General features: G+C 40.1%; 202 protein-coding genes (1 of these 202 cut by a window edge). 118 read left to right on the forward strand and 84 right to left on the reverse strand.

All coding sequences use genetic code 11. The features are described 5' to 3' along the window. A protein-coding gene (locus tag WG954_RS05020; protein ID WP_340434232.1) for an alpha-2-macroglobulin family protein crosses the window boundary here: on the forward strand, positions 1 to 930 show its 3' portion. 4446 nt of this gene lie to the left of the window's left edge; only the last 930 of its 5376 coding nucleotides appear in the window; its start codon lies beyond the left edge, outside the window; its stop codon occupies positions 928 to 930. A 55-nt stretch (positions 931 to 985) separates the two neighbouring features. Then, entirely contained in the window at positions 986 to 1489 is a 504-nt protein-coding gene (locus WG954_RS05025; RefSeq protein WP_340434234.1) for a hypothetical protein, read from the forward strand. 85 nt (positions 1490 to 1574) lie between these two features. Here the strand turns inward: WG954_RS05025 and WG954_RS05030 are convergent, their stop codons facing one another. Next, positions 1575 to 2048 carry a GNAT family N-acetyltransferase gene (locus WG954_RS05030; protein ID WP_340434235.1) on the reverse strand — a complete coding sequence of 158 codons (474 nt, stop codon included), beginning with the start codon at positions 2046 to 2048 and terminating at the stop codon, positions 1575 to 1577. A gap of 43 nt (positions 2049 to 2091) precedes the next feature. Here WG954_RS05030 and WG954_RS05035 point away from each other — a divergent pair, with 43 nt between their 5' ends. Beyond that, positions 2092 to 3279, forward strand: coding sequence for a dipeptidase (locus WG954_RS05035; RefSeq protein ID WP_340434238.1), 1188 nt, complete (start codon positions 2092 to 2094; stop codon positions 3277 to 3279). 22 nt (positions 3280 to 3301) lie between these two features. On the opposite strand, the gene WG954_RS05040 is transcribed toward WG954_RS05035, so the two are convergent. Next, the gene (locus WG954_RS05040; protein ID WP_340434240.1) at positions 3302 to 7429 is read right to left on the reverse strand and encodes a hybrid sensor histidine kinase/response regulator transcription factor; all 4128 of its coding nucleotides are present in this window, start codon (positions 7427 to 7429) and stop codon (positions 3302 to 3304) included. Positions 7430 to 7652: 223 nt separating this feature from the next. On the opposite strand from WG954_RS05040, the gene WG954_RS05045 reads away from it, so the two are divergent. The 37 genes from WG954_RS05045 (at position 7653) to WG954_RS05225 (ending at position 53688) form a co-directional block, all read left to right on the forward strand. Continuing rightward, the gene (locus WG954_RS05045) at positions 7653 to 8396 is read left to right on the forward strand and encodes a hypothetical protein (RefSeq protein WP_340434242.1); all 744 of its coding nucleotides are present in this window, start codon (positions 7653 to 7655) and stop codon (positions 8394 to 8396) included. A 101-nt stretch (positions 8397 to 8497) separates the two neighbouring features. Then, a complete protein-coding gene (locus tag WG954_RS05050) occupies positions 8498 to 9250 on the forward strand; it encodes a hypothetical protein (RefSeq protein WP_340434244.1) in 753 nt (250 codons plus the stop codon). Between the two features lie 18 nt (positions 9251 to 9268). Beyond that, positions 9269 to 10717, forward strand: a complete 1449-nt coding sequence (locus WG954_RS05055) for a flavin monoamine oxidase family protein (protein WP_340434246.1) — start codon at positions 9269 to 9271, stop codon at positions 10715 to 10717. An 80-nt stretch (positions 10718 to 10797) separates the two neighbouring features. Continuing rightward, positions 10798 to 11838, forward strand: coding sequence for a DUF3500 domain-containing protein (locus WG954_RS05060; protein ID WP_340434248.1), 1041 nt, complete (start codon positions 10798 to 10800; stop codon positions 11836 to 11838). A gap of 114 nt (positions 11839 to 11952) precedes the next feature. Then, the gene (locus WG954_RS05065) at positions 11953 to 12594 is read left to right on the forward strand and encodes a DUF2306 domain-containing protein (RefSeq protein ID WP_340434250.1); all 642 of its coding nucleotides are present in this window, start codon (positions 11953 to 11955) and stop codon (positions 12592 to 12594) included. Between the two features lie 214 nt (positions 12595 to 12808). Next, positions 12809 to 13291: a lipocalin-like domain-containing protein gene (locus tag WG954_RS05070; RefSeq protein ID WP_340434251.1), complete on the forward strand. Its 483-nt coding sequence runs from the start codon at positions 12809 to 12811 to the stop codon at positions 13289 to 13291. Positions 13292 to 13310: 19 nt separating this feature from the next. Beyond that, positions 13311 to 14498 (forward strand): acetyltransferase domain-containing protein, encoded by a 1188-nt coding sequence (locus tag WG954_RS05075; RefSeq protein ID WP_340434252.1) that lies wholly within the window; start codon positions 13311 to 13313, stop codon positions 14496 to 14498. Between the two features lie 84 nt (positions 14499 to 14582). Then, on the forward strand, positions 14583 to 15473 hold the full coding sequence (locus WG954_RS05080; protein WP_340434254.1) for a dioxygenase family protein: 891 nt from the start codon (positions 14583 to 14585) through the stop codon (positions 15471 to 15473). 186 nt (positions 15474 to 15659) lie between these two features. Beyond that, the gene (locus WG954_RS05085) at positions 15660 to 16928 is read left to right on the forward strand and encodes a DUF418 domain-containing protein (RefSeq protein ID WP_340434256.1); all 1269 of its coding nucleotides are present in this window, start codon (positions 15660 to 15662) and stop codon (positions 16926 to 16928) included. Then, entirely contained in the window at positions 16928 to 18109 is a 1182-nt protein-coding gene (locus tag WG954_RS05090) for an acetyltransferase domain-containing protein (RefSeq protein ID WP_340434258.1), read from the forward strand. The genes WG954_RS05085 and WG954_RS05090 overlap by 1 nt, the downstream gene beginning before the upstream one ends. Positions 18110 to 18159: 50 nt before the next feature. Next, positions 18160 to 18996, forward strand: a complete 837-nt coding sequence (locus WG954_RS05095; RefSeq protein ID WP_340434259.1) for a sterol desaturase family protein — start codon at positions 18160 to 18162, stop codon at positions 18994 to 18996. A 172-nt stretch (positions 18997 to 19168) separates the two neighbouring features. Continuing rightward, positions 19169 to 20308 (forward strand): serine hydrolase domain-containing protein, encoded by a 1140-nt coding sequence (locus WG954_RS05100; RefSeq protein ID WP_340434261.1) that lies wholly within the window; start codon positions 19169 to 19171, stop codon positions 20306 to 20308. Between the two features lie 32 nt (positions 20309 to 20340). Further along, positions 20341 to 21678: an APC family permease gene (locus tag WG954_RS05105; RefSeq protein ID WP_340434263.1), complete on the forward strand. Its 1338-nt coding sequence runs from the start codon at positions 20341 to 20343 to the stop codon at positions 21676 to 21678. Positions 21679 to 21717: 39 nt separating this feature from the next. After that, complete coding sequence (locus WG954_RS05110; protein WP_340434264.1) at positions 21718 to 22164, forward strand: nuclear transport factor 2 family protein; 447 nt, start codon at positions 21718 to 21720, stop codon at positions 22162 to 22164. A gap of 10 nt (positions 22165 to 22174) precedes the next feature. Next, positions 22175 to 23650, forward strand: coding sequence for an amidohydrolase family protein (locus WG954_RS05115; RefSeq protein WP_340434265.1), 1476 nt, complete (start codon positions 22175 to 22177; stop codon positions 23648 to 23650). Positions 23651 to 23656: 6 nt separating this feature from the next. Then, positions 23657 to 24445: a nuclear transport factor 2 family protein gene (locus WG954_RS05120; protein WP_340434267.1), complete on the forward strand. Its 789-nt coding sequence runs from the start codon at positions 23657 to 23659 to the stop codon at positions 24443 to 24445. 32 nt (positions 24446 to 24477) lie between these two features. Continuing rightward, complete coding sequence (locus tag WG954_RS05125) at positions 24478 to 25113, forward strand: DUF2306 domain-containing protein (RefSeq protein ID WP_340434270.1); 636 nt, start codon at positions 24478 to 24480, stop codon at positions 25111 to 25113. After that, positions 25091 to 26410, forward strand: coding sequence for a Zn-dependent hydrolase (locus WG954_RS05130; RefSeq protein ID WP_340434271.1), 1320 nt, complete (start codon positions 25091 to 25093; stop codon positions 26408 to 26410). The genes WG954_RS05125 and WG954_RS05130 overlap by 23 nt, the downstream gene beginning before the upstream one ends. 37 nt (positions 26411 to 26447) lie before the next feature. After that, complete coding sequence (locus tag WG954_RS05135) at positions 26448 to 27626, forward strand: acyltransferase family protein (protein WP_340434272.1); 1179 nt, start codon at positions 26448 to 26450, stop codon at positions 27624 to 27626. A gap of 6 nt (positions 27627 to 27632) precedes the next feature. Continuing rightward, positions 27633 to 28565: a hypothetical protein gene (locus tag WG954_RS05140; protein ID WP_340434274.1), complete on the forward strand. Its 933-nt coding sequence runs from the start codon at positions 27633 to 27635 to the stop codon at positions 28563 to 28565. 3 nt (positions 28566 to 28568) lie between these two features. Continuing rightward, a complete protein-coding gene (locus WG954_RS05145) occupies positions 28569 to 29504 on the forward strand; it encodes a hypothetical protein (protein ID WP_340434276.1) in 936 nt (311 codons plus the stop codon). A 3-nt stretch (positions 29505 to 29507) separates the two neighbouring features. Then, a complete protein-coding gene (locus WG954_RS05150) occupies positions 29508 to 30431 on the forward strand; it encodes a hypothetical protein (RefSeq protein WP_340434278.1) in 924 nt (307 codons plus the stop codon). Positions 30432 to 30511: 80 nt separating this feature from the next. Beyond that, entirely contained in the window at positions 30512 to 31000 is a 489-nt protein-coding gene (locus WG954_RS05155) for a hypothetical protein (RefSeq protein WP_340434280.1), read from the forward strand. 25 nt (positions 31001 to 31025) lie between these two features. Next, complete coding sequence (locus tag WG954_RS05160; protein WP_340434283.1) at positions 31026 to 31928, forward strand: hypothetical protein; 903 nt, start codon at positions 31026 to 31028, stop codon at positions 31926 to 31928. 10 nt (positions 31929 to 31938) lie between these two features. Then, the gene (locus tag WG954_RS05165; RefSeq protein ID WP_340434285.1) at positions 31939 to 33258 is read left to right on the forward strand and encodes an agmatine deiminase family protein; all 1320 of its coding nucleotides are present in this window, start codon (positions 31939 to 31941) and stop codon (positions 33256 to 33258) included. 57 nt (positions 33259 to 33315) lie between these two features. Beyond that, positions 33316 to 34734: an APC family permease gene (locus WG954_RS05170; protein WP_340434287.1), complete on the forward strand. Its 1419-nt coding sequence runs from the start codon at positions 33316 to 33318 to the stop codon at positions 34732 to 34734. Between the two features lie 269 nt (positions 34735 to 35003). Next, positions 35004 to 41945 (forward strand): ATP-binding protein, encoded by a 6942-nt coding sequence (locus WG954_RS05175; RefSeq protein WP_340434288.1) that lies wholly within the window; start codon positions 35004 to 35006, stop codon positions 41943 to 41945. A gap of 13 nt (positions 41946 to 41958) precedes the next feature. Continuing rightward, positions 41959 to 43989: a tetratricopeptide repeat-containing sensor histidine kinase gene (locus WG954_RS05180; protein ID WP_340434290.1), complete on the forward strand. Its 2031-nt coding sequence runs from the start codon at positions 41959 to 41961 to the stop codon at positions 43987 to 43989. A gap of 13 nt (positions 43990 to 44002) precedes the next feature. Further along, positions 44003 to 44380 (forward strand): response regulator, encoded by a 378-nt coding sequence (locus tag WG954_RS05185; protein ID WP_340434292.1) that lies wholly within the window; start codon positions 44003 to 44005, stop codon positions 44378 to 44380. Continuing rightward, on the forward strand, positions 44377 to 45408 hold the full coding sequence (locus tag WG954_RS05190) for an adenylate/guanylate cyclase domain-containing protein (RefSeq protein ID WP_340434294.1): 1032 nt from the start codon (positions 44377 to 44379) through the stop codon (positions 45406 to 45408). Before WG954_RS05185 ends, WG954_RS05190 begins: the two co-directional genes overlap by 4 nt. Positions 45409 to 45440: 32 nt before the next feature. Continuing rightward, a complete protein-coding gene (locus tag WG954_RS05195; protein ID WP_340434295.1) occupies positions 45441 to 46343 on the forward strand; it encodes a YitT family protein in 903 nt (300 codons plus the stop codon). Positions 46344 to 46372: 29 nt separating this feature from the next. Then, on the forward strand, positions 46373 to 46975 hold the full coding sequence (locus WG954_RS05200; protein WP_340434296.1) for an HD domain-containing protein: 603 nt from the start codon (positions 46373 to 46375) through the stop codon (positions 46973 to 46975). Between the two features lie 81 nt (positions 46976 to 47056). Then, a complete protein-coding gene (locus WG954_RS05205) occupies positions 47057 to 47839 on the forward strand; it encodes a DUF2490 domain-containing protein (RefSeq protein WP_340434298.1) in 783 nt (260 codons plus the stop codon). Between the two features lie 63 nt (positions 47840 to 47902). Further along, entirely contained in the window at positions 47903 to 50086 is a 2184-nt protein-coding gene (locus tag WG954_RS05210) for a penicillin acylase family protein (protein ID WP_340434300.1), read from the forward strand. A gap of 42 nt (positions 50087 to 50128) precedes the next feature. After that, entirely contained in the window at positions 50129 to 51700 is a 1572-nt protein-coding gene (locus WG954_RS05215; protein ID WP_340434302.1) for an N-acyl-D-amino-acid deacylase family protein, read from the forward strand. Between the two features lie 18 nt (positions 51701 to 51718). Further along, complete coding sequence (locus tag WG954_RS05220; RefSeq protein WP_340434304.1) at positions 51719 to 52849, forward strand: DmpA family aminopeptidase; 1131 nt, start codon at positions 51719 to 51721, stop codon at positions 52847 to 52849. A 2-nt stretch (positions 52850 to 52851) separates the two neighbouring features. After that, positions 52852 to 53688: an aminotransferase class IV gene (locus tag WG954_RS05225; RefSeq protein WP_340434306.1), complete on the forward strand. Its 837-nt coding sequence runs from the start codon at positions 52852 to 52854 to the stop codon at positions 53686 to 53688. On the opposite strand, the gene WG954_RS05230 is transcribed toward WG954_RS05225, so the two are convergent. Then, entirely contained in the window at positions 53689 to 54159 is a 471-nt protein-coding gene (locus tag WG954_RS05230) for a hypothetical protein (protein ID WP_340434308.1), read from the reverse strand. A gap of 154 nt (positions 54160 to 54313) precedes the next feature. On the opposite strand from WG954_RS05230, the gene WG954_RS05235 reads away from it, so the two are divergent. Continuing rightward, a complete protein-coding gene (locus tag WG954_RS05235) occupies positions 54314 to 56107 on the forward strand; it encodes an ABC transporter ATP-binding protein (RefSeq protein ID WP_340434309.1) in 1794 nt (597 codons plus the stop codon). Positions 56108 to 56113: 6 nt separating this feature from the next. Here WG954_RS05235 and WG954_RS05240 read toward each other — a convergent pair whose 3' ends face one another. Together WG954_RS05240 and WG954_RS05245 are read right to left on the reverse strand one after the other, a co-directional pair. Continuing rightward, on the reverse strand, positions 56114 to 56725 hold the full coding sequence (locus tag WG954_RS05240) for a matrixin family metalloprotease (RefSeq protein ID WP_340434311.1): 612 nt from the start codon (positions 56723 to 56725) through the stop codon (positions 56114 to 56116). A gap of 6 nt (positions 56726 to 56731) precedes the next feature. After that, the gene (locus tag WG954_RS05245; protein WP_340434313.1) at positions 56732 to 58750 is read right to left on the reverse strand and encodes an alpha-ketoacid dehydrogenase subunit alpha/beta; all 2019 of its coding nucleotides are present in this window, start codon (positions 58748 to 58750) and stop codon (positions 56732 to 56734) included. An 18-nt stretch (positions 58751 to 58768) separates the two neighbouring features. Between WG954_RS05245 and WG954_RS05250 the strand changes: the two genes are divergently transcribed. Continuing rightward, positions 58769 to 59146, forward strand: a complete 378-nt coding sequence (locus WG954_RS05250; protein WP_340434315.1) for a T9SS type A sorting domain-containing protein — start codon at positions 58769 to 58771, stop codon at positions 59144 to 59146. A 1-nt stretch (position 59147) separates the two neighbouring features. On the opposite strand, the gene WG954_RS05255 is transcribed toward WG954_RS05250, so the two are convergent. From WG954_RS05255 to WG954_RS05275, 5 genes are all read right to left on the reverse strand, one after another. Continuing rightward, positions 59148 to 59507 carry a phage holin family protein gene (locus WG954_RS05255; protein ID WP_340434317.1) on the reverse strand — a complete coding sequence of 120 codons (360 nt, stop codon included), beginning with the start codon at positions 59505 to 59507 and terminating at the stop codon, positions 59148 to 59150. Positions 59508 to 59637: 130 nt separating this feature from the next. Continuing rightward, positions 59638 to 62460: a TonB-dependent receptor gene (locus tag WG954_RS05260; RefSeq protein ID WP_340434319.1), complete on the reverse strand. Its 2823-nt coding sequence runs from the start codon at positions 62458 to 62460 to the stop codon at positions 59638 to 59640. 263 nt (positions 62461 to 62723) lie between these two features. Then, positions 62724 to 64022: a M16 family metallopeptidase gene (locus WG954_RS05265; RefSeq protein WP_340434321.1), complete on the reverse strand. Its 1299-nt coding sequence runs from the start codon at positions 64020 to 64022 to the stop codon at positions 62724 to 62726. Positions 64023 to 64088: 66 nt separating this feature from the next. Beyond that, on the reverse strand, positions 64089 to 65327 hold the full coding sequence (locus WG954_RS05270; protein WP_340434322.1) for a M16 family metallopeptidase: 1239 nt from the start codon (positions 65325 to 65327) through the stop codon (positions 64089 to 64091). A 62-nt stretch (positions 65328 to 65389) separates the two neighbouring features. Continuing rightward, the gene (locus WG954_RS05275; RefSeq protein WP_340434324.1) at positions 65390 to 66574 is read right to left on the reverse strand and encodes an aspartyl protease family protein; all 1185 of its coding nucleotides are present in this window, start codon (positions 66572 to 66574) and stop codon (positions 65390 to 65392) included. A gap of 183 nt (positions 66575 to 66757) precedes the next feature. Here WG954_RS05275 and mqnC point away from each other — a divergent pair, with 183 nt between their 5' ends. Further along, complete coding sequence (mqnC, locus tag WG954_RS05280; RefSeq protein ID WP_340434325.1) at positions 66758 to 67882, forward strand: cyclic dehypoxanthinyl futalosine synthase; 1125 nt, start codon at positions 66758 to 66760, stop codon at positions 67880 to 67882. Positions 67883 to 67998: 116 nt separating this feature from the next. Here the strand turns inward: mqnC and WG954_RS05285 are convergent, their stop codons facing one another. Together WG954_RS05285 and WG954_RS05290 are read right to left on the reverse strand one after the other, a co-directional pair. Beyond that, on the reverse strand, positions 67999 to 68391 hold the full coding sequence (locus WG954_RS05285) for a nuclear transport factor 2 family protein (protein WP_340434327.1): 393 nt from the start codon (positions 68389 to 68391) through the stop codon (positions 67999 to 68001). Between the two features lie 51 nt (positions 68392 to 68442). Beyond that, on the reverse strand, positions 68443 to 70458 hold the full coding sequence (locus WG954_RS05290; RefSeq protein WP_340434328.1) for a tetratricopeptide repeat protein: 2016 nt from the start codon (positions 70456 to 70458) through the stop codon (positions 68443 to 68445). A 158-nt stretch (positions 70459 to 70616) separates the two neighbouring features. On the opposite strand from WG954_RS05290, the gene WG954_RS05295 reads away from it, so the two are divergent. Together WG954_RS05295 and WG954_RS05300 are read left to right on the forward strand one after the other, a co-directional pair. Continuing rightward, a complete protein-coding gene (locus WG954_RS05295; RefSeq protein ID WP_340434330.1) occupies positions 70617 to 71069 on the forward strand; it encodes a DUF1572 family protein in 453 nt (150 codons plus the stop codon). A 39-nt stretch (positions 71070 to 71108) separates the two neighbouring features. Continuing rightward, positions 71109 to 71561, forward strand: a complete 453-nt coding sequence (locus WG954_RS05300; RefSeq protein WP_340434332.1) for a GNAT family N-acetyltransferase — start codon at positions 71109 to 71111, stop codon at positions 71559 to 71561. Between the two features lie 5 nt (positions 71562 to 71566). Here WG954_RS05300 and WG954_RS05305 read toward each other — a convergent pair whose 3' ends face one another. Beyond that, a complete protein-coding gene (locus tag WG954_RS05305; protein WP_340434333.1) occupies positions 71567 to 72769 on the reverse strand; it encodes an NAD(P)/FAD-dependent oxidoreductase in 1203 nt (400 codons plus the stop codon). Positions 72770 to 72820: 51 nt separating this feature from the next. Then, positions 72821 to 73294: a low affinity iron permease family protein gene (locus WG954_RS05310; protein WP_340434335.1), complete on the reverse strand. Its 474-nt coding sequence runs from the start codon at positions 73292 to 73294 to the stop codon at positions 72821 to 72823. A 253-nt stretch (positions 73295 to 73547) separates the two neighbouring features. On the opposite strand from WG954_RS05310, the gene WG954_RS05315 reads away from it, so the two are divergent. Further along, on the forward strand, positions 73548 to 73838 hold the full coding sequence (locus WG954_RS05315) for a hypothetical protein (protein ID WP_340434337.1): 291 nt from the start codon (positions 73548 to 73550) through the stop codon (positions 73836 to 73838). 34 nt (positions 73839 to 73872) lie between these two features. Here WG954_RS05315 and WG954_RS05320 read toward each other — a convergent pair whose 3' ends face one another. After that, a complete protein-coding gene (locus tag WG954_RS05320) occupies positions 73873 to 74484 on the reverse strand; it encodes a hypothetical protein (protein ID WP_340434338.1) in 612 nt (203 codons plus the stop codon). A gap of 42 nt (positions 74485 to 74526) precedes the next feature. Beyond that, positions 74527 to 75093 carry a methyltransferase family protein gene (locus tag WG954_RS05325; protein WP_340434340.1) on the reverse strand — a complete coding sequence of 189 codons (567 nt, stop codon included), beginning with the start codon at positions 75091 to 75093 and terminating at the stop codon, positions 74527 to 74529. A 122-nt stretch (positions 75094 to 75215) separates the two neighbouring features. On the opposite strand from WG954_RS05325, the gene WG954_RS05330 reads away from it, so the two are divergent. Further along, entirely contained in the window at positions 75216 to 75353 is a 138-nt protein-coding gene (locus tag WG954_RS05330; protein ID WP_324229690.1) for a hypothetical protein, read from the forward strand. A gap of 79 nt (positions 75354 to 75432) precedes the next feature. Here WG954_RS05330 and WG954_RS05335 read toward each other — a convergent pair whose 3' ends face one another. From WG954_RS05335 to WG954_RS05385, 11 genes are all read right to left on the reverse strand, one after another. After that, a complete protein-coding gene (locus WG954_RS05335; RefSeq protein WP_340434344.1) occupies positions 75433 to 76590 on the reverse strand; it encodes a hypothetical protein in 1158 nt (385 codons plus the stop codon). Between the two features lie 55 nt (positions 76591 to 76645). Beyond that, complete coding sequence (argH, locus tag WG954_RS05340; RefSeq protein ID WP_340434345.1) at positions 76646 to 77941, reverse strand: argininosuccinate lyase; 1296 nt, start codon at positions 77939 to 77941, stop codon at positions 76646 to 76648. An 18-nt stretch (positions 77942 to 77959) separates the two neighbouring features. Further along, a complete protein-coding gene (locus WG954_RS05345; protein WP_340434347.1) occupies positions 77960 to 79033 on the reverse strand; it encodes a M20 family metallo-hydrolase in 1074 nt (357 codons plus the stop codon). Between the two features lie 10 nt (positions 79034 to 79043). Beyond that, complete coding sequence (argB, locus tag WG954_RS05350) at positions 79044 to 79835, reverse strand: acetylglutamate kinase (protein ID WP_340434349.1); 792 nt, start codon at positions 79833 to 79835, stop codon at positions 79044 to 79046. Beyond that, the gene (locus WG954_RS05355) at positions 79828 to 80784 is read right to left on the reverse strand and encodes a Rossmann-fold NAD(P)-binding domain-containing protein (RefSeq protein ID WP_340434350.1); all 957 of its coding nucleotides are present in this window, start codon (positions 80782 to 80784) and stop codon (positions 79828 to 79830) included. The genes argB and WG954_RS05355 overlap by 8 nt, the downstream gene beginning before the upstream one ends. A 39-nt stretch (positions 80785 to 80823) precedes the next feature. Next, on the reverse strand, positions 80824 to 81966 hold the full coding sequence (locus tag WG954_RS05360) for an aspartate aminotransferase family protein (protein WP_340434352.1): 1143 nt from the start codon (positions 81964 to 81966) through the stop codon (positions 80824 to 80826). 72 nt (positions 81967 to 82038) lie between these two features. Further along, positions 82039 to 83016: an N-acetyl-gamma-glutamyl-phosphate reductase gene (argC, locus tag WG954_RS05365; RefSeq protein WP_340434354.1), complete on the reverse strand. Its 978-nt coding sequence runs from the start codon at positions 83014 to 83016 to the stop codon at positions 82039 to 82041. Positions 83017 to 83021: 5 nt separating this feature from the next. Beyond that, positions 83022 to 84224: an argininosuccinate synthase gene (gene argG / locus WG954_RS05370; protein WP_340434356.1), complete on the reverse strand. Its 1203-nt coding sequence runs from the start codon at positions 84222 to 84224 to the stop codon at positions 83022 to 83024. 79 nt (positions 84225 to 84303) lie between these two features. Beyond that, positions 84304 to 85023 carry a GNAT family N-acetyltransferase gene (locus tag WG954_RS05375; RefSeq protein ID WP_340434357.1) on the reverse strand — a complete coding sequence of 240 codons (720 nt, stop codon included), beginning with the start codon at positions 85021 to 85023 and terminating at the stop codon, positions 84304 to 84306. Between the two features lie 297 nt (positions 85024 to 85320). Continuing rightward, positions 85321 to 86235, reverse strand: a complete 915-nt coding sequence (locus tag WG954_RS05380) for a DMT family transporter (protein WP_340434360.1) — start codon at positions 86233 to 86235, stop codon at positions 85321 to 85323. A gap of 2 nt (positions 86236 to 86237) precedes the next feature. Further along, positions 86238 to 87578: a M24 family metallopeptidase gene (locus tag WG954_RS05385; RefSeq protein ID WP_340434361.1), complete on the reverse strand. Its 1341-nt coding sequence runs from the start codon at positions 87576 to 87578 to the stop codon at positions 86238 to 86240. 402 nt (positions 87579 to 87980) lie between these two features. Between WG954_RS05385 and WG954_RS05390 the strand changes: the two genes are divergently transcribed. Further along, on the forward strand, positions 87981 to 89528 hold the full coding sequence (locus WG954_RS05390) for a hypothetical protein (protein WP_340434363.1): 1548 nt from the start codon (positions 87981 to 87983) through the stop codon (positions 89526 to 89528). Between the two features lie 49 nt (positions 89529 to 89577). Here the strand turns inward: WG954_RS05390 and WG954_RS05395 are convergent, their stop codons facing one another. Continuing rightward, on the reverse strand, positions 89578 to 90720 hold the full coding sequence (locus tag WG954_RS05395; protein WP_340434365.1) for a methionine aminotransferase: 1143 nt from the start codon (positions 90718 to 90720) through the stop codon (positions 89578 to 89580). Positions 90721 to 90847: 127 nt separating this feature from the next. Between WG954_RS05395 and WG954_RS05400 the strand changes: the two genes are divergently transcribed. The 4 genes from WG954_RS05400 (at position 90848) to WG954_RS05415 (ending at position 93789) form a co-directional block, all read left to right on the forward strand. Continuing rightward, complete coding sequence (locus WG954_RS05400; RefSeq protein WP_340434368.1) at positions 90848 to 92179, forward strand: Gfo/Idh/MocA family protein; 1332 nt, start codon at positions 90848 to 90850, stop codon at positions 92177 to 92179. Between the two features lie 75 nt (positions 92180 to 92254). Next, positions 92255 to 92866, forward strand: coding sequence for an RNA polymerase sigma factor (locus WG954_RS05405; RefSeq protein ID WP_340434370.1), 612 nt, complete (start codon positions 92255 to 92257; stop codon positions 92864 to 92866). Continuing rightward, complete coding sequence (locus tag WG954_RS05410; RefSeq protein WP_340434372.1) at positions 92863 to 93315, forward strand: hypothetical protein; 453 nt, start codon at positions 92863 to 92865, stop codon at positions 93313 to 93315. The genes WG954_RS05405 and WG954_RS05410 overlap by 4 nt, the downstream gene beginning before the upstream one ends. 57 nt (positions 93316 to 93372) lie before the next feature. Further along, positions 93373 to 93789: a hypothetical protein gene (locus WG954_RS05415; RefSeq protein WP_340434374.1), complete on the forward strand. Its 417-nt coding sequence runs from the start codon at positions 93373 to 93375 to the stop codon at positions 93787 to 93789. 87 nt (positions 93790 to 93876) lie between these two features. Here WG954_RS05415 and WG954_RS05420 read toward each other — a convergent pair whose 3' ends face one another. After that, positions 93877 to 94209, reverse strand: a complete 333-nt coding sequence (locus WG954_RS05420; RefSeq protein WP_340434376.1) for an MmcQ/YjbR family DNA-binding protein — start codon at positions 94207 to 94209, stop codon at positions 93877 to 93879. A gap of 57 nt (positions 94210 to 94266) precedes the next feature. Between WG954_RS05420 and WG954_RS05425 the strand changes: the two genes are divergently transcribed. After that, on the forward strand, positions 94267 to 94731 hold the full coding sequence (locus WG954_RS05425; protein ID WP_340434378.1) for a hypothetical protein: 465 nt from the start codon (positions 94267 to 94269) through the stop codon (positions 94729 to 94731). 88 nt (positions 94732 to 94819) lie between these two features. Here WG954_RS05425 and WG954_RS05430 read toward each other — a convergent pair whose 3' ends face one another. The 3 genes from WG954_RS05430 to WG954_RS05440 all read right to left on the reverse strand — a co-directional run bounded on the left by WG954_RS05430 (position 94820) and on the right by WG954_RS05440 (position 98684). Continuing rightward, positions 94820 to 96076 (reverse strand): pyridoxal phosphate-dependent aminotransferase, encoded by a 1257-nt coding sequence (locus WG954_RS05430; protein ID WP_340434380.1) that lies wholly within the window; start codon positions 96074 to 96076, stop codon positions 94820 to 94822. Positions 96077 to 96223: 147 nt separating this feature from the next. Next, positions 96224 to 97327 carry a trypsin-like peptidase domain-containing protein gene (locus tag WG954_RS05435; RefSeq protein WP_340434383.1) on the reverse strand — a complete coding sequence of 368 codons (1104 nt, stop codon included), beginning with the start codon at positions 97325 to 97327 and terminating at the stop codon, positions 96224 to 96226. Positions 97328 to 97358: 31 nt separating this feature from the next. Next, positions 97359 to 98684 carry a type III secretion system chaperone family protein gene (locus tag WG954_RS05440; RefSeq protein ID WP_340434385.1) on the reverse strand — a complete coding sequence of 442 codons (1326 nt, stop codon included), beginning with the start codon at positions 98682 to 98684 and terminating at the stop codon, positions 97359 to 97361. Between the two features lie 177 nt (positions 98685 to 98861). Here WG954_RS05440 and dnaN point away from each other — a divergent pair, with 177 nt between their 5' ends. After that, positions 98862 to 99977 carry a DNA polymerase III subunit beta gene (gene dnaN, locus WG954_RS05445; RefSeq protein WP_324229670.1) on the forward strand — a complete coding sequence of 372 codons (1116 nt, stop codon included), beginning with the start codon at positions 98862 to 98864 and terminating at the stop codon, positions 99975 to 99977. Between the two features lie 65 nt (positions 99978 to 100042). On the opposite strand, the gene WG954_RS05450 is transcribed toward dnaN, so the two are convergent. Further along, positions 100043 to 100522 (reverse strand): hypothetical protein, encoded by a 480-nt coding sequence (locus WG954_RS05450; RefSeq protein WP_340434387.1) that lies wholly within the window; start codon positions 100520 to 100522, stop codon positions 100043 to 100045. Positions 100523 to 100571: 49 nt separating this feature from the next. Here WG954_RS05450 and WG954_RS05455 point away from each other — a divergent pair, with 49 nt between their 5' ends. The 11 genes from WG954_RS05455 (at position 100572) to WG954_RS05505 (ending at position 115018) form a co-directional block, all read left to right on the forward strand. Next, a complete protein-coding gene (locus WG954_RS05455; protein WP_340434388.1) occupies positions 100572 to 100994 on the forward strand; it encodes a putative signal transducing protein in 423 nt (140 codons plus the stop codon). 108 nt (positions 100995 to 101102) lie between these two features. Beyond that, complete coding sequence (locus WG954_RS05460) at positions 101103 to 101927, forward strand: sterol desaturase family protein (RefSeq protein ID WP_340434390.1); 825 nt, start codon at positions 101103 to 101105, stop codon at positions 101925 to 101927. Between the two features lie 325 nt (positions 101928 to 102252). Then, positions 102253 to 102651, forward strand: coding sequence for a PadR family transcriptional regulator (locus WG954_RS05465; RefSeq protein ID WP_182802954.1), 399 nt, complete (start codon positions 102253 to 102255; stop codon positions 102649 to 102651). A 19-nt stretch (positions 102652 to 102670) separates the two neighbouring features. Next, positions 102671 to 104899 carry a PspC domain-containing protein gene (locus WG954_RS05470; protein ID WP_340434394.1) on the forward strand — a complete coding sequence of 743 codons (2229 nt, stop codon included), beginning with the start codon at positions 102671 to 102673 and terminating at the stop codon, positions 104897 to 104899. A 105-nt stretch (positions 104900 to 105004) separates the two neighbouring features. Beyond that, positions 105005 to 105475 carry a nuclear transport factor 2 family protein gene (locus tag WG954_RS05475; RefSeq protein WP_340434395.1) on the forward strand — a complete coding sequence of 157 codons (471 nt, stop codon included), beginning with the start codon at positions 105005 to 105007 and terminating at the stop codon, positions 105473 to 105475. A gap of 207 nt (positions 105476 to 105682) precedes the next feature. Continuing rightward, complete coding sequence (locus WG954_RS05480; protein WP_340434397.1) at positions 105683 to 106201, forward strand: GNAT family N-acetyltransferase; 519 nt, start codon at positions 105683 to 105685, stop codon at positions 106199 to 106201. Positions 106202 to 106306: 105 nt separating this feature from the next. Further along, positions 106307 to 107392 carry a glycine cleavage system aminomethyltransferase GcvT gene (gcvT, locus tag WG954_RS05485; protein WP_340434399.1) on the forward strand — a complete coding sequence of 362 codons (1086 nt, stop codon included), beginning with the start codon at positions 106307 to 106309 and terminating at the stop codon, positions 107390 to 107392. Positions 107393 to 107496: 104 nt separating this feature from the next. Further along, the gene (locus WG954_RS05490) at positions 107497 to 107967 is read left to right on the forward strand and encodes an SRPBCC family protein (RefSeq protein WP_340434401.1); all 471 of its coding nucleotides are present in this window, start codon (positions 107497 to 107499) and stop codon (positions 107965 to 107967) included. 77 nt (positions 107968 to 108044) lie between these two features. Further along, positions 108045 to 110144 (forward strand): matrixin family metalloprotease, encoded by a 2100-nt coding sequence (locus tag WG954_RS05495; RefSeq protein ID WP_340434403.1) that lies wholly within the window; start codon positions 108045 to 108047, stop codon positions 110142 to 110144. Between the two features lie 69 nt (positions 110145 to 110213). Further along, positions 110214 to 110945 (forward strand): 2-phosphosulfolactate phosphatase, encoded by a 732-nt coding sequence (locus WG954_RS05500; protein ID WP_340434405.1) that lies wholly within the window; start codon positions 110214 to 110216, stop codon positions 110943 to 110945. Between the two features lie 314 nt (positions 110946 to 111259). Next, positions 111260 to 115018, forward strand: a complete 3759-nt coding sequence (locus WG954_RS05505; protein WP_340434407.1) for a DEAD/DEAH box helicase — start codon at positions 111260 to 111262, stop codon at positions 115016 to 115018. 110 nt (positions 115019 to 115128) lie between these two features. Here the strand turns inward: WG954_RS05505 and WG954_RS05510 are convergent, their stop codons facing one another. Further along, positions 115129 to 115782 carry an ATP-binding cassette domain-containing protein gene (locus WG954_RS05510; protein ID WP_340434408.1) on the reverse strand — a complete coding sequence of 218 codons (654 nt, stop codon included), beginning with the start codon at positions 115780 to 115782 and terminating at the stop codon, positions 115129 to 115131. A gap of 347 nt (positions 115783 to 116129) precedes the next feature. Then, complete coding sequence (locus tag WG954_RS05515; protein ID WP_340434411.1) at positions 116130 to 116666, reverse strand: hypothetical protein; 537 nt, start codon at positions 116664 to 116666, stop codon at positions 116130 to 116132. 143 nt (positions 116667 to 116809) lie between these two features. Between WG954_RS05515 and WG954_RS05520 the strand changes: the two genes are divergently transcribed. Then, entirely contained in the window at positions 116810 to 118984 is a 2175-nt protein-coding gene (locus WG954_RS05520) for a TonB-dependent receptor (protein WP_340434413.1), read from the forward strand. An 8-nt stretch (positions 118985 to 118992) separates the two neighbouring features. After that, a complete protein-coding gene (locus WG954_RS05525; RefSeq protein ID WP_340434415.1) occupies positions 118993 to 119298 on the forward strand; it encodes a VOC family protein in 306 nt (101 codons plus the stop codon). Here WG954_RS05525 and WG954_RS05530 read toward each other — a convergent pair. Continuing rightward, positions 119250 to 121373, reverse strand: coding sequence for a hypothetical protein (locus WG954_RS05530; protein WP_340434417.1), 2124 nt, complete (start codon positions 121371 to 121373; stop codon positions 119250 to 119252). The two genes, WG954_RS05525 and WG954_RS05530, sit on opposite strands and share 49 nt — an antisense overlap. Positions 121374 to 121776: 403 nt before the next feature. On the opposite strand from WG954_RS05530, the gene gloA2 reads away from it, so the two are divergent. Further along, entirely contained in the window at positions 121777 to 122160 is a 384-nt protein-coding gene (gene gloA2 / locus WG954_RS05535) for an SMU1112c/YaeR family gloxylase I-like metalloprotein (RefSeq protein WP_340434418.1), read from the forward strand. Positions 122161 to 122168: 8 nt separating this feature from the next. Here the strand turns inward: gloA2 and WG954_RS05540 are convergent, their stop codons facing one another. Further along, on the reverse strand, positions 122169 to 122810 hold the full coding sequence (locus tag WG954_RS05540) for a 3-keto-disaccharide hydrolase (protein ID WP_340434420.1): 642 nt from the start codon (positions 122808 to 122810) through the stop codon (positions 122169 to 122171). Positions 122811 to 122889: 79 nt separating this feature from the next. On the opposite strand from WG954_RS05540, the gene kdsB reads away from it, so the two are divergent. Further along, a complete protein-coding gene (gene kdsB / locus WG954_RS05545) occupies positions 122890 to 123606 on the forward strand; it encodes a 3-deoxy-manno-octulosonate cytidylyltransferase (protein ID WP_340434421.1) in 717 nt (238 codons plus the stop codon). Positions 123607 to 123752: 146 nt separating this feature from the next. On the opposite strand, the gene nadA is transcribed toward kdsB, so the two are convergent. Continuing rightward, a complete protein-coding gene (nadA, locus tag WG954_RS05550; RefSeq protein WP_340434422.1) occupies positions 123753 to 124766 on the reverse strand; it encodes a quinolinate synthase NadA in 1014 nt (337 codons plus the stop codon). A gap of 594 nt (positions 124767 to 125360) precedes the next feature. Between nadA and WG954_RS05555 the strand changes: the two genes are divergently transcribed. The 3 genes from WG954_RS05555 (at position 125361) to WG954_RS05565 (ending at position 128525) form a co-directional block, all read left to right on the forward strand. Next, a complete protein-coding gene (locus WG954_RS05555; RefSeq protein WP_340434424.1) occupies positions 125361 to 127496 on the forward strand; it encodes a SurA N-terminal domain-containing protein in 2136 nt (711 codons plus the stop codon). Positions 127497 to 127658: 162 nt separating this feature from the next. After that, the gene (locus tag WG954_RS05560; RefSeq protein WP_340434425.1) at positions 127659 to 128177 is read left to right on the forward strand and encodes a DUF2480 family protein; all 519 of its coding nucleotides are present in this window, start codon (positions 127659 to 127661) and stop codon (positions 128175 to 128177) included. A gap of 159 nt (positions 128178 to 128336) precedes the next feature. After that, entirely contained in the window at positions 128337 to 128525 is a 189-nt protein-coding gene (locus tag WG954_RS05565) for a hypothetical protein (RefSeq protein ID WP_340434427.1), read from the forward strand. Positions 128526 to 128533: 8 nt separating this feature from the next. On the opposite strand, the gene WG954_RS05570 is transcribed toward WG954_RS05565, so the two are convergent. Further along, positions 128534 to 129049, reverse strand: a complete 516-nt coding sequence (locus WG954_RS05570; RefSeq protein WP_340434429.1) for a RidA family protein — start codon at positions 129047 to 129049, stop codon at positions 128534 to 128536. Between the two features lie 27 nt (positions 129050 to 129076). Continuing rightward, a complete protein-coding gene (gene corA, locus WG954_RS05575; protein ID WP_340434431.1) occupies positions 129077 to 130171 on the reverse strand; it encodes a magnesium/cobalt transporter CorA in 1095 nt (364 codons plus the stop codon). Between the two features lie 66 nt (positions 130172 to 130237). Between corA and WG954_RS05580 the strand changes: the two genes are divergently transcribed. The 3 genes from WG954_RS05580 to WG954_RS05590 all read left to right on the forward strand — a co-directional run bounded on the left by WG954_RS05580 (position 130238) and on the right by WG954_RS05590 (position 132843). After that, on the forward strand, positions 130238 to 130732 hold the full coding sequence (locus tag WG954_RS05580) for a hypothetical protein (RefSeq protein WP_340434433.1): 495 nt from the start codon (positions 130238 to 130240) through the stop codon (positions 130730 to 130732). Between the two features lie 80 nt (positions 130733 to 130812). Then, positions 130813 to 131616, forward strand: coding sequence for a serine hydrolase (locus tag WG954_RS05585; protein WP_340434435.1), 804 nt, complete (start codon positions 130813 to 130815; stop codon positions 131614 to 131616). An 81-nt stretch (positions 131617 to 131697) separates the two neighbouring features. After that, the gene (locus tag WG954_RS05590; RefSeq protein ID WP_340434438.1) at positions 131698 to 132843 is read left to right on the forward strand and encodes a hypothetical protein; all 1146 of its coding nucleotides are present in this window, start codon (positions 131698 to 131700) and stop codon (positions 132841 to 132843) included. Positions 132844 to 132902: 59 nt separating this feature from the next. Here WG954_RS05590 and feoB read toward each other — a convergent pair whose 3' ends face one another. Next, positions 132903 to 135023, reverse strand: a complete 2121-nt coding sequence (gene feoB / locus WG954_RS05595; protein WP_340434440.1) for a ferrous iron transport protein B — start codon at positions 135021 to 135023, stop codon at positions 132903 to 132905. 154 nt (positions 135024 to 135177) lie between these two features. Between feoB and WG954_RS05600 the strand changes: the two genes are divergently transcribed. The 3 genes from WG954_RS05600 to WG954_RS05610 are packed head-to-tail and all read left to right on the forward strand — an operon-like array spanning position 135178 to position 137542. Next, complete coding sequence (locus tag WG954_RS05600) at positions 135178 to 136815, forward strand: M28 family peptidase (RefSeq protein WP_340434442.1); 1638 nt, start codon at positions 135178 to 135180, stop codon at positions 136813 to 136815. A 40-nt stretch (positions 136816 to 136855) separates the two neighbouring features. Continuing rightward, a complete protein-coding gene (locus WG954_RS05605) occupies positions 136856 to 137290 on the forward strand; it encodes an IPExxxVDY family protein (protein WP_340434443.1) in 435 nt (144 codons plus the stop codon). A 21-nt stretch (positions 137291 to 137311) separates the two neighbouring features. Next, entirely contained in the window at positions 137312 to 137542 is a 231-nt protein-coding gene (locus WG954_RS05610) for a 4a-hydroxytetrahydrobiopterin dehydratase (RefSeq protein WP_340434445.1), read from the forward strand. A gap of 27 nt (positions 137543 to 137569) precedes the next feature. On the opposite strand, the gene WG954_RS05615 is transcribed toward WG954_RS05610, so the two are convergent. From WG954_RS05615 to rho, 7 genes are all read right to left on the reverse strand, one after another. Next, positions 137570 to 137902 (reverse strand): DUF4870 domain-containing protein, encoded by a 333-nt coding sequence (locus tag WG954_RS05615; protein WP_340434446.1) that lies wholly within the window; start codon positions 137900 to 137902, stop codon positions 137570 to 137572. 64 nt (positions 137903 to 137966) lie between these two features. Then, positions 137967 to 139025, reverse strand: coding sequence for a selenide, water dikinase SelD (gene selD / locus WG954_RS05620; protein ID WP_340434447.1), 1059 nt, complete (start codon positions 139023 to 139025; stop codon positions 137967 to 137969). Between the two features lie 24 nt (positions 139026 to 139049). After that, positions 139050 to 139931 (reverse strand): hypothetical protein, encoded by an 882-nt coding sequence (locus tag WG954_RS05625; RefSeq protein ID WP_340434449.1) that lies wholly within the window; start codon positions 139929 to 139931, stop codon positions 139050 to 139052. A 35-nt stretch (positions 139932 to 139966) separates the two neighbouring features. Next, the gene (locus tag WG954_RS05630; protein WP_340434450.1) at positions 139967 to 141745 is read right to left on the reverse strand and encodes a hypothetical protein; all 1779 of its coding nucleotides are present in this window, start codon (positions 141743 to 141745) and stop codon (positions 139967 to 139969) included. A 16-nt stretch (positions 141746 to 141761) separates the two neighbouring features. Next, complete coding sequence (gene mnmH / locus WG954_RS05635) at positions 141762 to 142844, reverse strand: tRNA 2-selenouridine(34) synthase MnmH (RefSeq protein ID WP_340434451.1); 1083 nt, start codon at positions 142842 to 142844, stop codon at positions 141762 to 141764. Between the two features lie 253 nt (positions 142845 to 143097). After that, positions 143098 to 143406: a hypothetical protein gene (locus WG954_RS05640; RefSeq protein ID WP_324229634.1), complete on the reverse strand. Its 309-nt coding sequence runs from the start codon at positions 143404 to 143406 to the stop codon at positions 143098 to 143100. A 19-nt stretch (positions 143407 to 143425) separates the two neighbouring features. After that, a complete protein-coding gene (gene rho, locus WG954_RS05645) occupies positions 143426 to 145066 on the reverse strand; it encodes a transcription termination factor Rho (protein ID WP_340434453.1) in 1641 nt (546 codons plus the stop codon). A 299-nt stretch (positions 145067 to 145365) separates the two neighbouring features. Here rho and asnS point away from each other — a divergent pair, with 299 nt between their 5' ends. Together asnS and WG954_RS05655 are read left to right on the forward strand one after the other, a co-directional pair. After that, the gene (gene asnS, locus WG954_RS05650) at positions 145366 to 146814 is read left to right on the forward strand and encodes an asparagine--tRNA ligase (protein ID WP_340434454.1); all 1449 of its coding nucleotides are present in this window, start codon (positions 145366 to 145368) and stop codon (positions 146812 to 146814) included. 52 nt (positions 146815 to 146866) lie between these two features. Then, positions 146867 to 147535 (forward strand): hypothetical protein, encoded by a 669-nt coding sequence (locus WG954_RS05655; RefSeq protein WP_340434455.1) that lies wholly within the window; start codon positions 146867 to 146869, stop codon positions 147533 to 147535. 1 nt (position 147536) lies between these two features. On the opposite strand, the gene WG954_RS05660 is transcribed toward WG954_RS05655, so the two are convergent. The 4 genes from WG954_RS05660 to WG954_RS05675 are packed head-to-tail and all read right to left on the reverse strand — an operon-like array spanning position 147537 to position 151268. Continuing rightward, entirely contained in the window at positions 147537 to 147869 is a 333-nt protein-coding gene (locus WG954_RS05660; protein ID WP_340434456.1) for a DUF2304 domain-containing protein, read from the reverse strand. Beyond that, on the reverse strand, positions 147866 to 148546 hold the full coding sequence (locus WG954_RS05665) for a glycosyltransferase family 2 protein (RefSeq protein ID WP_340434458.1): 681 nt from the start codon (positions 148544 to 148546) through the stop codon (positions 147866 to 147868). Before WG954_RS05665 ends, WG954_RS05660 begins: the two co-directional genes overlap by 4 nt. Before the next feature lie 43 nt (positions 148547 to 148589). Then, positions 148590 to 150197 carry a glycosyltransferase family protein gene (locus WG954_RS05670; protein ID WP_340434459.1) on the reverse strand — a complete coding sequence of 536 codons (1608 nt, stop codon included), beginning with the start codon at positions 150195 to 150197 and terminating at the stop codon, positions 148590 to 148592. A gap of 6 nt (positions 150198 to 150203) precedes the next feature. After that, positions 150204 to 151268, reverse strand: a complete 1065-nt coding sequence (locus WG954_RS05675) for a DUF3089 domain-containing protein (protein ID WP_340434460.1) — start codon at positions 151266 to 151268, stop codon at positions 150204 to 150206. 69 nt (positions 151269 to 151337) lie between these two features. Between WG954_RS05675 and WG954_RS05680 the strand changes: the two genes are divergently transcribed. Then, the gene (locus tag WG954_RS05680) at positions 151338 to 152282 is read left to right on the forward strand and encodes an isopenicillin N synthase family dioxygenase (RefSeq protein ID WP_340434461.1); all 945 of its coding nucleotides are present in this window, start codon (positions 151338 to 151340) and stop codon (positions 152280 to 152282) included. Positions 152283 to 152342: 60 nt separating this feature from the next. After that, positions 152343 to 153518, forward strand: coding sequence for a chromate efflux transporter (chrA, locus tag WG954_RS05685; protein ID WP_340438904.1), 1176 nt, complete (start codon positions 152343 to 152345; stop codon positions 153516 to 153518). Here chrA and nadD read toward each other — a convergent pair. Beyond that, positions 153498 to 154085 (reverse strand): nicotinate (nicotinamide) nucleotide adenylyltransferase, encoded by a 588-nt coding sequence (gene nadD, locus WG954_RS05690; RefSeq protein WP_340434463.1) that lies wholly within the window; start codon positions 154083 to 154085, stop codon positions 153498 to 153500. The genes chrA and nadD overlap by 21 nt on opposite strands. An 18-nt stretch (positions 154086 to 154103) precedes the next feature. Further along, positions 154104 to 154331 carry a FeoA family protein gene (locus WG954_RS05695; RefSeq protein ID WP_324229624.1) on the reverse strand — a complete coding sequence of 76 codons (228 nt, stop codon included), beginning with the start codon at positions 154329 to 154331 and terminating at the stop codon, positions 154104 to 154106. Between the two features lie 55 nt (positions 154332 to 154386). Here WG954_RS05695 and ybeY point away from each other — a divergent pair, with 55 nt between their 5' ends. From ybeY to WG954_RS05715, 4 genes are all read left to right on the forward strand, one after another. Further along, the gene (ybeY, locus tag WG954_RS05700; RefSeq protein WP_340434465.1) at positions 154387 to 154821 is read left to right on the forward strand and encodes an rRNA maturation RNase YbeY; all 435 of its coding nucleotides are present in this window, start codon (positions 154387 to 154389) and stop codon (positions 154819 to 154821) included. Positions 154822 to 154835: 14 nt separating this feature from the next. Beyond that, positions 154836 to 155498, forward strand: coding sequence for a CAP domain-containing protein (locus WG954_RS05705; RefSeq protein WP_340434467.1), 663 nt, complete (start codon positions 154836 to 154838; stop codon positions 155496 to 155498). A 76-nt stretch (positions 155499 to 155574) separates the two neighbouring features. Further along, on the forward strand, positions 155575 to 157443 hold the full coding sequence (gene mnmG / locus WG954_RS05710) for a tRNA uridine-5-carboxymethylaminomethyl(34) synthesis enzyme MnmG (protein ID WP_340434469.1): 1869 nt from the start codon (positions 155575 to 155577) through the stop codon (positions 157441 to 157443). 231 nt (positions 157444 to 157674) lie between these two features. Continuing rightward, positions 157675 to 160131 (forward strand): outer membrane beta-barrel protein, encoded by a 2457-nt coding sequence (locus WG954_RS05715; RefSeq protein WP_340434470.1) that lies wholly within the window; start codon positions 157675 to 157677, stop codon positions 160129 to 160131. Between the two features lie 318 nt (positions 160132 to 160449). Here the strand turns inward: WG954_RS05715 and WG954_RS05720 are convergent, their stop codons facing one another. The 3 genes from WG954_RS05720 to WG954_RS05730 form a co-directional block, all read right to left on the reverse strand. Then, a complete protein-coding gene (locus WG954_RS05720) occupies positions 160450 to 161310 on the reverse strand; it encodes a helix-turn-helix domain-containing protein (RefSeq protein WP_340434472.1) in 861 nt (286 codons plus the stop codon). A 76-nt stretch (positions 161311 to 161386) separates the two neighbouring features. Further along, positions 161387 to 161656, reverse strand: coding sequence for a hypothetical protein (locus tag WG954_RS05725; protein ID WP_340434475.1), 270 nt, complete (start codon positions 161654 to 161656; stop codon positions 161387 to 161389). Positions 161657 to 161974: 318 nt separating this feature from the next. Next, complete coding sequence (locus WG954_RS05730; protein ID WP_340434477.1) at positions 161975 to 162736, reverse strand: fatty acid desaturase; 762 nt, start codon at positions 162734 to 162736, stop codon at positions 161975 to 161977. Between the two features lie 720 nt (positions 162737 to 163456). Here WG954_RS05730 and WG954_RS05735 point away from each other — a divergent pair. From WG954_RS05735 to WG954_RS05745, 3 genes are all read left to right on the forward strand, one after another. Continuing rightward, positions 163457 to 164212 (forward strand): hypothetical protein, encoded by a 756-nt coding sequence (locus WG954_RS05735; RefSeq protein ID WP_340434480.1) that lies wholly within the window; start codon positions 163457 to 163459, stop codon positions 164210 to 164212. Positions 164213 to 164575: 363 nt separating this feature from the next. After that, on the forward strand, positions 164576 to 164791 hold the full coding sequence (locus tag WG954_RS05740) for a hypothetical protein (RefSeq protein WP_340433803.1): 216 nt from the start codon (positions 164576 to 164578) through the stop codon (positions 164789 to 164791). A gap of 8 nt (positions 164792 to 164799) precedes the next feature. Further along, positions 164800 to 164973, forward strand: a complete 174-nt coding sequence (locus tag WG954_RS05745; protein WP_340434482.1) for a hypothetical protein — start codon at positions 164800 to 164802, stop codon at positions 164971 to 164973. Between the two features lie 413 nt (positions 164974 to 165386). On the opposite strand, the gene WG954_RS05750 is transcribed toward WG954_RS05745, so the two are convergent. Next, positions 165387 to 165602 carry a hypothetical protein gene (locus WG954_RS05750; protein ID WP_340434484.1) on the reverse strand — a complete coding sequence of 72 codons (216 nt, stop codon included), beginning with the start codon at positions 165600 to 165602 and terminating at the stop codon, positions 165387 to 165389. A gap of 213 nt (positions 165603 to 165815) precedes the next feature. Between WG954_RS05750 and WG954_RS05755 the strand changes: the two genes are divergently transcribed. The 7 genes from WG954_RS05755 (at position 165816) to WG954_RS05785 (ending at position 169797) form a co-directional block, all read left to right on the forward strand. Continuing rightward, complete coding sequence (locus WG954_RS05755; RefSeq protein ID WP_340434486.1) at positions 165816 to 166172, forward strand: hypothetical protein; 357 nt, start codon at positions 165816 to 165818, stop codon at positions 166170 to 166172. Between the two features lie 11 nt (positions 166173 to 166183). Further along, a complete protein-coding gene (locus WG954_RS05760) occupies positions 166184 to 166837 on the forward strand; it encodes a hypothetical protein (RefSeq protein WP_340434488.1) in 654 nt (217 codons plus the stop codon). Beyond that, positions 166798 to 167586: a sensor histidine kinase gene (locus WG954_RS05765; protein WP_340434490.1), complete on the forward strand. Its 789-nt coding sequence runs from the start codon at positions 166798 to 166800 to the stop codon at positions 167584 to 167586. Before WG954_RS05760 ends, WG954_RS05765 begins: the two co-directional genes overlap by 40 nt. Continuing rightward, positions 167552 to 168202: a response regulator gene (locus WG954_RS05770; protein WP_340434493.1), complete on the forward strand. Its 651-nt coding sequence runs from the start codon at positions 167552 to 167554 to the stop codon at positions 168200 to 168202. The genes WG954_RS05765 and WG954_RS05770 overlap by 35 nt, the downstream gene beginning before the upstream one ends. Before the next feature lie 50 nt (positions 168203 to 168252). Continuing rightward, entirely contained in the window at positions 168253 to 168609 is a 357-nt protein-coding gene (locus WG954_RS05775) for a helix-turn-helix domain-containing protein (RefSeq protein ID WP_340434495.1), read from the forward strand. Between the two features lie 348 nt (positions 168610 to 168957). Next, entirely contained in the window at positions 168958 to 169407 is a 450-nt protein-coding gene (locus WG954_RS05780) for a MauE/DoxX family redox-associated membrane protein (protein ID WP_340434497.1), read from the forward strand. 33 nt (positions 169408 to 169440) lie between these two features. Then, entirely contained in the window at positions 169441 to 169797 is a 357-nt protein-coding gene (locus WG954_RS05785; RefSeq protein ID WP_340434499.1) for a hypothetical protein, read from the forward strand. A 70-nt stretch (positions 169798 to 169867) separates the two neighbouring features. Here WG954_RS05785 and WG954_RS05790 read toward each other — a convergent pair whose 3' ends face one another. The 3 genes from WG954_RS05790 to WG954_RS05800 form a co-directional block, all read right to left on the reverse strand. Beyond that, positions 169868 to 171223 carry a RagB/SusD family nutrient uptake outer membrane protein gene (locus tag WG954_RS05790; protein ID WP_340434502.1) on the reverse strand — a complete coding sequence of 452 codons (1356 nt, stop codon included), beginning with the start codon at positions 171221 to 171223 and terminating at the stop codon, positions 169868 to 169870. A gap of 456 nt (positions 171224 to 171679) precedes the next feature. Continuing rightward, positions 171680 to 174850 (reverse strand): SusC/RagA family TonB-linked outer membrane protein, encoded by a 3171-nt coding sequence (locus WG954_RS05795; protein WP_340434505.1) that lies wholly within the window; start codon positions 174848 to 174850, stop codon positions 171680 to 171682. 67 nt (positions 174851 to 174917) lie between these two features. Further along, positions 174918 to 175631, reverse strand: coding sequence for a TlpA family protein disulfide reductase (locus WG954_RS05800; RefSeq protein WP_340434506.1), 714 nt, complete (start codon positions 175629 to 175631; stop codon positions 174918 to 174920). Between the two features lie 695 nt (positions 175632 to 176326). Here WG954_RS05800 and WG954_RS05805 point away from each other — a divergent pair. The 4 genes from WG954_RS05805 to WG954_RS05820 are packed head-to-tail and all read left to right on the forward strand — an operon-like array spanning position 176327 to position 180591. Further along, positions 176327 to 176557, forward strand: coding sequence for a helix-turn-helix domain-containing protein (locus WG954_RS05805; RefSeq protein ID WP_340434507.1), 231 nt, complete (start codon positions 176327 to 176329; stop codon positions 176555 to 176557). A 33-nt stretch (positions 176558 to 176590) separates the two neighbouring features. After that, positions 176591 to 177529 (forward strand): hypothetical protein, encoded by a 939-nt coding sequence (locus tag WG954_RS05810; RefSeq protein ID WP_340434509.1) that lies wholly within the window; start codon positions 176591 to 176593, stop codon positions 177527 to 177529. Next, positions 177522 to 178112, forward strand: a complete 591-nt coding sequence (locus WG954_RS05815; protein WP_340434511.1) for a hypothetical protein — start codon at positions 177522 to 177524, stop codon at positions 178110 to 178112. The genes WG954_RS05810 and WG954_RS05815 overlap by 8 nt, the downstream gene beginning before the upstream one ends. After that, the gene (locus WG954_RS05820; protein ID WP_340434513.1) at positions 178084 to 180591 is read left to right on the forward strand and encodes an RAD55 family ATPase; all 2508 of its coding nucleotides are present in this window, start codon (positions 178084 to 178086) and stop codon (positions 180589 to 180591) included. Before WG954_RS05815 ends, WG954_RS05820 begins: the two co-directional genes overlap by 29 nt. Before the next feature lie 9 nt (positions 180592 to 180600). Here the strand turns inward: WG954_RS05820 and WG954_RS05825 are convergent, their stop codons facing one another. From WG954_RS05825 to WG954_RS05860, 8 genes are all read right to left on the reverse strand, one after another. Beyond that, complete coding sequence (locus WG954_RS05825; RefSeq protein WP_340434515.1) at positions 180601 to 182937, reverse strand: AIPR family protein; 2337 nt, start codon at positions 182935 to 182937, stop codon at positions 180601 to 180603. Between the two features lie 2 nt (positions 182938 to 182939). Beyond that, positions 182940 to 183935 carry a PD-(D/E)XK motif protein gene (locus WG954_RS05830; RefSeq protein ID WP_340434517.1) on the reverse strand — a complete coding sequence of 332 codons (996 nt, stop codon included), beginning with the start codon at positions 183933 to 183935 and terminating at the stop codon, positions 182940 to 182942. Then, a complete protein-coding gene (locus WG954_RS05835) occupies positions 183916 to 186843 on the reverse strand; it encodes a Z1 domain-containing protein (RefSeq protein ID WP_340434519.1) in 2928 nt (975 codons plus the stop codon). The genes WG954_RS05830 and WG954_RS05835 overlap by 20 nt, the downstream gene beginning before the upstream one ends. Further along, positions 186840 to 188327, reverse strand: coding sequence for an ATP-binding protein (locus WG954_RS05840; RefSeq protein ID WP_340434521.1), 1488 nt, complete (start codon positions 188325 to 188327; stop codon positions 186840 to 186842). The genes WG954_RS05835 and WG954_RS05840 overlap by 4 nt, the downstream gene beginning before the upstream one ends. Positions 188328 to 188330: 3 nt before the next feature. After that, positions 188331 to 189584 carry a DNA cytosine methyltransferase gene (locus WG954_RS05845; RefSeq protein ID WP_340434523.1) on the reverse strand — a complete coding sequence of 418 codons (1254 nt, stop codon included), beginning with the start codon at positions 189582 to 189584 and terminating at the stop codon, positions 188331 to 188333. Further along, positions 189584 to 189802 (reverse strand): helix-turn-helix domain-containing protein, encoded by a 219-nt coding sequence (locus tag WG954_RS05850; RefSeq protein WP_340434525.1) that lies wholly within the window; start codon positions 189800 to 189802, stop codon positions 189584 to 189586. The genes WG954_RS05845 and WG954_RS05850 overlap by 1 nt, the downstream gene beginning before the upstream one ends. 214 nt (positions 189803 to 190016) lie before the next feature. Continuing rightward, on the reverse strand, positions 190017 to 190430 hold the full coding sequence (locus WG954_RS05855; protein WP_340434527.1) for a very short patch repair endonuclease: 414 nt from the start codon (positions 190428 to 190430) through the stop codon (positions 190017 to 190019). 292 nt (positions 190431 to 190722) lie between these two features. Beyond that, complete coding sequence (locus WG954_RS05860) at positions 190723 to 194013, reverse strand: T9SS type B sorting domain-containing protein (protein WP_340434529.1); 3291 nt, start codon at positions 194011 to 194013, stop codon at positions 190723 to 190725. A gap of 317 nt (positions 194014 to 194330) precedes the next feature. Between WG954_RS05860 and WG954_RS05865 the strand changes: the two genes are divergently transcribed. The 3 genes from WG954_RS05865 to WG954_RS05875 all read left to right on the forward strand — a co-directional run bounded on the left by WG954_RS05865 (position 194331) and on the right by WG954_RS05875 (position 198545). Beyond that, a complete protein-coding gene (locus tag WG954_RS05865; protein WP_340434531.1) occupies positions 194331 to 195977 on the forward strand; it encodes a hypothetical protein in 1647 nt (548 codons plus the stop codon). A gap of 333 nt (positions 195978 to 196310) precedes the next feature. Beyond that, positions 196311 to 196718, forward strand: a complete 408-nt coding sequence (locus WG954_RS05870; protein ID WP_340434533.1) for a hypothetical protein — start codon at positions 196311 to 196313, stop codon at positions 196716 to 196718. After that, positions 196719 to 198545 carry an adenylate/guanylate cyclase domain-containing protein gene (locus WG954_RS05875; RefSeq protein WP_340434535.1) on the forward strand — a complete coding sequence of 609 codons (1827 nt, stop codon included), beginning with the start codon at positions 196719 to 196721 and terminating at the stop codon, positions 198543 to 198545. An 87-nt stretch (positions 198546 to 198632) separates the two neighbouring features. Here WG954_RS05875 and WG954_RS05880 read toward each other — a convergent pair whose 3' ends face one another. The 7 genes from WG954_RS05880 to WG954_RS05910 form a co-directional block, all read right to left on the reverse strand. Next, positions 198633 to 199178: a hypothetical protein gene (locus tag WG954_RS05880; protein ID WP_340434537.1), complete on the reverse strand. Its 546-nt coding sequence runs from the start codon at positions 199176 to 199178 to the stop codon at positions 198633 to 198635. A gap of 252 nt (positions 199179 to 199430) precedes the next feature. After that, a complete protein-coding gene (locus WG954_RS05885; RefSeq protein ID WP_340434540.1) occupies positions 199431 to 200204 on the reverse strand; it encodes a DUF3050 domain-containing protein in 774 nt (257 codons plus the stop codon). A 111-nt stretch (positions 200205 to 200315) separates the two neighbouring features. Continuing rightward, positions 200316 to 200990 (reverse strand): hypothetical protein, encoded by a 675-nt coding sequence (locus tag WG954_RS05890; protein WP_340434542.1) that lies wholly within the window; start codon positions 200988 to 200990, stop codon positions 200316 to 200318. A gap of 81 nt (positions 200991 to 201071) precedes the next feature. Next, entirely contained in the window at positions 201072 to 201878 is an 807-nt protein-coding gene (locus tag WG954_RS05895; RefSeq protein WP_340434543.1) for a hypothetical protein, read from the reverse strand. A 222-nt stretch (positions 201879 to 202100) separates the two neighbouring features. Then, on the reverse strand, positions 202101 to 202463 hold the full coding sequence (locus tag WG954_RS05900) for a four-helix bundle copper-binding protein (RefSeq protein WP_340434546.1): 363 nt from the start codon (positions 202461 to 202463) through the stop codon (positions 202101 to 202103). 135 nt (positions 202464 to 202598) lie between these two features. After that, positions 202599 to 204515, reverse strand: a complete 1917-nt coding sequence (locus WG954_RS05905; RefSeq protein ID WP_340434548.1) for an ABC transporter ATP-binding protein — start codon at positions 204513 to 204515, stop codon at positions 202599 to 202601. A gap of 128 nt (positions 204516 to 204643) precedes the next feature. Further along, positions 204644 to 205339: an SGNH/GDSL hydrolase family protein gene (locus WG954_RS05910; RefSeq protein WP_340434550.1), complete on the reverse strand. Its 696-nt coding sequence runs from the start codon at positions 205337 to 205339 to the stop codon at positions 204644 to 204646. A 238-nt stretch (positions 205340 to 205577) separates the two neighbouring features. Between WG954_RS05910 and WG954_RS05915 the strand changes: the two genes are divergently transcribed. The 4 genes from WG954_RS05915 to WG954_RS05930 all read left to right on the forward strand — a co-directional run bounded on the left by WG954_RS05915 (position 205578) and on the right by WG954_RS05930 (position 212423). After that, entirely contained in the window at positions 205578 to 206927 is a 1350-nt protein-coding gene (locus tag WG954_RS05915; protein ID WP_340434552.1) for a glutamine synthetase family protein, read from the forward strand. 148 nt (positions 206928 to 207075) lie between these two features. Beyond that, positions 207076 to 208134 carry a hypothetical protein gene (locus WG954_RS05920; protein ID WP_340434554.1) on the forward strand — a complete coding sequence of 353 codons (1059 nt, stop codon included), beginning with the start codon at positions 207076 to 207078 and terminating at the stop codon, positions 208132 to 208134. 33 nt (positions 208135 to 208167) lie between these two features. Further along, positions 208168 to 209019, forward strand: a complete 852-nt coding sequence (locus WG954_RS05925) for an HAD-IIA family hydrolase (protein WP_340434555.1) — start codon at positions 208168 to 208170, stop codon at positions 209017 to 209019. 254 nt (positions 209020 to 209273) lie between these two features. Next, positions 209274 to 212423 (forward strand): T9SS type A sorting domain-containing protein, encoded by a 3150-nt coding sequence (locus tag WG954_RS05930; protein WP_340434557.1) that lies wholly within the window; start codon positions 209274 to 209276, stop codon positions 212421 to 212423. Between the two features lie 14 nt (positions 212424 to 212437). Here WG954_RS05930 and WG954_RS05935 read toward each other — a convergent pair whose 3' ends face one another. Continuing rightward, positions 212438 to 213271 carry a CvfB family protein gene (locus WG954_RS05935; RefSeq protein ID WP_340434559.1) on the reverse strand — a complete coding sequence of 278 codons (834 nt, stop codon included), beginning with the start codon at positions 213269 to 213271 and terminating at the stop codon, positions 212438 to 212440. Between the two features lie 234 nt (positions 213272 to 213505). On the opposite strand from WG954_RS05935, the gene WG954_RS05940 reads away from it, so the two are divergent. Next, entirely contained in the window at positions 213506 to 213670 is a 165-nt protein-coding gene (locus WG954_RS05940) for a hypothetical protein (RefSeq protein WP_340434561.1), read from the forward strand. Positions 213671 to 213694: 24 nt separating this feature from the next. Further along, positions 213695 to 214171 (forward strand): hypothetical protein, encoded by a 477-nt coding sequence (locus tag WG954_RS05945; protein ID WP_340434563.1) that lies wholly within the window; start codon positions 213695 to 213697, stop codon positions 214169 to 214171. Positions 214172 to 214206: 35 nt separating this feature from the next. Here WG954_RS05945 and WG954_RS05950 read toward each other — a convergent pair whose 3' ends face one another. The 3 genes from WG954_RS05950 to WG954_RS05960 all read right to left on the reverse strand — a co-directional run bounded on the left by WG954_RS05950 (position 214207) and on the right by WG954_RS05960 (position 217864). Further along, on the reverse strand, positions 214207 to 215298 hold the full coding sequence (locus WG954_RS05950) for a rhomboid family intramembrane serine protease (RefSeq protein WP_340434565.1): 1092 nt from the start codon (positions 215296 to 215298) through the stop codon (positions 214207 to 214209). A 99-nt stretch (positions 215299 to 215397) separates the two neighbouring features. Beyond that, positions 215398 to 216285, reverse strand: coding sequence for a cupin-like domain-containing protein (locus WG954_RS05955; RefSeq protein WP_340434566.1), 888 nt, complete (start codon positions 216283 to 216285; stop codon positions 215398 to 215400). A 199-nt stretch (positions 216286 to 216484) separates the two neighbouring features. Continuing rightward, positions 216485 to 217864 (reverse strand): UDP-N-acetylmuramate--L-alanine ligase, encoded by a 1380-nt coding sequence (locus tag WG954_RS05960; RefSeq protein WP_340434567.1) that lies wholly within the window; start codon positions 217862 to 217864, stop codon positions 216485 to 216487. Positions 217865 to 217950: 86 nt separating this feature from the next. On the opposite strand from WG954_RS05960, the gene WG954_RS05965 reads away from it, so the two are divergent. The 5 genes from WG954_RS05965 (at position 217951) to WG954_RS05985 (ending at position 221869) form a co-directional block, all read left to right on the forward strand. Further along, positions 217951 to 218961 carry a fumarylacetoacetate hydrolase family protein gene (locus WG954_RS05965; protein ID WP_340434568.1) on the forward strand — a complete coding sequence of 337 codons (1011 nt, stop codon included), beginning with the start codon at positions 217951 to 217953 and terminating at the stop codon, positions 218959 to 218961. Between the two features lie 98 nt (positions 218962 to 219059). Further along, positions 219060 to 219914 carry a flavin reductase family protein gene (locus WG954_RS05970; protein WP_340434569.1) on the forward strand — a complete coding sequence of 285 codons (855 nt, stop codon included), beginning with the start codon at positions 219060 to 219062 and terminating at the stop codon, positions 219912 to 219914. Between the two features lie 178 nt (positions 219915 to 220092). Further along, the gene (locus tag WG954_RS05975; protein ID WP_340434570.1) at positions 220093 to 220527 is read left to right on the forward strand and encodes a hypothetical protein; all 435 of its coding nucleotides are present in this window, start codon (positions 220093 to 220095) and stop codon (positions 220525 to 220527) included. Continuing rightward, positions 220524 to 221057, forward strand: a complete 534-nt coding sequence (locus tag WG954_RS05980) for a hypothetical protein (protein ID WP_340434571.1) — start codon at positions 220524 to 220526, stop codon at positions 221055 to 221057. The genes WG954_RS05975 and WG954_RS05980 overlap by 4 nt, the downstream gene beginning before the upstream one ends. A 44-nt stretch (positions 221058 to 221101) precedes the next feature. Further along, positions 221102 to 221869 carry a sterol desaturase family protein gene (locus WG954_RS05985; protein WP_340434573.1) on the forward strand — a complete coding sequence of 256 codons (768 nt, stop codon included), beginning with the start codon at positions 221102 to 221104 and terminating at the stop codon, positions 221867 to 221869. A gap of 203 nt (positions 221870 to 222072) precedes the next feature. Here WG954_RS05985 and WG954_RS05990 read toward each other — a convergent pair whose 3' ends face one another. Next, positions 222073 to 222783, reverse strand: a complete 711-nt coding sequence (locus WG954_RS05990) for a DUF4197 domain-containing protein (protein ID WP_340434575.1) — start codon at positions 222781 to 222783, stop codon at positions 222073 to 222075. Positions 222784 to 222941: 158 nt separating this feature from the next. Here WG954_RS05990 and lysS point away from each other — a divergent pair, with 158 nt between their 5' ends. From lysS to WG954_RS06005, 3 genes are all read left to right on the forward strand, one after another. Further along, positions 222942 to 224462 (forward strand): lysine--tRNA ligase, encoded by a 1521-nt coding sequence (lysS, locus tag WG954_RS05995; RefSeq protein WP_340434577.1) that lies wholly within the window; start codon positions 222942 to 222944, stop codon positions 224460 to 224462. A gap of 149 nt (positions 224463 to 224611) precedes the next feature. After that, complete coding sequence (locus WG954_RS06000) at positions 224612 to 225202, forward strand: outer membrane beta-barrel protein (protein WP_340434579.1); 591 nt, start codon at positions 224612 to 224614, stop codon at positions 225200 to 225202. Between the two features lie 123 nt (positions 225203 to 225325). Then, positions 225326 to 227452 carry a S9 family peptidase gene (locus WG954_RS06005; protein ID WP_340434580.1) on the forward strand — a complete coding sequence of 709 codons (2127 nt, stop codon included), beginning with the start codon at positions 225326 to 225328 and terminating at the stop codon, positions 227450 to 227452. A gap of 49 nt (positions 227453 to 227501) precedes the next feature. Here the strand turns inward: WG954_RS06005 and WG954_RS06010 are convergent, their stop codons facing one another. From WG954_RS06010 to WG954_RS06020, 3 genes are all read right to left on the reverse strand, one after another. Beyond that, positions 227502 to 227879, reverse strand: coding sequence for a hypothetical protein (locus tag WG954_RS06010; RefSeq protein WP_340434582.1), 378 nt, complete (start codon positions 227877 to 227879; stop codon positions 227502 to 227504). Positions 227880 to 227881: 2 nt separating this feature from the next. Next, complete coding sequence (locus tag WG954_RS06015) at positions 227882 to 228295, reverse strand: PPC domain-containing DNA-binding protein (protein WP_340434583.1); 414 nt, start codon at positions 228293 to 228295, stop codon at positions 227882 to 227884. Between the two features lie 194 nt (positions 228296 to 228489). Beyond that, positions 228490 to 229311, reverse strand: a complete 822-nt coding sequence (locus WG954_RS06020) for an SDR family oxidoreductase (protein WP_340434584.1) — start codon at positions 229309 to 229311, stop codon at positions 228490 to 228492. A gap of 87 nt (positions 229312 to 229398) precedes the next feature. On the opposite strand from WG954_RS06020, the gene WG954_RS06025 reads away from it, so the two are divergent. Further along, positions 229399 to 230589: a parallel beta-helix domain-containing protein gene (locus tag WG954_RS06025; protein ID WP_340434586.1), complete on the forward strand. Its 1191-nt coding sequence runs from the start codon at positions 229399 to 229401 to the stop codon at positions 230587 to 230589. Positions 230590 to 230686: the final 97 nt, after the last annotated feature.

Consider the following 230686-nt stretch of genomic DNA (forward strand, 5'->3'; position numbering starts at 1 on the left):
ATGCTCGCACTTGATAGTCGTTACTTATTATCTGCTGCGTATGCATTGAGTGGAGATAAGAAAAGTTATGCGGCAATGTTGCCATCTTCCTTCAGTGGAGAAATAAGTTTACCGCAAACAGGAGGAAGTTTTTACAGTGATGTACGTGATGAAGCTATTGCACTCAACACCTTGATGGATGTTGATCCGGGTAATGCACAAATACCGTTGATGGCAAGACATGTATCACAATTCTTAAAAGAACGTCGTTGGTTAAGTACACAGGAACGTGCATTCGGCTTTTTAGCATTGGGTAAACTTGCCCGCAATGCAGGCAAGAGTAATGTTACTGCGGATGTTATAGCCAATGGTAAAACAGTAGGCAAACTCAACGGAACAGATCTGAAATTGAATGCAAAGCAATTGGGTTCTTCTAACATACAGGTGGCGACAAAAGGCAGTGGACGTTTATATTATTACTGGGTTGCCGAAGGTGTAAGTGCAACAGGTGATTATAAAGAAGAAGACAGTTACCTGAAAGTGCGTCGGCAGTTTTATAACCGCTATGGTCAGCCGATTACAGGAAATACGTTTAAGCAAAACGATCTCATCGTTGTGAAAATAACCATTGAGAAAAGTTTCTCCACTTTAGTTGAGAATGTGGTCATCACTGATCTGTTACCCGCAGGTTTTGAAATTGAAAATCCACGTACCAAAGAATTGCCGGGTATGGATTGGATCAAAGATGCATCGAACCCAACTGCATTGGATGTGCGTGATGATCGTATTCATTTCTTTGTTGATCTCAATAGTGGAAGACAAAGTTATTATTATGCAGTGCGTGCAGTATCACCTGGTAATTATCGCATGGGACCTGTTAGTGCCGATGCAATGTACAATGGCGAATATCATTCTTATCATGGAGCTGGTGTTGTAAAAGTGATACAGTAATAGAAAAACTTCCGGGTTTTTTGAAACTCCGGAGGTTTTTTAATTAAGTAATTCAATGACAGTAATTGAAGCACAAAAAATTGGGAGTAAACAAGGACTAGTCTCTGGTGGATTAGGCATATTGATAGCTCAGCTTATTATGACTGCAATGATTTCGTCTGACCAAGGCTTTTTCAAGGCATTCTTTTGGTTTTTAGATGTTGACTACAAGTTGAACCTTTTTATTGGTTGTATTATCATGCTTTTTTGTGGGTATTATTATGGTAAAATTGCAGGGAAAGCAATCATCATAAAGCAGAGAAATTTCATCTTAGTTGGTTTTCTTTGTGCGATTGCTGTTTTGTTAACGACGGCTTTTCTTGCAGGTTGGGTAGGCTTCTTTCAAGAAGGCATTGACAATATTGGTACTAACGATAACCCATTTGAAGATTATATTTTCAAACCCCTTTTCTGGGTTACATTATTTGGGATAATACCAGCTTTATTAGTTAGTATTTGGTTTGGTGGGCAAATCAAAAGAAGGGGTAAGAAATATAACAAGAGCATGCAACTTGATTAATACATTAGGTTGTTATAGATATGTATCCCTAGAACAAAAAAGCTCCTTCAAGTTTTGAAGGAGCTTTTCTTTATTCAAAATATTTTTACACTAAATCTTTTTCCATATACACCACTTCATCCAAAGGATTTTCGTAATAGGCTGTTGTCTCTACAAAACCATATTGCCTGTACAAACCAATAGCAGGTTGTAATTTCTCTAAGGTATCGAGTTTCATTTTTGTATAGCCGAGCATCTGCGCATCTTTGATCAGTTGCTCCACCAACACTTTCCCGATCTTATGTTTACGGTAAAACGGCTTTACATAAAGTCGTTTCATTTCGCAACTACCTTTTTCCCGCAATGGTTTTAAGGCAACGCAACCGGCCACTTCGTTATTCCACTTGGCCAGGTACAATACACCTTTCGGCGGCCCGTAAAATTTCAAAGGATCTTTCAACTCATCTTCAAAACTCTGGAAACATAGATTTTCGTCCAGCTCCGTTTCATATTCCCGAAACAGCTTCCTCACCTCGTCCATCAACCAGCCTTCCTGCTGTATATAAATTAACTCCGTCATTTTTTTAATACCTTAACTGCAAACTTACAACCTTTAGCTGCTCATGATTGTACGAATTCTTACTTTATTATTATTTCCTGCATTCCTCTTTGCACAGAACTACAAAAAGCTTCATAAGAAAGCAGTTTTGGTAGATACACATAATGATATTCCTTCATCTGCCATTGAAAAGAAAGTAGCGTTTGATACCGATCTGAGAGGCAAAACGCACTCTGATCTCAACCGCATGTTTGCGGGTGGTGTGGATGCACAGATGTTCTCGATCTTTTGTGGCGGCGAACAAAAAGAACCTTACAATTTTGCCAACCAGGAAATGGATAGTGTATATGCATGGGTAAATCGAAATCCTTCAAAGATGAAGTTGGTTTACACGCCTGATGATTTTAAAAAAGCCATGAAAGAAAAAAAGCTGGCAACCATGTTTGGCGTTGAAGGCGGACATATGATTGAAAATGATCTCACCAAACTTGACGCATTGTATAAAAGAGGTATGCGTTATATGACCATCACCTGGAATAATTCTACTCCCTGGGCAACAAGTGCTGCAGATGAGACAACACCCGGCGGTGCTGCTAACAGCGAGGGGAAAAAAGGATTGACTGAATTTGGAAAAACTGTTATAAAGCGCATGAATGATTTGGGTGTGATGGTTGACATCAGTCATGTAGGTGAACAAACATTCTGGGACATTACAAAGATCACAACCAAACCCATCATTGCATCGCATAGTTGTGTGTGGAATTTATGTAAGCACAGAAGAAACTTGAAAGACGATCAGATCAAGGCCATTGCAAAAAGCGGCGGTGTGATCTTCCTGAATTTCTATGCAGGATTTATCGACAGCACATTCGAAACAAAGCGAAATGCAATGCTGAAACAATACCAACCAGAGATCGATTCGCTCATCAAACAAAATGTGCAGCCCGATTATGCAAGGATCATGACGGCTGAAAAATACAAGGACAAACTCACAAGCATCCTGCCATCCATTTCAGTTTTACTTGATCATCTCGATTATATTGTAAAACTTGTTGGTGTTGATCATGTAGGTATGGGCAGCGATTTTGATGGCATTGAAGCTCCACCGTTAGAATTGAATGGTGTGGAAGATTATCCACTCATTACAAAAGCATTACTGGAACGGGGATACAGCAAAAAAGACATCCACAAAATTTTGGGTGGAAATTTTATACGGGTGTTTGAAGCAACTATGAAAAACACAGCACAATAGTTCAAAAGAATTTGCCAGTTTTCTATCTAGTAATTGTGACACGCCACTCTTGCGGTGTAACACCGTATTCCTGTTTAAATACCCTTGCAAAATAACCGGAATCGTTGTATCCGCAATCCAATGCAACAGTTGCAATGCTTAACGAAGGATTCGCTAATAACTCTTTGGCTTTATTTAAGCGAATGATGCGGATAAACTTATTGGGCGAGCAACCTGTAAGTGCTTCCAGTTTGCGATGCAGTTGCGAGTGACTCATAAAAATCAATTTGCACAACTGCTCTACACTAAATTCATAGTTGGTAAAATTAGCTTCCACTAACTCTCTTACTTTTTTTACAAACTCATGCTCGGCTTTTTCTTCTGCAACAATTTCTGTTCCTACTGTTGATGTAGTTTCAACATTATCTGCAATACCGATTTGTTTGCTGTAATACTGCTGTAAATTTTTTCTCATCTCCAGCAGTTTTTTAATACGCAGTAACAATTCCTCCTTATAGAACGGTTTTTCTAAATATACATCAGCACCTTTCTCCAATCCTTCCAGTTTGCTTTGCATATCAGCTTTTGCAGTAAGCATGATGATAGGGATATGACTGGTGCGTTCATCCTGTCTTAGCTTTTTACACATTTCAAATCCATCAATGAAAGGCATCATTACATCTGTAATAATTAAATCAGGAATCATTTCTAACGCAATTTCAAATCCTTCTTTTCCATCTTTACCAACAGCCAGTTTGTATTGGGGCAGGCAACTTGCAGTATAGGCCACAACATCCACATTATCTTCTACCAATAATATCAACGGTGTGGTTGCAGCAGCATGTTCATTGTTGATGATAACAGGTTTGCGTCTTACAGAAACAGGTTCAATAGCAGGTTCTTTTGTAAATACAGGAACGGTTGCTGCAACTTCTTCCGCATTTGCTTTTTGCAGTGGTAAGGTGATGGTGAACTCTGTACCTTTTGTTGCACCAACCGGCGGGCTTTTTACTGCAATCGTTCCATTCATGAGTTTCACTAATTCTTTGGTAAGCGCCAGTCCAATTCCTGTTCCTTCTGCTTTGCGTGTATGACTGTTATCCAGTTGATAAAAACGATCGAAGATGTGCTGCAACTGATTTTCAGGAATACCAATGCCCGTGTCTTTTACTTTTAAAACCATTACAGTTGTACCGGGTTCTTCCGTTGCTTCCTGCGAAATACTTACATACACATTGCCCTTTGCCGGAGTAAACTTCAACGCATTGGATAAAAGATTGGTAATGATCTGTCGTAACTTTTCTGCATCATACGCAACCACCAATTCATCTGCATCCGCTAAAAAGTGAAATTGTTTTTGCTGACTTGCAGCCAATGATTGAAATGATTCCACCACATATCTTAAAAAATTGATCACATCACCTTTAACCAAATGCAGTGTCATCTTTCCATCTTCGAGCTTCGACAGGTCAAGCATTTCATTTACAAGATTGAGTAAATGATTTCCGTTGCGAACGATCATATCCATTCCGCCATCGAGATGTTCTTCCGGCTTTTCTTTTACCTGTTGTGCCATTCCTAAAATAACGGTAAGTGGTGTGCGGAATTCATGTGTGATATTGGCATACAGTTGTGTTTTTAGTGTATCTAATTCCTTTACACGTTTTGCTTCCTGCTGCTCGTAATGTAATTGCGATTGCAGTTTTGCTTTATTGATCCTGAATAAAAAATATGCTCTTGCTGCAAAGCCGATCAACAACGCATAAAAAAGATAAGCCTTCCATGTTCGCCACCAGGGCGGCAGCACTCTTATTTGCAGTTCTTTTATTTTATTACTCCAAACACCCTGGCTGTTGCTGGCCTGTACTTTAAAAATAAAGTTTCCTGCCGGCAGATGTAAGTAAGTAGCGTTACGTCTTGTACCACTTTCTACCCAGTCTTTATCAATACCAACCAGCTGATAACGGTATTTATTTTGATCAGGTGCCGTAAAATCAAGCGATGAAAATTCAAGTGTTAAAATATCCTGTGCATGATTTAAGGTAATGGATGGAGCGTATTCGATCGTTTGTTTCAGTAATCCGGTTTTATCATTGGGCAATACCACTTCATTACCTACCAAAACGCTTGTGATAAATACATTGGGTGAAATTCCATTTTGTAAAACTGTTTCCGGATTAAAAATATTTAGTCCGTTCACTCCACCAAATGCCAGATCACCGTTGGGGAGTTTTGCATAAGCGCCTGTATTAAACTCATCGTCCTGCAAGCCCGACGCTTTTGTGAAATGCCTGAACAACCATTGACTTTGTTTTTCTTTCTTGCTATTCAGCAAACAAAAAATACCGTTATTGGTACTGCCCCAAATATTACCTGCATCATCAGTCAACAATCCATACACCACATTATTGCAAAGACCTTCTTTGGTTGTGATATGTGTAAACTGATTGCTTGTTTTATTCAGGCGATTGAGACCGCCTCCTTTTGTTGCCACCCACAAAATTGTATTGTCGAATGCATCATTGATGATGCATGACACATGGCTGTAGTTCAACGCTGTTCTATCAGCAGCGTTTGTTTTGTACCATGTAATTTTTGGCGGCGCTTCAGCATTGAATTGAAAATTAATTTTTGCGAGTCCGTTTTCGGTACCCGCCCAAAACACACCGCTTGCATCTTCGTGCAAAGCAGTTATCTGTGCACCTTTTAGCATAGGATTGACAGGATCGGTGTTGATCGTAATTTTTTTATACGCTCCTGTTGAAGGATTTAATACAATCAGCCTTCCTCCAAAACCGGTAAGCCATATATTACCTTTACTGTCTTCCAGTTTTGGTTCCAGCAACTCTTCTTCCCTGTTTACATTTATCTTGTAGGTAGTTGAAACTTTTGTGACGAGGTTTAACTTTTTAATTACTTCATCAAAATTATTGGCACTGTAGCCTCCCTTACGGTGCAAGCCCCAAATGGTAAAGCCTTTGCCCATGAAAAAATCACTGCCATCAAATAGTTTCTTTTCTTCCTTGCCGGATAAATTTCTTCCATCAACATCAAACCTTTTTAATTCGCCCCAGCCTCTTATAAAAACCTCGTTGTTTGGCAACCCCATTATTTTACGCACACTAAAACCACGATCAATATGATGAAATTTTTCTGTTTCGTTGCTGTACTTGCGCAAGCCGTAACCATTCGTGCCCAGCCAAACAAGTCCTGAACGGTCTTTATAAATTCTTGTTGGTGTTACTTGCGAAAAGCTATGCAACCTTGTTTGTTCGGGATCTACCGGACTACCACGTTTCCAGTTTTTAATATCAAAAATTTCCAATCTGCCCGAATCGGTTATGCCAAGCCAAAATCTTTTTTTATCCATTTCGTGAAAAAAAACTCTGCCATGACCTCTGACGATATCTTTTGAAAACAGCGGATAAGCAATGGTATCCTGCACCTGGCTAAAGAAAAAATCATCTGCCCACACACTACCATCTGCAGCGGGTGCAGTTTGACCAAATTCAAAACTATTCTTTCGCCATACGAGCGACAGATCGTTGGGCAGCAATTCATAAACCTTATCAGAAATGATCCAGACTTTTTTACTGCCGTCCATATACATGCACGAAACATTCTGCGCCCCCGGTGCAGTTAAATGTGTAATTACAGGTTGGGAATTATTTTCCAAAAAATCATCGGGTAACGAAATAACATTTAAACTCTTCTCCTGCGGAAATACAAGAAACCTTCCATCAGGCAGTTCAATGACCGGTAAAAAAACTTTATTTCCGGATAGGCTGTTTGCATTTTTGGGATTGTGTAAAATGCGCCGGAAACGATCGCTGGTTTTATCGTAAATATTAATGCCATCATCTGTACTTACCCAAAGCCTGCCTTTGCTGTCTTCAAAAAGGCGATTAATGTTGTTATTACTTATTGAATAAGGGTTGTAGCTGTCGTGTGTGTAAACTTTAAAAGTATACCCATCGTAACGGTTAAGCCCGTCTTTGGTACCAAACCACATAAAGCCATCTTTATCCTGCAGTATGTCGTACACATATCCCTGGCTCAAACCTTCCGATGTGGTTAGCTGCTCATACTTCAGCTGTCCCCAACCGGGTATAGCCAACCAAACCCCAAAGAGGGTGATCAGCAGTTTAGTTGTGATGTGGCTTGGGGGCATTTGCTATAAAGATAATCGAAGCCCAATTTTTTATTTCATCTTAAATAGTAAACAGATTTTTTCCGCACAGAATGATGAATTTATCCCGACGATGCACAATTTGTCCTGTCGATTGCCGAGAAACTGAAGTTGAATGGTGGATTCGTACTCACAAAAAGTCTGGTTTGAATGGAGCTTTGAAAGACCCCATTATCACATTTTTCCTAAACCAAAACAAACAAGTATGACACAGAAAATTACTGCCAAGCTCAGCGCATTCCTTCTTTTAATGCTGACAATTGCTTTTGCCGGCATCAGCCAAACCAAAAACGTAATATCTACACACCGGGTATTTCCTAAAATTGACAAGATCACAGAATTTGAAAAGGCCGTTGCTGCCCATGCCCAAAAATATCATACGGGCGATAATCATTGGCGTGTGTTTGCCATTCAATCAGGACCGGATCTTGGCGGGTATCATATAACCGAAGGTCCGAAGAGTTGGGAAAGTGAAGATGCAAGAGGCGACATCAGCCCCGAACACCAAAACGACTGGAATAAAAATGTAGCCATTTGGTTAACAGACAAACAGAGCGGCGGCTACTCCGTTTACCAGGAATCGTTAAGCACCATTGCGTTGGGCGATTTTACTGAGAAGATCCAGATCACACATGTATACCCAAAACCGGGGCAAAATGATAATGTGGTGGCCATTCTTAAGAAAATAAAGAAAGCATGGGAGGCTTCAGGTGTAACTGTTGCTGTGTATGTAAGCAGTTCTTCGGGCCCAACACAATATACCTTAACAACAAGGTATAAGCAGGGATTGAAAGAACGGACTGTGGGTTTCCGCAAACCGTTTAAAGAAGTGTATGAAACTGCAAACGGTGAAGGTTCTTATGCACAGTACCTAAAAGATATAGCAGAGTACACACAGGAAAGCTGGAGCGAATTATTGTTTATGCGTAAAGACTTAAGTTCGAAATAACCCTTTTTCCATGTTGATAGTTAAACAACCTCATCATTCTAAAAGTGGTGGGGTTTGTTTTATAATTCATTTAAACCGGGTTAGCGTTAACAAAAAAGAAAATGAAAAAAATCTTATTCCCGCACATTGAAAAATGGTTCCTCTTATTTATACCCTTAGTAATCATTGGCTTTTATCCCGGCTATTGGAGTAAGATAACCGCTAATAAAACAACGATACTACATGTTCATACCTTCTTTATGTGTTTATGGGTAATTATGAGTATTGTACAACCCTGGTTGATCATGAAGAAGAAGACCAGCATTCATAAAATTGTTGGCAAAGTAAGTTATGTGTTGATTCCTTTAATCGTAATATCAGGTTACATACTTATTCAAGCCCGCTACGAACGAATTCTTCTTCGCATTCAAAATGAAGTAGCAACGGGGAAATTGAACATTACAACTGAGGAGGTACTGAGCAGAGTAGCCAGTTCACAAAGGTTTGGAATTATTTTCCTTCTTATGCTCATTATTTTTTACATACTGGCCATTGTCAATGGCAAACGGTTTCTCCATCATGCAACATATATGATCGGTGCCATCTTTACTTCCATTGATCCGGCTTTAGCCCGCATGATTGGTCATTGGGCAAAAGCCAATGATATAGCGCCTAACTTTTTTGTTGAATATAGTTCGCAACTGTTCGCACTCATTTTATTGATTGCCCTTGCTGTTTACCAACGTTCGAAAAAACAATCGTTGCAACCAATATTGATCGTGATTGGTATTTATGTAATTAGTTTTTTGATCGTTGATTTTGCAGGCAATACTGCTGCCTGGCAATGGTTTGCGGAAAGCTTTTTATTTCGTTAGTCAATAAAATAGTCATTCGTGAATCGTAGAAACTTTATACAAACTTCCACTATTGCAACCGCAGGTGTTTTGCTGCCGATTAGTGTAGCTGCATCTGGCCAAAAAACAAAGAAGAAAGTAATTGTGCTTGGTGCTGGCCTTGCTGGTTTAACTGCCGCATGGGAACTCGTACAAGCCGGTCATGAGGTGATCGTTGTTGAAGCAAGAAATCGGTCTGGTGGTCGTGTACTAACTCTTCGGGAAGGTTTTACTTCGGGGTTAACAGCTGAAGCCGGCGCTATGAGTTTCAACGATAATTATTTCAACCTGCTTCGTTATGTGAAGTTTTTCAATATTCCATACGAATCGCTGAAAGCTCCTGCTATACGGAGTATTGGAGGAAATACAGTCTATCATCTGCGTGGCAAACGCATTGTTCCTGTTAACGGCAAAATAGTTTGGCCTTATGAACTCAAACCGGAAGAACGTGAGGGCAGTATCACCAACAGGTACATTCAGCCTTTACTGGAAGGTGTGGATGATGTATCTATTTCCAATTCACTGTACAACTGGGCCCGTTCAATTGACAACAAGACATTGCTTCAGTTAATTGCAGAAAAAGGTGCATCTGCAGGTGCGCAGGAAATTATTCGTGTAACAACCTGGTATTGTGACCGGCAGGGATTGGCTTCGGCTGCAGCGAATCTGTTACCCGTATTACAGAGTGCCACAAGTAAAGATGTGTACAGCTTTCCCGGCGGAGTTGATCGTTTATCCTCTGCATTTGCAATTAGATTGGGAGAACGAATTCATTTTAATACTGAGGTGGTGAGTATAAAAAATGCACCCAATAGTGTAGAAGTAATTGTGAATATAGCTGGTAAGCAAGAAAGCATTAGTGGAGACAGGATCGTTTGCACAATTCCTTTTTCGGTGTTGCAAAACATCGATATTTCGCCTTCGTTATCAGCCTTCAAAAAAGAAATTATTGCCGGGCTCTATTACACACCAACAACCCGTGTGTTCCTGGAAGTAAAGAAAAAATTTTGGGAAAGCAACGGAGAGAATGGTTCAGCTATGACTGATCTCCCTATAGGCCAAGTACAAAAACATCCAATGATCAAAACAGGAAAAGAAGGAGAAAGAGCTATCCTTGAAGGTCATGCACGTGGGCAGGATGCTTTGCAACTTGACAAGATGTCGAACGACGACAGATTAAAATTCACACTTGAACAGATGAGCAAAGTTCACCCTGATGTTTCCGACTACTACGAGGGTGGCATTTCAAAGAGTTGGCAGCTTGACCCTTATTCGCTTGGAGCATATTCGTTATTTCTTCCCGGCCAAATTACTTCATGGCTGCCTGAAATCATCCGACCAGAAGGTCGTATACATTTTGCCGGAGAACATACTTCTATATACTCAGGAAGTATGGAAGGTGCGGTTGAATCAGGTGCACGTGCAGCAAAGGAGATTAACGAAGTTTAAGAGGATATTCTGATCCGGCATACGCTGCCGTGGTTCGTGAAGACACGAAACACAGATATAGAAAAAGAAAAAAGAAAAAAATGAAAAGTAAATCAATCATAATCCTGCTTGCAATTGTGCTTTCACAACTATTCATGATCCCTTTCACTTTAACAGCACAGCATAATACTGTAGATTTTTCATCTGCAATAACAGTTATTCATTCCTTTAACAGTGAACAAAAGACAAAATCTGTTTTTCCTTTTGATGAAATGTCAAGATATGACTGGCATTATCTTCCTCCAAGTTTGATTCCAAGAAGAGGCGTGTGTTTAAAAGACCTGGATAGCTCGCAAAAGAAAAATGTTTATGCCTTACTTAAAAGTTTTTTAAGTGAGAAAGGGTTTTCACAAACGCAGGACATCATGAATAACGAGTATTATTTAAAAGAGTTAGAGCCAAACATGATACACCGGATACCTGAAAATCATTTCATCGCATTTTATGGCAATCCCGGGAAAGACAGCGTTTGGGGATGGAAATTTAGTGGACATCATATTGCTCTGAATTTTACAGTAGTAAACAATCAATTAGCATTCACTCCGGTTTTCTTTGGAGTATATCCTGCTGAAATAAAAGAAGGAAAGAATAAAGGAAGGCGAATCATAAAAGACGAAGAAGATCTTGGCTTTGAGTTAATCAATATGCTTACTGCTGAACAAAAGCTCCAGGCTATCTTTCAATCAAAAGCATTTACTGATATTGTTACTACAAACGCTATTCAGGTTGGGCATCTTGCCCCTGTTGGTATTTTAGCCAAAGACCTGACACTTCAACAAAAAAACATTCTAAATAAATTAATTGCCTGTCATCTTTCTTCTATGCCAACTGAAATAGCAGAGATGAGAATGAAGCGAATCGTATCAGAAGATTTTAACGAATTAAGATTTGGATGGGCAGGTGGTTTAGTAAAAGGAGTACCACATTATTACAGAATACAGGGGAAAACTTTTTTAATTGAGTTTGATAACACTACACACAATGCGAATCATATACACATTGTATGGCGTGATTTCAATGGTGATTTTGGAGTTGACCTTCTAAATGAGCATTATAAAAAAAGCAAGCATCACCACAAATAAAATTGATGATACGTTTTTTTCGAGATTAAACTACCAAGATTCAATAAATAGTGAACAAACAAAACACGTCGTTGACTTTGCAGAACAGTAGTACTAAACACAACAATTTTTAAAATGAATAATAACGCATCACCCTTAATTAATCAAAGCAAACCAGCCTCGTTTGTAAAATCAGGCTTTGTATTACTTCTTATGCTCTATGTAGGTGTAGTTACTTTTCAGGAGATTTTACCCTACTTACGTCTGAATAAAGAAAGTTATGGCAGGTTTTGGGATTATAAGTGGCCCTTGTTTTTCCATATTTCAAGTGGAATTACAGCCATGTTAATTGGTCCGTTTCAATTCTGGAAGAAATTCAGAAACAGATATATCAAAATACACAGAATGCTGGGGCGTATCTATCTGATCGCAATTTTAACCGGTAGCATCAGTGCAACCTATTTAGCGTGGACCAGTGGATACAAGATAAGTTTTTCATGGGCGTTTGGTTTAGAGGCATTAGCCTTTGCCTGGATTTCTACGGCATTGATGGCCTATACATCAGTGAGGAGAGGTCGCATTGTTCAGCATAAGGAATGGATGATACGAAGCTATGTAGTAACGCTGGCTTTTTTCTTTTTCCGCATTTTTAATAATTCAACTTATGTGAAATCTATTATACCGGAATTTAAAGAAAGAGGCGTAACGATTATTTGGTTTTGCTGGGCAATTCCATTATTAATAACTGAAATTGTTTTGAGTCGGAAAAAGAAATAATAAATAAAATGCAATTGTTGCCTTACGAAAAACAGCCAGAATTAGTAACAAAAATCGTTGGCATGTGCATATTAAGAATTAGATTTAAGTCATCGATTCTTTCCCAAATCCATCTCCCCTTGAGAAAAGTGTGTACGCTTTCCTTTTAACTCCCTATGTGTTTGACAATGACTTTGCATCAGCAAAGCATTACTTAATAAGTAAAACCAGTAACATGAGAAAATTTATTCTGCCTATTCTCTGTTTTCAATTTGCATGTATTGTCTCATCTGCACAAAAAACAAAACCTACCAAAGGCATTGCGGGTATATGGCAATTGGTTGAGTTTGCTGATTATGATTCTGTTTCCAATACATGGATAAACCGCTACGGAAAAAATCCACGAGGCTATTTTATTTACTCGCCCGGTGGCATATTAAGTATTAATGTTTCCAGCGATACGCCACTTAAAATGACGGAGGAAGGATCAAAAAATTACACGATCAATTTTCATGAATTTTTCAGCAGTCATTCTTTCGGATACTTTGGTACGTACACATACGAACCTGCAAAGGGACAAGTGATCCATCATGTAAAAGGAGGAACGCTTCCTTTCTATACCGATACAGAACAGCCCCGGCAAATTCAACTAAGAGGCGATACAGCAATCATAGGCGATAACATCAGAACAAGAAGAGTACTTGTAAGAGTTGAATGATAATTAAACTTTATTATAAATGAAAACAGACTTAACGAAATCGAGAATAACATCAATTGACCTTCTTCGTGGTGTTGTTATGATCATAATGGCACTGGATCATGTAAGAGATTATTTCCATGCCGATGCTTTTATTTATGATCCGCTTGATCTGGAAAAAACAAAACCGGTACTTTTTTTTACCCGATGGATCACACATTTCTGTGCACCCGTATTTATGTTTCTTGCGGGTACATCTGCATCGCTGGTAGGTGAGCGTAAAAGCAAAAAGGAACTGTCTATGTTTCTCTTTAAACGTGGAGCATGGCTGATACTGCTAGAACTTACGGTTATCAATTTCGGATGGAACTTTGATATTACATTTAACAATATCTACTTTATTGTCATCTGGGTACTCGGTCTAAGCATGATCGCCTTAGCAGCTGCTGTTCATTTACCAAGAAAATGGATTTTTATCATTGGCCTACTCATTTTAGCCGGGCATAATCTTTTGGATGGAATTCATGTACAGGGAAATACTTTTAAAGCATTTGCCTGGGCTCTTGTTCATGATCAAAATTTATTTACATGGGCAAGTAAAAATATATTAGTAGGTTACCCGGTATTACCATGGATTGGCATTATTATGCTGGGGTATTGTTTTGGGGCATTGTATTCGCCTGCTTTTGGTGCAGAAAAAAGAAAAAAATGGCTACTCAATATTGGTGGCGGAGCTGTACTCTTATTTATTATTATACGCTTTGCCAATTTTTATGGCGATCCCGGCCCCTGGAGTAAGCAAGATAATTTCTTAAAAACATTCCTGGATTTTATCAGTACCACTAAATATCCACCCTCATTATTATATGCATTAATGACACTTGGACCTTCTGTCTTATTCCTTGCATTTACAGAGAGAGCAAATAACACGTTTACAAAATTCATTTCAATTTATGGAAGAGTGCCGATGTTCTACTACATCCTGCACATTTACCTGTTGCATGCTGCAGCCTTGGTAGCAACCGGATTATTTACCGGTTTCAGCTGGCAGATATGGGTATTGAAAGAGCCGTTATGGTTAACTCAAACATTAAAAGGCTACGGCTTTTCATTGGGCATTGTATACATCGTTTGGATAGGGATCGTATTGTTCTTATACCCTTTGTGTAAATGGTACGACCGCTACAAACAAAACCATAAAGAAAAATGGTGGTTGAGTTATTTGTAAGCATTTAATACGGCCTTGTGGTTGGTGAAGACACGAACCACAAGGCTTGCAATTATAAATCTTAACCAGCTAAAACTAATCATTATGCAACGCAGAACATTTATCAAAAATTCATCACTCACAGTGATCAGCATTAGCGCATTCGGGGGGTTGAACTGGAATGGGAAACATTTTGAAGGCGATACCCCAACCACTACAGATATACTTGGTCCTTTTTACCGACCGGGTGCACCATTACGAAACAATCTCAGGCTTGCCAATTCAAACGGCACGCCCATCGTTTTAAAAGGATTCATTTTTAAAGAAGATGGGAAAACGCCCATCAACAATGCATTGGTAGAAATATGGCATTGCGATGAACATGAAGTGTATGATAATTCTTCTGATGATTATAATTACCGTGCTGCACAAAAAACAAAAGCAGATGGTAAGTATGCATTCAAATCTATTTTGCCTGTTCCGTATAAAGCCGATCAGAATGATGAAGCATCATGGCGGCCTGCGCATATACATATGCGTGTGTCTGTACCTAATCAACAGGATCTGATCACGCAGATTTATTTTAAAGGCGGCAAGTATGTTGAAACCGACAACTGGGCTTCTGCTCCACAGGCAGTAAACAGAATACTTGATATAACGAAGAGTTCAAACGGAGAAAGTGAAATTGTGTTTAATGTAGTGATGGCGAAAGAATTTCCGCTTGAGCAAAAAGTATATGATAAGATCACGGGGCTTTATCAAATGGGCGAAAACATTACGCTTGAATTCCTGAAAAATGACGATCTGCTGTTTATGAAAGTAAACGGACAACTGAGATCGAGTTTGACCTATACAGGCAATAACACATTCATTGGTGGAATAGGTTATCCCAAAGTAACATTTGAGTTACAAAAAGACGGAAACGTAAAAGTGGTTGTAGAGCGAGCTGCGGGTAAAACGGTTAGCGGTACTAAGTTTTTAAAGTATAAACAATAAGAAGATATTGCTTTGTGATGGTTTGCCAAAAAAAATATCAGAAACATTATCGATGAATATTTTATTCATGTGTTCGTTGCACAACAAGAGTTCACTTACTGTCAGGGTTTGCAAAGCTCAAAACTTCTGTCTACCTTTTGGCAATAGGTATTTTGTCTGACTTCGTCATAACCAAAATCAACAACCATGTCCACGGCATTTACACCAGTACGTACAAGTGAACGTATTCATATTATGGATGCCCTGCGTGGTATTGCTATCCTGGGTATTTTTATTGCTAACCTGGGTGCGGGTTTTTCATTTTATGATTCTTCACTCAACAACGTTGGCCCTTACTTTCATAGGCTCGATCATACCTTTCACTTTTGGGAGCATGTTTTCATCGAAGGAAAGTTTTATTCCATCTTTAGTTTATTGTTTGGCTGGGGTATGGAAATACAATTAAAACGGAGTGAAATAAACGGGTTAACCCCTGTAAAGTTCATGCGCAGGCGATTGGGTTTTATGTTTCTGCTTGGGCTTGCACATTTGTTATTGCTATGGACTGGTGATATTGTTGCGTTTTATGCATTGGTTGGCTTTGTGTTTTTATGGATCCGCAAGTGGAACGATCGAAAATTATTTATCACAGCCATTGTCATGCTTTGCTTACCTGTGCTTATTTATTTCCTTCGAATGAAATGGAACGTCCTGCTGGCGCCTGCAGGTTTGCTTTATGGCACTGGTACAAAAATTGATTCGTATTTAACAGGTTCAAAATCTTTTGACGAGTTTTTGATCAACCTGAAAACAGGAAACTATCTCTTCCAGTTAAAAAGCCTAGTCGCCGGTGTGTTTTACCGTTTTGGCGATTTGATTTTTCAAAGCCGTCCTTTAAAAGTGTTGGGCATGTTTATCCTTGGTTACCTGCTGGGGCGTAATGACCGTTATAAAACCATTCTTGCAAATAAACAATTACTCTGGATGGTTGCAGGTGGAGGTTTACTTATTGGTTTACCTGCAAACTATCACTTATCAAAATTGATGGAAACAGGTTTATACTACCAGTTGAAGATAGAAGGTGTTTATCAAAGCATTGCTTATGCATTGGGCGTAGCTCCATTGGCATTGGCTTATGTTGCATTGTTCTTTCTATTTGCTCAAACAACTTTTGGCAAAAAAGTGGTGAGCATACTTCAGCCGGTTGGTAAAATGGCATTCACGAATTATATCAGTCACTCAGTGATCGGCACTATTGTTTTTTATGGGGCGGGCTTTGGTTTAGTCCGTGAAGTAGGACCGGTGTATTACACTGCGTTTGCATTGCTGGTATTTATCGGACAAATCATTCTAAGTACATTATGGTTGAAGTATTTTAACTATGGGCCCATTGAATGGTTATGGCGTAGTGCAACTTATAAAAAATGGCAAACGTTCAAAAAGAAATCTCAAACAACTAATATCGATAACGAATAATGGAATCGACATTAACAACTAAACGGATAGAATCCATCGATCTGCTTCGTGGCCTGGTGATGATCATTATGGCATTGGATCATACACGTGATTTTTTTCACAGGGAAGCTTTTACAGGAGATCCGCTGAATCCGGAAACAACTACAGCTGCATTATATTTCACACGTTGGATCACTCATTTCTGTGCTCCTGCTTTTGTATTTCTTTCCGGTGTGTCTGCATGGCTGCAAAGCAAAAGGAAAACAACAAAAGAATTGAGTTGGTTTCTGATCACTCGTGGTTTTTGGTTGGTGCTGATCGAATTAACGGTGATGACATTTGGTGTATTAGGTGATATCTATTTCAGTACCATCATTCTGGCAACAATATGGTCCATCGGAATCAACATGGTTATATTAGGGTTGCTCATTTGGTTACCATTCCGTGCTTTGCTCGTAATTGGTTTGTTGATCGTATTTGGTCATAATCTTCTGGACTTTGCTGAAGCAGAACGTAATGGCGCTGTTCCGGTATGGTGGAGCTTTTTGCATCGTCCCGCTTTTCTTCAACTGGGGACTAATTTTACATTAGGCATCATGTATCCTTTTCTGCCATGGACAGGGCTAATGATACTCGGTTACTGTTTCGGAAAACTTTTCAGCAATACAGAAACTGAACGTAGAAATAAACTATTGCTGTGGATGGGAGTTGCTGCATTACTGTTATTTGTCGTACTACGTTCGATTAATGTATATGGTGATTCACAACCCTGGAGTAGCCAAAAGACGGGGCTTCAAACATTTTTCTCTTTCATGAATGTGCAAAAGTATCCGCCATCGTTGCTTTTTATGAGTGTAACAATTGGCGGCGCACTTATTTTCTTATCCTTTGTTAAGAGCACCAGTAGTCGTTTTGCGAAATTCGCTATCGTATTTGGCAGGGTTCCCCTGTTTTATTATATCGTACATTTTTATGTGCTACATATTATTTCAATTATCCTGTTCTTGGCGAGAGGGCATAGTATAGCAGAAGGAATGAATGTGCCAATTCCCTTTAAATTCATTATACCGGGCGAAGGTTATAGTTTATGGATCGTGTATCTAGTCTGGATTTCTGTTGTGCTTGCATTGTACCCATTGTGCAAATGGTACGATAATTATAAAACCAATCATAAAGAAAAAAAGTGGTTGAGTTATTTATAACTACAACCTGATGGTTCACCGAACATTCAACATTACCCAAATCCCTTGCAATGGAATTCATTAACAAACTACTCGCCATCAATTCCAATTATATCATCATTGGGTTGATGGTGCTTTTTTATTCGCTTGAACAATTGCTCATCAATCAATTCAACTTCAAAAAAAGACCGCAACACCTGTTTCAAAACAGTCTGTTTTATTTTGTTTTTTTTCTTGTAAACATTTTCTGGGCTTCGGTTACAGTTTTCAGTGTTGAATGGTTGAACAAGCATGAGATCGGGTTATTCTATCTTGTGCAACTGCCGCTTTGGTTAAAACTATTGCTGGGTGTTGCCATGATCGACCTGGTGAGCTACGGGTTTCACCGACTTTCACATGTGGTACCACTGCTCTGGCGTTTCCATCGTGTGCACCACAGTGATACAACCATGGACGCATCTACAAATTTTCGTGGGCATCCGATCGAAACTTTTCTTTGGTTTGGCAGCAGCAATATTCTTGCGGCTGCTGTTTTTGGTCTTGATTTACTTACACTGGGTTTGTACTTTTTTATTGCCAGCATTTTCTTTTTCCTGGAGCATGCTAATTTTCGTTTCCCTAAATGGCTCGATAAAAGTATTGGCTTAGTCATAACAACACCTAACATCCACAAAGTGCATCATGATCAGGATCAGTATTACACCGATTCTAACTTCTCTGATATTTTTATTTTATGGGATCGCCTGTTCGGTACCTATAAAAGTAAACCGGTTGAGCAAATCAAACTGGGGTTGAAAGAATTTGACGAAGAGAAAAAGCAAACGTTCTGGTATTTGATGAAGAGTCCATTTATCGATGTAAAACGAATTGGCTCTGCCGAATTAAATAAGATGGAACAACAGAAATAAAATGAATCACAAAACGAAGCTTCGCTTTTCGCTACTGCTCCTTCTTACGTATGTACTCACCGCATAGGTGCGGGTGAGCAAAAAAGCCAAAGCATAAAAACACAGTTACGATTCTATTCGAAATAAAATAACGAGTTGTTGAAGCAACAACACTGAACAAAAATTTGAAGCAATGAAAAAAATCAGTATTCTTTTTTTACTCCTGTACTCATTTAGCAGTCTTGCACAAACTTATTTTCCTGATGCAGACTGGCAAACAAAAAAGCCCGAAGAGTTAAAGATGAATAAAGTTTGGCTCGACAGTGCAGTAAGTTTTGCATTGAAAAATGAAAACAAAGTTGAACGTGACTTGCGTATTGCCAATATGAAATCTTATTCACGGGAACCGGGATATAAAATGATCGGGCCTATGAAAGAAAGAGGTGGCCCTGCGGGATTAGTGATCAAGAACGGATACATCGTTGCGCAGTGGGGCGATGTGAACAGAGTTGATATGACGTTTAGTGTAACAAAAAGTTATCTCTCTACTGTTGCAGGTTTAGCAGTTGACAATGGATTGATCAAAAGCGTAAACGATAAAGTTGGTCAATATGTGTGGGACGGCTACTTTGAAAGTGCGCATAATTCAAAAATAACCTGGGAACATTTGCTCAACCAATCATCCGATTGGAACGGAAGTTTGTTTGGTTTACACGATTGGGCCGATCGTCCGCCAAGAGAAGGCAGCATTGATGACTGGAAGAACCGTAAGCTGCTTGAACCCGGAACAAATTATGAATACAATGATGTACGTGTAAATCTCCTTGCTTATTCGTTATTGCAGGTTTGGCGTAAACCATTGCCTGTTGTGTTTAAAGAGAAGATCATGGATCCCATTGGAGCCTCCACTACATGGCGTTGGTTTGGTTACGAAAATTCTTTTGTAACTCTTGATGGATTAACAATGCAATCAGTTAGTGGCGGCGGTCATCATGGTGGTGGCATCTTCATCAATACACTTGATCATGCAAGGTTTGGTTTGTTGTTTTTGCGAAATGGAAAATGGAAAAATCAACAACTGATTTCTGAAAAATGGATCACTGCTGCACAGCAACCATCTGCTGCCAATAAAAATTATGGTTACCTGTGGTGGTTAAATACAGATCAGAGCTGGAAGGGCATCTCCCCCAAAGTATATTATGCAGCAGGATTCGGTGGCAATTATATCATCATCGATAAAGAACATGACTTGGTAGTTGTTACCCGTTGGATGGATGACAGTAAGGTGGCCGAGATGCTGAGCCTCGTTATTAAATCGATCGAAGCAAAATAATTTCAAACAGCTTTCACACTTAACCCAAACACATGAAGCCGGTTTCAAAAAAAGAAAATCTTAAACGAGAAATCGGTGTCAGGTCGTTAACGTTGGCCATTGTAAACATCACAGCCGGCTCGGGCATTTTTATTATCCCTGCAATTATTGCTGAAGATCTTGGTGCTGCTGCTATTCTTGCTTACCTGGTATGTGGCGCACTTATTTTTTTAATTGGTCTTTGCTTTGCCGAAGTGGGTTCCAAAACTTCTGTGAGTGGTGGCGTTTATAGTTATATAGAAACGGCTTTTGGTCCTTTTGCAGGATTCCTTGCTAATAATATCTATTGGCTTGGAGGATGCATTGTATCAGACGCAGCCATTGCCAATGCATTGGTTGATACGTTGAAATATTTTTTCCCTTTCTTAAGTAACGAAGTTTTCCGGGTAGTTTTATTAGTGTTTGTTTTTGTAACGATAACACTTATAAATATCCGAAGTGTAAAAAACGGTGTACGCCTCATTGAGTTTGCTGCACTCGGAAAATTAATTCCATTGATAGCAGTAGTAGTTGCAGGAGCAGCGTTTCTGTCACCAGAAAATCTACGCTGGACAATCGAACCAACTTTCAGCAATCTGGGCACAGCATCATTGCTTTTATTTTTCGCTTTTATCGGTTTAGATGGCCCTTTAAGTAATGGTGGTGAAATAAAAAATCCAAAACGCACTGTGCCGCTTGGAATATTTTTCGGCATAACGGCAGTATTACTTTTATACATCTCTATTCAGCTGGTAACACAAGGTGTGCTCGGTGCAACTGTTACAGCGCATAAAGATGCTCCGTTGGCTGCAGTGGCAAATATTGCGTTTGGCAAATGGGGAGCCATCATCATTATTGCAGCCAGTGCACTTTCAATGTTAGGTGCATTGGGTGGCGAAATACTTTCTATTCCACGGATCTTATTTGCCGGCGCAAGAGATGGACTACTGCCAAAGCCATTGGCGAAAGTTCACGACCGCTATTTTACGCCACATGTTGCCATTGCATTTTATGCGTCGTTGGGTTTGATACTGGCTATATCCGGTGGCTTTAAACAGCTTGCTACTATTGCCAGTGCAGCGGTGTTGATCATTTATCTGGGCGTTGTATTGTCTTCAGTAAAACTCAGGAGAAAAGATACCGTAACAACCGAAAAAACATTTCGTGTGCCTGGTGGCATCATTGTTCCATTGTTGGCTGCTGCCGGTATTATTTGGTTGCTATCGAATTTAACCAGAAATGAACTTACAGGTATTGGTCTGTTTATGATCGTGTTCTCTATTGCCTATTTCATTATGAAACAGGTAAAAAAGAAGAAGCAGGATAAAGAGAACAGTGGTTTGAAAGAATAACAATTTCATTAAAAAAAAGTACAGACAAAACAATTCCGCATGATGCAAAAAATAAAAGTTCTGCTTGTTGTACTGCTCTTTTCTGCAAGCGCAAGTGCACAAAGCACACAAGAAGAGAAAAGGGTACAGCAAGCCGTTGAAAATATGTTTGCCACCTTAACCAATGCTGATACGGCTGCGTTGAAAACATTTGTTGCGGCCAATGTGCATTTTTATGAGTATGGCCAGGTGTGGACGATTGATACATTGATTCAAAAAGTAATACAGGGTGCATCTGTACCTGGTTTCAAACGAACCAACAGCTTTGAGTTTGTAAGCACCACCATCAATAAAAATACGGCATGGGTTACCTATTATCTGCAATCAACCATTACCAGGAACGGGAAAGACGATATTGTAAAATGGATGGAAACAGTTGTTTTAATAAAACAAAAAAAACAGTGGAAAATAAATGTGTTGCATTCAACCAGATTGCCTAAAAATTAAAACCAGCTATATGAAAAAATTATTCACTTCGATTTGTATCATCTTGTCATTTACGGCTTTTGCCCAGTCAGCCATTGTATATGATATAGTGCTCAAAGGTGGCCGTGTGATTGATCCCGAAACAAAACTTGATGCTATCAGAAATGTGGGCATTCTCAACAACCGCATTGCACAGATCAGTAGTGAGGCCTTGCAGGGAAAACAAGTAATTGATGTAAGCGGCTTAGTTGTAGCACCGGGTTTTATTGATCTGCATATACATGGCCGCAGCAATGTGGAGCAGGAATACCAATTGCATGATGGCGTAACAACTGCTTTAGAATTGGAATGGGGAATTGAACATATTGGCAAATGGTACGAGTCAAGAAAAGGTAAAGCACTGATCAATTACGGTGCAAGTGTAAACTGGCCTTTTGAACGCTTTAAAGCAATTGGTAAATATCAGAACGCTGTAGATAGTTTACTACAAATGACACTGAAAGGAGAAGCAAACATTGGGGCAATGACCAACACTATTTTACGGGCCGCTGCTGAAACGATTTCTCCCGATGCATTGAATCAAACATTGGCAAACATTAAAGTATCATTGGCTGAAGGTGGTATTGGCATTGGGGCTCCTATTGGCTATTTGCCTAAAACAAATCCCAATGAAATGTACCAGGTGTATAAACTGGCTGGTGAGTTAAATGCACTTGTGTTTTCGCATGTACGGCAGCCGGATATTATTTCTATACAGGAAGCAATGGCTGTTGCAGTACTAACCAAAGCGCCGTTGCACATTGTACACATCAACAGTATGTCGCTGGGAAATATCGGACTGTCGCTGGAGATGGTAAATGCAGCAAACAAAAAAGGTTTTGACATCAGTACCGAATTATACCCTTATACCGCAGCTTCCACTTCGCTGCAAAGTGCCATGTTTGATGAAGGCTGGCAGCAACGGCTTGGCATTAGCTACAGCGATCTGCAATGGGTGGCAACAGGCGAACGCCTTACCAAAGAAACATTTGATGCCTTTCGCAAAACAAGCGGTGTGGTGATCATTCATGTGATGAAACCCGAATGGATTAAAATGGGTATTGCTGCTCCGGGTGTTATGATTGGTTCTGATGGAATGACGTATGCCAAGCTTGCACACCCTCGCACTGCCGGAACTTTCTCAAGAGTACTCGGTAAATATGTAAGAGAAGATAAAGTGATTGACTTAATTACTGCTCTTGAAAAAATGACGCTGCTTCCTGCAAAACGTTTAGAAAACATTGCACCATCCATGCGTTTCAAAGGACGAATACAGGTGGGTGCCGATGCTGATATCAGCATCTTCAACCCCAACACTATTATTGATAAAGCAACATTTGAAAAAGGACTTGATTTTTCAGCAGGTATTGAATATGTTATGGTGAACGGAAGTTTTGTATTGAAGAATGGAAAAACAGTAGCCAATGTTTTTGCGGGGCAGGCGGTGTATGGAAAGTTTAAAAATTAAAACAAAATGAACAACGTTCGAATTTCTTTACTCATTCTTTTCCTGCTGATTCACTTTAGTGTAAAGGCGCAGAATAAAGACTCAAAAGCTGTTATGAAATCCGTTAACGATTTCGTTACAGCGTTTAATCATTTTAACTGGGATACGTTTCGGGGATCATTCACTGATGATGCAACTATTTTTTATCCTTATTGGAGTCAAGCAAAACGGATACATGGCAGACAAGAAATTGAAAAAGCGTGGTTGACTATTTTCCCGGAATTTATAGATATCAATAATAGCAGAAAACTACAAATAAGCCCGAAGGACATCCATCTCCAACTCTACCAACAAAATGCAATTGTTACATTTCATTTAGGTGATGGACTAAATTCATTATCCAGAAGAACCTTACTAATGATAAAGGAAAAAGGAAGTTGGAAAATTGCTCATCTTCACGCCTCCTCTGTAACAAAAGACCCTGTTGTTTCGAAAGATACAAGTAAACTAAACATCGATGTTTTAAAAGCTTCGCCTGCCAATTTCAAATTATTATTAGAAAACGAGCATGTAAGAGTGCTTGAATATACGCTGAAGCCGGGCGAAAAAGATACAGCACATACGCACCCTGCCAAATCTTCTTATATAGTAACCGGAGGTAAAATAAAAGTACATTTTGAAAATGGCGAAACCATTTCAGTTGATGAAGTGGCCGGAACAGCTTCGTGGATGGGTTATACAGGTAAGCACTACGTAGAAAATATCGGCAACACAACTATAAAAATTGTAATAACGGAAGTTAAATCAGTGAGATAAATTTTTGAAATGAAAAAAACAAATAAGAATACATGCTAAAGAAAATCTCCATAGCTGTTTTTTGGTTTGCCTTCTTCGCATTCTTTTTATATAAACTGATACCGAAGTACAAGTATCTTACAAATAGTTCTCTTGAACATTGGGGAGATAAGACCTCATTTGATAACAGCGTTTTTGCCATCCATATTTTTTCAGGCATTATTGTGTATTGTGCCGCCATACTACAATTCACGCCTGCCATTCGGAACAGGTACATTTCCTTTCATCGAAAAACGGGCAAGCTCTATATTCTTTCATCGTTCATATGTATTACTACGTTGTACATAATGTTACCCAGGACAGGATGCACCGCCTGTATGCCTTCACAATTTACAGTAACCAGTTTATGGCTGCTGTTTATCCTGCTTGCTTATTATTTTATTAAGCAACGGAAAATAGTATTGCATCAACGCATGATGATCAGCAGTTTTATCTGTGCGGCTTATTTTGTAACGATAAGAGTCATTGACACATACGCCATGGGAGTATTCAATTCTTTATTTACCGATAAATCAACTGCATTTCTTGTATCAGACATATTTGTGTGGCTGCTGCCATTGTTATTCTTCAATTTGTATTGGTTCATAAATAAAAAAACTTTAAATAATGCAACGCAGAAACTTCATTAAACAATCATCGCTCACCGTAGTTGGCATGAGTGTATTTGGTTCTTTGTTATCGAACAGCAAAAAAGCAGGAGCCGCTTTAAGCGTAAACAGCAAGCGTATAGAACAACGCATTTTTGAACTGGCAAAATTTGGCATTGATGAAAAAGGCCGTGGTTACCGTGTTGCTTATACCAAAGGCGATATTGAAGGCCGTGCATGGTTTATGGAACTGATGAAAAAAGCAGGACTTGATCCAACCATTGATGCAGCAGGCAATATCATTGGTAAGCGCAAAGGAAAAAATCCATTACACAAACCAATTGCATTTGGTTCGCATATTGATATGGTGCCCGACGGTGGTAACTATGATGGTACACTCGGCTCCATCAGTGCATTGGAAGTAATTGAGATACTCAATGAAAACAATGTGGTTACAGAACATCCTTTGGAAGTGATCGTATTTGCTAATGAAGAAGGCGGCACCATTGGAAGTATGGCCATGGTGGGGAACTTAACTCCTGAAGGATTAAAACAAAAAAGCCAGAGTGGATTAACACAGGCAGAGGGCATCAAAGTTCTTGGTGGTAATCCAGATAATATTCAATCAGCGAAACGCACTAAAGGAGACATCCATGCATGGATTGAATTGCATATTGAGCAAGGCGGCATTTTAGAAAGAGAAAAGATACAGATCGGTGTGGTGGAAGGTATTGTGGGTATTGTGCATTGGGAAGTTACGGTTGAAGGTTTCGCTAATCATGCAGGTGCAACACCTATGAACCTTCGACAAGATGCGTTGCTGGCTGCATCAAAATTTATTATTGCTGTAAACGAAGTGGTGAACAGTGTAAAAGGAACACAGGTAGGTACTGTTGGAAAAATTGCAGTACAGCCCGGAGCTTACAATGTTATTCCCGGTAAAGTTGTGTTGGGTTTAGAGATCCGTGATTTAGATGCTGCAAAAATTGAAATGCTCTTTAAAGAAATGGAGAAGCGTGCAGCAACCATTGCCACATCAACCAAAACAAAGATCAGTTTTGAACGGCAGGCCAATGAATCAAAGCCTGCATTGACCGATAAAAAATTACAGCAGATCATCAATACATCAGCAAAAGCATTGGGCTTTACCACAAAGTTTATGCAAAGCGGTGCAGGTCATGATTCACAGGAAATAGCAGAGATAGCACCCGCTGCCATGATCTTTATTCCAAGTATTGGCGGCATCAGTCATTCATCTAAAGAATTTTCAACAGCAACAGATATGGCCAACGGAGCAAATGTGTTGTTGCAAACCATCTTAAAAATTGATAAAGATTAAGCAGGGCTTATACTTCTCAAATCATAAGAATTCAAACATGCACACTCAAAAAGATCAATCCGGCAATGAACGTGTTTATGCATTAGATGCCCTGCGTGGTATCATGATGTTACTCGGTCTTGTATTACATGCCGCATCAACATATTCTTTAAAAAGTGAATGGGGTACATGGAGGTCAAAGGACCCGGATAATAATTTTCCTTTTTTAGTGCTGGTAGAATACATTCATGCTTTTAGAATGCCCGTATTTTTTGTAGCAGCAGGTTTCTTTGGAGCTTTGCTGTATTACAAAAAGGGTCCCCAAGCACTTTTAAAAAACAGGTTGCAGCGAATTGTACTTCCATTTATTGCAGGAGTATTTATTATTTGGCCGTTGGTGCAAGCAGCATTTACTTTTTCCATGGCAGCATTTAAAGGAGTAGCCAATCCTTATGCAGAAGCGTGGCTGTCAATAAAATCTTTAGCGTTTATTCCCTTTAAGATGACTCATTTATGGTTTTTGTATTTCTTAGCCATACTTGCTTTGCTATGTTATCTCCTTGCTATGTTATTCAGAAAAGAAACTGCTTTTACAATTTCGTTCAACAAAGCAACAGCATACGTTTTAAAAAATTTCCGGTTAAGATTGGTAGTTGTAATAGCCTGTTATTTTCTAATGTTGGTATTTATGGGTACTGCAGGTATTATCACCAGCCTTACCTGGATACCTAATTTTGTTGTGCTCTTATTATACTTTGTTTTTTTTGGTTTGGGCTGGATGATTTACAAAACAGAAAGTCTTCAATTTCTAAAAACTAATTCAATTGCACAATTAACAGCAGCTACATTGTTATTTATAATTGCAGATTTTGTTCATTGGCAAAATACCGGTTGGGAGTATACCGTTAAGCAATTACTAACTGCTGTTTCCGGCACCTTATTCATTTTCGGATTCATTGCATTTTTCCTCACCTATTTTCATTCCTACTCTAAACGCTTAAGCTATTTAATGGAAGCATCTTACTGGGTATATATTATTCATTTGCCCATTATTGGTTTTATTCCCGGTCTTATGGCCGATAGTGGATTACCCGTCTTCCTGAAATTTGTTATTACCCTTACTGTTACCAGTGTTCTTTGTATGATCAGTTATAAATATTTTGTTAGGGGAACTTTTATTGGCATGTTCTTAAATGGCAAGGTGCACAAAAACACGGCAAGACAATCACTAAACTAAATGAGCATGGAAGAAAACAAACCCATCCACAACGAAGAAGAGCCTATGTCACCAAACAATGAAGAACAGTTGAACAACCCTTCAACTGATGAAACCATTATGCCTGCTGCCGAAACATCCGACGTCATCAATCCTACATCAGAAATAAAAGATATGGAAGTACATCACCACGCCCACGACCCTGCGGCACCGCACCATAAGAAAAACTGGAAAAGTTATTTCTGGGAATTTTTAATGTTATTTCTGGCTATTACACTTGGCTTTCTTGTAGAAAATCAACGTGAACATTATATAGAACACCTCCGGGCAAAAGAATTTGCAAAATCATTAATAAAAGATTTGGAAAGCGATAAATTGTCATCAGACTTTCACCAGATAAAGTCGGAGCGTTACATTGTTTTTGTAGATAGCTTGCTTCAGGTTTCTAAAAGAAAACTGGAAGGAAGAAATGCTGCTGCATTTTCCTTTTACACCCGATTTTTATACTGGACCGAAGCGTTTTCGTGGAACCGGGCCACGTTTGAGCAAATTAAAAATTCGGGTAGCCTTCGCTATTTTAAAAATTCTTCGCTGTTAGATAAATTAATGAAGTATGAAGCAATGGTAAATCAAACTGAAGGAGAATTCAGCAATCATCAAACAAGAGGAAACACTTTATTAAATACCATTAATGAAGTTATCGACCCATCTTACCATCAACTCTTATCAAAATACAGAATTGCATCTATCGATTCGTTGTCGTCGGCATTAATCGAAAATTACCTCTCAATTAATACGGAATCTCTCGAACCAAAAAGGGATAAGATAATGTTGCTGTTGAATATGGCCATTGTTCAGCAAAGGAATTTGCGTTTTAATATCGATAGCCGGTTAAAGCCAACGAAGTTGCTTGCTGATGAATTGATAAATGAACTTAAGAAAGAATATCACCTCAAATAAATTATGGAAGAAAATAAACCCATCCACAACGAAGAGGAAGCAAAGCCACCAAGCAATGAACAACAGTTGAACAATTCTTCAACTGATGAACCTATTGCTGAAGCTGAACAACCCATAACTCATAACCCACCACCCGTAACTGAACAAGATATGGAAGTACATCATCATGCCCACGACCCTGCGGCACCACATCACAAGAAAAACTGGAAAAGCTATTTCTGGGAATTTTTAATGTTGTTCCTCGCAGTATTCTGCGGATTTTTAGCAGAGAACCAACGGGAGCATTATATTGAAAAACTCCGGGCAAAAGAATATGCCAGAAGTCTTTTAAAAGATTTGCAGAAAGACACGGCTGATATAAGAAAAGCATCGTTGTATGAAGAACGGATCAGTAATATGATTGACAGTGTGGTTGGTTTTATCAGTAACCCGGCTACCGATCAAAAAACAGGGCGACTTTATTATTATATGCGAATGGCTTGCTGGAGATATAATGTTGACTGGAATAAATCCACCATGAACCAGCTGATCAACTCCGGCAACCTCAGATATTTTACCAATAGCCAGTTGGTTAGCTCTATCAGCAATTATAATACTCTTGCCAACATGATTACCACTTACGATGAAAACATCTATGAAAAAAACAATAAGGCTGTTGAATACAAATATCAAATTCTTGTGGCCAAATATGAACAGAGACTTTCGGTACTGAGTATGGATGATGTTGTTCACGGTAGAAAACAAGCATTCATTGATTCAATCAACCATTCAGATTTACCTTTACAGAAGAACGCTGCTGAAATGCTGAATGCCTTTGCCAACGCACTGCTGGACACAAAAAGCAACCGTAATTATCTACAAGTAAAAAATTATCCTCAAGCCACAGAGCTGGCCATTACAATAATGGAGTTGCTAAAAAAAGAATATCACCTTGAATAATTTATGGAAGAAAATAAACCCATCCACAACGAAGACGAAGTAAAGCCGCCAAACAATGAGCAACAGTTGAACAATCCTTCAACTGATGAAACCATTGTGCATTCTGCCGACACAGCAGAAATCATCAATCCACCATCAGAAATAAAAGATATGGAAGTACATCATCACTCACATGAAAGTCATGGAAAGAAAAACTGGAAATCTTATTTCTGGGAATTTTTAATGTTGTTCTTAGCTGTGTTCTGCGGATTTTTTGCAGAGTATCAGCTGGAGCATAAGATAGAAAGAGACAGGGCTAAACAATATGTATTGTCTTTTTATGAAGACCTCATAACTGATACCACACGTTTAAATGAAATGCTGCTTTACGATAAGGATAAGATCAAAGCACTTGATGAAATGGACCAATGCTTTGATACCATATCATTAAATCCTCTTTCTACCGAATGCATGACAAAACTTGTTCTTCACTCCAGGGCAAACCGAGCATTCAGTATAACAGAACGTACCATTACACAACTGGCAAATGCCGGTGGTTTCCGTCTTATGAAAAAAGAAGATGCAGACAGTATATTGATTTATATAAACAAATTTAAAGAGTACCAGGATTTTCAAATAACCGTCTTTCAGGAATCGGAGGATAATGTGCGTAATACAATGAATGAATTACTGGGTTTTAAAAATGCACAGTCTTTAATGCAGTTACCTATGTCATCTACCGGCACTACTTCTTCAAATATTTCTGCTGAAATGATGGCGCATGGCCCTCTTTTATTTTCTAATGACGCCTTTTTAATAAACAAATGGTTTAACCAGTTATCGGTTTACCTGCGTATAACAAAAAGACAACAACAGCAACTGCAAGGCCTGAATGAAAAAGCCAAAGATCTTATTAACTATTTCAAAACTAAATATCGTTTGAAATAATTTATGGAAGAAAATAAACCCATCCACAACGAAAAGGAAGTAAAACCGCCGATCTTACTGTGGTGATTAAATAATAGTTTATGAAAAAATTCATTATAATAATCTTCGTTCTCAGCACTATCACAGGTCTTTCACAACAGTCTGCAGAAGCAGAGAAAAAGATCATACTCGAAAAAGTAAACTTGTTTTTTCAATCGCTGGAAAATCAGGACACTTCATTATACGCCAGTCTTTTCCTGCCTGAAGCTCAAGGGTGGGCAGTACGGTTACGGAATGATTCGATCATATATACCTCGTGGCGAAACTCCGATCGTGTAAAAAGATTGATCAATCCATCAGCGATCGTACAGGAAAAATTAATCAGCTGCGAAATAAAAGTACATGAGCAAATAGCTATGGCCTGGGTGCCTTATACACTAAGTATAAGCGGCAAGTTCTCTCATTGTGGTGTGGATCTTTTCACCTTCATTAAAACCGGCCAGGGATGGAAGATAAATTCCTGTTCTTTCACCATTGAGCCAAACGGATGCGGAGCATTTGAACCAAAGGAAAAACAAGGCAATCTTTAGTTCAAACCAGGTTAACCGGAATTATATGAGTGAAGAGGAAAACAAAAAAAGCCCGCCGTCAACAGACGACAGTCCACAGCAAGACGTACAGTTGAATACTACTTCAACTGATGAAACCATTGTGCCTGCTGCCGGAACATCTGACATTACAAATCCTACATCAGACATAAAAGATATGGAAGTACATCATCACGCCCACGACCCTTCCGCACCGCATCATAAGAAAAACTGGAAATCTTATTTCTGGGAATTTTTAATGTTGTTCCTCGCAGTGTTCTGCGGGTTTTTAGCAGAATATCAGTTGGAGCATGTAATAGAAAACAGCAGGGAAAAACAATTCATTGAATCTTACATAGAGGATTTAAAAACAGATACGGCTTCCATCAACCGGAATCTTGCTTACCAACTATCAAGAAAAGAACAGTTGGATTCCATGATGAAGTTTTTAGAAACACAAACGATCAAAGGCAATGAGGGTGATTTTTATTATTTGGGAAGGGTTCTTATACGAACCAGGCGTTTTCAACCGAGCGACAGAACCATTACCCAGTTAAAAAATTCAGGGGCACTACGGCTTATCCGGAATGAACAGGCGGCGGACAGCATCATCAGTTATCAAAAACTGGTTGAAACAATTCTTGGCAATATAGCAGACGAGCGGGATGAACGAAGAGATGTTGATCCGTTGATGTCACTCATATTTGATCCCTATGTTTTTGATAAAATGCTGGACGATGACAACATCATACATAAACCGGCGGGTAATCCGCCATTGCGTTCGTATGATGCCTCGTTGCATAAGGATTTAGCTTATCGTATTCATCAATTAAAAGGGAGTAACAGGATTCTTGATACGAGGCTCACACAATTGCGTGAAAAGGCAGTCCGTATTATTGCATTTTTACAAAAAGAATATCATCTTGAATAAAAATAGAAACATGAAATCTATTTCACTACTTCTGCTTACTGCTCTCCTTGTTGTTAGCTGCAACTCCAACAAACAACAACGCCCTGCCGAAACATTTTACATGCCTGCAGAATGGGAACAACATGATGCTGTGTGGCTCGGTTGGGAAAAAGACAGTTCATTTGGTTACTATCCCACAGTTGTAAACATCATCAAAGCACTGGCGCCAAATGTTACAGTGAAGATTGCTTTTCACAATGATACATTGCTGCAAAAAGCAAAAGCTTATCTCGCATCGCAGGGCATAGACAGCAGTATGTATAAACCGTACATCGTACCGGGTGATCGTTATTGGATTCGTGATCATGGTGCTGCTTTTTTAGTAAATGGAAAAGGAGAACTGGGTGTTGCAGATTTTGGTTGGAATGGTTACGGGCTGCCGGGCTTTTTAAAAGAAAAGTACAACGGCAATATGGATAGTGTAACAAAATATATCGACCGCAGAAAAGAAATGATGAATAAAACGGGAAAGGTGGATAGTCTTATGGCAAAAACAGAAAACGCTGTTTTGTTTACAACCAATGTGGCACACGAAGGTGGCGCCATTGAAGTAAACGGTGCCGGCACATTGATCCTTTGTGAAGCAACCGTGTTACAACGAAACCCCGACATGACGAAAGCGTATATTGAAACAGAGTTTAAACGTGTGCTGGGTGTTACTAATATCATTTGGGTAAAAAAAGGTTTGGCCGATGATCCACTGCGTTACTTCAGACGCATCAGCGGCAATTATGTAGGTGGTGGCACCGGCGGGCATACCGATGAGTTTGTCCGCTTTTCCAATTCAACTACAATTTTGCTTGCATGGGTTGATGAAAAAGAAAAAGATCTTAATCCCATCAATCAAATGAACTACGAACGTATGAATGAGAATTACAACATTCTCAAAAATGCAAAAGACCAGGATGGAAAACCATTCAACATCATAAAAGTTCCTTTGCCTGATCTGCTTACAAAGAAAATACGGGCAAGAGAAAAAATTGATTCCGCTGAAATAACATTTGATGTGGAAGTAAACAGTTTTATTCCAACTGAAAAACCAAAAGTGGGCGATACACTGCTGAGAGTCCCCGCCAGCAGTTACATGAATTACTTAGTTACAAACGGAACTGTGTTGTTACCTACGTATACTGCTTCAGGTTCTTCCAAAGAAAAAGAAGATCAGGTACGTAAACTATTTGAAGAACAATTTCCCGGAAGATCAATTGTATTTATTGATGCGATGATGCTTAACTGGAATGGAGGTGGTATTCATTGCAGCACACAACAACAACCATCAAAGAAGAAATAAAACATTCGCTTTTTACATAAATGCTGTTTACATTAGTAAAACCACAACTCCACTGTAATGAGCATCGAAACAACTACTTCCTCCGACAATCAGCAACCATCACTCAAAAGAGTACTTGGTTTAACAACAGGTATTTTATTGGTAGCCGGAATGATGATCGGTTCCGGTGTATTCAAGAAGATCATTCCAATGGCGCAAACGGGCTTGAGTGAAACATGGATCATACTTGCATGGGTTGGCGCCGGTCTTGTTACCATGTTTGGGGCATTTACATTAGCAGGTCTTTCCACTTTAACAGAAGAATCAGGCGGCGTATATGAATACCTGCGTCTTTCGTTCGGAAATTTCTTTTCATTTATTTTCGGCTGGACCGATTTTGCCATTATGGGTTGTGCATCTGTTGCTGCATTAGGTTTCATTTTTGCACAGACAGTAAATGCAGTTATTCCATTAGGCAACCCGTTTCATTCATTAGAACATATTGCCATTGCAGGTTTTATTTTTCCTTTTGCGGAGGGTGGAATAAAAATACTTGCCATTGTTGCCATTGTAATTTTAACATGGATCAACTATCGGGGCGTAGAACATGGAGGTCTCATTAATAATATTGTTACATCAGCCAAGATCATTGGCATTCTTTTACTCATCATACTTGGTCTTAGTTTTTCGCCGGCAGAAACAACTCAAACTGCAGCTGCAGCAGAGGCAACAGCTCCTCTGCAAGGTGTTGCTTTGCTTAGTGCTGTGTTAGCTGCAATGCTTAGTGCATTCTGGGCATATGAAGGTTGGAGTAATCTTTCGTTTGTTACGGGTGAGATGAAAAACCCCAAACGCAATATTCCGATTGCTATCATGAGTGGTGTTGCCATTGCCATGACACTTTATGTACTGGCGAATTTATCTTACATGCATGTGTTACCACTTGAGGCATTAAGAGCAGTTGATCAAAGCCAGATCGGTGCAGCTGTTGTTGCGGAAGCCCTGCTTGGAAAAGCGGGACAAACTTTACTTGTAGTTCTCATCATGGTTTCGGTGTTTGGTACACTCAACGGAATCATCCTTTCACATGCAAGGGTTTATTACCGGATGGCGCAGGGAAATTTCTTTTTTAAAAATGCAGCCAAGGTACATCCCGTTCACCGCACACCTTCTGTTGCCTTAATTTATACGATGGTATGGAGTTGCATCTTGGTGGTGTCGGGCACGTTTGATATGCTTACCAACATGGTGATCTTTGCAGGATTCCTGTTTTATGGTTTAATTGGAGTAGCCTTGTTTAAAATGAAACGCAACGGAAGAATTACAGCAAAAGTGATTGGTTATCCTGTTATCCCTGCAATTATCCTGTTGTTTTCCATTGCCTTACTTATTAATACCATTTATACTCAACCAAAACAATCGCTGATTGGTTTAGCACTTGTGCTAAGTGGTGTGTTCTTTTATTTCTATTTCAAAAGAAACAATACCAAACCATGATAGGGTTGTTCAGCACTTTCTTGTACGTTATGTAAAACACTCAAATGAAAAGCCAAAAAAATAGAGTATTTTCCTAAACGATTTCACTGTAAAATACACCTGTCTCTCTTTTCAATCCAATTGTGTTGTTTCGCTTAGTTGCAGGCTTTCATAAAATTTCCGTAATTCCTTTCCTTATTTTTTATAGATGCGAAGTCTATAGAGGTTATCAGCAGTATACGTATATAAGTTGAATTAAACCCAAATTCTACAAGCTTTAATCAGCAAGAATGAAACTGACCAAAAAACTGGAAGCAGAAATCCTGAAATTATATAATGATTATTGGGATGCCTATCTCAAAGGTGATATAAAAACCTCTGTTTCTTTTTACGATAATCATATCACTGTTTTTGGTACCGCCAAAGGAGAAATCTTTACCAATAAAAAAGCGGCCGTAAAATTTTACAAGGCAACGGCTGATCAAATGACCGGCAAAGCTGAAATGCGCAAAAGGAAGATCGTAGTAAAACCGGCAGGTAATACCATTATTGTAAATGAACAATTTGATTTATATGTTTTAGCTGAAAAAGAGTGGGTGTTTTACGGGCACGTACGTCTTACTTCTATATTTGAACAAAAAGGGGATGCATGGAAAATAATTCTTCATCATGGTTCTTTTCCCGACAGCCGGACAGAAGAAGGCGAACAAATAGCAACGCAAAAAATAAAAAAAGAAAATCTTCAGCTTAAAGAAGCAGTACAACGCCGTACCGTTGAGCTGGAAAGCAAAAACAAAGAACTGGAAATAGAAGCGGCGTTGGAACGGGTTCGTACTGTAGCCATGGCTATGAAGAAGGCAGATGATATGCTCAGCATCTGTAAAACCATTTCACAGCAGTTAAAAAAATTAGGGGTTAAAGAAATACGTAATGTACAGACGGCTGTTATCCGTAAAGAAAAAGGCACTTATATCAACTATGAGTTTTATGCCGGGCACAATAAGCTTTTAGTTACAGAAGTAAGTTATACGGATCATCCCATGACAAAAGCATTTATTAAAAAAATGCTGGATGGCCCCAATGAATTTTTTAAACGGAGTTTGAAAGGAAGCAAAGTAAAGGAATGGTATGTCTTTCAAAAAAAATCAACCAACCAGTTTGTTGATGAGTATTTGCTTAAAGCAAGCTCACTCAATTATTACTGGTATTCATTAGGGCCGGTGGCATTGGGCGTTTCTACTTATGCAGCATTGAGCAATGAAGAACAGAAGTTGGTTATCCGCTTTCGCAATGTATTTGAACTGGCCTACCGCCGGTATCTCGATATTGAAAAAGCAACGGCACAGGCACGAGAGGCACAAATTGAATTAGCATTAGAAAGAGTTCGTGCAAGAGCAATGGCTATGCAGAATTCTGATGAACTTGCCGAACTTGTTTCTGTTTTATTCAGAGAACTGACTACGCTTGATTTTTCATTGACCAGCTGCATTATCTGGATAAGCGATACACAAACATCCACCAATACCTTATGGGTAACCAGTGCAGAAATGAATAAACCCGCAGAGCCTGTTCGATTAAAACCATTTCAACACGATTTCTTTCATTCCATCATTCATGCATGGAAAGAAAAAGATCCTAAATGGATCTATACATTAACAGGCAAAGAGAAGACAAGTTTTGAAAAAACTTTTTTTGCCAACGAGCCCAATATGCCCGGTGCTTTAAAGAAAGCTTTATCTGTTCCAAAAGAAGTTGTTTTCTCTGCTTCGTTTAACAACTTTGGAGCGTTGGAAATATTGGGTACTGAAGCCTTATCAGATGAAAAGTTCAGCATCCTTCATCGCTTTGGAAAAGTGTTTGATTCAAGCTATACCCGTTTCAATGATTTAAAACAAGCAGAAGCACAGGCAAGAGAAGCACAGATACAATTAGCACTTGAAAGGGTGCGTGCAAGAAGCATGGCCATGCATAAAAGTGAAGAGCTTGCAGATCTCTCACTTGAATTGGTGAAGCAGGTACAGGCTTTAGGAGTAGCCACGTGGTTTTGTGCATTCAATATAAACGATGAAGATCCCAACAGTTCACTGGAATGGGGCAGTAATGGACAAGGTACGTTTCCGCAATACAGAACGCCACGAGAAGGAGTTTTTCTTCGTTACTATAATGCCGCACAAAATGGAAAGACTTTTTTTATAAACGAGATCGGTGAAAACGAATGTCCTGCTCACTATGAGTATTTATGCAGTTTGCCAGGTGTAGGAGATCAGTTACTGCAAATGAAAAATGCCGGTATTCCCTTTCCTGCTTCGCAAATTGATCATGTAGCTTTTTTCAAATATGGCTACTTACTCTTTATCACTTATGAACCGGTTCCCGAAGCGCATGAAATTTTTATGCGTTTCGCAAAAGTATTCGAACAAACCTATACCCGTTTCCTTGATCTGCAAAAAGCAGAAGCACAAGCGAAAGAAGCACAGATAGAATTAGGCCTTGAAAGAGTTAGGGCAAGAGCAATGGCGATGTACAACTCAAAAGAATTAAGCAACCTTGTTGCGTTGCTCTTTGAGGAACTAACAAAGCTTGACTTAATTCTTTTCCGTTGTATTATCTGGATATTTGATCCGAAAACACTGACAGCAAGATTATGGATGGCTAATGCTGAAGACAAACACAACGCAGAAAGCTATTTCATAAAACGCCTTAAGCACCCATACTACGATGCAATTATAAATGGATGGAAAGAAAGAACTCACAAATGGGTATATGAGTTACAGGGAGATGAGAAAAAAACAATTGATCACTTACTACTGAACGAAACAGAACTTTCACGGCTTCCAAAAGCGGTTAAAAAAGGAATTTTAACTTCTAAGCATACCACCGTCTCAGGATCATTCAACAATTTTGGATTAATAGAAGCATCAGGCCCTGCGCAACATACGGATGAACAGTTAGATATTCTTTTCAGGTTTGCAAAAGTGTTTGATCAGTCTTATACACGTTTCCTCGATCTGCAAAAAGCAGAAACACAGGCAAGAGAAGCAAAGATAGAAGCGGCGTTGGAAAAAGTAAGGGCCCGTTCATTGGCTATGCAAAAGCCGGCAGAACTTATGGAAGTAGCCAGCTTATTAAGAACAGAAATGGGAAAGCTGGGCGTTGAAGAACTGGAAACAATTTCAATTTATATTGTTGATGAAGAAAAACAATCTGCTGAATGTTGGTATGCTATCAAAGACATACGGGAAGAAAGTAAAAGATTGGTGAGCGATGAAATAACGTTAATATTAAACGATACCTGGGTTGGAAAAGAAATGTGGAAGTTCTGCCAGTCAGCGAAGCAACAAACTTCCATTATCATGAAAGGTACTAACCGTAAAGAATGGATCAACTATTGTGCAGATCGTTCAACTGTTTTACAAGGTTATTATGGTACTGAAATTCCTGAACGCACTTATCATTTGCTGAAATTTCCCGGTGGTTATATGGGTGCTGCTTCTCCCGGAGAAATATCAGCTGAAAGTTGGGATTTATTAAAACGGGCTGCAGCTGTTTTTTCATTGGCATATACCCGTTTTAAAGATTTGCAGGAAGCAGAAGCAAGAACAAAAGAAGCACAGATCGAATTAGCCTTGGAAAGAGTTAGGGCCAGAACCATGGCCATGCAGCACAGTAACGAATTACCGGATGCTGCAACAATTCTGTTCCAGCAAGTACAATCATTAGGTATGCCTGCATGGAGTGCAGGTTATTGTATCTGGAATGATGAACAACAAAATGCTGTTACACTATGGATGAGTAGTGAAGGAGTATTGCAACCACCCTTTACAGCCCCTACCACAAAAGATGAGTTATTTATTCAGATGCGAAAGGGACAGGAAGATGGAAAAACATTTCATGTAGTAGAAATGGGAGGGAAAAAATTAGTGAAGCATTACCAGTATATGCGTTCGCTACCGGTGGTGGGTGAAATCCTTGATTCAATTATTGCAGCAGGACATCCTTTACCCACTTTCCAGATCATGCATCATGCCTACTTTTCCAAAGGTTTTCTTTTGTTTATTACATATGAACCTGTTCCGGATGCACATGATATTTTCCAACGCTTTGCGAGTGTGTTCGATCAAACCTATACCCGTTTTCTCGATCTGCAAAAAGCAGAAGCACAGGCACGGGAAGCACAGATTGAAGCAGCGTTGGAGAGAGTAAGGAGCCGTACGATGGCCATGCAAAAAAGCGAAGAACTAAAAGAAATAATTAAGGTAGTGTATGAGCAGTTGGTTCATATAAACATTGCAGTTGAGCATGCCGGCTTTATTATGGATTATAAAGAAAGTGATGATATGCATATCTGGCTGGCTGATCAACATTATATTCCCTCAGAGATAACCATTCCTTATTTTGATTCGCCCCACTGGAACAGTTTTAAAGAAGCAAAAGCAAAAGGCAGAGAATTTTTTGCCAATCATTTAAACTTTGAAGAAAAGAATAAATTCTACAAAGACCTCTTTGCTTTATTTCCTGTGCCCGATAAAGACAAAGAATATTACTTCACTTGCCCCGGTCTTGCCATATCAACTGTATTATTGGATGATGTTGGCTTGTACATTGAAAATTTTTCAGGCACTCCTTATACAGAGGAAGAGAATACTACACTGATGCGTTTTGGAAAAGTATTTCAGCAAACCTATACCCGTTTCCTTGACTTACAAAAAGCAGAAGCACAGGCAAGAGAATCTCAAATTCAATTAGCATTGGAAAGAGTTCGGGCAAGAACAATGGCCATGCAGCATAGCGATGAGTTACGGGAAGTGGTACAAACGATGTATCATCAGTTACAAACCCTCCATTTTAATGCAAACGCAAGCAACATTGTTATTGCGGATAAACACACCGGCAACAGAGAATTTTGGATTGCTGGCTTTGCTCAGGATCAATATCCGGAAAGCTACAAAGTCCCCTATTTCAACCATCCGTATGTAGATGCACAACTGACTGCCTGGAGAAACGGCGAAGCGTACAGTGTATTTGAATATACCGGTGAAATGAAAAAAACATACGATGCTGTTTTTTTTACAAAGACTGATTTTAAAAAAGTTCCGGCCAAAGCAAAGGCAACAATGATTGCAATACCGTTTCTAAAGTTCTCAACGGCATTTTTTTCACATGGTTACCTGCAGACATTAAGTAAAGATGAGCTTACAGAAGAAAATGCCACCATTCTTCAGCGTTTCGCAAAAGTGTTTGAACAGACGTACACCCGCTTCCTGGACTTAAAAAAAGCAGAAGCACAGGCAAGAGAAGCACAGATTGAAGCGGCGTTGGAAAGAGTAAGAAGCAGAACAATGGCGATGCATAAAAGCGATGAACTGCCCGAGACATCTCATATTCTTTTTGAACAGATGAAAGAGTTGGGCGAACCCGTAGAACAACTCACTATCGGAATTATAAACGAGGAAAATCATGTAGTGGAAATTTCAGCAACACTGCTTGGTGACACATTGAAGAAAATTTACAACCACAGTATTGATGAACCTTACATGATGGCTAAAGTTTATAAGGCGTGGAAAAAGCAACAAAAAACATTAGTTGTAGAGTTGAGGGGAGATGAATTGAATGCCTATAACCAGTATAGAAATGAGTTGACAAATTCGAAAATGTTCCCCACTAATCTTGGAAAGGAACAGCAGCGAATTGTATGTGCAGCATTTTTTTCGAAAGGAATGTTGGCTTTAGGTGCCAATGAAAAACGACCTCCAGAGTCATTGCAATTGTTGCTAAAGTTTGCATCAGTGTTTGACCTTACTTATACCCGTTTCCTCGACTTACAAAAAGCAGAAGCACAAACAAGAGAAGCAAAAATTGAAGCATCGCTTGAAAGAGTTAGAAGCAAAGCAATGGCCATGCACAATACGCAGGATTTATCGGATACCATCCATGTGTTCTACAGAGAGCTGCAAATGTTCAGCATTACGCCAAGAAGATGTGGCGTGGGTTTGCTTGATAAGCAAAGCCGCAGCGGAGAATTGTTTACTTGGAACACAACTGAACATGGCGAAAGTCTTGAGCTGGTAGGTCGTTTAATTATGGAAGGTCATCCTGTATTGGAAAAAGTATATGAGGGATGGCTTACACAAACCGATTATTATCCTGTATTAAGAGGCGACGAAATAAAGGAGTATTACAAAGTGATACGGCCACAAATATCCTTTCCTGATTATGCACATGATGAAGTACAATATGGGTATTTCTTCTTCTTTAATGAAGGTGGCGTGTATGCATGGACAGAAAAAGAAATGAAAGAAGATGAATTACAGATTTACCGCAGGTTTACATCAGTGCTTAGTCTTACCTATAAACGTTACAAAGATTTGCAGCAGGCTGAAACCCTTGCAGTGAAAGCAGAACAGGATTTGATTTTATTGAAAGAAGAAAAAAAACGTACCGAAGATGCATTGAATGAATTACAGGCTGCACAAAAACAACTGATACAATCAGAAAAAATGGCCTCATTGGGAGAACTCACTGCAGGCATTGCCCATGAAATTCAAAACCCATTAAACTTCGTTAATAATTTTTCGGAGGTAAGTACAGAGCTGATCGATGAAATGAATGAAGAAATAGCAAAAGGAAATGTAGATGATGCAAAACAGATAGCAGAAGATTTAAAGCAAAATCTTGAAAAAATAAATCATCATGGCAAACGTGCAGGCGATATTGTAAAAGGAATGTTACAACACAGCCGCAGCAGCAGTGCTACCAAAGAACCAACAAATATTAATAAACTGGCTGATGAATATTTGCGGTTAGCCTATCATGGTCTTCGTGCAAAAGACAAAACTTTCAATGCAACCATGAAAACAGACTTTGATGAAAGCATCGGTAACATCAACATTATTCCACAGGATATTGGAAGAGTAATTCTGAATTTGATTACTAATGCATTTTATGCAGTGAATGAAAAGGCAAAACAAAACATAGTAGGTTTTGAGCCTACAGTTGAAGTAAGTACAATGAAAGAAGACAACACGGTTTTGATTGCAGTAAAGGACAATGGCAGCGGCATTCCTCAAAAAGTATTGGATAAAATATTTCAACCATTCTTTACCACTAAACCAACAGGACAAGGGACGGGTTTAGGATTGAGTTTAAGTTATGATATTGTAAAAGCACATGGTGGTGAATTGAAGGTAGAGACGAAAGAAAGAGAGGGTTCAACATTTACTATTCAATTATAAAATCAACTATGCAATGAAGTTTATTTTTAAATTATTGCTTTTACTTTTTATTCCTTTTTTTTCAGATGCACAGTTGATATTATCAGATAGTCTGGTAAATGCATATAAGAACGCTGCTAATGATTCCATGCGATTCGCATTGAACCGTCGGTTGCTATCTTATTATGTAAATACCAACCTTGACTCTGCACTTAAATATGCTGAAATTGGTGTACAGATTGCTCAAAAAAATAACATGAAACTGGCTGAAGCAGTCGCTTCATCTACGCTTGCATGGCAACTACAAAACAAAGGCAGATATGCGGAATCCTTAAAATATTATTTGTCAGCATTCACAATAGCTGAGAATCCTGAAATTGAAAAAAGCAATGAGTGGAATATTGCAGAAGATAAACCACTTTCTTATCAAAGACTATCAATTCTGGCAAACAATCATGTTCAGTTTTCGTGGCTATTGGGAAGAATAAAAAACTATGATAAACAATTGTTTCATCTTAACGAAGCAATAAGAATTTCTGAGGAGACCGAAAATAAGTACAGATTGATGGTTGCGACCAATGATTTGGGTGCACTATATCTTAAGTTGAACAAACCTGATTCTGCCCTTCTGTTTTCAATCAGGGCAGAAAAAATTGGAAAAGAACTTAATGATAAAATCTATTATTGTTATATCCTGGTGGATCTTGGATATATCTATTGGAAGAAAGGAAATAAGGATCTTGCACTTAGCTATTACCATTTGGGAATTGAACGAGCAAATGAGCAGCGATTTCTTAGTGCTCTGGCCAGAGGATATTTAAGACTTTGCGAATATTACCTTGCTGAAAGCAAAAAAGATTCTTCACTTTACTACGCAAAACTTTTTGAGCAAACACTAAATTCTCAGGGGCGGGTTGAACGGGAAAATCAGGATATTGGGGTGGCATATGAAAAAATATATCAAAGCTACTTGTTACAGGGTCAACAGGATAGTATTAAGAAATATGCCGGACTCACTATTGTAGCTAAAGACAGTATTTCCAATTATAGATTACAAAATATGGCTGCCTTTCAACAAGCTTTGTTAGAAGACCAATTACGGCTTCAGAATATTGAAAAGGAAAAGAATGAATTTCAAAATATGATCAGAACCTATATACTATCTGCAGGACTTATTGTAATTCTCTTAATAGCATTCTTACTTTACAGGAATAACCGACAGAAGCATACTGCCAATCTTGTTCTGCAAGAGCAAAAAGATAAAGTGGAAAATACTTTACACGAACTCAAATCCACCCAATCTCAACTAATTCAATCAGAAAAGATGGCCTCATTGGGAGAACTCACTGCAGGCATTGCCCATGAAATTCAAAACCCATTAAACTTCGTTAATAATTTTTCGGAGGTAAGTACAGAGTTGATCGATGAAATGAATGAAGAAATAGCGAAAGGAAATGTAGATGATGCAAAACAGATAGCAGAAGACTTAAAGCAAAATCTTGAAAAAATAAATCACCACGGCAAACGTGCAGGCGATATTGTCAAAGGAATGTTACAGCACAGCCGCAGCAGCAGTGCTACCAAAGAGCCAACGGACATCAATAAACTGTCTGATGAATATTTCAGGTTAGCCTATCATGGTCTTCGTGCAAAAGACAAAACCTTTAATGCCGGAATGAAAACAGACTTTGATGATAGCATTGGCAAAGTTAATATGATTCCGCAGGATATTGGAAGAGTGATTCTTAATCTGATCACGAATGCGTTTTATGTTGTAGATGAGAAGAAGAAGTCAGGAATCATAAATTACGAGCCCATGGTTACTGTAACCACAAAAAATAAAATAAACAAAGTTGAGATCAGCGTAGCAGACAATGGTAACGGCATCCCGAAAAAAGTGATGGATAAAATCTTTCAGCCATTCTTTACTACCAAACCAACCGGACAGGGAACAGGTTTAGGTTTGAGTTTAAGTTATGATATTGTAAAAGCTCATCACGGTGAGTTGAAAGTGGAAACAATAGAAGGTGAAGGAACAGTATTCAGTATTATTTTACCCAAATAAATCAACATAAAACATGAAAATTTTAGTGGTTGACGATGAGCAGGATGTGCAGGTACTTTTTGAACAACGTTTCAGGAAAGAAATCAAGTCAGGCGAATTCAAATTTGTATTCGCTTTTTCTGCTGAAGATGCAATTACATACCTCCATCACAACGAACATGAGGCCGTTCTCATCCTATCCGACATTAATATGCCCGGCATGACCGGCCTTCAATTACTGGAACATATAAAACAGAAATTTCACAAACCACCACCGGTTGTAATGATGATTACCGCCTATGGTGATGTAGAAAATTATCGTGTGGCAAAAGAATTAGGTGCTGATGATTTTTTAACCAAGCCCGTGGATTTTATAGCTTTAAAAGAAAAACTCAAAACCTGCATTGTATGACAAAAATATTGGTAGCAGACGATGAGGCCGATCTGGAGGTGCTCATCCGGCAAAAGTTTCGGCAAAAGATAAGAGATCATCAATATGAATTCTTTTTTGCTGCAAATGGTACGGCAGCGTTAGATCAAATGCAGAAGCATCCGGATATTTCTATTGTGTTAAGTGACATCAATATGCCTGAAATGGACGGACTTACATTGTTGAGTAAGTTGAGTGATGTATCGCCTCTTACAAAAGCCGTAATGGTTTCAGCCTATGGTGATATGGAAAATATACGTGTTGCCATGAACAGAGGTGCATTTGATTTTATAACCAAGCCGGTGAATTTTGAAGATCTGGAACTGACAATGGAAAAAACAATCCGGCATGTAAACCAGATGAAAGAAACACTGCAGGCTATTAAGGAAAACAATATATTGAAAATGTATGTTGATTCAAATGTGCTCACATTTATGGGTACAAGGGAATATGAAGCATCATTAAGTGACAATGAAACAATTGAAGCTACTGTAGCATTTATTGACATCTGCAGTTTTACATCCATCAGTGAAAAAGAACCGGCCGATACTGTTGTGCGTATGCTCAATAATTATTTCGACCTGATGGTGAAAGAAATTATTGCACAGCAAGGAATTGTAGATAAATTTATAGGAGACTGCATTATGGCTGTTTTTAAAGACGAATATCATTTAGACAGGGCGATTGATGCATGTTTATCTATACGAAATAAAATTGATGCATTGCCGGAGGATCATGGCTTTTCACCCAAAGTATCAATGGGTATTCACAGTGGTGAAATGATTTCGGGAAACATCGGGTCTGCAACGTTACGTCGCCTAGATTATACCGTCATTGGCGACACTGTAAATATTGCACAACGAATACAATCGAAAGCTGACAAAGGTCAGATCGTTATCACTGAAGAAAATTATGAAAAAGTGAAACTCTCATTCAATTGTAAAAAAATAGGTACATCTGTTTTAAAAAACAGGCAAAAAGAAGTGGTGCTTTTTGAAGTTTTAGATTAATCCACATCATTGATCCCAAAAATTAACCCCGAATGTCACATTTAAAAAAAATACAGAACGAACAAATAAATTGGTACCAGGTATTCGATTTACGAAACATGTTACAAATAATTATTGGCGTATCCCTGGCAGTGCTGGCCATGCGTGGCTTTATGATACCTAATCGATTTATGGATGGCGGCATTACCGGTATTTCAATTTTACTGCACGAAATTTTTCACTGGAACATCAGTATACTTACGTTGTTATTGAACGCACCCATTATTTATCTTGGTTACCGTCGTATAGGTAAAACATTTGCTGTGCAAACAATTTTAGCTGTTATTCTTTTAGCCATTGGTTTGCAGTTTATAGAAATACATCCCATAACCACCAACCCACTACTCATTGCCATTTTTGGAGGTGTTATAATCGGTTGCGGCGTTGGCTTGGTGATACGTTGCGGTGGTGTTATTGATGGTGCCGAAGTAATAGCTGTATTTACCAAACGCAAAACGGGTTTTTCCAACAGTGAAATTATCCTGCTGATCAACTTTCTGATTTTTACGGTGGCCGGCACACAGTTTGGTCTTGAAACAGCTATGTATTCTCTCATCACTTATTTTACTGCAACACGTGCAGTTGACTATGTAGTGGATGGTATTGAACAATATACGGCCGTTAACATCATTTCTGCCGAACCTGAATTAATAAAAGATTTTCTTGTTAATCAGAAGGGAAAAGGAATCACGGTTTATAAAGGTGAGCGTGGCTATCTGCCAGGTAGTTTTGACATTAAAACCGATTGCGACATTATTGTAACAATTGTGAGTAGATTGGAAGTACATCAAATTCAGTCAGCAATTATAGGAATTGATCCCAAAGCATTTATTTATGTTCAAACAATTAAAGAAGCTGCAGGTGGAGTATTAAAAGCAAGGGCACATGTCAGTTAACATTAACGATCTTTCATCTAATAATCAGCATGCACGATAAAGAAATCAAGACAGCCGATTACCAAAAAGCAGAGGCATTTATTTTAGGCTGTTTACAAAAAGAATTGTCAACAGACCTGGCTTATCACGGTTACCATCATACACTCGATGTTATGAATGCTGCTATGAATATTGCAGCATTTGAAAATTTATCAACCGATGAAATTGCTTTATTGCGTGTGGCCGTAGCCTTTCACGATTCAGGTTTTATTTATACGCACAAAAACCATGAGGAAAAAGGTTGCCGGTTGGCAGAAGAATATTTACCCGGCTTTCATTTTACACCCGAACAGACTGCAGCAGTTTGTTCAATGATCATGGCTACAAAAATTCCACAACAACCAAAAACAAGACTTGAATCAATTCTTTGCGATGCTGACCTGGATTATCTTGGCCGAGAAGATGCTGTATCAATTGCACACACACTTTTCCTTGAACAGAAACTACATATAAAAAATCTCGATGAAAAAAGCTGGGATGAAATGCAGATCGGCTTTTTAAGAACGCATCAATATCACACATCCTATTCGCTGGCACATAGAGATGCTGGCAAACAAGCTTACCTGCAAATGCTTTTGCGCAAATGGCAGTAAGCAAATCGCCAAACGACTGAGATCAGCATTGAGTGTGACAGAACTCACTTACCGGCATGCTGGTAATTGTATTTTTGCGCAATGTATTTTCAGACAATTAAGTACTTCTTCATTTTGTTTCTTTTCCTATCTCACAACAGTTCAGCACAACGTGCCCGTGATGTACAAACACAAAATCATTTCTGGACAAGTGTGAATACACAGGCACGCATCAGTAATAAATGGTCTGTAATTGCCGATCTGCATATACGTCGCACGAACTATTTAAAGAATAATAACTTTTATTATACCAGGGTTGGTGCAGCCTATCACATCAATAAAAATCTGAGCATTTCGCTGGCCGGGGGACACATGTGGCTTGCCAACAAAACAGCTACTACCGAATTATTTGTAAATGAAAACAGGTTGGTACAACAGTTGCAACTCAGTCAGCCTGTGGGTAAAATACAACTATCGCAACGTTTTCGGATAGAAGAACGCTGGATACAGAACGTCATCAACAGTGAATTAAGTAACACGTACAAATACAGCACACGTTTCCGTTACCAGTTAGCTGCTTCTATTCCGCTCAGTAAGAACAAATACATTCCTTCACTTGCCTTTTCAGATGAACTGATGATGCAAGCCGGTAAGCATATTATCTACAACAACTTTGATCAGAACCGCTTTTTTGCCGGCATCAAGCAACAGATCACCCCTTCGCTGGCATTGGATTTCGGTTATATGCATGTTTGGCAGCAACGGCTGAGTGGCTACCAATACAATCGCAACCACACCATTCGTTTATTTTTCTATTGGCAACCCGACTTTAGAAAAAAACAATCTTCTCCACCAACAGCACAAAACAACCTACCGTTACTGTAAAGCTTTTTGCAGGCATGCAACGAATACTTAGCTTAGTGGAACAGACCAACTCTACTTACAGCTATGAGGTATTTTCTTGTTCTTCTTTTGCTACCGTTACAAATTTTTGCTCAATCGTTCTCACAATCAGAGATCAAACGTTGGAAACAGCAGGCCCAACGTGTAACCATTATTCGTGATAACTGGGGCATTCCGCATATCTATGGAAAAACAGATGCAGATGCTGTGTTTGGTTTGTTGTATGCACAATGCGAAGATGATTTTAAACGGGTGGAAGCAAACTATATTGAAAAGCTGGGCCGCAAAGCAGAAGTTGCAGGTGAGAGTGAATTGTATAATGATCTGTATTTACGTTTAGTGATCGATAGTGCAGAAGCAGTTGCTGATTATAACAAAGCGCCGCAATGGTTAAAAACATTATTACTGGCTTATGCTGATGGTATTAATTATTATCTCTATACACATCCTAGTGTTAAGCCGGCGTTGCTTACTCGTTTCAAACCCTGGTATCAATTACTATGGACCGATGGAAGTATTGGCGCTATCAGCACAGGTGATATTACTGCAGAAGATGTAAAGAACCTGTATGGGAATACAAATGCAACCATTGCTTATCACCCAAAAGAATTTACAGACAACAGCAGCGGTTCCAATGGATTTGCCATTGCTCCATCAAAAACAGAAAGCGGCAAAGCGATATTGTATATCAATCCGCATGTAACATTTTATTTCCGCCCGGAAGTACATGTGGTAAGTGAACAGGGATTGAATGCGTATGGTGCCGTTACATGGGGACAGTTTTTTGTGTACCAAGGCTTCAATGAATATTGTGGATGGATGCATACCAGTGCAAATGTTGATGTGGCTGATATGTATGCAGAAAAGATGAGTGGCAGTGGAACGAACATGACGTATGAATACAACAATGAAAAACGTGCAGTAAAACAAAAGCAGGTCAGCATCAAAGTGAAGCAGGGTGATCAGCTCGTTACAAAAACATTTACGACATATTCCACGCATCATGGTCCGGTTATGGCAAAACGTAACGGACAATTCATCAGCGTACGTTCAAGCAACCGCATGATAAATGGTTTGTTGCAAAGCTGGCAACGCACCAAAGCAAAAGGTTTGGATGACTATAAAAAAGTAATGGCGCTGCGTGGTAATACCAGTAACAGCACTGTGTTTGCAGATAACAAAGGCAACATTGCTTACTGGCATGGTAACTATGTGCCGAAACGAAATACAAAATTCAATTGGGGAAAGACAGTTGATGGAAGTACTGTTGAAACTGAATGGCAGGGATTGCATGACGCAACGGAAACAGTGCAGATGATCAATCCATCAACAGGTTGGATACAAAACTGCAACTCCACTCCTTACACTGTTAGTGGCGAAGCAAGTCCAAAGAAAAAAGATTACCCGGTTTATATGGCCCCTGATGGAGAAAACTTCCGTGGTATAAATGCAGCAAGAGTATTGAGTAAAGAAAATAAATTCACCATTGATAAAACCATTGCTGCAGGTTATGATACTTATCTGTCTGCGTTTGAAGTGCTGATTCCTGCGCTGGTGAAAGCCTATGAAACAGGTGTGCAACCGGGCGACAGTCTGCATCGTTCATTGGCAGCGCCCATTGCTGTTCTTGCAAACTGGGACTTCCATTCTTCAAATCATTCGATTGCCACAACATTGGCGGTTGAATGGGCACAACGTTTAAATGCATCTATCCGAAAAATTTATATTGAAGATGGAGATGACGACCAGGTAACTGCTACGAAACGTTTTGCTGCAACAGCTATTCCGCTGCAATTACTGGCGCCTTTGAATGAAACAGTGAAACAATTGAAACAGCAATTTGGCACATGGGAAATTCCGTGGGGAGATATTAACCGTTATCAACGGGTGAGTAATGATCTTGTTCAAAAGTATGATGATAATAAGATCAGCTATCCCGTTCCGTTTGCTTCTGCACTTTGGGGCATGTTGCCCTCGTATAACAGTCGCACTTTCCCCGGAACAAAAAAACGCTACGGCTTCCATGGTAATAGCTTTGTGTGTGCGGTTGAGTTTGGAGATAAGATAAAAGCAAAATCATTATTGGCCGGTGGTAACAGTGGCGATCCCAACAGTAAACATTTTACTGATCAACTGGAGATGTATACGAAGGGACAATTTAAAGACGTGTTGTTTTACAAAGAAGATGTGCTGAAACATGCGGAACGAACTTATCATCCGGGTGAATAAGTTTTTAACTTGTAATATCGCTTTGCGAATAATTTAACTGACATGAGATCAATTCTAATCTTCCTGTTTCTACTTCCACTGTTTGCTGTTGCTCAGCAATATGATGTACTTATTACCAATGGAAAAATTCTGGATGGTACGGGTAACCATTGGTTTTATTCTGATCTTGCTGTGAAAGATGGAAAGATCGTTGCCATTGGTAAATTGAAACAGCAAGATGCAAAACGTGTAATTGATGCAAAAGGATTGATAGTAGCACCCGGCTTTATTGATGTGCACACCCATATTGAAGGCGAAGAAAAACGAACCCCAACAGCAGAGAATTTTATTTATGATGGTGTTACAACTGTTGTAACGGGCAACTGTGGTTCGTCGCAGGTTGATATGAAAAAATACTTTGCATTCATCGACAGTTTGAAAACATCGATCAACATTGCAGCACTCATCGGTCATAACGATGTTCGCAGAACAGTATTAGGTCGTGCTATGAAAGACCCTACCGAAGCAGAGATGCAACAGATGATCTTGCTGGTGGAAGAAGCAATGAAGAACGGGGCTGTTGGTTTTTCAACGGGTTTAATTTATATCCCCGGCACGTATTCCAAAACAGATGAAGTGGTAAAGCTGGCAGGTGCTGCAGCAAAATACAATGGCGTGTATGCAAGTCATATCCGCAATGAAGGTGATAGTGTGGCAGTTGCCATTCGTGAAGCTATCCAGATCGGTTATTTGAATAAGATGCCGGTAGAAATTTCACACTTTAAAGTGAGCGGTCAACAAAACTGGGGACGAAGCAAAGAAACCATTGCGATGATCGAAACGGCAAGAAGAGATGGTGTGGATGTAACCATCGATCAATATCCTTACACTGCCAGCAGTACTTCACTCGGCATATTGATACCGGATGAGATTTTAGCTGATGGACAAGATTCAATCGTTGCACGATTGAATAGACCAGATACCCGCAAGTATGTTATTGAATCAATGTTAAAAAGCTTGAAGAAACGCAAGCTGAAACATTTCAGTTACCCTGTTGTGGCGAATTATCGTTTTGATACAACGCTCAATGGTAAAAGTATTGAGCAGGTAAATCTTATTAAAGGAAGAAAACATAAAGCAAAAGCGGAAGCCGAAACGATTGTTGAAATGGTGATCAACGGCGGCGCACAAATGGTCTTTCATGGTATGAGTGAAACTGATGTAAAACGCATCATGCAATATCCGTTCAATATGTTTGCAAGTGATGCAGGTATCCGTTTGTTTGGTAGTGGTGTGCCGCATCCACGTGGTTATGGCACCAATGCAAGAGTATTGGCGAAATATGTTCGTGAAGAAAAAATACTCACTTTGGAAGAAGCCATCCGCAGAATGACCTCATTGCCTGCACAAAAATTTCAATTGAAAGATCGTGGTTTGTTGAAAGAAGGTATGGCTGCTGATATTGTGATCTTTGACGCAGCAACTGTAAAAGACAATTCAACATTTGAACAACCGCATCAATATTCAACCGGCTTTACGTTTGTGTTGGTGAATGGCCAGATTGTTGTTGAAGATGGAAAGCATAACGGTACAAGAAGCGGTCGCTCACTGAAAGGGCCGGGCTTTCAATTGTAAACATGTCAATCAACCAGAATGAAATTTCTTTCTTTCATCGTTTGTACATGCTTATTTACTTCTGCTCTTGCACAGGAACGAAAACCTGCTGAAGCATACGGCATTAAAATCGGTGTAATGCAAAAGGGACCCACCAACTCTATTCTTGATGTGGCAGGTGTGAAAGTTGGTCATGTTACATTGATTGTTGCAGATAGCATCCGCACAGGTGTAACCGCAGTTCTACCGCATGGCGATAATCTGTTTCAACAAAAAGTACCTGCGGCTGTTTTTACCGGAAATGGTTTTGGTAAACTCGCTGGCACCACTCAAATAAAAGAACTCGGAAATATTGAATCGCCGATCATTCTAACCAATACCTTGAGTGTAGCAGAAGGAATCAATGGCGTTATCAATTACACACTTGCACAAAAAGGAAATGAACAAGTGCAATCGGTGAATGCAGTAGTTGGTGAAACAAATGATGGTGCGTTGAATGATATACGTGGCAAGCATGTAAAAGTTGATCATGTATTGCAAGCCATCAATACAGCATCCACACAAAAACCACAACAGGGAAATGTGGGTGCAGGTACCGGCACGGTGTGTTTTGGTTTTAAAGGAGGTATTGGTACAGCATCACGAAAACTGCCTGCATCATTAGGTGGTTATACCGTTGGTGTGTTAGTTCAAACAAATTTTGGTGGAGTGTTACAGATTGACGGCGTTCCTGTTGGTGAAAAACTTGGTCGTTACTCGTTCAGTGATCAATTACAAAATCCGGTTGATGGTTCTTGTATGATCGTTGTGGCTACGGATGCACCACTCGACAGTCGCAACCTTGAACGTTTAGCTAAACGTGCTTTTATGGGTTTGGCAAAAACAGGCGGCATTGCATCGAATGGCAGCGGCGATTATGTGATCGCTTTCTCTAACAATGCATCGGTGTTGATTTCACACGACAGCAAAACATCTACTATTACAACAACTGTGTTACCGAACGATGTAATGAGTCCGCTGTTTATGGCAGCTATTGAAGCAACCGAAGAAGCCATCATCAATTCGTTGTTTATGGCAACAGATATGAAAGGCAAAGGCGGACGAACAATTGAAGCTTTACCATTAGATAAAGTATTACCGATCCTAAAACAATATAATCGCATCAACTGATCATGTGGGCATTCATCAACAATAAATTTGTAAAAGCAGAAGAAGCGGTATTATCTGTAAGTGACCTTTCGGTCCAACGTGGGTATGGCGTATTTGATTTTTTTCGCACAGAAGAACATGTCCCGCTGTTCATCGATGATCATTTAGATCGCTTGCGACATTCAGCTTCAGTTCTGCGTTTGCAGCTTCCGTATAACAATGATGAGTTGAAAAATATTGTTCGTGAACTCATCAGAAAAAATAGTCTTTCAAGTTCCGGCATCCGCATCACGGTTACCGGTGGCAATGCAATTGATACGTACACACCCACAACACCCAACATCATCATCACACAAAGCACATTAACGATGGATGCGGCGTTTGATGCTTCAAAAGGTTTGCATCTCATCACCGAAGAATATGTACGTGAATTACCGACCGTAAAATCGATCAACTACCTGATGGGTGTATATCTTCAACAAAAAGTAAAAGATGCAGGTGCAGGTGATGTGTTGTATGTAAAGAATGGATTCATCAGTGAGTTGCCACGTTCTAATGTGTTTGTTGTATCAACAGATAATAAATTGCTTACAGCAAATGAACATGTATTGCACGGCATCACCCGAAAACATATTCTGCAAATCGCAACATCAGTGATGGAAGTAAAAGAACAACCAGTTTCATTTACCGATGTGCTCAATGCAAAAGAAGTGTTTGTAAGCAGCACTACAAAACGGTTACTTCCCGTTTTTTCTGTCGATGGAAAAAAAATTGGTAACGGCAACACCGGGACTGTTACTGCTGATCTGTATCAACGTTTCCTTGAGCTGGAGCAACAAGTCATCAGTAAAGTTTACTAACTAATTTTTTCTGTTGGCGATATAAAAGTCACGCAGGAGTTCAGCTCCTTTTAATTTACCCGGATCTTTCCACCAGCTTTGTTTCTGCCACAGCATATACTGTTTTCGTTCCTCTAACAAAAAAGATTGAAGAAAAGGTGCAGGTGTTGTTTGTTGTATTGTACTTGCTGATGCAGGCAAAGGATAATTAACTGAAACAGGAACAGAGGGCGGAACCTTTCTAACCTCGCTGGTTGATGATTGACCATAATTTGTACTGAACTTATAAGTAACTGAAGATTGGGGCAATTGCTTTTGTTGCCAATTCTGTTGTTGTTTATTATGATAGCCCGCAAGTTGCTGAAGCGTTGGGTTTTTTGGAAGATTTTGTGCGGTTCCAGTAAATGAAGGAGCTAGCAGTAGCACTGCTAACCAAATTTTATTTCCCTTAACCGGGAAAATTAGTTGCGGAAGCTGATACTTAGTAAACATACACTGATTTTTAATTGATGATCAATTACAGGGCATGATTAAACTATAAAGAACTTGTTTCTAAGTTACAACACTAAACAAAGAAATCAAATAGCTGTTATAAGAATCCGGGGCTGGGGAATCATTTGTAACTTGTACGCCTCGCTCACATAACATGAAAATACTCTGGCAATATTTAAAACCCTACCGCAAACTGGTATTTGTTGCACTGCTACTGGCCGGTGTTGCACAAATACTTTCGTTATACGATCCCATCATTCTTGGACGCATCATTGATGAGTACACGCTTAATCCAGATAGCAAGACAGAACCAGAGCAGATTCGTGGTGTGTTGATATTATTAGGTATTGCACTAGGTATTGCACTGGCTGCCAGGTTATTCTTATCGTTCAAAGATTATGTGATGAGGTTGGTGGTACAGAAATTCGGGATGCAGATCTTTAATGACGGATTACGTCAGATGCTTCGTTTGCCTTACCAGGATTTTGAAGATCAGAGCAGTGGTGAAATTTTATCCATCCTGCAAAAAGTACGTAACGACACGGAACGCTTCATTACTGCTTTCATTAATATTCTATTCTCATCCATTGTTGGTATTGGTTTTCTTATCTGGTATGCATTTACCAAACATTGGGCATTAATACCTGTTTTCTTAATTGGTGTGGTATTACTTGGCGGATTAACAAGTATACTCAGTCGGTCCATTAAAGTATTGCAACGTTCACTCATCCGGCAGAACAGGCAAATGAGCGGAACGATTACAGAAAGCTTACGCAATATTGAGTTGGTGAAAAGCCTTGGACTTACTTATCCTGAGATAAAACGATTGCGAACACACACGCAGGAAATTTTTGATCTTGAAATGAAGAAGGTGAAAAAGATCCGTTCACTTTCTTTTTTCCAGGGAAGTATTCTGATACTGTTGAAACAATCGATCCTTTTTATTTTACTATGGCTCATCTTCCGTAAAGTATTATCGCCGGGTGAATTGATCTCAATGCAATTTATTTCAACCGGTATTATTGGACCATTGCAGGATCTTGGCAGTATCATCCTTTCTTATCGTGAAGCTGAAGCATCCTTGCAATTGTTTAATGAACTGATGATGAAAGAAACAGAATACCGTCCTGAAGAACCTGTTGATGTGGGAGAGATTGAACACCTGCGTTTTGATGAAGTTACCTTTCGTCATCGCACTGCAACAACCAATGCACTGGAACGTATTTCGTTTGAGGCATCGTTGGGCGATACCATTGCATTTGTCGGTCCATCAGGTTCAGGCAAATCAACGCTGGTTAAATTATTGGTTGGATTATATACGCCGGTTGGTGGTGACATTTTGTATGATGATGTTTCATCGAAAGATATCCGTTACAACCGCATGCGCAAACAGTTAGGGTTTGTAACGCAGGAAACACAATTATTTTCCGGCAGCATTCGTGATAACATGAAGTTTGTAAAAGCAGATGCAACAGATGAAGAAATTTATGCCGCCTTGGAAAAAGCATCGGCACTCAGCATCATCAACAATAAAGACCTCGGATTAGATACGCTGCTGGGCGAAGGCGGTAAAAAGTTATCTGGTGGTGAAAAACAACGTTTGTCAATAGCCCGTGCATTACTGCGCAAGCCACGGCTTTTGATTTTTGATGAAGCAACGTCTGCCTTGGATTCAATTACCGAAGAACAGATCACACAAACTGTTCGGGAAATTTCCAGTTTAAAACAACAGATCACCATTCTCATTGCACATCGTCTTTCAACCATCATGCATGCCGATACCATTTATGTGTTGGAGAAAGGTAAGATTGTCGAACAAGGAAGCCATGATGTATTGGTGAACAATAAAGGATTGTATTATGCCATGTGGCGGCAGCAGATTGGTGAGCGGAAGACGATGGCGACGTCAATTGAAGATAACGATGAGGAGTTTGAAGAGGCTGAATAGTTAACGTTATTGTATCCTGAGCTTGGCTCTACAACTCTGGCACAAATCCTTTTCCCTATCCAGTTTCATCTGTCCTTCTGCGTCCACCATAATACAGGTTTCATTTGAACAATGCTGCAGACCGAAGTTGTGTCCCATTTCGTGCACTACAACTTTAAACAACCGTTGCTGAAAATGTTTTTGTGATGTTGCTGTTTTTCTCAATCGAAAAGTTGAAATAACGCAGGAGCTGCCTGGCTTATAGCCTAAGCCCATCACACCATAATCTTTATGTGCTCCCTTATTGACAGAGACATCCTCGCTTGTAATTCCAACGATTGATCTGACTGAATCAGGCTTTATGTGTTTCAACCATTTGATCGTTGAATCAGCACGGTAACGGTTGCGGGGCTTGTAGTAGGTATGCAGTGGAAATTCCTTTGATGAAGAAATTACGATTTTAACGGGATAGAATTTTTCAATTGAATCTTTTAAAAAGGAAAGCGTTGACGTATCTGAAAACTGTAATGGTTGCAATATAACAGTTGGCTTATTCCTCTGCGTAATTTTCAATTGCGATTGATCGTTACAGGAAACATAAACAACAGCAAACAATATGATGAGGCAACGCAAGTTCATACAATTTTAATAGCTGATGAGCTTTTCAATTGTTTCACTCAGTCTTGCCTTTGCCATAAAATTTTGCTCTAATTCTATATTGAAAGGTATAGGTGTATCCAAACTTGCACAACGCATTACCGGTGCATCCAGTAATTCAAAACAATGCTCTGCGATCCATGCTGCAATTTCACCACCTATACCACCGATCAATGTGTCTTCATGCAGCAACAACACACGACCGGTACGTTGCACGGCTGCACGAATAGCTGCATAATCCAGCGGAGCAAGCGAACGCAGATCAAGAATATCAATCGAAATCTCCGGATGTTCTGCTGCATAATCTTCGGCCCAATGCACAGCAGCACCATACGTAATGATGGCTACTTCATCACCACTTCTTACATGACGTGCTTTGCCAATTTCAATTTCATAATATTCTTCGGGCACTTGTCCGCTAATTGCACGGTACAATGCTTTGTGTTCAAAATATAAAACAGGGTTAGGGTCGTTGATAGAAGCGATCAACAAACCTTTTGCATCCATTGGCGTTGATGGATACACGATTTTCAATCCCGGTGTTTTGGTAAACCACGCTTCATTACTTTGGCTGTGAAACGGACCTGCCCCAACACCACCACCCGTGGGCATGCGTATCACAACATCGGCATTCTGACCCCAGCGGTAATGGATCTTCGCCAGATTATTAACGATCTGGTTGAAACCCACCGTTACAAAATCGGCAAACTGCATTTCCATCAATCCCTTGTAACCTTCGAGACTTAAACCAAGTGCAGCACCAACAATAGCACTTTCACAAATAGGTGTATTACGCACACGTTCTTTACCAAATTCCTGCACAAAACCTTCGGTTATTTTAAAGGCACCACCATATTCAGCAATATCCTGCCCCATAAAAACAAGATTGGGATGTTGGGTCATGCTTTGATGAAGGGCTTCTTTGATAGCATCAACGAAACGTTTGTCGTGAGTGGTGAGTGGTGAATGCTGAATAATGTCTGAATGATCGAGATGTTTTACTGATGATTGTCGACTGTCGACTGCCGACTCTGCAAACAAATCATCCAACTCTTCCTCCGTATCAATTTCCATTGGCTTGGCTTGATTCGCCAACAACAGTTCACTGTCAATTAAGTTTTTTAATTCTGTACGGATCGTTGAAACATCTTCTTCTGTTAATACCGCTTCGCTCAGCAAATACGTTTCATAATTTTTGATGGGGTCTTTTTCTTCCCATATCTCAAACAAATGCTTGGGTACATATTTTGTTCCGCTTGCTTCTTCATGTCCACGCATGCGGAAGGTCATACATTCGATCAAATAAGGTTTCTGATGCTCGATGCAATAATTGCGCACACCTTTAATGGTGTCGATCACTGAAAGAATATTATTACCATCGATCTTCACCCCGTCCATACCATAACCTCTTGCCCGCTCCACCAAACTTTCGCAACGGTATTGCTCGTTCGTGGGTGTGCTCAAACCATATCCATTGTTTTCAATGATGAAGATCACAGGTAAATCCCACACAGCTGCTACATTCAATGCTTCATGAAAATCACCTTCACTGGTACCGCCTTCACCGGTAAAAGCAAGTGAAACCTTTTTATCCTTTCTTAATTTATGTGCGAGTGCCACACCATCAGCAATGGCCAGTTGAGGACCAAGATGCGAGATCATACCACACACATGATGTTCTTTGCTGCCAAAATGAAAGCTGCGTTCCCGTCCTTTGCTGTAACCTTCTTTATTGCCCTGCCATTGCATAAAGAGTTTGTGCAAGGGCATATTACGGGTGGTGAAAACACCGAGATTACGGTGCAGCGGCATGATCCATTCGTCGGAATCAAGCGCCAACGTGGCTCCAACAGCAATTGCTTCCTGGCCAATTCCACTAAACCATTTGCTAATTTTTCCCTGCCTGAGCAATAAAAGCATCTTTTCTTCGATTAATCTGGGGTACAGCAAGCTTTTATAAATACTCGTTAACTCAGTGTTGGTAAGGTTTTTGCGTTCGAAGAGCATCTTAAAATTCAATATCTGATGAGAAACAAAGTTCAGGTTTCGTTCCGTTTAAAAAAGGAATTTCTTTTACTAATGTTTGTAATCGGTTGCCAGCTTCCGGCAACCGTCAAGGCACAGGGTCATTCTGTTGATAACAGCAGCGCCAAGGTTATTACTAAACCTGCCGAGTTAAAAGTGAAACAACAGGGTAGCAATTGGCAATTTTCTTTCCCCCGCATTCAATTCAGGTCTGCATTAAAAGTAACCAACAGTAATGGGGCTTTGATAAAAGCAGTAATGGTTGATGAAGGATTGGAAGCAATCAATGTTTCACTCAACAATCTGCCCAAAGGCATTTATCAGTGTGTGTTGGAAAACCGTACGCAACGGTATGCAGCAAGAGTTATGGTTCGGTAATTTATTTATTCTCTTTCCCTTCTTCTTTCAACACCATCTTGTGAACAATAGAATTGATGATGGATAAACAGATGCTGAAGAGTAATGCATACCAGAAGCCATCAACTGTAAATCCTTTTACGAAATAAGCATCGAGCAGGATGATACAGGCATTGATCACAAACAGGAACAAGCCCAAAGTAAAGATGGTGGCAGGTAACGTAAACAATACGAGAATTGGTTTTACAACTGCATCGAGCAATGCCAATACAAATGCCACAGCAATCGCTGTAAAGAAATGATTGATGCTGATGCCCGGTAACAGGTATGCTAAGACAAAAGCGTTAACGGCGGTAATAAGAACTTTTAAAACAAATTTCATACATCAATGATTTCTGATAAAGGAAAATAAAGATACTATTTACTGCCAATGATTTTCTAAATTATATAAATGTAAAGACCGGCTTGCTTAATGGAAAGCAAGCCGGTCTTTTTTACATCTGTCAATTGAATTATTTGATGTTGAATGAAACCCGTGCAAATACAAACCTTCCGTTGAAACCCATTTGCTGCACACGACGGCTGTACATAAATCTTCCTAACGACATGTTACTTGAATGTTTGTGCAAATCCTGGTATTCATCAAACAGATTGTTCGCACCGGCAGTTACTGTAAAGAATTTCCCTATTTCATAACTCAAAGAAAGATCGGTTACTGTTTTTGGCGAAAATTCCTGGTCGAGCGTTTCACGTTGGTTATTATTGAATGCATTCATGGGGAATGCACCCGGATTGGCTGGGTTTATTGTAGGGTCTAGATAAGTAACTTTTCCAAAATAGGCCGTACGTAACATCACTCCTAATTTCTTGAACTTATAATTCAACATAAAACTTGCTTTTGATTGTGGATTGGCCACTTCTATACGGCTTTGGTCTTCCCGATTAAAATAATTACCCAACTGACCGCTGTTGATCAATATTTGACTTGCCTTTATGATCGGCTTTCCGTCTGCGCCTTTGCGAACTTCGTTCTTAATAAATGTTGCAGCTGCCGTAAACCGGAATTTGTGTTCTCTTGCGATGTTGAACGAATAATTTACCACTGCTTCTATTCCTTTATTGCGTGTATCAATTGCATTGGTAAAGAAGTTGGCCGTTGTTGCACCCGCTGCTGATAGTAATGCTTGCAATGCAGGATCACTACCACCATTAAAATTGTTGGTCAGTACGATCCTGTTATTAATATTAATGATGTAACCATCAATTGTAATTTCAAGACCGGTAAATGGTTTCGCTGTAATACCTGCGCTATAGTTTTGACTGGTTTCTTCTTTCAATTCGGGTATACCAAGAATTTTTGCAGGAGCACTTCCATTAGGGAAAGTTCCACTTTCAGTTGCCACTAATCCACCTGGAGTTGATACAAACAACGTATTTGTCTTTGCATAAAAACGTTGTTGCATGCTTGGTGCCCTGAAACCTGAACTTGCTGCTGCACGAATTGTAAACTTGTCAGCGATCTTATAGCGTGAAGCAAGTTTGTAATTCAACGTGCTGCCAAAGTCGCTGTAGTTTTCAAAACGTAAAGCACCTTCAACCATCCACTCCTTTGTGAAATCCTGTTCCATATCAACATACAATGCTATGTTGTTTCTGCTGAATGTTCCGGCAAACGGCGGTGTAAAGCCTGCAAACACCTGCGCACCTGCCGCCGCACCAGAAGGAATATCATAATTTCTATATGATGATTCTTCACCTGCTTTCTGCCCGTATTGATCAACTCTCAGCTCTGAACCAAAAGCCAGGTTCATTCCATCAAGTACATTAAAATTCCGGCTGAAATCAATATTGGAGGTGATTTGCTGAAATTTTAATTCACCTGCATCAAATTTTGTTTGTGCATTCGTTGGTGTTTGTACAGCAAACTGTGAATAGTTTACTGAATTATCAACTGTAAACCCGAATGTATTTACACCAAATGTTTCGCTGAAGCTGGCATTCCATTCGCCCACTTTTCCTTCAAATGCTGCTGATATAGAATAGTCCTGGATGTTTGTTTTAATGAGCGGAAGAAAGCCTTCGGGATAAAGTTCTAATCCTTCACCTCTGTATGTTGAACTTGCGCCGCTGAATATTGAATTCGGATAACGATAAAAGCCCGCCGCCTCACCATTTTTTTTATTATAGCCACCAAACACATTCAAATTCCAACCACCACCTAAAGGAAACTGGCTGTTAACCATCAAAGATCCGCCAGCAATTTTTGAGTTTCCTATACGCATGTCAAACGTATTACGGTTGGTACCTCTCGCAGTCATGATGCTGTCGTCTTTATTTTGTCCTCCAACTGATGGATAAATCTGTCCGGTGTACGTGCCGGTACGATTACTGAAGTCACGCAGGTTGTATTCACCACTGAAATTCATGTAACCTTGATTTTTAAATCCAATACCATAATTCAATCCGGCCTGGAATGTACCTCCATCATTCACCTTTTGATCGGGAGCCTCCCCTCTGTTTGTGGTTTTAAATAATGCATAATCTTTCGGATAAGCAGTTATGTTTTGTCCATATGAAACACTGCCATTCAGGATACCAGTACTTTTTTTCAATACAATATTTATTACACCTGCTATGGCATCGCTTCCATATTGTGCAGCAGCGCCATCACGTAATACTTCTACACGTTCAATGGCGGTTATTGGAATAGCTCCGAGATCAGTACCAACCTGTCCACGGTTTACTGTACCATTTACGTTTACCAATGCACTTTGATGACGTCGTTTTCCATTGATCAAAACAAGGATTTGATCTGTACCCAGCCCTCTTAATTGAGCAGGGTCCACATGATCAGTTCCATCGGCAATCGTTTGTCTGCTACTTTGGAAGGACGGGGCTACATAAGTAAGAATTTGGTTCAGATCGGTCTGTCCCACCTGGTTGGCAATTTGTGTAATGGGGATGATGTCAACTGCAACAGGTGTTTCTGTTCTTGTTCTGCTGAGATTGCGGCTACCAACCACAACAATGTCTGTTAACTGATCTGTTGCCACCAACATAATTTCGAGACCGGTTGTTGCGTTGCCAATTGCAATGTCTTTGCTTTCATAACCAACATAACTTACTGTAATTGTTTTTGCCGATGAAGGAACAGACAACGAAAACGCTCCCGAAGAATTGGTGGTTGAACCAGCAGTTCCCCCTTTCACAAGAATGGATGCCCCTTGCAATGGTTGTTTGGATTTGTCGTCCTTTACTGTACCGGTAACAACTTTTTGTGCCACTGAAAAGATGGGCAGAAATAATAACACGATGTAGAAGATTCTCTTGCTCATATGCTTTTGCTTTAGTTTACGTTTAATAAAAAACAGTACGGAAAAACAATGTGAACAGAAGAAGAAGTCAGGAAAGGAATTTCACATAAGTAAGAACGCTGATTTGTTTGGTATATGAAATTTAAGCATTAATAGCCGAAAAAAGATGGGTGCCAGTTATTTATTTTTCAACGGCACAGAATAGGTATCGGTTAGCAGTAAGCGTAAAAAACAAAAGCATCTCCTAAAAGTAAGATGCTTTTGCTACTATTAATAAAAGTCAATTATACAACTACAAGCTCATAAAACTTTTCAGGATGAAGGTATTTATTTGCCAGCTCCTGAAGTTCTTTTGCAGAAATTGTTTTGATGATGTTTACTGATTTATAAAAATAATTCTCATCGAGTCCGTTGAGGATTAAATTTTTCCAGCGGCCAATGATATGAAACGGACCATCAAGATCGCCAAGAATGGTGCCGATGAGGTAATTCTTTACAAGCTGCAGTTCTTCCTCATCTACCAGTTCTTCACGCAAATCTTTCATTTCATTATATATCTCAGTGATCGTTGCTTCGCTCACATCTCTTCCTGCTTCCGTACTGATCATCCATGCAGTAGTAGAAATATGATTTAGGATATAACTGTGAATGCCATACGTGTATCCTTTGTCTTCACGAATATTACTCATCAATCGTGACCCAAAGAAACCACCAAACAATGTGTTTAACACCTGGATTGGTTGAAAATCGGGATGATGACGGTTGGGGAATGGCTGTGCCAAACGGATGGCACCCTGCACACCATTTGGATCATTGGCTATTCTGTATTTTTTTTCAACTGCAGGTGTTAACGGATGAATTATCGTTGGAATCTCTTTTTGATTCAACGGCAGCTGACCAATTGTTTTGTTGAGCTCCTGTTCAAAATTTGCAGGCAATAAACCGGCCGCAAAAATGATACACTTGCCTTCGGTATAATATTTTCTATAATAATCCTGAAGCTGTTCCTGATGTAATGCATCGTAATCTTCTTTGTTACTGTACACTCCATACGGATGATCTTTACCAAACACATATTCATCGATCAATCGACCAGCAACAAAATCGCACTTTTTCAAATTCACCGTCAAGCGTTGCTGCATATTCTGTTTATAAATATCCAGTTCATGCTGCGGATAAATAGCATCAGTGATCATTTCAGCTATCACAGGCAAATGTGTTGCAAAATGTCTGTCAATACAATGCAACACAATATTGGCTGTTTCATTATAACAACCACGACTCAGGTGCGAACCGTAATAATCAAAATGCTCGTTGAGCTGAAATGCTGTTTTGTTCTTTGTTCCGTTCTTGATCAGGTAATTGGTAGCAGCCGCTACATTATTCTGCTGCTCAAACCAGTTACCTGCGCTGAAAACGAGTTCAAGGCTCAATACTTCCTGTGTACCTGCGTTAACAGCATATACTTCCACGCCGTTATCCAGCACATATTTATCGTAAGCCTTTAACTTAAGATCAAATTCGGTGGCGTCTTTTATAATTGGTGCTACGCTTCTGTTTAACAGTTCGGTTACTACACTCATTCGGATAATTCTCGTTTAAATTTTTTATTTTAAGAAGCACACAAAGTGTTCGCATTTGTGCTTCGCTTAATTCTTACTCAAATAATACAAGGTATTACTGTTGTTCTCATCAAATATCTTCTTACTTTCTTCCAGCAATTCCTGTGCAGTGATACTTTGATAGCGTTGCAATTCATCGTTCATCAGTTCTGCATCACCAAGCAGTTCATAATAAGCCAGGCTGTTTGCACGGCTCATCACACTCATATCTTCAAACAAAATAGTACTCTCTGTTTTGTTGATCACTTTTTGTAACTCTTTTTCATCTACTAACTCATTCTTCATCTTCTCTATTTCTTCATTCACTGCACGTTCGGCTTCTTCAATGTTTACACCTTTCACCAATTTGCCTTCAATGGTGAGCAATCCATTATCAATACTGCCAAAGTGATAACATTCAATACTGCTGAAATATTTCTTCCCTTTCACCAACGATTCATATAGCCTGCTGCTGGCACCGCCACCTAAAATATCAGTAATAAGATCAGTAACATAATAACCTCGTTCCAGCCTTGATGGCATGTGCCATGTTTTTACAAACGCATCAAGCGGTACATCGGCCTTTACTTCCATACGTCGTGCTTCTTTTTGTGCAGGTTCTTTTGGTAACTGCCGAACATATTTTTCTCCCGCAGGAATTGAACCAAACCATTTTTCTGAAAGCTGCAATACTTTTTCTGTTTCCACATTACCAGCCACTACCAATATTGCATTTGATGGAGTATAATGCTTAAAGAAAAAATTCTTTACATCCTGCAATTGTGCATCTTCAATATGCTTCAGCTCTTTTCCAATCGTCATCCATTTATACGGGTGTTGTTTATAAGCCATCTCCCGCATCTTGTGCCACACATCGCCATAAGGTTTGTTGAGATAATGTTCTTTAAATTCTTCGCTCACCACTTTACGTTGTACATCCAAACTTTTTTCACTGAAAGCGAGACTCAACATACGATCACTCTCCAGCCAAAAAGCTGTTTCAAGATTTTCGGCAGGTAACTGGCAATAGTAATTCGTTAGATCGTTTGTTGTGTAAGCATTGTTTTCACCACCTGCCAATTGCAATGGTTCATCATAATCAGGAATATTGATGGAACCACCAAACATCAGGTGTTCAAACAAGTGAGCAAAGCCCGTACGGTTTTCATCTTCATCACGTGCACCTACATCATACAACACATTTACAACAGCCATTGGTGTGGCAAGGTCTTTATGTATCAGCAGCCTTAAACCGTTGGAAAGTATATAGCGTTCAAATTTGATCATAATTCAATTGTAATAAATAAATGAGTTGGTAAAATTCGGTAAAAAACAAATGGCGAGGCGGCTTACTTTAAAATACTTCCAATTTTTAACTCAAACATTTGTGGCAGTGCATTCCTGAAGATGAGGATGCGCACTTTTTGTCCGGGGTTTTGCAGCAATGCTTTGTATTGACTGATGTTGTTGCTGAAATTGTTTTCGATACCAAAAATAATATCACCAGGCATAAGTCCTGCACCTTCAGCCGGCGAGCCCTGCTGAATTTCGGTGATCACTATTTTTCCATCAATGAAATAATAATTCATCCCTGTATATGAATAATCAAACGGATCACGCATATGCGTATTGGGAGTAAGATGGATCAAGCGGGCAGGATAGTTGAGCACAATATTGAACCTGCGCAACAGATCACTTCCCAACAATCCTTTTACCGATGGATAACCCAGGACATTGATCGAATCGGAATACACATGCAAAGGAATTTTTTTAAACTTGTAGGGCCCAATGCTCATTCGCTTCACTGTTGTAAGCCGCATACCTATTTTACCTAGCAAACCTTCTACCTGTGTATTTACCGATTTTCTTGAACTGCTGATCAACACACTGTCTTTTAAAAACTGTTCAGCCAGCAGCAACGATAAACCAGCTCCCGTATCAAAATAAAAATTCAATAGATAGCTTCGTTCATCCTGCACCCAATGTTGTGTAATAGGGATGGAGGCAAAAGCTGGTTTTAAAAACGTGCCCCGCTTGGGATATTTATATGTACCGGGCATGTATACACTCATCATGTGCTTATCGTAATCAAGTGCAACAATATACCTGCGGAGAAACGAAAACCCGATAATACCATCCACCCGTAAACCATACACTTCAGTAAGTATCTGGTAATCGTTGATGTGAAAATCAAGACCGGTTACATCAAGCCCCGGAAAATGCAGTGTACCGTTTTTGTAATAGTTGATGTTTTTCGATCCACCAATTCCCCTTACCGTTCGTTCACTTGCTTCCAACGGAAGTTTGTAATAAAGAGCGGTTGTTGTATCGAGTGAAATACCTCCGCTGCCGGTATCTAAAATAAAATTGAGTGTATCGGGGAGATCGTTGAGTGTGGCATGAAGGATAATGATACCGCCGGTAAGCTGCTCAAACTGGAAACTTGTGAGCAGTCGGGCTGGTGGGAAATCATCGTTTTGGGCCGATAACTTCAAGCAAAGCAGCAGCAGGCATATCGTTTTGGTCAACTTCACGTTTCAATATTAAAGGAAACTACTGGTACAGACAATCAAATTAGGATGAACGCTTCGTGGTTCGTAAAATATCCGGCCGTACCTTTGTGGCCACAGATGAACGCAGTTAAACACATGATGAACAGTTTTGTTCGCAAGTAACTGCAGCTCTCCACCGTGAATCATTTTTCAACTTGATGTACTATGAATCTGAACGATCTCTATCAGAAAGCCTCCAACTTTGAATTTTTAACCGTTGAAGAAGGAATGTTTCTTTTCCAACATGCACCGCTCACCGAACTGATGTTTGTGGCTGATGAATTACGCAAACAACAGGTGCCGCATGGTAAAGTAACCTGGCAGATCGATCGTAATGTTAATACGACCAATGTCTGTATTGCCAATTGTAAGTTCTGTAACTTCTTTCGCATACCAGGTCATGCAGAGGCATACATCACCGATATTGAAACCTATAAAAAGAAAATTGAAGAAACCATAAAGTGGGGCGGCGATCAATTGCTGTTGCAAGGTGGGCATCATCCTGAACTCGGATTGGATTTCTATGTGAACCTCTTCAAGCAACTCAAAGCATTATATCCAAACATTAAACTGCATACACTCGGACCACCCGAAGTGGCACATATCACCAAGTTAGAGAAAAGTACACATCATGAAGTGTTGAAAGCTTTGAAAGAAGCGGGTATGGATTCGTTACCCGGCGCAGGTGCAGAAATTTTGATCGATCGTGTACGTCGTTTGATCAGCAAAGGAAAATGTGGTGCCCAGGAATGGCTCGATATTATGCACGAAGCACATAAGCTCAACATCACAACAAGTGGAACGATGATGTTTGGTCATGTGGAAACATTACAGGAACGTTTTGAACATTTGGTGAAGATCCGTGAAGTGCAAAGCCGTAAACCCGAAGAAGCAAAAGGTTTCCTTGCATTTATTCCATGGACGTTCCAGGATGTAGACACATTACTTGCAAAAATTCGTGGTGTACATAATTTAACTACGGCTGAGGAATATGTACGTATGATCGCAATGAGCCGTATCATGTTACCGAACGTAAAGAATATACAGGCGAGTTGGTTAACGGTCGGTAAACAAACTGCACAACTTTGTTTGCAGGCTGGTGCCAATGACTTCGGAAGTATCATGCTCGAAGAAAATGTAGTGAGCGCAGCAGGAGCACCGCATCGCTTTACGTATAAATCAATTCAGGAAGCTATTCGTGAAGCAGGTTTTGAACCACAACTCCGCACACAACAATATGAGTGGAGAGAATTACCGAATGTGATTGAAGAACAGGTGGTGGATTATTGAGTTAATAGAAACGCTGATGACGCAGATTATTGCGGATTGGAAAGATAATGACAGCCGATGCTATGCATCGGCTGTCATTATTAAAAGTGGTTCATTTTTTAATCCTGCTCAACACCTTATTTTATCTTCAACGTATTGTGAAATGATCTGATCTTCCAGTTATCTCCATTGCGAACAAGTACCATTGAAACAGTTGAACCGTTTTTTCCAGCTAATGGACCAAGAGGTGCATCAAGTTCTGCATTTGCATGAGCAATGATTGTATTTTGATCGATCAATGTTGATTGTACCTGTTCGTACACAACTGTACTGCCTTTATAAATGCTCATGAAAAGACCTTGATGTGCTTGCCCTAGTTGTTCTGGTGTTGCGCTGGCATGCAATGTTCCTCTGATATCAACATACTCCGATGCATCTGCAAAAGGAATTGAAAATTCTGCTCCGCTTGCGTTGTTCCATCCGCTTTCAAGTGTGTTGAGAATGTTATCGACAATTTGTTTTGTTTCCATTTTACTTATTGTTTTTCGTTTGTGAATAGTTTGCTTTCCTGATTATAGTTGTTACAATGATTTATCTATTTTCACCACATCAGCCAATGCACCTGTTCCTTTTACGCCTGATGTAAAACCTGAATTCAAGCCATACTTCACCACACCTTCAGTTCCCCCAAGCGTTCCGCCTGCACTTCCGTTTCCTCCTGCTAATACAAAAGGTGTATCACCAATTTTAACGGAGGCCTTACCCATAATGCCTACATCACTAAACTCATTGTTGTTATCAAACGAAACGTATACCATCGCTTTAATATCAGCACCGCCTGTGTTGGCAAAAAACTTTGCCTTGGCACCAACGCCTGCAGCAAGCGTGGTAGTTCCTGTTCTGAAATTGTGTTCGTAACTCGTCTGCCAAAGCTTTCCTACTTCAAGTGCATACTTACTGCAATCGGCTTTTATCTTAGCCACTTTTACATCTACTTCAATATTCAACCACGACGGACAACTGAGATCAAGATTTCTTGAAGAAGCAATTAAACTATCGGCTTCGGCAGTACTAAGACTTACACTACATTCCATTGGTGGATCTAAAAACTGTCCGCTTCCCCAGCACTGGCCTAACACAACGAAATACTGTTGCAGGTTACGGTACACCATAATCCTGTTTCCTGCACTTGGGTCGAGTGAAACAATATTGATGAGATCGTTGAGGTATTCTCTCCAGATGCCCAATGCACGGTTACCTCTTTTTGTAACAAAGGCATTATATTCCGCCACAAACCCATCCATGATCGGTTTCTTAATGTCGCAGCATTTTTTTATGTAGGCCTCATATTCACCATGCGTAGCGCCCGCAGGTGCTTGCGGACATTCCACCGCCATCATTTTTGTATTGTAACTATTCAATATTTGCTCAATGTGATTAATATCAAGTTCATTTAGCACCAGCAGCTCTTCCGATGTGTACACTTCATGTAAGTCTTTCAGCAATGCTTCCACATAGTCGGCATAAATGCTGGGCATCGCTTCACCGTCTCGTTTTATTTCTTCGGGAGAAAGCTGTGCCTTGCTGTTCCAGTAAAGCATTTCTTCCATTACTGATTTGCCGAATGATTCACCTTTTATTTTAGCTTCCGCAGTTTGATCAGTTGTTTCAGGTAACGATGGCACTTTAAAATTCTGGAAGGAGAGTTCTCCAAAATAATTACGACTGGGAATGTTACGTTTCTTGCGAAGTTGATAAATATTAAATGCTTTGTCTTTGCCCCGCATCAACGCCATTGTGCTTCTGCGGTAAGCAACTTCTAATTCCTTTTCAAAATACTTCATCCCTTCTTCGTATTGATCATAGAAGTATTTGATCATGCCCATGCTGCGGTTTGCTTCAGGGTTTAACGGATCGTGTTGCAAACATTGTTTTAAAAACATTTCCGCCAAACCAATATCGCCCAGACCGAGATAAGCCTGCCCCATATTATTCAACATCATGCTGTTGTTGGGATCGTTTTGCAATTGATTCATTAAAATTGGGATGGCCTTATGCTGAAAACCCGTCATGTTCATAATGGCCGCAACATTGTTCCATCCTGTTTGATCGTTCACATCTTTTAATGCAGCTTCTATAGCAATAAGAAGTGATTGCTCCGGTTTATCTGCATAAAAGGTTCCGATAGCCGATTGTTGAAGTGCTTCTGCATTTTGACCTTCAGTAATTTTCTTTACTTCCTGTATCACTGTTGGCTTTACTGCTGCCTGTATCTGCTGCTTTGTTGTACGCAACATATCACTCAGCTGAATTAACGTTGGAGGTTGTGTTGGTATGAGTGAAAGGCGTTTCACATCTTTGGTGGGAAGTTGTACTTTAAAATCGGGAAGCGTCATTTCATCTATCTTAAAATTCGCTTCCTGTGCAATATGTTTTGCCTGCGCACTGTATTGCTTCTGCATTTGTTTTTTGTAGGCTTCCAATTCTGCAGGGCTCATCTTCATCATCTTGTTTACATCAGGCATTGTGGGTTTTGTTTGCGCAAATGCTGGTGAAATAGTGAGCAACAATAAGACGATCATTAAGGCTGTTTTCATCCGATTAGTTTTTGAGAACATAAAAATAGAATAGGTGCATACAGCCATTAGATGTTTACTGCATCAATTGAATTTTCAGGCGTATGAATTGTAACCAGGCTATCGCAAAAAATTTTAATGCGGGCATTTTTTCATTTGGTACTTCTTAATTTCGTTCTATGCTTACAGACACACTGGCAACTATTTTTCAACGGGATATAGCAAAACTTTACTCAGAAATTGAACAATACAAAAGCGAAGAGAAGCTTTGGGTAACAGAACAATCAATTGCTAATTCAGCCGGTAATCTTTGTCTGCATTTAGTTGGTAATCTCAAAACTTATATTGGTTCGGAGCTTGGTGGCTTTACTTACACAAGAAACCGTGATCTTGAATTTTCTTTGAAGGGTGTTCCAAAAAAAGAATTGCTTGCAATGGTTGCTGAAACAAGAACCATCGTTGCTGAAACATTACGCAAGCTTCCGGCAACTACTTTGCAAGATGAATATTCCATGTTGGTATTTGCAGAAAAAACGTCAACCGAATTTTTTCTCATTCATCTCGCCGCACACTTGAGTTATCATCTCGGACAAATTAATTATCACCGTCGTTTGCTTGATGTACAGGAATGATGCATAAAGATTTTTATCTTGTAGTAATAAATTATTAGCATGTTAAGTCTCATCAAAACAAATTCCGACAGCAGCGATTTCCGTTCGCTGGTTGTATTGCTTGATGCCGATCTGCAGGATCGCTACGGCGACCAGCAATCGTTCTTTTCGCAATTCAATAAGCTCGATCATATCCATCATGTAATTGTTGCTTATGAAAACAATCAGCCCATTGGTTGTGGAGCATTTAAAGAATATGAGCTGGGAGTGGCCGAGATCAAGCGAATGTTTGTAAAACAGCAACATCGGGGAAAAGGAATTGCAGGTCAAATCTTGGCTGCATTGGAACAATGGGCAAAAGAAGAAGGTTTTAAAAGCTGTATTCTTGAAACAGCCATAAAACAACCTGAAGCCATTAGGGTCTATGAACGTGAAGGATATAAACTCATTCCCAATTATGGACAATACGTCGGAGTGGAGATTAGTTTATGTATGCAAAAAGATATCAGTTGAATTTTTTACCGATTGAATGCATACAACGCAGCATCTTTATTTTTTCTTCCTTTGATCATATCCGTAATTATTTGCGCTGCTATTAAACTAAACGTAATACCGTTACCTCCAAACCCTAAAGCATAATAAGTGTGGGGTGTTTTACTGTAAGTGCCAATATACGGCAATGCATCCCATGTTGAACCAAATGTACCTGTCCAGCTAAACTCAGGAACAAAGTCTATTGCGGGAAACAGTTTCAGAAAATCCTTTTTTAAAAGTGCCGACTTCTTTTTAATAAGCCGGTCACGCTTAGCCGGGCTGTAAAAATCCTCGTCTCTTCCCCCAACTATGATTCGGTTATCTTTCGTTAAACGCATATACAGGTAAGGATCTGCAGTATTCCAAAGCATGGTCTTACCCTTCCAAACGGGGATTGTTGATTGAATATGTTCTGAGGCAATTGCATAGGTCGAGTGAAGTGTTACAATTTTTTTGTCAATGAATTCGGTTATCTCATAACCTGCTGCATTCACAATTCTCTTTGCATTGATCAAGTGTCCTCTCTCAGTCGTTAAGACGGCCCCTGATTTTTTGTATTCAATTTTTGAAATGCTTGTTCGGTCGAATACGGTAAGTCCTTTTTTTATTGCGGCAGCAAGTAATGCATGTGTAAACAAATAAGCGTCGGTGGCGGCGGCCTGTGAAGAAAGAATAGCTGCCGCAGAGTTGAATCCGAATTGTTTCTGTATGTGCGCTTCGTTTAACAGCTGTACACGAAATCCTGCTTTTTTACGAATTGAAAACTCCTCTTCAATCAGACTTTTATCTTTCTTGTATGCTGCAAAAAATAAGCTTTGTTGTTTTTGAAATAATTTGAAGTCGAGTTTTTCAGAGATTGCTTCTAAACCATCGATTGCCTCAGCACACATCATGTAGGCACGAGCTGCTTTTGCATAGCCGATTTGTTTTGCAAGTTCACACAACGGTTTATCTAATTCGTATTGAAGAAGTGAAGTGCTTGCACAAGTGCTGCCTAAGCCAACCGTTCTGGCATCTACCAGCACACATTGTATTCCCGCATTTATTAAATGATAGGCGCTTAATGCGCCGGAAATTCCGCCACCAATTATCACTACATCTGTTTTAATTGATCGTTCAAGTTTTGGATAGTGTGCCGGCAATCCGCTATTGATAAGACTGTATGGATAGCCAGTTGTAAGATTCATGATTTATTACGCAGTTCTTTTTACTTGTCTGTAGAATTCTCGCCCCATTTCCTACTTCTGTATAATTCCCTTTTGTGCTGTAGACTTTCTTTCGTGATGGGCATTTGCTTCGTTGATTGAATGTGACTCCTGTACAGATAGTTCACTCTTTGCTTTCTCTGCTAAATGTTTGTAAAACGCCTGGAGCACTTTCAGATCGTCTTCGCTGATTTCTTCTACCGCTATCAGGCGGTTACTGGCAAATTCCTGCGAAACAATCAATTCATTCAGCTTTAAATGCAAGGCAATAGAATCTTTGTTTTGACTACGTTGAATAAGAAACACCATCAAAAATGTAACAATGGTTGTTCCTGTATTAATAACCAGTTGCCAGGTATCAGAAAACTTAAAAATCGGTCCACTTATCAACCAGGCAATAATCACAAAGAAAGCAATGATAAAAGCGGCAGTGCTGCCGGAGGCCTTTGTTACGGCAATCGACATTTTTTCAAATCCGGTCGGTTTTTGGGACGTTGTCTTTTTCATATAAGAGAGTTTGTTGGGGAATTCTGCCCGCTGATTTTGATCTAATTAATTAAAAAGGCCTCCGTTAAGTTATTTATTGCTGTGATTGAATGATTTATTCAAATGTTGTACCAATCATTCCCATGATTTAGTTTTATGGTTGAGGAAACGACAAGTATAAGAGTTGAAAAATTAACAAGCGTCATTCTGTCCAAAATGCAACGTTGGTATCTCATTTGCACTCTGATTGAGTGTTTTAAACAACAACTCAAACATGAACAAACAACAAACCTCTCTCTTCTTCTGCCTGGTAATGGATGCAGTGGGTTATGCTACCTATGCATTTCCTTTTCTTGGTGAGTTTGGTGATTTGATCTGGGCGCCAATCTCTGCTCTTATTTTCTTCCGCACATTTGGTGGCTGGAAAGGTGCTTTTGGTTCGGCCTTTAATTTTGTGGAAGAGCTTTTACCATGGACCGATTTTGTACCCAGCTTTACGCTTATGTGGGCATGGAATTATTTCGGACGAAAGAAAACCAGCGTTGCAATTCAACCTGCCAGATAAAAAAACGTCGCACATTGAGTGCGACGTTTTTATTTTAGTTTTTATTCGTTCCATACCGCCATGGGTCGTTTGTATCTTTTGTAGGACGCATATCTTCATCTTTCTCTTTATCATATACACGCAAGTAAATGGTCCATTCAAAATTCTGGTACTCTGCTACAAGGTCGATCACCAGTTTGCTGAATTCACCTGTTACATCATTTATATGAAACTGATTACTCCACAAACGCAATTCTTCTGTTGGCGTACTGTAAGTGCCGCTTGGCGTGATACTGTTGTTTGCTCCTTTACTGAAAAGCGATTTACCTAAGATATCATTGTAATAAGCTTTGTATTGTTTTTGCATTTCTTTTGTTTCTTCAGTTACCAGAAGTTTTGCTTCCCAAAGCCAATTGATCTTTTTATTGGCAGGGTAACCAAGAATTTTTGTTTCAACAGCGCCTTTCATTTCCACTTTCGAACTATACTCAATAACGCTCGGGTCACCCTGGTTCTGTGTGCCTTTGATCAATGCAAATTGATTGGGATAATCGTTAATTACTTTTTCTAACTGGGGCCGGATGGTGGTGAGTGTGTTCTTCGTTTGTGCAGATGAAAAGAATGCAATCAGAATAATTGCTGATGATAGCAGTAGTTTTTTGGTCATGGATAGAGATTTGATTGCAATATAGTAAAACAAATCTTTCTATCATACTATACCGGGTATCAGTCTTTTTACTCTTTTCATGTAGTCTTTGTATTGATCACCAAAAACAGCAATCAATTTTCTTTCTTCAAGCCACATACCAATAAAAAGATAAACGATCATCAACAATAACAAATACCAGTTTTTATAAAAAGGAAAAGCAATACAAATACCTGTAAAGAACAATAGTGTGCCGCTATACAATGGATGACGCATGTATTTATGCAGCCCTTTTATCTGTAAAGGCATGTGTGTCTCTTTGCTTAATCCAAGAAAAGATGAAAGCTCGTATTCTCTTGCTGATTGAATCATAATTGTAAGACCCGTGAGCGACAAAACCGCTCCCGCAACAATAAGAACTGTTGTGCTTTCATAAAACGGCGGACATATAAATCGAATATGAACCCATAACAAGCCCAGCAAACCGAAGAGATTAAAGAGGTTATAAGCAATTCTATAGCCCTGTCTTGAAATGCCGGAAACTCTTTGAAACCAATGCTTTACAGGCTCTGCGGCCAATGCGCTATGCAGAATGAAATACAACGTCCATAATGAAAGCAATAAGATCATATTACGAATGTAGTAGGATTATTACACAGAAACCCGTAAAAATAACAAGTGAAAAAACATTGTTTCTACTCTTGCAAACCAAAGAAAGCGTTTATACTTTTATAGCCTTAAATCCAATCGTTATGAAAAAGAACCCTACCGTACGTAAAAGCTCTTCTGTTCTTCAGTCAATCAAACAGATTGTTCATTTGCTGGTTGAATCTTTTGAATCACCACAGACAAAGCAATTTAAACGTTGGAAAAGTTATGTAGCTGAATAATATGAATGAACTTTACCCATGAAAGCCAATACAGCTGCGAGTGTATGGCTTTTTTTATGCACCTGTTTCAATCAATATTTTATTTCGCTGAAAACAGAATGTATTCTGAAGGAGTATAACCTTTAACAGAAAAGATATAGTTGTTTTGAAAAGAACCCTGTCTTACAAAATCGCCTTTTCTCGTATATACTACAACCGCCCCTCCGTTTCCGGGATTCATTGTACCAACTAATACCGATGGCAATAATTTCATGTAAGCAATAGTTGATACATCCAGCATCAACATCTGGTCAATATCAACTTCCATTTCATCAATAAAGTAGGCTTTGATCTTTTCTTTACGCCAATACAATGCCTGCTGACCAGTTGATGGGTCCAAACTCATTGTAAGCCCCGGAGATCTTGTTTGTAAAAACATGAGACAATTGGTGTAGGTAAGAATATCATCATTATCAAGGAAATCATATTCCCTTTCCATGATATTATCGAACAGACCCGACGTGTATTGTTCCTTATACTTCTCCAGCTTGGTCTTACGTGTACCAGTAACAACAATTTGCTGCAATTCTTTTCCTTTCCCTTCAACTCTTACTGCATTGGGTGGAAGTTTATTGATCAACTTCAGCGAATCATATTCGGCAGATGTAAACAGGTTTGCAGAAAAATCGAAAGTGTTGGTTGTAACTGAATCGTAGTCTTTTGCTTTCGGAAATACTTCAATAACAATGTCGGGTTTTTGTTTTCGCTTTGTGCCGAGGAAATTAAAAAACACAGTGGCTTTATTTTCAAAGACCAATTTCGGCAAAACGAACCGTTTATCTTCATTTACTTCTATTACTTTATTGTAGTTCGATATATCTTTTCCAAATACAAACATTAAAAGTGATGAAGAGATTTTACTATTGTTGAGTGTACCCGTAACCTGCCTTAGTCCTGGGTAATAAAAAGTGGAGATTGATACTTTATTGTTCTGAAAATTTTCTGGTACGGTTAAAAGAAAACTATTGAGCGTGTCAATTACAGGATAATACAAAGTATCAACTACTCCTGCGTTCATGGCTTTTGCCACCACCATCAGTGTTCCTGCTTTTACAAATGCGGTTTGTTGAAGCGTAATCCAGATACTGTCTGTATCAGGTATCCGTTCAACGCTTACCGTGGCAGCTCCTTTATCCTGGGAATAAGTGCAAAAGCATACAGAAGTAAAAAGAATAATGGATAAGATGAGTTTTTTCATAACAGGTTTTAATAAAAAACCGCAACACTCATATGTTGCGGTTCAGTATAATCATTTAGAATTTCGCCAGTACTTTATTCATCTCGGCTGCAATTTCTTCGCTGCAAAGATTACCAATACTTCCTTCGTGTGTGTGATGTAATTGTTGCAGATCGTATTCAAATTCTCCTTTGTTGATAGCGTTACCCACCTGCTGGTAAGCTTCACGGAAGGGAACACCTTTGTTCACCAGTTCGTTCACTGCTTCTACGCTAAAGAGATATTTATACTTCTCATCGGTGAGAATATTTTCTTTCACCTTCATATTGCTGAGCATGAGTTGCATTAACTGCAAGCAGGCTTTCAGTTCTTCGATAGCAGGAAATAAAATTTCTTTTGTTAACTGCATATCACGGTGATAACCGGAAGGAAGATTATTGATAAGCAACGTCAATTCGTTTGGGATCGATTGAATGCGGTTGCATTTTGCACGGATGAGTTCAAATACGTCTGGATTTTTCTTGTGCGGCATAATGCTGCTGCCTGTTGTCAACTCATCGGGAAATGAAATGAATCCGAAATTCTGATTCATGTACAGACAACAATCCATCGCCAGTTTGCTGAGTGTTGCAGCAACAGAACTCATACCGATGCCGGTTACCTTTTCTGTTTTACCACGACTCATTTGTGCATACACGCTGTTCCAGTTAAGTGTGCCGAACTGTAATAATTCTGTTGTACGTTTTCTGTTGAGCGGAAAGGAAGAACCATAACCAGCACCGCTGCCTAATGGATTTTTATTAGCAACCTGGTAAGCTGCTGCTAATAATTCAAGATCATCAACCAAACTTTCTGCGTACGCACCTAACCATAAACCAACGGATGATGGCATGGCAATTTGCAAATGAGTATACCCGGGCAATAATGTATTCTTATGCTGATCGCCAGTTTTGATCAACAGATCAAACAGGTTTTTTACTTCGTCTTTAATATTGCCGATCTCTGCACGCAGATATAATTTAATATCCACTGCAACCTGATCATTACGGCTGCGGCCACTATGAATTTTCTTTCCAACATCGCCAATTTTTTGTGTGAGTAGATATTCAACTTGTGAGTGAACATCTTCAATACCTTCTTCAATGATGAAAGAGCCGAGCTCAATTGTTGCAGCAATTTCTTTTAAACCATTTACTGCCGTCTCTGCTTCTTCATTGCTCATCAAACCCACTTCGCCCAACATAGTTACATGGGCAATGGAGCCTTGTACATCGTACTTCGCTAACAACAAATCAAATTCTTTATCACGACCAACCGTGAATTGTTCTACCAATGCTGATGTGCTGCTGTTTTCTTTGCTCCAGAGTTTCATAACAAATGCTTTCGGCTTTTAAAGAATCTTATCTAGTAACTGAATGTATAATTCAATTCCACCCTTAATCTCATCAATATAAATATACTCATCAGCGGTATGACTTCGTGCACTGTCACCAGGACCCATTTTCAAAGCAGGGAAAGGCATCAATGCTTTATCGCTGGTGGTTGGTGAACCATAATAACCACGACCCAATTCAATCCCTGCTTTCACCAACGGATGATCCATAGGAATAGAAGTCGATTTCATTCTTGTTGTACGTGGCTTGAACTGGCTTTTGAGGTTTTGTTTCAATTCACCTAAGATTTCATCGAACGTATAAAGCTCATTCACCCGCACATCAATCACAAATTTGCATTGCGGTGGTACCACATTGTGTTGTTGGTTTTCTGTACCGATCACTGTTACAGTTAACATCGATTCACCTAACAACGGACTTACTTTATCGAACTTGTAATTGCGGATCCAGTTAATATCATCAACTGCAATATATAATGCATTCACCCCTTCTTTGCGTGCAGCATGACCTGCCTTGCCTTGTGCAATGCAATCGATCACCATCAATCCACGCTCAGCAACAGCCATGTCCATTTTGGTTGGCTCGCCGACAATTCCAAAGTTGATATTGCCGAGATAAGGCAAGACCAGTTCAATACCATTCACACCGCTGATCTCTTCTTCAGCACTTGCTGCAAACACCACATTGTGCGAAAGATTTTCTTTTTCGTAGTAATAAAGAAATGTAGCGATCAAGCTCACCAAACAACCGCCGGCATCATTACTGCCAAGACCATATAACTTTCCATCTTCTACAATGGGTTCAAATGGATCTTTTGTGTATTTCGCATTTGGCTTCACCGTATCATGATGCGAATTCAGTAACACCGATGGTTTTGATGCATCGTAAAACTTATTCTTTGCATATACATTGTTGCCAACACGGAAATGTTCAATTCCTTTTTGTGCAAAAAACTGAATGAGTATTTCTGCAGTTTCGTTTTCTTCTTTTGAAAAAGACGGAGTGGCGATCAGCTGCTTTAACAATTCAAGCGCCTCTGTGTGAAGTTGGCTGATGTCCTGGTTTGCCATAATAATTTGTTTAACTGTTTGTAATGGATGTTCCGCTTTCTCCGTTGATCAGATCTTTCAAATGCTCAGCTTTACCTATTACTACTTTTTTTACGCCACTGTTTAACGCAGCAAATGCGTTATCGAGTTTCGGGATCATGCCCGCAAATATTTTTCCTTCTGCTTTTAATTGTTCATATGATGATGGATCGATGTTGCTGATAACTGTTGTATCATCATTTGCATCGAGCAACACACCTGCTTTTTCAAACGAGTAGATAAGACTTACTTCATACAAGCTGCTCATTGCTTTTGCTACTTCCTGTGCAATCGTATCTGCATTGGTGTTGAGCAATTGACCATTGCCATCGTGTGTAATAGGTGCTACCACCGGAATAAAACCATGATCTAACAAACTGCTCCAGCTTTGTGCGTTGATCTTATCTGACTTTACATCGCCTACAAAACCATAATCAATTTCTTTTACTGGACGCTTATTGGCAGGAATTAAATTACCATCTGCACCAGTAACTCCAATGGCATTGCAGTTCAGTGCTTGTAGCTGTGCAATTACTTTTTTGTTGATGAGACCGGCATATACCATCGTTACTAAATCAATGGTTGCAGCATCGGTAATGCGTCTTCCATCAACATATTTACTTTCGATGCCCAATGATTCACCGATCTTAGTTGCAACTTTACCACCGCCATGAATAAGGATCTTTCTTCCTTCCACATCAGCAAAACTTTGCAGGAACGATGAAAGCTTTGTTTCATCATCTACAATGTTGCCACCAATTTTTATAACAATCAGCTTATCCATTTCCTTTTAATATTTCTGCAAGAACCGTTTGAGCTGCCCATACACGATTGCTCGCCTGTTGGGTAACAATGCTGTTGCTGCTGTCAAGTACTTCATCGCTTAACTCCACATTTCTGCGAACGGGTAAGCAATGCATTACTTTCGCATTGTTGGTTGTTTTCAATTTTTCTTCTGTGAGCATCCATGCAGGATCGTTGCAATAAATGCGGCCGTAATCAGTATATGTACTCCAGTTTTTCACATACACAAAGTCGGCATCTTTCAATGCTTCATCCTGGTTGTGTGTGATGGTTGCACCTTTCGTGAATTGTTCATCCAGTTCATAATCCTCCGGATGTGTGATCACAAAATCAGCTTCACCCCAAGCATTGATCCATTGTGCAAAACTGTTACTCACGCACTGTGGCAACGGTTTGATATGTGGAGCCCAGGTCAATACAATTTTTGGTTTGCGTTTTTCTTTGAATGTTTCGGTGATGGTGATGATGTCGGTCAAGGATTGCAACGGATGTAATGTTGAACTTTCCAAACTCACCACCGGAACGCCTGCATATTTGATGAACTGTTTAATGAACAGTTCGCTGTAATCATCTTTCTTATTTTGTAAAGATGGGAATGTGCGGATAGCCAGCACATCAAAATAATTTCCGAGAATAGGCGCTGCATCTTTTACATGCTCCACAGTTGTACCACTCATGATGGCTTCCTCTTCAAACTCCCAGGTCCAGCCTTCACTGCCCACATTGAACACGATCGGCTTCATTCCAAGATTCTCTGCAGCAACCTGTGTACTTAAGCGTGTACGTAAACTGGGATTTAAAAAAATAAGACCTATACGTTTGCCCTTGCCCAATTCCTGATCTTTCAGCGGGTTGGCTTTGTAGTCTAATGCTTTTTCAACGAAAGCATTAATGTCTTTTACATCATGAACGGAAATAAACTGTTTCAATCTTATCTATATTAAATCAGTAAAAAATCTTTTTTACAATTATCCTTTCAATGCTTCAAGCTCTTCCTTCACGGCATCAATAAACATTTCTGCATCTCTCTTCTTCAAACCAAGACTTGGTAGCAAACGGATCACATTTGGTTTTGCTTCGCCGGTGAAGATCTTTTGGTTGAGCAATAAATTTTTCTTTAGGTCTTTATATTCTTCAGGAACATCAAAACCGATCATTAAACCACGGCCACGAACATTTTCAAGTTCTTCGATCTTTTCCAATTCTTCACGCAGATATTTCCCGATCATGACTGCATTGCCCATCAACTTCTCTTCTTCCATTACTTCCAACACAGCCAATGCAGCAGCACAAGCCAAATGATTACCGCCGAAGGTTGTGCCTAACTGGAAATGTTTGGGTTTGATGTGCGGTGCAATAATGATTCCACCGATGGGAAAACCATTGCCCATGCCTTTTGCCATGCTGTAGATATCCGCATTTACGCCTGCAAAATCATGACTGAAAAACTTACCGCTTCTGCCATAACCACACTGCACACTGTCGGCAATATAAACTGCACCATACTGATCGCAGAGTGAACGGATCATTTTGAGGAATGAATTTTCCGCTACGTTAATGCCACCCACGCCCTGAATACCTTCAATGATCACTGATGAAATTTCATCGCCTTGTTTTTTAAAGCAGGCTTCTAAAGCAGCTTCATCATTCAAAGGAAGAAAGATCACATTATCGGTTTCATTTACCGGTGCGATATAATTTTTGTTATCAGTTGCACTTACAGCAAGAGATGTTCTGCCGTGGAATGCTTTTTTGAACGCAATAATTTTTTTGCGTCCGTTGTGAAAGCTTGCCAGTTTTAATGCATTCTCATTTGCTTCAGCTCCTGAGTTGCAAAGGAAAAGTTGATAATCTTCTTTACCGCTCACTTTTCCAAGCTTTGCTGCTAATTCTTCCTGTAATGGAATTTTAATCGAGTTCGAGTAGAAAGCAATTTTGTTCAATTGTTCTTCAATTCGTTTTACCCAATGCGGATGAGTGTGTCCAATACTGATCACAGCATGACCTCCGTAAAGATCTAAATACTGCTCGCCTTGATCATCCCATACATAAGTGCCCTTGGCTTTTGAGATGGCGATGTTGTTAATTGGGTAAACGTCGAATAAATTCATGATGTTAGTTTTACCACAGAGGCTCAGAGACACGAAGAAAGACTCGGTGCTCTTTGTTTCTATTTGGTTTATTTAAAAATAGTTTGCTTTCAACTTCAATCCTGTTGTTTCGTCAAGACCAAACAACAGGTTCATGTTTTGTACCGCTTGTCCGCTTGCTCCTTTTAATAAGTTATCCGCTGCTGAATGAACAACAAGCATGTCAGCAACTTTCTCTAATTGAATAAGGCACTTGTTTGTATTCACTACTTGCTTTAAGAAAACAGCTTCTTTAATGATATGGGTAAATGCAGCGTCTGCATAAAAATCTTCATAGAGTTTGTTGAGCTCATCCAGGCTCTTTTCACATTTCAATTGTGAACTGATAAAAATACCTCTGGTGAAATCACCACGCCATGGAACAAAGTTCACAGCAATATCGCTGTTGGGTTGTAACTGCAACAATGATTCGCCGATCTCGCCGAGATGCTGATGCGTTAATGTTTTATATGCCTGGATATTATTTGCTCTCCAACTGAAGTGTGAAGTAGCAGCAAGACTTTGTCCTGCTCCAGTACTACCGGTGATGCCGGTTGTGTAGACATCTTTCAGCAAACCTGCTTTTGCTAACGGCAATAAACCAAGTTGCAATGTTGTAGCAAAGCAACCGGGGTTAGCTATGTTGTTTGCGGTTATGATTTGCTTTTTGTTCAATTCAGGTAAACCGTAAACAAACTTGCGGTTACCAATCGTTGAACTGTTTGCCAAACGAAAATCGTTAGCCAAGTCAATTACTTTGATCTTTTCATCGATTGTATTCTCAGCTAAGAATTTTTTTGATTCGCCATGACCAAGACACAAGAACAATACATCTACATCATTCGATAATTCACCGGTGAATTTGATTTCTGTTTCACCAACGAGATCCTGGTGTACTTTATAAACAGGCTCACCTGCATTGCTTCTGCTGTGAATAAACGATAACTGTGCGGAAGGATGATTGATCAACAAACGGATCAACTCGCCACCTGTATAACCTGCTCCGCCAATGATTCCAACTTTGATCTGCATGACTATTATTTTTCATTTTCTGCCTGTACAGAAGTCCAGATAGAAGTTTGATTGCCGAATATTTTTGAGAAGCCTCTCACATCATCACCTGTAAAGCCGGTGTTCATTTCGCCATATTTACCAAACTTGCTGCTCATAAGATCGTATTTGCTGTCGATACCAATTACCTGGAAACGGTAAGGCATTAGTTGTACAAACACATCGCCTGTTACGTTTTGCTGACTGCTGATGAAATACGCCTCAATATCACGCATCACGGGATCAAGAATTTGTCCTTCGTGCATCCAGTTACCGTAGAATTGTGCAAGTGTATCTTTCCATTGCAATTGCCATTTGGTAAGTACATGCTTTTCTAATGCATGATGTGCTTTCAGGATCACCATTGGAGCAGCTGCTTCAAAACCCACACGACCTTTAATACCAATGATGGTATCACCCACATGAATATCTCTTGCAATACCGTATGCACCTGCAATAGATTGTAAATGATTGATGGCATCAACAGGATGATCGAACTTCTGATCGTTCACCGCTTTCAGCTCACCTTTTTCGAAATGAAGTTTTACTTCTTCACTTCCGGTTTTAGTTACTTGTGTAGGCCATGCTTCTTCCGGCAACATGCCTTTGCTGTTGAGCGTTTCTTTACCACCAATGCTTGTTCCCCACAATCCTTTATTAATTGAATACGCAGCTTTTTCAAAATTCATTTCTACTCCTTTGCTCTTGAGGTAAGAAATTTCCTCCTCACGACTAAGCTTCATATCACGAATGGGAGTGATGATCTCAACACCGGGAATCATGATGTGGAAGATCATATCGAAACGCACCTGGTCGTTACCTGCACCGGTGCTGCCGTGTGCTACTGCATCAGCATTTAATTTCTTTGCATGTTCAGCAATATGCAAGGCCTGGCTCAAACGCTCGGCACTTACACTTAACGGGTATGTATTATTCTTCAAACAGTTTCCGAATACGAGGAACTTAATGATGCGTTCGTAATAACCTTTAACTGCATCAACAGTTGTGTGTGATTTTACACCAAGCTTGTAAGCATGTGCTTCGATCCTTTTTAATTCTTCTTCACTGAAACCTCCGGTGTTTACAATGACCGAATGAATTTCGTAACCTTTTTCATCACTGAGATATTTGGCGCAGTAAGTAGTATCCAATCCACCACTAAAGCCGAGTACAATTTTTTTGTTTGCCATTGCTGAATAGAATTATTGAACGTACAAGTGAGTGACACAACAACAGATCAACTATGAACCGTTGCCGGAAACACCCAACTTATAAATGAAAAAAATATTGTAAGAATCTTTTTGCCTTGCTTTCACCACCGCTTCCTTTATCATCTTTGTCTTTACGCAGGAATGGTTTTAATAATTTCCATTCTTTGAAACGCAACAAACGTTCAAAGCCTTTTTTATTTTCTTCGAAGTATTGTTTTGTTTCTTCAGGCTCGTAATGATCTTTAGGATCGTAAAGCATAGCCGTGCACATACAGTTTTTGCGCTCTTTACTGGTGAGGATATCAAAGTTCACACAGCTCCTGCAACCACTCCAGAATTCTTCATCCTGCGTTAACTCACTATAAGTAACAGGTTCGTAACCGAGGTCAGAATTAATTTTCATTACAGCAAGGCCGGTGGTTAAACCAAAGATCTTTGCTTCAGGATATAATTGTCTTGATAATTTGAAGATGCGTTCTTTGATTTGTTTGGCGACACCGCTCTTTCTGAACGCAGGTGAAACAATTAATCCGCTGTTGGCAACAAACGCACCGTGGCTCCATGTTTCAATGTAACAGAAACCAACCCATGTGCCATCTTTTGTGAGAGCAATTACAGCTTTGCCTTCGCTCATTTTATTCGCCACATATTCGGGACTACGCTTGGCAATACCTGTGCCTCTTGCTTTGGCACTTTGCTCCATTTCGTTGGTGATTGTTTCAGAATAGTGAGTATCGCCACTATTGGCTACACGTATAATAATTTCCTGATTGTCCATGATTGTAAATGCTTAACAAAACCGGGATGACCAATCCTAAGAGTATTACCGGGAGGTTGTTCACTGACAGGGGCCGTGGTGAAGGGCTCGTCCTATCAGACGATGCGTCGAGGTCGTGGGGAAAATACATAGAAGTTAGAAGTGCTGTTGTTGGCACTTACTTCAATTGTGTGATATGTATTTGCGTTTGTCAATTGCTTAATAAAATTGAGGAACAAAAGTAATTGATATAATTATATGATGCACATAAAATTTTGGTAAAGATTTAAGAACGATAGTTAGTGAAACGAGCGACACTCAAGCACTTATGCGTTTTGCTTCGTTCTGCTTTTTGATAAATGAAATGATGAGTCCGCTGATGATGATGCAAACAATGCCCAATAACGAAACACTGTCGGGAAAAGCATCGCCTAACATCATACCAATAAAGATGCTGAAGATGATGCCCGCATAGCTGATGGCAGAAACAACGCCTGCTTTATCTGCACCGTATGCTTTGGTAACGAAGTACTGACCAAACAATGCTGATGTGCCCATGAGTATAACAGGAAACCATTCGGCTTGCTGAGGCCAGCGCCAGTTGATGAAAAGAACTTCATCGGCTGGTAATTGCAGCAGGTAACGAAGCAATGTAAAGAGTAAAGGCGCAAGCACACCTGTGAGTACAAAAGAGAGTACGATCACTCGTGTATCATAATATTTCGTTAGTCGACCAACTGTTAGGTAAGCTATTGCCGACAGAATGCCGCTCAACAATCCTGCAAGATGATAATACCAGGGAAAATGAATATTGGGTTTGTAGATGAGCAACATTCCTGCAAAGCCAAGCAACACTGCCAGTAACACCCATCTGCCTTCGTATTCTCTAAATAAGAGAAATGAGAAGAGTGCAATAAACAAAGCAGAAGTAAGATTATAACTCATAGCCGTTCCCAATGGCAAATGCAGAATACAATAGAGTAACATGTAAACTGCTGAAGTGCCCATTAGTCCACGAAAGATGAGCCGGAGAAGTTTGCCACCTGTTTGTTCAGGTGCACGATTGATCAAACTGATGGTTATAAATAATAATCCAATGCTGTTTCGCCAGAACACCAACTGTCCTGCATTAAAACTTCCTTTCAACGCTTTAGCAGCACCGCCCATGATGGAAAATCCCAATGCTGCCAGCAACATGAAAAAAATGCCACGATATGTTGGAGAGATGTTCAATGTTAATTGCCAACATTCTTGTTTGCTCTCGGCACCAGGTAAATTTCTTTCTGTCTTCCGCCGATATAACGGAAACCATTCTCATCAAAATAACCATCCTGCTCCAGCATAATGCGTATGCTCTTTTTCCATTCGGGAATATCTGTTGCTGCGTTTAACTCAATGCTGTAAGCCGTTCTGTAATTCATTGGGAAATCGCCTGAACCCGGCACTCCGCCTTGTTGATCCCATAAACCAATGGTTGGACCAGCTGCATGTCCGTGAAAACCTAACGGATGTGTGTAGATGGTTGCTGCAATATTTTCTTTCTTTGCTTGTGCCAATGCATCAGCAAGGATCTGGTTTCCTGTTTTATCTTTCTTGAATTGTGATGTAAGAATATCTTGTAAACGATTTGCTTTTGCAAATGCATCACGAATAGATTTTGGCACTTCTGTTTCTCCCGGCTTTAATACATAAGCATGTTCCTGCACATCGGTATTCAATCGCAGATAAGTTATACCAATATCAACATGTAAAAGATCGCCCGGTTGAATCACATCATCTTTTGGACGATTGGAAAAACTCCGCAAGTGTTCAAAGCTTTCCGGATCGTTCCGTTGAACTGATACGGAAGGATGAAACCATGTGCTGTAGCCCATGCTTCTGATCTTTTCACGGAACCACCATACTACATCATCAGTTGTTGTAACACCAGGCGTAATTACTTTTTCAGAAAATCCTTCCTCAATAATTTTTCTTGTTTCATACACAAGTTGCGGATAGATCTGCATCTCACGTTCTGTTCTTGTTTCTAACCAATTAACAGCAAGCGTTTCTGCACTCACCACTTTTGATTTGAAAGCGGCAGGTAACTTTTGCATCATCTCGTTGTAATCTGTTACATCCATTCCATCTGCATGACCAAAATGAGTGGAGGTGTTGATGCCGATCTTATTTGGATTTCTTGTTGTGATGATGTTCATCAATGCATCCCACTGATTGGGAAATTTCTGCAAATCCCATTCAGCTTTGATGTTCTCACCTACATTGTAACGGGCAATGGCGAGTTTTTCAAAAACTTTCTTTTCAGGATTATTATAAAATACAATGATGGTTCTGCGGCGTGCAGAGATCCAGGTTGAAGGAAGCATGGTGCGTATAACAGGATCTTCATTGTACTCTCTTGAAACAATCACCCATAAATCAATACCATTGCGTTCCATTAATACCGGTAACAGGTTGTTGAAACGATCGGCAAGAATTTCATCGATGACTTTCGCCTGCTCACGCATGGGAAGCACTTGCGCATGACTAAAACAAACAGACGTAAGTATAAGAAGGAGTAAAAAATATTTTTTCATACATTTTATTTACGTGTTCGAATGTACGAAAGCCGAAAAGTATTACCTGTGTAAGAAAATGAGTAGAAAAAAGTTTGTGGAATGAATTTTTACATTATTTTAGCAAACCTTTTAAAAGAAAAAGGTCACCTGTAGAAACAGCTGACCGTTAACGATTGCTTGCCATATAAAAAAATAGTTCTGTATCTTTATCGACCACTTTAAGTGGTTTGATTCTTGGCCGTTTACGATGCTTCCCCTTTAACGATTGCCTGCCATATACTTTTTAAGCCCGAATCCGAGACAAAAATAATCTTGTTGTTTTTGTGCTTCAAATCAAATAACGGGTCTTTTTATGACGTCAAAGTCGGGGAAAGACAGTGAAACACAGACAGGACAAGGGTTTCAGGAAAAAAAAACATTATGGCCAACAGGTTTTCAGATACATTATTTCAATTAGTTCACTCCCTCGAAAAAGCCGAGAAACGACATTTTAAACTCTACATCAAGCGTAGTTCTTCAAAAGAAGACCTTAAGATCATCCAGCTTTTTGATGCATTAGACAAAATGCAAGAGTATGATGAACATGTTTTGCTGCGCAAGCTCACTGATAACAGTAAAACAAAACTCGCCAACCTTAAAACACATTTGTACAAAGAATTATTGGCCAGTTTACGTTTATTGAAAACAGGCGAGAATGTGGATCTGCAATTAAGTGAACACTTAGACAATGCCCGCTTACTTTATAATAAAGGATTAAAGCAACAAGCATTACGCATCATTGAAAAAGCAAAAGAACTTGCACGTGTTAATCAAAAAATGAACACGCTTGTACAGTTGATCTCTCTTGAAAAGAAAATTGAAACACTTCATATTACACGTAGTTCTACTGATAAGACAGAGATGATGGCTGAAGAAGCGTTTCAGATCAGCAGTCATATTGATCGTGTAACACGTTTATCAAATCTTGCATTGTTGTTGTATCGCTGGTATGTATTGAACGGACATGCACGCAATGAAGAAGATGAAATTGATATCAAAGCGTTCTTCAAAAGTTATTTGCCGAAAGATCTTTCTCTCATTAATGGTTTCTATGAAGAATTGTATCTCTACCAGAGTTATTGCTGGTATGCATTTATACGTCAGGACTTTTTGATGTACTACAGGTATGCAGAAAAATGGGTGAACCTGTATAGGACAGAGCCACATTTGAAAAATATTGAAACAGGACATTACATCAAAGGAATGCAGGCATTGTTGAATGCACATTTCGATTTGCGTAACTTCAAAAAGTTTGAGGAAACGCTGAAAGAGTTTGAAGCCTATGAAAGAACGCCGGAAGCACAAATGCACGACAACTTCCGCACACATACTTCCATTTACATTAACAGCTCACGTGTAAATGGTCATTTAATGAAAGGCACTTTTAAAGAAGGTCTGAAACTTGTGCCTCTTATTGAAGAGAAGCTGAGTGAATATTCCCTGTTTGTTGATCAGCACCGCATTCTTGTGTTCAACTATAAAATTGCATCGTTGTATTTTGGAAATGGCGATTATGAAAAAGCTATTGACTATCTGCACCGCATTATCAACGGACCAATGGATATGCGTATCGATCTTCAATGTTATTCACGTTTGATGCATTTGCTGAGTCATTACGAATTGGGTAATTATGAAATTCTTGATTCGCTCAGTAAATCGGTGCACCGTTTCATGGAAAAGATGAAAAACCTTACTACAGTTGAAGAAGCTGTCTTCAAATTCCTGAAGACGAGCTTTACGCAATCGCCTGATAAAATTAAAAAGGCATTGGAAAAATTATTGCAGGACATCAAGCACCTCGAGAAGAACCGTTTTCAAACAAGATCATTCGCTTATCTCGATATCATTTCCTGGGCTGAAAGTAAGGTGTATAATAAAACGATGGAACAGGTGGTGAATGGAAAGTATAAAGCCAGCAGGCGTAAATAAGTTTTCTGGTGAGCCACCCTTGTATACATGCAGGTGACTCACCGCTGAATCATATCTTCATCAATCGCTCAACTGCCTGTTGTAATGTTCTGTTTTGTTTACTGAAACAAAAACGCACCACTTTATCATCTTTGTGATTATGATAAAAAGCAGAGAGTGGAATGGTGGCAACACCCGCTTCTTTTGTTAATCGAATTGCCAAATCTTTATCCGCTTCATCACTTATGCGGCCATAGCTTGCACAAACAAAATAACTGCCGCTTGTATTCAGCAAATCAAACTTCGTCTGCTTCATCAGCTCAATAAAATAATCACGCTTCTGTTGCATGAAACGTGGTAGTGATAAATAAGCATCTTTATTCTTCAGATATTCGGCCAATGCAACCTGTGCAGGAGTAAAGCAACTGAAGCAATTAAACTGGTGTACTTTCCTGAACTCTTTTGTAAAAGCAGCAGGTGCAATACAGTAGCCCAGCTTCCAACCCGTGCAGTGGTATGTTTTACCAAATGAAAAGTTTACAAAGCTGCGTTCAAATAACTCAGGATATTTCAACATGCTTTCATGTGGAAGGTCATCATAGATCAAATGTTCATACACCTCATCACTTACAATAAAAATATTGGTATTGGCAACAACAGATTTTAATTCGGCAATATCATTTTTATCTAACACACTTCCGGTTGGGTTATGCGGCGAGTTGATGAGAATTGCTTTTGTTTTTGCGGTAATGGATGCACGCACCAACTCCCAATCAATTTTATAATCAGGATAAGTTAGTGGAAGCGGAACTGCTTTTGCTCCATTGATCTCGATGTTTGGAATATAACTGTCGTAAGCTGGCTCAAACAAAATCACCTCATCGCCGTGTTGCAATATGGTGGTTAACGATGAGTAAATAGCATAGGTACCACCGGGAGTAATGGTAATCTCCGTATCTGGATTCACTTTTGTTTTATATAAGAACTCAACTTTTTCTGCAATGCTCTCCCGCAAACCAATCAACCCTGGCATTGGTGCATATTGATTATGCCCGTTCTTCATTGCTTCAGCAACTTTAGCTGTCAACTCTTCACTCATGGGATAATCAGGGAATCCCTGTCCGAGATTCACAGCCTTGTGTTCTGTTGCCAATGCACTCATCACAGTAAAAATGGTAGTGCCAACATTGGGAAGTTTGCTTTTGATCTGCATACATACAAAGTAAAGAAGATCAATTGTGTTGGTAACGAATTATTCTGCAGAACTCTTTTTTCCGCCAATAACTTACAGTTGTTAAACGGTTAAATACTTATCTTTCTTTTTCTAAATATTAATAACGATGAATGCACGCCGAAAGTTTCTGCAACAATCTACCCTTCTTGCAGCAGGAGGTTTACTGATTCCTGCGTTTGAATCCAACGCATTTTCAATTTTCAAGAGTAATGTTTCTCCTTCCGACCAGGTAAACATTGGCGCTATTGGTATTAAAGGAATGGGATGGGCCAACGTAATGGCTGCATTAAAAATTCCCGGAGTAAATCTTGTTGCCGTTTGCGATGTTGACAGGCCTGTTATCGATAAACGGCTTGATGAACTGAGCAAAAAAAATGTAAATATTTCCAACATAAAAATATATGGTGATTACCGGAAGATGCTTGAGCAGAAGGATGTTGATGCGGTCATAATCGGTACACCGGATCACTGGCATGCACTCATGATGATTCATGCATGCGAAGCCGGAAAAGATGTGTATGTTGAAAAGCCGGTTGGCAATTCAATTGTTGAATGTACCAGAATGGTGGCGGCTCAAAAACGTTATAACAAAATTGTACAGGCAGGGCAATGGCAACGTAGTCAGCAACATTTTAAAGATGCTGTTGATTTTGTACACAGCGGACAGTTGGGAAATATCCGTACAGCGAAAGTGTGGTGTTACCAGGGATGGATGAAACCAGGCCCGGTTGTTCCTGATTCTGCACCGCCTGAAGGTGTAGATTATAAACAGTGGCTTGGTCCTGCTAAAATAAGACCGTTTAACAGCAGCCGCTTTCATTTTAATTTCAGATGGTTTTGGGATTATGCAGGAGGATTGATGACCGACTGGGGTGTGCACTTGTTAGACTATGCATTGATCGGCATGAAAGCAGATCTGCCGATCAGCATTGCAGGACTTGGCGGAAAATTTGCCTACCCCGATTTGTATGAAGAAACCCCTGATACATTAACTACGCTGTATGAATTTGATAAATTCAACATGGTGTGGGATTCTGCTATGGGTATTGATAACGGATCTTACGGAAGAGATCATGGCATTGCTTTTATCGGCAATAATGGAACACTTATTTTAAATCGTGGTGGTTGGGAAGTAATTGAAGAAAGACAAAGTAAAAATAAAGTGATCATGCCTTTCCAAAAATCTTCAGATAACGGACTTGATAAACATTTTGTGAATTTTATTGCGGCCGTAAAGTCACGCAAGGCGGAGGATTTAAACTGTTCGATACAGGCGGGGGCGCATGTAGCTACCGTAGCACAAATGGGAAATATTTCGTTCCGTAGCGGAAAAAAATTATTGTGGAATAAAGCCAAAGGGGCGTTTACTGATGAAGCAATAAATAAACAATACTTATTGAAGGAATATCATAACGGCTATCAACTTCCGAAAGTTTAGTTGATTTGTGTTAGGCTGTTAGGCTTGTGTTTCCCATACTGCAACATTATACTCACTCACCCGTCTAACTGACAAGTGACTAACAGCAACAGGAATATTCCGGCAGATAAGGAACTGGTACAGCAGGTGCTGGATGGCAATCTGCCTGCTTATGGCCAGCTTATCCGGCAAACGGAAAGGCTGGTAGCACAGATCGTATTTAAAATGATCAGCAACGTTGAAGACCGAAAAGACATTGTCCAGGATATTTATTTGAAAATCCACAGTAAACTTCCTTCCTTCAACTTTCAATCGAAACTTACTACCTGGGTTGCACAGGTGAGTTACAACACCTGTCTTGATTATTTGCGAAAGAAAAAACTTCTCCTCCCGGGCGATGGAACCGAAGTAAATGAAACCGAAAATGACGGATGGTTTGCCAATAAATTTTTTGCCGGTTCTCCAGCGGTTGCTGTTGATTCAATGATTCACAAAAAAAACTTAGCAGTTATTTTAAAAACAGCCATCAGCAAACTGCCTCCAGTGTATAATACCCTCATCAGTTTATATCATCAGGAAGAAATGAGTTATGAGGAGATCGGGCAAATAACCGGTTTGCCGGATGGAACAGTAAAAAACTACCTGTTCCGTGCAAGAAAAATGCTGAAGAATGAACTTTTAATTACTTATAAAAAAGATGATTTATGAATACAAAACATCTTACCGATGATGAACTGCAGCAATATGCTTTGAACAGTGCAGACGATAATTCAACCATTGCTGAACATCTACATTTCTGTGAAGATTGCAAATCGGCAGTTGAAACCTATCGCTTATTATTTACAAGCATCAGCGAACAGGAGGTTCCTGCTTTTGAGTTTGATGTTTCAGAGCTGGTAGTAATGCAGTTGCAGCCTCAGTCAAAAACAAAATTGCTGCCGGAAGACTTCTTCATTTACCTGTTTTCATTTGCAATGATCGTTATAACAGGTGTAATGCTATATTTCTTCAGGAGGTATATGATTGAACTCTTCAGTGGTGCAGGCAATTTTGTTGTGTATTTAACGGTATCGTCTGTAACAGTTCTGCTGGTTTTTCTTTGTATTGATCAGTATAAAACTTATCAGCAAAAAATGAAAGCTATTGACTTCTATTAAAAAGACTGCAACATAAATACGACTTATCCGTCTCATCATTTATAAATAAAATCTAAAATGAAAAAAACAGTTACAACAGCAGCATTAATTTTTACAGCCCTCTTTGCAAATGCCCAGGGTGGAGATTCTTTTAATGGAGAAGTTTTCAGAACCATTTCTGTGATTTTTGTTGTGATCCTGTTCATGGTTTTCATTGTAAATGTGTTGAAAATTTTTCTTGAAAACCGTATGAAACATAAAATCATCGATAAGGGTGTATCTGAAAGTGCCGCTTCTTCACTTTTGCAAACAACACCAAAAAACGATCAGCTTACCACTATAAAATGGGTTTGCATCTTAGCAGGCATTGGCGGTGGCTTAATGATTGTAAATTATACCCAGCCGTTAGGCATTCATTCGCTGGCAACAATGGCATTCAGTATTTCTGTGAGCTTTTTAGCGTATTACTTTTTTGCCAAGCAGAGCAGTAAGTAAGCAAAAATTTAAGTGGCAAAGCTCAATGAAGGTTTACACATCAAGTCATTAATCAGCAATATTTACTGATCTTCTATCGCTAAAAGTTTACTTGGTTTTCTTCTTCCCCTTCACCAATTCATACGAATGATCGATCCATTCACGAATAAGTTTTGACGGAACAGTGCCATCAACAAAAATGGTGTTCCAGTGTTTCTTGTTCATGTGCCAACCTGGTAATACGCAATTGTATTGCTCCCTTAATTCAATGGCCAGGTCAGGATCGCATTTTACATTGAAGCGGAGTTCTTCTGTATCGAGCGGAAGCAATAGAAATGCTTTGTTGTTTACTTTAAATACAATCACATCCGGGCCAAACGGAAGGGTTTCTTCAGCATCGGGTTTCGACAGGCAGTAATCACGAATGGTTTCAATATTCATACGCTGATCTTAAGAAAGTTGCTGCAACGAAATTATTTCTTTTGTTGTCAACTGTATATGAAACATCCTTTTCTTATCATCCTTGCTTCTCTTAGCCTGTTTGTTTCCTGCAAAAAGAAATCAGAACAGGGCTATCAATGCAAAGCAGACCTGGTTTGTCCGGCAGTTGTTTGTATAGCTTATTGGAGTAATCTGCATTTCACTATTACTGATAAAGCAACAGGAAGAGATTTGTTGTTTGGTTCAAATCCTTCGTTGACTGTGGCTGATATAAAATTATACAAGAAGCAAAATTCACCTTACACACAGGTGTCTGTTCATCTTGATAATATCCAAAAACGCTTATTCACAATGCAGGCGGCTGATACCATGGCTTTACAAATTAAAGATGAGCCGCTTCAATACCTTTTAGTGAAAAAGTTTTGTGCTGATGAATGTTGTGCACGCAATGCAGTAGAAATAGTGCAGGAAGGAAAACTATTGATCGCCAATGAACAAAAGTTGATACGCTTCCGCTATTAGTTTGTTATTGTTTGTATTAAATCAGATAAAAAGAAAAGAGATCGATTGAAACAAATCAACCGATCTCTTTCCCCCTCTTTCAAAACTTTTAGCTAAGTTTTTGCATCGCCTCTTTCAGCTTGCCTAAAAATTCGGGGATCTCTTCTTTACGACAGGTACCAACACTCAAGCGATACCAAGGAGAAGTTTTACTTGCACCAAATGCAGTGAAGGGAACAATTGCCAGCTTTGCTTCGTCCAATAAATATTGTGTTACATCTGCCTGTGTCTGTAATACATTGCCATCAGCTTTTTTCTTTCCAACAAGATCAATTTTTATGGTGAGATAAATAGCGCCCTGCGGAGCAACCACATCAACAGCAAATCCTTCGCTCTTTAACTGCAACAGACCTTTCGAAATTTCAGTGAGCCGGTAGCTGATCTCCTCTTTAAAATGGACGAGGTAACGATCAATATTTTCTCTCTGTAATAAATATTTTGCTGTTGCTTTCTGTTCAGCCATTGGTGCCCACGCACCAACATGTGAAAGTATAGCCTTGAGCTTTGAAATGATCAACTCAGGACCAACAGACCAGCCGACACGAACGCCGGTTGCTGCAAACACTTTGCTGATACCATCTACAAACACGGTGATCTCTTTCATCTCCGGACGGAGTGTAACGGGATTGTAATGTTCGTTTCCGCCAAATGTCAATGTCCAATACATTTGATCGAACATCAGGAATAATTTCTTTGCGCCTTCTGCTCTTGATCTGTTCTCCTCCAAAATCATATCACAGATCTTTTCCAGTTCTTCTTTCGGGAACATTGTACCTGTTGGATTTTGCGGTGTACACAAACACAGCAGGGTAGCGCCTTTAATATGTGGCTTGATATCGTTGGCTGTCGGCATGAAATTATTCTCAACAGTTGCTTCGATCAACACATGCTCTGCTTCTGTAAAATGTGCGTAGTGATTATTATTCCAGGAAGGTGCTGCATAAATTACTTTATCACCCTTGTCAACAATGGCACGAAAAATTGCATAGATAAGTGGACGACCACCTGAAGCAATTTGAATTTCATTCACCCCATAATCTAATCCTTCACGCTCTTTTAAAAATTGCGAGACACTTTGCCGCAAATCCAGAATTCCTTCAGCTGCAGGGTAAGTAGTAAAGTGATGTTTATAAGCATCAATAATTTCATCTTCCAGTTCCTTAGGTATAGGAAATACACTGCTGTCGAAATCACCAATGGTGAAATTGTAAATGTGTTCGCCTTGGCGCATACGTTCTTTGATCTGGTTACCCAGTTTTACAATTTCAGAACCTATTAATGTTTCGGCGAGATGAGATAGCTTCATGTACTTATTTTTTGTAGTTCCGTTTTTGGCGGATCATAATTCTGCTCAATTTTTAAGAAAGCGCAAAAGTAGGGCAAGACCATGAAAAACGATCAACTGTTCGTTTATTGACATAGTACAAAGAGCCTCTTACTCTAAGCAGTTGCATTATTCTTCCATACGATCCAAACAACCATGTTCTTTTTTTAGAATATCATCATATGCATCGGCTTTCTGAAATAACTCACGAAACTGCAGCTCTCCATTTTCATGTGAAAGATCAAGGTCATAGATAATACGACTCAACACAATATTCTGGTTTTGGCAACTCAGCACCAGGCCCTTGTTGTGATAATTTTCCTGCAATAAATATTGATACAGCGGTTTTATCTTCGTCCCATCCGATGGCAGCAGGCAGAGATAAGCATCGCTGGCAATAAAATAATTTTCAGGATTATAACGGATAACAATTTTTGCACTCCCTTCTTTTACGCTCCAGATGTTTACTCCCTCCCGTGCAAGTTTAATATCCTTACCTAACGCTCTCAGAATATTTTCGATAGTCTTACTCACACCAACGGGTTCGTACTCTTCTGTTGGCAATTCGGGAAGTTTTACTTCGCTGCCGCATGAAGGACAATATTTTCCATTGTCAATATTCTCTGGCAATACCAAAAACTCACAGGCATGACAACGGGTAGAAGGTTTGCCTTTATAAGGCGCATAAATATCCAGCGCCGTTCGCAGGTATTGTTCAGGCAATGCGAAACCAAGATTATCGCCTCCACGTATGATGAATGTGTTTACACCAATTACTTCTCCATTCATGTTCACCAATGGTCCACCGCTGTTACCGGGATTAATCGCTGCATCAATTTGTATGTACTTTAATCCTTCCCGCACACGATCAACTTTCGAGATCACACCTTGAGTTGCTGTATAATTTAATCCGTACGGATGACCAATTGCGATCACCGGATCTCCATCTTTCATTCGTGCATATTCGCCCAGTTTTATTTCAGGCAACTGTACTTGTGGCGGTGCCTGCAAAAAAGCAAGATCATGTTTACGATCGGTATACCACACACGACTTAATTCTTTTTCAAATTGTTTGCCCGCAATGGTTACCTCAGTATTTGTGTCAACTACATGATTGTTGGTGACAATAAGATCATACTTGCGCAGGTAAAAACCAGTGCCTGTACCTGTTTGTGTGGCAATTTGTATGATGGTATCCTTGAAGGAATCAACTATCTCGACCGTTGATGGCATTGATTATATTTGATTTTAATGATGAGATAATTTACTTGACTTCCGTATTCACAAACTCTATCTCTGCTGTAAACGATAATGTAAAACTGAGTAATGAATCATATTTCAGGTTCTCTGTTTTGAAATTGATCTGTGGATATTTTTCACGCCATTTATCTATAATGGCGGAGATCTTTTGCCCGATCAATTCTCTGTTGAATTGTTGTGTTTTGCTGTTATATAACTCTTCAGTAAAACCAAGATCACGGAAAAAATCTGCATACGATATTTTCATTAAAATAAGATAGAGATCAGTAATTGGCTTTGGTAAACTGAAATTATACTGGCAATAACCCAATCCATATTCACTTATCTGTTGTGCCACATATGGTTGATTATTGTCTTTGAACCAAACCGTGTTTTGGTTAGCACCAAAAATAGAATCAGCAATTATTTTTTGCTGTGTTGGCTGTGTAATTGCAAAACTGTGTTTGCTCCTGAAGAGGCTCGGGAAAACATCTTCTTTTGTTTTCGTCATCATCTTTAAAAAGCCCTGTAGCATTGTTTTGTTCTTTTCACTTGCCGGTTTATCGTCTTTCATAAAGAAAACCGCAACAAGATCTTCAAGATCGTATAACAACCGGCTCTCCGGCACAATCAAAAAATCGATTCGGTAAGCAAGATTCAGCAGCAGGTAAGAAATTCCGCCGCTCATTTTGTCCGGATCCAACTGTTCAATGGCCGACGCTGTTTCCCTGATCCATTGAATAAGATAATTATACTTCACTTCCTTTTCTGAATCAGCTATCTGTTCTATATGTTCTGTATCTATTGGCAACAGCGTTTGAAAATCCTGTAATAACAGATCGTCCTGCTTATCGGCCCGGGTGGCTAATTCCTTGAACGCATAATAAAGCTTGTTGGGATTGGCCGTATTCATCTCTGTATCAAAACACATACAAAGGCGGTCAGCATCCAGCCCGTATCTGCAATAAAAGAGATTAAAATTATGTTCCAGCAAGCGACGCATCACCGGTACAGAAGGCAGCACCATGCGGGCCAATGTTACCTCGGCCGACAGGCTTTCCCCGTTATAGCGTCCACGAACCAGCTTACTTCCCTGGTAAAATGTAAAAGTTTTTTCTGTACCACTGGTTGATGTTTGCACATTTTGCAAGTCATCATCACGCATATAATCAAAGAAAGCTTCTATGCTTTCATAATATTTTTTTTCTTTGAAGAGGTTTTCCGCATCGGCCCATCGTTTTGTTTTATGCAGGGTTTTATTGTTATCGCTGTAACGTCCAAAAGTAATGGGTGGTGTTACCGCTTCCGGGATTTGTTTTTTCTTGGTCCAGCCAAATAGTTTGTCCAGCATCTTCAAGCAATTAATAAGGTCGAATGTACAATGATTTTACTGCAATGTTTTCTTGTTTTACAGGCATTCTTCCCCTGTGAGTAAGGCTGAAAACAAGTTGATAATTTAACCCTTATCTTGCAGGCTCATGAGGCAAAAATGCCTTACCTTCCCCGTTATTAAATTAAGAACAGCGTTATGAAGTTTATCGTTTCGTCATCGGCTTTACTGAAACAACTGCAGCAGATCAATGGTGTAATTAATGCCAACACCGTATTACCCATTCTGGAAGATTTTTTATTTGAGATCAACAAGAACAAGCTCACCGTGGTTGCTACCGATCTGGAAACTGTGATGAAGATCCACATGGATATTGAAGCCAAAGACAATGGCCGGGTGTGTATTCCTGCACGTATCCTGATGGATACCTTAAAGAATTTACCTGATCAACCACTCACCTTTAATATTGATAAGAACTTTGGTATTGAAATTACCAGCGACAGTGGTAAGTATAAAGTAATGGGCGAAAACCCAGACAATTTCCCGAAAGAACCTGTGGCTGATGATACTACTTCATTCACCACTACTTCTTCAGCATTGGTTACTGCCATCAACAAAACATTGTTTGCGGTGAGTAATGATGATCTGCGTCCTGCAATGACGGGTGTGTATTTCGAACTCGATAAAAAAGGATTGACCTTTGTTGCAACAGATGCACATCGTTTGGTACGTTACAAGCGTACTGATGTAAGTTGCCCGAAGAGTGAAAACTTCATCGTTCCAAAAAAACCATTGAACTTATTAAAAACAGCATTGCCTGATAATGAAGATGAGATCACACTCTCTTACAACAGCAACCACCTGTTTGTTGTTCATGGTACAACTGAACTTGTCTGCCGCTTGATCGATGCTCGTTTCCCTGATTATAAAGTAGTGATCCCTGCAGATAATCCTTACAGCATGATCGCAGGACGCAACGAATTGGCTGGTGCATTACGACGTGTAAGCGTGTTCAGTAACAAGAGTACTAACCAGGTGGTGTTGAGCATTGGCGGAAGTTCATTGCAGTTAGCTGCACAGGATGTTGATTTTAGTTTTGAAGGTAATGAGCGTATGAAATGCCAATACGATGGTGAGGATATGCAAATTGCTTTCAATGCAAAATTCTTAGTGGAGATGCTGAACGCTGTTGAAACAGACGAAGTAAAAATGGAATTGAGTACGCCGACAAAAGCCGGCCTCATTAAACCAACAGAACAAAACGAAGGTGAAGATGTGTTGATGCTGGTAATGCCGCTTATGTTGAATCAATAAAGAATATAGAAACCAATACTAACAATAAAAGTCCCGCTTGCAAGAACGGGATTTTTTATTGAACATTATTTTACAGGTATATTGTTGGCTTCGAATGTTGAAATTAAATCTCGCATTTTGTGTTCGGAGAAGTGATCTAAGTTCATATTAACCGTAAACACAAGCGTTTTCTCTTTCAAAATTTCAACAGAAAGAATTTTTCGTTTTGGAAGCCATTTACTTTTTGATTCCCAATCTTCTTTTTTAACGTGCATGTTTTCAAACGAAGTTTTCATTTTTCTCAACTTCGTTAAATAACCTTTTGAATAGAAATGAAGTTCCTTATTATCCTCATCAAATCTGATTTCCTGCACTCTGTCAACCAGCATTAAACGGACGATACTTACTAATAAAAAAAAGTAGAATAAATAGGGAGCATTATTTGATTTATGCGGAAAAAACAGCAGCAAAACACCTAATATCACTAGATAAGAGATAAGGGAACAGGCTATTTGCAAAAAGAATTGATGCTTTAGTAACGGCTTATCAGTTATAAATGCTGTCATGGTATAATGCCTTTACAAAATAATGAATCTTTTCATTGTATTTTTAGTCATGAGCTACACCATCCTCAACACATACGATAACTACATCGACGCCAACCTTCACATGATGCAACTACAGGAAGAAGGCATCAACTGCTGGCTCAAAGATGAAAACACAGTTACCATCGATCCGCTGTTGACCAATGCCATTGGCGGTATTAAGCTCATGGTGCATGAAACACAAAAGGACCGGGCAACAGATCTGCTGCGTACCATCGTCAACAAAGCAAAAGAGAACCGGGCCTGCCCTTACTGCGGATCATTGAATGTGGAGTATATTTTCAGCAACCGGAAAACGTCTAATTGGTTCAGCGCCATTTTTACTTATCTGTTAGGAGGCTATGCTCTGGCTTCTGAAAAAATGTATCATTGTTTTGATTGCGAAAAAGAGTTTTCTGAAGTGAAAGAAAAACCGTCTGACGCCCTCGTCTGACGGATGAGAACTCCCAAAAATACTGTCAGACGAGGGCATCAGGCAGGCATTAAACAATTTTTTTTCATCCATGAAAGCCTTCGTAACTTTTGACCTAATTGTAACGCCATGTGGAACGACATCCTGAACCACTTTCAAACACTTGAACATCGTCCGCTCGAACGGATGGCGATACTTGTGGGTGGTCTTTTACTTTTCTGGATCATTGAAGGGGCTATCCCTTTGTTTCCGCTCCGTTACAAGAAAACAAAATTGCGCCATGCAGGTGTAAACTTTGTGTTCACCGTTATCCATCTCATCATTCATACATTCCTGGCAATACTCATTATCAAGTTATCAGATTGGTGTGCGTCAGCTGAATTTGGTCTCGTATACTGGACAAATGCCAACATACTTGTTACCATTTTTATTGGTGTGCTTGCTCTCGATTTCAGCAGCTGGTTGGTGCATCTCGTAATGCATAAAGTGCCTTTGCTCTGGCGTTTTCATCTTATTCATCACAGCGATACCAATGTGGATGTAACAACAGGTCTTCGTCATCATCCCGGCGATAGCTTGTTGAGAGGTATCTTTTTTCTGCTGCTCATCTTTATTTCGGGCGCACCGATGTACAGCGTAATGATCTATCAAACGCTGGTTGTGCTGGCAACTGCATTTACACATGCCAACATCCGTCTGCCGGTAAAACTTGATAAAGCACTCAGTTATATTCTCATTTCACCCAATATGCACAAAGTGCATCATCACTGGAAACAGCCTTATACCGATAGTAATTATGGTGCTGTTTTCTCTATTTGGGATCGCCTGCTTGGTACCTTCACCAGTCTTGATATAAAGGATGTGCGTTATGGCCTCGACCGGTATTATCCTGAAGAGAAAGACGAAAATGTAATGGAGCTGCTGAAAAAGCCCTTTGGCAAACTGGAAAAATAGACCAGCTACGTCGAAACTCTATCTCCTGATTTCATCATTTTGCTGATAATATTGGCTAAAGCAGGCAGTTCAAAAAAAATCTCTAACTTTTTAAAAAATATTTTCTATTGATAAAGCGCTGTAAAACAGCGCTTTAATTTTTATAAACTATCGTTTTCTGCCAGCTACTAAAAAAAAGATGGTACTTTGTGTTGCATAGTACTGAATTTTCATTAGCTTTGTTTTGTCAATGTAATTAAGGTGATTGGAAGGCAGAAGCAAAAAGGAAGAGCTCTCCCCAATGATTCTCCACCACCTTTCACCAAATAAACAAACTCCTCAGGTTATGAATATCGAGAACACACAAAGCCAGATGCGCAAGGGAGTCCTGGAGTTTTGCATTCTCTCCGTTATCCAACGGGGCGAAGTGTACCCCAGTGATATTATTGAGGAAATGAAAAAGGCAAACCTTAACATCCTCGAAGGAACCCTGTATCCACTACTTACCCGATTGAAAAATGCCGACCTGCTAACTTACCGCTGGGTTGAAAGCAGCAGCGGCCCGCCACGAAAATATTTTGCACTAACAGAAAAAGGAGCAGCCTTTTACAAAGAACTGGAACAAACATGGAACGAAATGTCCAGTTCGGTTGAAGCCGTAACCAAGAAGAACGGCCGAGCCAATGCCGTTGTAACCGGTGAAAGCGTTCAGGTTCATCCTCCATCTGCTGAAAGCCCACTTTAACCATTAAACTGTTATTATTATGAAAAAGGTAATCAATATAAATTTCAAGGGCCGGGTGATACCCATCGAAGAATCGGCTTTTGAGCAATTGCAGAAATACACCGAAAGTCTGCGCCGCTACTTTGCCAACGAAGAAGGACGTGATGAGATCATCAATGATATTGAAGATCGTATTGCTGAATTGTTCGACGAAGAGCTGAAAAAAGGCGCCACTTGCATTACCGACGAAAGTGTTGCCACTATTTGCAGCAGCATGGGCAGCATCGAAGATTTTGAGCAGATGGATAATGAAACAGGTGCTTCATCAACTCACAGCAACTCTTCATCAGCATCTGCTGCTTCATCAACAGCATCTGCAACAGCCGATGAGCCACGTGGAAGCCTTGGCCGTAACGCCAACGATAAAATACTTGGTGGTGTATGTAGTGGCCTTGCTCATTATTTAAAGATCGATCCTACTGTAGTGCGTATTCTTTTTGCCCTCATCACCTTTGGTGGTTTTGGTACAGGTGTACTTATCTACATTGTTCTCTGGATCGTGTTACCATTGAAAGATCTCAAAACAAATATCCGCAAGCGTTTATTCCGCAATCCTGATGATAAAGTATTAGGTGGTGTTGCAAGCGGTTTAGCTAACTATTTCAATATACCGGTATGGGTACCACGTGTGGTATTCAGTCTACCCCTGATCCTCGGTATCATTTCATCGATCTTCCGCAATGCCATGTTCGATTTTGATCTTGAACCCAACATCGTATTCGGTGGCTTTGGCGGAACACTGTTTGTGATCTATGTTATTCTCTGGATCGTTTTACCAATGGCCAGCAGCGCAACAGATAAATTACAAATGCGTGGCGAAAAGATTGATGTGAACAGTATCAAGAATGCTGTGCAGGAAGAATTAGGCAGCGGTGGTACTATTAAAGAAAGAGCGGCTCAAATGAGCGAAGAAATAAAAGAAGGTGCACAACGTATGAGCGCAACCATCACTGAGGGCGCAAAACAAATGAGCTCCGAACTGGGATCAAAAAGCAAAGCATTTGCAGTTGAAGCCGGACCTATTGCCCGAAGCACAACAAGCGGTATTGGTCATGCAATTGGTGTACTGTTCAAAGCATTCTTCTTATTTGTAGCAGGTACAATTGGTTTTGTGTTGTTGATGGCATTAATTGGTGCTGTGATTGGTGGTGTTGCAGCGTTTCCTTTCAAAGGATTCTTTTTAGAAGGCACCTGGCAAAACATTGCTGCATGGGGCACGCTGCTTCTGTTCTTACTTGTTCCCGTGGTTGCATTATTAACCTGGGTAATCCGTAAGATCATTGGCACAAAAAGCCGCAACCCTTATTTAGGTTACACATTCGGTTTCCTTTGGTTTGTTGGTTTGGTTTGCTTCATCACACTTATTTCTTCCTTCTTCAACAACTTCCGTGTATCAGCACAAGAGCAGCAGGCGGTTGAAATTGCACAGCCTGTAACCGGTAAAATGGTTGTGAAAGTGCCAACAGCAAAAGTAAAAGTGTATGGCCGAGCGTTTGGTGTTGATGATGTGTTCAGTATGGATGGTGATAGTTTGTACATCAACAATATCCGTCTTCGTATTGTAAAAAGTACCGATAGCCTTTATCACGTAAAATATGATAAACGCAGCTCAGGCGCCACAAGAGATAAAGCACTTACAAATGCGCAATCAATTAAGTACAATGTAAACTTTAAAGACAGTGTGCTGTCACTCGACAAAGGTTTTACTGTAAGTGAAGAATCAAAATTCCGTAATCAGCGTGTGATCGTTACAATTGAAGTTCCTGTTGGCAAACGCATTTACATCGACAAAAGTGTTGATCGTTTAGAGTGGCACAACATTACGTTCAATGGTCGTGGCGGCGATTGGGAATGGGAAGATGATAACAGGTGGAGCCACACCGGTTGGAATGATACAAACGTGGAATACATTATGACCGAAGAAGGACTTGAACGTGTAGATGGTAAAGATAAAATTGAAAAAGTTGAACGTGAAGAAGGAACAATTGAAAGTGAACTGGAAAAGATTGAGCGTGAGAAAAGAGAGCTGAACGATCGTGAAAATGAATTAAAGAATAAGAAGAAAGAAAACGACAGTCTTCGCTACCGTTACAATCCTGAGGCACCTAAAACACCTCCAACAACACCTGCAAAACAGATCGTTGAACGAATAGCAACTCCTAACAGTGATGCAGTGATCATTCAGCCAATGACCATTAACGCACTGTAACCTCGGTTAAAGTTGGAACAGCCAACGGCCCCGATGTTTTGAAAGAAACGGAGGGGCTTTTTTTAAGGCGCACAAAATCATCATCATTACCATTAAACCTTTTTTATGCGACTACTTCGTTTCCTTACGCTCTTTTTATTGGCAGTTATTTTATTTGGTACTGCAAATGCACAAGATGCAAACCAGAAACACCAGGATAAAGAATTGTTTCAAACCATTTTCAAATTAGATAGTGCATGGTTTGCGGCATTCAACAAAGACATTACAGTTTTCAGCAGTTATATCGATTCCACGCTTGAATTCTATCACGACGGAAGTGGGCTTACTTTTTATGCAGATAACGTAGCTGCTTTTAAACGAATGATGGCCCAGACACCAGATTTAAAACGTGAGTTGCTAAAAGAAACCATGGAAGTATATCCCATTCCCGGTTATGGTGCGGTGCAGATAGCACAACATCGTTTCTGCCATATGGAAAATGGAAAAATGGATTGTGGTGTCTTCAAGTTTATTCATACCTGGAAAAAAACAGAAAAGGGTTGGAAGGTGACACGCATTATCAGCGTAGATCATTAATACATCCGCATTAACCATTACCTAATCATCATTGATGGCAACTGGTTCGCCTGTTGCATCAACACATTTACCTTATCATGAAGTCAAGAATTAAAAAGATTACAGAAGTTCTGTTTATCTGTCTTCTGATCATCGCTATTCTCTACGGTATACTTTGGCTGTTAGGTTATCTTCGGTAATTTTATTGCTGCAAAACCTGGCTTGGTTATGGAGCATCAACCACAAATCATAACACTACGTGCTGGCACAATCGAAGATCTGCCAATACTCGAGTATTGGGATGAACAGCAGCATGTGATCGATTGCGACCCCAGTGATGACTGGGAGTGGGCAACAGAATTACCAAAACAAGTTCCCTGGCGTGAACAACTCATGGCCGAACTGAATGGCCGGCCCATCGGTTTTATCCAGATCATTGACCCGGCATTGGAAGAAACACATTACTGGGGCGATGTCGAGCAAAATCTTCGGGCCATTGATATATGGATCGGTGAAAAAGAACATCTCGGCAAAGGATATGGCACACGCATGATGCAACTGGCCATTGAGCGCTGTTTTGCTGAAAAAAATGTTAGTGCTATTCTTATCGACCCACTTATTACCAACACAGCAGCACGTCGCTTTTATGAACGGCTTGGTTTTCGTTTTGTTGAAAACAGGACATTCGGAAACGATGAAACGGCTGTTTATATCTTAGAACGTAGCAATTGGTATGCTGCAAAATAATAGCCGTCTGCGCAATCGTTTTTTCAAAATCACCATTTATCAAAACTTCTCTCGGCTCATTCTCCTGCTTCCTTTACATTTGTGGCCATCACAAATGATTGAAGCATGAAATCAACTCCCTTTACAAACAAACACATTGCACTTGGTGCGAAGATGGCTGAATTTGCCGGTTACAATATGCCCATTTCTTATACCGGTATTAATGATGAGCATGCTGCTGTGCGTAACAACGCAGGCGTGTTTGATGTGAGCCATATGGGTGAGTTTATTTTAAAAGGTGAAGGAGCGTTGGATCTCATTCAACGTGTCACCAGCAATGATGCATCAAAATTAACAGCAGGTAAAGCACAGTACAGTTGCTTACCAAATGCGCAAGGTGGTATTGTAGATGATCTGTTGGTGTATTGTGTGGAAGAAAACAAAGTATATATGTTGGTAGTAAATGCCAGCAACATTGAAAAAGACTGGAACTGGATTCAGCAATTCAATACCGGCAATGTAGAGATGCACAACATCAGCGAAAGAACCTGTTTGCTTGCAATACAAGGTCCTAATGCAACAAAAATTCTGCAGCCGCTTACTGAAATGGATATCCTTAACCTGAAGTATTACACCTTTGTAAAAGGAGCGTTTGCCGGTGTGGAGAATGTATTGGTAAGTGCAACAGGTTATACCGGTGCAGGCGGTGTTGAAATTTATTTTGAAGACAGCAATGGTGCTGCTGATAAAATCTGGGATGCCATTTTTGAGGCAGGGAAAGCAGCTGGTATTAAACCGATCGGACTTGGCGCAAGAGATACACTGCGTTTAGAAAAAGGCTTTTGTTTATATGGCAACGATATTGATGATACAACTACTCCATTAGAAGGTGGGTTGGGTTGGGTCACAAAATTCAACAAAGACTTTACTGCAAAAGAAATTTTAGAAAAACAAAAAGCCGAAGGCGTAAAACGTAAGCTCGTTGGTTTTGAAATGATCGATCGTGGTATTCCCCGCCATGATTATAAGATCAAAGATGCTGATGGTAATGAAATTGGTAAAGTTACCAGTGGCACACAATCTCCTTCGTTACAAAAAGCGATCGGGCTTGGCTACGTCGCAACCACGCATTCAAATTTTGATTCGGAGATCTTTGTTGAGGTGCGTGATAAACTGTTGAAAGCAAAAGTGGTGAAAACTCCTTTCCTCTAAAAACCCTCCGAAAAAGTAAAAGGCATTATTCTTGCTGCTAAATAACAGCCGATGAGTCACCAACTAAAAAAGGTGACTCATTGTTTTTTAAACAACCATCTTCTATGCCATCAATTCACGTAACCACATTTATTGCCGCACCCATTGATCGTGTGTTCGATCTAAGCCGGCACATTGGTGTTCACAAAATTTCTCAACAGGATAATAATGAAGAAGCCGTTGGCGGCGTTACATCAGGCCTTATTAAACAAGGCGAGTACGTTACATGGAAAGCAAAGCACTTGTTTAAAACAAGATTCATGACCGTGAAGATCACGGAGATGAAAAGCCCCGATTATTTTGAAGATGTAATGGAGAAAGGCGATTTTATTTCTTATGCACACAAGCATCATTTCAAAGCTGTGAACAACGGCACCATCATGATCGATAAGGTTGAGTTTGAAGCGCCGTATGGTTCTGTTGGAAAACTCTTCAGCCGTATTTATCTCACAGGTTATATGAAACTACTTATTGAGAAACGGAACAATACGATTCGTGAGTATGCAGAAAGCACGAAGTGGCAGGCTTTATTATAATTTAAGTGTTTTTCCTGCTGTTGATATTTTGTACAAATAATCTTTATTGGTTATACTTGTATATAAATCGTATCCTGATGAAACCAGCAAGAATGCGCCTCTGGCTTATTGCTTTGTCTTTCGCCTTTTCCATTCCTCAACTATTCTCACAATGCTTGATGGTTCCTGTTTCATTACAGGAAAGAGTATCGTCCTCTGATCTTGTGATCAGCGGTGTTGTTACAGAAAAAGAAAGTTTTATTGATTCAAACACGATGCAGGTGTACACGGTTAATAAGATCAGTGTAAATGCATGGCTTAAAAACCAACGTGCATTGCCAACTGTTTATGTTATTACCGAAGGTGGGGTGTATAAAAACCGTTCAACGGTTGTTTATCCTTCGCTTCAGTTACAACAAAACACTCACTATGTTTTGTTTCTGCAAACAGCTGCAACTAAAAAGAAAAGCAAACAATTGCTGAAAAAAAATCCGAACGCTTTTCAAACCATTCCATATGCCGGTGCACAGGGTGCAATTATTCAGCAACAGAATTTGTTTATTGATGCTGTGCAAAACCAAAAGATGACAGAATCAGATTTACTCAACCGCATTAAACAAGTTAGTAAAGTAGAAGCATTAACGCCGGAAGGAAAAAAATATACTGCAGTTGTTGCCAATCCTGTTGCTAACAGAACAATGGCCATTACTTCTTTTTCACCCGGTACATCAAGAGCGGGGACTGTTGTTGCTGGCGACCAGATCACCATCAATGGAAGTGGATTTGGTGCAAGCGCCGGTACTGTTTATTTTACAAATGCTGATGATGGTGGTGCTACATTCATTGCATCATCACAACCGAGCGATATAATTTCCTGGAGCGATAACAGCATTACAGTGAAAGTACCTTCCTCAGCTGGTACAGGACCTATCAACGTCAACGGCAGTGCCACTTCTGTATCCAGTTTAAATGTGCAATACAGCCATATTGATATCAACCATGATTTCTTTGGCTTTGCATCAGCTACACGTCAACGTTATTATCTCCGCAATCTTGATGGAATTGGCGGATATACTTTTCAATTCAATACAAGTTTTGCGTCTAACACTGCAGCAGTTGCAGCGTTTAACCGTGCTTTGGTAAGCTGGCGTTGTGCTACAGGTGTTGGCTTTCGTGCAAGTGGTACAACTTCTGTTACCACTTCGGCCAACGATGGCGTAAACGCAGTTTACTTCAATTCAGCACTTCCCGCAGGAACACTCGGCGTGTGCACCAGCAATTTTGATGCATCAGCAACCGGCGGTTGCAATCAAAACAATACGGTATGGTGGTTGGCTGATATGGATATTCAATTCAGAGATATTCCTCTTGCGGGTTTTAACTGGGAGTTTGGTCCGGTATCTCCTTCCGGTTCTGAATTTGATTTTGAATCAGTGGCATTGCATGAACTTGGTCATGCGCATGGACTTGGTCATGTAATTGCGCCGGGCAACGTGATGCATTATGCACTTGCAAACGGAATCGTAGCAAGAACATTGGCAAGTAATGATATTGCAGGTGGTGCAGATAAGCTTTCGTATTCTGATGATCCAACTTGTTTTAACCCTGCCGGCTCCGGCACCGAAATGCAAACCGTTGCTTCGGGTAGTTGTGTAACATTACCCATTACACTTGGTGAATTAAAAGCTAAACGCATGACAAACGGTTTAATTCAATTAGATTGGAATACCATCCAGGAATTAAACAATGATGGTTTTATTGTTGAGCGTGGCGAAACTGCACAACGTTTTCAACGCATTGGTTTTGTAAAAGGCAAAGAGTTTTCTCTTGAACCTCAGAATTATAGTTTTCCTGATAACAGTGCCGGTCCTTATGGATGGTATTACCGTTTAATTCAAAAAGATCTTGACAATCACCTGGTGAGTTCGTCGATCATTTTTGTAAAAGGTGAAGAAACCAAACAGTGGAAAGTTTGGAGCAGTGAAGATGGTAATACTCTTTCCTTATACAATAAAGAATCACAAAACAGGAATGTGCAGTTCTTATTGTTTGATGCAATGGGTCACCTCATCTTCAACACAACTGTAACCAACGGTAAAGCACAGTTTAGTTTCTCACATCTGCGTAAAGGGTATTACAGCTATCGTGTTGCAGATGTAAATCAAACTATTTCAGGAAAGTTGGTACTTGGCAATTGATCGATAAAAAATCAGAACAATCATACCCGAAAGAGCAGCATTCACTGCTCTTTCTTATTTTTGCGCCTCATGGCAAACAATAAACCCACACTCTATACCTGTCTCTCTCCTGCGTTATTACATTTATACGATCTGCGCAATGCAGTGGTAGTGATCATTGATGTATTTCGTGCAACATCAACAATTGCATCTGCATTGCACAACGGCGCACAATGTATAATTCCGGTTGATGAAGTAGCCAAAGCAATTGCTCTCAGCAAAAATATTGCAGGCAGCATTGCAGCCGGTGAGCGTGACGGACAAATTGCCGAAGGTTTACAACATGGTAATTCGCCGCTTGAATACAGTCGTGATTTTATTGAGAACAGAACATTGGTGCTCACTACTACAAACGGCACACGTTTGTTGCAAATGGCATTGGATAATGATGCAGATACCATCATCACCGGATCATTTCCAAACCTAAGTGCTGTGTGCGATTTTCTCATCAAACAAAACAAAAATGTTGTACTTGGTTGTGCCGGTTGGAAAGACCGTTACAATTTAGAAGACACGTTGTTTGCCGGTGCTGTTATCAGCCGCATCAAAGAAAACTTTACCATTCATTGCGATAGTTCACTCACTGCAGAATTACAATACCAACAGGTAAAAGATGATCTGCATGGTTTTGCACCAAATCTTACGCACTACCATCGTCTTGTAGATCGTTTTGGTTTGATCGAAGACATTCGTTTTTGTATGACACCTGATATTGCAAACGTGTTGCCGTTGTATAAAGAAGGAATGTTATTGAGGGGCTAAGAGTTTAAAGAGGGAAAAAAGAAAAAGAGAAATTTCATCTGCGTCTCTTTGTGTTCATCTGTGGCCTTCTCTCTTCTTCATTCGTGTAATTCGTGGCAACCACTTTTCGCAAAAAGAAAACCTGTAAAGATAAGAACCTTTTCCTGTTCAGCAATCACATCATAGCTGTTGATATTTCTTTCCTTTTTTAACGGGAAATGTGCATTTAAAGCCTTTACTTTTGCAGATTACCCTTTTTTGAACGGACCCTGTTTTCATTCTGTTTATAGAGGTTAATGCAGTCGTTATTTTGAACAAGAAAAAACTCAAAACACTTGGCATTACCACACCTGTTGAAGTTTGCATATAATCACGGTACCGAAGAAGTGATCCGTAGAGGGAAAAAAATTCATGCTATTGGTTTTGCGGAACTGGTGGAACATGATGAACTCATGGGCACTGTTGTTTTTCGTGTGCGTGACGATTCTTACTCTACTTTTTACAAAGTATATATCCAGAAGTACAAAGATGCCAACGCCATGAATGTGCGTTGCAGCTGTCCATACAATCTTGGTGATATCTGCCGGCACGAAGTAGCTTCTTTGTTTCAATTGCAGGATCTCATCGATAAAAATATTCTTGGTCTCAAAGATCTGCAATACGATCAGCGCCACACTGTGGTGAAGATGAAGAATATTGAACTAAAAACTATCCGAACACTTACTGCTGCTGCAGCATTGGATGATGCAGAAGTTTTTTTACGCAGCAATAAAGCATCTATTCTTTCTGCGAAGGATGAATGTGTCAGAGCCGAGTTGCAGATGAACGGAGAAACATGGCCGGTAACCATTCAGAAAAACGACGAACGTAATTTCGATACTTCCTGCACCTGTGCAGAAAATGCTCATGCTATTTGTGAACATAAAGCCATTGTGTTTATGCAGTTGCTTAATGCACACGGGCCCATGTATTTCGACAGCATCCGCAACATGGATAAAGAAAAAGGAAAGCTGTTGGGCATTTATGGTTATTCACTCAACGATAACTGGCAGGAAAAATTTGAATTCATTTATAAAGACGGGAAGCCGTTTCTCCGTGTGCTTGATCCCGGCGTAAAACGTGTTGAACCTTCTACCTTAAAAAAACCGGAACCTGTTGCAACAGTTGCTGTAAGCAATGAAACAGAAACAGAAGTTGAAACGGTAGAAGAAGTAAAACAATCTATACGACTTGGTGTAGTGTTAAACAACAACACCAAACAGTTTCCTTATTTCAGTATTGAAGTAGTAAAAGGCGAAGTGGATGAAGAAGGAAATGAGTTTACCGGTACTGTAGAAAAATTAGACGTCAGCAAATTTATTGAAACAGAAGACCTTTCAGAGAACGATAAACTATTATTACAATTGCTGCGTCGTTTGCAACCTGCAGAGATCAGCAAGTTTGTAAACCGCAACTCTCCCTTCTCCGGCATTTGGGAAAACATTATTCATCATGAAGAAGACGATCTTCCTGAAGACACGAAGACATTGATGCTGGAATATTTATTGCCACGCATTCAAAAGTTATTTGCAGAAACAAATTCTCCTGTATTACTTCTGCCGAAAGGAAAAGAATTCAAAACAAAAAATCTCGTACACATATCAACTACAGGAACTTTCCTGAAACCATTCTTTGAACTCAAACAACAGAAGAATAAATGGGAGTGGAGTTGCAAAGTGAAGATCAACAGTGTGGCAATGGATGTGCATGAAAATGATTGGAACAGTCCGCTCATCTTTTTATTCAATAATGAAGCCCGCACCTGGGAAAAACAGGAAGATGCGCAACTGGTGATCGATTTTGCATCAAACAAAAACAGGCTCATCAACAACAGCGATCTGTCTGTGTTCCTTGAAAAAGAAGCATTGAAAATTGCCCGTGATTATCATGTTGATTTCGACCAGGCATTGATCAAAGAAGTAAAATCAGGTGAGCCTGATATTACCTTGCAGTTACAGGAGCGTGGTGATTATTTAGTGATGGTGCCAACGTTTAGTTACAAAGGATATAAAGTTCGACCAACAGATAAAGAAGAAATTATTCTTCCCGGTGAAGATGGATTGATCATTGTAAGCCGTAACCGTGAAAAAGAAAATGAATTTATTGAGAAGGTAGAAAAACTGCATTCTCAATTCATCAAACCCGAAGGGGGTGCACAACTGGCATTAAAAGGCGCCGAAGTATTAAAGAACAACTGGTTCTTTTTATTTGTTGATGCCATGAAGGAAATGAAAGTACCGGTTGAAGGTTGGGAAGTACTTAAGAATTTCCGTTTCAATACAGCCAAACCAAAAACAGAAATTTATATCAGCAATGGTGTTGATTGGTTCGATGCAAAAGTGAAAGTGGTGTTTGGCGATCAGAGTGTGAGCATTGCTGAAGTAAAGAAAGCATTGGCCAACAAGCAATCACTTGTGCAACTGCAGGATGGAACCTTGGGTGTGTTACCTGAAGAATGGATCAAGCGTTACTCCATGCTCTTCCGTGTGGGTGAAAACAAACAGGACCAACTTCGTTTATCAAAATATCATATCAGTGTTATTGATGAACTGTATGAAAACAGGAATGAAGAAGAGTTGATGATCCAGCTCGAAGAAAAGTATGAACGCCTGCGTGAATTCAAACACATTAAGAAAGTGGATCCGCCTGCACATCTGCAACCTATTCTTCGTCCATACCAGGAAAGTGGATTTCACTGGCTCAACTTTTTAAGTGAAGTTGGTTGGGGTGGTATTCTTGCTGATGATATGGGTTTGGGTAAAACCATACAGGCACTTTCATTTTTGCAACACATGCAAACAAAGCATGGTAAACTGAAAGCATTGGTTGCTTGTCCTACAACGTTGATGTATAACTGGGAAAACGAGATCAAGAAATTTACGCCATCACTCACTTATCATATTCATCATGGTGCACAACGCAACCGTGATAAAGCGTTCTTCGATCAGTTCAATGTGGTGATCACCACGTACGGTACACTCCGCAGCGATATTAAATTATTAAGTGAGCAGGCGTTTGATTGTGTGGTGCTGGATGAAAGTCAGGCCATCAAAAATCCAAACAGTAAAGTAGCGAAAGCAGCTTGCCTGCTCAAAAGCAAACACCGTTTGTGCATGAGTGGTACGCCTTTGCAGAATAATACGTTTGACATTTATGCACAAATGAACTTCCTCAATCCGGGTATGCTGGGTACTGTTGAACATTTCAGAAACGATTTTGCTACACCTATTGATAAGTTTGGTGAGAAAGAACAGAAAGACCATTTGCGCAAATTGTTGTTCCCGTTTATTCTTCGCCGTACAAAAGAACAGGTGGCTAAAGATCTTCCGGAAAAAACAGAAAGTATTTTGTATTGCGAAATGGAAACTGAGCAACGTAAAATTTATGATGCTTACCGTAACGAATACCGTTCAAAAATTCTCGGTACTATTGAAGAGGTGGGTATTGGTCAATCGCAATTAACCATCCTGCAAGGGTTGATGAAACTCCGGCAGATCTGTGATTCACCGTTTATCTTAAATGAAGCAGAGAAGTTACCGAACCATTCAATTAAACTAGATGAGTTGGTGCGTGAGCTGGAAGAAAACATGGGTAACCACAAAGCATTGGTATTCTCTCAGTTCCTTGGTATGCTGGCGTTGATCAAAGAAAAACTGGAAGAGCTGAATATTCCGTTTGTGTATTTTGATGGTAGTACTTCTGCTGCTGATCGTGAAAAAGCGGTACAGGATTTCCAGAACAACGAAGAAACAAGAGTATTCCTTATTTCATTGAAAGCCGGTGGTGTGGGTTTGAACTTAACAGCTGCCGACTATGTGTACATTGTTGATCCATGGTGGAACCCTGCTGTTGAGCAACAGGCCATCGATCGTACACATCGTATCGGGCAAACGAATAACATCTTTGCGTACCGTATGATCTGTAAGGATACCATTGAAGATAAAATTTTACAACTGCAGGAACGTAAGCGTTCACTTGCACGTGATCTGATTGCTGATGATAATGGATTTGTGAAGAGTTTGAGCAGGGAAGACGTGGAATATCTGTTTAGTTAGGCTGGTCACCAAGACGCAAAGAAAGAAAAGGAAGTACGGTATACTTCCTTTTTTATATTGTGCATGTTTTTTTACTTGTAATTACCGAAGCTGATGAACAAGAAAAACTACTAAAGTCTTGCGTAACCCAGTGTTTCCAGCTCTGAGATGTTTTTCGTTAAATGAGTTTTGCCTTCTGCCAGTACATATAAGCTATCAGAGATGTCTGTAATGTATCTGAACATATGATCTGTTACCAATAGTCCTTTATTTTCTTTTTCTTCGGAAAGCAGATTCTGTACTTTTTCTATTTGAAGTGGATTCAAATGAGTAAAAGGTTCATCAAGCATTGCAAACTGAGACTTGGATTTTACTACAATGTAGAGTTCAATTAATCTCTGTTCTCCACCGGACAAACTATTTATGGTAGAGCGATGCCTTGTTTTAAATTCCAGGAATCGCTTTTCGAATGACGAATATTCCAATTCGTAATCATCAAATATTCTTTTGAGAGAAAGTGATTTAGGGATAAAGTTAAACTGCGGGAGATAAAGTAAAAGGTCGGGGCGTTTGAACGGTTCACGATGTGCAACATCGTCAAAGCGTACAGATTTTTCGCATTCTAAACTTCCGTAGATAATTTTCATCAGGCAAGATTTGCCCTCCCCGTTTCTTCCCAAAATACCTGTGATTTTACCCGTCTCACATTTCAAATAAATATCTCTCAATATCTTTCTACCATTAATTTCAAATTGGATACTATCGGCCTCTAGTTTATGAATCATCTGAATTTGTATACCTGTATTATCAACAATATAAATAAAACAAAGTCAAAGGTGAGGGTTGCGGTCCATAGCAAAACCTTTGAAATTCCTAAATTTTGATAATAGTAATACTCTCTTCTCTTGTAATTGTTAATGAAATAGAACGTCAATCCAAGTGTTGCGATTTTCAACCAGAACAAAGCAACAAATGCACTAAAGCCGTATTTCCAGAATAATAGCAAACTGCATATAGTTATTAAACCGGACGCTAAAATAAAGTTTCTGTAAAACGTCCAAATGAGTCTTATGGTTTTTGTTAGTCGCATAACTGAGATGTGTGCTACAAAGAAAACATTTGTTCTTTTGTATTATGGCAAAAAAACTTCTTTAATTTTTACAATACTTCCTTTATCATTAAGTGTCAAAATAAAGGGACTATCATTAAAAATTATTTGCAAGCTTTTTAAGGAATTTTCGAAAACGGGATGTAACCTGTCTGGGTTATGTATCAAATCAAATACACAGTCTTTGGCAACAGGCAATCGTCTGATTTTTTTGCTTTCATTAAGTATAAAGTAGTCATTAGGTACTGCAAATTCTCTCTTGCCACTTGGCGTTACAAATGTGTCAATATCTTGTCTTTTTTTTGCAGCCTCAATTGCTGCATCCCCAGTTAAAAACTGTATATAATCAGCATCAATAAATGTCGTCTCTGCCACGAGAAATATTCTAATGATATTGGCATATTGATCTTTGGCGTTTTCTTGTATGTCAGTCTTAGATAAGGTGTTTGAATGCTTTGAAATTGTATCGCTTTTAATTTGTATTCTTTCGTTGGAATTATTTGTTTTGCATGAAAACAATATCAAAATAAAAGAAGTATGAATTAATTTATTAAGTATCATCGTTTAAAATTGTGCCTGACACTCTAATTTATGATATAATATTATAGTTTGCAAAATCAGTCATTAGCAACTGAAACATCTCAAGTCAACAACTTACCATCCTAAACCAAATCCTATCTTCGCAGCAAATTTCTATCAACCTTATGCAGCAGTTCCGCTCACTTCTTCTTGGCTTTATAATTCTTGTTTCCTGTTTCTCATCTTTTGCACAACACAGTTTAAAAGCAGTGGTAATAAATGAACAGGATCAACCACTAGCTGCTGCCACGACAGTTATTCAACAACTCAAGCGTACGGCTGTTGCAGATAGTAACGGTGTTGTATTTTTCAAAGATCTTCCTGCAGCTGTGTACACTGTTTTGTTTTCGCATGTGGGTTATAAAACAAAAACGGTTTCGGTTCAGCTGCCCATTGACAGCACGCTTGTTGTAGTGCTTAACGAAGAAGAACATGAAGAGGAAGAAGAGATCATTATTACATCTACAAGAACCAGCAGGTATATTGCCAATATCCCCACACGTATTGAAACAATTTCAGGCGAAGAGCTGGAAGAGAAAGGCAATATGAAGCCCGGTGATATCCGGATGATGCTGAATGAAAGCACCGGTATACAAACACAACAAACATCGGCTACTTCTTATAACTCCAGCATCCGCATACAAGGGCTCGATGGAAAGTACACGCAACTATTGCGTGATGGTTTTCCGTTGTACTCCGGTTTTTCAGGCGGGCTTGGTTTATTGCAAATTGTTCCGCTCGATCTCAAGCAGGTGGAAGTGATCAAAGGCGCCTCTTCTACATTGTATGGTGGCGGTGCCATTTCCGGTTTGGTGAATCTTGTGTCAAGAACACCGGGCGAAGAACGGCGGCTTAACTTTCTATTCAATGGTACTTCTGCATTGGGGCTAGATGCAAGTGCATTTTATTCGGAAAAATTCAAGAAGCTAGGTACAACAATTTTTGCTTCGTTCAACGCAGGTACTGCTTACGATCCGGCAGATATTGGTTTAACGGCTATTCCAAAATTCAAACGCTATACAATTAATCCAAAACTGTTTCTTTATTTAAATGAACGCAGCACGCTTCATCTTGGTGTGAATGGTACGTTTGAAAACAGGATCGGTGGTGATCTCAATTATATTAAAGATCCTGCGAACAACCCTAATCTTTATTTCGAAGAAAATAAAACAACACGTATCAGCACACAGGCGGGGTATGATTACAATATCAATCCGAAGTCAAAACTTTCATTGAAGAACAGTGTGAGTTTTTATGATCGCAGTATTGCTGTCCCGGGATTTCGTTTTGCAGGTTTGCAAACAGCTTCGTTCAGTGAAGCGAGCTATCGTCATGAAAATGAAAAACTGGAATGGATCACGGGTATGAATGTGTGGACCGATCTGTTCACACAAAACGAACCTTCTTCAGGTTCTAAAGTAAATTATTCACACTCAACAGTTGGCTTGTTTGTTCAAAACACCTGGAATGCAACGGAACAGTTTATTCTTGAAACAGGTTTGCGTGGCGATTATCAAAATCAATACGGTTTTTTTGCATTGCCAAGAATTTCTGCGTTGTATAAATTCACTTCACAATTTTCGATGCGTGTTGGTGGCGGGCTTGGTTATAAAACACCAACTGTGTTTACAGAAGATGCAGAACGTATTCAGTTCCGTAATGTATTACCAATTGATGTGGCTAATACAAAAGCTGAAGAATCTATTGGTGGTAATCTTGATCTCAACTACAAAACAAAACTTGGCGATGAAGTTGAATTATCGGTCAACACACTTTTCTTCTATACCAAAGTAAACAACCCGTTGGTGCTTGTTCCAGAAGTAAATAATGTTTATCGTTTCCAACAACCGGCTGGTTTTGTTGATACAAAAGGTGTGGAGGCTAATGTGAAAATTTCTTATGCTGATTTTAAATTGTTCATTGGTTATACTCTTGCTGATGTGCAGCAACGTTATAATGGAAACAGCAGCACATTTCCGCTTGTTGCGAAGCACCGGTTGAATAATGTGCTGATGTATGAGATCGAAGAAAAATTAAAGTTGGGTTTAGAAGCTTATTATTTCAGTAAGCAACAACTCAATGATGGTGCAACCGGCAAACCTTATTGGATCTGTGGTTTTATGGCAGAGAAACTTTGGGAACGTTTTTCAGTATTCATCAATTTTGAAAACTTCTTAAATACAAGACAAACAAGATTTGATACTATTTATACCGGTTCAATCAACAACCCAACCTTCCGTGATATTTATGCACCGGTTGATGGGTTTGTGGTGAATGGCGGTATTAAGATCAAGTTGTAAACTCATTTATGCTCATTCGTGTACATCATATCGCCATCATCTGTTCAGATTATGGACGGTCGAAGAAATTTTATACAGAAGTACTCCAACTTTCTTTTTTCGGTGAAGTATATCGCAAAGAACGGGGGTGGCACAGTTCTCCCGACCTGCGCCAGAAGAAGCCAAAAATTAAACGGCTGAAGATTGAATGTATAAAGAAGAAGGAAGTACAGTTGTACTTCCTTCTTCTTTATATTTATAGTATGCTGCAGAAGTGTAGAGTATTTTATTCCGGCACAAATAGAACATTGTACGTTTTTGCAACGCCTTTGTAGTCAAATTTTACAACCGCTTTACCATCCTTTGTTGCAGCTTGTGTAATGCTCACTTTTACAGTACGGTTGTTTGAAGATGCTGTCAATTTTGGAATACTTGTTTCACTTGCAGGCACTTTCACCGTAGCCTGGTAAATGTTGTATTCCGTAATTCCGTTCGCATTGGTTGACCTGACAGGCGTTGCCGGAATATCAATTGCTTTTCCATTGACCATAATGTTAACAACAGGAACAACTGGACGTACCAATTTCTTTGTCTTTGAACTGAATCCAAGACCACTTAAATTGAACAGTACATCCGTGCTGTCTCCTTCGGCCACTAAAAAGATCGCATGCTTTTTATCCAGGTTGTCTACGTATTTCGCTACATCAATAGTGAATTGCGTAACCTGCTGTTTAGAATCGGCAGGTACAATGATCTCACCGATTTTTTTGCCGTTCCAGGTAGCATTGTCCCAAGGCCCGTCAATCCATACATTCACCTTCAACGATTTTGTTGTAGTGGGTGTAAGGAAAAGATGAAACTTCGTTTGGTTACCCGGCTTCGTTCCTTCAAAAGCTTTCAACCCGTTTTTATTCTTCGACAGTCCACCAAACCCGAAATATTTATAACCGATGATGTGGCCATTTTTTACTTTTTCAATCGGCATATGATTATCCCAGATATCCCACGAATCTTGTTGGGTGGCCGGAGTTGAAAGATAAGAGGCATATCCTGCTGAATAATATTGATAGGGATCGAGGCCATAGAAATGAAAACCTTCCGAAGTAACTTCTGCGCCTTTGTATTCTTTTCCCTGGCTGTCTTTTGCGGTCCACAAATTATCTGTTGCATAAGGATCGTATGCTCTGATGGTAACTCTTCCACCATCTGCTACCGGTTTTTCATCGGCAATAACCGTAACCGGGGCTACCATTGGCTGACGTGCGTAACCAAAGCCACGGGGCGGACGGTGGTAAAACGCATACCACTGACCGTTGATGTCCTGTATACTTCCATGTGTATTATGTCCGGAGTAACTTGTTTGCAAAGCGGTTCCATCCCGGTTGAGAACCGGCGCTCGGGAATCCACCAATACACCACCGCTTTTCCAGGGGCCTAAGGGAGAGTCGGCATACGCATAACGCAACGTAGAGTTAGAGCTGCTCAATCCATAATCAGGTCCGGAATAACCACTGTACACCGTTACAAATTTGTTCCCCACTTTGCGGATCGAAGAGGCTTCAAAAAAGTTGAAGGTTCCCAGATCTTCATTTGGAAAAATGCTGGGATACACCGTACCTGCTGGTTCACGAAGCGCTCCGCCATATCGTGCGCTTGCCGGTAAAAATGGTTTGATAATGCTGGTGCCGGGACGCAGCGTATACATGGTGTTCTGATCTAGTTGTGCTGCAGATGATCCCTGGAAACCCCAGTAACCATAGGCACGGAAACCAATTTCATAATCAGGGTCTTTGGGGTCTGTTACATATTCGATATACACGGCGGGGTCGAAACCTAAAATACTTCCCGGTACAGTAGCCTTGCCATCTGCTGTTAAGTTGATGGGTGTAAACGGCCCGTCGGGACGATCGCCTTTTACTACCATGGCCTCCCGGTTGCGGCCACGACTGTGCGGGTACAGGTAATATTCTTTTTTACCGTTCTTACGTTTTACTTCTACGAGATCGGGTGCATACATTACATCCCACTGATTGTCGATCGGGTAAGTAAACACAGGGCCTTCATCCCGCCAACTGGATAAGTCTTCCACCGGCGCCGACCATATTCTGATGTCGGGACCACAATAACTGTTCACCCGCAGATCATGCGAACCAATGATATAAGCCCGGAATTTGCCCGCCTTGTCAGGATCTTCAAACACACGGGGTTCACCATCCGGCAAATGTTCCCACAATGGGAGGTAGGGGTTACCCGCCCCTTTATGAATAAACTTGTTAGTATTCTTTTTTGCAGTCAAGCTGTTTTGCGCCCTTGTAACTGTTAGTGCAAAAAGTGAAATGAAAAGGAAAAGGATCGGTTGCTTATGAAAGTGGAAACGCAGCATCTTTTCGAACAATTGGTTTTCTACCATCTTACTGTTTTTGGTTTTAGATCTGTTTTTATATTCTGATTTAAGGTTCTTCATATGGTATACCTTGCCGTTAAATCTGGAAGAATCAAATGCGGTTTCCAAATTTACGGTTCTGTAAAATGAAAGCGATTAGATTGTTGGTATTTACAAGACGAAAAAAGATTACTCAAACTTGTGCTGCTAATGAAATTCAATTAGAAGATTCGTAACGGTTGCCAACAGGGTCGGAATACTTGTGCCAGAAGAACCTTTTTTAAAATATGACATTAACAAAACAGCTTTGCTTTTTTACCCTGTACGAAATCACTTCATTCTTGTTCTGCACAGTTTTTAATACGTATTTATAAACCCTGCTAGAGAGTTTTTGTATTTCCAAGCATATTTGTAATTCAATTCGTTTTTCATGTTACAAGCTGTTCACCACATCGCCATTATCTGTTCCGACTATCATGTGTCGAGACAATTTTATACCGAAGTATTGGGTCTTACAATCGTAAGGGAAGTGTATCGCAAAGAACGAGATTCATACAAACTCGATCTTGCATTGAATGGAGAATATATTATTGAACTGTTTTCTTTTCCTTCGCCACCTGCACGGCCATCAAGACCGGAGGCATGTGGTCTTCGTCATTTAGCATTTGCTGTAGAAAATCTTGAAACAGTATTGCAACATTTGCAACAACATAAGGTTGAAGCAGAACCAATACGTATTGATGAGTTTACCAACAAACGCTTTACGTTCATTGCCGATCCTGATGGATTACCAATTGAGTTTTATGAATTATAGTTCTTCGTTTAATCAAGAACTTTCAGCTGAATATTTTTATACAATACTTTGCTATTTGGATCATGGCCCTGCAGTGCAATGGTACCGCTGCTGAGTAGGCGGCCTTCCATTCCTTTTTCACGAACAGCATTTTCAGGTTCCGTATAATCAACCAATTGTTTATTGTTTACAGAAACTTTAATGTTTTTATTTTTCACAACAATGTGCATGGTAAACCATTCGTTGTCTTTGGCAGGTGGTTCTTTTATATCCTGCACAGCATACAAACCTCCGGTGCGGCGCCAGTCGCCCTGCGAATTATTCACCTGCACTTCATATCCCTTTTTTGGCCATGAGCTTTCCTGGTATTGTGTGTGAATATATACGCCGGAGTTTGAACCAGGCATGGTCATAATATCAAGCTTCAGTTCAAAATTTTTGAAGTCGTGTTTTCCCACTTCTCCGTCATAAAATAAGTGAGCAACTTTCCCATTCACTACAATTGCTCCGTCTTCTACTTTAAAAGTTTCAGCATTTGCTCCCACTTTCCAGCCATTGAGTGTTTTGCCATCAAACAACTGAACCCACTTCTTTTTCTTCGCCGGGGCTGTAGCAGCCGAAAACAAAACAACAAAAAACAACAAACAACTGATGCGGGCAAACGTGGTCATAGTATCTTTTTAAGAGAAACAAATGTATTAATTCATTTCATTAACGCAGCATTGTTTGAAGTTCGTTTACATTTGTTATATGCAAATCATTGCTGTTATACCAGCCCGTTATGCGGCCACCAGATTTCCTGCAAAGCTGATGCAAATGTTGGGTGCTAAAACTGTCATCCGCCATACGTATGAAAATACTGTGGCCACCGGTTTGTTTACCGATGTGTTGGTGGTAACCGATAGTGATATTATTTTCCAGGAAATTACTTCCAACGGTGGTAAAGCAATGATGAGCAGTAAAGAACATGAAAGCGGTACAGACCGTATTGCCGAAGCAGTGAACGATATGAATGTTGATGTGGTGATAAATGTGCAGGGCGATGAACCTTTTGTACAGAAAGCTTCGCTTGAAAAATTATGCAACATCTTTCAAGATCAGTCGGTGCAGGTTGGTTCGTTAATGCATATTCTTACAGATGAAGAACAGATCAATGATCCGAATTGTGTGAAAGTGGTGGTGAATAAGCAAATGGATGCGCTATATTTCAGCCGCAGTGTAATTCCTTACAAAAGAGATGCTTCAACGCCAATTGCTTATTATAAACATATTGGCATGTATGGCTACCGGAAAAATAGTTTACTACAGTTTACTGCATTACCTGCCTCCTTACTGGAACAAACGGAAAAATTAGAGCAGCTTCGCCTCCTGGAGAACGGCTTTCGTATACGAATGGCTGTAACTGAACCAGTTGGCGTTTCTATTGATACTCCCGCCGATTTAGAGAAAGCGAAACAGCTTTTATAAGTAAAAACCCTATTGTTTAAAAAAAATACAGAAAAGTCTTTCGGTTTCTCGAAAACGTTTCTATCTTACACTCGGTTTTTCATAGGATATTGGATTTTAAAACGGGGCAGGATTTCTATCTGGCCCCTTTTTTATTTTATAGCCTTTTAGATCAGTCCAAACTGAGCACTTAACTCAAGCATACGATCAATGGGTTTTTTAGCCGCTAATCTCAACTCTTCATCCATTAAAATTTCGGGCATCTCATATTCCATACACAGGTAGATTTTTTCTAGTGTATTCCGCTTCATGTGTGGACAATCATTACATGCACATGCATTATCAGGAGGAGCCGGTATAAAGGTCTTGTGTGGGTTACTCTTGATCATTTGATGAAGAATACCAGTTTCCGTTGCCACAATATATTCCTGGCTACTGTCCTTCTCGGTGTATTTGAGCAACTGAGTAGTGCTTCCAATAAAATCTGCCAGTTTTAATACCGGTTCTTCACATTCCGGGTGAGCAATCACTTTTGCGTTCGGATGACGAAGTTTCAGCTTGGTAATTTTCTCAACACTGAATATTTCATGTACCATACAGGCACCATTCCACAGCACCATATTGCGACCGGTCACTTTGTTTATATAGGCTCCGAGGTTTTTATCGGGTGCAAAAATGATCTTCTGGTCTTTCGGAAGACTTTCCACAATTTTTTGTGCATTACTGCTGGTGCAAATAATGTCGCTCAAAGCTTTTATACCGGCACTGCAGTTGATGTAAGAGATCACCAGATGATCAGGATGTTGTTTTTTGAATTGCTCAAACAGAGGCGGCGGACAGCTGTCGCTGAGCGAACAACCTGCCTTCAGATCAGGAATCACCACTTTTTTTGTTGGGTTGAGAATCTTGGCTGTTTCAGCCATGAAATGCACACCAGCAAAAACGATAATATCAGCGTCGGTTTGTTCTGCTTTTTGCGCAAGCCCAAGGCTATCGCCAATGTAATCTGCCACATCCTGTATGTCGGGTTCCTGGTAATAGTGCGCCAGAATAATGGCATTTTTTTCTTTTTTGAGACGTTCAATTTCGGCGAACAGATCTAATTCAGGATCCAGCTCAATATTTAAAAATCCATTTTTTTCAACGTTTATCTTTGGATCAGTTACAAGCATTGTGTTCATCACGCTTTGTTTAAATTTGATTCGAAACTAGGACAAAAAAAAATAGCTCTTTTACCGTAGTATATCTTAATAGATACTTATTTATTTAATAATCTATTACTATTATGTATGTGAATTCGTGGATATCTCCTCTTCACTTCTTTTTGCAAAGTTAGCGAAGGCTCATTTATTCACATTAATTCCCAATTCATCCACATGTTGATATACAGCAGCAGTAAGGAAACTTTGGCTTTGTTCACAACTGTGGATTCAAAAACGGTTGTACAACTAACATCAGTATTTTTTCTTTTTGTTGTGTTAAAGCGGAGGGGATAAACACGGGGTTGTAAACGTAGTTTTTGAACCATGGGTCAACCTTCACAGATCTCAACTAATCACTAACGAAGTTATCCCTGTTAAAAACGACCATATCCACAGCTTTCAAGGTTTATTCACATGGCTATTGTGAATTCTTTATTTCGGTTTTTGAAATAGTTGCCCCTTCTTTTCTAAAACCTTTACCCTGTGCAGATTACGGGAGTTTTCCACAATTTGTTCAAACCTCTTTTTCCCCCTATTTTTGCCGCTCACTTTTATAACGTACAATATACTATTATGTCCATTATTCAGCAGATTCGTGAAAAGTATGCAGCCGTGAGCATTGCTGTGATTGCTTTGAGCCTTATCGGATTTATTCTAACAGATTACTTTGCCGGCCGTGGTAGCGGTGCCGGATCGCAACCTACTTCTATTGGTTCTGTAAACGGAAAAGATATCGATGTCAATGTTTTCAGTGATCGTTTAACAGAAATGGAAAATGGTTACCGTGCCCAGGGAATGGATGTAAATGATGAAATGCGCCAGCAATTGATCGAAATGTTATGGAGTAATGAAGTGGAAGAAACAATTCTTACTGGTGAATATGAAAAACTTGGTTTAACGTTCTCTTCTGCTGATATGAATGAAGCGTTATATGGTAGTAACCCACCTCCGGCATTGGCACAACAATTCAGAGATCAGCAAACCGGTGCGTATGATGTAAATGCAGCCCGCCAGTTTATTAATTCACTGAAAAATAAGAAAGCAAACGATCCGCAACGTGTCTATGTTGAGCGCAACATCATTGATTATATTGTACAGAATGGTTTGCGCACAAAATATGGTGCTCTTTTAGCCGGTAGTGTATTTTATCCAAAATGGTTAAGTGATAAAGACCTGAACGATCAAAGCAGTATTGCTTCTATCAGTTATGTTGCTGTTCCTTATACTACTATCAGCGACAGTGCTGTAAAAGTTACGGATGAAGATATCAATGCATATGTGCGTAAACATAAAAATGAATTCAAGCAGGAAGAAAGCAGAGCGATCTCTTATGTAATTTTTGATGCTGCACCAAGTGCTGCAGACTCTGCTTATGCATTGGGTGAAGTAAATAAACAATACAGTGCGTTTGCTACTTCAACAGATGCTGAACAATTTGTAATTGCCAATAGCTCAACCACAGCTTTCTATAATGGTTATGTTTTGAAATCTGCTTTACAGGTTCCCAATGCAGATTCTATCCGCAGTCTTCCTGTTGGTGGTGTGTTTGGACCATACCAGGATGGCGGTAATTATGTTATTGCCAAAATGGTTGCTAAGCGTGACATTCCTGATTCAGTAAAATGCCGTCACATTCTTGTTGGTGTAATGGATCAGCAAACTGGCCAGGCGATCATGAGTGATAGTGCTGCATTGAAACTGATCGACAGTATTAAAAATGCTGTGAATGCAGGAGCTAACTGGGGTGAAATGGTGAAGAAGTATAATCCATTAAGCGATGGAAGCCGTGAGAATAATGGTGAAATGACCTTTAGTGCCAACCAGGTGCAACAACCAAACTTTGCAAAAGAGTTTGCCGATTTTATTTTGTTAGATGGTAAGGTTGGAGAAAGAAAAGTAGTGAAAACAAGTTTTGGTTACCACTACATTGAAATTATGGAGCAAAAGAAAATAGAACCTGCTTATAAAATTGCTTACTTCTCACGTGCGGTTCAGCCGAGTGATGAAACCATCAGCAGTGCAAGTACAGCTGCAGCCCAGTTTGCTGCTGAAGCACGTAATGCAAAACAGTTTGAGGAAGCAATTACAAAAAAGAAATTAGTGCCACGTGTTGCAGAAATTCGTCCTACTGATTACTCTATTATCGGTTTAGGCGGGGCACGTAATCTTGTTAAGTGGGTGTATGAGAATAAAGTGGGTAATGTATCAGAACCTACAACACTTGGTGATAAAGTTGTGGTAGCATTAATTGCTGAAGAAAAAGAAGAAGGTGTGCCTGATGCCAAAACAGCACGTATCCAGGTTGAGAGCATTGTTCGCAATCAAAAGAAAGCAGCACAGATCATTAGTAAGATTGGGAACAATCGTGATCTAAGCCAGATCGCAACCAGCTTTAAAACAAATGTGTTACGTGCAGATAGTCTATCATTCTTCTCTCCGTTTATTCCGGGAGTGGGTATGGAGCCGAAAGTTACCGGCGCTGCATTTAACCCTGCGGTAAAAGGAAAGAGCAGCGAACCAATTGCCGGTAATACAGCAGTATTTGTGATCCGTACAGAAAATGTTGGATTGCAGCCAGCGGGAAATGCTGCCTACAACGATCGTCGTTTACAGATGGAAGCTGGCATGAAACAAAATGCTGCAAATGCAGCATTACAGTCATTACGCAAGGCGGCTAAAGTAAAAGACAGGAGAATTAAGTTCTATTAATCGTCCTCGGTTTTAAATAACGCAATGGGCATAATCTTAAGTTATGCCCATTTTTATGCACAGTAGTTTTACGTATACCACGATGAAAAACTACGATGCTGAGAAATGGTAAAAAAGGAAATTGCATATTTGGAGTAAATTTACTATCTCAATAGACCTGATATGAGTGAAGTGATAGTAAATAAAGTAGCTGAAAGTGCCTTGCAAACCATTGATCTGGAAGCCTGGATCCCAAAGGAAGAACCTGTTCTATTCGACTTGAAGGATTTCCTGTTTATGGGATTGATCATTAAAGAGAAAGAATTCAGGGCATCGCTTCAGCAAACAGATACAAGTGTTTATAAAGACAAAACTGTATTGATCAGTTGCAGTGCAGATGCCATTATTCCGATGTGGGCTTATATGCTGGTGGCATCTTTATTACAGCCTGTAGCAAGTGAATTGTTTTTGGGTTCAGCGGCCGAATGGAAGAGGCAAAAACTTATGCAGGCAATTGCAGCGCTTGATACAAGTGTTTACAAAGATCAACGGGTGGTGGTAAAAGGATGTGGCGATGAACCAATACCCGAAGCAGCTTATCTGGAGATCACTAACAAATTAAGACCTGTAGCGAAAAGCATCATGTACGGAGAACCTTGCAGCACTGTTCCGATTTTTAAACAACCAAAACCAACTGTATAAACCTCAGTGCCACTTAACGACTTTCGTAACTACCATCCTTACCGGCTCACTCAAAGGCAAAGGAAATTTTTGAAGCTGTGGGAAAAGCGAAGAACAATTCCCAGGTGGAAATATATTCTCTATCACGGTGTGTTAAGGGAAGGATTAATTTCTATGCTTGTGATTAAGTTGCTTCAGTTTGTTTTTGATCCGCAGGCATTCACAGGTTTTTACTTTACTGTAATGGGTGTTATCTTACTTGTAATGGAAGTTTGTTTCTGGCTTGGTGGAGGTGGTATTATTGGCTGGTTCAAACACCGCAGTTTTGAAACTGAATATGAAATGCTCAAAAGCATGGAGCATTTTTAATTACTCTTCTACTCTACTTCTACCACCATTTCAATTTCAACAGCAACATTAGACGGAAGTGCTACCATGCCCATTGCTGCCCTTGCATGTTTTCCTTTGTCACCAAAAATTTGTACCAGCAGATCACTGCAGCCATTGATCACTTTCGGTTGCTCTGTAAAATCGGGCAGACAGTTAACGTAGCCATTTACTTTTACAATTCGTTTTACTTTATTTAGGTCGCCACCAAGAGCATCTTTCAACGTACCAACAAGACTGAGTGCTGTAACCTTTGCTGCCTCATAACCTTGATCAATAGTAAGATCTTTTCCAAGTTTTCCTGTGATGTGTGTTCCATCTGCTTTTGTTGGTACATGTCCTGCCAAAAAAATAAGATTACCGGTGCGCACATACTTTACATAATTGGCAATGGGTTTACTAGCAGGCGGCAATTGTAATCCCAGTTCTTTGATCTTATCATCAACTGTTTGTGCACTTACAGTAACAAAAGCGAAAGCAAATAGTAATACAAAGAATAATTTCATACATGTATAGTTGTTGATTGCATCTGATTAAAACCATCCCCTCTTACGGAAAAAATATAACATCACCATTGGAATCAGGATCATCATACCGCAGGTTAAATAGAAACCCCATTTGTGATGCGCATAAGGGATGATGTCGAAATTCATACCGAACATCCCACCAATTACAGTTGCGGGAGCCAATAGACAAGTTACAATCGCCATCACCTTCATCACTTCATTCATCTTCAGGTTTACATTACTCAAGTAGAGATCATGTAAGTTCATCATCATATCACGGTAGTTTTCTGCAAGATCATTTGCCTGAACAATGTGATCATAAATATCTTTAAAGTATTTCTCTGTGCGTTCCTGTATTAACGGACTTTCGCTTCGAAGAATGCCATTGATCATATCACGAACCGGAGCAATATTTCGTTTTAATACGATCATTTCTTTTCGCAGTTGGTTGATCTTTGCCAGTGAACGTTTATCTGGGTGTCGGATAATATCTTCTTCGAGTAACTCGAGCTTATCGCTGAGCTTTTCCATCACCACAAAATAATTATCAACGATCATATCAATAAGCGAATAAAAAAGATAATCAGTTCCGCTTTGCCTGATCTTGTTACTTCGGAATTGCAGTTTATCACGCAAAGGATTAAAGACATCCCTGGAAGCATCTTCCTGGAAACTAAGCACAAACTGCTTTCCCAACACAATAGATATTTGTTCTGTTTCCACGGTTGAGTCTTTATCATTAAAGTATAGCATGTTCAACAGGCAGAACATGGTGCCGTCAATATCATCAACCTTTGGACGTTGACCAATGCTGAGAATATCTTCAAGCACCAGGGAGTGAATATTAAAATGATTGCAAATATCTTCAATGTCTTTTCTGCGAATGCCATCCACATTAATCCATGTAACGCTCGATGTATGTTTGTACCGGAACGCATCTTTTACTTCGGCTAACTTTTCCTGGTGCAGGTTTTCAAAATCGTAATCATACACGTATAAATTGATACGGTCGGGTTCTTGTCGCAGTGGAACTACCGTGGGATTTACGTTGAGGATACGTTTTGTCCGCAGGAGGTTGAGAGGATTCAACACAATGTCTAGATAGGAGCTCCGCTTTCCCATAATGAAAATTTAAACGAATTTAAACATTCATTGCGCATCTTCACAAGTCTTATGTAGCTTTAAGACATGATTCGATATATCCTAACTCTTTGTTTTGTTGCACTGGTTGTGGCCTGCAACAACGAAGCCTCCAACGAAAGCAAAGCTGCAGCAGATGCTGAGCCGCCACAACAATGGTTTGTAACCGATACGGTAATTGTTTGGGATTGCAGTGCCGAAACGAAAGAGAAGAAAAAGATATTTGCTCCCAAGGATTCTGTTACAGTTCCGCAAGCTTTTATAAATGGCGTGAACAAAACCTACAGCGAAATAAAAATGGTATTCAATCGTATTTCAACCGATACGGTTTATGTCAATATACCCGACGCTATGTGGCTTACCGACAGAGCCGGAAATTCAGGAGCAGAACAATATCTTTCATTTGCAGCTCTTAACCTCCTTGAAACAAAAGGAGTGCATTATGTGCATTTCGATTTTACAGCTGGCGTTCATGCTCGGCCAGCCACCTGGAGCAGGAAAGATTTTAATGATTGGAAACTCGACCCGTCATCTGTTCAATAAAACATACAAGATCATTTGTGTTGCTTTTGGCATTCCTCTTTGGTTTGCAATTTTGCTATGCCCAAAAGACTGATCAGAAATTGAAGAAGCGGATCGAAGAACTGATCAGCGGTTTTAATGGCGATATTGGTATTTATGTGAAGAGTTTAAAAACAGGAAAAATAGTTGCCATAAATGCTGATACGGTTTTTCCAACTGCAAGCATGGTGAAAGTGCCCATCCTGCTGGCAGTAATTGATAAGATCAACAAAGGAGAGTTGACTTATCATCAACCAATCATATACAACGATTCAATACTTTATGCAGGAGTTGATATACTCGGCTCTTATAAAAACAACGAGCAGGTGGAGTTATCGAAAGTAATTATGCTCATGCTTACCACCAGCGATAATACAGCAAGTTTATGGTTACAAAGTTTAGCCGGAACCGGTACACGCATTAATGAAATTATGCAGGAGCTTGGGTATAAGCATACACGAGTCAATTCAAGAACACCCGGCCGTGAAGAAAACCGAACTGCTTACGGATGGGGACAAACGACCCCCTTTGAAATGGCGAATATCATAGAACGTATTTACCGTAAAGAGATCTTTAACGACAGCAGCTGCATCCGCATGATGCGATTGTTAGGCCGTAATTACTGGGATGAAGAAGGGTTGTCGTCTATTCCTCCAACGGTTGAAGTATTCAGCAAAAATGGAGCGGTAAATGCCAGTCGCAGCGAAGTTATGCTGGTCAATGCGCCACATCACCCTTATGTGGTTTGTATCATCACAAAAAACAATAAAGACCAAAGTTGGAATGCAAATAACGAAGCCTGGACACTAACCCGTAAGCTTTCTTCGTTATTGTGGAACTATTTTGAGCCCAACATGAAGTTTTAAAATCCGTATACATTTGTTAAAGAAATCCAGCCTTAAGGAACTGGTATTTGCTTTGAGCTTAGTTAGAAAAACCATCAACATATGAAACAACTTTTACCCATTCTTTTTATTGCGATCACATTTGCTGCCTGCAGGGGTAGCCGTTCTGCCAGCTACGGTGATGAGAAAGATCTTGCAACACTCATCAGCCGATTGAACAAAAAGGGAGCAGACGATAAGATCATCGCAGATCTGCAACAGGTATATAATAACGCCTACACAAAATCAATGCAGCGGCTGAACAATTACCAGTACGACCCTGCACCGGAGAAGTGGAATAAGATCATTCCCGAGCTGGAAGGTCTCCATCGTATGTACGAAACCGTTAGCCAGAGTGCATATGCGGTTCGTTTACTGAAACCCGCCAATGTTTATCCTCAGCTTGTTTCAACCAAAGATTCTGCAGCTGCAGATTACTACCAGTTTGGTGTAGAGCAGTTGAATTTGAATACAAGAGAAAATAACAAAGAAGCATACTATGCTTTTCAACGTGCACAACAATATGTTCCTAACTATCGTGATGCAAAGCTCCGGATGAAGGAAGCGTTTGATCGAAGCATTGTGAATGTACTCATTAACCAGATTCAATATGATCAGTTCGGCATGGGCGGCAACAATTGGGGTTGGAATCAATACAGCAGCCGTGACCGTCAGCACCAGGCAAATATCATTCGTGATCTCGGCGGACAAAACTCAACTACCAATCCTGCACGTTTCTTTGATGAATACCAATTGCGTAGTATGGGTGCCGGTCCTGATCTTGTAGTTGATCTTGTTTGGCGCAATCTTCGTTTTGATCAGCCGCTTGATCAATCACGCACCTACAACCGCAGTAAACAAATTGAAACAGGGAAAGATACTTCCGGTCGTCCTATCTATACAACAGTAACGGCTACAGTTCGGGTTACAAGACGGGTGTTGAATGCAGATGCAGATATGAATGTGATCATTACCGATGCTGTAACACGTAATCAAATAAAGTGGGATCAGTTGCCATCTGAGTATCGTTATACTTATGAGTTTGCTGAATACAGCGGCGATAAACGTGCCCTTGATAATAATGATATCGCATTAATTAATCGTGGTAGTAACCAACGTTTGCCTACAAAGGAAGATGCCATGGCAGAAATGATGCAACGCATTTACAGCAGTTTGGTAAATAGAATAAGAAGTACAGTAAGTTGGTAGGAGAAAGGTATGAGTTAGAAGTTATGTGTTACGGGTGTAGCACAATTTGCTAGTTATAGTTATTTCAACAACTGGTAAGCGATCAAACTTAATATATATGCAAGGCCTGTCATATACACGAGTTGTATGATGGGCCATTTCCAACTCCGGGTTTCACGTTTTACAATGGCGAGTGTGCTCATACACTGCATGGCCAACAAATAGAAGATCATCAACGATACACCTGTTGCAAGTGTGTACACTTTTGTTCCATCGGCTTTTACAGCAGCATGCATTTTCTGACGAAGAGTTTGCTCGTCAGCACCATCACTGTCAACGGAGTAAAGTGTAGCCATCGTTCCAACAAATACTTCACGTGCTGCAAAGGAAGTGATCAAGGCAATACCAATTTTCCAATCGTAACCAAGTGGTTTAATTACCGGTTCAATGTATTGACCCATTACACCTGCGTAGGAATTTTGCAACAAGGCAGTTTGTTTTTCTTTTTCGATGACTTCAGCATTCTGTGGTGCAGCTGCCAGGCGTTGTGCATACGCTGTATTTACTTTTTCAATTCTGTTATCGGGACCGTAAGAACTCAATGCCCACAGTAACAAACTGATGACCATAATGATTTTACCGGCATCAAACACAAAGATCTTTGCCTTTTCGATCATAGTGATCACAACATTCTTATAACGTGGATGACGGTACAACGGAAGCTCCAGAATAAAAAAGCTTTTCTCTTTCAGTTTAATGAAACGCTTGGCGACATACGAAACCACCAAGGCTATCACCACACTAAATACATAAAGACCCATCATCACCAAACCCTGTAAACTCAGGAAGCCAAGGAAATATTTTTTAGGAATTACCAATGCAATTAGAATAGTATAAACAGGCAGTCTTGCGCTGCAACTCATGAGAGGAGTTACCAGGATCGTCAGCAATCGCTCTTTCTGGTTCTCAATATTTCGCACACTCATGATAGCCGGTACAGCACAGGCAAAGCCGCTGATCATCGGCATCACACTTTTTCCATTCAACCCTACTTTACGCATGATCTTATCGGTTAAAAAACCAATGCGTGCCATATAGCCTGTCTCTTCAAGTATAGTGATTAAACCAAACAGGATCATGATCTGTGGTACAAACACAAAAATGCCGCTCAAGCCTGCGAGCACACCATTAATGAACAGATCAGTTAGCCACGTATCAGGCAACCAGCTGCTGAACCAGTTTGACGCTTTCAGGAAAAAGAGCTCGATCATATCCATGGGATACTGTGCGATCCAGAATATACTTTGAAACAGCAGGAACAATACTGTAAGTAAAATGGCATAACCCCAGACACGATGAAGCAACACCCGATCGAGTTTTTCTGCGATCAATTGTTTTTTTACCGGCGATTCTTCGGTGATGGTATTCTGAACGATTTGCTTAATGCGTTGGTAACGCAGCATGATCTCTTCGGCCTGGATACGTGTATGCTGAACTTTGTTACGTTGTTCGATCGTTTCAATTTTGTCCTGCATCGCTGCATTCAACAAAAACGATTCGTGGTTGATGAGGTGATGGATAGCTGCATAATCACTCAGGTGAGGCAAGATCTCTTTTACTTCATTTACCGCTTCAGTAGCAAGATTTTTATTGAGGATGAAATCAAAAGCCGGCGGACGGTATTGCTGCCTGGCCGTTGCTTCCACAGCTTTTTTCAACGCATCAATTCCTTTGTTTTTCCTTGGATTTACCGGAACAACAGGAATGCCCAACTCTCGCTCCAATCCTTTCAGATCAATGATAATGTCTTTCTTGCGGGCTACATCCATCATGGTTAGTGCCAGCACTGCAGGTATCTTCAGGTCAATTATCTGGGATACAAAAAGGAGGTTCCGTTTCAAGGTGCTTGCATCTGCCACAATCACCACCACATCCGCTTTTACATCTGTGTCCTGGTTCATGAGTACACGATAGCTCACCCATTCATCTGCACGTCGGGGATACAGGCTGTAAGAGCCGGGTAAGTCAATCAACTCGGCCCTTAAATCAGTACCCAGATTTAGTTCACCGGATTTTTTATCAACCGTAACGCCCGGGAAATTGCCCACTTTCTGGTTAAGACCGGTTAGGGTATTAAACAAAGAAGTTTTACCGCTGTTGGGGTTGCCAACTAATGCAATATGAATTTTGTTTGTGGCCATGAAAGCAAGTGCAAATGTAGGTGCAAAAAGATTGAGGCATTTACGAAGTTGGAAAGATTAGCTTCGGGTTTGTGAAATGCTCTTTAATTTTCTAAGCAACCTTACAGGGAAAGCATACATCTGTTTAACTTTGACCCTCTAATTAATTTCATACATGAAAAGCTTTCTTTCGTTTTTGTTTTTTCTACTCATAACCATTGGTTCTTTTGCACAAAAGCTGAGTAAGGCCGATAAACTGAGTTTACTCAATCTCCGTACACATACAAGTTTTCTGGCTGATGATAAACTTGAAGGAAGAAGAACCGGCACAAAAGGCGAAGAGCTTGCTTACAAATACATCATCCAGGAGTTTCAACGAAACGGTGTGGAGGCAAAAGGTGAAAATGGTTTCCTCCAGGTGTTTGAGATAAACGAAGGAAAGCAAATACTGCCTTCCACCTTTTTTATTATTGACGGAGAACATTTAAAGGTTGATAAAGATTTTTTCCCTTTCAGCTGGAGTGCAAACGGAAGTATTGAAGCAATGGCTTCTCCCAGTTTGCATGAGGGCGGCAGTGCCTGGTTCTGGGATATAAAAGAACTGATGGCTGAAAACGAAAATAATCCCCATTTCGATTTGTTGAACGCTATCCGCACAAAAGAAAAAGATGCCGCACAAAAGGGCGCAACAGCTTTGATATTGTTCAATAGCGGATCGAAGGAAGCAGGGTTGAAGTATGATGCAAAAGATCGCTCAGCATTATCTACTATTCCTGTTATCTGGTTACAAAAGCGTATTGGCGATAAAATCGCTGCAGATCCATCGGCTATGCAGGACATTAAACTGAAAGTGGAACAAGGCGAAAAGATCAGGAAGGGACATAATGTAGTTGGTTATATTAACAACAATGCAGCAAGCACCATCATCATTGGCGCACACTACGATCATTTGGGCTATGGTGAAGACAATAACTCACGCAATACCGGAGCGGCAGCAATTCACAACGGTGCTGATGATAATGCCAGTGGAACTGCCGCATTAATTGAGTTAAGCCGTTTATTAAAAACCGAAGGAGCAAAAACAAGTAACTACCTGCTCATTGCTTTCAGTGGTGAAGAACTGGGATTGTATGGTTCAAAATATTATACTGATCATCCAACTGTTTCGTTGAATACAGTGAATTATATGATCAATATGGATATGGTTGGTCGTTTCAATGATACGGCTAAAACGATTACTGTTGGCGGCATTGGCACATCACCAACATGGGGAACGCTTATCAATGAAAAGAAGCCCGCTTTCAGCATTAAAGTAGATAGCAGCGGAACAGGTCCCAGCGATCACACTTCTTTTTATCGTAAGGATATTCCTGTGTTATTTTTCTTTACCGGTTTACATACTGATTATCATAAACCAAGTGATGATTTTGACAAGATCAATTACAACGGTCAGTTATTGGTTGTAAAATATATCACCCGATTAATTGCACGCAGCAGCAAAGAGCCAAAACTGGCATTTACAAAAACACGTGAACAGCAAACTACTACTACTGCACGGTTTACAGTTAGCATGGGAATTATGCCCGATTATACATTCAGTGGTAATGGTGTGAAAGTGGATGGCGTAAGCGAAGGACGAGCAGCACAGAAAGCCGGTTTAAAAGCTGGCGATGTTGTAACAAAGCTGGGCGAATTTAATATCAGCTCTGTTGAGGCTTATATGCAGGCTTTGAGTAAATTTAAAAAAGGTGACAGCACAAAAGTGAAAGTGAAAAGAGGTAACGAAGAACTTGAATTTGATATAGCGTTTTAAAAATGGTTGGTAAAGACAGCAACCACGGCTGATTGCAAACATGAAACTCAAAATCGATAACGAACTGCTGGCAGAAGAATTCTTTGAGAATACACTTCTGCTTGGTGTAATGGCGCCAATGGAAAGCCAGAAGTTTGTTTGGCAGGTAAACCAATCCATGCGTTTCGATTTTCGATTGAATGATGATATCGAAATTCAGTTAACCAAGAAAAACAGGCAGTATTACTTTTCGGTTTTTGAATACAGGGAGCCAAACATGGTGTTGGAATATTATCTCTATAAGAATCAATTTGACGGTGAGTATCTTTTGCCTGAATTCAAACACCTTGATTATTTGTGGCTGACAAAAGGCGATCTGCCTGGTGAAGAAGATGAAAAAAAACTGATCGCTGATATTCGAAGCATTCCCGGTGTGCAGTTAGTGGTTGAGTTAACCAATGAGAAAATAAAAAACAAGCAACATCTTATTTTATAACCTCGCTCAATTGTAAAGATTATGTGGACAGAAACTGATAATAAACTATACCGCAAATTTGAATTTGCTGACTTCTCGGAAGCGTTTGCGTTTATGACTCGTGTGGCGTTAGAAGCTGAAAAGATGGACCATCATCCGTTATGGACCAATGTATGGAATAAGGTGGAGATATGGCTCAGCACACACGATGCAGGTGATATTGTTACAGCAAAAGATAAAAAGCTTGCCGACAAAATCGACAAGCTTTTATAGTTTTCGTGTGACAACAACCGAATGCTTTTATTTAATAAACTGAAACCATTGCTGATAGTAGGTTCCTACAACAGGCAATGGTTTTTCTTCGCCATTTAATGCAGAGATCAATCCCAACACCCAAAGCACCACAAGTGCTATCCATATGATCGTAATTAAAAAAGATAGAAAGGGAACCATAAACACCAGCATCCAGAAGGCAATATATATGGCCAGGCCTGTTACCATGATTCCAAAACTTTGTCGGAGATGATATGTAGCTAGTGAACTTTTTGGATTCAGATTGCCGTATGAAACATAAGCAATGATCCAGCCAATGAGGGTAAGATAGCTTACCCAGGCGATTGTTTTTGCGTCCATAAAAATTGGTTTAAGTTGATTACAGGCAACTAATATACTCATCTATCATTGCCATTGCAATACATCAACTTAAAACCTGAACAACCTTTTCGGCTTTTGGTACAAGTCGCCCGATTGGTTGAGTAAAAGCTTCAAGATTATTTGCTGCAAGAAGTTGTTGCACTTCAATTAGATGTTCTTCTTTGACAGCGATCAATAATCCGCCATTTGTTTGCGGGTCGGGCAAAAGGTTAAAAGCTTCCATCACATTTACGCCTGCACCAAATCCAACCTTAGTACTATAGCTGTTCCAGTTACGATAGGTAGCGTCGGGAACAATGCGTTGCGCCAGGTATTCTTTTGCTGCCGCAAGAAATGGTATTTGCTGATAAGAAAGCTCAGCAGAAACCCCTGCACCTTCACACATCTCTATTAAATGTCCAAGTAAACCAAAGCCGGTTACATCTGTCATGGCTGTAACAGCTTCTAGTTTTCCAAGCAACTCACCAACAGAGTTAAGTTGTTTCATTTGCATTGCTGCAAGTCCTTTATGTTCTTCTTTCAACACATCTCTTTTTTCAGCAGTGCTTAATACGCCAACACCAATGGGTTTGGTCAGTAGTAATACATTTCCTACCTGTGCGGTATTGTTTTGTTTAAGGTGTGCAATCTGCACCATTCCGTTTACTGCTAAACCAAAGAATGGTTCCGGCGAATCAATACTGTGTCCACCTGCTAAAGTGATGCCTGCTTCATTACAAATTGATCTTGCACCATCTAACACCTGTTGTGCAAGTGTTGCAGGTAGTTTTTCAACCGGCCATCCAAGGATTGCAATAGCAAGCAAAGGTTTGCCGCCCATCGCATACACATCACTGATGGCGTTTGCCGATGCTATTTGTCCAAAGCTGAATGCATCATCAACAATGGGTGTAAAGAAATCGGTGGTAGAGATCATGGCCAATCCATTGCCTAGATCGTACACAGCAGCGTCGTCTTTACTGCTGTTGCCAACAAGTAGATTTTTATCTGTAATAGTTGATAGCGATGATTGGAGAATTTGTTCTAAAACCGCAGGTGCAATTTTGCAGCCGCATCCTGCACCGTGTGAAAACTGTGTGAGTCTGATTGTTTCTGGAAGCATGTGCAAATGTAAATCCAGATCGTATTACTTCCTTGTAATACGTACAGCGGCACTTTTCTTATTATCCGATTTAAACCTGATCTCGTAAACCAAGCCACCAGTTTTTACAACAAGCACACCTGTGTTCGGAGGAATGGTTCCTTCGTTCTCTGCAAACAACGTAAGTAGAAGCCCAGTCTCAGTTTTAGGAAGAGCAATTGTTTGCTTAATGCCTTTATCTGACAACCCAATGCGGTTTAGCAAAACACTGTTGTTGTTAAAAACAGAAACACTGTCACCATCGATCAGTCCGTCATCATACAATTCAATTAAAACAGAATCAGCGTCAGTCTCAATACTTTTTACGATCTCAACTGTTCGGGAAGATAGTTTAATGGAATCTTTATTAGGTGTTGGATGTTGTACAGGTGCTTTTGGTTTTTCAACCTGCACGGCATTTTTTTGTTCGAGTACTTTTAGAAGACCAGATTTTGAAGGATCATCTTCTTTCTTCAAAAAGGTTTTTCCACTTTCTTCAAATAGTTGTGTCTTGCGTTTGTTTGATTGTTTCCATTCGCCACTTACTTCTTTTGTATCGCCGTTTAGAAATAAAATATGACTTTGTAATACACCCTCAGCGCCGGGAGGATTTTGATAAAGCGTTTTTGTTTCGGTGATCACCATATATCCCTCAAACAGGTTCCCTTGTATTTCGCATACTCCATAAAATTCTCCGTTTACGACTGTTGAATAAGAATAGCCGGTTATCTTATTGCCTTCCTGGAACAACAGTAGTTCATATTTGTATTCCATGTTCATCTGCAAAGGATGATTGCTTGTGAAGCGGCCACGCCAAAGCCCTGCAATATTTTGTGCAGAAGAAAAAAGTGTGCAGCAAACCAGTACAAGCCCGAGAACAAATTTCATACTGCAAAGAAAAACATTCAATTGCTATTGTGCTGTTATTCTTTTCGCTTTAAGACAATGGAGGAACTTTTGTTGAGTGTTGAGCTGAAGTTTACCTGGTAACGTTCATTGGTTGTGGTAACGATCAGCAATCCTGTATTTGGTGGAATGCTTCCAAGGTTTTCAGCAAATAGTGTAAGCTGTATAATTTCACCTTTTGGAACAGCAATAGTTTTTTTATAAGCACTTGCCTTAATACCAATTCTTGATACGATCAACTCGTTGTTAAGAAACACACTTACTGTGTCACCATCAATTTCACCATTGTCGTACAACGATAGTACAACACTATCCTCTGATACTTCCAGCGCCTCAATAATTTCAACCTGACGTTTCACAATTACAGGGTTATTAATTACCGGTGGCTTACCTGTTCCTGTTTGTGGTTGACCTGCAGTATTGCCGGCATTTACATTGCCAATGGTACTGATACTTGATTGCGTTGGCTGATTAGTTGTAGCAGGCGTTACTACAGCTGGTGTTGTTGGTTTTTGTTCAACAGGTTTATTGGTAACTGTTGATGTATTCTGCTGCGGATTTGTTGTTGCAGGAGTAGTTGGTTTAGATGTTGTTACTGCCGGTCCTGTTTGCTGAGGTTTCGGTTGCTGTTGATTTGTAACAACAGGATTCGTTGTCGGTTTATTATCGGGTACAGATGGTTGAGTTTGAGACTGAGTTGTAACTGGTGGTTTATTGTTTTGTTGAGTAACCGCAATAGTTGTTTGTTGTGGTTTTGTTTGTTGGGGATTATTAACAGCAACGAATGTTTTATTTGTTGAGTCAGCAGGTTTTATTACAACAGGTTTGTTTTGTTGCTGTGCAGTTGTTGCAGCAACGTTGTTGTTACCGGTTGTGTTTGTTGGTTTGTTATTAGTCACAGTTGGTTGAGTTTGTGACTGTGTTGTAACAGGTGGCTTGTGGTTTGGCTGATTAACAGAAACATCGTTCGGTTTAGTTGTTGACTGTTGTGGATTCGTATTTACAATATTTGTTTTGTTGCTCGAGTCTTTACCAGGCACAACAGGTTTAGTTTGAACTGGATTTGTTGGTTTATTAGTTGTTTGAATTATTACAACATCATTTGGCTTTGGTTTTGTCTCTTCAGGTTTGGTAACTGCAACAGTGTTGGTGGCAATGGAATCGTTCGTAGTTTTTACCTCGGGTTTATTTTGGGTTGAGGGATTTGTTGTGGTTTTATTATCGGTTGGTTTGTTAACTACAACATCCGTTGGCTGAGGTTTTGTTGGTGTTGAAACGAGAACTGGTTTTGGCTCATCAAACATCATTTCTTTGGTGAGTTTTTTTTCTTCGAGGCGTTTGTATAACTGTGTTGCTAAATAGTTTCGTTCTCTGTTTACAACAAGCTTGCCGGGCATTGCATAAAGATTGCGCCAGCTCGATGTACTCCAGTCACCATATAAAACCGATGCAGTGTCAACAATGTCTTTGATGTTGAACATGTATACGGTTTTAATACCTTTTGTTTTTTGCTCAAAGTTGTTTGATACTGACTTTTCGTCTTCAACGATCAATACACTGTCTTTAATACGGGCTTTTACTTTTACCAGGTTATAATACAAAACATCTTCAATTAAAAACAATCGCTGACAATAGCCATATAGTTCACCATTCTTTTCTTTCAACGTCAATTCAAAATCAACCGAATATTTTAAACTATCGGAAACCATCTTTCCTTTATACACACCGGTTACTACCTGCGACTTACTAAAGAAGGAAAGCGAGCAGAAAAATAGAAGAAGTAAATAGTTTTTCATCAGTTTTTTGTTTGAGCTACTCCTGCAGCTGTAAGAGTTGTTTAATATTGGATTCTTGGACGGTTTCGCAGGGTATCTTTACTAATAACGCCTGAAGGTTCTCTCTATTATGTAAACCCTTTGAATACCACTTATCGTAATAGCTAAGTAAGATACGGAAACAATCTTCCACCCTGTCTTCAATAAGGGCATTAATGGCCTCTTTGGTCTCCAGACCGCCTAATCTTTTTTTGATACGGATAACAGCATTCACAAGTCGCTCACGCTCATGCTTTCCGTATTCGTCTACAATATGTTTCAAGCGTTCTTCAAAGGGTATATCAACAAAATACACTGGTGAGGTCCGCATCTGTTTCCAGATGCTCATAGGTGTATTTACATCGCCAATGCGTTGACTTTCATCCTCAATCCAAATTGGTTCTGGCCTTTTGGCCGCTGCGAACAGGGCAAGCGCCAGTTTATTTTCAAATTTTTCCTGTGAAGGTTGAGGAGGCATGCCCAGGTTGCCAAAGGCTGAGCCTTTATGATGAGCCAATTCTTCCAGGTTGATAACGTTCTCACCAGATTTAGCGAGTTTATCCAGTAACGGCGTTTTACCTGAGCCTGTAAAACCCGCAAGAATGCGAAACGAATAGGTTTGTTCAAATTGTTCAAGAGCCCATCTGCGAAATGATTTATAACCACCAACGAGTGTGTAGACATTAAAACCATAAAGATCCAGCAACCATGCAACGCCGCCGCTACGCATGCCACCACGCCAGCAATGAACAAGAACTGTTTTATCATTTCTGTCAGACCCGGACTTGGCCGATTTTTTTCGGATGATCTCATTGCAATCCTCCACCAGCTTTTCTGCCTCTTCCACCATACTCCGCATTTTCACACCAAAAAAGGAAAGACCGATCTTGATTGCTTCTTGTCGGCTTTGTTGTTTATAAGCAGTGCCAACTACTTTTCGTTCTTCGTCAGAAAATAAAGGAAAGGAATAGGCGCCGGGAATTTTCGCATGTTTGTATTCGCCCGGACTGCGTACATCCAAAACAGGATATGTAGCAGCAAGCGAAAGAAACTCCTCGATATTTATTTTTTGAATAGCCATAACAACAACACACAAATTTATTTATTTCGTCTTGCAACAAAAATGGAGATAAGCCAAAGTAAAAGTGAAATGCAGAAGAATGTAATAGTAAGTTGTTTGGCTGTTTGGAACAGTTGCAGGTTGCTGGTAAAAAACCATGCATAACACATCACAAGAAAAGAAAACATTCCGAAAGCCCTGAAGATATTACCGAACGTCTGAAGCATAATACAAAGTAAAAAGTCCTGCAGAAACCTGCAGGACTTTTATAAGTTTAATTTTCTTTGATCTGGATGTTTACTTCTTTTCCCTTCTTCTCCACATTGATGTTTCCACTGTCACCGGTTTTGATTTCTATTTTGCCATCCTTTCCCTCAATCTTAATTCCATCTTTAGAATTGATTTTGATGCTTGCAGAATCATCTCCGGTAATGGAAATGCCTTCTTTACTGATCTTTATTTCACCAGAGTCGCCACTGATTTCAATTTTTGATTCACTGCTTTGTTTTTCATTATCTGATTGCTGCGAATCACCACAACTAAAAAGAGTAAGTAACAATGCTGAAAGAAAAAAGTATTTCATACGAAGTGTTTATAATTGTTTAACCATTCATGCTGATAAGAAACTCGTTGTTGTCTTTCGTTCCACGCATGTGTTGTAACAATGTATTGATTGCTTCTTCTGTATTCATATCAGCCATGTGCTTACGCAGGATCCACATACGTTTAGCAGTGTCTTTATCAAGTAACAGATCATCACGACGTGTACTTGAAGCAACAATATCAATTGCAGGGAATACACGTCTGTTGGCCAGCTTACGATCAAGTGCCAATTCCATGTTACCTGTTCCTTTAAATTCTTCAAAGATCACTTCATCCATCTTACTGCCTGTATCAACAAGCGCTGTTGCAATAATGGTTAACGATCCGCCATTTTCAATTTTACGTGCAGCACCAAAGAACTGTTTTGGTTTTTGCATAGCGTTTGCTTCAACACCACCACTCAATACTTTACCACTTGAAGGTGCAACGGTATTGTGCGCACGAGCTAATCGTGTAATTGAATCTAACAGGATAATTACATCATGACCGCACTCAACCAAACGCTTTGCTTTTTGTAAAGCGATGGTACTTACTTTCACGTGTTTCTCTGCAGGCTCATCAAACGTACTGGCAATAACTTCTGCTTTTACACTGCGTTCCATATCAGTTACCTCTTCCGGACGCTCATCAACCAGTACGATCATCAGGTAACATTCCGGATGGTTTTCTGCAATGGCGTTCGCAAGTTCTTTCAACAGCATCGTTTTACCTGTTTTTGGCTGGGCAACGATCAATCCACGTTGTCCTTTACCAATTGGGGTAAACAGATCCATGATTCGGGTACTGTAATTATTGGAAGTAGTTGTAAGATTTAATTTTTCGAACGGGAACAATGGTGTGAGGTAATCGAACGGCACACGGTCACGCACCTCATCAGGTCGCTTTCCATTGATGGTATCCACTTTTAATAGGGCAAAATATTTTTCACCTTCTTTTGGAGGACGAACAGAGCCGTAAACAGTATCACCTGTTTTTAAACCAAACAGTTTTATTTGAGATGGTGATACATACACATCATCGGGACTTGATAAATAATTGTAATCACTGCTGCGTAAGAAACCATATCCATCGGGCATCATTTCCAAGACACCCTCACCTTGTATCACACCATCAAACTCAATGTTGAAAGGTTGTTCACGCTTATTATTTTGAAACTGTCGTTGTTGATGTTGCTGGTTTTGCGGGCGTTCATTTGGTTGCGGATTTTCAGCTTCCTGGTTTGATTCAGCAAGTTGTTCGCCTAATTCCATTTCTGGCGGTCCGGCTACGAAATCATCTTCGCCCGGTAATGTAAAGCCAGGAGGAATAATTGGTTCGGGAAGTTCTGTTTTCTTGAGCACTTTTTTAGGAGCCGGAGCTGGTGCGTCCTCTTTCTTTTTGCGAACCTTTGGTGCCGTTTCCTTGTCGCCGCTTTCCACAACAGCTTCTTCAGTACCGGAAGCAGTGGTGGTCTTTACAATGCGTTTGCGCTTTTTTTCTTCTGCGCCTTTGTTTTCACTTGCCATAACAGCTTGATTATCGAGGATTTTATAAATTAGTTGTTGCTTATCTAATTTTTTAGCGCCTGCAATTTTTAATTGCTCAGCTACGTCTAGCAACTCAGGAACGAGCATGTCGTTCAATTGTAGAATGTCGTACATAAGAGATTAATTCATTAACACGGAATGGTAAAACCTGAGACTTGTTTTTAGATCTGAAAGTTTGTGTTGATAAAAGTTAAGGGAACCTGGAACGACCGAATTTGATGAGCTTTTGGAAGATCGGATTTTTAAATATCAGTCGGAATCCGATGCAATGTTACGGTAAAATCGGAAAAAAGGAAAAAAAATTAGTATGACTGCTGGTTTTAACAAAAGGTGGGGCAGGCAAGCTATACAGTAGAAAATGAAAGCTTAGTGATGGTCAATAATTATCTTTGCCGCTCAAAATTTCAGCATTTATGTTTAACAAAAGGGTTAAGATCAAAGAATTGCTTAGTCAGGAGCCACAGCAGCAGGAGGTAACGGTTATGGGTTGGGTGCGTACGTTCCGAAATAACCAGTTTATTGCGTTGAATGACGGAAGCACCAATAATAACCTGCAGGTGGTATTGGAGTTGGGCAAATTTGATGAAGAGACCCTCAAGCGGATCACAACATCGGCTTCTTTAAAAGTTACAGGAAGAGTTATTCCTTCTCTCGGGAAAGGTCAGAAGCTGGAAGTGAAGGCAAGTACATTGGAAATTCTTGGTGATAGTGATGCAGAAAAGTATCCGCTTCAACCCAAAAAACACAGTCTTGAATTCTTACGTGAAATTGCACATCTGCGTTTTCGAACCAACACATTTGGTTCTGTCTTCCGTCTTCGTCATGCATTGGCGTTTGCGGTACATAAATTTTACAATGAAAAGGGATTTGTTTATCTCCATACACCAATTGTAACTGCAAGTGATGCAGAAGGTGCAGGTGAAATGTTTCGTGTAACTACTTTACCTTTTGATAATCCTCCACGTAACGAAGATGGCTCTGTAAACTTTAAAGAAGATTTCTTTGGTCGCTCTTCAAACTTAACGGTAAGTGGTCAGCTGGAAGGTGAGTTAGGTGCTACTGCATTTGGAGAGATCTATACGTTCGGTCCAACTTTCCGTGCTGAGAATTCTAATACAGCACGTCACCTTGCCGAGTTCTGGATGATTGAACCGGAGATGGCTTTCTGTGATCTGGAAGACAACATGAACCTTGCTGAGGAGTTCATCAAATACATCATCCGTTATGCAATGGAAAATAACAGGGAAGACCTCGAGTTTCTTGCCCAACGTTTGGCTGATGAAGAAAAGCAATTACCACAAGACAAGCGCAGCGAGTTAGGGTTGATCGAAAAGTTGGAGTTTGTTTTGAACAACGATTTTGAACGTATTACTTATACAGAAGCTATTGAGATTTTATTGCAATCACCTGCTTATAAGAAGAAGAAGTTTCAATACGAAGTAAAATGGGGCATTGATATGCAGAGTGAGCATGAGCGTTATTTGGTTGAAAAGCATTTCAAAAAACCAGTGATCGTAACAAATTATCCTGCAGCTATTAAGGCATTTTATATGCGCCAGGATGATGGTTGTGAACCAGGAAAGGAAACAGTTGCTGCGATGGATATTCTTGCACCGGGCATTGGCGAAATTGTTGGAGGTTCGCAACGTGAGGAACGTATGGACAAACTGATGAAACGTATGGAAGAGATGCATGTTCCTGCTGAGGAGTTATGGTGGTATCTTGATACACGTCGTTTCGGTAGTGTTCCGCATGCAGGTTTCGGGTTGGGTTTTGAGCGTATGGTGCAATTTGTAACCGGTATGGGAAACATCCGTGATGTGATTGCTTTCCCCCGCACGCCCAAGAACTGCGAGTTTTAAGCAACATGCAGCTTAAAAAGACGTTGTAGTATCTTTATACAAAACCTAAACCATGCAAAAAACGCTTTTTATCTGTACGATTCTGTCTATTGTTCTGTCTGCCGGGAATTGTAAGAAGCCTTCAACTCCTGATCCTGGAACACCTGCTTCCACTTACCAGCCAACGACAACCGGTAGCGAATGGAATTATACGACAATCGGAACAACTGCGTCAGGTCCCGTTAATACATCTTTTAAATTGACTGCTACATCAAAGGATTCGGTGTCTAATGGAAAAACGTTTCGAGTGTTTACCAACACAGCGGGGGCAAATGAATACTATGTGAAAGTTGGAAATGACTATTCAAGAATATCATCGTTGGCTTCAGTAACGAACCAAGTGGAAGTATTGTATCTGAAAGACAACTTAAGTGCAGGGGCCAGCTGGAGTGAGGTAAAAAATGTAGTCATCACTGGAGCTCCCTTTCCCGTAGATGTTAATATTAACTACACGGTAATTGGAAACAAATTTGACACTTCATTCAATGGAAATAGTTTTAAGGAATGTATCCGAATAAAAGTTACTCCAACTATTCCTGGTCTTACTATAAACGAAAACAACATTACTTACTTATTTGCTAAGAATGTAGGTATGATCTCAAATAAGGTCAGGTTAAAAGTAACTATGCTTGCAATGGATGTAGATACAGAGACAAAGCTTGGAGCTTTCATAATTAAATAGATTATTTCTTCACTAGCTTTTCAATTTCGTCCAGTGCTTGTTTGCGAATGAGGTCTGTTATTTGTCGCTCAAGCCTACGCATGCGTGCATATAGTTTCAGAATAACAAAATAGAACAGTACAATACAGATATAAAGGACAAGATCGGTGCCACGACCAACGCCTAATTTATTTGCTAATACACTTGTCCATTCAGGAAAAAGGATAAACAACACTGCTACTCCTACAAGAATGAAGAGCAATAACACATCGGCAATGCGGTTACGTAAACGCACAAAATAAAACAAACCGGTAAACAGGAATCCGATGATGAGTATGAACTGAATGGGTGTCATCGTAATAGTTTATGTAAAATTAAATCGAAAAGAATACGAATGCTGTTCCATCCTGATTGACCTTTGGCTTTGGAATACTCAGTGTAGCGAACTTCTACTGCAACTTCTTTCAACCTGAGTTTGTATTTTTTTACCAGAATCAATATCTCTGATGCATGCGCCATTCGGTTTTCTTTTATACGGATCAACTCAGCAGCGTTTCTGTTAAATGCACGAAAGCCATTGTGTGCATCACTTAACAGAAGTCCGGTAAAAAGAAAATTTACATAACGTGCGGTATGTAATAACAGTGATCGGGAAAAAGGCAGTGATGATTGATCAGATAAAAAGCGTGACCCAAACACAACATCTGCTTCGTTGTTTTGAAGGGGTGCAAGCAAACGGTCTATTGCAGAATAATCGTGTTGCCCATCAGCATCAAAATGCACAATAAAGGTGGCACCCTTAGCCAACGCATATTGGGTTCCTGTTTCCAACGCTGCACCTTGTCCAAGATTCTGCTGGTGGCGGATAACTGTAATGGGCACATCGGTAAGTGGTTTTGTCTGATCGTTTATTGAGCCATCGTCTACAACAACAATTTCATAGCCCTTATGCAAGAGTGGTTCTACAGTTGAACGGAGAACAATCTCTTCATTAAAAGAAGGGATGATGATGAATATTCCGGAGTCACTCATAAACTTGACTAAAGATAATTAAGAAATGGTCGATGGAGATTGACTATTCGGAGTCTATAGTTGTTGAATAGATGGTAAAGTTCGGTCGGTGGAGAACTGGTACAGCTTTATGGTCTTGTATAAAACGAAATTCTGCTTCTGTAGCATCCTTCTGGCAAATGATAAGCAAACGAACTTTCTTCTTTGTTGAAAGCCTTGTCTCTCTAAGCAATTCAATTTTTTTCGTAATGGCTACATTTTTAATATAAGGAAAGAATGTAAAGTAAGGCTCAGTGTAAGTTATTACTGTTGGCGGTTCGTCATTACTTGTGGCCCGAACATAGTTGTATGCGGCGGCTCTGTCAAGGCGGTTGCTTAATTCTTTGTCAGGAATATTATTGGTTATTGCATTATAGCAAAATTTCAAGGTTAGAGCGAGGTTGTATACGATTGTAATTACAAATAATGTGAACAACGTTTTTTTGAGAATACCTGATAAACCTGCCCATTTATTCTGGATAAACCAGAATGTAAGGAGCAATAGAAGGATGCTTGGAAGGATAAAGTATCTGCCCTCATTAACATATGTCCAGCCGCCCGGTTGACCTGTGCGACTGTTGTGTGTTAGTGATAAACCAATTAAGACACTAATCGGTAAAAGAAGGAAAGGGACTAGTGAAAGAACAGAAAGCGTTTGCCTGATAGCTACTTCATTATTTCGTATTTCCCTTTGGCGAGTGATGTTAAAAACCAGGAAACGTGTAATTAGGAACAACAAAAAGATGAGTAGGAAAGCTGCCACGGCAAAATAGAAATAGCGAAAAGGTAGAATAATGTGTTTCCAGGTGTTCTCAACATAGGAGATATTGAAAAATGTTTTGAAAAAGAAAGGGTAAGAGTTCTGCAGATTAAATAGAAAAAGACCCGTTTTGTCCATCGCAACTGCCTGGTTTATTGGCTGTGAAGTATAAACAAACAGGAAGTATTCCTGGAGAATGATGAAGAGTAGTACAAGAAGCAGAGATATCGCAGATCGTTTCAACAGAGTTTTGTCTTTTAAGTAAATTGACGACAGAAGTAGGACTAGTGGGAAGAAAAGGGTCACAGGATAATATTGATAACGAAATGCGGAAGGAAGAAAGAATAAAAAAGAACCAAGAAGAAGAGTTAGATTTCTTGACAGATTGTTTTTTTTCAATTGCTTTACTAAGAATAAGATAGCCCCGATGCAAAAGAATGCTGCGGTCAGATCACTAAAGCCGGGGCGTTTAATGAGTTCAGGGTTTAAAGCAAACACCAGAAAAATGTATACAATGTAATTTGTTTGCATACCGATCTCTTTGCATAAAAGATAGAGCACCCATATAAATCCTATCAAGACAAGCGTCATCATTAATAAATCTGTTGACGGATGATGTCCGGTAAGATCTAAAAACAAGGCGGTTGTTGCTGTGACAAGTGGTGGCCACAAACGTAAACCCTCAAAGTAAAAAGAAGAAAGGTCTTCAGGGGATGATCGGATAAATCCCATGCCATGACCCTCGATCAGATTCTGAGCTGCAGAATTGATCAGCATATGATCTGTCATGTGCAACGGAAAGCAATATAACAGAAGCAAACGTATAATAAAGGCAAACACTAGAACGATTTGCAATTGGCGGGTTGCGGTCATTTCACTTTAATTGCTTTTTGTAATATGGTTTTTTTGATATGCTGTAATTCTGTCTCTCACATTTTTGCGGATGGAATAATAGAACAGATTCAAATCTCCTGCATGGTAATTCTTTGAGCGTAGAAAAATACTAAAGAAGAAACGTGGCTTATTAATCCATAAAACTCCGTTGTGATTTTTTGCACCATTTGTATGGTTATAAGTTTTATTAAACTTGAATAAGACGGCACCCTTATTTTCCTTTCTTGAGATTGCTGAATCAGACAGTGACCAGCTTAATGGATTAACTGTCCATGTTTGCCCTTCTTCCTTTTTAACATAGTCTGGCACATATCCTTTTCTGAATGTTCGCCAGGTTACGAAACAATTAGTTTCGTTTGGACCTCGGCATGGCTCCATAACTGAAAAATAATTCAGTGGAATACCCAAGCCGATTATGTAAGCACATACAAGCTTAGATGATAGTGGTTTGTTTTCAAAAAATTCTTTTAATAACCTACCTGCATGATATGTCCCCTGACTGTGTGATGCAATGATGATTGGCCTGTTGTTGTTATGTTTTTCAAGGTAAAAGAGAAACGCTTTTTTTACATCAGAATAGGCAAGTTCAAGTGCGGCTTGCGATTGTGCTTGTTCAATAGAAAAGAAAGAATGAAGATGCGCCTGCCTGTACCTTGGAGCAAAAACTCTGCAACTTCCATTAAAGATACTTGCCTGGTATAAAATCGACGTATAGTCGGTTTTGGTATTTAATGTATCACTTTTGATAGAGGCATTCCATACTTTTCCGGCCAGTGCTTTTGATGTTAAAGTGGTGGGGTGAATAAAGAAAACATCAGTTGAACTGTCCCGAGTTTCGTATTCAAAGGATTTTGGAATACTGTCTGAAGGGTCTTTTTTCGAAGGATGTGCAGCCCAGAAACGCAAATCAGAGTAATCAGGAATACTATCAGCAACTGTAAATTCCTTTTTATATTTTTCTATTTGTGAAACATACGATGGCCTGCACGCAACGAGGAAAAGAAGTGCGATTTGTGATACAATTAAAAAAGCTTTCGTTGATTCAATCAATTTTGTAATTTTTGCAAGCCAAACCTAACAGAATTACAGCAATTACTTTACTTATTAAAAGAGTTTATTATGACGATTCCAGTAGTTGATCTTGCCGAGTTCACCAGTGGTGACCCTGTTTTAAAACAGAAGTTTGTAAATGAATTAGGAAAGGCATATGAAGAGGTTGGCTTTGTAGCGGTAAAAAATCACGGCGTTCCTGATCACCTCATTGCTGATCTGTATAAATATGTTCAACAATTTTTTTCACTACCTCTGGAAAAGAAGCGGGAATACGAAATTCCCGATTTGGCCGGTCAGCGTGGTTATACATCTTTTGGAAAAGAGCATGCAAAGGGAAGTGATGCTCCAGACCTGAAGGAATTTTTTCAATACGGGCAGAAGGCAGAAGGCACAGAATATGTACCTGAAGAATATCCGGAGAATGTGCAGGTTGGTGAAATTCCGGCTTTCAACCCAACATTTCATGCGGCGTACAGATCGTTTGAAGAATCTGGTAAAAAGCTGCTGCAGGCAATTGCGTTGTATTTGGGTCTTGACGAATTTTATTTTGATGACTGGGTCCGCAACGGGAATTCCATTTTGAGAGCAATACATTATCCTCCTATAACGAATGAACCTAAAACTGCGATCAGGGCTGAGCAGCATGAAGATATTAACCTGATCACTTTGTTGGTTGGTGCATCAGCAGATGGATTACAGATTCTCACAAAACAGAATGAATGGGTTGGAGTCACATCTCTGCCTGAGCAGATTGTGGTAAATGTTGGTGATATGTTGCAACGTTTAACCAATAATAAGTTGCGCTCCACAACACATCGTGTAGTTAATCCGCCAAGAGAGCTTTGGCATACGTCGAGGTTTTCTATCCCATTCTTTTTGCACCCAAAAGGGAATATGTCGTTGGCATGTTTGGAGAGTTGCATTGATGAAAAAAATCCAAAACATTATCCAGATGCAACGGCGGGAGAGTATCTTGACGAACGCTTACGTGAAATTGGATTAAAGAAGTAACCATTTAAATCCGTTGATCTGAAATTTATCCGACACATTCCATTCTTAAAGGCGGTACTCATTTATACGCTTACTGCTTTTGGTGGCCCGCAGGGTCATATCGGAATGTTGATGAAAATTTTTGTAAAGAAACGGCGTGATCTTACAGAACATGAATTAACGGAGATCATTTCTTTTTGTCAGCTTCTTCCTGGTGCAAGCTCTACACAAACAATTACTCTGATAGGTTACAAGCGTGGTGGTTTACCACTAGCATTAGTTACTTTATTTGTTTGGGTGTTTCCTGCATGTTTCATTATGGGCGCTCTTTCTTTTTTTGTGCATTATCTTGATAAGAAAGCGTTACATACTGATATATTTAAATTTTTGCAACCCATGGCTGTCGGGTTTTTAATCTATGCTACATGGAATACCTACAAGTCAGCTGTGAACAGTGCTATCACCCGGGTGATAATGATTCTTGCCGCCATTGCTGTATATATTTTTTTTAGAACACCATGGGTGTTCCCGATAATTCTTGTAGTGGCAGGCGTTGTTACGAATTTTAATAAGAAGCGTATTCCGCAAAAAGAAATTCCAAGAAAGAAAATAAAATGGTCGAATATTTGGTTGTTTGCATTGGTGTTTGTGGTTGCGGGTTTTTTGAGTGAAACGGCAAGAAAGCAAGAATGGGAAAACAGACGTGCATTTAACCTGTTTGAAAACTTTTATCGTTTTGGCAGTTTGGTCTTTGGCGGTGGTCAAGTGCTTGTTCCCATGATGTACGAGCAGTTTGTAATTCGTGAAAAAACGCAATACATGACAGGAGAGGAATTATTGACAGGTGCCGGATTTGTTCAAGGTATTCCCGGTCCGGTTTTTTCGATGGCTTCATATACCGGCGGAATGGCAATGCGTGATCTGGGAGCTGAAAAACAAGTGGTAGGGAGTATTATAGGGGCAGTAGCAATTTTTCTTCCCAGTTTATTACTTGTTCTCTTCTTTTATCCAATATGGAATAACTTAAAAAAGTATGCGGTTGTTTATCGATCGTTGGAAGGGATCAATGCGGCTACTGTAGGATTGATGGCAGCGTCTGCTTTTTACGTAGCAAGAGATATTTCTATTCTTGAAATGAATGCGATCAGTTACCTTAACCTGATTGTAATTTTTTCTACTACAATACTTCTTTCCACAACTAAAATTCCGCCACCTATTATTGCAGTGGTATGTTTGTTACTGGGGTGGATTTTTTAGTTTGTAATAGCCGGCTGATTCTATTTCATCACACACCACATCGGGTACAAGAAAGCGGATAGATTTTCCTTTTGAAATTAACTCACGGATATGTGTAGCCGAAATTTCCAGCAGTGGTGCAGTAAGCGAATGAAGTTCTTTTAGTTGATGAGGAATTATTGGGAAGCCCGGTCTTGTATAAACATAGACAGGATAGTTTTCCATGATCTGTTCGGCGTTTTTCCATTTGTCCAGGTTTTGCAGACTATCACTACCCATAATTACTGAGAAGGTATGTTGGGGATATTTCTCCTGCAGGTAAGTAAGGGTTGTAATCGTGTATGAGGGTTTGGGTAATCGAAACTCAATATCAATTGCTTTGAGGGCAGCGCTTTTTTGAATGGCGAGATTTACGAGATGTAAACGATCATACTCATTTAAAAGATGTTTCTGCTGTTTAAACGGGTTTTGAGGGGACACTACAAACCAAACCTGTGCAAGGTCGGTTTCATTTATGATATGCTGGGCTATTATCAGATGCCCGCTATGGATGGGGTTAAAGGAACCAAAATAAAGTCCAACCTTCATTAATTAATTGAATTACAATTAGTTAGATGTTTTAACCAATATGCTTTGTGCCTCTTCAATTCGAAGACTTAGCTGATAGCCTGCTACTTTTATGCTGATGGGGTCACCTAATGGCGCCTGCATTTCTACAGTTACTTCTTCACCTGGTACACAACCCATTTCCATCAACTTTAAAAAAATCTCATCGTTTTCAAAGGAGTGAATAATTGCTTTTTGCCCAGGTTCTAATTCCGATAATCTTTTCATACTCGGATGCAAAAGTATCGCTTCCTTAAGTGAAACTTTCCCGAATTTTGGAATTATGCAAGTAGCACGTGTTAATTTTTTTTACCAAGATGTCAGGTTCCCATTTTCTAATCGAACAGCCATAAAAGTATTTTTGAAGAAGCTCTTTCAGAAAGAAGGCCATAAACTGAATGAGTTGAATATCATCTTCTGCACTGATGATGCTTTGCTCGAGATCAATAGAATTTATCTTCAACACGACTATTATACTGACATTATCACTTTTCCGCTAAGTACTGCATCCGACCCAATTCAAGCTGAACTATATATAAGTACCGAGAGGGTTAAAGAAAATGCGAAGCAAGGCGGTGTTTCTTTTAAAGAAGAATTACACCGTGTAATTTTTCATGGGTGCCTTCACTTAGCCGGATATGGCGATAAATCTTCACAACAAATTAAGAAGATGCGTGAACGGGAAGACCATTATTTGCGTTTATATCTCCACAAATAACAGATATGTTCCACGTGAAAAAAGTGATTTTTATCTTCTTTGTTTTCTTTAATAATCATACTGTTTATGCACAGGGAGTATTAACCCTTAGAGACAAGCCTTTCGAATTTAAGCATGTGGTTGATTCAGCGTTACTACAGCAACTACAGTTACATAGTTCTTATAAAACCTTATCGAACCACGAGAAAGACCTTTTCTATTGGACCAATTATTTTCGGCAGAACCCACGAAGGTTTTACGATAACTTGATTCAGGAGTTCTTAAAACAGTTTCCTGAGGCGAAGTCAACGTATAGCAAAAGCCTTGAAGCAGATATTCGAAAAGCTCCTTCTTCCTTAGCATTGTTGATACTAGATAATGGGCTGTTAAATACATCAAAAGCCCACGCTTCAGATTTAATTAAAAGGGGGGGCATTATTTCGCATAATTCATTCAACGGTAAAACCTTTCCACAAAGACTCCAAGAGGCTGGTAAATACACATGTGGTGCTGAAAATGTTTATGTCGGGTCCTATAGTGCTCTTGAATCTTTAATTACTCTATTGATTGATCATGGCGTGCCTGACAAAGGGCACCGCATGAATCTCCTCGACCCAAAGTTTGGTAAAATGGGCCTCTCCTTTCAAGTCGCTGGTTCAGGGAAAGGAGTGTTGGTTCAAGACTTCGCATGTCCCTGACGTTCCACGTGAAACGGCATTCTGTTCTCAGCTAATTAGAAGTTATCTTTGCAGGCCCATAAAAAGGGCTTATCAAATGTTTCCTGAATACGATGTGATAGTTGTTGGTGCCGGACATGCCGGTTGTGAAGCGGCAGCCTCTGCTGCAAATATGGGCAGTAAGGTGTTGTTGGTTACCATGAACATGCAGACCATAGCTCAAATGAGTTGTAACCCCGCTATGGGCGGTATTGCCAAAGGCCAGATCGTGAGGGAAATAGATGCACTGGGAGGATACAGCGGGATTGTTAGTGACAAGAGTATGATTCAGTTCAGGATGCTCAACCGCTCAAAAGGCCCCGCCATGTGGAGCCCCAGGACTCAAAACGACCGGATGCTGTTTGCCACCACCTGGAGGGAAATGCTGGAGCAAACGCCAAATGTTGATTTCTACCAGGATATGGTGCGCCAACTGTTGGTGAAAGACGGTCGCTGCTATGGAGTAGTAACAGGCCTCGGCCATGAGATCAAAGCCAAAGCAGTGGTGGTCACCAGTGGTACTTTTCTGAATGGTGTTATTCATATTGGTGAGAAGCAATTAGGTGGCGGACGTATTTCAGAGAAAGCAGCAACAGGGATTACCGAGCAATTGGTTGAGCTTGGATTTGAAAGCGATCGCCTCAAAACAGGCACACCTCCACGAATTGACGGACGCAGTCTCGATTATTCCAAAATGGAAGAACAGAAGGGCGACGAAGAGATCACTGGTTTTTCCTACATGGATGTTCCCGTCATTAAGCCCGAGCAACAACGAAGCTGTTTTATTACATATACAAGCCAGGAAGTACATGATGTTTTAAAGACAGGTTTCGACCGCAGCCCCATGTACCAGGGTCGCATCCAGGGAACTGGTCCACGCTATTGTCCAAGCATAGAAGACAAGATCAATCGATTTGCCGAACGTGATCGTCACCAACTATTTGTTGAGCCGGAAGGATGGAATACCGTAGAGATTTATGTAAACGGCTTTTCAACTTCTTTACCGGAACAAGTACAATACGAAGCACTTCGTAAGGTGGTGGGTTTTGAGAATGTGCGCATGTTCCGCCCCGGCTATGCCATTGAATACGATTTCTTCCCTCCAACACAATTGACCTATTCACTCGAAACAAAACAAATACAGAACCTGTTCTTTGCCGGCCAGATCAACGGAACCACCGGTTACGAAGAAGCAGCTTGTCAAGGGTTAATGGCAGGCATAAATGCACATTTAAAAGCAACAGAACAGGATCCGTTTATTTTGAAAAGAAGTGATGCCTATATCGGTGTGCTGATCGATGATCTCATCAGCAAAGGAACCGATGAGCCATATCGCATGTTTACCAGTCGGGCAGAATATAGAACGTTGTTGCGGCAGGATAACGCTGATCTGCGATTAACAGAACTCAGTTATAAAATGGGACTGGCAACACAGGAGCGTATGGATAAAACACGCAGAAAACTTGAAGCGGTTGAACGCATCAAATTATCGCTATCAGATGTTTCACTCACACCTGATGAGATCAATGATTTCCTTGTTGCAAACAATAGTGCGCCGCTTACACAAAAACAAAAAGCGTTACAACTGTTACTTCGTCCCGGCATACAATTAAGCAAACTGATTGCTGCATCACCCACCTTGCAACAACTTACGGGAACGCCTACCGCAGAGGTAATGGAGCAGGCAGAAATACAGGTGAAATATGATGTGTACATCGAAAAGGAAAAAGAACTGGTACAACGCATGAGCCAATTGGAAGACCTCGAAATTCCAAACAGTTTTGATTATAACAAGATCTCTTCTTTAAGTACAGAAGCATTGCAGAAGTTTAAAAAAATCAAGCCACGCACGCTTGGACAGGCATCACGCATCTCTGGTGTAAACCCAAGTGATGTGCAGATACTGATGGTGTATATGGGTCGTTAATATTGACGATTTTTTCATATATGATTGATTTGGTAATATTCTGACATGACTTAACAATTGTTAACTCCATTCAATAGTTTATTTCACTCTCTGTCATTAATCACTACGACACGATTCGTTTTTAAACAACATTTGTGAAACCGAATCATCATGTAACATGCAACGATTGCGTGTACATTAACATGCTTGTAAAAGTTACCATTGATTCGGGTGCAGATAACACTTGAATAAATGAACAGAGTTACATTAAGCCTTATCATCCTTTTCTTTGCAGCTGCTGTGTCTGCACAAACATCCGTACGTGGAAAAATAACCACCACCATTCTCAACCAGGATAAAAAACCGGTTGAGAATGCAACAGCTGAATTATTGCGGAGTAAAGATTCTTCATTGGTAAAAACAGCATTGTCTGACAAAGCCGGCCTGGCAGAATTTGAACGCATCCCTTTAGGTTCTTACATCATCCGCACCAGTATGGTTAACCATGAGAAACAATTTTCAACTGTCATTACAATTTCAGAAAATCAAACAACTGCATCAGCAGCAGATGTTGTACTTCAACCTTCAGCCACACAATTAAAAACAATTGAAGTAACAGGAAAGAAACCTTTTATACAACGTCTTGGCGATCGTATTGTGGTGAACGTTGAAAACAGTGTGGTGAATGCAGGTAGTTCTGCCTTTGATGTACTGGAACGTTCGCCAGGTATTTTAATTGATGCAAATGACAACCTTAGTATGCGTGGCCGTAGTGGCGTGATCATCATGATCGATGGCAAACCTACTCCTATGACTGGTGCTGATCTGGTGAACTACTTACGCAGTCTTCCATCAAATGCTATTGAACGCATTGATCTCATCACCAACCCATCATCGAAATATGATGCAGCAGGTAATGCAGGTATCATTGATATCCGCATGAAAAAAGATCAACGCTTTGGTACCAACGGCAGCATTACTGCAGGTTACGGACAAGGTGTTTATCCAAAAGCAAACGGTGGTATCAATTTCAATCACCGCAATAAGAAAATGAATTTGTTTGGTGGGTATAATTATGCATACCGAATGAATTTAAACAACCTGTTACTCGATCGTAATTTCTTTACCAGCTCAGGTGAGTTCACAGGGAAAGATGAAAAGAATAACTACACAAAAATTCCATTAGACCTGCACACCTTACGTATTGGTGCCGATTTTTTTCCTTCGAAAAAAACAGTGATTGGTTTTGTGTTGAACAGCAACATGAATTTTATCAGGCCGAACAATAACAACAGTTCTGTTGTGAGTGATGCATTCAAACAACCAATGTTCACCTTCCGCACACAAACAAATAGCCAGAATGAAAACAAAAATGCTGTGGCAAACGTGAACATCAAACACACGTTCGACAGTACAGGAAAAGAATTAACTGCTGATATTGATATGGGTTATTTCGGATCAAACAACAATTCACGTGTGGCAACCCAATATTATAAACTTGACGGAACAGCTTTACAACCTGATTATATATTAGATGGTTTCCAAAAAGGAAACTTACGACTTGCAACAGCAAAGGCCGATTATGTGCAACCTATGAAAAACAAAAGTAGTTTTGAGGCGGGCTTTAAAACAAGTTTGGTGCATGCCGATAACGATGCACGCTTCTTCGACATGAGCAGCGGTTCACCGATTGATGATGAAAACAAAACCAATCATTTTTATTACGACGAAAACATCAATGCAGCTTATACCAACTTCAAAAAAGAATACAAGAAATTCGATTTCCAAATTGGTTTGCGTGCAGAGAACACCAATGTAAAAACAAAACAGGTAAAAGGAAATATTACCTGGGATTCATCGTACACACAACTCTTCCCAAGTGCATTCTTTAATTATAAGTTGAAAGAAGATCAAACACTGGGAGTATCCGTGAGCCGTCGTATAGACAGACCAAATTATTCTCAATTGAATCCGTTCTTATTCCTGATTGATGTAACAACCTACTCAACCGGTAACCCGGCATTGCTGCCCCAGTTCACCTGGAGTTATGAGTTAAACTATACCGTGAAGAATATCAACTTCACACTTGGTTACAGCCGCACCAAGAATAACCAGAACATTGTGATCACACGTTTTAAAGATGCGTTCCCCAATATTCCGAGTGATGACAACATTACCGTGCAGATACCTGTTAACCTTGCTTCATCTGATTACTATGGCTTAACCGTTGCTGCACCTGTGCGCATCAACAGATGGTGGAACATGATGAACAACGCCAATGTGTTTTACAATCATTTCAATGGAAGACTTGCCGGCACAACTTTAGATAACGGGAAGGTTGTTGTAAACCTCAGCAGCAATCACACATTCACGTTTGGAAAAAGCTGGACAAGTGAATTGTTTGGTAACTATAATTCAGGTGGACAATATGGCTTTATGGCCATGCGTCCGCAGTGGGGTGTTGGTGCAGGTGTACAAAAAACGTTATGGAAAGGAAAAGGCCAGGTACGTTTCAACATCACCGATATTTTCTGGACCAATTTACCAAGAGCAACCATTACGTATAACAATTATATCGAGATATGGAGAGCATACCGTGAAACAAGAGTAGCCAACCTCAGCTTCACCTATCGCTTTGGCAGTAACAAAGTAGCACAGGCAAGAAAAAGAACAACGGCATCAGAAGAGGAGCGCCAACGTGCACAATAGACCGCTGATGATGTGAATGGAATGATGCGCATGATGATCATTCAGTGGCTTTGACAACTATGTACATTTTTTCTCATGTTGATAACGGGCTGGTATTCTTATCGGCCCTCTTTTTTTTCTCAGCTTGCTGATAAAAAACAATAGGCAATATTCAATAGGCAAAAGACAATAGACAATATGCAAAGTTTCAAACGAAAACACGCTTTGTTTTTTTGTCAATTGCTCATTGCCAATTGTCTTCCTGTATTCCCTGGAATTTGTTTTTTGTCTTTTGGACCTTCTTGTATTTCTTCCTTGAACCTTGTCCCTTGTGCCTTTCTACCTCAATTCTTTCTTTCTTGCAATCTGCAATAACTGCAGGTGAGGTTGTAAATGCACGAGGCTGTCTTTCTGTAAAAACTGGCGGAGATGTTTGTGGAAATGACTGTAATCGTAGTAACCGTACACACCGTAATGAAATGTTTGCGGACGGCTCACGATATGACTCACAGCTTTGCGTATACGCAATACCTGCAGGGCCTGTTTGCTGCTGATGCCGGTACCCGTTTCAAAATAACGTTGCAAGGTGCGTGTGGAAATGCTGTAATGTGCAGCAAGTTCTTCAATGGTCGTATTGAAATTATTATTGATCACTGCTTTCTGCAGAATCTCTGTAACAATATTAATAGGTTGTAAGGAGCCACGGTATTGCTCAATGGTATCTTCATAATGTTTGGTAAGCAGCTGCACACGTTTTTCAAACGAAACAGCATGCTTAATGTTGTTGATGAGTTGCTGATCCATGAGATAACTCAATGGAAACATGGTGCCGCTGTACTCCGAAAAATTTACCTTCTTCTCAAAGATCACGGGGCTCACTTTAAACTTAATACCAAACACAGAATTTCCCGGGCGGTGAAATGCTTCAATATTATTGAGCCTTGGTAAAAAACCATCACCTTTCATTTGCTGACGGTTCTGCTCGATCTGCATTTCATAGGGCGACCCTAAATTAATGAGATAGGAATAACCAAGATTGGGAAACAATACATCACTGAAACCATCCGGGTATTTCTGCCAGAGATGTTCAAATTTTGTTTGCCAGAAGAATTCAATAAACAGAGATAAAGGTCCCGTTACATGGTGGCGGTGGTAGTTAGTTTCGAAGTGATCGCTATGAACAAATTCAATGTGTTGCACGGGAGCAAATTATAAAACAACAACAGCAACCACAATCTTTTCATGATGAATGGCTTCCGCTTATCAACTATTTATATTAACGCTTTATTAGCAAACCATAAAGCAACAAACCAAGCGTTAGTAACACGTGCAGCAACAGCCATCCTTTTTGCCAGTTTTTTCTGTTAGTCCACTTAACAGCTGGGTTAAACGGATCGAAGATCAATGCAATACCCAAATTGGAAGCTGCTGAAACAAGGTCTTTACTCACAAACAGAAAGTAAAGACTTAATAAAACAAATGCAGCATAAGCCCAGCGGTTAACAGATGTACTGATGTTTTTGGGAGTTGTTTTCTCTGATGTCATTACAAAGGTTTACCAATGAGTGTAGCAATTCCGCTACTTGTTACAACTCCCTCGATTAATAATATATGATCACTAACTCTGTTAACTGTTCAATCATCAACATTGAAATGATACTTACATAAAGGCTTTTCGTTTTGTTGAATTAACATCAATGGCTATTCCCTGAAACTAAAACAACTAAACAGTTTGTTGCAAGCGGGGGAAAAGCATTACTTCTCTTCTCCAAAGAAGAAAGATGCAGCTGCGTACATCAGTGGGCCAAAAAAAAGCCACCGGAGAATATCCGGTGGCTCGTGTAATTATCAGCAGTATAAAAAATTAATGCTTGTGTTTCTGCTGTGGCAGATGTACAGGTTTTAAACGAATGATACGTAAGGCATGCATTACACGCATGATCACAAAGGTGAGATCAAACTCATACCACTTACGTGCAAAGTTTGCATTGTCTTTATCCTTGTGGTGATTGTTTTGAAACAGTTCACCCATCAGCAACACACCCCATGGCGTGGTGTTCTTGCTGTGATCTTCAATTTTATAATTACGGTAACCCAGCTTATGACCAAACCAGTTTACAATAGCACCTTGTATTGGCCCCATCAAAAAATGAATCGGTAATAACAGGAACCACCAGAAGCCTGGAGCAAAAAAGAAATAGAACGCTACATAGCCTGCAATAAAAAACCCACGGGTAATATTGTTATGGCCAAACTTATCGAGCTTATCCCAAATGGGTAAGTACTCACGGGTGAATTCAGGATCAGGAACATTTTTACCTGTTACAAAACCACTGAAGATGCGTGCCGTGTGCACCATCATTTGCCAGATGTCTTTAAAGAAATGTGGTGAGTGCGGATCTTTCTCTGTATCACTATAAGCATGGTGCATACGATGCATCACTGCATACGCACGTGGCACAAGAAAAGAAGAACCCTGTACAAACCAGGTTAAGAAGTAAAATGTTTTTTCCCATCCCGGTTTTGCCGTGTACATCTGGTGGGAAGCATACCGGTGTAAAAAGAACGAATGAAAGAACAACGATAAGAACCAATGAAGAGAGAAGAAAAGAATAATAGCTGTCATAATAATATCCCCGATAAAAGAGTGCAAAGAAACGCCATTAATAATTGTAAACAAGCATTGTGGAAGAGTTTAACGTAAATGAGTTTTGTTCATGCTACATAGTGAACCTTCGTTAGCAATACATTGCCACACTAATGTCATATTACCTCTTTTAACGGCGGTGTTCTTATTACCGGTACATAAAACGTGCCGACAAGTATAGAAAGCAGATTGGCACGATATTGACATACTGAAAGCAGTATGTAAAGGCACAGAAAGTTGTGCCTGTTAACACAAAGAGAACCGCTACCTCATAAAGCCCTTTCACGAAAACACAGAGCATCAGCCGGAATGGCTGGTGCTTTTTTGTTGCTGAATTATTTCTCGCTCAAAGGAGTCTTTCATGAACGCAGATGAACAAACCCACGAATTCCTTTGTGAGTTGAAACTTCGCAGAACAGAACACTGCTACATGCGAATGAATTGCGAGAAGCAGGCATCCGCTTCTCGTGGCATTTGACAGGGCTTTGCTATGCCTTTGACAGGGAGTAAGGTCTTTTGGACATAGCTGTACATTTCCGGCATAAGAAAACAATGTTGGCATAATGCGGCAAAAGCGGCGGGTTGATTTCCGTTCGCTTTTTTGTGTTTGTAATCTTGTTGTGTCGTTGCAACTGACGGGTTTTAAAAAAATGTACCCCTGAAACATTTTCATTTTATTCAGTTTTAAATTTTAAACCGATGGCACAACAAAAAGGAATCCTTCCGTTGAAGGGTACAATCGGTAACATTACTTTTTACAAAAGCAAAGACGGATATCTCGCAAGAGAGAAAGGCAGTTTGAATGCAGAGCGTATTGCCAATGATCCTTCGTTTGCACGTACCCGTGAGAATGGTGCAGAGTTTGGCAGAGCCGGACAGGCAGGAAAAGTATTGCGCACAGCACTCCGTTCTTTATTACTTAACACAGCTGACAGCCGCATGCTTAGCAGACTCACACGTGAACTGATGAAAGTGATCCAGGCTGATGCGATCAACGAACGTGGATTACGTAACGTGATTGATGGTGAAGCTGAATTGCTGGAAGGTTTTGAATTCAATGCAAACAGTAAGCTTGGCACTTCGTTGTTTGCGCCTTACACTACGACCATTGATCGTGTAAGTGGTGAGCTGAGTGTGAGTATCCCTTCATTTGTTCCAACGAACATGGTGGCTGCACCAAGTGGTGCCACGCATTTCAAATTGGTTTCTGCAGGTGTTGAAATTGATTTTGAAAACAAGACGTACGTGGTTGCGGTTGCAGACATCAATTCGTTGCCGATGAATTCCACTCCCACTGCCGTGGTGAATATCAGTCACCAGGTGACTGCAAACAGTACGAAGCCTTTGTTTCTTGCATTGGGTATTGAGTTTTACCAGGAGGTGAATGGTAACCAGTACAGTTTGAAGAATGGAGCGTTTAATGCGCTTGCACTGGTGAAGGTAAATGGAGGTTAAGAAAAGGCACAAGGGACAAGGGACAAGGTACAAGGTACAAGGGACAAGGCACAAGGGAGAAAAATCCAAGAGCCAAAAGACAAAAGCCAAGGAAAGGTACAAGGGACAAGGGACAAGGTGCAAGGCACAAGGAAGAAAATCCAAGAACCAAATGCCAGAATCCAAAGAAGAAAGCCGATAGCCGGTAGTCATTAGTTGTTAGTGAAAACAAAGGGCAGTTGATTCTTTCTCTGACGGAGCCATTTTTCTGAACAGAAAATCAGCAATTATTTATTGCAATAATAACATCACTCCTGAGCGGATGAGGAATTGTATTGCCCTTTGATTTATGAACATCATTTTTTCAAATCACAAATTCAAAACATGAAGAAGATTTTGAAACGTGCGAAGCGACGTACGCCGAAGTTCTTTAAACAGGTACGGAATATTGGTGTGGCATTGGCTGGTGTGAGTGCAGCGATTCTTGCAGCACCTGTTGCATTGCCTGCAGTGCTGATTAAAGTGGCCGGTTACTTAGCAGTTGCCGGTGCGGTTGCAGGGAGTGTGAGCCAGACGGCTGTGACAAACGAACGCAACTAATTATTCTTATGCAAGACTCGTACTTTTTGAAAACAGGAACTGCCGGTGGAACGATCACGATTCTTTTTGCTAACATCCATGCAGATGATTTGTTGAAGACGGTGGTGCTTGCTGCTGTTGGTGCAGCTGTGAGTTTGGTGGTATCGTTTGTGTTGAAGAAGATGTTTGGGAAAAAGAAGTGAGCCGGTTTGAGAGCCCCGATTTATTTCGGGGCTTTTTTGTTTCACGCAGAGGACAGGAGAAGCAGGGAATGTTCGCTTTGCTCACAAGAAGTTGCTCACTGATTGCACTGATGAACACAGATTGTTGCGGCGCTGCGCTTGCAGTATCTTTTGTCACTTTTTGCTTGTCCAAAAAGTAACCAAAAAGGACCCCGAAAACCAATATACAGCCTGGTTTTCGGTTTAGGCCTTGATCGAGTTTTGTACTACTGTGATGAAGTGCATTAGTAGTTGCATGAACGTCTCATGTGTGGCATGTTGATTTTATGCAACTTGTTTCCTAGGTGCGTATTTGCGATCCCTGATTGTTTGGCGAAGCAACCGGAGAAAATAATGAATATTGAGTAGTGAATGTTGAATGATGAAGAGATGTGTCAGGACTGGAGGAAGTCTTTGATGAGTTCTTCGTCGATGCCGGTGAAGAGGGAGAATTCTTTGATGGTAATGAATTCGTCTTTTGATTTGCCGAGTGCGTTGCGGATTTTTTGGAGCAGCTGACGGGCAGTGCGGCCACGACGGCCTGTTATATTTTCCACGTCTCTTGTATAAAGTACAACACGTGGAGGTATTGCGTTGGGTGCTGTTTTCATTGAGGTGATTTTAGGTGTAAAAGGGTAACACAAAACTTGGTATTTTATTAGTTTCATAAAAGCGTGTTGCTACGTTGTTGCACTCCAATTTATAATATCGTATTTTACTGAAGCTGTATAATGTCGTATAAATACCACTGGCAATGTCGCATTAATCGGGTTTCACAGGGAGGTTCAAGATGCAAGCTTTGTGGTTCATCAAAATCATATTTTATGAACCATTTTATTACCCTGCAAGAAGCCATTGATATGACAACGTTGTATCGGGCAGAGAACGAAAACATTTTAAAACCAGAGTTTCAAAATCAAAACATCTTAGCCCGTTCAGAGGCGTTTGAAAGAGCTGCCTTTGATACATTGCTTGCGAAAAACGGCTGTGCCGGCTTAAGGATCTATTATGGCATGGATGAAAACTATAAGGTACATGCCATCATTGTTCCCACTGACAGTAACGGGAATGATATTCTACCTGCACCAGGTTTAAACGAAGAAGAAGAGGGTGAAGATATTGCTGAACGAGGCATCAGGTGTCCTGACTTATGCCCAACGGCATCGCCACTAAACAGTTAATTTATTTACACATGAATTTTGAGTTGAATGCTGCTTTCAGTTTTACAGTAGGAATTGGTGCAGTGATCGGCTGGATCAGAATTAAAAAAACTGATCCGGCCTTTTTACCTTTTTTATGGTTGCTTCTGATTGGCTTTGTACATGAGATAAGCAGTTTTGTACTTTCTTATACCGGCTATTCCAATGCAGTGACGTATAATTTTTTTACGTTGGCAGAGGCACTTCTAATCTGTTATCAATTTTACAAGTGGGGGCTGTTTGAGCAAAGGCCAGGTTTTTATTACCTGCTTCAATTTCTTTTTGTAACAGGATGGATCTGTGAACTACTCTACCGAGCGAGCTTACAGGAATACTTTTCTTATTTTATTATCGGCTATGCAACACTACTTGTTTTTATGGCTATCAACATGCTCAACAACATATTATTCAGGGAACCAGGCTCGGTGTTATTTCAACCGGAGTTCCTTGTATGTATGGGTGTTGTTGTTTATTTCACCTACACCATTCTCGTTGAAGTATTCTGGTTTTACGGGCTTAACAAAAGCAGTGCATTCAGGCTTCGCATTTATGAAGTATTTGGCTATATTAATTTATTTACCAACCTCGTTTTTGCATTTGCTACATTATGGATACCACTGAAACGGCATTATATACTGCAATCCTGATTGTTTCAATAGTACTTGGAACGGTACTGCTGTATTTTGCGATGAGCATGTACAGAGGGCGTGTAAAACATTACCGCTTATTAACCAAGCAACTGCTGGCAGAAATGGATGTACTTGAACGTGAGCGAACACGTATTGCCACGGACCTGCATGATGACCTTGGACCCATGCTGGCTGTTACGAAAATTCATCTTGAACAAATTGAGCCAACCACTGTAACTGATCAACAACGACATTCAGTTGCCGTGAGAAACATCTTAACGTTAACCAACCGACTAGGAGAGATCGCAAAAAACTTAACGCCCGCCATTTTAAAATCAAAGGGGTTACAGGTTGCACTAGAAGAATTCATTGACCAGTTTAATGATGTGAGTGAAATGCATATAAAGCTTGAGTATATGATCAAGCGCACACCCAATACGTTTTATGCTTTGCATATTTACCGCATTGTACAAGAGCTTGTTCATAATGCAGTAAAGCATTCGGCGGCACAACATGTGCTCATTCAACTAAAGGAACATAAACAAAAGCTTTATATTTTTTATACCGATGATGGCAAGGGTATTGAAACTGCAAACAAAGAATCAACACAAACGGGACTTGGATTGGGCAGCCTTCAAAACCGAGCCAACCTGCTTGGTGGTAAAATGACCCGCACACAAACGAAAACGAAAGGAACTGATTTTGTATTTGAACTACCTCTTAACAAAAACGATGAACAAACAAACCAGGATCGTATTAGCAGATGATTACCCGCTATTACTTGAAAGCTTTTCTTTAATGCTTGCACATGAAGCAACAATTGAAATTGTTGGACAGGTTGCCAACGGTGAACAACTTGTTGCCTGTGTTGAAACAGAACGGCCTGATGTTGTGATCACTGATATTGAAATGCCGGTGATGAATGGTTTGGAAGCAGCCCGTATTATTAAAGAACGTTTTCCTGCGACCGGTCTTTTAGCTTTAACGATGTTTAATGATCATCACCTGATTGTTGATATGATGGAAGCCGGCGCCAATGGGTATTTATTAAAGCAAACAAGCAAAGAAGAATTGCTGGCCGCTATTACAGCTGCTAAAAATGGTTTGCAATATTTCAGCAATGATACTTCGATGCGGCTGTTTAAACAGTTAGCAAAAAGCAAACTAAAGCAGGAAGAGGAAACCGTCAATTTTACTGAAAAGGAACAAGAGATCATCCGGTTGATCTGCGAACAACATGCGAGTAAGGAAATAGCAGCGTTGACACAATTGAGTAAACGAACGGTTGACAAATACCGTGATCATATTATGCAGAAAACGAAATCGATAAATTTTGCAGGGGTTGTGATCTATGCTATCAGGCATGGATTGTTTAAACCATAAGAAGGGAATTTGAAAGTGCATGCAATCAGGGGAGATTGAATTGCATGGTTATGAGGAAACGACATTCTATAGTTTTAAGCGAACTTGAATCTGAACAACTAGGACAGGTAAAGATGCTTCTTGATTCAGCATCTTACCATTATGAAAACCTACAGTTGCTATCTCAAACAGTTGGTATTAACGTAACGAAGCTTAAATACGGTTTCAAGCAACTTTATGGTGTAAGTATTTATCATTACTCTCTTCAATTACGGATAGAAAAAGCCAAACAACTTCTATTAAAAAATGAACTGAGTGTAAAGGCTATTTCGTTGGATTGTGGTTTCAGGAATTGCCAGCATTTTATAACGACGTTTAAGAAATGGACTGGTGTAACACCTGGAAAATACAAATCAAACATTACCTGATTTATTTGTTTCTTTTTAATCAAGTTGATTAATTGATAATATCATGTTTGTGATATACACTGCCTGTTCTTTTGTCTTGACACAAAAGAACCAAAAAGTCAAGCCGGAACATATTACCCCCATGTTCCGGCAACAGCCCTGATTAAGCTTTGGTAATACTGTGGTGAAGTACAGTTGTAGTTGCATAAACATCTTATGTGCGACAGCATGATTTATTACAGTCTTGTTGTGTGACCAAATTGAAACCAAGAATATCTTTTTTGAAACCTGATTTATTTGCAAGCGGAGAAATGATTGCGGAATTTTAAGTTGTGATGCAGGGGAATGATTCATCAAACATTTTACGTGATGAAAAACATTCCTGTAACTATTCATTGTTCGAGTTTGCTGATACTCCTGTTTACTTACACTGCCATCAGCAAATTAACTGACTACGAAAAATTTGTACGTGTACTTGATGAATCTCCCCTGATTCATAAGGGAGCAGACACGATTGCCTGGTTGCTACCAGTAACTGAGTTGATTGTAGTTCTGCTCCTGTTTTTTGAGCGAACCAGAAGGATGGGCTTGTATGCTTCACTTGCATTGCTTACTGTATTTACTATTTACATCGGATGTATGTTGTTGTTTGTTGCAGAGCTGCCCTGCAATTGTGGTGGTGTGCTGAATAAGATGAGCTGGCAACAACATTTGTTTTTTAATGCAGGGTTTCTTGTTATTAACGTGATTGGTATTGGAAGAACTCCTTTATATGAACTTCTAAATTTTCTGCGCAGACAGGGTATGCCGAAAACCTGAAAGAGAGTAGGCGTCATTATTAAATTTTAGTTTATGAAAAAGTATTTTTTAAGCATCAGTGCTGTTGTTATTGCAGTATTGCTTGTTGCCTTTACGCAACCAAAGAAAGCAATGTTTGACCCGATCTATTTCCAGTATTCGGAAGATGACATCAGTTTTAATAACCTGAAGGACCCTGCACATTGGCAACTGATCAGTTTGCCTGCAACAGGTTGTGATGAAGGAAGTATTCCATGTGTTGTAAAAATTGAAGGCCTTTCTGATTATGGTGGAAGCTATTCACCGGGTTATGTTGATGAAGTTGATTTTGCCCGTTATCTTGATCTGCAAGGTGAAACCAACGCACAGGCATATGTGACCGGTGTAAATATGGAAGCGAGCAAGGATTAATTGAAACAACTGAAAAAAAATAAAACCGGTTGCAGATACAGCCGGTTTTTTCTTGTGACATAGCCATTGCTTAGCGTGGATTCTGAACCATACCCGTTAGCTCAATTACTGTTTCAGGAATTGGTAATGCAAAACGGAGATCGTTCGGTGGTAAGAGGTATGTATTGCTACCGAGTATTCTTGTTAATGAAATGGATGCACCTTGTTTGTTCAAACGTTTTATATCGATCCAGCGAATGCTACGCATGAGTAATTCTTTGCGACGCTCTAACAGAATTTTTTCTACAGCTTCTTCTTTTGTTGCCGCTGTGTATGGAATGAAGGTTCCCGTTTTCCAACGTTTGATGAGTAATGTATTAAGTGTGTTCATTGCTTCCATTGCGTTGTTTTTTCTTGCTTCACACTCTGCTTTCATGAGATACAACTCATCTACTGCAAAGCCATTGAACAAATTAATTACTCCAGAGTAACTACCACGGAAACCATAGGTGCCATTGTTGTTGTTACGAAAGAAGATCGTTTTCCTTAAATCATTTGCATGGTAAGACCGATACAGATTTGAATCGATCTTCGCTCTCGAGTTATTTAATATTGAACCGGTTGCAGTATAGCAATCGTATAATACTTCAGGATTTGAAAAACGTGGATCAAATGGATAGGTTGTTGAAGCGTTGAGCTGGTTGTAATCTTTAATGTTGTTTTTTATTGAGAGTGCCCAATCGGAGTAATACAAACAACTATCATAATTACCCATGAATAAATAGGTTCGTGCAACCAAGGCCAATGCTGCCGGTTTGCATGGACGCAGCAAATGCAATGCTGTTTCCGGAAGTAATGCCGCTGCTTGTTTTGCATCTTTTAATACCTGCTCGTAAGATTGCTTGACTGATGAACGAACTGATGGCGAATTGAATTCAGGATCGAGACGCAGAGGCATTCCTAAATCGGTTGAAGCTGTTGCCTGATCATAAGCAGGTGACCAGATGGCCAGGCCCTGTAAGAATGAATTGGCTCTTATGAAGTATGCGTGACCCAAACATGCATTGCGTTGTTCCAAGGTACCGGCAGACAACGGAATGTTTGGCATTTCAGTTATAATAAGATTTGCCTTGTACACATTATCAAAGAGGTTTGACCAATCGTTGGTACCTGTTACAAAGAGAAAATCTTTTTCCCATGTGTATATGCGTTGATCGGGAATGGTTGTTAAGGCAGCCCAATCGGGTTGTGTGAGATAATAATCATCGGCGCTTTTTTCGGCAGCGCCGGGATTGAACTGGTTGACCCGTGCATAGCTGTCGAGCAGGCCTTGCAGATCCTGGACGGTGGAGGGTATAACGAGTTTTTGGTTTGATTTTTTATCCAAAAACTTTTTGCAGGAGAGTAATGCGGTGATGCATACTGCAAGGATGAATATGTATTTCATGAAATTTGGTTTAGTTGATTTAATGTTTTCATTTGTTTAAAGCAGGTTGATGATTTAAACATCGTAATTATTCTTTGTCACTTTTTTGCGGAAAAAAGTAACCAAAAAGCCGCCCGAAAAACCCCGCCTGCATCGGGCAGGGATTACGGCCCGTTTTCGGGATTGTACCCTGATGAAGCTTTTGTGCTACTGTCGCTTCGGCTGGAGAATTTGCATGTGCATATCATGTGTAGCAGGTTGATGAATTAATATTGGTTTGTGTGTTTGATACACTATTTGTTCTTTTGTCTTGACACAAAAGAACCAAAAAGTCAAGCAGGGAATTATTACCCCCAATTCCCTGCGATAGCCCTGATTTAGCTTTGGTACTACTGTCGCTTGGGCTGGAGAATTTGCATGCGCATATCATGTGTAGCATCGTGTTTTGTTTGTGACTTTTATTCTTTGTTGACCACACTAGAAATTTATGTTTAGGCCGAAGGCGATGGTTTGGGATGGTGGCAGTTCTGCATAGTCGGGATCGAGGTTGTGATTGTTGGCTTTCCAGATGATGGCGATGTTGTTCCATGTGCTGTAAAAGCGGATAGACGATACCGGTAGTTTTTTGATGAGTGCCTTATTGAGTTCGTAACTGCACTGGATATACTGGAGGCGAACGTGATCGCCTTTTGTTGCCAGTACTGCGGAGCTGGTATAAAACTGATCACGACCGGAAGCAACGGGGTATTGCATGGATGGAATATTTGTAAAGAGTTCATCGCCTGGTTTCATCCAACGCTTATCAAAATCGGCATGGCCTTTTAACTGGTTGTATAAAGAACCATAATCGATAGAGCGACGCATGAACCAGTACTTGAGTTTGTAGGTGATGCGAACAGAGAGCGAAAACGATTTGTATGAAACGGTGTTACCCATTGAACCAAAGAATAGCGGTGTTGCTGAACCAACGTGCAGCAAATCGTTTACTGTTAATGCAGGACCGTTGAGTTGGTTATAATCGGCAGATAGCTGACCCTGTAAGAAACCCTGCGGATCACCTGTTGCTGAGAGTCCGCCCCATTGGTATGCAAACAAGGAATGCAAGGGATAACCATTTAAAGCACGGCCGGAACTACCTGCATAAGAAGATGCCTGTTTTGTATTGGCATAGTATTCTGTGACCTTGCTTTTGGTTGTGTTGAAAATTAAACTGGTGGACCATTTTATTTTCCTGTTTATGTTGAGTGTGTTGATGGCAATATCCCAACCATGGTTGTTCATTTCACCCACATTCTTTACAATGAGTGTACCGATACCCAATGTTTGATCGACGGGAACAGATTGATAGAGATCGGTTGCCCGTTTGTGATAAAATTCAATGCTGCCATTGATGCGGTTTGCTGCCATTGCGAAATCGAGCCCGATGTTTAACTGGCCTATTTTTTCCCAACGGAGATCGGGGTTATAGAAATTATTTACCGATGTCATTTGTGTCAGGGTATATGGATTGATACCGGAATAGAGCAACGTGGTGGCAGCAGATTTTGACTGATCGAGGTTGCCACTGTAACCCCATGTTGCACGGAGTTTTAATTGTGATATGTAGTTGAGTTTATAAAATGATTCGGCAGCAATATCCCATGCAGCACCAATGGACCAAAGGGGATTCCATTTATCGTTGGTGTTTAAACCAAAGAGGTTGGATGCATCTTTTCGTGCGCTGAGTGAAACTGTGTACTTGTTGTTGTATGTATAAGCAGCGTTGGTATAGAATGAAAGAAAGCGGTGGTTGAATGAAGAGAAATCGCTACCACCGGGAATGAGCGCTGCAACGCCTGTAATAAAACGAGGGTACGGATTTACTAAATCAATATTGGATACGGTTAAGAGATCGGGTTTGTAGCCATAGATGCGGGTAGAGAATCCATCGGTTATCTTTTCGCTGAGCTGTGCCCCAGCAATGGCATTGATGTTGTGTTTGTTAAATTCTTTATTGATGTTGAGCTGGGCACGCAGGTCCTGCGCCAGCATATCATTTGACCTGGTGTTGAGTATTGCACCCAATGGAATTTTGTATGTAACCGCTCCTGCGCTGCGGTTGAGTTGCGTAAACGTATTGATGAGGTCTCTTGTGAAATAACTTTCCTGTGTTAAGATATTTTCTGATTCGGTTTGTTGCAACTCGTAGCGATAATTAAGACCGATGTTGAGCCAGGGAGTGAATTTATAACGAAGACCTGCCACTGCTGAAAGATCGTGCAGAGCTGATGTAATGTTATTGTGTTTGTAATCGGTTAAGGGATAGTAGTTCCAATCTAAGAGTTTGCCGGCACCGGCAGTATCGGTATAGAGCAAACGATAATCATCATAGAAGGGCAAGGCATTACCTGCATCATCAGCAAAGCGAGTATAAGGCGGGAGATTGCCAATGGAAGTATTGATTGAGCCCCATGCCGGACGGCCATTGTGATAGTTGCTTTTTGTATAGGCTGCACTTAATGAGAGTTCCAGTTTTTTTGAAGCACGGTATGTGTTTTCCCAACGGGTGGTGAGGCGTTTGTTTTGCGCATGGAGATTGTCTTTGTTATCATCGAGACCAATGGACAACGACCAGGCATAGTTTGGTGCGCCTCCTTTTAGTGAAAGCGAAATTTGTTTGTTGATGCCCTGTGTGTACATGTGTTGCAGGAATTCATTCCGCAGATCGTAATTGCGGAGCTGATCAATTTGCTGTTGTGCCTGTTGTTGTGTGATGGCACCCTTACGGGCAAGGAAGAGGATTTCAAAAACGGGGGTGAAGGGAGGACGAACCAAACTATTGGTATCGGAAAAACGAAACCGGTTTGCAAATAGCATTTGTTCCATGTCGATAAAACCTGATGTGCTGATGAGGGGCAGTTTTTCCAATGATGGTTTTGCCGTGAGCGACATGTTTGTATTGAGTTCGATCTTTAAGGGCTGGTTGAAGCGGCCTTTTTTTGTTGTGATAACAATGACGCCGTTGGAAGCTTTTGCACCCCAAATAGAAGCAGCAGCTGCATCTTTTAACACGGTAATGCTTTCGACATCATTTGGATTGAGGTTATCGATGCTGCCTTCGTAGGGAAAATTATCGACGACGATGAGCGGATCATTGACTGCTGAAAAACTGGTGACGCCACGGATAACGGGTTGCCTGTTTGAACTGATGCGCTGCGGTTGCGTGGTGTAACCGTTGGTGATATACTCTAATCGTTCGGTGATGCTTTTGCCTACCTGCTCGTTGTAGAGTTTGTTATCGATAAGGGTGAAGGAACCAGTAGCCCGCTCCTTTGGGATTTCCTGGAAGCCGGTGCTAACGATAACCTCTGCCAAGGCTGTAAATTTTCGTTTGAGCATGATGGTTAGTAAGCCCCGCTCGTTGTTTGGGACAGTTTCGGGATTGTAGCCGGTGGCTGTGACGAGCAGTGTATCGTTTACCCGTGCCAAAGAGATCATAAAGGAACCATCACTGGCTGTTACCAATGTTTGTGATGTGCGCTTAAGTGTAACGGATGCTGCAGGGATGGGTTGGCCTTCTTCGTTTATTACTGTGCCTTTGATGGTGATGGTTTGGCACATGGAGAAGAGAGGCAGAAAGCTGAGTAAGAAGAGAAGTTTTGGTTTCATGTTGTTAAAAGTTGATAGTTAATAGATCATGGTTGATGGTGAATCGGGAGACGGCAATCGTGAGTGGTCAGTGGTGAATGGTGAGGACCCCCTCCTGAGCTACGCCCGTTCCCTTGTTGGGAAGAGCGTGATTTGGGGAGAGGACCCCCTCTGTATCTCCCCCTGTAAGGGGAGAAAAGGCAGGCTTCGGAACAGGCATAGATAGTTTCGAGGGAGGATCGTGTTTTAATGGCAGATTACCCCCTCCAGCTCTCCCTTTAGGGGGAGAGCTTAGCTTTGTAGCACTGTCAATCTTCGTGGGGAGGGTGAGCTTTTTTCCTTTGAGGATTTTTTTGATGTTGGAAGCGGTGACATCATTCGAGCGGGTGATGGCGATGAGTTTGTTGTTGTATATCCACACATAATGCGGTATCTTATTATGGGGGAAGCTGTTTTTTAAGAGACTGTCGTTATAGATAATAGGAAAGCTGAACGACATGCCAGTGGCCTGTTTGCGACGGATGAAGAAGGCAGTGATCTTTTCCTTTGTATCACGGGTGCCATAACTGCTGACAAGACGGATGCTGATGCGATTGCCGAACTGTGTTTGCAGGCTATCGAGTTTTGGAAAGGCCTTTGCACAGGAGGTGCACCAGGTGGCAAAGAAATCGAGAATGATGAGCTGGTTTTTTTGTGCGGGGATGGCTGATGTAATACTATCAGGTAACTGAGTGCCGATGGCAGGCTGTGCCGGAGAAAATAAAGGCAGAAGGCCAAGGAAGAATAAAAGCTTTGATTTCATGATTGTGAGTTGTGAATGGTGAATTGTGAAAGAGTTCGTGAGTGGTGAGTCGTGAATCGTGAATGCTTCGACCCGTTCGCTGAACCCTTCGATCCTTCGGTTTCGCTCAGGACTGCTCAGGTTGGGCAAAGCAGTGGCAGGCAAAGAATGAAGAGTTTCATTTTTTGCAGAATGGTTTAGGTGTTTGCTGCCCTGCAGGAGCAAACGGGTGATTAAATAGCCGGGAAGTTTGTAAGTATGCTTATGCCGGAAAGGCGATAAGACGGGAAGGACTCATGCAGGCATGAGTTGGGTATTAGACAGGGTTTTTGGGTTTGCAGGCAAACTTGGTTTGCAGTAAGTAAAGTGCTTTGTGGGTGTACTGAACTTTCATGTGTTATGGTTTAACGCCGAAAGCCCCGCTGGTAAGAAAAGAAAACGCTACGGCGCAGACTCAACTTACCGTTCTGAGGCCGTGAGAAGCCTGCCACAATAAGAGAGCCCACGCCGTAGCGTGGGCATTCTACTTATCATCCCGTGGCTTTGAAATTTCTCACGTTTCAGAACGAGACTTTAAGCGAATGCTTCAAATCATTTATGAAGTATCGCAAACTTAAAAATACAGTACGAATATAATCAAAAAATAAATAAGTGGGGCTAATACCCTACAAATTTTTTAGCCTATTCGTTGATCTTTTCCACTTGATAGCTAGATAATGAATAAAGACCCCAGAAAAGATTATCTATTAAGGTTTGGAGAAAATTTAAAAAGTCTTCGAACATCAAGAGAACTTTCCTTGAGAGCTCTGGCTGCCCTATGCAGTATTGATCATAGCGATATTGCAAAAATGGAAAAAGGTGAAATCAATATTACTGCCCTCACAATATTAGAACTTGCAACAGCATTGGAAGTAAAGCCAAAGAAATTGTTGGATTTTGATTCGTGATTTTTTGTTACTTTAAAAGTGAAATAACAGTTGATGTTACAACCTATAAAAATTACAGAAGAAGAGCTTTCAAAAAATTTTCAGCATTGGGTTGATCAGTTTAACCCAAGAACAGAGCCAAGTACGGAACTTACACAGAATGTTAGCAGGCTTTTTACGACACATACTTTTGGATATACCAAAACTGTTGAAGGAGAAATTTTTTATCCATATAAAAATATCTTTGGAATTGATATCCCTGCTCAGGGTTTGCTTTCGGATATGTATAGAGAAATAAACGGGCTTTTTGAGGAAAAAGAAAAAAGAAGAACCATGACAGCTGCAAGAGCTGTTGGTTTAAATAATTATGTATTTGCCTATTTGAGTATTCATGATCCTTACTATGGAAGACCGGGAATTGAGGACACTGATATGAATCACCGACCCTTCGGAATATTTATCAATAAGGAAATCGACATTTATCCCAATTGTTTACCTTCAAGGAGAGATGTTAACATTTATAATATTTCAGAAACTGTTAAAATCAGAAAAGAGTTTACCCACCCTAAGAAAGTAAAAGATCTTGCAACATATCAAGTGGTAAATGACAATGATCATAAGGGAGACTTTTGGCATTATTATGGTTCCCCAGAGCACTGTCAAAATGAAATATATACAATTGAAGCTTGGAAAAAAAGAATTGAATATCATTATTTTGAGAAAGTTGATCCCGAAAATATTGCTGCAGTTTTGTGGCCGATTTGGATAAAGCATGTAAGAAAACCTGGGGTTATGGATTGGGATGAATCATATTATTTTATACAACAAATAAGTCTTAATTTCCCTAATCTTAAAATCATAACATATCAATGGGACGAAGCCGATCCTGAAATGTGTTTTATAGAGGCATCTTACTTTACGGCAAAGTATTTAATGAAGTACGATACTTTTCCAGAAACGGTTGAAATTGCTAAAACAGAATCGTATGAGTAAGGAAAATATTAATCAAGATTTTTATGTGACTCATTTTATTTATGAACCACCAGCTGATGAAGGTTATATAAGGTTGTCATTTATGACAGCAACTGCGGAAAGCCTCCGAAAAAATATTTTCTATATGGGGTTTTCCAAACACAGGCCATTTGACGTAAAATTTCTCAAAGCAAAAATTGACGCAGGCTCATTAATAAAGTTAAATACTCCCCACAAAATTGTAAAGGAAAAATCCTTATGGATGGACACGATGAAAAATGTGTTCATTGCGGATAAAAGTGACCCTTTTAAAGATGAGGCTTTGCAACAAGTATACAATCCTAATTTTATATCAGAAAGCGTGCTTGCTTCAAGAAATAAAATTAATTACGGCAGACAAAGGGCATCTAGGCGAGCAAGTTTTGTAGAAATTGGAAACATTTATAATAGCACATTTCCAAAAAGTAGAATAAGTGTAGAGAGATACACCAAAATATCAACAAGAGCTGTATCGGGTAAAGGGGAACACAGACAAAATTTTGATAAACTAAAGGATAATAATAAAAAAGGTGGTAATGAAAGAAGAAAGCCAGTTACCTTATAATGACATCTTTTACCCCCTTTTGCTTAGTATACATAAAGCATTAAAATATTGCTATACGGTTAATAAGGAAGGGAAAAAGGAACTTTCGGAAGATGATAAAACGCTAGATGAAATATATTCACCGTTTGAAAAGTGGTTTAGAGCAGGTACTAATAAGCATATAACAAAAGGACTTTCACCAAGCGCAAAAAAAAAATATAATATTTTCCCCCGCTTATCAAAACTAACAATACAAGCTTTTTTTGAATCGCAGAAGATTACAACAACTTCGAAGTTAATTGGATCGGTACTCCCTTCTCCCTTAAAAATATTATATCAAGCTTTAACTGTTTCAGACGAACCTCAAACTTCATCTTATGCTCTGGTACTTTGTAGGAGTATGTTATTTGATTTTTTATTACTACATCCAAACCATGTTGACTTAAATAAATATCCACATCTAAATGCATTTGAAGAAAAAGATATTCTTGAAAGCATTGCTTCTTTTAGAAATTATATAAAAATTCAAGCAAGGTGGCCCGATTATAGAATGACGGGTAGTTTTACAGCAAGAGTTAATTATCTAACAGGGCATTTTTTATCATTAAAAGGGTATGCGTATTTATGGTTTTCAACCGAAAAGGATTTAATTAGTTTTTGCCAAATCGAAAAAAATTCAACTAGTAATATAAAAGCCAAGTATAAAGATCCTTCGTATAGGTTTCGCTTATCTGAGCATTATGAAGACCTTCCGGAACCAGGCGAAATAATTAACTCTCTATTTGGTGTACCCCTTCCTTTCAGAGGCGCAGATACTCTTTTTTTTGGCGGACTCAAAATGACATCAAAGGGAGGATCTGTTGTTAATTTAAGTGGCAAACCAGGAGCCGGAAAAACTTCAATTTGTCTTTCTATCGCAGCATTGCTAGCACCACTAAACACCAAATGCATTTATATTAGTCTCGAAGAAGAGAAGGAAGATCTGTACACAAGATTAATTACTCTAATACCTGAGTATTTAAAGGAATTAAGTATTTACAAAAAACCAAAAGGATTGGATAAAACTGATTGGTTTGTCCCTTATAAGATTAATGAGAACATAGGTTTTGGAGAAATAATCCAGTTTCTTGAATTATTAAATGATGATATTGCGAGTTTAAACAACAACCATGGAGTAAGTTATTCTGATGCAATTCCTGCAGTTTGTCCGTTATTAATTGTCTTGGATAATATAAATGAGTTTGCGTCAGGGTACCAAGATACAAGGGAAGGGTATAAGGAGGTTGAAGACTTTATATCTACATGCAGAAAAATGGGTGCAATTGTAATATTAATTTCTGCAGATGAACTGATACAAAAATTTAATATTGATTATCTTGTTGATATTGCGATAAATATTAAGCAAAGTGGGACTGACAATACTCTCATAAAGCCTATTCGAATATTTCAACTCAATAAAACCAGACATCAAATCTCACGACAAGGTTCGCATATTTTTCACCTTTCAGCACCATCAGGATTTCGTATTTGTCCGCAAATCCCTTCGCAGATGGACAAAAAGGAAAATCTGAAGAGATTACTGCCAGACAAGGATAAATGTATTCACGCTTTAAATTTTATTAATAGAAACTACAATTATTATTTGCAAATATTTCCCAATAGCCAAATACTTATACACGGTGTCGGTAGTTCAGGTAAAGCTGGATTTGCACTTAAACTGCTCCTTTCTCCAGCCATAGATAAACCAGAGAAGCTTGGGAAAAGTAGTTTCCTTTCCAGTAATAAAGGCTCACAATTTTATAATCAAATATATAGTCAACAAATAAGTCTGAGTGATTTCGGAAGCTCAGAATACCAAACAAAGGTTTTAATAGTTTCGTTTCTTTATCCAGAAGATTACTATCAAAGTTTGGTAACTGAAAAAGTATTCTCTGATATCAGAAAGTCGTATAGTGGGATTAAAAAACCCAAAATTAAAATTTTACCCTTTTATCCAGGCTATTTAGCAGTAGAGGATTTTATAAACAAAATAGTGAGACATTTAGACGAAGCTATTTTAGAGGGTGAGCCATATAGTGGAATACTATTGGATGGATTGCATAATGTTTTTCTCCAATTTAAAAACCTGCAAGAAAATGATATGGTTTGGCCTCTTCTTTATGGGATTTTATCGAGGTATAAATTGACTGTAGTTACCACATTCACAAATTTTTCGGTAAATAATCATAACGATTCAACTACAGAGTTTACGAATATCAAGGATGATCAAAAAATCATGCTAAAGGGCCAAGCACCATTCTTACATAGTCTAGTTAAAGCCTCGGACTTTTATTTAACCTTAGATGAGAAGCACGATTTAAATAATGCAAGTCGTTACATCATTTCTGTAAGAAGTTCCATTGATCAAAAGCCTCCAATGGAACTTTTAGAATGGGATAGACAAAATTTGAGAATCATTAATAAGGGAACTATAGACTCACTTGGAATTAAAAAAGTATAACAAAGGTGGTTATAAGATGAGTTTGTTAGGATAATTAAAATCAGAAAGCCATTTTTCTAATGCACTAAATTTTGCTTGTACCTCTACGGAATCAAGTACAACGCCGTCACGGACTTGTTTTATAAATGTATAGTAATCTTTAGGTGTACTATGTTTGTTTTCTTTTATCCACTCTATCATTCTGGTTGCTCGTAACTCAATTGCGTTTTCACTTTCTTGTACGTCTTGGGTTTGCAGGAGTTCTGGAATATATCTTGCTGTTAGATCAAGGGCCTCGTTAAGTATTGGGACGTTTAGTTTGCCATTGCTCAATAAATCAGATATTGCAGCTATATGAGATGGGTTTAATTTTTCGTCTACAAGATTCCAGTTAAGGATATCCTGCCAAATGAGTTTTGAAATATTTGAAAGGGAAGACCTGCTGATCTCAGCTATTGTTGCGTCAATAACCTCTTTTCCTTTTGCCATTCGTTTCGGTGGGTTTTCAAGATCAATTAAATCTTGATTAATTGAGGTTATATCAGGAGAAAACCCACTTTGCCTAATTGCAAGCCAACAAGCAGAGTCTTTCGCAAATTGCCCATATAACGAACCCGGTGATTTTTCTTTTATTAATGCTTCTATCTTGTATAGTAAATCTTTTATAAGGGTACGCATTTCTTCAGAAACTTCCTGATGTTGCCAGATGCGATACCAGTTTATAGGATTCTGCTTTAAATAATAATTTAAATAGGCAAGTGTATAAGGCACTGTAACATATCTTAGGTCACCAATCGCATTAGGAGCACGACCATATTCGTTTTCTGTCGTACGAAACAGAATTGCTTTTGCTATTGCATCTTCAAACCATATACTATCGGGTAAACCTTTAGGCAGATTATATTTAATGAATGCGTCGTGATTTTTTTGACTACCCTGTACGACACTATTTGGACCAACAATAAGATTTGGTTTACCTTCCTTCGTTTTTTCTATAAGAGTAAATGTATTTACATATTTCGCAAGTTCTTCTTTTGTAAAAAGCTGATTCTTAGGATTACGGGCATCAAATGATTTAAGCTTGCTTAATGTATTCCCATCTTTTGCTCTTTGATTTTTATATTGAGCACGACTACGTTCAAAGAACCAGTGCGTTTGTACTGTTTGCCCAGCAACATGAGGTGCGACTATTGCCCTGCTTAGTTTTTCAAGTTCAACATAAAATGGGTTGTTTGCCGTAAGATCACTGAAACTGACCTTGTTCTGAGTGTTTGCATACTCTGCGATACGCTCTACAATTTTTGGATAGTTCTCTTTATTATTGATAATATTTAATTTCATTGGTACTGCAATTCCACTTAAAACGGCCCGGTCTTTACGCCAAGTGTGACAGAGGGACGCAGTAGTTTGACCTCCATTAACTATTTGAAGGTCTTTTATGTAACTTATTATTAAGGCACCATGGCTTCCTCGTTCTAATCTAATTTCCTCAGCCGTTGCTGCGATACCGTTATTGTAGGCAAAAAACATTTCGGGGTTATTGTTAATGGTATGCCTAATGCCTTTATTTATTTTACCAGAAAACTGCAAAAAGGTGCGCACATTTTGTTCCAGTAATTTTTGCCCATGTTCTTCGTATATTTTTGCCAGTAGTATACCGGGTACAATAGCGAGGTAGCTTTGATAAGTGTCGATAATAACCGGTGCTTTAATACAAGGAACTTCATATCCTAGTTTTGAAAAATCAAGTTCTATAGGTAAATGAGGCTTATCTGATATGTTGTATAGATAATTAAGATCTATAACTCTAAAAAAAAAGTTTATTTCACCTCCGGTGCCCCACTCATCACCTTGCTCTATTGCCTCTTTTTTTGGAATAGCGCCATCATAAAAATTGTTCGTTAGAATTATCGCATTGACACGCACAAGGTTTTCCTTTAAGGGTTTACTCTTTTGAAGTGTGTGTGCAAGTTGATATATCTGAGTAGCTGGATCAAGTTCATCTACATATTGTTTGTTAATGGCCTTGTGAAAAAAATTTGAAATCCTTTTAGCTGCTGTATCAATTTCACTTTTTGAAAGTTTTACTGCTTCATTGTTGTTATTGTGAATTGTGATGAAAAGGTCAACAGTTTCATAGTTGTCAGATATAGCGTAGCCGTTAATCATGTGTTGACCGGCTCTAGTAAGGTTGCGTTCATCATAAGCAATTATCACATTAGCTGTTTCACCGGCATCAGCAAGTCTATCAGTTGCAATACGTGTAAATGCCTGCACGGGGGTCCCTCCAACATCTAAGTCTTCATTCATTACAGACATTATATCATCTTGTAAATTCCGAAAAAAACGCTCTATTGGTTTTTCCATATTTATAAATTAAGAGTTGCAAAAAAAACTTCCTCACTCGTTATAAAAGAAGTGCATGCGGATAGTTTTAATGTGTATTTCACTTCATTTATTCCAATCGGAATGTTTTTTAATGTAAGTGAAGGAAACCCATCTTCCACCAAATAGATTTTTTCTTGCCTTATCAGATAGCCACTTTTTTCGTAGAGAAATGACTGATGAAAGAAATAACCTATTGCAGCCAAGCGCAAGTTTAAGAGCTTAAGTGCAGCTGATGAGTTTTTTAAAAGCAATTTTAACTCAATAACTAAGTTGTTGAGGGTAACACCCTTTTCGGCATACTTATCTAGTGTAATATGCCAAAGGAACAGGTGTTTTAATCCGCTTGCATTTAGCTGTGACTCATTAGCAATAATTACAGAATCGTTGCTAGTCGTTGTTTTTACCTCGGCAGCCCATTCATTAGTCTGAAAGTCTTGTTGGAATTTATCAGGACCCTGCCACGCTGTAAGTAACTGCATTGATTTATCAGGAAACTTTTTCAATAGACGAAGTAAAATTACCAACTCTCCAAAAAGACCTTGCTGTTCAGTGGTGCTCATACCAGACTCCGTGTATGTTTCCAGTAATTTTTTCCATGCACTTAAACGGTTAGCAAAGACATTTAAAGATTCTGTTTTGTCGTTTAAGTTAGCTAGTGAAGAAATGCAATCTTCCAATAGGACATCAAATACTTCTGAATAAATTATATCAGTTAAGGAAAGCATTAAAAGAATTCTATCTGGGCTTGCCTTTTCGAATACCCTTTCAAGTTTCATTCCTTTACCCACAAAGGGTTCAATAAAGCTTGAATTGATTCCTGTTGCATCAATTATTAATGCCTTGTTTCGGTTTGGAAAAACCAAGGCAAGATAAACCGCTATTGCAACTGAGGGGTCTACCAAAGTTTTGACAAAGCCAACAGAATGCGACTCTTGTTGATTCAGCGATTGCCATAAATCAGCTATCCGTACTTTCATCTTCATTGTTTTGGTCAAATTCCTCAGGATAATCGTACTCATTTTGGAATTGTTCATTCACAGCATATTCTATTTTCTCATCATGCACGAGTTCTGGAAAACTTAGTGCTATTCCAATAATTGGGAGACTGGCTATTGTTTTTCGAACTCCCTTTTTTTCCGTTTCTAAATCTATGTGATATGGATCCGGATTCATTGGGTATATTATTAGCAAGCCTTCCCTACTTTTTCTTTGTTGTCGTATACGGGGACGAGAAGGTTGAGTGGGTTGTTTCGCTTTCGTTTTTTCTTCTTCTGACTTGCTTTGTAAATCAAATTCAAAATCTGTTATTGTAGCAGAAAGTGCTGAACTTATTTGTTCATCATCAAAGTCAACCATCTCATGACGTTGATCTGTTATGTTTGCCTTAGATACTTGATAGATCCCTTCTTTGTCCGACTGATTTGTACGGTCAGTAAGCCCCACAGATTCGGAAAGTCCTGGGAAGACATATTTTCTATCAGCAGCGGCGGTACTATTATTTACCAATAGAATATTCCAGTTTGTAAGATTTTCTTTGGAAGCCTGTGCTTCAATATAATCACAAATTTTTCGAACATCCATTACTGTTGGATTGATTAAATAGTTTCGTAAAAAAGTTGTAATAACACGAAAGTTATTTAAGCCCCTCCAGAAAAAAAGCTGACTTCGGTTTTCTTTATTTAGAATAGGAGACGTTTTTCCTAGTGATTTAATAAGATTTGAGGTGATGTCAATGTTGTTTTTTACTTTCTTTTCGGATATGTCGAACTCGTAAGTTTGTGCTAAACTGCCTGAATAGCTAAGCAACATTGTTGTATGATAGCGAAACTTGTTTGCAGCCGTAATTTTCAATACTCCGGGGTGTGTACGCACTTTCAGTCCATATTCTTTAGGTGTGCGCCTTAAGTGATACATGTAGTCAAATTCTGCACGCATTTCCTCGCTTGCAATTGTTATGTGGCGATACCATCTAATGAGTTCTCCGGTAGTAAATACTCTGCATAAATCTGAATATCCAGGTCGATAACCAAACCAGCGACCCATTTGCATTAGCGTATCATACATTTTGCTTGCTCTTAAATAATAGCTAATACTTAGACCTTCAAGAGTAAGCCCCCTGCTTAATTTATCACCACCTACTGCTATAATGTTTAAATAGGTGCCTGTTTGCTCCGCTACAAAGTAATCTAATGGCGATATGTTGTGATAGTGCAACCCAGCAATGTTTTTATCACCGTGAACTGCACGGACTTCAATTGGCATTATAGCTGCATGAAGGTTGGCCTCGATTTCACTCCAAGAGATTTGTGTTATGGAAGGATCTTGATATGTGTTGCTTATTGCAAGAATTGTTTGCGAGGTTGGCTCGAATTCCGATATCCACAGTTCTCTTAGTTCAGATAGTAAAGAGCCAGTACGTTGGTCAACTTGTCTTTGATAGAATTTTAATTCTTCATCTACTAATACTGAAATGTGATCCTGCCAACGTATGAATCTAGAAACGTGGACAAGCATGCTATTGTGAGTATTAATTTGCCCTCTTGTACGACGGGCTGTAACAGCTAATAAAAAACATTTTATTGCACGCTTTAAACTATCTGGAAGAGCCTTGGGAAGTGGGCTATGTTTTTTATGTTTATCGGGAACAAAAACTGTATCTGCGTCATCAAAATCAATAACGTTTCTGATTAACGGTAATGGCCTGGGATCTATTTCTTGATTGACAAGACCGTCTTCTAACCCAAATAATTGACAAGGCCCAATATAATTGGAGGGAGCTGGTATGTTGATAATAAAATCTTTCGGGAAAAGATCATCCCCAACTGAAAATGCGAAGTCTTTAATAGAAACATCCAACCCCTTTGAGTTCTGAGCATCCTTTAATGGAATGAAAACATTTGCAAAAGGCGTTGCCGTGTATCCGACATATGCACTTTGTTCGAATAGACTAAGTAAAGCACGTATATAACCATTGATTGCTGAGACTCTTTCTTTACTGACATTAATTGAAGCATTGTCTGCTTCATCATCAATGATTAGTATTGGTAAATTTTGGATTAGAAGCTTACCGTCCGCATTTTTTGTACCCCATTTAGCAAGCCAGAGAATAAGATTTTTTAGTATTGAAGAATTCTTTTTAACTACAGCTACTATCGGATCTGAGCCCCTTAAATTCGTGCTTCCTTGTATTTTAGTTTGATTGAAATCGCCATTAATGTGCCCACTTGTTAAAGCATGAACCGGAAGTTCCTTGATATTACCAGTTATTGGATCAGTAGGATTGAATTTGCTTACGCCTAAAAAATAATGAGATGAATATTGCAGGGATCTTTGTGTGTTATAACCTAAAAACCCTTCATCAATACGAATTTGAGTTTGACTTCGTAAGCTATCATGCATACCAGCAAGTACAATAATCAATTTATAACCTGTATCAGCAGCTTTATTAATTAAACCAATATAATTTCCTGTTTTCCCACTCTGTACCTGACCAACAACCAAACCCCTTTTATCCCAATTGCCTGAAACCGCCGGATTCCCAATTCGATCTAAAATGTCATCAGTAAGATTGTCAAGTTTATTTAAAGTATCACGAGCCATTTTGTGTTGCATAAACGCCTCATACCTTTTCCAGAAGGATAAGTTTATTTGACCTCTTGCTGCCTTAATCCACGGGCTATAGCCTTCCTTCCCATCTAAAATTTTATATCCTTCGGAAAATATTCCAAAAACACTGATAAGGTGTTTTCGCAAGTTTTCTTTTTCGGCTTCATTAAGACTAAAAAGGGAGGAAACTTTGCTTATCACCTCTACAACATCTTGGTCAGTAGGATACAATACACCCTCTAACAAAGTGACACAGATTTTCAGAGCTTGAACATTCATTTTTTGTCAATGTTTTTTATTTCCTCAGGGTAATGATTAAAAGGTTCAAGGAATTCAAGTTTAATTTTAGCTTGATGATCATTGAGCCCACTCTCCAGAAGAGTTTTATAAATCTCTTGCATAACCGTTAGCATTTCATCTCTTTTTCCTTCTTCAAATGGTAATGTTTGGTTGTAACTGTCTTCAGCTTCCTTGATGAATATTGATTTCACTGGTACAGTTTCTTCCAAAAGCCGTAATAATAATTTAATTGCTTTTGAAGGATTGCTATCTGCAATGCGTAAAGTTTCTGATATTATTAGATGTTCACGGTTAATTCGGAAGGTCCATTTTTTTGTACCCGAGTTAGTAAATTCTTTCCAGAGTGGCGTTAATGATAAATTGCCTTTCCCAAGAACAGGTTTGCTTTTTGTTCGATATACATTTACTGCCACAGACCGGACATCGGTTGCATTACTTTTAATACTGTCTTTTAAATGTGAGGGAAGACGAGCGATAGCCTTGCGAATATCAATCTGCCATTCTGTATCGACGTTATTGCTGATATCGATGGAAATTCTAGCAAGTTTATAATGTTCTTCCTTTGCCCACAGACCCAGCCAGCTACCTGATACCAACATCCGATTTTTACGGTAGATATAAAATCCCTGATGATCATTCCAGCCTCTTATACCTGAAGCGGATTGAAATTCTTCAGTTGTAAATGCAGACTTGTGTTTTAGTACATAACCTTTAACTTGAACCTGATTGTTACAATACGATGTTGAGGGAAAATTTTGAACTCTTAATTGTTCCGAAAGAAAGGGATTCCATGGTTTAATTTCTCGATCCTGAAACCAAATTGTTAATTCTTTAGACTCAATGAACCGATGGAATATCATGGAAAGGTGAGCTTTTATCCTTTCTGCAACTATTGTAAATTTTTTTAAAGATGGTTCATCGTTTTTGTAATCTTTGGTGATCCGATCAATAAACTTCCACTCTACAATTGTTCCTTTCTCTTGTTGATTTAACTTTTCAATTAGATTGATACTTGGCTCAATTTTAATTAGGTGCCATAGACCAGATTGACTTACATAATCTAAATCCCACGTCCAATACGATATTTTTTTTTTTGACGACTTAGTTATTACAGTTAGATGTCTGCATTGAGAAAAAGAAGCGGTCTTTAATCCTAATCCAAATCTACCTAAATCATTTTCTTCTCTTTCTGACAATGGATTTTTCGTTCCTGGACGCATAGCTTCAATGAGTTCATCATCATTCATACCAACGCCATTGTCAAGAATATAAAGGGAAGTATCTTTTCCTTTCCAGTTATAGTTAATATGGACTTCACTTGCTCCAGCAGAAATAGAATTGTCGATTAGGTCGGCGATAGCTGTTTCAATGTCGTATCCAATTGCTCTGAACGTTTCAATTAGTGAAGCAGCATTAGGAGTTGCATCAGCGGTTTCTATATTATTAAAGCGGCTTTCAATCATTGATTATAAAAGCATTTTAAGTTGAATAGCTATTGTAAAAGCCATTAGTGGAGGCACGGCATTCCCGGTTTGCTTAAATGCCGCCGTTCTGTTTTTTCCTTCTTTCACTCCTTCAAAATAAAAGTCATCAGGAAATGACTGCAGACGTGCAGCTTCTCTTACGGTTAGAGATCGATTTTGTTTTATATCGGGGTGTATATAGTAATGACCATCCTTAGCAATATGCGCAACGACAGTTTGAGCATGAGGGGCATTTGCATCCACTACTTTAAACCGATCAAAAAAAGAATGTTGATTATTATGTGATTTTAAACGTCCAGGCAATGAGGTATAACTTAGGCGTTCACCCTTCTGTAGCAACTGAACTGCGATGCGGTATATTTCCTTGTCTTGCTCTGTATGTGGCCTCGCCACATGCTGGGTTAAAATATTAATACCGTTTCGGATACCATTCTCATTTAAATAATCTGTAGAGTCGTTTTTGTAAGAGGCATATTTATCAATCCCCTTACCTGCCTGTAGTACAGGTAAATCAGACAATAATTCGTTTACAGTATGTTTTGTTTTGTAGCGCATTGCTTCCAGATCAGGAAGAGTAATATTCAATTCCTTTTTCCAGCCGATTATGATTACCCGCTTTCGATTTTGCAATACTCCAAAGTTGTTTGCTTCCACAGAAAATAACTTCATGTTGTAACCCTTTTTATCAAAAAGCTTTTCCATGTTTTTCAAATAAATTCCAGAGCCCGCAGATTTTAATCCCATTACGTTTTCAAACACAAACATTTTAGGATTGTATTTCTCGAGGTATTTACCATACTGAACGTATAAATAGTTCCGATGATCACCTTTCATCCCGTCTTCACTTCTTGCTCTACCTACTAATGAATAAGCCTGACAAGGAGGTCCGCCAATGATGAGGTCAACCTTTCGTTTTCCTAATTGCCGTTCAATTGCTTTATGAATGCGAGGGTTATTATCTCCGCCGATGGGCAGGTTAATTACGCTACTTAATATTTCATCAGGGATATTTTGATACAATTCTGCCCGTGTTATTTCTCCCTTTAAATAAGCGGTATAAGTTTCGTATTTATTTATTGCTTTTAGGTAATGATATGCCGCCCTTGTTTTTAATGTATAACAAGCAGCTTCATCCATTTCAACATGTGCAATGGGTTCAAACCCTGCACGTATAAACCCTTCTGATAAACCTCCTGCGCCAGCAAAGAGGTCGATAAACGTCAACTTCTTTGCCATTATTTAAATTCTTTGGTATTAAAAAACTCCTTTGGAGTTGTTCCTAATGCATTAATGATTTTCTCTAATGTAGACAGTGATATGTTTTTTCGCCCGTTTTCAATGTGCGTGAGATATGTTCTCTCCATATCAGCTTCATACGAAAATTTTTCCTGCGACAATTCTTTCGCTTTCCTGAGCTGGGTAATCCGTTTGCCAACTTTGATTTTTAAATCCATAATGGTTTCTGGTAATTGGTCTGGTGTTCGCCGCATACATTGGTTAGAGCATAATTTGCCCTATAGCGAATTTATCTTTGTGTCCTATAAAACACCGCATACTATAGGACACATCGTTAATAATGTATAAGCTTTGCTTTCATGAACAATGGTAAGCCATGTGACCTTAAGAATATTTGCTTTTAAGTCACCTATAGTTTTTGTTGGTAGCTATTCAAGAGAGTGTTGTTACAAGGGAGGCTAGTGTTGCTTCGAGCTTTACTGGTTTTAGATCACATTCCCATAGGATAATAATTTTCCATCCATCTCTCTTCAGCAACTTCAATGCGTTTACATCATTCGCAATATTCTTATTGATCTTTTCCTTCCACCACTCAGTTCTTGTTTGCGGAATTTTAAAATACCTGCAGTTAGTATGACCGTGCCAGAAACATCCATGAATAAAGATGACAGTTTTGTATTTGGGTAAAACAAGATCGGGCTTACCGGGAAGTGTTTTGTCGTGGAGTTTGTAACGGAAGCCTTGTGCATGCAGATACTTGCGCACGAGCATTTCAGGCTTTGTGTCTTTGCCTTTGATGCGGCTCATGTTGAAGGAGCGTTGGGCGGAGGTGTGGACGTCGGCCATGGGTATAAAGTTAGGCCACAGATGGACGCAGAAGAACACAGACAGTGCCACGAAGTACACGTATGTGCATGAAAAAGGCCATAGATTAAATCCCGGGGTCTCCTGCGGAAGACCCCGGGCGGACGAACCTGTTGAATCTACCTAAGCAATGTTGTACTACAGGTATTCCTTATTTTTTTGGGACATTATGACCTTCTGTTTCGTTATCTTTTTGGTGACCTTCCATGATTGTCGTTTTAAGTGGAGCATTTTTCCATTAAGATAAAGTTGGGGTTTTTGAGAGCTAAGCTATTTACCGGATGAGGTAAAGAGTTCCGCTGCGTTGCTGTGGTTTTTCTCCTTCCATTTGCCAGCTGCATTTCCAGCTAAACACACCTGAAGGTTGTGGTTGATTACGGTGTACACCATTCCAGCCCTGCGTTAGGGTTGTGGTGCTGAAAATGCGTTCGCCAAAGCGGTTGTAAATGCTGAATTCATATGTGGCAACCCTGCCGAAAAGAAAAGGCTTGATTAGATCGTTGAGCCCGTTGCCATCGGGCGTAAATGCATTGGGCATGTAAAAGCCGGTAAGGCAATCTTTAAGTGCTATTGTTATGGTATCAGTGCCACTGCATCCAAAATTGTCCTGCACTTTAAGCCAGTAAGTGCCGGGTTGGCTGATGGTGACCTGTTTCGTGAAAGCCCCGGTATTCCAGAGGTAGGAGCTATAGCTGCCGGGTGTGGTGAGGTTGAGTGTTCCGTATGAGCAAACAGCAGTATCATTACCAAGGTATGGGATGGGCAGTGGGCGAACAAGCGAAAGTTTGCTGTTACCCATGCCCTTGCAGCCGTTCAGATCGGTTACAACAACACTGTAGGTTCCGGGGTTTGAAATACTGATGCTGCGGGTGGTGGCCCCGGTATTCCATAAATAGGCATTAAAGCTACCTGCATCGAGCAGCTTGGTTTCACCGGCACAGAGTGCTGTATCGGTGCTGAGGAGAACAACAGGGTTAGTAAAGACCTGCAACACTTTTATTGTATCGGTGGAGGCACAGCCATTTGCTGAAACAGCTTTTACAGTATAGGTTCCGGGTGTTTTTAAAACCGTTTTTTGTGTTGTTGCGCCATTGCTCCACAAGTAGCTTGCAAATGCGTTGCCAGCATCGGCCACAGCGCTATCGCCATTACAAAACGATAAGTCGGAGCCTAATTGAAGGGGCGGCGAGGTATTCACTTTTACCCGTATTGTATCGAAGCCAAAGCAGCCGGGTGTTTTTTCTGCCTTTACAAAGTAGCTGGTATCTGCGGCTGGGTTCACGATAATGCGGGCTGTATTGGTCGGGCTGCTGTTGTAAGACGGTCCCCAGCTGTAATTGATAAAACCAGCGGGAGCTGTTAAGTGAAGGGTATCGTTGTTACACTTGGTACGATCGGGGCCAAGTGAAAGTGGTACGGCAGGTGCGGAGCTAATGCGAACAGTATCGGTGAGCAGATTATCGCATGAGTCTTTTACCTGTACCCAATAGGTTCCGGGTTGGGTAGCAGTTAAGGCCGTGTTGGTGGTGCCGTTATTCCACAGGTAGCTTAAAAACCCGTTGCCTGCATTCAGTTGAATGCTGTTGCCTGTACAGAGGCTGGTATCTGCGCCGAGGTTGAGTACCAGGTTTCCTTTAGGCCGTACAACAACTGTGAGGGAATCTTTCACGGGGTTACAGGAGAATTCGAGCAACGCACTGATCGTTATTTTTTGAAAGGAAGTGAATTTCACTTTCAGCGAGGTATCGGTTTGTTGTATTACCTGGCAACCATTTGGTGGGAGTATCCATTTGAGCGGCATTGTACAGGCATTGTTCCGTTTTGCTTTGAACTCAACCGTTTCGTTCAGGCGACAAACTTCTGAAGGTCCATAAAGTTTAATGTATGAACAGGAGTCGATGAAATCGGTGGGGCAGTTAAAGTAGGTTTGCGGGTAGGCATCATTTACATTGAGCTGTTGCGTGCTGAAGGTGCTTACTGCGTTTCCCTCGGTGGTCCAGACAAAGGGTGTATTGGTTGCTGTTACACTATGAATGGTTACGGGAGTTTGATTAATGCGGCAATTTGGATCGGATGGGGTTACAGCGGCCGAATCCATTTTTACAAAGTTGAACTTGTTGGAAATATCTTTGAAATAGTTGGTGCCTGCTCCTGATTCTTTACCTAAGCCAACAAGTGCCTCTTTTCCACCCGTTGCTGCGAAAGCCAGTGGTGAGCCTGCGAAGCGGCTGTATTCTTTTACCCAGCTGACATTGAACGAGGCATCAAATTTCACAAATACGCTATGCGCAAAGGAATAGGGTTGGAGGTTAAGGATTTCCACACCGTGATTGGCAAGGTACCAGTTTCCGCTTGCAAGAGGAAAGAGCAATGTGTTTGCCGTAACCAGCGGAATTGAAGTTGTAGCAACTGTTTTCGCCCACCGGGGGTTGCCGGCAGTATCGGTGTGAATCAACGTATTGTTGGCGTTTTTAATGCCCGTATTGGCGAAGCAGTTTACTATGAGACCATCGTTATACCATTGCAGATCTCTTGGGTTGATATATTGATTGTTGACCAACAGGGTTTTAGTCCAACGTGTTTCGCCTGTAGTATAATTCAGTTTCAGGAGGTTGCCGTAAGGGTCAATGGTACCTGTTGCACCGCCATTTTGAAATAAGGAAACATCACAAAAGAGGTAAACATCGTTGTCTTTGTGCAGCAGGCGGGTGGCCACATAACCGGTGAGCGAACCGCCGGGTTTTTCGAAGAAGCGACTCCATTGAACGCTTCCGTTTGCGTCGCTTTTTATGACTACAATTCCTTTGTTCCATACTTGTCCGCCGACCAGGATGTGGCCGTCGTCGGTTTCCAGAATGGAGGTGAGGGTCATTGCCTGTCCATCTACTCTCAGGGTTCGGCTCCATCGTACATCACCTGTACTGCTGAGGTTGAGCAGGAAGAGTATGTTGTCGGTAAGGCCGGTTATTATAAAACCGCCGTCTTTCAAGGCCAGAGTTTTTTCTACCCTTGTATAATTCTGATTGCGGAGTGTACGGGACCATTCAGCACAACCAGCATCGGCAACTTTGATCACTAAGCCGCTTTCAAAAAAAGAAAAATTACCAAATGGCACATCCCCAACATATCCGCCAACGAGGTAACCGCCGGCTTTTCCATTGGTAATACTTGTGGCAGTATTGTTTAAACCTGGAAGACCATGGTAGGCCTGAATTTTATCCCTGTTGACCGGCTGTACACCCGTGAGTACATACAGTGCAATGGAGGTATCGGTGCAGCTGCCGTTGGCGGCAATGAGTTTGAATTCGTAAACTCCGGCATCATTGAATGCGTAATTGAAAGCTGCCACATCTGAGATATATAAACCATTGATGTACCATTTTTGAGATGTGGCATTGGTGCTGGTACTTTGAAACCAAATGACCCTGTCTGTTGTGAAAACTGAGTCTCTTGTTGCCGGCGTAAATGATGCTGTTACGCCACAATTATTTCCTGCTTTGGTATTAATTGAAAGGACAAGTAAAACAAGGATGAAGGATATGGACAGGGATGAATGGGATTTCATACGTTGCTAAAAATAATACTTGTGTCCTATTTACAGCAATAATTTGATCCTGTGTTTGTGTGACAATGCGGTTTTTTTGTAAATGCGCAGACTTGAACAGTTAAGTGTGATTGTTGGCCAACCGGTGTGTAAGTGGAAACGTCACTATTAATCCAAAAACCCGTTACTACACTTCCGGATGGCTTTCTATAAAACACATTTACGATTACTTCTTTGATAAGATGAAAGCAAGAATACCCCTTTAGGGGTACAGTTCTTCCTGTTTCATCAACTACTTTTACAAGTGGCCTCACTTCTATATTATTAAACTCCCTTTCATGAAAAAGCTATCCGTATTTCTATGTCTTGTATTGATTTTATATTCCTGTTCGAAAAAAGATAAAGGCAATCCCGCCGGAGAAGCAGAACGAACAACGCTTACAATAGATTCTTCATATGCCCTGCCGGGGGATCCCTTAAAAATTAAACTAAACAGGAAGATCACACAGGCAGAAGTTATCATCAACCTGGGCACTGTACAAACAAAGGCGTATGCCGGAAACGATTCGGAATATGTTTTCTTTTTACCTGTACTTATGCCGGGAAAAACACCCGTAACAATTCCGTCAATAACAAATTCAAACAGCTTAACGCTCACAGTTCGTGATTATGCAGCCATTGCGGATCCGCAAATTGTGATCAACGAGTTTGTTTCTAAACGAAACAGTTGTATCGATTCTCTTGCAAAAAGTATTGCAGGAAGCAGCTACCAAACATCTCCTCAAACAGCATTAATCATCAGTCAGCTAAAAGAAGAGTGGGACGATCAGTTTGCTAAATTGCAGGTAAACGATAAACTGTTGCTTGCCTATATTTTAAAGAAGATAATGCCTCAGCCTTCAGATTTTTCGTTCACACTTCGTCAATCGAATAATATACTCGCTAAAGAGCAGGGATTAATAGATGCGGGAGAAAAGTTGGTTTCATTGGCTAACAAATTTGTGATATTAAAAATTGCCTGCGTTGTTCAAATTCCGTTTATTCTCGGAAGCCTGTACTCACTGATTACGGCACCGAATCCTATCTCAGCAATTATACTGGCCGGTTCTATTATCACGTTTATCATTTTGCGGGAGGCGGTTATCCGGCAAGCTGAACGTGTTGGCGAATTGCCGGGAATTTTGGAATCAATCTTCTCTACCAATGTTAAGCGGGTAATGGCAAACGAGTTCAATAACAATACCGAGAAGACGATTGCGCTGGATGTTTTGTTTCGTAATCTGAAATCATCAGACCAAACGATTCAGCAGAATATTTCCAAGGCGTTTACTTCGGATAATGAGCTGCAGACAGAAGACCGGGAAGTAGAAAAATTATACACAAAAGCAAAGCAGTATACCTCCAAATTAAAAGCGCCTTATAACCCTTACACTGCAACTATTGGAACCTATCCGCAGGTTACCAGCACGCAGCCCGGAACGGGGAGTGAGGTTATTATAAAGGGCGTAAGTGATAACCGTATCAGCTATACATCTTCTTTAACGAATGGAAACAGGATGATTAAAATTACATCTACGTCAACGCAGGAATTCAATTTCGATATTAACGTTGCAGTGAAACGACCTCTTGATGGCGTTGAGTTTGTAAAAAGTATTCCTTGTGTATTTAAACCTGAAATTGATTCAACAGACTATTATAAAAGCCTGGTACTTGGTAACTGGACAGTCAACTGGTATGATGTAGTTAGTGATAAGTTTCTCCAGGAAGATAGAATTGAAGTGAAGCCAAACGGAATTGCAACGAGGTATGAATCGAGGTATGCCTCCGGATTGGTGGAACAGTATTCAATCACTTATCCATGGAGCGTAACAAAATCCAATGGAAATTATATTATGAGAATTAATACCCATTCAGGGAGGATAACGCCAACGCAATTACAATTTACCCAGATAGGGCTCTATAAAACCATCACACAAAAAATGTGATGAAAGCCAAAACATAAACAAACTGTTCATTGCATACGTATTAATAAAAAAGCCCTCCACTTCCGGAGGGCTTTTCTATAATAGCAAGAACGTTTATTTCTTCTTCTGGTAGTGGCTCAGTTTTTCATCGGGCTGCAGCATCTTCCCATTCTCCATGCGGATGTCGTTCAGCACATTCATCGGGTCGGCCACTGCTATTGCATCTTACAAATAAATAGAGTAGCTTAGGAGTCACATCACCCAAAACCCGCTACCTTCTTCGAATTCAAACCTTTTACAGGGCCTTCTCTGCTTTATGGAAATCGGTCGCAGCACTGTTCCAACAGGTACTGCATGAAACATTTTTTTAACGTAAAACCAATTAACATGCCCACCATCTATTTAAGTGTGAATGGCGGTTCCACCAATCTGCGTTTGCGTGACAGTGAAGGTCACAATCCCGGTAATGACGATATTACCACAACGGTAACTGTAAACGACACCGTTACCTGGGAACCCGATCCCACACCACCTCCCGGCGCCAATGCTATTTCCAGTATCGTTAGTATATACCGGAAAAACTTACCCAACAATGGCGATTTGCTCACCAGCCAGCCGAACAACAACGGCAGCGGTCAATATGTAGCCACTGTAAAGTCTGTTTCACCCGGCTCGGGTACGCAGGAAAGTTATGGTGTTCAGTACACTCTCTCGGGCAGCACAACCATTTATACCGATGACCCCAAACTGCAGATGCAATAAATGAAGGCAACCCGCTTGCACATACAGTTGAAAAAGGCCTGGTTCATCACAGGCCTTTTTCTTATCGGGCTATTGCAGGCCCCGGCACAGGACCAGCAGGTGGCCGATAGTCTTGCAAACATCTACCGGCAGCAAAACCTGCCCGATACGGCGAAACTACGGGTGCTGAATGCGCTTGCTTTTTATGAAACCCGCAACCTCGACCTGGCCCTGCAGTATGCACAGGAAGCAATTGCACTGGCCACAAGGCTTAACGATTACATCAACCTGCACAAAGGGTACTTTCAAACGGGTAATAAAAAACGGCTCAAAGGTGATTTAGCCGAAGCCATTACCGCCTATTTTAAAAGTATTGAAGCCGCTCAAAAGGCCAACTACCTGGTAGGTATGGGGAAATGCTACAGCGCCATTGCCGATATCTACTCCATTTCCAACAACCATAAAAACGCCATGCTCTACTACCGCCGGGGTATAGATGTGCTGCTGAAAGCCAACGATTCACTGCTGTATGCCACTGCAGTTTTTAATGCCGGCGATGAATTGCTCAAGCGCAATTACTTTGATTCAGCGCTGGTCTATTTTAAAAAATCCGGCACCATTTTCAGCCGCATCAATTATCTCCCCGGTATTGCTTATAATATGGGCAACCTGGGTATGGTGTATGCTCACCTCGGCAACCCTGTGTTGGCAGAGCAAACCATCAACACGTCGATTAAAATGCTGGAAGAACAGGAAGATTATTCGCCGGTTTGCACTTATCTCTTATCGATGAGCAGCATCTATGAAAAAAAGAAAGAATACCCCGCTGCTTTCAGCTATGCACAACGCAGCCTGCAGTTAGCGTTGGCTTATGATCTGAAAGAAGAACGCAGCAAAGCCAATGAACAGCTGTCCATCCTCTATGAAGCAACAGGGAACAAAGAGCAGGCCCTCATGTATTACAAAGAATTTATCCGTTACAGGGATAGTGTGAACAATCTCCATGCTGTGCAGCAAATGGCCGACCTGCGTACAGATTATGAAGTGTCTAAAAAACAGGTGGAGGTCGATTTGCTGCATCAGCAAAAAAGGAACCAGCGAAACATTCTTATTTCACTCGCCATTATCCTGCTTTTAACCATTGTTATTTTAACCGCCCTGTTCAGGTTTTATAAAATCATTGCCCGTGAAAAACGGCGTTCTGAAAAATTATTACTCAATATCCTACCTGCAGAAACAGCAGCTGAGTTAAAAGCCAAAGGAACAGTGGATGCGGTGAAGTTTGATGAAGTAACTGTACTCTTTACTGATTTTGTACAGTTTTCCAAACAGGCCGAACATATTGCTCCGGAAGTATTGGTAAAAAGCATTGATGCTTATTTCAGAAAGTTTGATGAAGTGTCCACGGCATTTGGCCTGGAAAAAATTAAAACAGTGGGGGACTCGTATATGTGTGCAGGTGGCTTGCCTACAGTTAACAAAACCCATGCAACAGATGTGGTGGCAGCAGCACTGCAGATGAATGCGTATGTAACGGAGTCATTAAACAAAGAAGATGGACTGGCGCATTTTGAAATACGCATCGGCATTCACACGGGTCCGGTGATTGCCGGGATTGTGGGCATTAAAAAATGGCAATACGATATCTGGGGCGATACGGTGAATATTGCGTCCCGTATGGAATCGGCCGGCATGCCGGGTAAAGTCAATTGTTCTGAATCCACCATGCAGATCATCCGGGAACACTATGTCTGCGAATACCGTGGTGAAATCGAAGTAAAAAACCGTGGTTCGTTAAACATGTATTTTATAACAGGGGAAAAGAAATTGCAGCTGCCTGTGTCTTGATTCGTATGCTCACGAAGCATTTATATTCCTGTCTATTTACAAAAAAAGCCCTCCATAACGGAGGGCTTTTCTATAGAGCAAGAACGTTTACTTCTTCTTCTGGAAACGACTCACTTTTTCATCGAGCTGCACCATTTTACCATTCTCCATCCGTATATCGTTCACCACATTTACAGAGTCGGCCACACCTTTGGCATCTTTCCAGCTTTGTTTGTACCAGAGGGTTACCCATTCGTGTTTTTTATCGGCTGATACAACCGAAACATAATCGTGCATGGTAATCACAAGATCGTTGTACATGTTACGTGCATCGGTGAAAAATTTCATAGCACTGTCACGGCTGAGCTTGGCTTGAAAATTATCAAAGTCCAATCCAATAGAATCGCCGGTGCCGGCTGCCAGTGCTGTAAAATCTTTGTCAACAAAGGCTTTTAAACCTGCCATGGCAGCAGCTACATTTTCAGTACTGCCGATTGACCAGTTTTTGTAGGGTGCCGACAGTGTGTAAGGAAGTTTCACTTCAGCGGCAGCGGGGGCTTCTGTGGTTGTTGTTGTTTCAGCAGTTTTGGTTTCGGCATTGTTGCAGGCAGTCAATGCAAAGGCAAGACAAAAAAAAGCAAGAATCTGTTTCATGTAAAAATGGTTTTGGGTTTAAAAATGATGCAGGAGAAGGGCAGGACGAGATGTAACCAATTGTGTTGTACGATTACTATCGGCAAATAAGGTAGTTGATTCCAACAGCATTTGCAAGCATTCGCCGGGTTTTGTTGCTGTATAGGGTTGCCAACCTTCGCAAGGTTGGCAACCCTTAGTCATAAAAAAGGCGCTCCATGAAGCGCCTGTGAAATGAAATTGAATACGACCTCTACTCAATGGCTTTTACCATTATGCAGTTGTTGGCCTCACTGCCTCCAGCACGCCATCCCATAAACCTTTTCGTAAACGAAGTGCTTCCACGCAGGCCGTGGCAGCTTCGTTCCATTTCTCTTCATCAGCACCACAGAGTTCCTGTACCATCTCCATCGCCAGGTGACTGTGATGATCACCATCCACTTCAATATGCCGTTCGAGATAATAGGTAAACGTGGCCAGTTGTTCAGGATATTGTTGCGATAAACGGGTTACCAGTTCGTGAAACATGGCCGGTATCAGATCTTCCCGTCCGAATGTGAAAACAGCCGCCTGCACATGGAGGGGTGCTTTCTCAATTAAGGAAAAGGTAAAGGAACAGAAATCGATCACTGCCTGCGGAAGTTTTACTTGCTGCAGTGCCCATTGCACCGGCACGCCTTGCTGTAGATGAACCAGCAGCTGTTCGATGGCCGTTGTATCGGCACCCAACTGTTGCATGGCCCGCAGGTATAATTCAAAATGACTGGTGCGGTTGCCGGCTGCATCCACATCACTTTCTTCGCCGGTTACAATTTCATTAATGAGGTAACGTGTGTTGGCACTGCCCACGGGTACCCAGGGATTGCTGACACAGGTGAGACCACGTTGTAAACTTTTGAGCAGGCTCATAAAATCCCATACCGCAAACACATGGATTTGTGTAAACTGCTGCACATCCTGCAGATCCTGTAAACGATGATAGAGCGGGTGTTCAATAATTTCCTGCCGAACACCGCTGATGTGTTCCTGTAATACGGATAGATTCATGTTGTAGATTTTGAAGTGCACGAAACTAAGGGAGGAACAAATTAAAAATGCAGACTGGTTAAGATGTAAAAGCCGGAATTGTTGTTTTGTAAAACAGTGAGCAGTTCTTTTTTACTTCAGCTTCAGGCAGGCTTTGCGGTACAGATCCTGCAACACAGAGTCGCTTAGCGGCGACAGGCGGTTCGGTTGCTTTTCGATTAACAAAACAAATGTGGGATAAGTGATGCCGTTGCATTTCAGTTCCGGTGAATAGGAACCATTACTGTATTCCCCTACATATGGTTCTTTCTCAGCTTTGCGGTTGATCACCTGCAGATTCATGCGTTCGCCCTTGCTGAACGGGCGATCCAGCAATACGATCCCGTCGGTCGCTACGTCGATGGTTGTACGTTGTAAGAAAAAATTCCGGTGCACACCAGGTTGTGTTTGGTGGTTTTGTACTACCAGGATCCATGTTGTATCGGCTTGCAGGTACAGGGTTGTTTGATAAAAATACCGGTGCCAACCCAGCCACAGAAAAGGTAAAGCCAGCAGCAGCTGTAACAGCAAGAGACGGCTTCTTTTTGCAGGACCTTTCCTACGGGTAAGGATATCAGCCACAATAACCACGATGATGATACCAACAAATACGGGCAGAATAAAAAATCCCATCATGGCTTCCCTGTTCGTCTGCATGTCGGCAATGATGACTCCGCCATACAACAGTGTGCCGAGGAGCAAAAGAACCACCAGCCAGGAAAAAAAGCTGGCTTCTTTCCATAAATACGTAACGAGAAAACGTTTCATGAACTGCTATGAAATAACAACAGCAGAACAGTTGAAACAATGACCGGCAGCAGGTTGATGCAGAAGAGTGGTTTGTATGGTTTACAAGCCGGTTCCACCAGAAGCGATCATTTCATGCGACATGCCCAGGATGGCTGTAGCAACAGCTGCGATCACAAACTGCATTTCCTTGCTTTCATTTTTCGGGAGCCACACAAAATTCTGTTTGTGTGCCATGAGCGGTAACCCCCTGAACTGAACAGCAGCGATGGGTTTTCCATTTTCAATAAACACATAACCTAATGCAAACATGGCTTTTTTTCCATCGGCATAATGATTCACGGGTAACAGTTCAATTTCACGGATACCATTGGTGAGCACGCCAATGATCTCTTCTGAAATACTTACCACACCTGCTGTTTCCTGTTGTGCTGTACTGAAGATCCAGTCGCTGGTATCGGCCGACAGGATAGTAGTAACCAAATTACTCTTGCCACGGTTATAAGTAGCCGGTCCTTCATTACGTCCAAAGATGTTGTTCTTGGGTCGGTTGTAATAAAGCGTGCTGGAGACAGCGATGTTGACAATAGCCGTATCCGTATCGTTACGTAACAATTTGAATGATCTTTTCTCTTTGATGTTTTGTTCCACTTCTTCCACATTTGATAAAAGACGGGAGAGCACATCGTGCCGTTCGGTTGTTGCGGTTGATTTTGTTGTCCAGCCTTTGCGGCTGTTGAGCAAACGGTAAGGCCCGAATTCATAACGGAGAAAACCAATACCGGTTTTTTGTTTTACCTGCAGGGGTTCGCCCAGTTGTGAAAGACTGTCGGGCAACTGCATGAGTTTTTGTGCAATACTTTGTTGCATCAGCAACAACAAACAAAGTATGATACTAAACCGGCGCATCGTAGTTTGAAGTTAACTGATTTTTTTTGAGCAATGATGGCTTCACCGGATGAAGAGGGACTTGAATGTTGATGAGTGAAGAAACTGAAAACCTTTTCTTCTTTTCACTTTCAACCATACACTCCTTATTCGCCAACAGTTGATTCAATGTGGGGATTATTTGTTCAGGCAGCAAACAACAATTCAAAGCTCACTGCGCACGCCGGTTTTTTAATGTAGTTCCTACTTTGTGCTTGTTATTGGAGTGCGGCGATCCTCTGTCACTGTTGCGAGGTATGAGCGACATTCTGCAATGCTTTTGCGGCAGGCATCAGCTGATTGTTTGCAATGCTCCAGGTGTATAAATTTTTCACACTCTTCAGCACATGTGGTATAAATTTCAATGCACAAGCGATACACTTGCGCTAACAGCTCTGTTCGGCATACCATTGCTTTCATTGCCACTTTGGAGACGATAACACAGCTTTGATTCAGCTTCGCACAACGGGTGAGAAAATGGTTTTCCTGCTCAAGGCATGCACTTGAACAACGTGAAGATGCGTCCATGCAATCTTGCAGCAGGCGTTTAAATGATTCGTAATTCATACGCTTCCAGGTTGTCTTGTACAAACGGCTGTACAATTAACTGAAAGATAGTTGCCTTCTAACTCCAAAATGTTATACAGCTGTGGAGAACCTTTATAAAATATACAGGTTAGCGGACAAAAAAGGGCGCAAACACTATTCAACTACATCTGCATAACTGTCGGGTTCCACTTTTGGCGATTGTGTGATGATACCAAATTCAAACTGCATATCGTTGAGTTTGCGATAGAGTCCGTTGTGGCTCATGAGTTCGCTATGTGTGCCGCTTTCGGTAACAATGCCTTTGTCGATCAACACAATTTTATCGGCATTGCGGATGGTGGAGAGACGGTGTGCAATCACGAATGAAGTGCGGCCTTTCATGAGATTATCCAAAGCTTCCTGCACGAGTTGTTCGCTTTCACTATCGAGTGAGGAAGTGGCTTCATCTAAAATTAAAATTGCAGGATCTTTTAAAATAGCACGTGCAATGGCAATTCGTTGCCGCTGACCACCACTTAATTTAATACCACGTTCGCCCACAATAGTTTCATACTGCTCCGGGAACTGTTGAATAAATAAATGGGCATTCGCACTTTTAGCAGCGGCCATAATTTCTTCTTCGGTTGCGTTGGGTTTACCGTAGGCAATATTTTCTTTAATGCTGCCGCCAAACAATAATACTTCCTGCGGAACAAACGCCATTTGCCTGCGGAGTTGCGAAAGTGGAAAAGAAGAAGCAGGTCGCTCATCAAAATACAAGGTGCCTTTATCGGGTTCATAAAAATTCAGGAGCAAAGAAGCAATGGTTGATTTACCTGCACCGCTTGGCCCTACAATAGCAATCTGTTCTCCATTGGCAGCACTGAGTGTGAGTCCTTTTAATACAGGTACATCTTTACGTCCGGGGTAACTGAAGGCAATATTATCGAACCGTACATTTCCTTTCAGCTGATGTTGCGGTTCTACTTCAATAGCTGTTAATGAAACAGGCTCACCATCGGCACGTAAAATTTCCCTTACACTTTGTGTGGCGCCCAATGTTTTCTGCAGTTGCGAAAACATATCTGCAAAGCCGGCAAAGGTGCCGCCTACAAACACAGAAAAAATCACAAACATAGTGAGCAGTCCAAGGCTGAGGGTACCTGATTGTACCATTCCAACGCCTACCCACATTACAAATGCCATGCTGCCAAAGACACTGAAGATCATGAACGAAATAAAAGCACCACGGTAGCGTGAATTGCTGATGGAAGTTGTAACGACTGATTGTATACTTTTTACATACCGACCGATCTCATAAAACTCGCTGGTGAATGCTTTTACAATTGATATACCCTGGAAGGTTTCCTGCACAATGGTTCCGCTTTCGGCGAGTTGATCCTGTGCTTTGCGTGCCATCTTACGGATGCGCATGCCAAACACTACAGCCAGTATAGCAATAACGGGCACGATTGACAGCATAATGAGCGCCAGCTTTGCACTGATCCAGAAAATAAAAAACAATCCAATAACGAGGGTGAAGATGCCCCGCAGAAATTCAGCCAGTGTAAAAGAAATGGCATCCTGTATCTGCGACAGATCACTTGAAATACGACTGCTTAATTCGCCCACTCTTTTCTCCGTGAAATAACTCATGGGCATGCTGAGCAGTTTGCTGTATACATCTTTGCGCATATCGGCCAATGAACGTTCACCCGCTGCTGTTAACAGGTACACACGCATGAACGAAAAAATAGTTTGCAAACTCAGCTGAGCAAATATGAGGAGCAGTGTTGTATTTAAACTGAGCTTAATATTTTTTAAACCAAAATCGAATTGTGAAGCAGTGGCCATACCCGGAAGGCTTGCACCTGGTGATGCAGCGTCAATCATTTTTCCTAAGAAAAACGGGAATAGACTGGTGGTAAATGCAGACAGTGCAATACAAACCAATGCCCAGATGAATTTTCCACGATAAGGTTTTAAATAAGTAAACAGGATGAGCGCCTGTTTAAGACTCTCCTTTGAAATTTTTGCTTTTGCTGATCCTGTATCTTTTGTATTGTTTGAACGACGTGTTGCTCTGGCCATGGTTTTTGTTATAACGAATGGTGTTCCTGAATTACTTCATTACAATGCAAGTTAACGATTAAGGTTTGGGCGGTTGATGATGCCGGTGCGGTGAGTCGCCCCCTGTCTTCAAGGGTGGCTCACTGGAGTTATTTCAATACCTGTATAATGATCGGTGCCAGCTTATCGGCCCATCGTTTATATTCTGCAGCAGAAGGATGCAATCCATCAGAAGCAATAAGGTTTCTGTTGGTGCGGCCTTCACGTGATGAAGGAGTAATATCGAGATAGGGACAATTGTATTGTTGTGTTACATCCCTGTTGATGTTGTTGAACCAATCAATCTCTTTCCTGATTTGTACAGTATCATACGAAGCAGCAAAAGGTGTAACACTATAATCGGGGATGGATACTACAAACACATTTTGTTTTTTTCCATTAGCCAGTTCAATCGCTTTTATCAACAAATCAGTAAAGCGTTGACGGTATCCTGTTGTATCTCTTGTTTGAAATTGATCATTTACTCCTATGAGCAAACTCACCACGGTATGTTTATTTGGATTGTTGCTGTTGATGTTTGCTTGAAGGTTTGTGGTGGTCCAGCCTGTTGCAGCAATATAAGTGGGTGTTTGTACTTGTATTCCTTGTTGCAAAAGCAGTGCTGCAGTTTGCGTAGGAAAACGTTCAGTTGCTGCAACGCTTTGTCCAATGGTATATGAATCACCAAGTGCCAGCCATGTATGTATGATTGGTGATGAAGGAGGCGTTGTCACTGTACGGTTGGGTGCATCCTTGTTACAGGAAGAAAGAAAAAATATGAATATGCAGATGAACAATAATTTCATACCACTAATTACGGATAAAGAAGGAGAAAGGTTCGGATTAGCAAGAGTATTCGCTATGCTCTTTATTTTTTACCGCAGAGACACAGAGGCGCAGAGATACCGGGAATTGGTAATTTGGAATTTGGGTTTTGGATTTTTTCTTCCCTAGGCTTTACTTACTCTGTGGGTTAAAATCTTTTCACTTTGAAATACCCCTCAGAAACTACAACTTTGTAAACACTGATTAAACAACAAGTAAATGACAAAACAGGAGTTGATTGCCTACCTGGAGCAACACGATAAAGAACAGGTGAAATTTGCCTTTGCAGATATTGACGGCGTATTGCGTGGCAAGGTGATCAGTAAACAAAAGCTGCTCGATACGTTGGAAAGCGGCATTGGTTTTTGTGATGTAGCATTTGGATGGGACAGTAATGATGCAGCTTATGATAATGTAAAACTAACGGGCTGGCATACGGGCTATCCCGATAAGCCGGTGCATATTGATCTTTCAACCTTTCGTACCATACCCTGGCAAAATGATCTACCGTTTTTCTTAGCTGATTTCAGCGCTACCGATGTGGCAGCCTGCAGTCGTTCCTTGTTGAAGAAGGTTGTGAAGCAGTGTAGCGACCTAGGTTATCATGCAGAATTTGCTCAGGAGTTCGAATGGTTCAACTTCAATGAATCACCACAGAGTTTAGAGCAAAAACAATTTACTTCCATCGAGCCGATGACACCGGGCATGTTCGGTTATTCTATTCTCCGTACTTCCCTGCAAAGTGATTTTTATTTTGATCTTATTGAATTACTCAACAAATTCAACATACCCATTGAAGGTATTCATACAGAAACCGGTCCGGGAGTGTATGAAGCTGCTATTGTACATGACAATACATTGGCAGCAGCCGATAAAGCAGTTTTGCTTAAAACATCTGTGAAAGAAATTGCTTACAAGCATGGCATCATGGCATCGTTCATGGCGAAGTGGAATGAAAAGTTGCCGGGTTGCAGCGGACATATTCATCAAAGCTTATGGAACCCTGCAACCAAAGAAAATATTTTTTACAGCGAATCAGATCCGCATCACATGAGTGAGCTGATGAAGAATTATGTGGCAGGCCTGCTGTATTGTTTACCACATGTATTGCCTATGTATGCTCCTACAATCAACAGTTATAAACGTTTGGTGGAAGGTGCATGGGCTCCTACTACCATTACATGGGGTATAGATAACAGAACAACTGCATTGCGTGTGTTGCACCCCACCGTTAAAAATACCCGTGTTGAAATGCGTGTACCGGGAAGCGACAGTAATCCTTATTTAGCCATTGCAGCTTCACTTGCTTCGGGATTGTATGGCATCAAACATCAACTTCCATTAAATATTCCGGCAACAAAAGGGAATGGTTATACGGATAAAGACAACGGCGTATTACCATCGTCCTTACTGGAAGCAGCAACTCATATGCAACAGTCGTCCATTGCAAAAGACCTGTTTGGTGATGAGTTTGTTGATCATTTTACAAAAACACGTTTATGGGAATGCCGTCAGTTTGATAAACATGTAACTGATTGGGAGTTGAAGCGGTATTTTGAGATCATCTAACAATGTCTGATTTCGGATGCAGGATTTATGATTTGGGTATTTGAACCTTGGATTTTGAGTTTTCTCTCTTGTGTCTTGAACCTTGTTCTTTGACCTCTATCTTTGTGTTCCTTTGCGCCTTCGTGCCTTAGTGGTTTAAACAACAAGTATGACTGAAGCATTAAAAATTATTCATAAAGCGTGGGAAGGTTATGACGCCACGAAAAAGATTGCACATATAGAAGAGATCAGTGCCATGGTATCAACCAACCATGTGTACCGCATTACTTTTGAAGATGAAGATATTGTGATTGCCAAGCTTTCTTATTTTGGTAAGTACGAACATTTCAAAGAAGATCATCGCATCATCCATACACTTTCAAACAACTTGTTGTACCCGTTTGAAAACCTGCTGGCGAAGTCGTTGCTGAAAAATAACCGGGTGTACACTTATCATTACCGTTATCGCAAAACAGAGGCATGGGTGGTGTTTTATAATCCTGTGCGGGTGTTGCAGCGTATGCCCAAACGATTGGATGAAAAACTGATACGCAAGTTTGGCCAGCAGATCGGCAGGTTTCACAAAGCATGTTCGAAGCTTCGGAATAATTTACCGAAATCATCCAAAACGCTCCGCACCGATATTTATACGTTGATGGAAAGAGTGGAGGCCGATGAGTCGCAGTTCGGCACAAGGGCACAGGCCGATATGATCAAATATCATTGTGAACTGTTTCTCAAAAACAGGTTGAAAACAAATGCGGCTTCATTTGAAACCATCCCTGTGTTTATTGATTGGAACATCGGCAACTTCTCTGTAACAGATAAACTGGAATTGTATTCACGTTGGGATTATGATTGGTTCCGCATGAGCAGCCGCATGATGGATTTTTATTTTTTTAGTCGGGTGGTAAGTGATGCCGGCGACAGAACGGTATTCAGTTATTATATCAACACCATGATGGAAGACCGTTTTATTCTCTTCCTGGAAGAATATCACAAAGTAAATCCGCTTACTGCAGATGAGTTGCGTTTCTTAAAAGAAGGCTACCGTTTTTTTGTGCTGAACTATGTTATCAAAGATGGCAGTTATTTCTTCAGCGAACAGTATGCAAAAAAATTACAAGCGGAAGCTTACGAGATCTATCTTCCTTCTGTTGATCGTGATTTCGATGCAGACAAATTGATCAAGGCTTTGAAGATAAAAGACGAACCTGTGAAAAAATAACACCTGCTGTAACACTTAAAACCCAACAACGGCATGTTTTCAGTTCAGGATTTTAAATCGGTAGTAGATAAGTATAAAATAATTTTTTTCGACGCCTTCGGCGTTATTAAAAGTTATAACGGGCTTATCACCGGCATGGAAAAAACCTTTGCCTATCTTGAAGAGCAGGGCAAAGAATATTATATTGTTACAAACGATGCATCGAGAAGCCCGATGCAGTTGGCCGAGAGTTATCATAAAGTTGGTTTGGATATTATACAACACGACCGTATTATTTCATCGGGTATGCTGGCGAAAGAATATCTTGATCTGAAAGTGAATAATGGAATTGTTGCATACCTCGGTACTGAAAGCTCCGCACATTATATTGATAGTTCAGGTTTGCACACCTTGCCTGTGAGTGCTATTACACAATATAATATCGACGAGGTAAATGCATTGGTTTTACTGGATGATGAAGGCTTTAACTGGTTTGATGATCTCAACAGAACAGTAAATATTTTACGTAAGCGAACTATCCCTGCCATTGTTGCAAATACAGATCATATTTATCCCATCACCGGAAGCAATGAAGTATCGATTGCCATTGGTGGCGTTGCAACGATGATCGAAAGTATAGTTGGTAAAAAATTCATCCGTTTTGGTAAACCCGATTCGCAAATGTTCATGTTTGCCTATGATCTTATTCGTGAGCGTACACTGGTGAGTAAAAAAGATATCCTGATGGTGGGTGATACATTACACACCGATATTCTTGGTGGCAATAAGTTTGGGCTTGATACTGTGCTGGTTCTTTCTGGTAATACGTTGCCAGATGATGCAGAAACAAGAATCCGTGCAACAGGTATTGTACCGACTTATGTGTGTGAAAGTGCGGTGGTATGATGTGGTATTTAAACTAGTTGAAAAAATTATCCTGGTTTTTCTTTTTATTATTATTCGACTTTATTCTACAGTGCACTCTTTTTAGTGCGCTGTTTTTTATTATAAATGAGTAACAATTTATACAACTGCGTAACAGATGAATTTTTGAAAAACGGTATTCAAGAAAATATAAATAAATGAATACTGTTCTCTTGAATCCTGCTGTAGTTTTTCTTCCTGAATGCGCTATTTTTATTACCCAATAAACCGATGCTATGAAGAAATCTATACTTCTTGCCGTTGCTCTCTTTGTTTCGTTTTCAATCTTTAGTCAAATATTGTCGAATCAGTTATTAGGTTATCAGGAGCCGTATTCGCAAATTCAGTCACAGGCAACTGACAGTAGCGGAAATGCTTATTACGCCGGTACATTTAAAGGCGCTCTTGTTATCGACAATCAAACTGTTCTTACAAGTAACGGAGGTGAGGATGTATTTGTAGCAAAACTGAATACGAAAGGTGAACTGCTTTGGGCAAAGAAGTTTGGCGATAAAGGGATGGACGTGTTTTCAAGTTTAGTATTTCACAAGGGAGCGCTATACATGAGCATGATGATTTACCAAACCACGCAAATGGGAACGGTGTCATACAATGTTTACTCTTCAACAATTCCAACTTCTCTTATTTTGAAAATGGATACTGTTTCTGGAGGAATTCAATGGGTACGAAAAACTTCTCTGCCATTTCCAAAACTTCTACCTTCATCCGATATTCTTTACATTCATGGCTTGTCGAGCTCTCTAGTTACAAGCCCTCTGTATTTTGAAGAAACCCAGTTAGAAAGTGCCGCTTCCGTTAATCGAACTTTTTTTCTTTATGTTGATACAACGGGCAACATTAAAGGTCATAAGTTGTTTGCTACCTCGCCACAAGGTTCATCGCCATTTACAGTTATCTCTGTTGCCCCTGCGGCCAACAACAGGCAGATATTCCTGATCAACACAACTACGACAGAAAGTTTTCAACTCGGTTCGTTGTCTATTAATTTTCCAATACGTTCAAATTATCAATTGCTCATTAAAACTGACACGTCTCTTACCGATATTCAATACAAAATACTAAACCCCAATGGCGAAGGTTATGGCTATAATTTATGGCTAGAGAATACAGGATTTACTGTTTCAGAAAAAGGTGATTCCCTTTTTATGGTTTTGTCTGGGTCAAGCAATACCGGGAGCTACAAATTGGATGGTTACAATGTTCCCGTTGGCGATCAAAGTGTACTTGTAGTGATGGATACAAATTTTGTAACAACCAACGTGAAGCCTTTGAATATTCAGCGGATAGGAGGGTTCGTTAACAGGGTGGGTATAAGTCACGCAACATCCGATAGCCTTTATTATTATTTCCGTGGACGTATAAGTGGAATGAACAACGCTTTGCCCGTGAAGGGTATTACGCCCCAAAAGCTAGAGGTTGATCTGGTATATGGATTAAAGGATACGATTAATATCGCTGGGCCCAGCAGAAGCTTTATTATTAAAGCAAAAAAGGATTTGAGCGAAAGCAAAGTTACATGGCTGGGTTATCATACACCCTATGAAAGTCCAACTGTAACTCCTGCTTTTTTTACTCATCAAAAAAGGAAAATTTACTTTCTACACTTAGTGGATAATATTTGGAATCCTTGGGTGATTGACACTTCACTTAACGTAATCAGTGGAGGAATGAAAACTAATTCTGACCGGGGAGAAATTACTAATTATGTCAATTATTTCTCAGACGGGAGTAAGGCAATTGTTGGTTTGGCTAAAGGTAAAACTGCACTTGATGTTGATTCCCTCAATATTGTCAGCAACCAGGCAAAAAGCGATTTGTTTTTTGTTGGGATGACTAAAAATGACAAAGTAAGCTGGTATAAAAGAATGAATCACAGTTTTGCAAATCTTGGGATTCAAAAGGTCGTCACAAGAAATGAAATGATCTATGTATCATTTGTGTTGCTTGGCCCCCGTAATACCGGTGCAAATAATTATATACGTATTGACAGTTCTGTTTTTTTCTTTACGCCGCTGCCATCTCAATCATCAGGTATGTTGATATTCGACAAAAACGGGAAATTTAAATTGCTCTTATTGCCGACACCATTCCAGACAGCGACCATCTTTGATGTGTTTGCAGACGGAAGCTTCGCAACAATAAGTGCCCCCACTTCCACAAGTCTAACTGTTTCTGGAAAATCATTTACGAACACCGGAGGTGTATATGTCGGCAGGTTTGATACAACTGGCGCCCTCATAGATGCAATAAAATTTTCAGGATCTGCAAATACTTCCTTGACATCACCAACAGATCTTATTGCAGATACACTGACCAAAAGCTTTAAAATTTTGTGGGTGAGCAACATCAGCCCAAGTTCTTCAGGCAATTCTTTTGCTTTCATGAATGGAATAAGCCCAACAAGCAATTATACAATAGCAAATCCACAGCCTGCCATCACCAGCAGCAAATTGTACTTGCTTGCAACAAACAGCAGCTTCGCAAGTGTGTTTGGCTCTGCAACAATAGGACCGTTAAACACTACCACAAGAACAAGTGCACAAATAAATAGTAAGATATTTTTGTTGCTTGGAAAATCAAACTTAAAGGATTCAATCTATTTTAATACTAACCTGATTATACCAGATAGTAACAGTAATGTGCGATTCATAATAGGCATGGATACAGCTCTAAATTATTATCAACACAAGATTCTTAATACGACAAACGATATCAGGCTTGAATTTGGTTTCACAAATCTTAAAGCTTATAATAATTCCATTTATGCCTCGGGCAGTAATATGGCCACCGTCATGTTTGATACAATAAATGTTGGATACTCCGGTATGTCAGATGCAATTACAGTTCAATTTGACACAACCTTTAAAGCAAAAAGAGTATTCAGAGTAGCATCCCCTTTCAATGAAACAATGCTTGGTTGTGATATCTATAAAGATTCAATCATCAGTTTTGCTTATACCTCCCAGGGAAACCCTTCATTTGTCAACGGTCGTTTTTCCGCAAGGAATACAAATACCGATCTGACCGACCTTGATGAAAACGCATACATACAAACTGTGCTCCTTAAAACAGGTGTTGTTACTTCAGTTGATGAACCGTTAAGAGTTGAAGGATTTAAGCTGTTTCCTAATCCTGTTCTTTCCAATATCGTGACAGTTGACTTTGGTAACACCGAAGGGGGCCGTTATCAATGGTTGTTGTATAACACGGAAGGAAGATTAATCGAAAGTAATATGCTGCTGTGGAACCCGGGCCAAACGAAACAAATACAATTCAGTAACAGATTGCAGGCGGGGAATTATGTATTGGTGATTAAAACCGGGAAACAACAAACACTAAAAGCAGTTAAACTAACAATATTGTAGAGAAATTAAATCACTTATTGTTCTACCGCTTTTATTCCGGTTTTTGTTAACTCTATCTTTTTCTCTTTATAGAGTTTGCCAATGGTCATTTTGAATGCTTTCTTACTCATGCCGAAGAAATTGTAGATTTCTTCGGGATCACTTTTATCATGATAGGGGAGATAGCCGTTTGCTTCTGCGAGCAGGCGCATGATCTTCTGCGCTTCATCTTCTACACGCAGATAACCTTGCTTGCCAATGCCTACATCAATCTTTCCATCTTCACGAATGGTTTTAATGTAGCCTGTTACTTTATCGCCAATGTTCAGCGGTTGAAAAACATCACTGAAAAATAAAAGCCCGATATGTTTTTTGTTGATGATGACCGACCAGCCTAACTCTGTCTGGCGATAAATGATCAACTCCACTTCATCTTTTTCTTTTACGGTCAGCTCTTCATTGCTCAGTAAATGTTCAATGTATTGCGATGCGGCTGCACGACCTGTTTGTTCATCAATATACACATGCACCAGGTATTCGCCACCCAAACGCATAGCAGAAATCTGTTTGCTCTTGGGTACAAACAGGTCTTTCATTAACCCCCAGTCTAAAAAAGCACCATGCGGGCTGGTACCTACAACTTTCATCAAAGCAAAATCGCCCACTACAGCTGTAGGGTGTTGTGTGGTAGCAATCAACCTGTCTTCACCATCGTGGTAAACAAATACTGTTAATTCATCACCCGCTCTTGTGCCACGGGGAACAAAACGTTTAGGTAACAGGATGCCTTCTCCTCCATCATCAAGATAAGCTCCTGCATCTTTCAAACGCTTTACAATAAGACGGTTATATTGACCAACTTCTACCATGTACAACGAAGATAAGTTAAGAGACCGAAGAAGATGTCTGATTTCTGATGTAGGATTTATGATTTGGATTCTTGAACCTTGTGTCTTGACTCTTGTTTTCTTCTTTGGATTTTGGGATTTCTTTGTATTTCTTTCGCCTTAGCGCTTTTGTAGCTCAAAAAAAGAATTGGTATATTCACGTCCGTTTGCAGCGTCAAACGAAACCAATATTATTATTCACTAAAACTCATAGTTATGTCGTTGTTTAATACAGGGAAAAATAAAAAAGACAAAAAGAAGAATGCACCTGCAAGCAATAAATCATCCATGTTTATTGCGCCAAAAGGTGGAGGAAAAGCAAATACAAAAACATCAAGTAATGCCGGAAAGCATGTTGGTGGCGCACAAAGAGGAGCGTAAGTATTTAATTTGTTTATGAACTCTATGGAACATCAACCAGACGTCCTTACTGAAATAATAACTAATTCGCAAATCAAACGATCAAAGCTTCTTCCCTGGTGGATTAAAGTGTTCATGTGGATCTTCTTGATTTTTGGATTGCTAGTTCCGATAAGCTTAGTTGTTGCTTTCTTAGGTTTCGGTTTTCATATATCACTTTATGGAATTGAAACAAATGGACCACTGTCCTTCACTGGTCTTTTACTTATGGGTCTTTTTTTGTTGAAAGGGGTCGTTTCTATTGGTTTGTTGAAAGAAACTGGGTGGGCTATAAAGTTGGGAATTGTAGACGCTCTTATTGGAATTGTTATTTGTGGATTTGTAATGTTTGTTTATCCATTTTTTAAAGAAGGAAATGGATTTGTATTCTCACTAAGGTTGGAGTTATTATTACTGATTCCTTATGCAATTAAACTCAGAAAAATCAAAGATGATTGGGAAGGTCAAAGTGTTATGGCCTGATAAGTAACGAGAGGGCGACCAATAGTCGCCCTCTTTTATTTTAATTTAAGCAGCTCTTTGTCGATTTCTTTCTTCACTTTTTCCCGTTCAATATTCAGTGTATTTGCATTGGTTGGTTGTGCTGAAATTTTTAATGTAAGCTCCATTTCTTTTTTTCGCAACTCTACATATCGGTTAACCGTTGCTGCTAATTTTTTCATTTCATCACCCACATCAAGGTTCATCATTTTCACCGCAATGCTATTGGCCTGTTCAAGTTTCAGTTTGAATTGCTCCAGTATTGGTTGAGGTAAACCTGAAAGGTTATCGCCGTGTTGATGATAGATTTGCAAAGCATCGTCTTGTACAATCACAAATTCCTGATACAATTCTTTGAACCGATCAACGTCGGGATAGCTGTCGTTTTTTATATCACGAAGAACATTGTTACGAACATCGGGTGATACTTTGTTTTGCTGCAGATACCAACCACAAATAAATATACTTATAGCGATCACTGCAGGAGCAACCCATAGAGCAGCTTGTTGCTTCTTTTCTTTTTTGATAGTGAAAGCAAACAGGTAGCCGATGATGGCACCACTTACCAATCCTCCTATATGAGCGGCACTATCAATGCCTCCCTTCAGTCCGTAAGCAAGATTGAAAAGCACGAAGATCACAATACTTTGTAACAATTGCTTCCGTGCTTTTTTAGGTATGATGTTCGTTGTAAGCAATGCCAGGAATACACCATACATGCCAAACACGGCACCGGATGCACCGGCACTGTTTACTGAATCAGTATGCCACCACAAACTTGCAAGACTGGCGAGTATACCACAACATAAATAAGCAGCGATATACCGCAGTTTTCCCAACATCGGTTCGAGATATGCAGCAATAGAAAAAAGCGCATACATATTAAACGCAAGATGGAGAATACCGAAATGAAGAAAAATTGCCGTAAACAAACGCCACCAATCGCCGCTTGCTGTAAGCGGCCCGTAATTGCTTCCCCAGCGAAGATGCACCAAACCATTTGCTTCGAAAATACCTGCGCCCTGTAACCCCATGATCATAAAAACAAGAACATTGATGCCAATGATAGTGTAGGTAACTGAAAGACTACCGTTTTCGTCCTGGGGCATAGAGGGTGGTTAAGTGATAGATAAAAATAACTTTCTTCCGGAAATTATGAGAATAAAAAAAGGGCTGCAAATTGCAACCCTTTCCTTAATTGATTTCTTTTATTGCAAAGCTGCGGCCTGTATCTTCTGCATCGCTTTCTCTGCACGTTTAATCGCCAGTTGCTTTTTGTAGTTGAACCATTTTTGTCCACGAATCTTGAACATGATATCGTCGAACTTACGCTGCAGCGTTACATTCCATAACCCGGTTAAGATAGTGCCCAGGCTTGCCCCAATGGTGCGAACAGATAAACCAAATCCGCCTTCAGCATATTCAATATGATGCCAGTAACCGCTCGGCATATACAGCGTATCGCCATACTCTAAATATCCGGTGTAACCTTTTGCGTATTGCATGGCAGGATAGGTTTCAAAATCGGGCTTATCAATATCTACTAACCCATGCACGTTAAACGGCAGGCGATATAAAAAATCGCTTTGATCAGGAGGAAATAACACTACACGACGCTTACCTGCAAACTGTGTAAGAAACACATTACTCATGTCGATATCCATGTGCATACGGGTTACCGAATGTTTTGGACCGAAAAACATAAATGGTATTTTGATATAACGGCCGGTAATCTTTGGATAGCCAAAATCTTTCAGCAGTTCAGGTTTATGTTTGAAGACAGGGAATAAGAACAAACGAAGATCGGTTGGTTCTTTTTCAATGAGATCTAAATATTCATTGAACTTCATTTCAGCATGTGCCACACTTAAGGTTTCGCTGGGGTTGGCTTTTTTGGTGCTGAACAGTTTCACTTTTATATCGCCCATGGATTGTCTGAAATAATCCATCGTCCATTTTTCGTAGGCGGGATATTGTTTCCATAAGCCACGAAGAATAACAGGTTTCTGCGGCCTCAGGTATTTTTCGGTAAACTCTTTGCGTGTAATTGTTGTTCCGTCAACGATAGGAATTGGCGTATCAATATTCATCTTCATGTTTGCCTCTTTTTACAAATTTTGTAAGCGGCACAAATTTAGGCCAATTCGGGCAACAGCGGTCAGGCAAAGGCTGATACTCGTCAGATGCAACTAAATTTTGACAAATGGCTGAACGAAAACCCAATGTCCAAAAAACAAACTCCAAGAAAAAGACATAAGTCTCAAATCATAAATCCCGCATCCGAAATTAAACATCTTACAGTTGTTCCCAAACGGTTTTTGCAAACTGTTCCAATCCCGGGTCACGAGCACCCATGAGCAGCAGCACACAATCTTCCGTAAAATGCGGACGAAGGGCTGCAACCAGATCGTTCCTGTTTTCAACAAAAAATGCATGCGAACCATTTGCTTTCAAGTCGTTGATAAGATCGTTGGCAGAAATATCTTTTACAGCAGTACCACCGGCATAAAAAATTTCGCTCATCCATATTTCATCTTGTGGACGAAGGGCTCTGCTGATCTCTTCTACAAAATCGTTGCGCAGGAATTTTGTTGGTCCATATCCGTGTGGCTGAAACCAGGCAATTACTTTTTTTGCCAATGGCTGACAAGCTTCAATACTCGCCGCACACTTGGCAGGGTTATGAGCATAATCATCGATCAGCCAAACATTGTTTTTTTGTCCGATGATCTGGTGACGACGATAGATACCTTCATAACTCTTCAACGCTTCGGCAGCAGTTTCTAATGGAACACCAATGAGGTTGGCAACTGTTGCTGCAGCAAGGGCGTTTTCCATATTATGCTTCCCAACACTGTTGAGTGTAAATGGAACCTTATTGATTTGAAATGAAATGCTGAAACCAACCTGCTTAAACTCTGATGCATGATACGCTGCATCATCAGTTACATCAACTGAAAAATTATGTTTAGGATTGGCTGATAACCTTTTCGCCAACGCATGCGATTGATTCACCACGAAGAATTGTGAAGTGTTCTTTTTGAACTGTTCAAAAATTTCAATGAGTGTATCAATCTCTTTATGGTCCTTATCGATGTTGATGAGCAACCCAATTTCCGGTGTATAGTTCACAATGCTGCCATCACTTTCATCGGCTTCAATTACAAGCCAATCGCCACTTCCAACTTTTGCATTGCCGATCTTTCCTTCTTTAATGATACTTGTTAAACCTGCTCCACTGATAATGCTTGGCTTCATACCTGCATGTTGAAGAATATCAAATAACATAGCACTCGTGGTTGATTTGCCACTGGTGCCGCCAACAGCAATTGTTTTTTTGCTTCTTGCAATAATGGCCAACAACTCTGCACGTTTTATGATGGGAATGTTGAGTTGTTTGGCTTTGATCACTTCTTCAACAGTGTCTTCTACCGCCGTTGAAACCACAACGAGATCTGTTGCATTTGTAATGCCTTCTCCATTTTGTAAAAAACAACGGATGTTTTCTGTTTCGAGTTTTTCTTTTGTTTCATTCGGTTGGCCAGGATGAAAGTAACGGTCGCTGCCGCTTACATCTTTACCAATACCTTTTAAATATTGTGCAATGGCACTCATGCCCGTACCGGCAACACCAATAAAGAAAACTTTTTTGAAATCGTTGATAGAAGTAATCATAGAAAGCAAATGTAATTGAAACAATAAAGTGAAATGAGATTCTCTACCTTTGGCCTCTCTATTTTATGAGTTAAAAATATTGCTGTATGAAATTGATCTCCTACTTAAAAGATGAACACGAACAATTAGCGGCTGTACACAACGGACTTGTGTATGATATGGACACGCTACATCCTGATCTGCCAACAAGCATGAATATGTTTTTGCAATACTGGGATGAATATCTTGAACTTGCCCAAGCCAGTTTAAAAGCTGTGCAGGAAGGTCGTTTGATGCCGGGTAATGTTGTGCCTGTAGAACAAGTGCAATTGCTGGCACCAATTCCTATGCCTCCCAGTTGCAGGGATGGTTATGCGTTTCGTCAGCATGTTGAAGCTGCAAGAAGAAACCGTAAGGTGGATATGATCGCTGAGTTCGATCAATACCCGATCTTTTATTTCACCAATCATCATAGCATACAAGGCCCCGGCGATGTGCGTTGCATGCCCGATCATTTTGAAAAACTCGACTTTGAATTGGAAGTTGCCATTGTTATCTGTAAGCACGGACGCAATATCCGTGCAGAAGAAGCCGATGAATACATTGGCGGTTTGATGATCATGAACGATCTGAGTGCACGTCGTTTACAGATGGAAGAGATGCTGCTGAATCTTGGTCCGGCAAAAGGAAAAGATTTTTCTACAGCAATTGGCCCATGGTTGGTAACGCTTGATGAGTTGCAGCAATACGTAGTACCTGCAAAAGAAAATCATGTTGGTCTTAACTGGAATTTGAATATGAAATGTTGGGTGAACGGCAAACAGGTGAGCGCAGGTAATGTTGCCGATATGGATTGGACCTTTGCCGAGATCATTGAACGTGCATCGTATGGTGTTGATCTTTATCCTGGTGATGTAATTGGCAGCGGCACTGTTGGTACAGGTTGTTTCTTGGAACTCAATGGCACAGGTAAGCTAAACGATCCTGGTTATAGTGAACAATGGTTGCAGGATGGTGATATCGTGGAAATGGAAATTGATGGATTAGGAAGGTTGAGTAATACGATGGTGAGAGATGAGGATGATTTTTCGATATTGGCTAAGAAGAAAAATATTTAACCACTGAGACACAAAGATCACGGAGATTCTCTGCGTACTCTGCGAGCTCTGTGTGAAAAAGATAAAAAATGATTATTGATCTCTCACAACTCAACCCCATGCAAAAACAACAATGGCTGCAACATGCCATTGCGCCACGCCCTGTTTGTTTTGCATCAACTATCGATAAAGAAGGAAATGTTAACCTGAGCCCCTTCAGTTTTTTCAATTTGTTTTCATCGCATCCACCGATCGTTGTGTTTTCACCTGCACGCAGAGTGAGAGACAATACTACCAAACATACATTGCAGAATGTGCTGGAAGTTCCGGAGGTAGTGATCAATATTGTCGATTACGATATGGTGCAGCAGGTAAGTTTAGCCAGCTGCGAATTTCCAAAAGAGGTGAACGAATTTGTGAAAGCTGGATTTACAGAAGAAGCGGCAACTATGGTAAAACCACCAATGGTAAAAGAAAGTAAAGTAAAGATGGAGTGCAAGGTGATTGAAGTAAAGCCCCTTGGTAACGAAGGTGGTGCTGGCAATCTGGTTATTTGCGAAGTGTTGCGCATGCACGTTGATGAAAGCATTCTTAATGCAGAAGGCACCATGATCGATCAGCGCAAGCTGCATCATATTGCACGCCTCGGCGGCGATTGGTACTGCAAAGTAGATGAGCACAGTTTGTTTCATGTTGCCAAACCAAATACACAACTCGGCATTGGTGTTGATGCTTTGCCGGAGACGATCCGCAACAGCAATATTCTCACTGGCAACAATCTTGGCCAGTTAGCGAATGTGCATGAATACCCAATTGTTGATGCAACGTTTGAAGACGAGCGCTTGAAAAATATCATCCAGTATTTCTCCATCAACCCCGACGAAATGGATCAGGAACTACATAAATATGCGAAGGAATTGTTAGATGCAGGAAAAGTGAACGAAGCCTGGCAAATACTGCTGGCCGATAGTTAATTGCAGATTTTCGTAAAAGATTCTTCTTCAGTTATGCTGTTCGGCAAAAATTGCAAACCTTCATTTTTCGTTAGGTAAACATCAATTAGGAACTCGCTCCTGCCAGAAATAGCTTAGTGGTAGAAAAGAAACAGTGTAAAACCTGTATCGATCATCAACTACTATCAAACTTCTGTGTATGAAAAAGTTAATCTTAATTCTGCTGGTGGCTATGCTTGCAAACAGCGTTACAGCATCCTCAATTCCCACAGATACTACTCAGAAAATTTTAGCAAAGCCAATTGTTTTTATTACAGGGGGAGTTCTCTTACCTGGAATTGGAACAACAAAGCTTCCATCAAGTAGCGCTATGACAAAAGCAGGGATAAATGCCGTGCCTGTTACTGCTAAAGTGATCAATACAAAAACAGTCAGCAACAGTAATACAGGGAATGATTTATTCACAAGCGGTATTGTCGCTATTATCACAGGCGAGCCTCTTTTTGTTGTTTCATCACGGCATAAAGAAAGAGCGTTTTCTGTATCAACAACAGAACAGGTGATCAAGAAAATGCAACGAAACAGTATAAGCAGGGTTTCAATTCCTTCCATCAAATTAACGATCCATTTATGAGACAGACATTAACCCTGTTGATCTTTACAGTTGCTGTAATGGAAAGTTATGCAACAGTAACCTTCTTGAACGTGCGTGATACATTTCATATGGTGAAGGTGATTACGAAAGGAGGTAAAATAATACACGGCGAGCTACAGTATGTAACCGACAGCACAGTGCATATTCAACCGGGATCGAATAGGGAAGTTCGTAAGGGCTTTTTATATGAACCGGTTTCAATACCATATTCCGACATTGTTTCCATTCGGTATAAAGAATTTAACTGGATCGGTGCCTTGCTAAGCCTGGGTGGAATGACGGTAATCTATTTAATGATAACGGGTGTAATACCGGTGTTTAATAATGGTTTGGGTGATCTGAATTTTCTGATCTGGCTTTCTCCTTTACTGTTTGGATATAGTCTTTTTCGAATGTTTAAACGAAAGCGATATGTTATTAACGGCGATAAAAAGCGGTTTGATAAATTCAAATTATGGCACGAGAAAAGAAACCGGTCTGAAAAGAAATGGATGGAAGATAGCAGATAACAATTTTTGTCGAGCTCATTCAAAGTCTGTCTTAACTTTAATCTATGTTTCATCCTGATGGCACATGGATCAGTTATTTCCTGGTAATAGGCTTGCGATATGTAGTTATTGCCGGACTGGCTTTTTTGCTATGGTATGTGTTACTGAAGAAGAAGATTGCATTCAAAAAAATTCAACTACGCTTTCCCGCCAATAAAGATTACCAACGGGAAATTTTCTTTTCACTTTGTACCATGTTCCTCTTTGCATTCGTGCCTTGGTTCTTTCTTGGCCATGCAGAAATAAGAAAAACAACCACGTTTTATAAAGACATCAACCAATATAGCCAATTGTATTTCTGGCTGGCCTTTCCGTTAATGTTGCTCATACACGATACTTATTTCTATTGGATACACCGGTTGATGCATCATCCCAAACTGTTCCGCATTTTTCATCTCATTCATCATAAAAGCACCAACCCATCACCTTGGGCAGCTTTTGCTTTTCATCCCTTGGAAGCAGTTCTTGAAGTAAGTATTTTGATCGTACTCATCTACACAATCCCGGTTACCAAAGCTCACCTGTTCTTTTTCTTTTTGTTCCAGATGTTTTACAATGTGTATGGTCATTTGGGTTGGGAATTGTTTCCGAAAAATTTCCAACGTACATGGTTTGGCAAATGGATCAATACTTCTGTAACGCATAACCAGCACCATCAATACTTCACCGGTAATTATGGTTTGTACTTTTTATTCTGGGACAGATTGATGGGAACACTACGAGACGATTATGATGCGAAATTTGATGAAGTGAAAGGCAGAGCTAAGAGTTAAAAGGGGAGAAGAAGAAAAAGAGTTTTTGTTCGCTTTGCTTACAATGTTTACCATAGAGGCACAGAGAAGCAGAGAAAACGAGTAGGTTAATTGAATATTCACATCTGTGCTAATCCGTGTAATCAGTGAGACATAAAAAATAAAGAGGGCTGCACTTAGTACAGCCCTCTTTTATCTCATTTCACATTTTTTAAACTCTTAGCTTACCATTTAGCCCCAAACACTTTCTTCATAATTTCTGTGGTGCGCTTCACCGGGTTTTCACGAATCTCCAGTTCTTCCTTAGCAATCTGGTCGAACAACGCATCAACTGCTTTTCCTACAACATAAGCTGTAAGATCGGGGTTAAGTTTGTTACGTGTAGTGGGCAAACGGTTATATCCATTAACCAGGTCGCCATAATATTTTGTTGCTTCTACTTTATCAAGTGAATTTTTAACAGCAGGTGAAAATGCGGCGATTAACTGCTCAGTGGTTTTTTGACGGAAATAATTAGTAGCACCATCTTTGGGTCCTCTGATGATGTTAATGGCATCAGTAATGGTCATTTGCTTGATGGCATTCACAAAAATAGGAGTAGCATAACCCACTGCATCTTCTGCACCACGGTTGATCTGGAGGATAGCTTTGTCTACTGTTTTGCCAAGTCCAATATTACGGAGAGTGCGTTCCACCTTCTGTACTTCAGGGGGCAACAAAATTTTGTAGAAATCGTTGCCAAAGAACGCATCTGTTTTATTGAGATTACTTACGGCACGGGTAAGTCCCTGCCCTAATGCATCTTTAATACCCTGGCCGGCTTCAGCTTCAGTTACCCCGGTAGCGCCGGGCAAGCCGTTTGGTAACTGACTCAAAACTTCGCATGAACTTAACAGGAACGCCGCAAGGGAAAGTGAGAGGATAAATCTTTTCATCTGTTGGATTGTTTTCATTAATAAACGGTATTTCAATGCAAAACGTTGCATATTCTGTGCCGAAGATACTTGCTTTGCTGGTATGCCTTACTTACGGTAATTTTGCGGGCTGTTAAAAAGAAGCCAAACAACGGAACGGCTTACATCAACCAATCGTTATGAGTACACATTTGAGCGAACAGGAAATTATACGTAGAGAAAAACTAGCTGAGTTAACTAAACTGGGCATCGACGCATATCCTGCACCATTATATCCGGTTTCTCATTATTCAACTGCTATAAAAGCGGGATTTAATGAAGAAACAAAAGAAGAGTACAAAGAGGTTTGTATTGCAGGCCGTGTTATGAGTGTGCGTGATATGGGCAAAGCTTGTTTTGCAGTGTTGCAGGATAGTCACGGTCGTTTACAGATCTATGTGCGCAGGGATGATATTTGCCCCGGTGAAGACAAGACGCTTTATGATGTTGTGTTTAAAAAATTATTAGACATTGGTGATATTATTGGCGTGAAAGGATTTGTGTTCACCACCAAAACAGGTGAAACAAGTTTACATGTAAAAGAACTTACTGTTCTTACAAAATCACTAAAACCTTTACCCGTTGTTAAAGAAGCAGAAGGACAAACTTTTGATGCAGTAACAGATCCTGAATTCAAGTACCGTCAGCGTTATGCCGATCTTATCATTAATCCGCAGGTGAAGGATGTGTTTGTAAAACGTACTATCCTCGTTAATACTATTCGTGAATATTTGAACGAACATGGTGCATTGGAAGTTGATACACCTGTATTGCAAACCATTCCCGGTGGCGCTGCTGCCCGTCCGTTCAGTACACACCACAACGCATTGGATGTACCTATGTACATGCGTATTGCGAATGAACTTTATTTAAAACGTTTGATCGTTGGCGGTTTCGATTGGGTGTATGAGTTCAGCCGCAACTTCCGTAACGAAGGCATGGACCGCACACATAACCCCGAGTTTACTGTGTTAGAATGGTACACAGCATACAAAGATTATTTCTGGATGATGAATATTACAGAGAACCTGTTGGAGCGAATTGCGATTGCACTACATGGTACTACTGATGTGCAGGTGGGCGATAAAACCATCAGCTTTAAAGCACCATTCAAACGTCTTTCTATTTTCGATGCTATTAAAGAAAATACCGGTATTGATGTGAGCGAAATGGATGAAGAGGGATTGCGCAGTGTTTGTAAGCAACTCAACATTCGTGTTGATGCATCGATGGGTAAAGGCAAACTGATTGATGAATTGTTTGGCGAAACAAGTGAAGCAAAATGTATTCAGCCAACATTTATTATTGACTACCCAATTGAAATGAGTCCGCTTACGAAGAAACACAGGAGTAAAGAAGGATTGGTTGAGCGTTTTGAATTAATGGTGAATGGCAAAGAAGTAGCAAATGCATACAGTGAGTTGAATGATCCAATTGATCAGCGTGAACGTTTCGAAGATCAGGTGAAGTTGAAAGAGCGGGGCGATGATGAAGCGATGTTTATTGACTATGATTTCTTACGTGCATTGGAATATGGTATGCCGCCAACAAGTGGTATTGGAATTGGTATCGACCGATTGGTGATGTTGATGACGAACCAACCAAGTATACAAGATGTTTTGTTGTTCCCGATGATGAGGCCAGAGAAGACAGTGGAGTAAGTTGATAAGTATAAAAATAAATAAGTAACCGTAGTTTTATCAACTGCGGTTTTTTTATTGCTTTCGGAATATGTTAAAATAAAAACATATTCAATCCTTTGCTTTTTTATAACAGTGTCTGATGATTTCTTTGCTCAAAATTTATAATCATGAAAACATTTTACTTAACAACTGCTTTACTTGTATGCACAATTGCTGCAACTGCTCAAACAGAAAAAGGAACAATTAATATCAACGGACAATTTGGTAGTAATAGGGGCGGTCAGTACTACACTGTCCCAAACGGATTGGTCAAGAGTTTCTCTTTAAATCTCAACCCTAATGTTGGATATTTTGTAAAAAATAATTGGGAAGTTGGAGCAGGCGTATTATTTGGAACGACAAGAAGCCGATATACAAACGTAATCCCTGAAAACATGGAAAAATCAAATTCAAACAGCTTTGGGTTACAGGCGTATTCAAAGTACTACTTTGGTAAAGGGTCAGTTAAACCATATGTCACATTAGAAGCAGGACATAATTGGCTATCGGGTAAAACGACGTTTGTTAATGGAGAAAAACAGAGTTACAACTCTGGGAATTGGAATGCAGGAGGTGGAGCAGGTGTTGTGTGGTTTGTAACGCCGAAAATTGGCCTGTTTTCACAAATTACCTATAATAGAAATTTGGAACAGATCAAATATTCAACCGGGACGCTCAATCTCAACTTTGGTGTGCAGATCAATTTAGGTAAGAAATAAGAAAGGAATACATCAAACTTAAGCCGCAGTTAAAACGACTGCGGCTTTTTTATTCCATTCATCCAATTCAAATGCGGGCTATCAGCAAAAAAATTATCTTCATCCCCTTAAAAAAATTCAAGCATGAGAAAAACAGGATTGTTTCTGTTGTGGATGATTGTTGCAACCGCAGCATCGGCTCAAACAGCATTAACCACTGATCAGATGCTCAAAGGAGCAGCACAGAAAGTAACCAAACCATTGCCGCAGTTTGTAGAATGGGCCGGCGATAACAGTTTCATCATTCGTCGTGAAGGAAAGCAATATGTACACGACATTAAAACAGGAAAAGAAACAGATTATAAAGCACCCGATATGCATATTATGGTGGTGGTGCCTGAAATTATTTATAAAGACAAGGATCTGTTTCTGAAAATGGCAAACGAAGAAACACGTTTGACCAACAATACCGATGAAGAAAAGAATCCTGTTCTTTCACCTGATAAACAATACGTGGCGTTTACACGTAACAATAATCTTTTCACTATCAATCTTGCAACAAAAAAAGAAACACAGCTTACCAATGATGGTACTGATGTGATCTTGAACGGTTATGCAAGCTGGGTTTATTTCGAAGAAATTCTTGGTCGTGCAAGCCGTTATAAATCTTTTTGGTGGAGCCCCGATAGTAAGAAGATCGCTTATATGCGCATGGATGAAAGTGAAGTGCCGATGTTCCCTATTTACAGCGAAGAGGGTCAACATGGTTTTATTGAACGCACACGTTATCCTAAAGCAGGTGATAAAAATCCTGAAGTAAAAGTGGGTGTTGTTGCTCCTGATGGTGGCGCAACAGTGTGGGCTGATTTTAATCAGAAAGATGATCAATACTTTGGTATGCCAATGTGGAAACCGGATGGCAGCGCCTTATGGATACAATGGATGCCACGCACGCAGGATAACCTGAAAGTATATGAAATGAACTTAGCTGACGGCAGCAAAAAAGTGATCTACGATGAAACACAAAAAACATGGGTTGATCTTGATGATGCAAACCGTATTACGTTCTTACAAAACGGTAAACAGTTTATTCTGCAAAGCGATGCAACAGGATGGAATCATTTGTATCTGCATGATATGAGTGGTAAACGCATTAATGCTATCACCAGCGGTTCATACACTGTTACTGCAGTAAATCTCGTTGATGAAAAAAATAAACTCGTGTACTTCACTTGCCGTAAAGATAACAGCGCAAGATTTGATCTGTACAAAGTAAAATTTGACGGCAGCGGTTTAATGCGCTTAACGTTTGGTGAGTTTACACATCGCAATATTCGTGTGTCACCAATGGGAACACATTTTGTGACAAGCTATTCAAATGTTTCAACGCCTGATGTAATGGCTGTAGTGAATAACAAAGGAAAGGTTATTCGTGAATTAGGCAATGCTGCCGGCGAAGCATTTGCAACTACTGCATTGGCAAAAACAGAATTGCTTCGTGTAAAAAGTGAAGATGGTAAATATGATCTGCCGTTGCGGATTGTTTGGCCTGCTAATTACGATAAGAATAAAAAGTATCCTGTAATGATCAGCATTTATGGTGGTCCGAATGCAGGTACGGTTTCTGATGGCTGGCAATTGAATATGCAGCAGCAATGGTGGGCGAAAGAAGGAATGATACAGGTGGCAATGGATCACCGTGCAAGTGGTCACTTTGGAAAAGAAGGTATCAACTACATGCACCGCAATCTTGGTTACTGGGAAATGAAAGACTGGATCACGATTGTAAAATGGTTAATTGAAAATGCAGGTGTTGATAAGAACAAAGTTGCCATCAGTGGTTTCAGTTATGGTGGTTATATGAGCGCTTATGCATTAACGTATGGTGCTGATTATTTCACACATGGATTAGCTGGTGGAAGCGTAACAGACTGGAGTTTGTATGATACACATTACACTGAACGTTTCATGGATACGCCGAAAGAGAATCCTGAAGGGTATAAATCGTCTTCTGTTTATACACATATTGATAAGTACAAAGGGTTGCTGCGTATCTATCACGGAACAATGGATGACAACGTACACATGCAGAACAGCATGCAGCTGGTGAAAAAATTACAGGAAAAGAAAAAGCATTTTGAGTTTATGTTGTATCCCGGCGGTCGTCATGGTTGGGGTGGTAACCAAAACCTACATTCACAAAATGAAATAGCAATGTTTATTTATAAGAATTTATTGGAGAGAGAAGTGCCGAAGGATGTGTTGAGATAAATATTTGAATGATAGAATAAAAAAACCGGAGCTCATCACTCCGGTTTTTTTATTCTGTCGTATTCCACAACACCAATCCCTCCACCCCCGAAAGCAACGTATAAACAATTCCAAAAATCAAAATATCTTCTTCCGGATTGCCATCTAACGAACCAAGCCATAACACAACTATGGTAAACAGGAAACTGATAATGCCGTTAATGAGCGGAAGCATTAATGTTAGTACCCAATTGGTTTTTGCAATGGAGATTTGCAGCACAACAAAATAAAAGAAGCTGACAAACAACAATACTTCCAATGCAATAAATAACTCTTCACCTTTTTTTGTTGCGTAAGTGTCGTAATACTGACTCCAGTAAACTGTAAACAGCAATAAAGCTGCTGCATAAAACAAGCTGATCACCTGCAAACGGCTGAGCTTAAACATGCTTACTGTTTTGGTTTTATCTGCAGTTCTTCCCAAGGCGTAGTTCCATCTTTCTCTCTGGTAAATACAAGCTGCTTGCCTTCACCAATTACAATTTCAGCTGTGGTATAAACAATGTTGCTGTCGAGCAAATGACCACCAATTGTTGCACCGGTGCTATCGCTCACACTCATGTGCAGGTGTGAACCGTTGATGCTGACTGTTCCAACCAAACTCACAATTTCAAAATGGCCACTGGCTATATTGCCTTCGGGTTGATTTGCAAAACGAAGATTGTATTGTGCAACACTGCCCACACAGGTCATGATCCATCCTGCTTCAATCTTGTGCTGCTGCACATAAGCAGCTATTTCCTGTTTCAGATCCTGTCCGGGTTTTAAACGGAAGGCGTGAATTTTTACAGTTTCGTTTTGCATGGCTGGTTTTGTTTTACATGCTGCGAATAAAAGAAGTATGAATAAGTATTTCATTTTTTCCAGAAGAGAGAAAATCCAAAACCCAATGCCCAAATTCCAAAAGACGAACGCTCTGCGTTCACGGTGCCCACTGAATGTTGAAATGGTAAGCGAAGAGCACAATCCTCCTTTTCTCTTTTCCCTCTTTCAATCTCTTAGTCCACAAATAAATCGGTAAACAACTTACCACCCGGGACCACACTATACTTACTCAGATCAGTAATTCCTTCTGCAGCAAACAGCTGCTCATCAACAAATAAGTTACCAGTACATTCATTCGATGGTTTGCTAAGAATAATATGTGCGGCATCAGCAAGTATATCAACTGTTCTGCTCATATTCGCTAATGCTTCGCCTCCCAACAAATTTCTTACAGCAGCTGTATCAATGGTTGTTCGTGGCCAAAGTGCATTGGCAGCAATACCATCCTCCTTTAATTCTTCGCTCCAGCCAAGTGTCATCATACTCATGTTGAACTTGGTGAGTGTGTACGCAATATGTCCGGCCAGCCATTTCGGTTTTAAATTAACGGGAGGCGATAAGGTGAGGATATGTGGATTCTTTCCCTTGCGTAAATGCGGAATACAGGCTTTCGTCATTAAAAATGTACCACGCACATTAATGCTGTGCATCAGATCAAAACGTTTTGCTTCTGTTTGTTCTGTTGGCGTTAATGAAATAGCCGATGCATTGTTGATGAGTATATCAATGCCACCAAATGTCGCAACAGTTTTATCAACTGCTGCCTGTATCTGATCTTCAAAACGAATATCTAATTGAATGGCCAATCCCTTGCCACCAGCTGCAGTCATTTCATCAGCCGCAGAAAAAATAGTACCACCCAGCTTGGGGTTTTCTTCCACACTTTTTGCTGCCACCACTACGTTGGCTCCTTCCTTCGCCAATTTCAATCCCATTGCTTTACCGATACCTCTCGATGCACCTGTAATAAAAACTGTTTTTCCGTTGAATGACATAACAAACGTTTTAGTAATGAAAGTTAGGGAAAGCCCTGCAAGCATAGAAAAGAATTTGTAATTTGTCTGCAACCTTATACAACCTTTATGCTTTGCCAACTTCGTCTTACTTCAACATTTGTTTTATTAGTTTCGTTTGCAACTGTTCAATCGCAGGATACAGAACAAAAGAAAATTCAGCGCCTGTTTGTTTCTGCAACTGACAACTCAATCATTGAATTACCGGAAGGAACGTTTCAACTCAATATGAGTTTGTGGCTCGATGGAAAGAAAAATGTACTCATTAAAGGAAAGGGAATGGATAAAACCATTCTCAACTTTACTAACCAGGTAAGTGGTGCGGAGGGAATAAAAGTCACCAACGGAATAAATATTGTGTTGCAGGATCTTACTGTACAAGATACCAAAGGTGATGCGGTGAAAACGCAGAACGTTGATGGCATTACGTTTAAACGGGTGAAAGCAGAATGGACACGTGGGGCTAACAGCAAGAATGGCGCTTATGGTTTGTATCCTGTGCAATGCACCAATGTATTGATCGACGGGTGCGAAGCAAGAGGTGCAAGTGATGCGGGGATTTATGTGGGTCAAAGCAGTTACATTATTGTAAAAAATTCAAAGGCCATCGAAAATGTTGCTGGTATTGAAATTGAAAATTCGTTGTATGCTGATGTATATGATAATGAAGCAACCAATAACACCGGTGGAATTTTAATTTTCGATCTGCCTGATCTTGTGCAGAAGAAAGGTGGCTTCATCAGGGTGTATAAAAACAATGTGCATCATAACAATCATATCAACTTTGCACCAAAAGGAAATATTGTGGGCAAAGTGCCACAGGGAACAGGTGTAATGATACTCGCCACCAACCATGTAGATGTGTTTGAAAATAAAATTGTCAATAACATTACAGTTGGCACCGCTGTGGTGAGTTATTATATTACCGAAAATCCAATTAAGGATTCATCATACTACCCTTTTCCTACACAGATCAATATTTATAATAACAGTTACGAACGTGAAGCAGTGAGAACAACAGGTAAGGGACGTATGGGGAAAATGTATCGATTCAAATTACGTTTCGGAAAAAATGTGCCGCATATACAATATGATGGAATTGTGGATGCAAAATCACCAGCAGAAATATGTATACGTAACAACAGCAATCAGAGCTTTGCAAATCTTGATGCAGAGAATGGGTTTAAGCATATCAGCAGAGATGCATCGAAACATGATTGTACGCTGCAGCCGGTGCCGAAAACAGAATTGAAAAATTGATGAATAATGCTGTCATCCCGACGAAGGAGGGATCTGTTCAACTGCAGTACAAAGCTCGGCAGATTTCTCCTTCGTCGAAATGACAATTGACAATTAT

It is taken from the genome of Lacibacter sp. H375 (assembly GCF_037892425.1).
Taxonomy (GTDB): domain Bacteria; phylum Bacteroidota; class Bacteroidia; order Chitinophagales; family Chitinophagaceae; genus Lacibacter.

What these genes read in the sequence shown, in the direction of transcription:
- WG954_RS05820 (WP_340434513.1), top strand. Translation starts at nt 178,084, where the DNA reads ATGAAAGAAGAAAGCCAGTTACCTTATAATGACATCTTTTACCCCCTT.
- WG954_RS05580 (WP_340434433.1), top strand. Translation starts at nt 130,238, where the DNA reads ATGATTCGATATATCCTAACTCTTTGTTTTGTTGCACTGGTTGTGGCC.
- WG954_RS05065 (WP_340434250.1), top strand. Translation starts at nt 11,953, where the DNA reads ATGAATAATAACGCATCACCCTTAATTAATCAAAGCAAACCAGCCTCG.
- WG954_RS05615 (WP_340434446.1), bottom strand. Translation starts at nt 137,902, where the DNA reads ATGGACGCAAAAACAATCGCCTGGGTAAGCTATCTTACCCTCATTGGC.
- WG954_RS05195 (WP_340434295.1), top strand. Translation starts at nt 45,441, where the DNA reads ATGTCACATTTAAAAAAAATACAGAACGAACAAATAAATTGGTACCAG.
- WG954_RS05300 (WP_340434332.1), top strand. Translation starts at nt 71,109, where the DNA reads ATGTTAAGTCTCATCAAAACAAATTCCGACAGCAGCGATTTCCGTTCG.
- WG954_RS05780 (WP_340434497.1), top strand. Translation starts at nt 168,958, where the DNA reads ATGAAAAACATTCCTGTAACTATTCATTGTTCGAGTTTGCTGATACTC.
- WG954_RS05605 (WP_340434443.1), top strand. Translation starts at nt 136,856, where the DNA reads ATGAAACTCAAAATCGATAACGAACTGCTGGCAGAAGAATTCTTTGAG.
- WG954_RS05130 (WP_340434271.1), top strand. Translation starts at nt 25,091, where the DNA reads ATGCAACGCAGAAACTTCATTAAACAATCATCGCTCACCGTAGTTGGC.
- WG954_RS05975 (WP_340434570.1), top strand. Translation starts at nt 220,093, where the DNA reads ATGAAAAAGTTAATCTTAATTCTGCTGGTGGCTATGCTTGCAAACAGC.
- WG954_RS05410 (WP_340434372.1), top strand. Translation starts at nt 92,863, where the DNA reads ATGAATACAAAACATCTTACCGATGATGAACTGCAGCAATATGCTTTG.
- WG954_RS05680 (WP_340434461.1), top strand. Translation starts at nt 151,338, where the DNA reads ATGACGATTCCAGTAGTTGATCTTGCCGAGTTCACCAGTGGTGACCCT.
- WG954_RS05725 (WP_340434475.1), bottom strand. Translation starts at nt 161,656, where the DNA reads ATGACATCAGAGAAAACAACTCCCAAAAACATCAGTACATCTGTTAAC.
- gloA2 (WP_340434418.1), top strand. Translation starts at nt 121,777, where the DNA reads ATGTTACAAGCTGTTCACCACATCGCCATTATCTGTTCCGACTATCAT.
- WG954_RS05750 (WP_340434484.1), bottom strand. Translation starts at nt 165,602, where the DNA reads ATGAAAACAGCACCCAACGCAATACCTCCACGTGTTGTACTTTATACA.
- WG954_RS05890 (WP_340434542.1), bottom strand. Translation starts at nt 200,990, where the DNA reads ATGAAACGTTTTCTCGTTACGTATTTATGGAAAGAAGCCAGCTTTTTT.
- WG954_RS05915 (WP_340434552.1), top strand. Translation starts at nt 205,578, where the DNA reads ATGACAAAACAGGAGTTGATTGCCTACCTGGAGCAACACGATAAAGAA.
- WG954_RS05695 (WP_324229624.1), bottom strand. Translation starts at nt 154,331, where the DNA reads ATGAAAAGATTATCGGAATTAGAACCTGGGCAAAAAGCAATTATTCAC.
- argG (WP_340434356.1), bottom strand. Translation starts at nt 84,224, where the DNA reads ATGGCAAACAAAAAAATTGTACTCGGCTTTAGTGGTGGATTGGATACT.
- WG954_RS05100 (WP_340434261.1), top strand. Translation starts at nt 19,169, where the DNA reads ATGAAAAAAATCAGTATTCTTTTTTTACTCCTGTACTCATTTAGCAGT.
- WG954_RS05735 (WP_340434480.1), top strand. Translation starts at nt 163,457, where the DNA reads ATGGCACAACAAAAAGGAATCCTTCCGTTGAAGGGTACAATCGGTAAC.
- WG954_RS05250 (WP_340434315.1), top strand. Translation starts at nt 58,769, where the DNA reads ATGAGAAACAAAGTTCAGGTTTCGTTCCGTTTAAAAAAGGAATTTCTT.
- WG954_RS05785 (WP_340434499.1), top strand. Translation starts at nt 169,441, where the DNA reads ATGAAAAAGTATTTTTTAAGCATCAGTGCTGTTGTTATTGCAGTATTG.
- WG954_RS05395 (WP_340434365.1), bottom strand. Translation starts at nt 90,720, where the DNA reads ATGCAGATCAAAAGCAAACTTCCCAATGTTGGCACTACCATTTTTACT.
- WG954_RS05205 (WP_340434298.1), top strand. Translation starts at nt 47,057, where the DNA reads ATGTATTTTCAGACAATTAAGTACTTCTTCATTTTGTTTCTTTTCCTA.
- WG954_RS05140 (WP_340434274.1), top strand. Translation starts at nt 27,633, where the DNA reads ATGGAAGAAAACAAACCCATCCACAACGAAGAAGAGCCTATGTCACCA.
- WG954_RS05745 (WP_340434482.1), top strand. Translation starts at nt 164,800, where the DNA reads ATGCAAGACTCGTACTTTTTGAAAACAGGAACTGCCGGTGGAACGATC.
- WG954_RS05025 (WP_340434234.1), top strand. Translation starts at nt 986, where the DNA reads ATGACAGTAATTGAAGCACAAAAAATTGGGAGTAAACAAGGACTAGTC.
- WG954_RS05660 (WP_340434456.1), bottom strand. Translation starts at nt 147,869, where the DNA reads ATGACACCCATTCAGTTCATACTCATCATCGGATTCCTGTTTACCGGT.
- WG954_RS05315 (WP_340434337.1), top strand. Translation starts at nt 73,548, where the DNA reads ATGAACAAACAACAAACCTCTCTCTTCTTCTGCCTGGTAATGGATGCA.
- nadD (WP_340434463.1), bottom strand. Translation starts at nt 154,085, where the DNA reads ATGAAGGTTGGACTTTATTTTGGTTCCTTTAACCCCATCCATAGCGGG.
- WG954_RS05885 (WP_340434540.1), bottom strand. Translation starts at nt 200,204, where the DNA reads ATGAATCTATCCGTATTACAGGAACACATCAGCGGTGTTCGGCAGGAA.
- WG954_RS05950 (WP_340434565.1), bottom strand. Translation starts at nt 215,298, where the DNA reads ATGCCCCAGGACGAAAACGGTAGTCTTTCAGTTACCTACACTATCATT.
- WG954_RS05830 (WP_340434517.1), bottom strand. Translation starts at nt 183,935, where the DNA reads ATGAAAGTACGGATAGCTGATTTATGGCAATCGCTGAATCAACAAGAG.
- WG954_RS06025 (WP_340434586.1), top strand. Translation starts at nt 229,399, where the DNA reads ATGCTTTGCCAACTTCGTCTTACTTCAACATTTGTTTTATTAGTTTCG.
- WG954_RS05435 (WP_340434383.1), bottom strand. Translation starts at nt 97,327, where the DNA reads ATGCCATCAACGGTCGAGATAGTTGATTCCTTCAAGGATACCATCATA.
- WG954_RS05790 (WP_340434502.1), bottom strand. Translation starts at nt 171,223, where the DNA reads ATGAAATACATATTCATCCTTGCAGTATGCATCACCGCATTACTCTCC.
- WG954_RS05920 (WP_340434554.1), top strand. Translation starts at nt 207,076, where the DNA reads ATGACTGAAGCATTAAAAATTATTCATAAAGCGTGGGAAGGTTATGAC.
- WG954_RS05335 (WP_340434344.1), bottom strand. Translation starts at nt 76,590, where the DNA reads ATGAAAAAACTCATCTTATCCATTATTCTTTTTACTTCTGTATGCTTT.
- WG954_RS05860 (WP_340434529.1), bottom strand. Translation starts at nt 194,013, where the DNA reads ATGAAATCCCATTCATCCCTGTCCATATCCTTCATCCTTGTTTTACTT.
- WG954_RS05145 (WP_340434276.1), top strand. Translation starts at nt 28,569, where the DNA reads ATGGAAGAAAATAAACCCATCCACAACGAAGAGGAAGCAAAGCCACCA.
- WG954_RS05460 (WP_340434390.1), top strand. Translation starts at nt 101,103, where the DNA reads ATGTGGAACGACATCCTGAACCACTTTCAAACACTTGAACATCGTCCG.
- WG954_RS05515 (WP_340434411.1), bottom strand. Translation starts at nt 116,666, where the DNA reads ATGATACTTAATAAATTAATTCATACTTCTTTTATTTTGATATTGTTT.
- WG954_RS05290 (WP_340434328.1), bottom strand. Translation starts at nt 70,458, where the DNA reads ATGAAAACAGCCTTAATGATCGTCTTATTGTTGCTCACTATTTCACCA.
- WG954_RS06015 (WP_340434583.1), bottom strand. Translation starts at nt 228,295, where the DNA reads ATGCAAAACGAAACTGTAAAAATTCACGCCTTCCGTTTAAAACCCGGA.
- WG954_RS05895 (WP_340434543.1), bottom strand. Translation starts at nt 201,878, where the DNA reads ATGCGCCGGTTTAGTATCATACTTTGTTTGTTGTTGCTGATGCAACAA.
- WG954_RS05640 (WP_324229634.1), bottom strand. Translation starts at nt 143,406, where the DNA reads ATGAAATACTTTTTTCTTTCAGCATTGTTACTTACTCTTTTTAGTTGT.
- WG954_RS05520 (WP_340434413.1), top strand. Translation starts at nt 116,810, where the DNA reads ATGCAGCAGTTCCGCTCACTTCTTCTTGGCTTTATAATTCTTGTTTCC.
- selD (WP_340434447.1), bottom strand. Translation starts at nt 139,025, where the DNA reads ATGCTTCCAGAAACAATCAGACTCACACAGTTTTCACACGGTGCAGGA.
- WG954_RS05245 (WP_340434313.1), bottom strand. Translation starts at nt 58,750, where the DNA reads ATGCTCTTCGAACGCAAAAACCTTACCAACACTGAGTTAACGAGTATT.
- WG954_RS05655 (WP_340434455.1), top strand. Translation starts at nt 146,867, where the DNA reads ATGCAAAAAACGCTTTTTATCTGTACGATTCTGTCTATTGTTCTGTCT.
- WG954_RS05980 (WP_340434571.1), top strand. Translation starts at nt 220,524, where the DNA reads ATGAGACAGACATTAACCCTGTTGATCTTTACAGTTGCTGTAATGGAA.
- mnmG (WP_340434469.1), top strand. Translation starts at nt 155,575, where the DNA reads ATGTTTCCTGAATACGATGTGATAGTTGTTGGTGCCGGACATGCCGGT.
- WG954_RS05170 (WP_340434287.1), top strand. Translation starts at nt 33,316, where the DNA reads ATGAGCATCGAAACAACTACTTCCTCCGACAATCAGCAACCATCACTC.
- WG954_RS05385 (WP_340434361.1), bottom strand. Translation starts at nt 87,578, where the DNA reads ATGAAAAAATATTTTTTACTCCTTCTTATACTTACGTCTGTTTGTTTT.
- WG954_RS05905 (WP_340434548.1), bottom strand. Translation starts at nt 204,515, where the DNA reads ATGGCCAGAGCAACACGTCGTTCAAACAATACAAAAGATACAGGATCA.
- feoB (WP_340434440.1), bottom strand. Translation starts at nt 135,023, where the DNA reads ATGGCCACAAACAAAATTCATATTGCATTAGTTGGCAACCCCAACAGC.
- WG954_RS05060 (WP_340434248.1), top strand. Translation starts at nt 10,798, where the DNA reads ATGAAAAGTAAATCAATCATAATCCTGCTTGCAATTGTGCTTTCACAA.
- WG954_RS06020 (WP_340434584.1), bottom strand. Translation starts at nt 229,311, where the DNA reads ATGTCATTCAACGGAAAAACAGTTTTTATTACAGGTGCATCGAGAGGT.
- WG954_RS06005 (WP_340434580.1), top strand. Translation starts at nt 225,326, where the DNA reads ATGAGAAAAACAGGATTGTTTCTGTTGTGGATGATTGTTGCAACCGCA.
- WG954_RS05925 (WP_340434555.1), top strand. Translation starts at nt 208,168, where the DNA reads ATGTTTTCAGTTCAGGATTTTAAATCGGTAGTAGATAAGTATAAAATA.
- WG954_RS06010 (WP_340434582.1), bottom strand. Translation starts at nt 227,879, where the DNA reads ATGTTTAAGCTCAGCCGTTTGCAGGTGATCAGCTTGTTTTATGCAGCA.
- WG954_RS05500 (WP_340434405.1), top strand. Translation starts at nt 110,214, where the DNA reads ATGGCAAACAATAAACCCACACTCTATACCTGTCTCTCTCCTGCGTTA.
- WG954_RS05795 (WP_340434505.1), bottom strand. Translation starts at nt 174,850, where the DNA reads ATGAAACCAAAACTTCTCTTCTTACTCAGCTTTCTGCCTCTCTTCTCC.
- WG954_RS05495 (WP_340434403.1), top strand. Translation starts at nt 108,045, where the DNA reads ATGAAACCAGCAAGAATGCGCCTCTGGCTTATTGCTTTGTCTTTCGCC.
- WG954_RS05125 (WP_340434270.1), top strand. Translation starts at nt 24,478, where the DNA reads ATGCTAAAGAAAATCTCCATAGCTGTTTTTTGGTTTGCCTTCTTCGCA.
- WG954_RS05855 (WP_340434527.1), bottom strand. Translation starts at nt 190,430, where the DNA reads ATGGCCGACGTCCACACCTCCGCCCAACGCTCCTTCAACATGAGCCGC.
- WG954_RS05945 (WP_340434563.1), top strand. Translation starts at nt 213,695, where the DNA reads ATGGAACATCAACCAGACGTCCTTACTGAAATAATAACTAATTCGCAA.
- WG954_RS05810 (WP_340434509.1), top strand. Translation starts at nt 176,591, where the DNA reads ATGTTACAACCTATAAAAATTACAGAAGAAGAGCTTTCAAAAAATTTT.
- WG954_RS05910 (WP_340434550.1), bottom strand. Translation starts at nt 205,339, where the DNA reads ATGAAATTATTGTTCATCTGCATATTCATATTTTTTCTTTCTTCCTGT.
- gcvT (WP_340434399.1), top strand. Translation starts at nt 106,307, where the DNA reads ATGAAATCAACTCCCTTTACAAACAAACACATTGCACTTGGTGCGAAG.
- nadA (WP_340434422.1), bottom strand. Translation starts at nt 124,766, where the DNA reads ATGAACACAATGCTTGTAACTGATCCAAAGATAAACGTTGAAAAAAAT.
- WG954_RS05665 (WP_340434458.1), bottom strand. Translation starts at nt 148,546, where the DNA reads ATGAGTGACTCCGGAATATTCATCATCATCCCTTCTTTTAATGAAGAG.
- WG954_RS05165 (WP_340434285.1), top strand. Translation starts at nt 31,939, where the DNA reads ATGAAATCTATTTCACTACTTCTGCTTACTGCTCTCCTTGTTGTTAGC.
- WG954_RS05440 (WP_340434385.1), bottom strand. Translation starts at nt 98,684, where the DNA reads ATGCTGGACAAACTATTTGGCTGGACCAAGAAAAAACAAATCCCGGAA.
- WG954_RS05330 (WP_324229690.1), top strand. Translation starts at nt 75,216, where the DNA reads ATGAAAAAGAACCCTACCGTACGTAAAAGCTCTTCTGTTCTTCAGTCA.
- WG954_RS05560 (WP_340434425.1), top strand. Translation starts at nt 127,659, where the DNA reads ATGAGTGAAGTGATAGTAAATAAAGTAGCTGAAAGTGCCTTGCAAACC.
- corA (WP_340434431.1), bottom strand. Translation starts at nt 130,171, where the DNA reads ATGGGAAAGCGGAGCTCCTATCTAGACATTGTGTTGAATCCTCTCAAC.
- WG954_RS05040 (WP_340434240.1), bottom strand. Translation starts at nt 7,429, where the DNA reads ATGCCCCCAAGCCACATCACAACTAAACTGCTGATCACCCTCTTTGGG.
- WG954_RS05455 (WP_340434388.1), top strand. Translation starts at nt 100,572, where the DNA reads ATGAGCTACACCATCCTCAACACATACGATAACTACATCGACGCCAAC.
- WG954_RS05080 (WP_340434254.1), top strand. Translation starts at nt 14,583, where the DNA reads ATGCAACGCAGAACATTTATCAAAAATTCATCACTCACAGTGATCAGC.
- WG954_RS05160 (WP_340434283.1), top strand. Translation starts at nt 31,026, where the DNA reads ATGAGTGAAGAGGAAAACAAAAAAAGCCCGCCGTCAACAGACGACAGT.
- WG954_RS05070 (WP_340434251.1), top strand. Translation starts at nt 12,809, where the DNA reads ATGAGAAAATTTATTCTGCCTATTCTCTGTTTTCAATTTGCATGTATT.
- kdsB (WP_340434421.1), top strand. Translation starts at nt 122,890, where the DNA reads ATGCAAATCATTGCTGTTATACCAGCCCGTTATGCGGCCACCAGATTT.
- WG954_RS05415 (WP_340434374.1), top strand. Translation starts at nt 93,373, where the DNA reads ATGAAAAAAACAGTTACAACAGCAGCATTAATTTTTACAGCCCTCTTT.
- WG954_RS05240 (WP_340434311.1), bottom strand. Translation starts at nt 56,725, where the DNA reads ATGAACTTGCGTTGCCTCATCATATTGTTTGCTGTTGTTTATGTTTCC.
- rho (WP_340434453.1), bottom strand. Translation starts at nt 145,066, where the DNA reads ATGTACGACATTCTACAATTGAACGACATGCTCGTTCCTGAGTTGCTA.
- WG954_RS05120 (WP_340434267.1), top strand. Translation starts at nt 23,657, where the DNA reads ATGAACAACGTTCGAATTTCTTTACTCATTCTTTTCCTGCTGATTCAC.
- WG954_RS05835 (WP_340434519.1), bottom strand. Translation starts at nt 186,843, where the DNA reads ATGAATGTTCAAGCTCTGAAAATCTGTGTCACTTTGTTAGAGGGTGTA.
- WG954_RS05085 (WP_340434256.1), top strand. Translation starts at nt 15,660, where the DNA reads ATGTCCACGGCATTTACACCAGTACGTACAAGTGAACGTATTCATATT.
- WG954_RS05815 (WP_340434511.1), top strand. Translation starts at nt 177,522, where the DNA reads ATGAGTAAGGAAAATATTAATCAAGATTTTTATGTGACTCATTTTATT.
- WG954_RS05990 (WP_340434575.1), bottom strand. Translation starts at nt 222,783, where the DNA reads ATGAAAAGATTTATCCTCTCACTTTCCCTTGCGGCGTTCCTGTTAAGT.
- WG954_RS05155 (WP_340434280.1), top strand. Translation starts at nt 30,512, where the DNA reads ATGAAAAAATTCATTATAATAATCTTCGTTCTCAGCACTATCACAGGT.
- WG954_RS05800 (WP_340434506.1), bottom strand. Translation starts at nt 175,631, where the DNA reads ATGAAATCAAAGCTTTTATTCTTCCTTGGCCTTCTGCCTTTATTTTCT.
- WG954_RS05825 (WP_340434515.1), bottom strand. Translation starts at nt 182,937, where the DNA reads ATGGAAAAACCAATAGAGCGTTTTTTTCGGAATTTACAAGATGATATA.
- WG954_RS05935 (WP_340434559.1), bottom strand. Translation starts at nt 213,271, where the DNA reads ATGGTAGAAGTTGGTCAATATAACCGTCTTATTGTAAAGCGTTTGAAA.
- WG954_RS05510 (WP_340434408.1), bottom strand. Translation starts at nt 115,782, where the DNA reads ATGATTCATAAACTAGAGGCCGATAGTATCCAATTTGAAATTAATGGT.
- WG954_RS05270 (WP_340434322.1), bottom strand. Translation starts at nt 65,327, where the DNA reads ATGATCAAATTTGAACGCTATATACTTTCCAACGGTTTAAGGCTGCTG.
- WG954_RS05875 (WP_340434535.1), top strand. Translation starts at nt 196,719, where the DNA reads ATGAAGGCAACCCGCTTGCACATACAGTTGAAAAAGGCCTGGTTCATC.
- WG954_RS05035 (WP_340434238.1), top strand. Translation starts at nt 2,092, where the DNA reads ATGATTGTACGAATTCTTACTTTATTATTATTTCCTGCATTCCTCTTT.
- WG954_RS05320 (WP_340434338.1), bottom strand. Translation starts at nt 74,484, where the DNA reads ATGACCAAAAAACTACTGCTATCATCAGCAATTATTCTGATTGCATTC.
- WG954_RS05345 (WP_340434347.1), bottom strand. Translation starts at nt 79,033, where the DNA reads ATGGCAAACCAGGACATCAGCCAACTTCACACAGAGGCGCTTGAATTG.
- WG954_RS05225 (WP_340434306.1), top strand. Translation starts at nt 52,852, where the DNA reads ATGTGGGCATTCATCAACAATAAATTTGTAAAAGCAGAAGAAGCGGTA.
- lysS (WP_340434577.1), top strand. Translation starts at nt 222,942, where the DNA reads ATGAGTACACATTTGAGCGAACAGGAAATTATACGTAGAGAAAAACTA.
- WG954_RS05235 (WP_340434309.1), top strand. Translation starts at nt 54,314, where the DNA reads ATGAAAATACTCTGGCAATATTTAAAACCCTACCGCAAACTGGTATTT.
- WG954_RS05880 (WP_340434537.1), bottom strand. Translation starts at nt 199,178, where the DNA reads ATGAAACAGATTCTTGCTTTTTTTTGTCTTGCCTTTGCATTGACTGCC.
- WG954_RS05420 (WP_340434376.1), bottom strand. Translation starts at nt 94,209, where the DNA reads ATGAATATTGAAACCATTCGTGATTACTGCCTGTCGAAACCCGATGCT.
- dnaN (WP_324229670.1), top strand. Translation starts at nt 98,862, where the DNA reads ATGAAGTTTATCGTTTCGTCATCGGCTTTACTGAAACAACTGCAGCAG.
- WG954_RS05215 (WP_340434302.1), top strand. Translation starts at nt 50,129, where the DNA reads ATGAGATCAATTCTAATCTTCCTGTTTCTACTTCCACTGTTTGCTGTT.
- WG954_RS05185 (WP_340434292.1), top strand. Translation starts at nt 44,003, where the DNA reads ATGAAAATTTTAGTGGTTGACGATGAGCAGGATGTGCAGGTACTTTTT.
- WG954_RS05900 (WP_340434546.1), bottom strand. Translation starts at nt 202,463, where the DNA reads ATGAATTACGAATCATTTAAACGCCTGCTGCAAGATTGCATGGACGCA.
- WG954_RS05030 (WP_340434235.1), bottom strand. Translation starts at nt 2,048, where the DNA reads ATGACGGAGTTAATTTATATACAGCAGGAAGGCTGGTTGATGGACGAG.
- asnS (WP_340434454.1), top strand. Translation starts at nt 145,366, where the DNA reads ATGTTTAACAAAAGGGTTAAGATCAAAGAATTGCTTAGTCAGGAGCCA.
- WG954_RS05095 (WP_340434259.1), top strand. Translation starts at nt 18,160, where the DNA reads ATGGAATTCATTAACAAACTACTCGCCATCAATTCCAATTATATCATC.
- WG954_RS05970 (WP_340434569.1), top strand. Translation starts at nt 219,060, where the DNA reads ATGCAAAAACAACAATGGCTGCAACATGCCATTGCGCCACGCCCTGTT.
- WG954_RS05175 (WP_340434288.1), top strand. Translation starts at nt 35,004, where the DNA reads ATGAAACTGACCAAAAAACTGGAAGCAGAAATCCTGAAATTATATAAT.
- WG954_RS05940 (WP_340434561.1), top strand. Translation starts at nt 213,506, where the DNA reads ATGTCGTTGTTTAATACAGGGAAAAATAAAAAAGACAAAAAGAAGAAT.
- WG954_RS05845 (WP_340434523.1), bottom strand. Translation starts at nt 189,584, where the DNA reads ATGGCAAAGAAGTTGACGTTTATCGACCTCTTTGCTGGCGCAGGAGGT.
- ybeY (WP_340434465.1), top strand. Translation starts at nt 154,387, where the DNA reads ATGCAAGTAGCACGTGTTAATTTTTTTTACCAAGATGTCAGGTTCCCA.
- WG954_RS05450 (WP_340434387.1), bottom strand. Translation starts at nt 100,522, where the DNA reads ATGACAGCATTTATAACTGATAAGCCGTTACTAAAGCATCAATTCTTT.
- WG954_RS05530 (WP_340434417.1), bottom strand. Translation starts at nt 121,373, where the DNA reads ATGGTAGAAAACCAATTGTTCGAAAAGATGCTGCGTTTCCACTTTCAT.
- WG954_RS05630 (WP_340434450.1), bottom strand. Translation starts at nt 141,745, where the DNA reads ATGAAAAACTATTTACTTCTTCTATTTTTCTGCTCGCTTTCCTTCTTT.
- WG954_RS05475 (WP_340434395.1), top strand. Translation starts at nt 105,005, where the DNA reads ATGCGACTACTTCGTTTCCTTACGCTCTTTTTATTGGCAGTTATTTTA.
- WG954_RS05670 (WP_340434459.1), bottom strand. Translation starts at nt 150,197, where the DNA reads ATGACCGCAACCCGCCAATTGCAAATCGTTCTAGTGTTTGCCTTTATT.
- WG954_RS05525 (WP_340434415.1), top strand. Translation starts at nt 118,993, where the DNA reads ATGCTCATTCGTGTACATCATATCGCCATCATCTGTTCAGATTATGGA.
- WG954_RS05255 (WP_340434317.1), bottom strand. Translation starts at nt 59,507, where the DNA reads ATGAAATTTGTTTTAAAAGTTCTTATTACCGCCGTTAACGCTTTTGTC.
- WG954_RS05470 (WP_340434394.1), top strand. Translation starts at nt 102,671, where the DNA reads ATGAAAAAGGTAATCAATATAAATTTCAAGGGCCGGGTGATACCCATC.
- WG954_RS05375 (WP_340434357.1), bottom strand. Translation starts at nt 85,023, where the DNA reads ATGGACAATCAGGAAATTATTATACGTGTAGCCAATAGTGGCGATACT.
- WG954_RS05755 (WP_340434486.1), top strand. Translation starts at nt 165,816, where the DNA reads ATGAACCATTTTATTACCCTGCAAGAAGCCATTGATATGACAACGTTG.
- WG954_RS05425 (WP_340434378.1), top strand. Translation starts at nt 94,267, where the DNA reads ATGAAACATCCTTTTCTTATCATCCTTGCTTCTCTTAGCCTGTTTGTT.
- WG954_RS05400 (WP_340434368.1), top strand. Translation starts at nt 90,848, where the DNA reads ATGAATGCACGCCGAAAGTTTCTGCAACAATCTACCCTTCTTGCAGCA.
- WG954_RS05045 (WP_340434242.1), top strand. Translation starts at nt 7,653, where the DNA reads ATGACACAGAAAATTACTGCCAAGCTCAGCGCATTCCTTCTTTTAATG.
- WG954_RS05805 (WP_340434507.1), top strand. Translation starts at nt 176,327, where the DNA reads ATGAATAAAGACCCCAGAAAAGATTATCTATTAAGGTTTGGAGAAAAT.
- mnmH (WP_340434451.1), bottom strand. Translation starts at nt 142,844, where the DNA reads ATGGCTATTCAAAAAATAAATATCGAGGAGTTTCTTTCGCTTGCTGCT.
- WG954_RS05625 (WP_340434449.1), bottom strand. Translation starts at nt 139,931, where the DNA reads ATGAAATTTGTTCTCGGGCTTGTACTGGTTTGCTGCACACTTTTTTCT.
- WG954_RS05600 (WP_340434442.1), top strand. Translation starts at nt 135,178, where the DNA reads ATGAAAAGCTTTCTTTCGTTTTTGTTTTTTCTACTCATAACCATTGGT.
- WG954_RS05840 (WP_340434521.1), bottom strand. Translation starts at nt 188,327, where the DNA reads ATGATTGAAAGCCGCTTTAATAATATAGAAACCGCTGATGCAACTCCT.
- mqnC (WP_340434325.1), top strand. Translation starts at nt 66,758, where the DNA reads ATGAATCTGAACGATCTCTATCAGAAAGCCTCCAACTTTGAATTTTTA.
- WG954_RS05555 (WP_340434424.1), top strand. Translation starts at nt 125,361, where the DNA reads ATGTCCATTATTCAGCAGATTCGTGAAAAGTATGCAGCCGTGAGCATT.
- WG954_RS05960 (WP_340434567.1), bottom strand. Translation starts at nt 217,864, where the DNA reads ATGATTACTTCTATCAACGATTTCAAAAAAGTTTTCTTTATTGGTGTT.
- WG954_RS05760 (WP_340434488.1), top strand. Translation starts at nt 166,184, where the DNA reads ATGAATTTTGAGTTGAATGCTGCTTTCAGTTTTACAGTAGGAATTGGT.
- argB (WP_340434349.1), bottom strand. Translation starts at nt 79,835, where the DNA reads ATGGATAAGCTGATTGTTATAAAAATTGGTGGCAACATTGTAGATGAT.
- WG954_RS05570 (WP_340434429.1), bottom strand. Translation starts at nt 129,049, where the DNA reads ATGAAATTATTCTTTGTATTACTATTTGCTTTCGCTTTTGTTACTGTA.
- WG954_RS06000 (WP_340434579.1), top strand. Translation starts at nt 224,612, where the DNA reads ATGAAAACATTTTACTTAACAACTGCTTTACTTGTATGCACAATTGCT.
- WG954_RS05115 (WP_340434265.1), top strand. Translation starts at nt 22,175, where the DNA reads ATGAAAAAATTATTCACTTCGATTTGTATCATCTTGTCATTTACGGCT.
- WG954_RS05740 (WP_340433803.1), top strand. Translation starts at nt 164,576, where the DNA reads ATGAAGAAGATTTTGAAACGTGCGAAGCGACGTACGCCGAAGTTCTTT.
- WG954_RS05770 (WP_340434493.1), top strand. Translation starts at nt 167,552, where the DNA reads ATGAACAAACAAACCAGGATCGTATTAGCAGATGATTACCCGCTATTA.
- argH (WP_340434345.1), bottom strand. Translation starts at nt 77,941, where the DNA reads ATGAAACTCTGGAGCAAAGAAAACAGCAGCACATCAGCATTGGTAGAA.
- argC (WP_340434354.1), bottom strand. Translation starts at nt 83,016, where the DNA reads ATGCAGATCAAAGTTGGAATCATTGGCGGAGCAGGTTATACAGGTGGC.
- WG954_RS05730 (WP_340434477.1), bottom strand. Translation starts at nt 162,736, where the DNA reads ATGACAGCTATTATTCTTTTCTTCTCTCTTCATTGGTTCTTATCGTTG.
- WG954_RS05285 (WP_340434327.1), bottom strand. Translation starts at nt 68,391, where the DNA reads ATGGAAACAAAACAAATTGTCGATAACATTCTCAACACACTTGAAAGC.
- WG954_RS05230 (WP_340434308.1), bottom strand. Translation starts at nt 54,159, where the DNA reads ATGTTTACTAAGTATCAGCTTCCGCAACTAATTTTCCCGGTTAAGGGA.
- WG954_RS05180 (WP_340434290.1), top strand. Translation starts at nt 41,959, where the DNA reads ATGAAGTTTATTTTTAAATTATTGCTTTTACTTTTTATTCCTTTTTTT.
- WG954_RS05465 (WP_182802954.1), top strand. Translation starts at nt 102,253, where the DNA reads ATGAATATCGAGAACACACAAAGCCAGATGCGCAAGGGAGTCCTGGAG.
- WG954_RS05390 (WP_340434363.1), top strand. Translation starts at nt 87,981, where the DNA reads ATGGCCAACAGGTTTTCAGATACATTATTTCAATTAGTTCACTCCCTC.
- WG954_RS05150 (WP_340434278.1), top strand. Translation starts at nt 29,508, where the DNA reads ATGGAAGAAAATAAACCCATCCACAACGAAGACGAAGTAAAGCCGCCA.
- WG954_RS05110 (WP_340434264.1), top strand. Translation starts at nt 21,718, where the DNA reads ATGATGCAAAAAATAAAAGTTCTGCTTGTTGTACTGCTCTTTTCTGCA.
- WG954_RS05295 (WP_340434330.1), top strand. Translation starts at nt 70,617, where the DNA reads ATGCTTACAGACACACTGGCAACTATTTTTCAACGGGATATAGCAAAA.
- WG954_RS05075 (WP_340434252.1), top strand. Translation starts at nt 13,311, where the DNA reads ATGAAAACAGACTTAACGAAATCGAGAATAACATCAATTGACCTTCTT.
- WG954_RS05490 (WP_340434401.1), top strand. Translation starts at nt 107,497, where the DNA reads ATGCCATCAATTCACGTAACCACATTTATTGCCGCACCCATTGATCGT.
- WG954_RS05090 (WP_340434258.1), top strand. Translation starts at nt 16,928, where the DNA reads ATGGAATCGACATTAACAACTAAACGGATAGAATCCATCGATCTGCTT.
- WG954_RS05540 (WP_340434420.1), bottom strand. Translation starts at nt 122,810, where the DNA reads ATGACCACGTTTGCCCGCATCAGTTGTTTGTTGTTTTTTGTTGTTTTG.
- WG954_RS05050 (WP_340434244.1), top strand. Translation starts at nt 8,498, where the DNA reads ATGAAAAAAATCTTATTCCCGCACATTGAAAAATGGTTCCTCTTATTT.
- WG954_RS05105 (WP_340434263.1), top strand. Translation starts at nt 20,341, where the DNA reads ATGAAGCCGGTTTCAAAAAAAGAAAATCTTAAACGAGAAATCGGTGTC.
- WG954_RS05430 (WP_340434380.1), bottom strand. Translation starts at nt 96,076, where the DNA reads ATGAAGCTATCTCATCTCGCCGAAACATTAATAGGTTCTGAAATTGTA.
- WG954_RS05265 (WP_340434321.1), bottom strand. Translation starts at nt 64,022, where the DNA reads ATGAGTGTAGTAACCGAACTGTTAAACAGAAGCGTAGCACCAATTATA.
- WG954_RS05590 (WP_340434438.1), top strand. Translation starts at nt 131,698, where the DNA reads ATGAAACAACTTTTACCCATTCTTTTTATTGCGATCACATTTGCTGCC.
- WG954_RS05220 (WP_340434304.1), top strand. Translation starts at nt 51,719, where the DNA reads ATGAAATTTCTTTCTTTCATCGTTTGTACATGCTTATTTACTTCTGCT.
- WG954_RS05310 (WP_340434335.1), bottom strand. Translation starts at nt 73,294, where the DNA reads ATGAAAAAGACAACGTCCCAAAAACCGACCGGATTTGAAAAAATGTCG.
- WG954_RS05360 (WP_340434352.1), bottom strand. Translation starts at nt 81,966, where the DNA reads ATGAATTTATTCGACGTTTACCCAATTAACAACATCGCCATCTCAAAA.
- WG954_RS05985 (WP_340434573.1), top strand. Translation starts at nt 221,102, where the DNA reads ATGTTTCATCCTGATGGCACATGGATCAGTTATTTCCTGGTAATAGGC.
- WG954_RS05325 (WP_340434340.1), bottom strand. Translation starts at nt 75,093, where the DNA reads ATGATCTTATTGCTTTCATTATGGACGTTGTATTTCATTCTGCATAGC.
- WG954_RS05305 (WP_340434333.1), bottom strand. Translation starts at nt 72,769, where the DNA reads ATGAATCTTACAACTGGCTATCCATACAGTCTTATCAATAGCGGATTG.
- WG954_RS05260 (WP_340434319.1), bottom strand. Translation starts at nt 62,460, where the DNA reads ATGAGCAAGAGAATCTTCTACATCGTGTTATTATTTCTGCCCATCTTT.
- WG954_RS05480 (WP_340434397.1), top strand. Translation starts at nt 105,683, where the DNA reads ATGGAGCATCAACCACAAATCATAACACTACGTGCTGGCACAATCGAA.
- WG954_RS05775 (WP_340434495.1), top strand. Translation starts at nt 168,253, where the DNA reads ATGAGGAAACGACATTCTATAGTTTTAAGCGAACTTGAATCTGAACAA.
- WG954_RS05210 (WP_340434300.1), top strand. Translation starts at nt 47,903, where the DNA reads ATGAGGTATTTTCTTGTTCTTCTTTTGCTACCGTTACAAATTTTTGCT.
- WG954_RS05190 (WP_340434294.1), top strand. Translation starts at nt 44,377, where the DNA reads ATGACAAAAATATTGGTAGCAGACGATGAGGCCGATCTGGAGGTGCTC.
- WG954_RS05850 (WP_340434525.1), bottom strand. Translation starts at nt 189,802, where the DNA reads ATGGATTTAAAAATCAAAGTTGGCAAACGGATTACCCAGCTCAGGAAA.
- WG954_RS05955 (WP_340434566.1), bottom strand. Translation starts at nt 216,285, where the DNA reads ATGAAGATGAATATTGATACGCCAATTCCTATCGTTGACGGAACAACA.
- WG954_RS05930 (WP_340434557.1), top strand. Translation starts at nt 209,274, where the DNA reads ATGAAGAAATCTATACTTCTTGCCGTTGCTCTCTTTGTTTCGTTTTCA.
- WG954_RS05865 (WP_340434531.1), top strand. Translation starts at nt 194,331, where the DNA reads ATGAAAAAGCTATCCGTATTTCTATGTCTTGTATTGATTTTATATTCC.
- WG954_RS05870 (WP_340434533.1), top strand. Translation starts at nt 196,311, where the DNA reads ATGAAACATTTTTTTAACGTAAAACCAATTAACATGCCCACCATCTAT.
- WG954_RS05765 (WP_340434490.1), top strand. Translation starts at nt 166,798, where the DNA reads ATGGATACCACTGAAACGGCATTATATACTGCAATCCTGATTGTTTCA.
- WG954_RS05715 (WP_340434470.1), top strand. Translation starts at nt 157,675, where the DNA reads ATGAACAGAGTTACATTAAGCCTTATCATCCTTTTCTTTGCAGCTGCT.
- WG954_RS05610 (WP_340434445.1), top strand. Translation starts at nt 137,312, where the DNA reads ATGTGGACAGAAACTGATAATAAACTATACCGCAAATTTGAATTTGCT.
- WG954_RS05200 (WP_340434296.1), top strand. Translation starts at nt 46,373, where the DNA reads ATGCACGATAAAGAAATCAAGACAGCCGATTACCAAAAAGCAGAGGCA.
- WG954_RS05135 (WP_340434272.1), top strand. Translation starts at nt 26,448, where the DNA reads ATGCACACTCAAAAAGATCAATCCGGCAATGAACGTGTTTATGCATTA.
- WG954_RS05965 (WP_340434568.1), top strand. Translation starts at nt 217,951, where the DNA reads ATGAAATTGATCTCCTACTTAAAAGATGAACACGAACAATTAGCGGCT.